General features: G+C 62.3%; 216 protein-coding genes and 5 pseudogenes (1 of these 221 running past the window's edge). 123 read left to right on the top strand and 98 right to left on the bottom strand.

What is annotated here, in order from left to right; genetic code table 11:
• Window positions 1-1,355, top strand: the 3' portion of a protein-coding gene (locus P0D80_RS11570) for an NADP-dependent isocitrate dehydrogenase (protein ID WP_408283866.1). Its footprint begins 874 nt before the window's first position; the window shows 1,355 of its 2,229 coding nt (coding positions 875-2,229); its start codon lies beyond the left edge, outside the window; it ends in the stop codon at window positions 1,353-1,355.
• Between the two features lie 89 nt (window positions 1,356-1,444).
• Here P0D80_RS11570 and P0D80_RS11565 read toward each other — a convergent pair whose 3' ends face one another.
• The 6 genes from P0D80_RS11565 to P0D80_RS11540 form a co-directional block, all read right to left on the bottom strand.
• Window positions 1,445-1,675 carry a hypothetical protein gene (locus P0D80_RS11565; RefSeq protein WP_132378762.1) on the bottom strand — a complete coding sequence of 77 codons (231 nt, stop codon included), beginning with the start codon at window positions 1,673-1,675 and terminating at the stop codon, window positions 1,445-1,447.
• A gap of 395 nt (window positions 1,676-2,070) precedes the next feature.
• The gene (locus P0D80_RS11560; protein ID WP_408283863.1) at window positions 2,071-2,889 is read right to left on the bottom strand and encodes an alpha/beta fold hydrolase; all 819 of its coding nucleotides are present in this window, start codon (window positions 2,887-2,889) and stop codon (window positions 2,071-2,073) included.
• Between the two features lie 97 nt (window positions 2,890-2,986).
• Window positions 2,987-3,580 carry a hypothetical protein gene (locus P0D80_RS11555; protein WP_408283860.1) on the bottom strand — a complete coding sequence of 198 codons (594 nt, stop codon included), beginning with the start codon at window positions 3,578-3,580 and terminating at the stop codon, window positions 2,987-2,989.
• A gap of 140 nt (window positions 3,581-3,720) precedes the next feature.
• A complete protein-coding gene (locus P0D80_RS11550) occupies window positions 3,721-5,049 on the bottom strand; it encodes a DUF3443 domain-containing protein (protein WP_408283858.1) in 1,329 nt (442 codons plus the stop codon).
• A 30-nt stretch (window positions 5,050-5,079) separates the two neighbouring features.
• On the bottom strand, window positions 5,080-5,586 hold the full coding sequence (locus tag P0D80_RS11545; protein WP_408283855.1) for a DUF2844 domain-containing protein: 507 nt from the start codon (window positions 5,584-5,586) through the stop codon (window positions 5,080-5,082).
• 158 nt (window positions 5,587-5,744) lie between these two features.
• Window positions 5,745-6,638 (bottom strand): LysR family transcriptional regulator, encoded by an 894-nt coding sequence (locus P0D80_RS11540; RefSeq protein WP_132378756.1) that lies wholly within the window; start codon window positions 6,636-6,638, stop codon window positions 5,745-5,747.
• Window positions 6,639-6,737: 99 nt separating this feature from the next.
• Here P0D80_RS11540 and P0D80_RS11535 point away from each other — a divergent pair, with 99 nt between their 5' ends.
• From P0D80_RS11535 to P0D80_RS11525, 3 genes are read left to right on the top strand one after another with little or no spacing between them, the layout of a single operon-like run.
• Window positions 6,738-8,042, top strand: coding sequence for a CitMHS family transporter (locus P0D80_RS11535; RefSeq protein ID WP_408180211.1), 1,305 nt, complete (start codon window positions 6,738-6,740; stop codon window positions 8,040-8,042).
• A gap of 25 nt (window positions 8,043-8,067) precedes the next feature.
• Window positions 8,068-9,423, top strand: coding sequence for an acyclic terpene utilization AtuA family protein (locus P0D80_RS11530; RefSeq protein ID WP_408283846.1), 1,356 nt, complete (start codon window positions 8,068-8,070; stop codon window positions 9,421-9,423).
• Between the two features lies 1 nt (window position 9,424).
• Window positions 9,425-9,739 carry an AtuA-related protein gene (locus P0D80_RS11525; RefSeq protein WP_408283843.1) on the top strand — a complete coding sequence of 105 codons (315 nt, stop codon included), beginning with the start codon at window positions 9,425-9,427 and terminating at the stop codon, window positions 9,737-9,739.
• 19 nt (window positions 9,740-9,758) lie between these two features.
• Here the strand turns inward: P0D80_RS11525 and P0D80_RS11520 are convergent, their stop codons facing one another.
• The gene (locus P0D80_RS11520) at window positions 9,759-10,676 is read right to left on the bottom strand and encodes a LysR family transcriptional regulator (RefSeq protein WP_408283839.1); all 918 of its coding nucleotides are present in this window, start codon (window positions 10,674-10,676) and stop codon (window positions 9,759-9,761) included.
• A gap of 185 nt (window positions 10,677-10,861) precedes the next feature.
• On the opposite strand from P0D80_RS11520, the gene P0D80_RS11515 reads away from it, so the two are divergent.
• Both P0D80_RS11515 and P0D80_RS11510 read left to right on the top strand, forming a co-directional pair.
• Entirely contained in the window at window positions 10,862-12,121 is a 1,260-nt protein-coding gene (locus P0D80_RS11515) for an MFS transporter (protein ID WP_408283836.1), read from the top strand.
• A gap of 235 nt (window positions 12,122-12,356) precedes the next feature.
• Window positions 12,357-13,466 (top strand): alkene reductase, encoded by a 1,110-nt coding sequence (locus P0D80_RS11510; protein ID WP_408283833.1) that lies wholly within the window; start codon window positions 12,357-12,359, stop codon window positions 13,464-13,466.
• 119 nt (window positions 13,467-13,585) lie between these two features.
• Here the strand turns inward: P0D80_RS11510 and P0D80_RS11505 are convergent, their stop codons facing one another.
• The 5 genes from P0D80_RS11505 to P0D80_RS11485 form a co-directional block, all read right to left on the bottom strand.
• Complete coding sequence (locus tag P0D80_RS11505; RefSeq protein ID WP_408283830.1) at window positions 13,586-14,602, bottom strand: LysR family transcriptional regulator; 1,017 nt, start codon at window positions 14,600-14,602, stop codon at window positions 13,586-13,588.
• A gap of 13 nt (window positions 14,603-14,615) precedes the next feature.
• Window positions 14,616-15,200 carry a TetR family transcriptional regulator C-terminal domain-containing protein gene (locus tag P0D80_RS11500; protein WP_408283827.1) on the bottom strand — a complete coding sequence of 195 codons (585 nt, stop codon included), beginning with the start codon at window positions 15,198-15,200 and terminating at the stop codon, window positions 14,616-14,618.
• 77 nt (window positions 15,201-15,277) lie between these two features.
• Window positions 15,278-16,399, bottom strand: coding sequence for a Gfo/Idh/MocA family protein (locus tag P0D80_RS11495; protein WP_408283823.1), 1,122 nt, complete (start codon window positions 16,397-16,399; stop codon window positions 15,278-15,280).
• 81 nt (window positions 16,400-16,480) lie between these two features.
• Complete coding sequence (locus P0D80_RS11490; protein WP_408283820.1) at window positions 16,481-17,227, bottom strand: SDR family oxidoreductase; 747 nt, start codon at window positions 17,225-17,227, stop codon at window positions 16,481-16,483.
• A 259-nt stretch (window positions 17,228-17,486) separates the two neighbouring features.
• The gene (locus tag P0D80_RS11485; RefSeq protein WP_132378736.1) at window positions 17,487-18,197 is read right to left on the bottom strand and encodes a FadR/GntR family transcriptional regulator; all 711 of its coding nucleotides are present in this window, start codon (window positions 18,195-18,197) and stop codon (window positions 17,487-17,489) included.
• A gap of 424 nt (window positions 18,198-18,621) precedes the next feature.
• On the opposite strand from P0D80_RS11485, the gene P0D80_RS11480 reads away from it, so the two are divergent.
• From P0D80_RS11480 to kdgD, 3 genes are all read left to right on the top strand, one after another.
• A complete protein-coding gene (locus P0D80_RS11480) occupies window positions 18,622-19,953 on the top strand; it encodes an MFS transporter (protein ID WP_408180222.1) in 1,332 nt (443 codons plus the stop codon).
• Between the two features lie 132 nt (window positions 19,954-20,085).
• Entirely contained in the window at window positions 20,086-21,435 is a 1,350-nt protein-coding gene (gene gudD / locus P0D80_RS11475; protein ID WP_408283815.1) for a glucarate dehydratase, read from the top strand.
• Between the two features lie 74 nt (window positions 21,436-21,509).
• Window positions 21,510-22,427, top strand: coding sequence for a 5-dehydro-4-deoxyglucarate dehydratase (gene kdgD, locus P0D80_RS11470; protein ID WP_408283813.1), 918 nt, complete (start codon window positions 21,510-21,512; stop codon window positions 22,425-22,427).
• 43 nt (window positions 22,428-22,470) lie between these two features.
• On the opposite strand, the gene P0D80_RS11465 is transcribed toward kdgD, so the two are convergent.
• From P0D80_RS11465 to P0D80_RS11455, 3 genes are all read right to left on the bottom strand, one after another.
• On the bottom strand, window positions 22,471-23,979 hold the full coding sequence (locus tag P0D80_RS11465; protein ID WP_408284000.1) for an MFS transporter: 1,509 nt from the start codon (window positions 23,977-23,979) through the stop codon (window positions 22,471-22,473).
• A gap of 303 nt (window positions 23,980-24,282) precedes the next feature.
• Entirely contained in the window at window positions 24,283-24,738 is a 456-nt protein-coding gene (locus P0D80_RS11460) for a type II 3-dehydroquinate dehydratase (protein WP_408283810.1), read from the bottom strand.
• Between the two features lie 59 nt (window positions 24,739-24,797).
• The gene (locus P0D80_RS11455) at window positions 24,798-26,174 is read right to left on the bottom strand and encodes an MFS transporter (protein WP_408283807.1); all 1,377 of its coding nucleotides are present in this window, start codon (window positions 26,172-26,174) and stop codon (window positions 24,798-24,800) included.
• 233 nt (window positions 26,175-26,407) lie between these two features.
• On the opposite strand from P0D80_RS11455, the gene P0D80_RS11450 reads away from it, so the two are divergent.
• Entirely contained in the window at window positions 26,408-27,190 is a 783-nt protein-coding gene (locus tag P0D80_RS11450) for an IclR family transcriptional regulator (RefSeq protein WP_408283805.1), read from the top strand.
• Here the strand turns inward: P0D80_RS11450 and P0D80_RS11445 are convergent.
• The 3 genes from P0D80_RS11445 to P0D80_RS11435 form a co-directional block, all read right to left on the bottom strand.
• A complete protein-coding gene (locus P0D80_RS11445; protein ID WP_408283802.1) occupies window positions 27,164-28,270 on the bottom strand; it encodes an SDR family oxidoreductase in 1,107 nt (368 codons plus the stop codon). The genes P0D80_RS11450 and P0D80_RS11445 overlap by 27 nt on opposite strands.
• A 105-nt stretch (window positions 28,271-28,375) precedes the next feature.
• Window positions 28,376-29,239 carry an intradiol ring-cleavage dioxygenase gene (locus P0D80_RS11440; RefSeq protein WP_408283799.1) on the bottom strand — a complete coding sequence of 288 codons (864 nt, stop codon included), beginning with the start codon at window positions 29,237-29,239 and terminating at the stop codon, window positions 28,376-28,378.
• Window positions 29,240-29,346: 107 nt separating this feature from the next.
• Window positions 29,347-30,024, bottom strand: a complete 678-nt coding sequence (locus P0D80_RS11435) for a hypothetical protein (protein ID WP_408283797.1) — start codon at window positions 30,022-30,024, stop codon at window positions 29,347-29,349.
• 122 nt (window positions 30,025-30,146) lie between these two features.
• Here P0D80_RS11435 and P0D80_RS11430 point away from each other — a divergent pair, with 122 nt between their 5' ends.
• Window positions 30,147-30,452, top strand: a complete 306-nt coding sequence (locus P0D80_RS11430) for a hypothetical protein (protein ID WP_408283794.1) — start codon at window positions 30,147-30,149, stop codon at window positions 30,450-30,452.
• Between the two features lie 157 nt (window positions 30,453-30,609).
• Here P0D80_RS11430 and P0D80_RS11425 read toward each other — a convergent pair whose 3' ends face one another.
• Complete coding sequence (locus P0D80_RS11425) at window positions 30,610-31,488, bottom strand: SDR family oxidoreductase (protein WP_408283792.1); 879 nt, start codon at window positions 31,486-31,488, stop codon at window positions 30,610-30,612.
• Window positions 31,489-31,606: 118 nt separating this feature from the next.
• Between P0D80_RS11425 and P0D80_RS11420 the strand changes: the two genes are divergently transcribed.
• Window positions 31,607-32,491, top strand: a complete 885-nt coding sequence (locus tag P0D80_RS11420) for a LysR family transcriptional regulator (protein ID WP_408283790.1) — start codon at window positions 31,607-31,609, stop codon at window positions 32,489-32,491.
• Window positions 32,492-32,547: 56 nt separating this feature from the next.
• On the opposite strand, the gene P0D80_RS11415 is transcribed toward P0D80_RS11420, so the two are convergent.
• Window positions 32,548-33,180 carry a Vgb family protein gene (locus tag P0D80_RS11415; RefSeq protein WP_408283787.1) on the bottom strand — a complete coding sequence of 211 codons (633 nt, stop codon included), beginning with the start codon at window positions 33,178-33,180 and terminating at the stop codon, window positions 32,548-32,550.
• Between the two features lie 32 nt (window positions 33,181-33,212).
• Window positions 33,213-34,433 carry a helix-turn-helix domain-containing protein gene (locus tag P0D80_RS11410; RefSeq protein ID WP_408283784.1) on the bottom strand — a complete coding sequence of 407 codons (1,221 nt, stop codon included), beginning with the start codon at window positions 34,431-34,433 and terminating at the stop codon, window positions 33,213-33,215.
• Between the two features lie 107 nt (window positions 34,434-34,540).
• Here P0D80_RS11410 and P0D80_RS11405 point away from each other — a divergent pair, with 107 nt between their 5' ends.
• The 3 genes from P0D80_RS11405 (at window position 34,541) to P0D80_RS11395 (ending at window position 38,467) form a co-directional block, all read left to right on the top strand.
• Window positions 34,541-35,308 carry a DUF899 domain-containing protein gene (locus P0D80_RS11405; RefSeq protein ID WP_408180234.1) on the top strand — a complete coding sequence of 256 codons (768 nt, stop codon included), beginning with the start codon at window positions 34,541-34,543 and terminating at the stop codon, window positions 35,306-35,308.
• Window positions 35,309-35,512: 204 nt separating this feature from the next.
• On the top strand, window positions 35,513-37,150 hold the full coding sequence (locus tag P0D80_RS11400; RefSeq protein WP_408283781.1) for a methyl-accepting chemotaxis protein: 1,638 nt from the start codon (window positions 35,513-35,515) through the stop codon (window positions 37,148-37,150).
• A 306-nt stretch (window positions 37,151-37,456) separates the two neighbouring features.
• Window positions 37,457-38,467: a porin gene (locus P0D80_RS11395; RefSeq protein ID WP_408283997.1), complete on the top strand. Its 1,011-nt coding sequence runs from the start codon at window positions 37,457-37,459 to the stop codon at window positions 38,465-38,467.
• A gap of 65 nt (window positions 38,468-38,532) precedes the next feature.
• On the opposite strand, the gene P0D80_RS11390 is transcribed toward P0D80_RS11395, so the two are convergent.
• Entirely contained in the window at window positions 38,533-39,879 is a 1,347-nt protein-coding gene (locus P0D80_RS11390; RefSeq protein ID WP_408283778.1) for a PQQ-dependent sugar dehydrogenase, read from the bottom strand.
• A gap of 175 nt (window positions 39,880-40,054) precedes the next feature.
• On the opposite strand from P0D80_RS11390, the gene P0D80_RS11385 reads away from it, so the two are divergent.
• On the top strand, window positions 40,055-40,948 hold the full coding sequence (locus P0D80_RS11385) for an SDR family oxidoreductase (RefSeq protein ID WP_408180237.1): 894 nt from the start codon (window positions 40,055-40,057) through the stop codon (window positions 40,946-40,948).
• Window positions 40,949-41,174: 226 nt separating this feature from the next.
• A complete protein-coding gene (locus P0D80_RS11380; protein WP_132378700.1) occupies window positions 41,175-41,882 on the top strand; it encodes a dienelactone hydrolase family protein in 708 nt (235 codons plus the stop codon).
• A gap of 154 nt (window positions 41,883-42,036) precedes the next feature.
• Here the strand turns inward: P0D80_RS11380 and P0D80_RS11375 are convergent.
• Window positions 42,037-42,243 (bottom strand): annotated as a pseudogene (locus P0D80_RS11375) (SDR family oxidoreductase); the annotation flags it as partial.
• A 107-nt stretch (window positions 42,244-42,350) separates the two neighbouring features.
• On the opposite strand from P0D80_RS11375, the gene P0D80_RS11370 reads away from it, so the two are divergent.
• Both P0D80_RS11370 and P0D80_RS11365 read left to right on the top strand, forming a co-directional pair.
• Window positions 42,351-43,937: an alpha/beta hydrolase family protein gene (locus P0D80_RS11370; protein ID WP_408283773.1), complete on the top strand. Its 1,587-nt coding sequence runs from the start codon at window positions 42,351-42,353 to the stop codon at window positions 43,935-43,937.
• Window positions 43,938-44,023: 86 nt separating this feature from the next.
• On the top strand, window positions 44,024-45,016 hold the full coding sequence (locus P0D80_RS11365) for a helix-turn-helix domain-containing protein (RefSeq protein ID WP_408283771.1): 993 nt from the start codon (window positions 44,024-44,026) through the stop codon (window positions 45,014-45,016).
• A 56-nt stretch (window positions 45,017-45,072) separates the two neighbouring features.
• On the opposite strand, the gene P0D80_RS11360 is transcribed toward P0D80_RS11365, so the two are convergent.
• Entirely contained in the window at window positions 45,073-45,675 is a 603-nt protein-coding gene (locus P0D80_RS11360; protein WP_408283768.1) for a phosphatase PAP2 family protein, read from the bottom strand.
• A 146-nt stretch (window positions 45,676-45,821) separates the two neighbouring features.
• Here P0D80_RS11360 and P0D80_RS11355 point away from each other — a divergent pair, with 146 nt between their 5' ends.
• Window positions 45,822-47,063 carry a Zn-dependent hydrolase gene (locus tag P0D80_RS11355; RefSeq protein WP_408283765.1) on the top strand — a complete coding sequence of 414 codons (1,242 nt, stop codon included), beginning with the start codon at window positions 45,822-45,824 and terminating at the stop codon, window positions 47,061-47,063.
• Window positions 47,045-47,926 carry a GNAT family N-acetyltransferase gene (locus tag P0D80_RS11350; protein ID WP_408283762.1) on the top strand — a complete coding sequence of 294 codons (882 nt, stop codon included), beginning with the start codon at window positions 47,045-47,047 and terminating at the stop codon, window positions 47,924-47,926. Before P0D80_RS11355 ends, P0D80_RS11350 begins: the two co-directional genes overlap by 19 nt.
• A gap of 73 nt (window positions 47,927-47,999) precedes the next feature.
• Here the strand turns inward: P0D80_RS11350 and P0D80_RS11345 are convergent, their stop codons facing one another.
• Window positions 48,000-48,305, bottom strand: coding sequence for a panthothenate synthetase (locus P0D80_RS11345; RefSeq protein WP_408180243.1), 306 nt, complete (start codon window positions 48,303-48,305; stop codon window positions 48,000-48,002).
• A gap of 128 nt (window positions 48,306-48,433) precedes the next feature.
• The gene (locus P0D80_RS11340; protein WP_408283759.1) at window positions 48,434-49,066 is read right to left on the bottom strand and encodes a methylated-DNA--[protein]-cysteine S-methyltransferase; all 633 of its coding nucleotides are present in this window, start codon (window positions 49,064-49,066) and stop codon (window positions 48,434-48,436) included.
• Window positions 49,067-49,347: 281 nt separating this feature from the next.
• Between P0D80_RS11340 and P0D80_RS11335 the strand changes: the two genes are divergently transcribed.
• Together P0D80_RS11335 and P0D80_RS11330 are read left to right on the top strand one after the other, a co-directional pair.
• Window positions 49,348-50,682: a leucine-rich repeat-containing protein kinase family protein gene (locus P0D80_RS11335; RefSeq protein ID WP_408283756.1), complete on the top strand. Its 1,335-nt coding sequence runs from the start codon at window positions 49,348-49,350 to the stop codon at window positions 50,680-50,682.
• An 82-nt stretch (window positions 50,683-50,764) separates the two neighbouring features.
• Window positions 50,765-51,754 (top strand): substrate-binding domain-containing protein, encoded by a 990-nt coding sequence (locus tag P0D80_RS11330; protein ID WP_408283753.1) that lies wholly within the window; start codon window positions 50,765-50,767, stop codon window positions 51,752-51,754.
• A 68-nt stretch (window positions 51,755-51,822) separates the two neighbouring features.
• On the opposite strand, the gene P0D80_RS11325 is transcribed toward P0D80_RS11330, so the two are convergent.
• Complete coding sequence (locus tag P0D80_RS11325; RefSeq protein WP_132378682.1) at window positions 51,823-52,254, bottom strand: PRC-barrel domain-containing protein; 432 nt, start codon at window positions 52,252-52,254, stop codon at window positions 51,823-51,825.
• A gap of 192 nt (window positions 52,255-52,446) precedes the next feature.
• On the opposite strand from P0D80_RS11325, the gene P0D80_RS11320 reads away from it, so the two are divergent.
• The 3 genes from P0D80_RS11320 (at window position 52,447) to P0D80_RS11310 (ending at window position 55,518) form a co-directional block, all read left to right on the top strand.
• Window positions 52,447-53,610 (top strand): MFS transporter, encoded by a 1,164-nt coding sequence (locus P0D80_RS11320; RefSeq protein WP_132378680.1) that lies wholly within the window; start codon window positions 52,447-52,449, stop codon window positions 53,608-53,610.
• Window positions 53,611-53,877: 267 nt separating this feature from the next.
• Entirely contained in the window at window positions 53,878-55,050 is a 1,173-nt protein-coding gene (locus tag P0D80_RS11315; protein ID WP_408283748.1) for a glycosyltransferase family 9 protein, read from the top strand.
• A gap of 63 nt (window positions 55,051-55,113) precedes the next feature.
• Window positions 55,114-55,518 carry an ester cyclase gene (locus P0D80_RS11310; protein ID WP_408180249.1) on the top strand — a complete coding sequence of 135 codons (405 nt, stop codon included), beginning with the start codon at window positions 55,114-55,116 and terminating at the stop codon, window positions 55,516-55,518.
• 16 nt (window positions 55,519-55,534) lie between these two features.
• On the opposite strand, the gene P0D80_RS11305 is transcribed toward P0D80_RS11310, so the two are convergent.
• Both P0D80_RS11305 and P0D80_RS11300 read right to left on the bottom strand, forming a co-directional pair.
• Window positions 55,535-56,557 carry an alpha/beta hydrolase family protein gene (locus tag P0D80_RS11305; protein ID WP_408283746.1) on the bottom strand — a complete coding sequence of 341 codons (1,023 nt, stop codon included), beginning with the start codon at window positions 56,555-56,557 and terminating at the stop codon, window positions 55,535-55,537.
• 122 nt (window positions 56,558-56,679) lie between these two features.
• Window positions 56,680-57,924, bottom strand: a complete 1,245-nt coding sequence (locus P0D80_RS11300) for an NAD(P)/FAD-dependent oxidoreductase (RefSeq protein ID WP_408283744.1) — start codon at window positions 57,922-57,924, stop codon at window positions 56,680-56,682.
• A gap of 226 nt (window positions 57,925-58,150) precedes the next feature.
• Between P0D80_RS11300 and P0D80_RS11295 the strand changes: the two genes are divergently transcribed.
• Window positions 58,151-58,612 (top strand): MarR family winged helix-turn-helix transcriptional regulator, encoded by a 462-nt coding sequence (locus P0D80_RS11295; protein ID WP_121309326.1) that lies wholly within the window; start codon window positions 58,151-58,153, stop codon window positions 58,610-58,612.
• A gap of 128 nt (window positions 58,613-58,740) precedes the next feature.
• Here the strand turns inward: P0D80_RS11295 and msrA are convergent, their stop codons facing one another.
• The 3 genes from msrA to P0D80_RS11280 all read right to left on the bottom strand — a co-directional run bounded on the left by msrA (window position 58,741) and on the right by P0D80_RS11280 (window position 60,204).
• Window positions 58,741-59,247, bottom strand: coding sequence for a peptide-methionine (S)-S-oxide reductase MsrA (gene msrA, locus P0D80_RS11290; RefSeq protein ID WP_408180252.1), 507 nt, complete (start codon window positions 59,245-59,247; stop codon window positions 58,741-58,743).
• A gap of 170 nt (window positions 59,248-59,417) precedes the next feature.
• Window positions 59,418-59,690: a hypothetical protein gene (locus P0D80_RS11285; RefSeq protein ID WP_408283740.1), complete on the bottom strand. Its 273-nt coding sequence runs from the start codon at window positions 59,688-59,690 to the stop codon at window positions 59,418-59,420.
• Window positions 59,691-59,778: 88 nt separating this feature from the next.
• Entirely contained in the window at window positions 59,779-60,204 is a 426-nt protein-coding gene (locus P0D80_RS11280; protein ID WP_408283737.1) for an Ohr family peroxiredoxin, read from the bottom strand.
• 426 nt (window positions 60,205-60,630) lie between these two features.
• Here P0D80_RS11280 and P0D80_RS11275 point away from each other — a divergent pair, with 426 nt between their 5' ends.
• A complete protein-coding gene (locus tag P0D80_RS11275; protein ID WP_408283995.1) occupies window positions 60,631-61,635 on the top strand; it encodes an FUSC family protein in 1,005 nt (334 codons plus the stop codon).
• Window positions 61,636-61,674: 39 nt separating this feature from the next.
• Here the strand turns inward: P0D80_RS11275 and P0D80_RS11270 are convergent, their stop codons facing one another.
• A complete protein-coding gene (locus P0D80_RS11270) occupies window positions 61,675-62,586 on the bottom strand; it encodes a LysR family transcriptional regulator (protein WP_408180255.1) in 912 nt (303 codons plus the stop codon).
• A 164-nt stretch (window positions 62,587-62,750) separates the two neighbouring features.
• Between P0D80_RS11270 and P0D80_RS11265 the strand changes: the two genes are divergently transcribed.
• Window positions 62,751-63,851 carry an NAD(P)H-dependent flavin oxidoreductase gene (locus P0D80_RS11265; RefSeq protein WP_408180256.1) on the top strand — a complete coding sequence of 367 codons (1,101 nt, stop codon included), beginning with the start codon at window positions 62,751-62,753 and terminating at the stop codon, window positions 63,849-63,851.
• A gap of 41 nt (window positions 63,852-63,892) precedes the next feature.
• Here the strand turns inward: P0D80_RS11265 and P0D80_RS11260 are convergent, their stop codons facing one another.
• The 10 genes and pseudogenes from P0D80_RS11260 to P0D80_RS11215 form a co-directional block, all read right to left on the bottom strand.
• A complete protein-coding gene (locus P0D80_RS11260) occupies window positions 63,893-64,129 on the bottom strand; it encodes a tautomerase family protein (protein WP_132378662.1) in 237 nt (78 codons plus the stop codon).
• A gap of 59 nt (window positions 64,130-64,188) precedes the next feature.
• Window positions 64,189-64,899 (bottom strand): SDR family NAD(P)-dependent oxidoreductase, encoded by a 711-nt coding sequence (locus P0D80_RS11255; protein ID WP_408180257.1) that lies wholly within the window; start codon window positions 64,897-64,899, stop codon window positions 64,189-64,191.
• A 215-nt stretch (window positions 64,900-65,114) separates the two neighbouring features.
• Window positions 65,115-66,278, bottom strand: a complete 1,164-nt coding sequence (locus P0D80_RS11250) for a patatin-like phospholipase family protein (RefSeq protein WP_408283733.1) — start codon at window positions 66,276-66,278, stop codon at window positions 65,115-65,117.
• Window positions 66,279-66,430: 152 nt separating this feature from the next.
• Window positions 66,431-66,814: a hypothetical protein gene (locus tag P0D80_RS11245; protein ID WP_408180259.1), complete on the bottom strand. Its 384-nt coding sequence runs from the start codon at window positions 66,812-66,814 to the stop codon at window positions 66,431-66,433.
• 74 nt (window positions 66,815-66,888) lie between these two features.
• Entirely contained in the window at window positions 66,889-67,332 is a 444-nt protein-coding gene (locus P0D80_RS11240) for a hypothetical protein (RefSeq protein WP_132378654.1), read from the bottom strand.
• Window positions 67,333-67,533: 201 nt separating this feature from the next.
• On the bottom strand, window positions 67,534-68,403 hold the full coding sequence (locus P0D80_RS11235) for an alkene reductase (RefSeq protein WP_408283992.1): 870 nt from the start codon (window positions 68,401-68,403) through the stop codon (window positions 67,534-67,536).
• A gap of 110 nt (window positions 68,404-68,513) precedes the next feature.
• Window positions 68,514-69,038: pseudogene (locus tag P0D80_RS11230) on the bottom strand (LysR substrate-binding domain-containing protein); the annotation flags it as partial.
• 132 nt (window positions 69,039-69,170) lie between these two features.
• On the bottom strand, window positions 69,171-69,266 hold the full coding sequence (locus tag P0D80_RS11225; RefSeq protein ID WP_408180308.1) for a LysR family transcriptional regulator: 96 nt from the start codon (window positions 69,264-69,266) through the stop codon (window positions 69,171-69,173).
• Between the two features lie 139 nt (window positions 69,267-69,405).
• A complete protein-coding gene (locus tag P0D80_RS11220; RefSeq protein WP_408283728.1) occupies window positions 69,406-70,125 on the bottom strand; it encodes a hypothetical protein in 720 nt (239 codons plus the stop codon).
• A 197-nt stretch (window positions 70,126-70,322) separates the two neighbouring features.
• Complete coding sequence (locus P0D80_RS11215; protein ID WP_408283725.1) at window positions 70,323-71,147, bottom strand: isocitrate lyase/PEP mutase family protein; 825 nt, start codon at window positions 71,145-71,147, stop codon at window positions 70,323-70,325.
• Between the two features lie 388 nt (window positions 71,148-71,535).
• On the opposite strand from P0D80_RS11215, the gene P0D80_RS11210 reads away from it, so the two are divergent.
• On the top strand, window positions 71,536-72,543 hold the full coding sequence (locus tag P0D80_RS11210; protein ID WP_408283723.1) for a LacI family DNA-binding transcriptional regulator: 1,008 nt from the start codon (window positions 71,536-71,538) through the stop codon (window positions 72,541-72,543).
• Window positions 72,544-72,615: 72 nt separating this feature from the next.
• On the opposite strand, the gene P0D80_RS11205 is transcribed toward P0D80_RS11210, so the two are convergent.
• From P0D80_RS11205 to P0D80_RS11195, 3 genes are all read right to left on the bottom strand, one after another.
• Window positions 72,616-72,960: a non-heme iron oxygenase ferredoxin subunit gene (locus P0D80_RS11205; RefSeq protein ID WP_408283720.1), complete on the bottom strand. Its 345-nt coding sequence runs from the start codon at window positions 72,958-72,960 to the stop codon at window positions 72,616-72,618.
• Window positions 72,961-73,032: 72 nt separating this feature from the next.
• A complete protein-coding gene (locus P0D80_RS11200) occupies window positions 73,033-74,073 on the bottom strand; it encodes a fatty acid desaturase (protein WP_408283717.1) in 1,041 nt (346 codons plus the stop codon).
• 245 nt (window positions 74,074-74,318) lie between these two features.
• Window positions 74,319-75,218: a LysR family transcriptional regulator gene (locus P0D80_RS11195; RefSeq protein WP_408180266.1), complete on the bottom strand. Its 900-nt coding sequence runs from the start codon at window positions 75,216-75,218 to the stop codon at window positions 74,319-74,321.
• A 131-nt stretch (window positions 75,219-75,349) separates the two neighbouring features.
• Between P0D80_RS11195 and P0D80_RS11190 the strand changes: the two genes are divergently transcribed.
• A complete protein-coding gene (locus P0D80_RS11190) occupies window positions 75,350-76,267 on the top strand; it encodes a nitrilase-related carbon-nitrogen hydrolase (RefSeq protein ID WP_408283714.1) in 918 nt (305 codons plus the stop codon).
• A gap of 20 nt (window positions 76,268-76,287) precedes the next feature.
• On the opposite strand, the gene P0D80_RS11185 is transcribed toward P0D80_RS11190, so the two are convergent.
• Window positions 76,288-77,160: a LysR family transcriptional regulator gene (locus tag P0D80_RS11185; protein ID WP_106278522.1), complete on the bottom strand. Its 873-nt coding sequence runs from the start codon at window positions 77,158-77,160 to the stop codon at window positions 76,288-76,290.
• A gap of 194 nt (window positions 77,161-77,354) precedes the next feature.
• On the opposite strand from P0D80_RS11185, the gene P0D80_RS11180 reads away from it, so the two are divergent.
• The 6 genes and pseudogenes from P0D80_RS11180 to P0D80_RS11155 form a co-directional block, all read left to right on the top strand.
• Window positions 77,355-78,320 (top strand): sugar ABC transporter substrate-binding protein, encoded by a 966-nt coding sequence (locus P0D80_RS11180; RefSeq protein WP_132378634.1) that lies wholly within the window; start codon window positions 77,355-77,357, stop codon window positions 78,318-78,320.
• A 72-nt stretch (window positions 78,321-78,392) separates the two neighbouring features.
• Window positions 78,393-80,006 carry a sugar ABC transporter ATP-binding protein gene (locus P0D80_RS11175; RefSeq protein WP_408283712.1) on the top strand — a complete coding sequence of 538 codons (1,614 nt, stop codon included), beginning with the start codon at window positions 78,393-78,395 and terminating at the stop codon, window positions 80,004-80,006.
• Window positions 80,007-80,008: 2 nt separating this feature from the next.
• Complete coding sequence (locus tag P0D80_RS11170; protein WP_408283709.1) at window positions 80,009-81,010, top strand: ABC transporter permease; 1,002 nt, start codon at window positions 80,009-80,011, stop codon at window positions 81,008-81,010.
• A gap of 89 nt (window positions 81,011-81,099) precedes the next feature.
• Window positions 81,100-82,032, top strand: coding sequence for a ribokinase (gene rbsK / locus P0D80_RS11165; RefSeq protein ID WP_408283706.1), 933 nt, complete (start codon window positions 81,100-81,102; stop codon window positions 82,030-82,032).
• 122 nt (window positions 82,033-82,154) lie between these two features.
• Window positions 82,155-83,258, top strand: coding sequence for a nucleoside hydrolase (locus P0D80_RS11160; RefSeq protein ID WP_408283703.1), 1,104 nt, complete (start codon window positions 82,155-82,157; stop codon window positions 83,256-83,258).
• 189 nt (window positions 83,259-83,447) lie between these two features.
• Window positions 83,448-83,732: pseudogene (locus tag P0D80_RS11155) on the top strand (polyamine ABC transporter substrate-binding protein); the annotation flags it as partial.
• 24 nt (window positions 83,733-83,756) lie between these two features.
• Here P0D80_RS11155 and P0D80_RS11150 read toward each other — a convergent pair.
• From P0D80_RS11150 to pdxR, 3 genes are all read right to left on the bottom strand, one after another.
• Window positions 83,757-84,077 carry a DMT family transporter gene (locus P0D80_RS11150; RefSeq protein ID WP_132378626.1) on the bottom strand — a complete coding sequence of 107 codons (321 nt, stop codon included), beginning with the start codon at window positions 84,075-84,077 and terminating at the stop codon, window positions 83,757-83,759.
• Between the two features lie 178 nt (window positions 84,078-84,255).
• Window positions 84,256-84,711 (bottom strand): carboxymuconolactone decarboxylase family protein, encoded by a 456-nt coding sequence (locus P0D80_RS11145; protein WP_408283700.1) that lies wholly within the window; start codon window positions 84,709-84,711, stop codon window positions 84,256-84,258.
• 126 nt (window positions 84,712-84,837) lie between these two features.
• A complete protein-coding gene (pdxR, locus tag P0D80_RS11140) occupies window positions 84,838-86,259 on the bottom strand; it encodes a MocR-like pyridoxine biosynthesis transcription factor PdxR (protein ID WP_408180280.1) in 1,422 nt (473 codons plus the stop codon).
• Between the two features lie 278 nt (window positions 86,260-86,537).
• On the opposite strand from pdxR, the gene P0D80_RS11135 reads away from it, so the two are divergent.
• Window positions 86,538-86,906 (top strand): NAD(P)H-dependent oxidoreductase, encoded by a 369-nt coding sequence (locus P0D80_RS11135; protein ID WP_408283697.1) that lies wholly within the window; start codon window positions 86,538-86,540, stop codon window positions 86,904-86,906.
• Entirely contained in the window at window positions 86,882-87,505 is a 624-nt protein-coding gene (locus tag P0D80_RS11130) for an LOG family protein (RefSeq protein ID WP_408283696.1), read from the top strand. The genes P0D80_RS11135 and P0D80_RS11130 overlap by 25 nt, the downstream gene beginning before the upstream one ends.
• 171 nt (window positions 87,506-87,676) lie before the next feature.
• Here P0D80_RS11130 and P0D80_RS11125 read toward each other — a convergent pair whose 3' ends face one another.
• On the bottom strand, window positions 87,677-88,261 hold the full coding sequence (locus P0D80_RS11125; RefSeq protein ID WP_408283693.1) for a hypothetical protein: 585 nt from the start codon (window positions 88,259-88,261) through the stop codon (window positions 87,677-87,679).
• A gap of 123 nt (window positions 88,262-88,384) precedes the next feature.
• Between P0D80_RS11125 and P0D80_RS11120 the strand changes: the two genes are divergently transcribed.
• Window positions 88,385-88,927: a MarR family winged helix-turn-helix transcriptional regulator gene (locus P0D80_RS11120; RefSeq protein WP_408283691.1), complete on the top strand. Its 543-nt coding sequence runs from the start codon at window positions 88,385-88,387 to the stop codon at window positions 88,925-88,927.
• Between the two features lie 65 nt (window positions 88,928-88,992).
• Here the strand turns inward: P0D80_RS11120 and P0D80_RS11115 are convergent, their stop codons facing one another.
• Window positions 88,993-90,216: an IscS subfamily cysteine desulfurase gene (locus P0D80_RS11115; RefSeq protein WP_408283989.1), complete on the bottom strand. Its 1,224-nt coding sequence runs from the start codon at window positions 90,214-90,216 to the stop codon at window positions 88,993-88,995.
• 276 nt (window positions 90,217-90,492) lie between these two features.
• Between P0D80_RS11115 and P0D80_RS11110 the strand changes: the two genes are divergently transcribed.
• The 11 genes from P0D80_RS11110 to P0D80_RS11060 all read left to right on the top strand — a co-directional run bounded on the left by P0D80_RS11110 (window position 90,493) and on the right by P0D80_RS11060 (window position 100,389).
• Window positions 90,493-91,023, top strand: a complete 531-nt coding sequence (locus P0D80_RS11110; protein ID WP_408180309.1) for a flavin reductase family protein — start codon at window positions 90,493-90,495, stop codon at window positions 91,021-91,023.
• A gap of 32 nt (window positions 91,024-91,055) precedes the next feature.
• Entirely contained in the window at window positions 91,056-92,534 is a 1,479-nt protein-coding gene (locus tag P0D80_RS11105; protein WP_408180285.1) for a 4-hydroxyphenylacetate 3-hydroxylase family protein, read from the top strand.
• 40 nt (window positions 92,535-92,574) lie between these two features.
• On the top strand, window positions 92,575-92,961 hold the full coding sequence (locus P0D80_RS11100) for a cupin domain-containing protein (RefSeq protein WP_408180286.1): 387 nt from the start codon (window positions 92,575-92,577) through the stop codon (window positions 92,959-92,961).
• A gap of 201 nt (window positions 92,962-93,162) precedes the next feature.
• Window positions 93,163-94,347, top strand: a complete 1,185-nt coding sequence (locus tag P0D80_RS11095) for an amidase (RefSeq protein WP_408283686.1) — start codon at window positions 93,163-93,165, stop codon at window positions 94,345-94,347.
• 59 nt (window positions 94,348-94,406) lie between these two features.
• Complete coding sequence (locus tag P0D80_RS11090; protein WP_408283684.1) at window positions 94,407-95,642, top strand: ABC transporter substrate-binding protein; 1,236 nt, start codon at window positions 94,407-94,409, stop codon at window positions 95,640-95,642.
• 56 nt (window positions 95,643-95,698) lie between these two features.
• The gene (locus P0D80_RS11085; protein ID WP_408283681.1) at window positions 95,699-96,388 is read left to right on the top strand and encodes a DUF2848 domain-containing protein; all 690 of its coding nucleotides are present in this window, start codon (window positions 95,699-95,701) and stop codon (window positions 96,386-96,388) included.
• 47 nt (window positions 96,389-96,435) lie between these two features.
• Window positions 96,436-97,206 (top strand): ABC transporter ATP-binding protein, encoded by a 771-nt coding sequence (locus tag P0D80_RS11080; protein WP_408283679.1) that lies wholly within the window; start codon window positions 96,436-96,438, stop codon window positions 97,204-97,206.
• Window positions 97,187-97,957, top strand: coding sequence for an ABC transporter ATP-binding protein (locus P0D80_RS11075; protein ID WP_408283676.1), 771 nt, complete (start codon window positions 97,187-97,189; stop codon window positions 97,955-97,957). Before P0D80_RS11080 ends, P0D80_RS11075 begins: the two co-directional genes overlap by 20 nt.
• A 14-nt stretch (window positions 97,958-97,971) precedes the next feature.
• Window positions 97,972-98,856: a branched-chain amino acid ABC transporter permease gene (locus P0D80_RS11070; RefSeq protein WP_408283673.1), complete on the top strand. Its 885-nt coding sequence runs from the start codon at window positions 97,972-97,974 to the stop codon at window positions 98,854-98,856.
• Between the two features lie 8 nt (window positions 98,857-98,864).
• Window positions 98,865-99,911, top strand: coding sequence for a branched-chain amino acid ABC transporter permease (locus P0D80_RS11065; protein WP_408283671.1), 1,047 nt, complete (start codon window positions 98,865-98,867; stop codon window positions 99,909-99,911).
• A gap of 217 nt (window positions 99,912-100,128) precedes the next feature.
• Window positions 100,129-100,389, top strand: a complete 261-nt coding sequence (locus tag P0D80_RS11060) for a hypothetical protein (RefSeq protein WP_408283668.1) — start codon at window positions 100,129-100,131, stop codon at window positions 100,387-100,389.
• Between the two features lie 245 nt (window positions 100,390-100,634).
• On the opposite strand, the gene P0D80_RS11055 is transcribed toward P0D80_RS11060, so the two are convergent.
• From P0D80_RS11055 to P0D80_RS11025, 7 genes and pseudogenes are all read right to left on the bottom strand, one after another.
• Window positions 100,635-100,820 carry a DUF3563 family protein gene (locus P0D80_RS11055; protein WP_408283666.1) on the bottom strand — a complete coding sequence of 62 codons (186 nt, stop codon included), beginning with the start codon at window positions 100,818-100,820 and terminating at the stop codon, window positions 100,635-100,637.
• A 210-nt stretch (window positions 100,821-101,030) separates the two neighbouring features.
• Window positions 101,031-102,368 carry a sensor histidine kinase gene (locus P0D80_RS11050; protein WP_408283664.1) on the bottom strand — a complete coding sequence of 446 codons (1,338 nt, stop codon included), beginning with the start codon at window positions 102,366-102,368 and terminating at the stop codon, window positions 101,031-101,033.
• A gap of 108 nt (window positions 102,369-102,476) precedes the next feature.
• Entirely contained in the window at window positions 102,477-102,962 is a 486-nt protein-coding gene (locus P0D80_RS11045; protein WP_507028603.1) for a TetR-like C-terminal domain-containing protein, read from the bottom strand.
• A pseudogene (locus tag P0D80_RS11040) lies at window positions 102,963-103,199 on the bottom strand (TetR family transcriptional regulator); the annotation flags it as partial.
• A gap of 106 nt (window positions 103,200-103,305) precedes the next feature.
• A complete protein-coding gene (locus P0D80_RS11035; RefSeq protein WP_408180297.1) occupies window positions 103,306-103,512 on the bottom strand; it encodes a hypothetical protein in 207 nt (68 codons plus the stop codon).
• A gap of 14 nt (window positions 103,513-103,526) precedes the next feature.
• Window positions 103,527-103,760 carry a hypothetical protein gene (locus P0D80_RS11030; RefSeq protein WP_408283661.1) on the bottom strand — a complete coding sequence of 78 codons (234 nt, stop codon included), beginning with the start codon at window positions 103,758-103,760 and terminating at the stop codon, window positions 103,527-103,529.
• Window positions 103,761-103,815: 55 nt separating this feature from the next.
• The gene (locus tag P0D80_RS11025; RefSeq protein WP_408283659.1) at window positions 103,816-103,980 is read right to left on the bottom strand and encodes a hypothetical protein; all 165 of its coding nucleotides are present in this window, start codon (window positions 103,978-103,980) and stop codon (window positions 103,816-103,818) included.
• 234 nt (window positions 103,981-104,214) lie between these two features.
• On the opposite strand from P0D80_RS11025, the gene P0D80_RS11020 reads away from it, so the two are divergent.
• Complete coding sequence (locus P0D80_RS11020) at window positions 104,215-104,421, top strand: hypothetical protein (protein ID WP_106278507.1); 207 nt, start codon at window positions 104,215-104,217, stop codon at window positions 104,419-104,421.
• A gap of 187 nt (window positions 104,422-104,608) precedes the next feature.
• Here the strand turns inward: P0D80_RS11020 and P0D80_RS11015 are convergent, their stop codons facing one another.
• Window positions 104,609-104,746, bottom strand: coding sequence for a hypothetical protein (locus tag P0D80_RS11015; RefSeq protein ID WP_165923937.1), 138 nt, complete (start codon window positions 104,744-104,746; stop codon window positions 104,609-104,611).
• On the opposite strand from P0D80_RS11015, the gene P0D80_RS11010 reads away from it, so the two are divergent.
• The 4 genes from P0D80_RS11010 to P0D80_RS10995 all read left to right on the top strand — a co-directional run bounded on the left by P0D80_RS11010 (window position 104,745) and on the right by P0D80_RS10995 (window position 109,733).
• Window positions 104,745-106,256 carry a sugar ABC transporter ATP-binding protein gene (locus P0D80_RS11010; protein ID WP_408283654.1) on the top strand — a complete coding sequence of 504 codons (1,512 nt, stop codon included), beginning with the start codon at window positions 104,745-104,747 and terminating at the stop codon, window positions 106,254-106,256. The two genes, P0D80_RS11015 and P0D80_RS11010, sit on opposite strands and share 2 nt — an antisense overlap.
• A gap of 17 nt (window positions 106,257-106,273) precedes the next feature.
• Complete coding sequence (locus P0D80_RS11005; RefSeq protein ID WP_132378608.1) at window positions 106,274-107,299, top strand: ABC transporter permease; 1,026 nt, start codon at window positions 106,274-106,276, stop codon at window positions 107,297-107,299.
• A gap of 85 nt (window positions 107,300-107,384) precedes the next feature.
• Entirely contained in the window at window positions 107,385-108,323 is a 939-nt protein-coding gene (locus P0D80_RS11000; RefSeq protein ID WP_408180300.1) for an ABC transporter substrate-binding protein, read from the top strand.
• 111 nt (window positions 108,324-108,434) lie between these two features.
• On the top strand, window positions 108,435-109,733 hold the full coding sequence (locus tag P0D80_RS10995; protein ID WP_408283651.1) for an L-fuconate dehydratase: 1,299 nt from the start codon (window positions 108,435-108,437) through the stop codon (window positions 109,731-109,733).
• Window positions 109,734-109,805: 72 nt separating this feature from the next.
• Here P0D80_RS10995 and P0D80_RS10990 read toward each other — a convergent pair whose 3' ends face one another.
• Window positions 109,806-110,387 carry a LysR family substrate-binding domain-containing protein gene (locus tag P0D80_RS10990; protein WP_408283648.1) on the bottom strand — a complete coding sequence of 194 codons (582 nt, stop codon included), beginning with the start codon at window positions 110,385-110,387 and terminating at the stop codon, window positions 109,806-109,808.
• Between the two features lie 122 nt (window positions 110,388-110,509).
• Here P0D80_RS10990 and P0D80_RS10985 point away from each other — a divergent pair, with 122 nt between their 5' ends.
• Complete coding sequence (locus P0D80_RS10985; protein ID WP_494478261.1) at window positions 110,510-110,806, top strand: hypothetical protein; 297 nt, start codon at window positions 110,510-110,512, stop codon at window positions 110,804-110,806.
• 68 nt (window positions 110,807-110,874) lie between these two features.
• On the opposite strand, the gene P0D80_RS10980 is transcribed toward P0D80_RS10985, so the two are convergent.
• Genes P0D80_RS10980 through P0D80_RS10955 form a run of 6 tightly spaced genes read right to left on the bottom strand, consistent with a single transcriptional unit; the run spans window position 110,875 to window position 116,170 of the window.
• On the bottom strand, window positions 110,875-111,843 hold the full coding sequence (locus tag P0D80_RS10980; protein ID WP_408180303.1) for a Gfo/Idh/MocA family protein: 969 nt from the start codon (window positions 111,841-111,843) through the stop codon (window positions 110,875-110,877).
• 40 nt (window positions 111,844-111,883) lie between these two features.
• Window positions 111,884-112,735, bottom strand: coding sequence for a sugar phosphate isomerase/epimerase family protein (locus P0D80_RS10975; RefSeq protein WP_408283645.1), 852 nt, complete (start codon window positions 112,733-112,735; stop codon window positions 111,884-111,886).
• The gene (locus tag P0D80_RS10970) at window positions 112,650-113,069 is read right to left on the bottom strand and encodes a Dabb family protein (protein WP_408283643.1); all 420 of its coding nucleotides are present in this window, start codon (window positions 113,067-113,069) and stop codon (window positions 112,650-112,652) included. The genes P0D80_RS10975 and P0D80_RS10970 overlap by 86 nt, the downstream gene beginning before the upstream one ends.
• A 2-nt stretch (window positions 113,070-113,071) precedes the next feature.
• Window positions 113,072-114,241, bottom strand: a complete 1,170-nt coding sequence (locus tag P0D80_RS10965) for a dihydrodipicolinate synthase family protein (RefSeq protein WP_408283641.1) — start codon at window positions 114,239-114,241, stop codon at window positions 113,072-113,074.
• A 7-nt stretch (window positions 114,242-114,248) separates the two neighbouring features.
• Window positions 114,249-115,028, bottom strand: coding sequence for a 3-ketoacyl-ACP reductase (locus tag P0D80_RS10960; protein WP_408283639.1), 780 nt, complete (start codon window positions 115,026-115,028; stop codon window positions 114,249-114,251).
• Complete coding sequence (locus P0D80_RS10955; RefSeq protein ID WP_408283637.1) at window positions 115,025-116,170, bottom strand: acyl-CoA dehydrogenase family protein; 1,146 nt, start codon at window positions 116,168-116,170, stop codon at window positions 115,025-115,027. The genes P0D80_RS10960 and P0D80_RS10955 overlap by 4 nt, the downstream gene beginning before the upstream one ends.
• Before the next feature lie 213 nt (window positions 116,171-116,383).
• Here P0D80_RS10955 and P0D80_RS10950 point away from each other — a divergent pair, with 213 nt between their 5' ends.
• Window positions 116,384-117,916: an acyl CoA:acetate/3-ketoacid CoA transferase gene (locus P0D80_RS10950; RefSeq protein ID WP_408283982.1), complete on the top strand. Its 1,533-nt coding sequence runs from the start codon at window positions 116,384-116,386 to the stop codon at window positions 117,914-117,916.
• 55 nt (window positions 117,917-117,971) lie between these two features.
• Here P0D80_RS10950 and P0D80_RS10945 read toward each other — a convergent pair whose 3' ends face one another.
• Complete coding sequence (locus tag P0D80_RS10945; protein ID WP_408283634.1) at window positions 117,972-118,655, bottom strand: TetR/AcrR family transcriptional regulator; 684 nt, start codon at window positions 118,653-118,655, stop codon at window positions 117,972-117,974.
• A gap of 213 nt (window positions 118,656-118,868) precedes the next feature.
• Between P0D80_RS10945 and P0D80_RS10940 the strand changes: the two genes are divergently transcribed.
• The 10 genes from P0D80_RS10940 to P0D80_RS10895 all read left to right on the top strand — a co-directional run bounded on the left by P0D80_RS10940 (window position 118,869) and on the right by P0D80_RS10895 (window position 129,788).
• Window positions 118,869-120,377: an aldehyde dehydrogenase family protein gene (locus tag P0D80_RS10940; RefSeq protein ID WP_408283631.1), complete on the top strand. Its 1,509-nt coding sequence runs from the start codon at window positions 118,869-118,871 to the stop codon at window positions 120,375-120,377.
• 95 nt (window positions 120,378-120,472) lie between these two features.
• Complete coding sequence (locus tag P0D80_RS10935) at window positions 120,473-122,146, top strand: GMC family oxidoreductase (protein WP_408283628.1); 1,674 nt, start codon at window positions 120,473-120,475, stop codon at window positions 122,144-122,146.
• Between the two features lie 128 nt (window positions 122,147-122,274).
• Window positions 122,275-123,354: a sugar ABC transporter substrate-binding protein gene (locus P0D80_RS10930; RefSeq protein ID WP_408245952.1), complete on the top strand. Its 1,080-nt coding sequence runs from the start codon at window positions 122,275-122,277 to the stop codon at window positions 123,352-123,354.
• The gene (locus tag P0D80_RS10925) at window positions 123,351-124,379 is read left to right on the top strand and encodes an ABC transporter permease (RefSeq protein WP_408283625.1); all 1,029 of its coding nucleotides are present in this window, start codon (window positions 123,351-123,353) and stop codon (window positions 124,377-124,379) included. Before P0D80_RS10930 ends, P0D80_RS10925 begins: the two co-directional genes overlap by 4 nt.
• 19 nt (window positions 124,380-124,398) lie before the next feature.
• Window positions 124,399-125,898, top strand: a complete 1,500-nt coding sequence (locus P0D80_RS10920; RefSeq protein WP_408283622.1) for a sugar ABC transporter ATP-binding protein — start codon at window positions 124,399-124,401, stop codon at window positions 125,896-125,898.
• A 7-nt stretch (window positions 125,899-125,905) separates the two neighbouring features.
• On the top strand, window positions 125,906-126,865 hold the full coding sequence (locus tag P0D80_RS10915; RefSeq protein WP_342960446.1) for an ABC transporter permease: 960 nt from the start codon (window positions 125,906-125,908) through the stop codon (window positions 126,863-126,865).
• A 53-nt stretch (window positions 126,866-126,918) separates the two neighbouring features.
• Window positions 126,919-127,668, top strand: coding sequence for an electron transfer flavoprotein subunit beta/FixA family protein (locus P0D80_RS10910; protein WP_408283619.1), 750 nt, complete (start codon window positions 126,919-126,921; stop codon window positions 127,666-127,668).
• 13 nt (window positions 127,669-127,681) lie between these two features.
• On the top strand, window positions 127,682-128,614 hold the full coding sequence (locus tag P0D80_RS10905) for an electron transfer flavoprotein subunit alpha/FixB family protein (RefSeq protein ID WP_408283616.1): 933 nt from the start codon (window positions 127,682-127,684) through the stop codon (window positions 128,612-128,614).
• A gap of 24 nt (window positions 128,615-128,638) precedes the next feature.
• On the top strand, window positions 128,639-128,794 hold the full coding sequence (locus P0D80_RS10900; RefSeq protein ID WP_408283613.1) for a hypothetical protein: 156 nt from the start codon (window positions 128,639-128,641) through the stop codon (window positions 128,792-128,794).
• Window positions 128,772-129,788, top strand: coding sequence for an aldo/keto reductase (locus P0D80_RS10895; RefSeq protein WP_408182610.1), 1,017 nt, complete (start codon window positions 128,772-128,774; stop codon window positions 129,786-129,788). Before P0D80_RS10900 ends, P0D80_RS10895 begins: the two co-directional genes overlap by 23 nt.
• 91 nt (window positions 129,789-129,879) lie before the next feature.
• Here P0D80_RS10895 and P0D80_RS10890 read toward each other — a convergent pair whose 3' ends face one another.
• The 3 genes from P0D80_RS10890 to P0D80_RS10880 all read right to left on the bottom strand — a co-directional run bounded on the left by P0D80_RS10890 (window position 129,880) and on the right by P0D80_RS10880 (window position 132,999).
• Window positions 129,880-130,950: a rhodanese-like domain-containing protein gene (locus tag P0D80_RS10890; protein WP_408283979.1), complete on the bottom strand. Its 1,071-nt coding sequence runs from the start codon at window positions 130,948-130,950 to the stop codon at window positions 129,880-129,882.
• 191 nt (window positions 130,951-131,141) lie between these two features.
• Window positions 131,142-131,798, bottom strand: a complete 657-nt coding sequence (locus tag P0D80_RS10885) for a peroxiredoxin (protein WP_132378581.1) — start codon at window positions 131,796-131,798, stop codon at window positions 131,142-131,144.
• Window positions 131,799-132,156: 358 nt separating this feature from the next.
• The gene (locus tag P0D80_RS10880) at window positions 132,157-132,999 is read right to left on the bottom strand and encodes an EamA family transporter (RefSeq protein ID WP_408182609.1); all 843 of its coding nucleotides are present in this window, start codon (window positions 132,997-132,999) and stop codon (window positions 132,157-132,159) included.
• A gap of 204 nt (window positions 133,000-133,203) precedes the next feature.
• Between P0D80_RS10880 and gcvA the strand changes: the two genes are divergently transcribed.
• The 8 genes from gcvA (at window position 133,204) to P0D80_RS10840 (ending at window position 140,807) form a co-directional block, all read left to right on the top strand.
• Complete coding sequence (gene gcvA, locus P0D80_RS10875) at window positions 133,204-134,094, top strand: transcriptional regulator GcvA (protein ID WP_408283609.1); 891 nt, start codon at window positions 133,204-133,206, stop codon at window positions 134,092-134,094.
• A gap of 288 nt (window positions 134,095-134,382) precedes the next feature.
• Window positions 134,383-134,478 carry a K(+)-transporting ATPase subunit F gene (gene kdpF / locus P0D80_RS10870; protein ID WP_028193906.1) on the top strand — a complete coding sequence of 32 codons (96 nt, stop codon included), beginning with the start codon at window positions 134,383-134,385 and terminating at the stop codon, window positions 134,476-134,478.
• Window positions 134,475-136,283 (top strand): potassium-transporting ATPase subunit KdpA, encoded by a 1,809-nt coding sequence (gene kdpA / locus P0D80_RS10865; protein WP_408283606.1) that lies wholly within the window; start codon window positions 134,475-134,477, stop codon window positions 136,281-136,283. The genes kdpF and kdpA overlap by 4 nt, the downstream gene beginning before the upstream one ends.
• Before the next feature lie 85 nt (window positions 136,284-136,368).
• Window positions 136,369-138,432: a potassium-transporting ATPase subunit KdpB gene (gene kdpB / locus P0D80_RS10860; protein ID WP_132379460.1), complete on the top strand. Its 2,064-nt coding sequence runs from the start codon at window positions 136,369-136,371 to the stop codon at window positions 138,430-138,432.
• 19 nt (window positions 138,433-138,451) lie between these two features.
• A complete protein-coding gene (gene kdpC / locus P0D80_RS10855) occupies window positions 138,452-139,033 on the top strand; it encodes a potassium-transporting ATPase subunit KdpC (protein ID WP_132378576.1) in 582 nt (193 codons plus the stop codon).
• Window positions 139,034-139,053: 20 nt separating this feature from the next.
• Window positions 139,054-139,752: a response regulator gene (locus tag P0D80_RS10850; protein WP_408283976.1), complete on the top strand. Its 699-nt coding sequence runs from the start codon at window positions 139,054-139,056 to the stop codon at window positions 139,750-139,752.
• A gap of 174 nt (window positions 139,753-139,926) precedes the next feature.
• Entirely contained in the window at window positions 139,927-140,271 is a 345-nt protein-coding gene (locus tag P0D80_RS10845; protein ID WP_408283604.1) for a hypothetical protein, read from the top strand.
• 119 nt (window positions 140,272-140,390) lie between these two features.
• Window positions 140,391-140,807, top strand: coding sequence for a universal stress protein (locus tag P0D80_RS10840; protein ID WP_132378574.1), 417 nt, complete (start codon window positions 140,391-140,393; stop codon window positions 140,805-140,807).
• 18 nt (window positions 140,808-140,825) lie between these two features.
• Here the strand turns inward: P0D80_RS10840 and P0D80_RS10835 are convergent, their stop codons facing one another.
• The gene (locus P0D80_RS10835) at window positions 140,826-141,791 is read right to left on the bottom strand and encodes a D-2-hydroxyacid dehydrogenase family protein (RefSeq protein ID WP_408182602.1); all 966 of its coding nucleotides are present in this window, start codon (window positions 141,789-141,791) and stop codon (window positions 140,826-140,828) included.
• Window positions 141,792-141,977: 186 nt separating this feature from the next.
• Window positions 141,978-142,973, bottom strand: coding sequence for a LysR family transcriptional regulator (locus tag P0D80_RS10830; RefSeq protein WP_408283600.1), 996 nt, complete (start codon window positions 142,971-142,973; stop codon window positions 141,978-141,980).
• 255 nt (window positions 142,974-143,228) lie between these two features.
• Between P0D80_RS10830 and P0D80_RS10825 the strand changes: the two genes are divergently transcribed.
• Both P0D80_RS10825 and P0D80_RS10820 read left to right on the top strand, forming a co-directional pair.
• Window positions 143,229-144,581: an MFS transporter gene (locus P0D80_RS10825; protein ID WP_132378570.1), complete on the top strand. Its 1,353-nt coding sequence runs from the start codon at window positions 143,229-143,231 to the stop codon at window positions 144,579-144,581.
• 85 nt (window positions 144,582-144,666) lie between these two features.
• Window positions 144,667-145,416, top strand: a complete 750-nt coding sequence (locus tag P0D80_RS10820) for a maleate cis-trans isomerase family protein (RefSeq protein WP_132378568.1) — start codon at window positions 144,667-144,669, stop codon at window positions 145,414-145,416.
• 88 nt (window positions 145,417-145,504) lie between these two features.
• On the opposite strand, the gene P0D80_RS10815 is transcribed toward P0D80_RS10820, so the two are convergent.
• Window positions 145,505-146,425 (bottom strand): LysR family transcriptional regulator, encoded by a 921-nt coding sequence (locus tag P0D80_RS10815; protein WP_408283596.1) that lies wholly within the window; start codon window positions 146,423-146,425, stop codon window positions 145,505-145,507.
• Between the two features lie 129 nt (window positions 146,426-146,554).
• Here P0D80_RS10815 and P0D80_RS10810 point away from each other — a divergent pair, with 129 nt between their 5' ends.
• The 5 genes from P0D80_RS10810 to P0D80_RS10790 all read left to right on the top strand — a co-directional run bounded on the left by P0D80_RS10810 (window position 146,555) and on the right by P0D80_RS10790 (window position 151,776).
• Window positions 146,555-147,304, top strand: a complete 750-nt coding sequence (locus tag P0D80_RS10810; protein ID WP_408283593.1) for an SDR family NAD(P)-dependent oxidoreductase — start codon at window positions 146,555-146,557, stop codon at window positions 147,302-147,304.
• 41 nt (window positions 147,305-147,345) lie between these two features.
• Window positions 147,346-147,885 (top strand): carboxymuconolactone decarboxylase family protein, encoded by a 540-nt coding sequence (locus P0D80_RS10805; protein WP_132378564.1) that lies wholly within the window; start codon window positions 147,346-147,348, stop codon window positions 147,883-147,885.
• 83 nt (window positions 147,886-147,968) lie between these two features.
• A complete protein-coding gene (locus tag P0D80_RS10800) occupies window positions 147,969-149,372 on the top strand; it encodes a mercuric reductase (RefSeq protein WP_408283590.1) in 1,404 nt (467 codons plus the stop codon).
• Between the two features lie 177 nt (window positions 149,373-149,549).
• Entirely contained in the window at window positions 149,550-150,665 is a 1,116-nt protein-coding gene (locus tag P0D80_RS10795) for an alkene reductase (protein WP_408283587.1), read from the top strand.
• 211 nt (window positions 150,666-150,876) lie between these two features.
• Window positions 150,877-151,776 (top strand): LysR family transcriptional regulator, encoded by a 900-nt coding sequence (locus P0D80_RS10790; protein WP_408180989.1) that lies wholly within the window; start codon window positions 150,877-150,879, stop codon window positions 151,774-151,776.
• A 68-nt stretch (window positions 151,777-151,844) separates the two neighbouring features.
• Here the strand turns inward: P0D80_RS10790 and P0D80_RS10785 are convergent, their stop codons facing one another.
• The 3 genes from P0D80_RS10785 to P0D80_RS10775 form a co-directional block, all read right to left on the bottom strand.
• Window positions 151,845-152,519 carry a peroxiredoxin-like family protein gene (locus P0D80_RS10785; protein ID WP_408180990.1) on the bottom strand — a complete coding sequence of 225 codons (675 nt, stop codon included), beginning with the start codon at window positions 152,517-152,519 and terminating at the stop codon, window positions 151,845-151,847.
• Between the two features lie 191 nt (window positions 152,520-152,710).
• Window positions 152,711-153,112, bottom strand: a complete 402-nt coding sequence (locus P0D80_RS10780) for a nuclear transport factor 2 family protein (protein WP_408283583.1) — start codon at window positions 153,110-153,112, stop codon at window positions 152,711-152,713.
• Window positions 153,113-153,149: 37 nt separating this feature from the next.
• Window positions 153,150-154,271: an alkene reductase gene (locus tag P0D80_RS10775; RefSeq protein ID WP_408283581.1), complete on the bottom strand. Its 1,122-nt coding sequence runs from the start codon at window positions 154,269-154,271 to the stop codon at window positions 153,150-153,152.
• Between the two features lie 153 nt (window positions 154,272-154,424).
• Between P0D80_RS10775 and P0D80_RS10770 the strand changes: the two genes are divergently transcribed.
• From P0D80_RS10770 to P0D80_RS10715, 12 genes are all read left to right on the top strand, one after another.
• A complete protein-coding gene (locus P0D80_RS10770) occupies window positions 154,425-155,054 on the top strand; it encodes a TetR/AcrR family transcriptional regulator (protein ID WP_408283579.1) in 630 nt (209 codons plus the stop codon).
• Window positions 155,055-155,132: 78 nt separating this feature from the next.
• Window positions 155,133-156,032 (top strand): LysR family transcriptional regulator, encoded by a 900-nt coding sequence (locus tag P0D80_RS10765; RefSeq protein ID WP_408180993.1) that lies wholly within the window; start codon window positions 155,133-155,135, stop codon window positions 156,030-156,032.
• Window positions 156,033-156,168: 136 nt separating this feature from the next.
• The gene (locus P0D80_RS10760; protein WP_408283577.1) at window positions 156,169-156,843 is read left to right on the top strand and encodes a histidine phosphatase family protein; all 675 of its coding nucleotides are present in this window, start codon (window positions 156,169-156,171) and stop codon (window positions 156,841-156,843) included.
• Between the two features lie 25 nt (window positions 156,844-156,868).
• Window positions 156,869-157,885, top strand: coding sequence for a phosphotransferase (locus P0D80_RS10755; protein ID WP_408283574.1), 1,017 nt, complete (start codon window positions 156,869-156,871; stop codon window positions 157,883-157,885).
• A gap of 47 nt (window positions 157,886-157,932) precedes the next feature.
• Entirely contained in the window at window positions 157,933-158,697 is a 765-nt protein-coding gene (locus P0D80_RS10750; protein ID WP_408180995.1) for an SDR family oxidoreductase, read from the top strand.
• Window positions 158,698-158,764: 67 nt separating this feature from the next.
• The gene (locus tag P0D80_RS10745; protein ID WP_408283571.1) at window positions 158,765-160,009 is read left to right on the top strand and encodes an acyl-CoA dehydrogenase family protein; all 1,245 of its coding nucleotides are present in this window, start codon (window positions 158,765-158,767) and stop codon (window positions 160,007-160,009) included.
• A 575-nt stretch (window positions 160,010-160,584) separates the two neighbouring features.
• On the top strand, window positions 160,585-162,228 hold the full coding sequence (locus P0D80_RS10740) for a fatty acid--CoA ligase (RefSeq protein ID WP_408180997.1): 1,644 nt from the start codon (window positions 160,585-160,587) through the stop codon (window positions 162,226-162,228).
• A gap of 22 nt (window positions 162,229-162,250) precedes the next feature.
• On the top strand, window positions 162,251-162,715 hold the full coding sequence (locus P0D80_RS10735; RefSeq protein WP_408283568.1) for a MaoC family dehydratase: 465 nt from the start codon (window positions 162,251-162,253) through the stop codon (window positions 162,713-162,715).
• Between the two features lie 47 nt (window positions 162,716-162,762).
• Entirely contained in the window at window positions 162,763-164,478 is a 1,716-nt protein-coding gene (locus P0D80_RS10730; RefSeq protein WP_408283566.1) for an alpha/beta fold hydrolase, read from the top strand.
• Between the two features lie 66 nt (window positions 164,479-164,544).
• Complete coding sequence (locus P0D80_RS10725) at window positions 164,545-164,964, top strand: phasin family protein (RefSeq protein WP_408283564.1); 420 nt, start codon at window positions 164,545-164,547, stop codon at window positions 164,962-164,964.
• 71 nt (window positions 164,965-165,035) lie between these two features.
• A complete protein-coding gene (gene phaZ, locus P0D80_RS10720; protein ID WP_408283562.1) occupies window positions 165,036-165,869 on the top strand; it encodes a poly(3-hydroxyalkanoate) depolymerase in 834 nt (277 codons plus the stop codon).
• A complete protein-coding gene (locus P0D80_RS10715) occupies window positions 165,866-167,155 on the top strand; it encodes a DUF445 domain-containing protein (protein WP_408283560.1) in 1,290 nt (429 codons plus the stop codon). Before phaZ ends, P0D80_RS10715 begins: the two co-directional genes overlap by 4 nt.
• Before the next feature lie 43 nt (window positions 167,156-167,198).
• On the opposite strand, the gene P0D80_RS10710 is transcribed toward P0D80_RS10715, so the two are convergent.
• Complete coding sequence (locus P0D80_RS10710) at window positions 167,199-169,928, bottom strand: winged helix-turn-helix domain-containing protein (RefSeq protein ID WP_408283558.1); 2,730 nt, start codon at window positions 169,926-169,928, stop codon at window positions 167,199-167,201.
• Between the two features lie 450 nt (window positions 169,929-170,378).
• Here P0D80_RS10710 and P0D80_RS10705 point away from each other — a divergent pair, with 450 nt between their 5' ends.
• From P0D80_RS10705 to P0D80_RS10680, 6 genes are all read left to right on the top strand, one after another.
• The gene (locus P0D80_RS10705) at window positions 170,379-171,128 is read left to right on the top strand and encodes an electron transfer flavoprotein subunit beta/FixA family protein (protein ID WP_132378528.1); all 750 of its coding nucleotides are present in this window, start codon (window positions 170,379-170,381) and stop codon (window positions 171,126-171,128) included.
• 18 nt (window positions 171,129-171,146) lie between these two features.
• Window positions 171,147-172,094 (top strand): electron transfer flavoprotein subunit alpha/FixB family protein, encoded by a 948-nt coding sequence (locus P0D80_RS10700; RefSeq protein ID WP_408283556.1) that lies wholly within the window; start codon window positions 171,147-171,149, stop codon window positions 172,092-172,094.
• Window positions 172,095-172,109: 15 nt separating this feature from the next.
• The gene (locus P0D80_RS10695) at window positions 172,110-173,900 is read left to right on the top strand and encodes an acyl-CoA dehydrogenase C-terminal domain-containing protein (RefSeq protein WP_408283554.1); all 1,791 of its coding nucleotides are present in this window, start codon (window positions 172,110-172,112) and stop codon (window positions 173,898-173,900) included.
• Between the two features lie 64 nt (window positions 173,901-173,964).
• On the top strand, window positions 173,965-174,570 hold the full coding sequence (locus tag P0D80_RS10690) for an OmpW/AlkL family protein (protein WP_408283552.1): 606 nt from the start codon (window positions 173,965-173,967) through the stop codon (window positions 174,568-174,570).
• The gene (locus P0D80_RS10685; RefSeq protein WP_408283973.1) at window positions 174,465-174,731 is read left to right on the top strand and encodes an OmpW/AlkL family protein; all 267 of its coding nucleotides are present in this window, start codon (window positions 174,465-174,467) and stop codon (window positions 174,729-174,731) included. Before P0D80_RS10690 ends, P0D80_RS10685 begins: the two co-directional genes overlap by 106 nt.
• A gap of 15 nt (window positions 174,732-174,746) precedes the next feature.
• Window positions 174,747-175,613, top strand: coding sequence for an SDR family oxidoreductase (locus P0D80_RS10680; protein ID WP_459252757.1), 867 nt, complete (start codon window positions 174,747-174,749; stop codon window positions 175,611-175,613).
• Between the two features lie 551 nt (window positions 175,614-176,164).
• Here P0D80_RS10680 and P0D80_RS10675 read toward each other — a convergent pair.
• The 6 genes from P0D80_RS10675 to P0D80_RS10650 form a co-directional block, all read right to left on the bottom strand.
• Window positions 176,165-176,767 (bottom strand): cysteine hydrolase family protein, encoded by a 603-nt coding sequence (locus tag P0D80_RS10675; protein ID WP_408283968.1) that lies wholly within the window; start codon window positions 176,765-176,767, stop codon window positions 176,165-176,167.
• Between the two features lie 310 nt (window positions 176,768-177,077).
• A complete protein-coding gene (locus P0D80_RS10670) occupies window positions 177,078-177,923 on the bottom strand; it encodes a DUF3667 domain-containing protein (RefSeq protein ID WP_132378520.1) in 846 nt (281 codons plus the stop codon).
• A gap of 277 nt (window positions 177,924-178,200) precedes the next feature.
• Window positions 178,201-178,827, bottom strand: a complete 627-nt coding sequence (locus tag P0D80_RS10665; protein ID WP_408283548.1) for a dihydrofolate reductase family protein — start codon at window positions 178,825-178,827, stop codon at window positions 178,201-178,203.
• A 1,133-nt stretch (window positions 178,828-179,960) separates the two neighbouring features.
• Window positions 179,961-181,628 carry an alkaline phosphatase family protein gene (locus tag P0D80_RS10660; protein WP_408283545.1) on the bottom strand — a complete coding sequence of 556 codons (1,668 nt, stop codon included), beginning with the start codon at window positions 181,626-181,628 and terminating at the stop codon, window positions 179,961-179,963.
• A 349-nt stretch (window positions 181,629-181,977) separates the two neighbouring features.
• Window positions 181,978-182,886, bottom strand: coding sequence for a YncE family protein (locus P0D80_RS10655; RefSeq protein ID WP_408283542.1), 909 nt, complete (start codon window positions 182,884-182,886; stop codon window positions 181,978-181,980).
• 48 nt (window positions 182,887-182,934) lie between these two features.
• On the bottom strand, window positions 182,935-183,099 hold the full coding sequence (locus P0D80_RS10650) for a hypothetical protein (RefSeq protein WP_408283540.1): 165 nt from the start codon (window positions 183,097-183,099) through the stop codon (window positions 182,935-182,937).
• Between the two features lie 459 nt (window positions 183,100-183,558).
• On the opposite strand from P0D80_RS10650, the gene P0D80_RS10645 reads away from it, so the two are divergent.
• Window positions 183,559-184,104, top strand: coding sequence for an SRPBCC family protein (locus P0D80_RS10645; RefSeq protein WP_408283538.1), 546 nt, complete (start codon window positions 183,559-183,561; stop codon window positions 184,102-184,104).
• Window positions 184,105-184,142: 38 nt separating this feature from the next.
• Here P0D80_RS10645 and P0D80_RS10640 read toward each other — a convergent pair whose 3' ends face one another.
• Window positions 184,143-185,099 (bottom strand): LysR family transcriptional regulator, encoded by a 957-nt coding sequence (locus P0D80_RS10640; protein ID WP_408283536.1) that lies wholly within the window; start codon window positions 185,097-185,099, stop codon window positions 184,143-184,145.
• 87 nt (window positions 185,100-185,186) lie between these two features.
• Here P0D80_RS10640 and P0D80_RS10635 point away from each other — a divergent pair, with 87 nt between their 5' ends.
• From P0D80_RS10635 to P0D80_RS10595, 9 genes are all read left to right on the top strand, one after another.
• Window positions 185,187-186,809, top strand: coding sequence for an ATP-dependent acyl-CoA ligase (locus P0D80_RS10635; RefSeq protein WP_408283533.1), 1,623 nt, complete (start codon window positions 185,187-185,189; stop codon window positions 186,807-186,809).
• A 113-nt stretch (window positions 186,810-186,922) separates the two neighbouring features.
• A complete protein-coding gene (locus P0D80_RS10630) occupies window positions 186,923-188,266 on the top strand; it encodes an MFS transporter (RefSeq protein WP_408283530.1) in 1,344 nt (447 codons plus the stop codon).
• Between the two features lie 23 nt (window positions 188,267-188,289).
• Entirely contained in the window at window positions 188,290-189,456 is a 1,167-nt protein-coding gene (locus P0D80_RS10625; protein WP_408181015.1) for a thiolase family protein, read from the top strand.
• Window positions 189,453-189,755 (top strand): zinc ribbon domain-containing protein, encoded by a 303-nt coding sequence (locus P0D80_RS10620; RefSeq protein WP_408181016.1) that lies wholly within the window; start codon window positions 189,453-189,455, stop codon window positions 189,753-189,755. Before P0D80_RS10625 ends, P0D80_RS10620 begins: the two co-directional genes overlap by 4 nt.
• 22 nt (window positions 189,756-189,777) lie before the next feature.
• Window positions 189,778-190,533 (top strand): SDR family NAD(P)-dependent oxidoreductase, encoded by a 756-nt coding sequence (locus P0D80_RS10615; protein WP_408283527.1) that lies wholly within the window; start codon window positions 189,778-189,780, stop codon window positions 190,531-190,533.
• 49 nt (window positions 190,534-190,582) lie between these two features.
• Window positions 190,583-191,821 carry a dienelactone hydrolase family protein gene (locus tag P0D80_RS10610; protein ID WP_408181018.1) on the top strand — a complete coding sequence of 413 codons (1,239 nt, stop codon included), beginning with the start codon at window positions 190,583-190,585 and terminating at the stop codon, window positions 191,819-191,821.
• A gap of 137 nt (window positions 191,822-191,958) precedes the next feature.
• Window positions 191,959-193,080 carry a porin gene (locus tag P0D80_RS10605; RefSeq protein ID WP_408181019.1) on the top strand — a complete coding sequence of 374 codons (1,122 nt, stop codon included), beginning with the start codon at window positions 191,959-191,961 and terminating at the stop codon, window positions 193,078-193,080.
• A 120-nt stretch (window positions 193,081-193,200) separates the two neighbouring features.
• Complete coding sequence (locus P0D80_RS10600; protein WP_132378496.1) at window positions 193,201-193,641, top strand: SET domain-containing protein; 441 nt, start codon at window positions 193,201-193,203, stop codon at window positions 193,639-193,641.
• Window positions 193,642-193,803: 162 nt separating this feature from the next.
• Window positions 193,804-195,624, top strand: a complete 1,821-nt coding sequence (locus P0D80_RS10595; RefSeq protein ID WP_408283524.1) for an ABC transporter transmembrane domain-containing protein — start codon at window positions 193,804-193,806, stop codon at window positions 195,622-195,624.
• 122 nt (window positions 195,625-195,746) lie between these two features.
• Here the strand turns inward: P0D80_RS10595 and P0D80_RS10590 are convergent, their stop codons facing one another.
• On the bottom strand, window positions 195,747-196,706 hold the full coding sequence (locus P0D80_RS10590; RefSeq protein ID WP_132378492.1) for a LysR family transcriptional regulator: 960 nt from the start codon (window positions 196,704-196,706) through the stop codon (window positions 195,747-195,749).
• 130 nt (window positions 196,707-196,836) lie between these two features.
• Between P0D80_RS10590 and P0D80_RS10585 the strand changes: the two genes are divergently transcribed.
• A complete protein-coding gene (locus tag P0D80_RS10585) occupies window positions 196,837-198,003 on the top strand; it encodes a mandelate racemase/muconate lactonizing enzyme family protein (RefSeq protein ID WP_408283522.1) in 1,167 nt (388 codons plus the stop codon).
• 165 nt (window positions 198,004-198,168) lie between these two features.
• Entirely contained in the window at window positions 198,169-199,527 is a 1,359-nt protein-coding gene (gene dctA, locus P0D80_RS10580) for a C4-dicarboxylate transporter DctA (RefSeq protein WP_408283519.1), read from the top strand.
• Between the two features lie 26 nt (window positions 199,528-199,553).
• On the opposite strand, the gene P0D80_RS10575 is transcribed toward dctA, so the two are convergent.
• On the bottom strand, window positions 199,554-200,483 hold the full coding sequence (locus tag P0D80_RS10575; protein ID WP_408283516.1) for a LysR family transcriptional regulator: 930 nt from the start codon (window positions 200,481-200,483) through the stop codon (window positions 199,554-199,556).
• 140 nt (window positions 200,484-200,623) lie between these two features.
• Here P0D80_RS10575 and P0D80_RS10570 point away from each other — a divergent pair, with 140 nt between their 5' ends.
• The 7 genes from P0D80_RS10570 (at window position 200,624) to P0D80_RS10540 (ending at window position 210,436) form a co-directional block, all read left to right on the top strand.
• Window positions 200,624-202,039, top strand: a complete 1,416-nt coding sequence (locus P0D80_RS10570) for an MmgE/PrpD family protein (protein WP_408181024.1) — start codon at window positions 200,624-200,626, stop codon at window positions 202,037-202,039.
• 9 nt (window positions 202,040-202,048) lie between these two features.
• A complete protein-coding gene (locus tag P0D80_RS10565) occupies window positions 202,049-203,389 on the top strand; it encodes an MFS transporter (RefSeq protein WP_342960443.1) in 1,341 nt (446 codons plus the stop codon).
• A gap of 67 nt (window positions 203,390-203,456) precedes the next feature.
• A complete protein-coding gene (locus tag P0D80_RS10560) occupies window positions 203,457-204,875 on the top strand; it encodes an MmgE/PrpD family protein (RefSeq protein WP_408283512.1) in 1,419 nt (472 codons plus the stop codon).
• Window positions 204,875-206,242 (top strand): MmgE/PrpD family protein, encoded by a 1,368-nt coding sequence (locus P0D80_RS10555; protein WP_408283509.1) that lies wholly within the window; start codon window positions 204,875-204,877, stop codon window positions 206,240-206,242. Before P0D80_RS10560 ends, P0D80_RS10555 begins: the two co-directional genes overlap by 1 nt.
• Window positions 206,243-206,376: 134 nt before the next feature.
• Window positions 206,377-207,768 (top strand): MFS transporter, encoded by a 1,392-nt coding sequence (locus P0D80_RS10550; RefSeq protein ID WP_408181028.1) that lies wholly within the window; start codon window positions 206,377-206,379, stop codon window positions 207,766-207,768.
• Between the two features lie 27 nt (window positions 207,769-207,795).
• Window positions 207,796-209,295: an FAD-dependent tricarballylate dehydrogenase TcuA gene (gene tcuA, locus P0D80_RS10545; RefSeq protein ID WP_408283506.1), complete on the top strand. Its 1,500-nt coding sequence runs from the start codon at window positions 207,796-207,798 to the stop codon at window positions 209,293-209,295.
• 37 nt (window positions 209,296-209,332) lie between these two features.
• Complete coding sequence (locus tag P0D80_RS10540; RefSeq protein WP_408283503.1) at window positions 209,333-210,436, top strand: ornithine cyclodeaminase family protein; 1,104 nt, start codon at window positions 209,333-209,335, stop codon at window positions 210,434-210,436.
• Between the two features lie 48 nt (window positions 210,437-210,484).
• On the opposite strand, the gene hemH is transcribed toward P0D80_RS10540, so the two are convergent.
• Window positions 210,485-211,600 carry a ferrochelatase gene (hemH, locus tag P0D80_RS10535; protein ID WP_408181030.1) on the bottom strand — a complete coding sequence of 372 codons (1,116 nt, stop codon included), beginning with the start codon at window positions 211,598-211,600 and terminating at the stop codon, window positions 210,485-210,487.
• Between the two features lie 371 nt (window positions 211,601-211,971).
• Between hemH and P0D80_RS10530 the strand changes: the two genes are divergently transcribed.
• A complete protein-coding gene (locus P0D80_RS10530) occupies window positions 211,972-213,450 on the top strand; it encodes a catalase (protein WP_408181031.1) in 1,479 nt (492 codons plus the stop codon).
• 85 nt (window positions 213,451-213,535) lie between these two features.
• Here the strand turns inward: P0D80_RS10530 and P0D80_RS10525 are convergent, their stop codons facing one another.
• A complete protein-coding gene (locus P0D80_RS10525; RefSeq protein ID WP_408181032.1) occupies window positions 213,536-213,763 on the bottom strand; it encodes a LacI family DNA-binding transcriptional regulator in 228 nt (75 codons plus the stop codon).
• A gap of 34 nt (window positions 213,764-213,797) precedes the next feature.
• Here P0D80_RS10525 and P0D80_RS10520 point away from each other — a divergent pair, with 34 nt between their 5' ends.
• Together P0D80_RS10520 and P0D80_RS10515 are read left to right on the top strand one after the other, a co-directional pair.
• On the top strand, window positions 213,798-215,012 hold the full coding sequence (locus P0D80_RS10520; RefSeq protein WP_408283492.1) for a phytanoyl-CoA dioxygenase family protein: 1,215 nt from the start codon (window positions 213,798-213,800) through the stop codon (window positions 215,010-215,012).
• A gap of 159 nt (window positions 215,013-215,171) precedes the next feature.
• A complete protein-coding gene (locus tag P0D80_RS10515) occupies window positions 215,172-215,417 on the top strand; it encodes a hypothetical protein (protein ID WP_132378464.1) in 246 nt (81 codons plus the stop codon).
• A gap of 133 nt (window positions 215,418-215,550) precedes the next feature.
• Here the strand turns inward: P0D80_RS10515 and P0D80_RS10510 are convergent, their stop codons facing one another.
• The 9 genes and pseudogenes from P0D80_RS10510 to P0D80_RS10470 all read right to left on the bottom strand — a co-directional run.
• Window positions 215,551-217,311, bottom strand: a complete 1,761-nt coding sequence (locus P0D80_RS10510) for a winged helix-turn-helix domain-containing protein (protein WP_408283489.1) — start codon at window positions 217,309-217,311, stop codon at window positions 215,551-215,553.
• Complete coding sequence (locus P0D80_RS10505; RefSeq protein WP_408283486.1) at window positions 217,308-218,597, bottom strand: MFS transporter; 1,290 nt, start codon at window positions 218,595-218,597, stop codon at window positions 217,308-217,310. The genes P0D80_RS10510 and P0D80_RS10505 overlap by 4 nt, the downstream gene beginning before the upstream one ends.
• A gap of 359 nt (window positions 218,598-218,956) precedes the next feature.
• A complete protein-coding gene (locus P0D80_RS10500) occupies window positions 218,957-219,460 on the bottom strand; it encodes a lipocalin-like domain-containing protein (RefSeq protein ID WP_243658323.1) in 504 nt (167 codons plus the stop codon).
• 310 nt (window positions 219,461-219,770) lie between these two features.
• On the bottom strand, window positions 219,771-222,008 hold the full coding sequence (locus P0D80_RS10495; RefSeq protein ID WP_408283479.1) for a xanthine dehydrogenase family protein molybdopterin-binding subunit: 2,238 nt from the start codon (window positions 222,006-222,008) through the stop codon (window positions 219,771-219,773).
• Between the two features lie 24 nt (window positions 222,009-222,032).
• Window positions 222,033-223,037, bottom strand: coding sequence for an FAD binding domain-containing protein (locus P0D80_RS10490; protein WP_408283476.1), 1,005 nt, complete (start codon window positions 223,035-223,037; stop codon window positions 222,033-222,035).
• An 11-nt stretch (window positions 223,038-223,048) separates the two neighbouring features.
• Window positions 223,049-223,597, bottom strand: a complete 549-nt coding sequence (locus P0D80_RS10485; protein WP_408283473.1) for a (2Fe-2S)-binding protein — start codon at window positions 223,595-223,597, stop codon at window positions 223,049-223,051.
• Window positions 223,598-223,931: 334 nt separating this feature from the next.
• The gene (locus P0D80_RS10480; RefSeq protein ID WP_408283471.1) at window positions 223,932-224,879 is read right to left on the bottom strand and encodes a phosphodiester glycosidase family protein; all 948 of its coding nucleotides are present in this window, start codon (window positions 224,877-224,879) and stop codon (window positions 223,932-223,934) included.
• A gap of 258 nt (window positions 224,880-225,137) precedes the next feature.
• Window positions 225,138-225,974 carry an enoyl-CoA hydratase/isomerase family protein gene (locus P0D80_RS10475; RefSeq protein ID WP_408283468.1) on the bottom strand — a complete coding sequence of 279 codons (837 nt, stop codon included), beginning with the start codon at window positions 225,972-225,974 and terminating at the stop codon, window positions 225,138-225,140.
• Window positions 225,975-226,030: 56 nt separating this feature from the next.
• Window positions 226,031-226,205: pseudogene (locus P0D80_RS10470) on the bottom strand (type 1 glutamine amidotransferase domain-containing protein); the annotation flags it as partial.

Raw genomic sequence — 226,205 nt, 5'->3', positions numbered from 1 at the left:
TCAACCCGAACAACGGCATCGGCGATCTGTACGCGCGCCTGAAAGACCTGCCGGCTGAAACGCGCGAAGCGATCGAAGCCGACGTCAAAGCGCAATACGCACAGCGTCCGCAACTGGCCATGGTCAATTCGGACAAGGGCATTACCAGCCTGCACGTGCCGAGCGATGTGATCGTCGACGCGTCCATGCCGGCCATGATCCGCGAGTCGGGCAAGATGTGGGGCGCGGACGGCGCGCTGCACGACGCCAAGGCCGTGATTCCGGACCGCTGCTACGCGGATGTTTATCAGGCAGTGATCGAAGACTGCAAGAAGCACGGCGCGTTCGACCCGGTCACGATGGGCACGGTGCCGAACGTCGGCCTGATGGCACAAGCGGCTGAAGAATACGGTTCACACGACAAGACGTTCCAGATCCCGGCAAACGGTGTGGTTCGCGTGACGGACGCTGCCGGCACGGTGCTGATCGAACAACCGGTGGAAGCGGGCGACATCTGGCGCATGTGCCAGACCAAGGACGCACCGGTTCAGGACTGGGTCAAGCTGGCGGTCAACCGCGCCCGCGCCACCAACACGCCTGCCGTGTTCTGGCTGGACGCGGCTCGCGCGCACGACGCCCAGATGATCAAGAAGGTCGAGCAATACCTGAAGAACCACGACACCAACGGTCTGGACATCCGCGTCATGACGCCGGTCGAAGCGACCAAGTTCTCGATCGAGCGTATCCGCGCCGGCAAGGACACGATCTCGGTCACCGGCAACGTGCTGCGCGACTACCTGACCGACCTGTTCCCGATCATGGAACTGGGCACCAGCGCGAAGATGCTGTCGATCGTTCCGCTGATGGCCGGTGGCGGCATGTTCGAAACCGGCGCGGGCGGTTCGGCGCCGAAGCACGTTCAGCAACTGGTCGAAGAAGGTTTCCTGCGTTGGGATTCGCTGGGTGAATTCCTGGCGCTGGCCGCGTCGCTCGAACATCTGAGCAGCGCCTATCACAACCCGAAGGCGCAGGTTCTGGCCAAGACGCTGGATCGGGCAACCGGCAAGTTCCTCGACAACGACAAGTCACCGGCGCGCAAGGTTGGAGGTATCGACAACCGTGGCAGCCACTTCTACCTCGCGATGTACTGGGCGGAAGCACTGGCCGCGCAAACCGAAGACGCCGCGCTGCAAGCGCAGTTCGCCGGCGTGGCGAAGGCACTGGCTGAGAACGAAGCGAAGATCGTCGAAGAACTCGGTGCGGCACAAGGCAAGCCGGTGGACATCGGCGGCTACTATCGTCCGAATGTCGAACTGACGAGCAAGGCCATGCGCCCGAGCGCCACGCTGAACAAGATCGTGGACGCGGTTGCTTAAAGCAACGAAGTAAGCGGTAAACATGACGATGGCGCTTTCGAGCGCCATCGTCGTTTTTACTCCAACGTGAGCAGCGGCCATACCGGCCATCACACGTGAACGATTTCCCAATCGCTGAGCTTCTCTGGAATTTCCAGCGTCGACGTGTCGTCGCCTTCCGAGAGATGCGGGCAGATCAAGCCGCGTGCGAGATCGTCGGCGGCCTGTTGCGGGCTGGCGAATTCACCGAGCGTTTCGTTGCCGTAGGTTGCCTCCCAGCCGTCGTGGCCCGGCAAAATGTAGAAAGCACCCTGATTCGAACCGAAGCGAAAGCCTTTCATTTTTAGTCTCCCAATTGCCATTTAAAAACCGCGATGCCGTGGCGGCTTCGTTTCACAGGTTGGGATTCTTCAGACTATGTTTCCGCCTATCCCACTCCGCTCGACTACTGAAGCACCGGCTCTTGTAAAAGAGTCTACGTCAGCAGGTAGTGTCGCAAGTGGTTGTTAGACGCCTCGTTTGATCAAAAAATATCCTGCAAAAAGAAAGACTTATCGTCTGTGTTTCGCGATGTGCAACGTGGGGCGGCATTGCGAAATGCCGGTTTTGTGCCACGCACCACGATTTTTTACGAAGCGCGCGATCGTTCCGCATCGTGAAATTTTAGGGGTTCAGGTGCGGCCCTCGTGCGAGCGGGCCGGCTGGCAAAGCAGCGTGGCGAGCGCCGCCGTCCCAATCAACCCGCGATCCGGCGGAGGAAATCGAGCATTACGCGATTGAATTGCGCCGGCCGTTGCAGCGGGGCGAAATGGCTCACGCCGGGCAGCAGGATCAACTCCGCGCCGGGAATGCTGCGGGCGAGATAGTCGGCGTGTTCCGGCTTGATGAATTCGTCGTGCTCGCTTTGCACAATCGCGACCGGCACATCGATCTGAGCCAGATCGTCGGCGGAATAGTTGGGCTCGGTTTTCATCATCGTGCTGACCGCGCCGACAAACGCCTCGAAGTCGTCCGGTGTCGCCGATAGCTGCGCGTAGTCTTTCGCATGACGGCTGAAGCAGCGCTCGATCACCGGCGTCGGCACGAACGGCTTCGTGCCGCTCGGGTCCATGTTGCAGCCGAAGAAGAACACGCCCGCCACGCGCTGCGGCGCGGTGCTGCCCAATACCATCGCGACGCAGGCGCCGTCGCTCCAGCCCACCAGCCCGGCGCGTTCGAGTTGCAGCGCGTCCATGACGGCCAGCACGTCGGACGCCATCAGCTCGTAGCGGTAGGGTCGCGCGTCGCGAGTGCTGCGGCCGTGGCCGCGGCTGTCGACGACCACCACGCGATGCCCCACGCCGAGCAGCGCGGGCACCTGGTAGCCCCAATTGCCGCTGTGCCCGAGACCGCCGTGCAGCAGAATCACCGGCGCGCCGGCGCCATACGACGCGTACCAGATTCGCGCGCCTTCGTGCTCGGCATAGCCTTCGTCGCTCGGGACCGGCAGCGGCGCCGCGCCGTGAGCTTCGAAGTGTTCGAGGTCGTCGTCGTGCGGGTTGGTGGAGGATTCCATCGCTGTTGTCTCCGCTGTATGGGATTCGCTAGGTTGCCAGCGTTGCCACCAGAAGATCAACCGACCTACGAGTTTTTGCGTGCCGACAAGTCCGCTGTCACTGCATACCGGACGACTCGTAACTCACATCCGATACCACCCCATTCGGGTCGATGGTCACGATCAGATCACGCTTGGAGAACTTGAGGTTGAACGCCGAACCGCTCGTGGTGTGGTACGCATAAACGAGGGCCTGGCCATTCTTGTCCTTGATGATCGGATAGACAGCATAGCCAGCGGGTCTGCCCAGCAACGCAATGACCTGATCGCGAGTCGTCGTGCCTTTGACGATGGCCGAGCGCTTCGACGCGTCGAACGTACTGGCGTCATCCTTGAACGTGGAGACGAATACGTTCGATACCATCACGTCCTTCCAGAAGCCCAGTTCCAGTGAGCGCGCCGGTATCACGCCGGTTTCGAGCGGCGTGCCGCCAGTGGATGCGTACGCGTAAGAGAGCAGCGTGACGTCTTCCTCGTTCTTGGTGACGGTGCTCTGGCGAAACGGACTGCCGTACTTTGCTCGCGCGTCGGTCATAGTCGTTTTGCCGTATTGCAAAGCCGCATCATCGGGACGGACGAAGTTCGTGCCGGCGCAGCCACTCAGAATGCCGACAAGAGCGGCACTCAGGCAAATCATCGCAATCTTGTTCATAAAGTCCCCCGGGACAACGGAAAAAAGGCGTGCGGTCTGCACTGTTTTGATTGCTGCTCCGTCAAGCGAGCTTTTGCATGTCCCGCGAACAGTGGATATCGACGGGATTGACGATAACCACCGCGCGGGATTATCGACACTTAGCTAGAAACGTACGCCACATATGGCCCCGTGCCACCGCCCGAAGAAGCGCGGCCCGAAATCCCGTAATACACATGACGGCCATAAAAGAACGGCAAACCGAAGTCGAACTGCCGGGTCATATAGATGCCGAGATTATTGAATGCGTTATTCCCCGATGAAGTCAGCGTCGCGCCGTTTGCGATATTGAAGCCGAGTGTCACGCTCGCCGGATTCGTCCCCGCCAGCGTCGAGGTACGGCCCACGGTCGCAGCCGGAATGTAGTATCCCGACGACGCGTCGCGCGCGATGGTCGTGTCCGGGAAGAACAGCACCGTCGAGCCCGAATCGAAGAACGTCTGCGTGAACGTGGTGCCACCATAGGACGACGTGAAGTCGCCGTTCAGGTCCGTTCGGATAATCGGCGCGCCCGTGCCGTTCAGCACGTTATTGGCCTGCGTGTCGATGCCGAACACGAGCGTGCCTTGAGCCGTTGTGCTGCCGCTATCGGACACCTGCGCCATTTCCAGAATCACACCGTTGTTATCCTGCGGGAATCGCGCGACCGGGTTGCTGATCTGTTTTGCGACGGGCACCGAGGTGGCATTGCCAGCATTGGTGTAATAGAACTGCGAGAGCGTCGTCAGGGCACACTGCGAGCCGCAGTCCGTCGGGCTCACGCCGATGCCGAGAATGCCGTTTGCGCCGAGATCGGCCGCGGTGGCGAGTGGCCGGCCTACCTGGCATTCGCTCGGTGCGGCAAGGGTCAGCGCTGAATCGCCGATCACATGAATCGGCACCGACGGTGCAATCTCGCTCGACAGCGCGATGTCCGCGAGATGCACCGAACCCCATGCATAGCCGCTGCCGAACAACGCGCATTCAGCGAGCGGCAGGCCGCTCGACTGATCCGTTTCGGCGGTGAGCGCACTGAAGGTGGCATTCGGAATCGCTGAGCGAACCAGACGCAGCCCGAACGATGCCGTATCGACGATCACGTTCGGAATCGTCGTGCAACTCGCGGTCGCGTTGGAGCCGGGCGCGCAGATTTTGACGCTGACCATCGGCTGGTTGTGAATGCCCGTTCCGCTCACCGTCACCGACATCGTGTTGCCGGGGCCGGCCGGCGTCGGCACGGCAGACGCATCGACGGCGAGCACGTTGGGTGTCGAGTCGTTGGTAAGGGGATTGGACGTCGTGCCGCCCGGTCCCGTCGGCGCACTGGCGGCAGCCGGTGCATTTGCCGTGGAGTTGCTGCTGGAGCCACCGCCACCGCCGCCGCAGCCGGCGAGATTGAGTGCCAACCCGAGCCCGAGCGTCGCGGCAATAATCCTTGCGATTTTGCGCACTGTTGTTCTCTCTCTAATGATTTTAATGAGTTACTTGATGTCGTCAGCGCTCACACCTTGCGGCAGCGATTGCGGTATATAGGCGCGGCCCACGAAGGCGCCCATATGGCCGCCGGTCTCCACGACCAGCGCCGACTGATGCACGACGGCGGGCCCGTAGCCGCCGCCTTGCGTGGCGTGGGCATCGGTGAGTGCCTGGACATAGGTCGGGAAGTAAGTGGCGAGCAGCGTTTTGAGCGGCGGCATGGTCGGGCCTTCCCAGCTCAACGCGAAGACCGTATTGCCCGCGCCGATGTATTCGCTCACCATGGTGCCCGATGGCAGCGTCGTCTGGCTCACGGTGTAACTCGCCGAGGCCGCACTGCCACTTGCGGCGAAGCGCGCTACCGCCGCGCTATTCTGGTTGGCCGCCCCTGCACTCGTGCTACTGGCCGTAACCGGATAGGTCGGCGCGCCACCCAATGCCGCATACGCCGGGGCGGCCAGAGCAAACGACGCCGCGGTCACCGCGAGTATTCGAAATTGACTCATTATCATTTTTTTGTTTTCGAAGTTTTGGAGAATACGCGCGAGCGGTTATTTATCCTCGAACTCGCGCGAAGCCGATATTAGCGTGAGCGTGTTCGATTAAATCAGACGATTAATGGTGAAAATCGGGCTCTGTTTGAAAATGAAAGGTAACGCGCATCCGCCGTTCAATCTTCGGCGAGTTTCTCGATCAGCATCGCAACGAAGGTTTCCGTCACGGGCGGCAGTGTCCGGCCGCGTTTCTTGATGAGAGCGATGGGGCGAGTGAACGCGGGGTCGTCGACCGCGCGCACGATCAGTTCGGGCTCCGCTCTGACTTCACGGGCCGACGCCGGCAGGATCGTCACGCCGAGTCCCGCGCGCACCATCGCGACCGCGCTCATCATGTAGGTCGGCTCGCACGCGATCTCCGGCGTGCAGTGAGCGTTAGCGAAAGCGCTGTCGACCACCGTCCGCACGCTCGTGCCTTGGGCGGTCAGCACGAGCGGCGTGGCGGCGAGATCGGCGAGCGTGATGTGCCGCCGCCGGGCAAGCGCATGCCGCTTCGGGAACACGGCAACCAGCCGGTCGATGCCCGCATGCAGCACCTCGAAAGCGGCGTCGTCGAGCGGGCCGCCGGTCAGCCCGATATCGACCTCTTCATTGCGCACCAACGTATTGACCATGCTGGCGACCACGTCGCGTACATGGAAGCTCACGCGCGGCACGGCCTTCTTGATGCCCTGCACGAGTTCGGGCAACACGCTGGCCGCGAACGTGGGCAGGCAGGCGATCCGCACGGTGCCGCTCGCGCCTTCGCCGAGCGCGCGCGCATCGATCAGCACGTGCTCCATATCATGCAGCGACTTTTGCAAGAGCGGCAGCAGTTCACGGCCGGTCGGCGTGAGCGCGACATTGCGGCTGTTGCGGTCGAACAGGCGCATGCCGACCGTTTCTTCGAGGCGGCGAATCTGCACCGTCAACGCCGGTTGCGACAGATGCAGCCGCGTCGCCGCGCGCGTGAAGCTGCCCGTTTGCGCGACGGCGATAAAGGCGCGGATGTCCCGAAGATTCAGATCCATGATGGTTTGTAATTGCTGCGATCAAATCATTTCAATTGATTTATAGTCGCTTCGAACTTACGCTGGATCGCAGTAAAAAACAATCTCGGAGACAAGCACATGCTGCCATTACTGGGGCTCGCTACCATCGTCGTGCTGCTCGGCGCGATTCTGTCGAAACGCATGTCGCCGCTGGTGGCGCTCATCATCGTGCCGATTGCGGCGTCGCTCATCGGCGGCTTCGGCTTTCAGACCAGCAAGTTCGTGATCGACGGGCTCAAGAGCCTTGCGCCGGTCGTCGGCATGTTCGTGTTCGCGATTCTTTATTTCGGCACCATCACCGACGCGGGCACGCTCGATCCGATCATCGACCGCATTCTGCGCGCGGTCGGCACGCGGCCCACGCGAATCGTGATGGGCACCACGCTGCTCGCGCTGCTGATCCATCTGGACGGCTCCGGCGCCGTGTGCTTTCTGGTCACGATTCCCGCCATGCTGCCGCTCTACGATCGGCTGAAGATGGACCGGCGCGTGCTGGCCGCAGCGGTTTCGATGGCGGCCGGCATCAACTTTCTGCCGTGGACGGGGCCGATGATTCGCGCCTCCGCCTCGCTTCATCTGCCGATCTCGGCTCTGTTCAATCCGTTGATTCCGGTGCAGGCGATCGGCCTCGTATTCGTGTTCGGCATGGCGTTCTGGCTCGGGCGGCGCGAGGAAAAACGCCTCGGTCTCACGGCCGCGAGCGGTTCGGTGCCCATGCCTAAACGCGAACTGACGCCCGAAGAACAGGCGCTGCGCCGGCCAAAGAACTTCTGGTTCAACATCGTGCTGACGCTGGTTGTGCTCGGCACGATGGTCGTGATGGGCGAGAAAATTCCGCCGGCGATCATGTTCATGGTCGGCCTGTGCATCGCGCTGATGGTGAACTATCCGAACGTCGACATGCAGCGCAAACGGATCGACGCGCATGCTCGCGCGGCCTTGATGATGGCCGGCATTCTGCTCGCGGCCGGCGTGTTCACCGGCGTGATGCAAGGCAGCGGCATGCTGAAGGCGATGGCGCAGTCGGCGGTCGGTTTCGTGCCGCCCGCGATGGCCAGTCATATTCCCGTTGCGCTCGGCTTGCTGTCGATGCCGCTCAGCATGTTGTTCGACCCCGACTCGTTCTATTTCGGCGTCCTGCCGGTGATCGCCGAAGTGGCCGGCCAGCTCGGCGTGCCCGCGGTGCACGTCGGCCAGGCCGCGTTGCTCGGCCAGATGACCACCGGCTTTCCGGTCAGCCCACTGACACCCGCCACTTTCCTCGTGGTCGGCCTGTGCGGGATCGATCTCGCCGACCATCAGAAATTCACGTTCCCCTTGCTGTTCGGCGCGTCGATCGTGATGACGATCGCCTGCGTCGCGCTGGGGATATTCTCACTGTGAGCTTCACCGAATGGATGTGACCAGCATGACAGCCACTCAATCTCAACGGACCGTGCGCATCGGCGCGGGCGCGGGTTATTCCGGCGACCGTATCGAACCCGCCGTCGAACTGGCGGAACACGGCGCGCTCGATTACCTCGTCTTCGAGTGCCTCGCGGAGCGCACGATTGCGATCGCGCAGCAGGCGCGCAGCAAGGACCCGCAGCTCGGCTACGACCCGTTGCTCGAAACGCGCATGAAGGCGGTGCTGCCCGCCGCGTTGCGCAACGGCGTGCGGATCATTTCGAACATGGGCGCGGCGAATCCGCTCGCGGCGGCGCGCAAGACCGCGGAGATCGCGCGCTCGCTCGGGCTTGGCGAGGTGAAGATCGCAGCGGTCACCGGCGACGATGTACTCGACGTCGTTCGTCAGGGCGATTTCTGCTTCGTGGAATCCGGAGAACGTGTGTCGGACAAGGATCGGCTCGTGTCCGCAAATGCGTATCTCGGCGCGAGCGCGATCGTCGATGCACTTGCGGCCGGCGCGCAGATTGTGTTGACCGGGCGCGTGGCCGATCCGTCGCTGTTCGTCGCGCCGCTGATTCACGAATTCGGCTGGCGCATGGACGACTGGCAGACGCTCGGGCAGGCGACGGTGATCGGCCATCTGCTCGAATGCGCGGGGCAAATCACCGGCGGCTATTTCGCGGATCCGGGCTTCAAGGATGTTCCTGAACTGGCGAGGCTCGGTTTTCCGATTGCCGAAGTCGGACCGGACGGCGCGGTGATCGTCACCAAGCTCGCTCAAGCCGGCGGACGAGTCACCGAGGCGACCTGCAAGGAGCAACTGCTGTATGAGATTCATGACCCGCAGCGCTATCTGCAACCGGATGTGGTCGCGGATTTCTCACAGGTGCGTGTCGCGCAGGAAGCGCCGGATCGCGTTCGCGTGAGCGGCGGACGAGGCACGCCGCGCACGGATACGCTGAAGGTGTCGGTTGCTTATTTCGATGGTTATATCGGCGAAGGGCAAATTTCGTACGGCGGTCCCGGCGCGTTGGCGCGCGCGCGGCTCGCGCTCGATATCGTGCGGGAACGGCTCACGCTGACCGGCGTGCAGACGCGTGAATTGCGTTTCGATCTGATCGGCGTGAACGCATTGCACGGCGAAACGGCGGCTGCCGGTTATGCCGAGCCGTATGAGGTGCGTGCGCGAGTGGCGGGGCGCACGGCCTCGCTCGCGGAAGCGGTGCGGATCGGCAACGAGGTGGAGACGCTTTACACCAATGGTCCGGCAGGCGGAGGCGGCGTCACGAAGTTGGCGCGCGAAGTCGTCGCGGTGCAATCGGTTTTACTGCCGCGCGAGCATGTGACGCCGGCATTCTCGATGGTGGAGGCGTGAGATGAAATTACGTGAGCTGGCTCATTCGCGTACCGGCGACAAAGGCAATACGCTCAACATCTCGGTGATCTGCTATGACGCGAAGAACTATGAACATCTACGCACGGTGCTGACGCCGGAGCGGCTCAAAGCGCATCTGCGTGATGTAGTGCAGGGCGAGGTGGCGCGCTACGACCTGCCCGCGATTGCCGCGTTCAACTTCGTGCTGGGCAATGCGCTCGGCGGCGGCGTGACGCGTTCGCTCGCACTCGACGCACACGGCAAGTCGCTGAGTTCGTCGTTGATGGATCTCGATGTCGAGGCGCCGACCGCGTAGTACGCGAATGCGGCCGCCTTCAGGCGTCCGCTTCTTCCCAAGGCGGCACAGGATGCCAGGCCTCGATCAACTCATCGATGAAAAGCCGCACTTTCGGAGTCAGGTGCCGGCGCGTCGGATAGATCGCGCGAATCGGCAGCGCCTGCGCTGCGAACGATTGCAGCAACGGTTGCAAGCGCCCCTGGCGGATTTCACTCGCAACCAGATAGGTGGGCAGATTGATGATGCCCACGCCATTCACCGCCGCGCCGACTAGAGCCTCGGCGCTGTCCATCTTCAATCTGCCGCCGGTTTCCACGACCTGTTGCTCGACGCCGGCAAAGAGCCACGGTTGCGGTCGTCCCAGGCTGACGAATTGCAGGCACTCGTGGTGCGCGAGATCGAGCGGCGAGACCGGCGCGCCGCGCTTCCCCAGATAACCCGGCGACGCACACGTGATCAGCTTTTGCGTGGCCACTGTGCGGGCGATGAGCCGCGAGTCCGGTTTCGGTTCGCCGACGCGGATGGCGACGTCGACCCCCTCGTCGACGAGATCGACGAAGCGGTCCGTGAAGCTGACCTCGGCGCTGACCGCCGGCCAGCGTTCGAGAAACGACGCGATGATCGGCAACACCTGGCGGTGACCGAGCGCAATCGGCAGGCTGATGCGTAACGTGCCTGCCGGCGTCCCGCTGCGCACCGCCATGGCCGTCTCGGTCTCTTCGAGGTCTTCGAGTATCTGCGTGCAGCGCGCGTAAAACACGGAGCCGTCGTCGGTGAGTCCCAGACTATGCGGCGTTCGATGCAGCAGCCGCACCTGCAAGCGCGCCTCGAGACGGGCAATGATCTTGCCGACCGCCGAGCGCGTGATCCCGAGTTGCTGCCCCGCCGACGTAAAACTGCCGGCCTTGACCACGGTGACGAAGGTCGCGATGTCGTTGATGTTGCCGAGCGCCAAGTCGAGATCCTCCCCAACGGGTGTGTGCAACGTGGATGAGCGGCTTCGCGCGATCTGTCGCGCTCCGATGATAGCGCGTCGCCCGTCTGTCGCGGTGAAGGGGAGCCACATTCCCCATCGATCCTCCTACTCTCCGTTCAGGACGCAATGCCCTCAATTTCAATGTCTGAATCGGAGAAACATCCATGGATGCCAATCAATTTGCCAGCTCGTCCGCGAGACCGGCACTCGCGAGCGACGGTGCGCCGCCCATGACGACTGTGGCGGCGGCCACGCGCGGACCGTCATGGGCCGCGGTTTTATCCGTCGCGGTCGGCTCATTCGCTTTCGTCGCCACGGAATACATGCCCGTCGGCTTGTTGCCGCAGATCGCGCACGATCTCGGCGTCACGCCCGGCACAGCAGGACTGATGGTGACGACGCCGGGCATCATCGCCGCGATCTCGGCGCCGGCGCTGCTGCTTGCCGCGGGCCGCATCAACCGCCGTTTGATCCTGTTGCTGCTGGCCGTGCTGCTGCTCGCGTCGAACGTGATCTCCGCAATCGCACCGAGCTTCGCCGTGATGCTGGTGGGCCGCGCGTTGCTGGGCGCAAGCCTCGGCGGGTTCTGGACCGTTGCGCTCGGCGCGTCGGGACAACTCGTGCGCGAGGACCAGGCGGCCCGCGCCGGCGCGACGATTTTCATGGGCATCACGCTGGCGACGGTGATCGGCGTGCCGCTCGGCACCTTGATCGCCAATTTGAGCTCGTGGCGCATGTCGTTTCTCGCAACCTCGGTGCTCGCGGCCGTCGCGTTGGCCGCGCAGGCCGTGTTTCTGCCGTCGCTGCCGCCCAAGGCCGCAATCCGCATGAACGACTTCCGCGCCATGCTGCAACGCTCGAACGTGCGCCGCAGTCTGTGGCTGGTCGGGTTGCTGTTTGGCGCGCACTTCGCCGCCTATACGTACATCGCGCCGTTCCTCGAGCGCAATGCGGCGTTCGGTCCGTCGTGGGTCACGGCGGTGTTGCTCGGTTTCGGCGTGGTCGGCTTCGCTGCGAATTTCGCGGTTTCCGCTGTAGTGACGCGCCATCTGAAGGTCTCGCTGCTGATGTTGGGCGCGCTGATGGCGCTCACCTTGTTCGCGTTGCCGATGCTGCAAATCTCGCGTGTGGGTATGATCGCCGCGGTGATGGCGTGGGGCATCGCGTACGGCGCGATCCCGCTGAGCCTGAGCATCTGGATGCAATGGACTTCGCCGGACCGCCCTGAAGCGGGTTCGTCGATGTTCGTCAGCACCGTGCAGACCTCGATCGCGCTCGGCTCGCTGGCCGGCGGCGCGGTGGTCGATCACCTCAGCATCGCCTCGACGATGCGCTTCGGCGGCTTGCTCGCCGTGCTGAGCATGCTTGTAATCATGACATTCAGCACGCGTCACGCGAGCCTGAAGGACGTGCTCGATAAGTAGCCGGCACGCTGTTGAAACACAGTTGCCGCGCAATCCAAACAATCGGTGATGGGAGTGCAGTCCAGCAGGCGCAAGGGTTTCGGCGCATTGCGGACTGCACGCTCCGAAGTCTTCGGAGCGGCGGCCCGTTTTTCTGCGCGGGCCGCGCCTATAGATTGTCAATCAACGCCGGACAGCGCCGTGAAGCGCTCGGCGGCAATCATTCACCGGATCAACTTCAAGAGAAAAGAACATCATGAGCAAGCTGTTTACCCCCGTCAAAATAGGACCTTATGAATTCGCACACCGCGTCGTGCTCGCACCGCTGACCCGCATGCGTGCCGAAGATGGCGCGCGCCCCGGTCCTCTGATGGCCGAGTATTACGCGCAGCGCACTTCCGCAGGCGCATTGCTGATCGGCGAGGCGACGATTGCCGCTGTTGAAGGCAACGGTTACCTCGGCGCGCCCGGCCTTTTTGAAGACCGTCAGATCGCCGGCTGGCGCGAAGTCACCGACGCGGTGCACGCGAAAGGCGGCAAGATCTTCCTGCAGCTCTATCACGCAGGACGTCAGTCGAATGCCGAATTGCAGCCCGAAGGACGCCGGCCGGTGGGCCCGTCGGAAGTGCTGCATGGCGGCGTCGCTTATACCAAGGCCGGCTGGATTCCGAACACACCGAACCGCGCGCTGGAGATCGACGAGATTGCGGCGATCGTCGAGAGTTTTCGCACGGCGGCTGAACGTGGCGTGAAGGCGGGCTTCGACGGCGTCGAATTGCACGCTGCGAACGGCTATCTGTTCGACCAGTTCTTGCAAGATGGCAGCAACAAGCGCACGGACGCCTATGGTGGCTCGTTCGAGAATCGCGCGCGCTTTTTGATGGAAGCCACCCGTGCTGTGATTTCCGTGTGGGGCAGCAACAAGGTCGCCGTGCGTCTCGGACCGAGCGGGTCGTGGGGCGATATGTCGGACAGCGATCCGGTCGGTCTCTTCACCTACGTTGCGGCCGAGTTGGCCAAGCTCGATCTCGCGTATCTGCACCTGATCGAGCCGCGCATTGCCGGCAATGTCGAAGATGAAAGCCGCGATCCGAACCCGGTCGCCGCGCAGACGATCCGCCGGCACTACGCGGGGACGATCATCGCTGCGGGTGGTTTTAAGGGCGATTCGGCGGAAGCGATTCTTGTTGATGGAGATGCCGATCTCGTCGCGTTCGGCCGCGATTTCATCGCCAATCCGGATTTGCCGGAGCGGTTGCGCCGCAAGTTGCCGCTCAATACGTACGATCGGCCGACGTTTTTCGGCGGCACGGAAGTGGGCTACACGGACTATCCGTTTTATGAAGAAGAGGCGGTGAGCGCATAAGCTCGCTGCTTGTCGAAGCGGATGTTGTGAAAGCCGGCGTGTTCAGTGAGTTGATGAATACGCCGGCTTTTTCGTGCGAGGCAGTACGCGGTGAAGAGTCCCGAGCGCGGATCGTCCGCTCAAGCGCGGCCAGCGCCACGTGCCGCCGCAGCGGAGACAGGAAACAGATGCTCGCTCAGAAAATCGACGAAGACTCGCGCCTTAGGCGAGATCTGACGCCCGGACGGCCACAGCGCGCGAAACACGGTAGGCGTATCCGTGTACGGTTGCAGCACGGCAACCAACGAGCCTCGCGCGAGCTGTGCGCGTATCGTGAAGTCGGGCACGCAGGCAAGGCCCAGGTCCTGTTCGGCAAGCATTGTCAACGGCTCGACGGCGGTGGCAATGGCCACCGTTGGAAGGTCGATGTCCAGCGTTTCGCCATCGCGGCTCAGCGGCCAGCGGCGCAGTTTGTTGGTGGTCGGAAAACGATGTTGCAGGCAGGCGTGGTCACGCAGTTGCTCGGGTTCGCCAGGCACACCGCGCTGCTCGAAGTAAGCGGGCGAGCCGACGATCACATGCCGGTACGTGCCCATCGCGCGCGTAACCAGCGTGGAGTCGCTCACATCGCCAGTACGCGCCACGACGTCAAACCCTTCCTCGATCACATCGACCATGCGATCAGAGAAATCGATATCGAGCGTGATATCTGGATACTCCTTCATAAACGCGCCGATTACCGGCATCATCAGCGTGCTCACCATGGGCATACTGACGCGCAGCAGTCCGCGTGGCGCGGAATTGGCGAGCGCCAGTTCGGTCTCGGCCGCTTCGATTTCTCCGATGATGCGCTGGCAGCGCGTCAGAAAGGTCGCGCCCTCGGGCGTCAACGCGATGCTGCGCGTGCTGCGGTGAAAGAGGCGCACGCCGAGCCGTCCTTCGAGCCGCGAGATCGCCTTGCCGACCGCCGACGACGAAATGCCCAACTGGCGGCCCGCTTCAGTGAAGCTGCGGGTTTCGGCGGCGCGCACGAACACGTTGAGCGAACCGAACCGGTCCATCGCACCCTGCGAAGCGCCGCTCTCACCGGTAGCAGCCGGCGTCGTTGAACGCGCCGCGACTGCGGCAGGACGGCCTGCGTGATTGGGCGGCGTCATCGGGAGCTCCTTGTCAGGCCCGCTGCAAAACGCTGGAAAACAGCACTTCCTTCAGATTGACGACCGGCGCCGGATCGCGCTGCGCTTTGGCGAGCAGAAACGCGCCTTGCATCGACGATACGATGAAGGTGGCGAGTTGCTCGCAGTTCGTATCGGCTCGCACCTCGCGCGCCGTGACAGCGGCCCGCAGGCAATACAGAACGGACTTTTCGATTTCGGCGAAGATCGCATTGAGCCGCGAGCGGATCGCTTCGCTGTCGCTCGAGTCGGCGGCGAAGTTGCCCAGCAGGCAGCCATTGCGCGAATCGTTCTGGCTGATGAGCCGGATATGCACGTCGATGTATTTGCTGAGACGAAATAGCGGTTTCAGTTCGTCGTTGAGCAGCGTCTCGCGCATCTCGGCCTGTGCCCGGTCGAAATACAGTTCGATCACTTCGAGGCCGAATGCTTCCTTCGACGTGAAGTGGTTCGTGAACGAGCCATGCGGCACGCCCGCCGCCTTGACGATGTCCCGCACGCTCGCGCCGTTGAAGCCGAATTCGTGGATGACGCGCATGCCTTCGGCGATCAGCGTGTCTTTGTGTGAAGGTTTCGGCATGGTCGGAAGTTCTCTGGCAAGACGGGCGCCCCGCATTGTGTCATGCACAAGTGCGGGGGGCTGATGAATGGACCGCGTCAATCGAGTTCGATATGGCGGCCGCTGTCCGATGATTCTACGGCGGCGTCGAGCAGCTTGTGCAGACGCACCGCATGTTCGAAGGTCGGCGCGGTGTGGCTGCCGGTGCGGACGTCGTCGGCGAAGGCTGCGTACAACTGGGCGAGTTCCAGTACCGCCGATGGCAGATCGGACGGCGGCAACTGGTCATACGACGCGGGCACGGGCAGCGACGCGAGCGGCAGGTTGTCGCCGTGCGCGCCTTCGATCACGTAGTCGTCGCCGACATTGCCGAACGCCGAACGATTCGTGATGCGCAGATCGCCTTCCGTACCCGTGATGTCGATCTGCACGCCCGAGCCATTGCGCTTGCCGCCTTCGATATGCACCGACAGCACCGCGCCGTCTGCAAGGCGGCCGGCGAGCACGAGTTGATCGGGCGTGGTGGTCGGCATGACTTCGCCGGTCTGCGCGATCGTCACCTGCTCGAACTGATTGATGCTGAGCGCGGCAATGCTGTGCGGCCACCCGGTCGCTTCGAACAGCATGTCGAGGAAGTGGCCCGCGTAGATCGCGATCACGCTCGAGAAGTTTTCCGGCGGCACGGTCCAGCGCAGCGACAGCGAACGCAGCGCCTGGAAGTAGTTCATGCTCACGTGAATGCGCACCGAGCGCAGCTTGCCGACATAGCCTTGTGCGAGCAGATCGCGCACGTAACGGTTGTGCGGCGCGAGCCGCCTTTGCAGCCCGACCACGTGACGCACGTTGGCCTCGCGCGCCAGATCGATCAGTTCCTGCGAGGTGGCGACGCGTGGCGTCAGCGGCCACTCGCAGTAGACGTCCTTGCCGGCTGCGATCGCGGCGCGCACGCCTTCTGCGTGCTGCGGCGCCGTCGTCAGAACGATGACCAGATCGACTTCGGGATGCTTGACCAACTCATCAAGTGAATCGACCACATATTTGAAGCCGTAGCGTTCGGCGACGGCCTCGGCCGCCTCGCGACGCTGGCTGAACACGGCGGTGAGTTCGTATTGGGGCAGCAGGCTCAGCACGCGTACGTGCCCGTGTTGCGCCCAGTTGCCCACGCCGACGATACCGACGCGGATCGGCGCGGCGCTGGATACTGCGGAATTTTGAGTCATGGAAACACCTGCGCGAGAGCGCGCGACGGGTCCGGCCGGCAACGCACTAGCCTGTTTCCGGCCGGACCAAACAACGATGGATTAGACGCCGGCGAACTGGTCGTTGAACTGCGTGACGAATGCGGCTTCGTTCGGACCGGGGTTGTTGCGCATGGGGCGGGCGATCTCGACGACGGCTTCGTCGGCGTCCGTGCCGAGTTCATGCATGGTCTGTTCGATGAACGGCGCAAGCGGCATGGCGCGCGGTTCGTTCTTGCTGTCGAGCAAGTCCGTCTGCACCCACGGCGGCGCAATTTCGACGACGCGCACCGAGGTGTCCTTCAGCTTGTAGCGCAGCGATTGCGTGTACGAGTGGATCGCGGCCTTGGTCGACGAATAGACGCCGGAGATGGCCATCGGCACGAAGCCGAGTACCGACGACACGTTGATGATGGTCGCGTCGCCTTGCTGCTTCAGATGCTCGACGAGCGCGCCCGTCAGGCGGATCGGGCCCATCAGGTTGGTGGTGAGCGTGGAGACGATCAGCGCGTCGTCGACCGGTTTGCTGAGGTCGTCGATCTGCATGATGCCGGCGTTGTTGATCAGCACGTTTAGCGACGGGTACTGCGCGATCAGTTGTTGCGAGACCGAGGCAATGCTCTGCGGGTCCGTGATATCCAGTTCGACCGACTGCATGCCGGGGTTGGCGGCAATCGTTTCTTCGAGATTCGCCTTGCGGCGGCCGGCGATGATGACCTGATTGCCGAGTTTGTGGAACGCTTCAGCGAGTCCGCGGCCGATGCCCGAACCGCCGCCGGTGATGAAAATAGTGTTGCCCGTGAGTTTCATGATGGATATCTCAAAGTGGATTCAAGGTCCGCGTTGTTGTCGGAGTTGGACAGCGAGCGCGCGATGGGAGAAATATGGACGAACGTATTAAACCCATCAAGCGGCTCGACATGAATGCACTATTCCGCTGAGACTAACAATGCTGCACGGGTGGCGACGCTTGTGGTCGCGCCGTTCCACCCGGTCTATACGTCAACCAGTACGATTGTATTTTTCAGAAGAAAGGAGGGCGGTGGGCGGCCGCCCGCTCACCGGCGAATCAGCCGCCCGCTTTACTCAACTCGTGAGCGCGGCGCAGCCGTTCACGGCTGTTGCTCAGGTGCATGCGCATGGCGGCGCGCGCGTCGTCCGGGTCTTGCCGTTCGATCGCCCGATAGATCATCTGATGCTCGCTGAGCACGTTGCGCAGATGCTCGATATGGTCGAGTTCCGCGATCTCCGCGGAGCCGAGCCGCGTGCGAGGACTCACCGCGCGGCCAAGCTGGCTGAGCACGTCGAAGAAATAACGATTACCGCTCGCGCGTGCAATCTGCAAATGAAACTCGATGTCGTGCGCGAGCGTATCGGTGCTGCCGCGCTCGAGTTCGGACTCGAAACGCTCCAGCGCGCCGCGGATCTGCTTCAGGTTCTGGTCGGTGCGCCGCGCCGCGGCGAGCGCGGCGGAGGCGGCTTCGACGTCGATACGGAATTCGATGATCGCCATCACGTCCAGCATGCTGGAGAGATCGGCGGCGGGCAACTGCATGGATTTTTCCGTGGCCGGTGCCAGCACGAAGGTGCCGATGCCGTGACGCGTTTCGACCACCTTGGCCGCCTGCAGCCGCGAAATCGCCTCGCGCACCACGGAGCGGCTCACCGAGAGCTGCTTCATCATCGCGACTTCGGTGGGAATGCGGTCGCCCGGCCTCAACGTGCCGCGGCGGATTTCATCGGAAAGGGTGGCCACCACCTTCTCAGTTAGGCTGCTCATTTCTGTGGCTGGTTGATTGTTCGGCTGGAAATACACACGTTGCGTGCGAGTGGCGTCGTGCGACGCGTCGACATAGCCATCATAGCGCCTGTCCGGATCAGCACGATTTGATCCTCGCGTTCGCTATGGTTGGCGGAGATGAGGTTTGGCCCCGGCATGACAGATGAAAAGCGGGAGTGATTTCTATGTCATCAGACATCCTAGTTCAAATTCTAAATATTCGTCTTCATTCGGACTGAGTGCGTTGCCAGTACGGTGGTATAGGCACATTTGCAGGGTAAACACTGCATTGGAATTGCAAATAAAAGCACGGTAGACTGTCGTCAGACAACGTATCACGCGTTTCGGGACGGAAGACCGGCCTTTTGAATGCGCCGCGTTGCGCTCGATCAGGTCGCCTGAGCGGCCGAAACTGGAGACCATCTTGACCTCTGCTCTCACCACCGCCGCCGATCCGCTCGAATCCGCGGTCTCCAAGGTCAAGCGACACGTGCTGCCGCTGTTTCTGATCATGTTCATCGCGAACTACATCGACCGCGTAAACATCGGCTTCGTCAATTCCCACATGCAGACGGACCTGGGCATTGGCGCCGCGGCTTACGGCCTCGGGAGCGGTCTGTTCTTTATCGGCTACGCGCTGTTCGAGGTGCCCTCGAACGTGTTGATGCAGAAGTACGGCGCGCGCGCGTGGCTCACCCGCATCATGGGCACGTGGGGGCTGGTCGCGGCGGCGATGGCGTTCGTCTGGAACGACACCTCGTTCTATGTGCTGCGGTTCCTGCTCGGCGTCGCCGAGGCCGGCTTCTTTCCCGGCGTGGTTTTTTACTTCACGCAGTGGCTGCCGCAGAAGGAGCGCGGCAAGGCGGTGGCGGTTTTTCTCGGCGGCTCCGCGCTCGCATCGGTTCTGTCCGGTCCGATCACCGGCAGTCTGCTGTCCATTCGCGGCTTCGGTTTGCACGGCTGGCAATGGATGTTTCTCATCGAAGGCGGCTTTTCGATCGTGCTGTGCGCGATGAGCTGGATGCTGCTGAAGTCGCGTATTCGCGATGCCTCGTGGCTTACGGCTGAAGAGCAGAACGTGCTGCAGACGTCGATCGCGGCCGAGCAGGCCGAACGCGAGGCGCACGGCGGCGCGCATCTGCCGGCCATGAAGCTGCTGAAGGATCCGCAGATTCTGCTGTTCTGCTTTCTGTACTTCGCCATTCAACTGACCATCTACGCGGCCACCTTCTGGCTGCCCACGATCATCCGCAAAATGGGTGGCCTGTCCGACTTCGAGGTCGGCATGCTCAACGCAATTCCCTGGCTCATCGCCATGTTCGCGATGTACTGCTTCGCGTTGTTGTCGGCGAAATGGCGCTTCCAGCAGGCGTGGCTGGCCGTGGCGCTCGTCATTGCGGCGTGCGGGCTGTTCGCTTCGACTTCGGGCAATCCGGTGCTGTCGTTCGTGGCCATCTGTTTCTCGGCGATCGGCTTCAAGGCGGCGGCTTCGCTCTTCTGGCCGATCCCGCAAGGTTACCTGGACGCACGCGTCGCCGCAGCGGTGATCGCGTTGATTAACTCGGTAGGCAACCTCGGCGGATTCTTCGCGCCGGCCACGTTCGGCTATTTGCAGCAGCACACCGGGTCGATTACCGGCGGCCTGTATGGCCTTGCCGTGGCTTCGTTGATCGCGGCGGCGGCCGGTTTCCTGACCCGCAACCGGCGCGTGAACCACGACGCGATGCCGGAATCGCTCCAGCATGAAGTCCACTGACTACACTGACTGACAGAACCGCCAATCATGCGTCACGCACTTTCCAGTTTCCGTCCGGTGCCCGTGTCGAGCGCGACTGCACAGCGCCTTGATTTCCGCCGCCCGGCTCACTAACTCATCCGGTCCAACATCATGTCCACGAAACCTTCCGAATCGAACGCCACTCCGGTCGTTACTGAACTGCGTGTCGTGCCTGTCGCCGGCCGCGACAGCATGTTGCTCAATCTGAGCGGCGCGCATGGCCCGTTCTTCACGCGCAATATCGTCATTCTGCGCGACAGCGCGGGGCATACCGGCGTCGGTGAAGTGCCGGGCGGCGAAAGCATCCGCAAGACCATCGACGATGCGCGTCCGCTCGTCGTCGGTCAGTCGATCGGCAATCTGCAAGCGGTTCTGAACAAGGCGCGCACGCAATTCGCCGACCGCGACGCAGGCGGCCGCGGTTTGCAGACCTTCGATCTGCGCACCACCATTCACGCGGTGACCGCGCTCGAAGCCGCGCTGCTCGATCTGCTCGGCCAGCATTTGGGCGTGCCCGTCGCCGCGCTGCTCGGCGAAGGCCAGCAACGCGACGAAGTGGAAATGCTCGGCTATCTGTTCTACATCGGCGATCGCAAGAAGACCGACCTGGAATACGCGAGCGGCGCCGATGGCCGCGACGACTGGGAGCGCGTGCGTACCGAAGAAGCCATGACGCCCGAGGCCGTCGTGCGTCTCGCCGAAGCCGCGCAGGCGCGCTACGGCTTCAACGATTTCAAGCTCAAAGGCGGCGTGCTGTCCGGCGACGCCGAGATCGAAGCCGTCACCGCACTCGCCGAACGTTTCCCGAAGGCCCGCGTGACGCTCGATCCGAACGGCGCCTGGTCGCTGGCGGAAGCGGTGCGCCTGTGCCGCGACCAGCACGACGTGCTCGCCTATGCGGAAGATCCGTGCGGCGCGGAAAACGGCTATTCGGGCCGCGAGGTGATGGCCGAGTTCCGCCGCGCGACCGGCTTGCCGACGGCGACCAACATGATCGCCACCGACTGGCGCCAGATGGGCCACGCGATCCAGCTGCAGTCCGTGGATATTCCGCTTGCCGATCCGCACTTCTGGACCATGCAAGGCTCGGTGCGCGTCGCGCAGATGTGCAATGACTGGGGCCTCACCTGGGGTTCGCACTCGAACAATCACTTCGACATTTCCCTCGCCATGTTCACGCACGTGGCGGCCGCCGCGCCCGGCAAGATCACGGCGATCGACACGCACTGGATCTGGCAGGACGGTCAGCGTCTGACGCGTGAGCCGCTGCAGATCGTCGGCGGCAAGGTCAAGGTGCCGCAGGCCGCGGGGCTCGGTATCGAACTCGACATGGATGAGATCGAGAAGGCGCACGCGCTTTATCAGCAGCACGGCCTGGGCGCGCGCGACGACGGCGTGGCCATGCAATATCTGATTCCGAACTGGAAGTTCGACAACAAGCGCCCGTGCCTGGTGCGCTAAACCGACGATGATCCGGATGGGGCGTGCATCACCGCGCGCTCACCACACTTGAAGCCTTAAACGCTATTCACGCCATGACTTCACCTCAAGAACTCAAAGCCATCGTTTCCGAAGGGCTGCTGTCCTTTCCCGTGACCGACTTCGACGCGCACGGCGATTTCCGTGCCGACACCTATGCTGCGCGTCTCGAATGGCTGGCGCCCTACGGCGCGACCGCGCTGTTCGCCGCGGGCGGCACGGGTGAATTCTTTTCGCTGACGAAAAGCGACTACACGAACGTGATCCGCACGGCGACCGATACCTGCAGAGGCAAGGTGCCGATTCTCGCGGGCGCGGGCGGCCCGACCCGCGTGGCGATCGACTACGCGCAGGAAGCCGAACGTCTCGGCGCAAGCGGCGTCTTGCTGATGCCGCATTATCTGACCGAGGCGTCGCAGGAAGGCATCGCGGCGCACGTGGAGCAGGTGTGCAAGTCCGTGCCGAACATCGGCGTGATCGTGTACAACCGCGCGAATTCGAAGCTGAACGCCGACATGCTCGAGCGTCTCGCGGACCGCTGCCCGAACCTGATCGGCTTCAAGGATGGCGTGGGTGAAATCGAAGCGATGGTGACGATTCGCCGCCGTCTCGGCGACCGCTTCTCGTATCTCGGCGGGCTGCCGACCGCGGAAGTCTACGCAGCGGCTTATAAGGCGCTGGGTGTGCCGGTGTATTCGTCGGCGGTATTCAACTTCATTCCGAAGACGGCGATGGAGTTTTACCGCGCGGTCGCTGCGGATGATCATGCAACGCAAGGCAGGCTGCTCGACGAATTCTTCCTGCCGTATCTGGCGATCCGGAATCGTCGCGCGGGTTACGCGGTGAGCATCGTGAAGGCGGGTGCGAAGCTGGTAGGCCACGACGCCGGTCCGGTCCGCGCGCCGCTGACCGATCTGACCGACGAAGAGATCGCGCAACTCGATGCGCTGATCAGGAAGCTCGGCGCGCAGTAAGCAACGTGCCAGCTACAGCGGCGGTCGGGCCTGACCGCCGTTTTCAACTCTTGCGAAACACCACGTGCGAGATCCGCTGCATCAGCAGCGCGGCCGCCAGCGCCGCCACTGCCGTCAGCCACACGCCGATATGAATCGACTGCACCAGTGCATCGCGCGCCGTGTCGATCAACGCGAACGTATCGAGCCCTGACGGCTTCATATCCGCGATCAGCTTCAGACGCGACGCTTCGTCGATAAGAATGCGCAGGTCGACGAAGCGAGGCCGCCATTGCGACGCGGCCGGCTCGCCGAGCACGCTCATCGTGCGCGTGACCACGTCGCGATAGTGATGCTGCACCACAGTCGCGACAATGCTCGTGCCCAGCATGCCGCCCACCATGCGCGTGGATTGCAGCAGTGCCGTGGTGATGCCGAAGCGTTCGCGTCCGGCAATCTCCTGGCCGAACACATTCAGATTGTTGAGGATGAAACCGAGACCGATACCGACCGCGGCCATCGGCAATTCGATCCGCACGTGCGGTGTGTCCGGATTCGCAAACGCCAGCGCGATCGACGCGAACAGCAGCAGCGCGAAGCCGATCGAGAGGATCTGCGTCGGCTTCTTCATGTGAATCACGATGCGCGTATTCAGCAGACTGCCGAGTGCGATGCAGGCGGCGATCGGCGTCGCGAGCAGGCCGGCCTGCTGCGGCGACAGTCCGAAGCCGCCTTGCAGCAGCAGCGGCGCGAAGAAGATCAGCGAAAACATCACGAAGCCCGACAGCATGCCGAGCGTGAACAGCGTGACGAGTTGCGGGTCCTTGAACAGATCGAGCGGAATGATCGGATGCGTGGCGCGCTTCTCGCAGATCAGCAGTGCGACCGTGCCCACGATCACGCAAACGGCCAAGGTGAGATTGCCGGCGGTCAGGCCGCTTTTCGGCACTGCTTCGATGAAAGCCTGCAGACCGCCGAGCACAGCGGCAACCAGCGCCGCGCCGAGCCAGTCGATCTTGACTTCGCCTTCATGCGGACGCCGGAAGCTCGGCAGATGCGCCCAGATGAAATAGAGCGCCGCCGCGCCGACCGGCAAATTGATCAGAAAGGTCGAGCGCCAGCCCCAGTGTTCGCTCATCCAGCCGCCGAGCGACGGTCCCGCCGCGGTGCCGATGCCGTACGCGGCGGCCATCACCACTTGCCAGCGCACTCGCGCGCGCGGATCGGGAAACAGATCGGGAATCGACGCGAACGCCGTGCCGACCATCATCCCGCCGCCGACACCTTGCAAGCCGCGCGCGATCACGAGAAACAGCATGTCGTTCGCGACACCGCAGAGCACCGACGCCACCGTGAACGTGATGACCGCGGCGAGCACGAAACGCTTGCGGCCGAAGTAGTCGCCGAGCCGCCCGAACACCGGGACCGTCACCACCGAAGCCAGCAAGTAAGCGCTGGCGATCCACGCGTAGTACTCAAAGCCGTGCAACTCGGCGACGATGGACGGCAGCGCGGTGCTGACGACCGTCTGATCGAGTGCGACCAGCATGTTGACGAGGCCGATGCCGAGCATGGCGAACAGCGCGTTTCGGAAAGGCAGGGCAGTGGCAGTCGGATTCACGGATCTGAGGGGAAAGCTTTTCAAGGTGGACGCTGCGCGGCCGGTGCAGGTCAGGGTCTTGACGACTGATGTCCTCTAGTTGTCTGACCTCTTGGAAGGGATTATACGGGTTTTCCCTTATTCGAAACTATTCTCTGGAATTTCGGGGCAAAAAAATGCCGTGCGCAGCCGGCACGGCATGATGGGTGGAGCGAGCGGGCAAGGGGCGTCGGCGTTGTGCGCGGGGCGACGTACTGGCCGGCCGCGCGCGCAGGCTCAGCCGAAATTCGGACTTTTGCCGAGCGCCAACGCCATGGCTTGCAGCGCGACGAGATAGCCGTTTGCGCCGAGTCCGCAAATCACGCCGGTCGCCGCGCGCGAGATGAGCGAATGGCGATAGGTTTCGTCGCGTTTATGAATGTTGGTGATGTGCAGTTCGATCAACGGTCGCTCGATCAGCTTGACCGCGTCGAAGACCGGCACCGACGCGAACGAAAAGCCCGCCGGATTGATGATCACCGCGGCGTCGCGTTCGAACGCTTCCTGCAGCCAGTCGACCATGGTGGCCTCGCTGTTGGTCTGGCGGAACTCGCATTCGAGTTCCAGCCGGACCGCGAGCGCCTCCACCTGTTGCTGGATTTGCGCCAGCGTGGTCGTCCCATACAGATGCGGCTCACGCTTGCCGAGCATGTTGAGGTTCGAGCCATTCAGTACATATACGAGTTCAGTCATTGTTCGGTCGCCTGTCTGCAAATATTCGATGATTCAGTGTCACGCCGTCGAGCCGTTTATTACGTGCGATGGCTGTTGCTCACGCCCGCCGTCGCAAAGTCCGCTTCGCCCGTGACGGCCGCCGTCGAGTCGGTGCGGTTCATGTCGATGCCGAGGGTTTCGCGCGCAGTCAGGATCATCACCAGCGAAATCACGTTGAAGACCACGCACACGGCGACCACGCCCCACGGCGAACCGTTGCACACGGCAAAGAGCCACACGGCCAGCACCGGCATCGGACCGCCCGCCACCAGGTTCGCACCGGTGTAGGCGAGCGCGGAGCCGGAGTAACGGACATTGGTCGGGAACGCTTCGGCGAACGCGACCGGTTGAATGCCGCTTTGAAACTGCGTGAAGCCGAGGAAGAAGCCCATCGCCGCGAGCATCGGTATAAAGCTTTTGGTGTCGAGAATCTGGAAGTACACGAAGAGCATCAGCAAGGTCGCGGTCGAACCGATCGCGAGCGCTTTCTTGCGGCCGATCCGGTCGCTCAGCATGCCCCCGGCAAGCGCGCCGACGATCGCGCAGACATTGGCGCCCATCAGCAGAAGAAAGCCGGTTTGCTTCGGGATGGCGAGCGTCTTCGTGATGTAGCTGAGCGAGAACACCACGATCAGGTAGAAGATCGCCGCCGGCCCGCAGAAGAACAGCATCCAGCGCAGAACGGTTCTCCAATGCAGACGCAATGCATCGCGCAGCGGGCTGCCCACGTGTACGACTTCCGTTTTGCGCAGCGCCACGAAGGCAGGCGTCTCGCTGACTCGCAAGCGGATATACACGCCGACGATCACGAGAACGAAGCTCAGCACGAACGGGATGCGCCAGCCGTACGAATCGAACGCCTGCGCCGACATCGTGGATGACAGCAGAAGCAGCACGCCATTGGCCATGATCTGACTGAGCGGCGAGCACAGGCCCAGCAGCCCGGAGTACTTGCCGCGCCGGTCGGCGCTGGCGTGTTCGATCGCCATCAATTGCGCGCCGGTCGATTCGCCGCCGAGCGCGAAGCCTTGCAGAATGCGCAGCAGCACCAGCAGGACCGGCGCCCATACGCCGATGCTCGCGTAGGTCGGCAACAGGCCCATCAGCATCGACGCGAGACCCATCACCGTGACGGTGCCGAGCATGAGGTTGCGTCGCCCGAGCTTGTCGCCCAAATGGCCGCAGATGATCGCACCGAGCGGCCGCGCGGCGAGCCCTACGCCGAAAGTCGCGAGCGAGGCGAGCAGGGCGGACGTCGAGTCCATCGAAGGGAAAAACAGTTTGAGCAAAACCGTGGCGGCCAATGCGCCGTAAAGCGTGAAATCGAACCACTCGAGCGCGGTGCCGACGGCCGCCGCCGTGACCGCTCGCGTGCGCATCGCGGCATGCGTGCCTTGTTGCGTTTCCTGAATCATGTTGTCTCCTTAACCGTCGCCGCGCGGGATGCAGGTCGCAAGCGATGAGCGCCGCCAACCGTTTCCCGCTCTCTTGTCTGATCGATGAACTCGGGGTGCTTTCGAATCGCTATGCGCGTCGCGCCGCCTTGGAACCAAGGTTAGCATCCTTGGGTGGGATGCCGTTCCAGGGTGGAATTTGATCCCATAATGTGCAAAACTGCCTGCGCGAACCCCTGCAAACGGAGACCGATATGCCCGGCGTTACGGAGCGCACCCTCGCGGTACTCGAATTTCTCGCCACGCAAATGGAGGGAACGCCGCTCGCAATGATCGCGGACGAGCTCGATATTCCGCGTAGCGCATGCCATCGGCTGCTCGTCGATCTGAAGCAATGCGGTTATGTGCGGCAGTTGCGCGAGCACGGCGATTACGTGCTCACCACCAAGCTCGTCGGACTGGGGCTCGGTTTTCTCGCGACCTCCGGCATCGTGGACATTGCGCAGACCATGCTCGATCGGCTCGCCGAGACATCCGGCGAACTGGTGCGGCTCGCGATCGTGGACGGCGACCGGCTGACGTGGGTCGCCAAGGCGCAGGGCGCGCTGAAGGGTTTGCGCTACGACCCGGACATGGGCATGGACACGATCCTCTCGTGCAGCGCCACGGGCCACGCATGGATGATGACCATGACCGACGAACGCGCGCTCGAACTCGTATCACGCCAGGGCTTCGGGCAGCCCAAGCAATACGGTCCCAACGCGCCGACCACGATCAGCGGACTGCTGAAGTTCGTGCACGCCGCGCGCGAACGAGGCTATGCGACCATCAACGAAGTCTTTGCCCCCGGCATGACGGCCATGGCCGCGCCCGTGCAGCGGCGCGGCTATCCCGCCATGGGCGTGATCAGCATTGCCGGGCCGCTCGTGCGGCTCGACGAAAAACGCATGGCCAGCCTCGGCTCGACACTGCTCGCGGCCGCTTCGCAACTCGCCGCCGCGAGCCACGCGTCACCTCTGTTCAATCGAGGCCGCTAGCCGCGTGCGCGTATCGCTGGGCAGGATGCGCTCCGCCTTCAACCGGTCGAACAGCGCGAAGAAGGCGTCGGGCGTGCTCTGATAATCGAGGAAGCCTGCTTGCCGGCTCTTGCTCATATCCGTGAGCACTTCCATCGGGCGGCCAAGGTCCGCGTCGGTGTGCCACCACGAAGCGAGCTTGCCGATGTCGGCCTCCTTCAGATCGAAGCGCGCGGCGATATCGGCCCATGCCTTGCCCGCGTCCTGCATACGGCCTTCCAGCGGACGTGTTTCGCCATCGAACGGTACAGCTTCAATCCCGAAGTAGCCGGCGATTTGCGACCACATCCATTTCCAGCGGAACACGTCGCCGTTGACCACGTTGAAGTCTTCGTTGCGCGCCTTCTCGGACGTGGCGGCCCACTCGATGTGGCGCGCGAGCAGTCGCGCGTCGGTCATGTCGGTGAGGCTGTTCCATTGCGCCGCCGATCCGGGGAAGACGAACGGCTGGCCGGTCTGCTTGCACAGCGTCGCGTAGACGGCGAGCGTCACGCCCATGTTCATCGCATTGCCGAGCGCGAAGCCGATGATCGTATGCGGACGATGCACGCTCCAACTGAAATCGTAGCGCTGCGCGGCGTCGAATAGACGGTCTTCCTGCTCATAGTAAAAGTTGTCGACTGGCTGGCGGCCCTGTTCTTCGCGAAACGGTGTGATGGGCACCGCGCCGGTCGCATACGCTTCGAACGGGCCGAGGTAATGCTTGAGGCCTGTCACGAGCGCGGCATGTTCGAGCATGCCTGACGGGCCCACGGCGTCCATGACGTGACGCACCATCGCGCCGTTCACGCGAATGTTGTCTTTCTCCGTCGCCTGGCGCGACCACGCGGTCAGGAACACGTGGCTGAATGCCTGGCCCGCGAGCGCCTCGCTGACTGAGTCGGCGGACTGCAGATCGGCCGTAATCGATTCGATTGCCGGCGACACCGGCGTGCGGCCGCGCGAGAGTCCGGCGACCTGCCAGCCATTCGAAAGCAACTGGTCTGCCAGATTGCCGCCGACAATGCCGCTCGCGCCGATGATGAGTGCTCGTTTTTCCATGGGAATAAAAGTGAGTAGGTGAATGCCTGTCGACGCGGAGCGGTTCTACGACCGGCTTTGATCCGCGGGCTCAATGCGTCTTCTGCGATAGAAAAGTGACTCGTGTTATGTGGATCGGTTCAGCACGAAGTCGAATTCGAGCGTGCTGAACGGCGTAGTCATGGACGTACCGTCCGGCGCCGTGCCTGCCTCATGGTGCTTCCACTGTGCGACGAGCGATGAGCGAACGCCGAACACAGCGTCCGAATCGAGGTACTGGTCGCCTTCGCGGAACACGTGGGTGACGAGGCGCTCGTAGCCCGGCGCAGTGATCATGAAATGCAGATGGGCCGGACGCCACGGATGCCTGCCGAGCGCTGCGAGCATGCGCCCGACCGGACCGTCGTGCGGAATCGGATAAGGCTCGGCGACGATGGAACGGAAGTGATAACGCCCGTCGGCGAGACTATGGAGCACGCCTCTGGCGCGATGCGTGTCGTTGCCGGCGTGTTGCACGTCGTAGAAGCCGTCCGCGTCTGCTTGCCAGACTTCGATGCGTGCGTTGGCCACCGCTTCGCCGTCCGCGCCCTTGACGGTTCCCGACACGAAGCAGGGTTCGCCGCGTGCGCCGTTGGACACGTCGTCGCCGTTTCGATAGGCGGGCGCGCCTTCGACGAAAAACGGCCCAAAGACCGTCGCTTCCGTGCAGCCAGGCGGCTTGCGGTTCGCCATCGCGGTGACGAGCATCGACAAGCCGAGCGTGTCCGAGAGCAGGATGAATTCCTGGCGTTTGTCGTCGGTGATATGGCCGACGTCGGTGAGGAAACGAATGCCCTGTTCCCATTCGTTCTCGGTCAGGTTCACCTCGCGCGCGAACGCATGCAGATGCCGCACGAGGCTCGTGACGACGGTTTTCAGCCGCTCGTCGCCTGCGTGCGCGTGGCGCGCCAGAACCGCTTCCGTGATCGTGTTTTCGTCGAGATTGCGCATGACCGTGACGTCTCCATCCTGTCGGTCATGCGATTATCGGCTTGTTTGGAATCGGGCGCAGGCAAGCGGATTGCGCTGCGCGCGCCGTTCAAATTTACAGCTTGAATTTAGTGGTTATTCCACCATTGGGTGGCTTTCTGTTTATCCCAGGCGGGCAGCACTTCACGATCGATGGATGCGTTGGTCAGCGCCGGAAAGTCCTTTTTGAATGCCGTCACGTCGTCGTCGAACTGGTCGGTCACGCTGATGTCCCACGTCCCGCCGCTGAAACCGGCGACCGCCTGATCGACCAGCGGAATGACCGGTCCCGCGCGCAATTCACCGTCTTTACGTTCGACGATCGTGGCGTCGATATGGCCGAGATACACGATCGTATTCGGTTTGATGTCGACGACCTCGTGAAGCGGCGTAAAGAACATGCCGTGGAACGGGAATACGCCGCTTTGACCGGTAATGCCGCGCATCACATATTTGCCCGGCGCCAGCGGGAGGCGAATGAAATAGTGATTACCCATGTCGCTCGTCGTGGTGGCTTGATCGTCGAATTTGAAATTCAAACGATCATCCCGCGAGTCTGCCGCACCGCGCTCCATATGCACGACGATAGGACTCGGCTGGTAACTGGTGTGATATGCGTTCTTGAGCGTCACCGTCATTAGCGCGTACGAGTTTTTCGTGGTGTCGACCGAACTCGTCGATGTGGTCGGCGACATGGTGGAAACAGTCGCGCAGCCTGACGTCAATAGCGCGCCGGCAATGGCAAAGAGTGCGATGTACTTTTTCATTGCGAATTGAAAGGAGTGTGGTTGGTATTTTGGCCAATAATTAGCGTTGTTTTATGCAGCGTGAATGATCTGGTACACGGCGCATGCCGTGTAAACGGCCGGGTGAATCCAGAACTTGAGGGATGCTTTTATTGGTGGCTTTAGAAAATTCGGGTAATCCGGAAAACCTCGAAGGTGGGACGATCTATGTGGAAGGCACCGCCGGATATCTATTCGGCGGCACAGGCTCATTCATGCTTCTTGGTGTAAACCGTGAGATTCTTCTCATGGGAGTCGTAAAGCCGGACCTGATCTGCATGGCGATTCGCAGCGCGCCGGCCGCACTGGTAATCGCAGGGGTAAATGAAGGTCTTCAGGATACGGTTGGATTTGCTTTAATGTTCGGACAAGTCAAGTACAAAGGGCTGTACGCCGAAGATGCAGATTAAGTTGTCAAAACGTCCCGCTTCGGCAGGGCCTTTTATCCCACGAAACGACGCCCCGCTTTCAGGCACGCTACGCCTTCGGCAATCTCGCGTATCAAGTCCAGCGCCTTGCGCGCGCGGTTGAAGACGTGCAGCGCGCCGGCGCATATATGCTCGGGCATTAACCCTTCGCCCAAGCCGCCGCCATATCCACCGCGAAGTCCCGATAAGATCGCGGCTGCCGGCCGAGCAGCGTCGCGAGATGATCGATTTGCGCTTGCGATGCGACCGCGCCGTCCTGCTGATAGCGGCTCATCATCAGGCGCATGTCGTAAGCGAGCCAGCCCGGAGCGGCCGCTTTCAAACGCTGTTCCAGCACGTCGAGATCGTCGCCACCGTAGCGCACGGTGCGGCCCAGCGCTTCAGCCCAGATCGACACCACTGTTTCCGACGTGATCGCGTCAGGCCCGACCAGCTCATAAGTCTCGCGCGGCAAGCGGCTTGCGGCCCGCTCGCGGCGCAGCAGTTCGCGCGCGGCGGCCTCGCCGATATCGCGCACGTCGACCATCGAAATACCTTTGGCGCCGATCGGCATGCCGTACACGCCGTGCGTCAGTAGCGGCTCTTTCTGGCGTGCGTCGTTCTGAATGAAATACGCGGGGCGCAACACGGTGGCCGGCAGATCGCAGTGCTCGATCATGCGCTCGACTGTGTGCTTGCCGGTGAAGTGCGGCACGTCGACATACTCGGCGCCCTTGAACACCGACAGATACACGACGCCTTTCACGTCGGCTTCGCGCGCCACGCTCAGGGTCTGCAGCGCTTGCGTCAGTTCGTCCGGGGCGTTGGGTGCGAGCAGGAACAGCGTGCTGACGCCGTTCATCGCGCGGCGCAATCCGTCCACGTCGGACAGGTCGCCCTGGACTGCGGTGACACTGTCCGGGAATTGCGCTTTTTCCGGCGTGCGAGTCAGCGCGCGAACTTGCGCGCCGCTGCCGCTCAGATGTTCGAGGACCTGCTTACCAACTACGCCCGTACTGCCGGTTACGAGGATTGCCATGACTTTCTCCTTGAGGGTTGGATGGACTGGAAGTCAGCCCGTAGACACACAATAGATGTTCCATTTGAACCGCGAAAGTGCAAAAATCCAGACACCTCGTCTCATATTTGGAACCATCATGGATTTGACGTCACTGGCCGATTTCAATGCGGTGGCGCTGCACGGCGGCTTCGGCCCGGCTAGCCGGGCGCTCGACCGCCCCAAGGCCACGTTGTCGCGGCGCGTGGCGGAACTGGAGGAAACGCTTGGCGTGCGGCTGATCGAGCGAGGCTCGCGCACACTGCGGCTGACCGAAGAAGGTCTCGTGCTGCACGAGCGCACGCGGGGTTTGATGGCGGAAATTCAGGAGGCGGGTGAGGCGGTGGCGTCGCGCGCGCCGGTGCCACGCGGACGATTGCGGATCAGCGCGCCGGTCGTGTTCGCGCACGTCGTGCTGGTGCGGATCGCGACGCGTTTTGCGTTGGCCTATCCGCAGGTCGAGCTCGAAGTGATTGCGGAAGACCGCGTCGTCGATCCAGTGGAGGACGGCTACGATCTGGTCATCCGCATCAATCCATCGCCTGACCAGCAACTCGTGGGGCGGCGCATTCTCGGCGACGAACGGCTCATGGTCGCGGCGCCCACGATGTCGGTACCTTCTCAGCCCGCCGGCGACGCTGCCGCGTTGGCGGTGCCCGCGGTCGTGCTGGTGGCGGCATCGGCGGGTGCGAGTTGGAGCGTGCGCACGGAAGGTGGAGTGAGGACGTTTGCGCCGATACCGGTGCTGCGGCTCTCATCGCTGCTGATGGTGCGCGAAGCGGTGCTCGATGGGCTGGGCGCGGCACTGTTGCCCAGGTTGCTGGTCGAGCAGGATGTAGCGGCGGGGCGGCTTGTTTGTTGGGGTGTGGCGGATGGGCCGCCGGTCGAGATCTGGGCGCTGTACAACTCGCGGCGTCTACTGAGCGCCAAGGTGCGGGCGTTCATGGATCTGTTGCAGGATTTGCCGGGACGCGAGCGCAAATAGGAGGACGTAGGCGCCGATTGCGGCTTGCTTTTGCAATCGGCTCCCACCCCGCAACCTCACTTTGGCCGCCGCACCGCCCGCACTTTGCCGCTGCTTCCGCCGCCACAAAAGAACCGATCGCCGCCGTCCGATTCAAGCCCCGACACGCTGACGCCGGACGGCATCTCGAGCCGCTCCTGAACTTCGCCGGTGCGCGGATCGATTCGCCGCAATTCGCTTTCGTCGCCTTCCCACGTGCCGTGCCAAAGTTCACCGTCTACCCACGTGACGCCCGTCACGAACCGATTGGATTCGATGGTGCGCAAAATCGCGCCCGTCTGCGGATCGACTTGATGGATTTTGCGCTCCCGATACTGTCCGACCCACAGCGTCCCTTCGGCCCACGCGAGTCCCGAGTCGGCACCGCCGCCGGGCGCGGGGATCGTGGCGAGCACACGGCCAGTGGTGGGATCGATCTTCTGGATACGGTCCTCGGCGATCTGGTACAGATGCTGGCCGTCGAAGGCCGTACCCGCGTGCGCAGCGACGTCGATCGAGCGGACCTTCTTGCCGCTCTGCGGGTCGAGCGCGTTCAACGCGTCGCCCGTCGCGAACCAGACGTGCCGGCCGTCGTACGTCACGCCATGCACGCGTTCTATGCCCGCAAAGGGGCCGTACTCGTTGATGATTTCCGCGGCTGATCGTTTCATGGTTTGTCCCTCGTGGTTATCGTGTTGCCATCCTAATCAACCGGCAACGGAGCGGGGAGTAACAAGGTCGTCGTGAATTCGGGCATGGGCGGCGTCATCCAGCGACGCGCCCGCCCTTGGCCGAGCGACTGCACCTTGCCCTGCGCCGCGAGCGTGTCGAGGGTTCGCTGCACGGTGCGCTGGCTCGCGCCAAGCGCGAGCGCGAGGGCCGAACTCGCCCACGACTCGCCGTCGGCGAGCAAGGCAAGCACGGGCGCATGCTTGTCCTCGACTGGCCGCGCCAGTACGACCACCTCTTGCGCATGCCGCGGCACCAGCGCGAACCCACGCCGCGTCGCGCTCACGCTGGCCACTGTGCGAAGCACCGAACGCAGCCGCCCGAGTTCGACCCGCAGGCGCGCGCGATGCGATTCATCGGCGGCCTTGGCCCTGAAGGCTCGCGCGACGAGCACGTCGCGCGATACGTCCTCCGGCCATGCTTCGGCCAGCGCGCGTGCGAGCACGAACAACACCGGACGGCTGGCGAGCGAGATCACCGCGCCGGCGTCGCGCACGACGTGACGGCACGCGTCCACGATCAATGCCTTCGATGCCAGCAGCGCTTCCACTTCGTCGAGCAGCAACGGGCGTTCCTCGCCACGCGCGAGCAGCCGCGCCGCGGGTGCGTTCAGAACGAGCGCGGCGTTGTCGACCTCCGCCGTCAGGGCAGGAATACGCGCGAGACCCGCTGCGCGCCGGGCTCGTTCGAGCGCGGAGCGCGCCGCTTTGGTCTGAAGACGGCGCAGCGCGACGCCTGCCACGACCAGTTCGTGCGCGGTCCTCAAAGGCGGTGGGAACGGTGTGGGATCGAGCCCGGCGAGCGCGCGTTCGGCTTCGTCGAGACGTCCGATCAGCAGCAGGCGCCGCACCGCGAGATAGCGCGCATGAGCGGCGTTGAGCCGGTCGCCGTGCGTTTCGAGCGTGGCGCGAGCGGCTTCCAGAGCCTTCGTGGGCCAGTTCAGATCGCGTGAGACGAGCGCGATCTCGGCCTCGGCGACGATACATCGCGCGCGGGCCACCGGCTCCCGCGCACCGAAGGCACGCGCGGCGCTTCGCACGAGCGCCTTCGCCCGCACCAGATCGCCGAGCTGCGCCATGGCGATGCCGCGCAACGCGAGCGCGGGCGCGTCGTCGCGCAAGGCGACGCGATTCAGCGCGCCGAGCGGATCGCCCGCGGCAAGCGCGCGCGCCGCCGCCGTGATTAGCGAGTCCATGGTCCAGGTGAATCACGCCACACTTGTCACTCCCGTCGTTCGAAGCCCGGGGCTAATCTAGCACGACCAACCCACAGCACTTCGCATAGCGAAGCAAGGAGGCAAGCATGACGACGAAACACAGCATCGGCACACGGGAAGAATGGCTGGCCGCGCGGCTCGACCTGCTCGAAGCGGAAAAGGCGCTCACGCGGCAGAGCGACGAACTGGTCCGGCAGCGGCAGGCGCTGCCCTGGGTCCGAATCGACAAGGCCTACCGGTTCGAGACCGATGAAGGCAGCGCCTCGCTGGCCGATCTCTTTCGAGGACGCTCGCAGTTGCTCGTCTATCACTTCATGTTCGGCCCCGACTACACCGCGGGCTGCCCGTCGTGTTCGGCGGTCGCGGACGGGTTCAACGGTTCCGTCGTCCATCTGGCGAATCACGATGTCGCGATGACGGCGGTATCGCGCGCGCCGCTCGCGAAGCTGCAGGCGTACAAGCGGCGCATGGGATGGACGTTTCCGTGGGCGTCGTCGGCGGGCAGCGACTTCAACTTCGATATCAACGTCTCGTTCACCGAGCAGCAGCAACGCGAAGGAAGCGTCGAATACAACTTCCAGCGTGGCGGCCATGCGATGGATGCGACACCGGCGCCGGCGCCCGTGGTCGAGTTCGCGGCCGCCTGCGGGACCGACGCGCCGACGTATTCGCTCGACCGGCCCGGCATGAGCGCGTTCGTGCTCGAAGACGGCGTGGTGTACCACACGTATTCCACTTATGGACGCGGCGTGGACGCGCTGTGGGGCATGTATCAGTGGCTCGACCGCGCGCCCAAAGGGCGTAACGAAACGGGGGTGTGGTGGCGTCGGCATGACGAGTATGAGAAGCACTGAGGCAACTGTGGGCCGAACGCATTGCTGTAGCTCAGGCTCGCTCATTCCCCGTAAAGGGTTTGTCTCTACACAAAACATGCACGCGATTGCCGATAAATGAATCGGGTGGTCGCATCCAAGCAACGACGTGTCGATTCCGATATCGGCACGTGTTGCCATGATGAGACCCGGCTCGATCATTCGATACAGATGCGGGGCGCGTGCATGGTCCGATTCAGTTTCACACAGAAGCTCTGGCTGCCGCTGGTCGTCAGCCTCGTGGCACTTCTCGCCGTGTCGGTGTCCGCGGCGTGGCTGTCGCGGCAGACCCGCATCGAGGAGCGCAAGAACGATCTGGTGAACGTCGCCCATGTCGGGCTCAGTATCGTGACGGAATATGCGGCGCTGGCGCAAAGCGGCGCGCTCAGCGAAGCGGACGCCCGCCGGCAGGCGCTCGAACGGCTGCGCGGTGTACGTTACGGCGAGGACGGCTACTTCCTCGTGATCGATTCGACACCGCGCATGGTCATGCATGCGATGAAGCCCGCGTTGAACGGCAAGGATCTCGCCGGCACCGCCGATGCCGACGGCCGTCACCACTACGTGACATTCGCCAAGGTCGCGCAGGCGCCGAACGGCGGCTTCGTCGATTATGTGTTTCCGCATCCGCAAAACCCGCCCGCCGCCGCGGTCGGCAAGATCGGCTACGTCGTGCGTTACGCGCCGTGGGACTGGATCATCGCGACGGGCGCTTACGTGGACGACATCGACGCCGCGTTCAAGGAGTCGCTGTATTTCGTCGGCGGAATCTTTGCCGTCGTCGCGCTGCTGCTGTCGGCGCTGGTCTCGCTGACCAATCGCAGCATTCAGCGCACGATCGGCGGCGATCCGGCCTACGTTGCGCAAGTGGCCGGCGAAATCACGCAGGGCAACCTTGCCATTCCCATCGACCTCCGTCACGGCGACGACTCGAGCCTGCTTTACACCATGCAGCGCATGCGCGACGCGCTGGCCCACACGATCGAACAGATCAAGGGCGCGGCCGACAAGGTGGCGACAGGCGCGCGCGAGATTGCCGGCGGCAACTCGGATCTGTCGGCACGCACGGAGAATCAGGCGGCGTCGCTCGAGGAGACCGCGGCGAGCATGGAACAGATGACGGCAATGGTGCGACAGACGGCGGAGAACGCTCAGACAGCGAGCCAACTGACCTCCGGCGCTGAGCAGATCGTCAATCGCGGCGGCGAAATGGCGGCGCAAGCGGTATCGACGATGCAGGAGATATCGACGGAGTCGCACAAGATGGTGGAGATCATCTCGGTCATCGAAGGCATCGCCTTTCAGACCAATATTCTCGCGCTGAACGCGGCGGTGGAAGCGGCCCGGGCCGGCGATGCGGGGCGTGGTTTCGCGGTGGTCGCCGGCGAGGTGCGCACGCTCGCGCAGCGCAGCGCGGCGGCCGCGAAGGAAATCCGCACGTTGATCAGCCGCGCGGTGGACAAGGTGGGGACCGGCGCCGAATTCGTCGGGCAAACCGGCGCGACGATTCACTCCGCGCGCGAGGCCATTGCAAAAGTGTCGGGCGTCATGCGCGATATCGCGGCGGCGGCCGCCGAGCAAAGCGCCGGTATCAATCAGGTCGGCGACGCCGTCGCGCAGATGGATAGCGTGACGCAGCAAAACGCGGCGCTGGTCGAGCAGGCCGCGGCGGTGGCGCAGACGCTGACCGAACAGGCGCGGCTGCTGCAAGTGTCGATCAGCCAGTTCAACTTGCAGCCGCAGGGTTCCGGCGACGAAGGCGGGTCGTTGCGGGTCCATAGGCCGTCGGCGAAAGAAGCACGCGAATTCGCAGCCGTCGTTTGAGCGTTGCTCACCCATGGACGCACCTGAACGCTCCAAATTAAGAGCGCTGAAAATTGCAAAGCGGCTCAGGTCTGTTATGTTCGCTGCTGGACCGTTCAATGCCTGTTCACATCTCACTCGTGATTCGGCGGCGAGCGTCCGGTCTCAACATGGCAGAGGTTCGTTCCCGGAACACACGTTCGACGTGCCTATGGAGGACTGCATCTGGTCGGCGCCGCGAAAACTTCACTCGACAAGCCGCGACGAAAGTGGGATCCGGTCGCGCAGATCGCAGCCTGGAGCCGTCGCGTGGGCTGGCGCGCGGGCATGGGCGGCGCGGGGCTGCTATTTTGCTTGCAGAGCGCGGCGGCCTCGGATGGCGGCGGGGGCACCGTTACGCTGTATGGCGTGCTGGACACGAGTCTCGAAATAACCGACCCAGGGTCCGGCTGGACCCCACGTCTGGACTCGGGGGCCTATCGCGGTTCGCGGGTCGGCTTGCGGGGCAGCGAGCCGCTCGGCAACGGCACCGACCTGCTCTTCACGCTGGAAAACGGCTTTAGCTCGGTCGACGGCACGCTTCAGACTCCCGGTGTTCTATTCAACCGCCAGGCGTGGATCGGCGCGCGGAACGCCTGGGGCGAGGTGCGCTTCGGCCGGCAATACTCGCCCATCTATATCCCGTTCAAGGGCGACCTCGATGCGTTCGGCGCCGGCACGATCGCGTCCGGGCTGAACAACCTGTCGAAGATCACACCCTACGCGAGCAACGCGATCGAGTATCTGTCGCCGGTCGTCGGCGGATTCAGCGCGACGGTCATGATGGCCACGCGCGATCCGTCGGAGAACGACGGCAACGGTATCGACGGATACTACGTCACCGCCACCTATCAGCTCGACAACCTCAGGCTGTTGTACGCGCGTCAGCAGACGCACGGCGCGGGCGCGCTGCGGGCGAATCTCGGCGGCGCGACCTATGCGATCGACAAAGTGCGGGTATGGCTCGCGTTCTTCAACGGCGATGGCGGCACGCCGCTCTATCACGGCGCGGGCGGATCGCTCTCGGCGCAATACAGCTTTTCTGCGAATGCGCGCGCGTCACTGGGCTATGCGCACGTGCGCGACTATACCGGCGCGGGCGCGAGCGCCGACCAGTTCAGCATGGCGTTCGAATACAACGTTTCGCGTACTTTGCTGTTCTATTTCAGCGCGGCCTATCTGGCGAATCACGACGATGCGAGCTTCACGCTGCGTGGCGTCAACGTGACCGGGCTGCCGGTCGCGTATCCCGGCGCGCCGGTCAAGGGTGTGCAGCTTGGCGTGTTGGAGCGCTTCTGATCTGCGTGAGTAGACTGAATTGGATCGTCCGTTGTTGTGCCCGCAAGTGGCAGGCGGATCCGCTGTCATTGAACTGGCGGCGTGCCAACTGCCGCGCCGGTATCGGTGCGCGGGGCCACGCGCCAGACCGTATTGCCGACGTCGTCCGCCACCAGCAGTGCCCCGCGCTTATCCAGCGCGACACCGACTGGCCGGCCCACGGCGTGACCGTCGGCGGTCAGAAAGCCGCTCAGGAAATCTTCCGGGGCGCCCGCGGGTTGGCCTTTTACGAATGGGATGAACACCACTTTGTAGCCGCTGTACGGCTTGCGATTCCATGACCCATGCTGACCGACAAAGGCACCGCCGCGGTAATGCGCGGCGAACAGCGTCCGGTCGTAAAAAACCAGCCCGAGCGATGCCGTATGGTTGCCGAGCGCATAGTCCGGTGCGACTGCCGTGGCGACCAGGTCGGGGCGCTGAGGCTTGACGCGCGTGTCGACATGCTGGCCGTAATAGCTGTAAGGAAACCCGTAAAACGCACCGTCTTTCACGGCAGTCATGTAATCCGGCACGAGGTTGTTGCCCAGGTCGTCCCGTTCGTTGACGGCGGTCCACAGCGCGCCGCTCTCCGGCTGCCAGGACAGTCCGTTGGGGTTGCGCAAGCCGGTCGCGAAGGGCCGCATCTGGCCGGACGCCACGTCGAATTCGAGAATCCGTGCGCGGTCCGCTTCGGCCTCGGCGCCGTTTTCTCCCGCGTTGCTGTTCGATCCCACCGTCACATAGAGATGCTTGCCCGAACGGTCGGCCAGGATGTTTTTGGTCCAGTGATGATTGATTGGGCCAGCCGGCAAATCAGCCACCTTCACGCCGGGCGTGTCGATCTGGGTCGCGCCGGGCGTGTAGTCGAAGCGCAGAATGGCGTCCGTATCGGCGACATAGAGTTGGTTGCCGATCAGCGCCATGCCGAACGGCGAGTGCAGGCCACGCAGGAACACCGTCTGTTGATCGACGACGCCGCTGCCGTTGGTATCGCGTAATAGCACGATACGGTCGGGGCTCGGTGTGCCCGCTCCCGCGCGCTTCATGACCTGCTTTCTAATCCAGCCGAATACGCCGCTGCCTTCGTCGTGCCGCTGCGGCGCGTTGCTTTCCGCCACGAGCACGTCGCCGTTCGGCAACGGGTAGAGCCAGCGCGGGTGGGTCAGCCCGCGAGCGAATTCCGTCACGACAAAGCCGTTTGGAGCGGTCGGGAGAAAGTCGGCGGTTCTCGGCCGGACGGGCGCGATATTGACCGTGGTAACCAGCGACGATTCCGGCGCGGGCAATACGGGTGACGGCCCAAAGCCGGTATCGGTGGGGCCCGACGGCCCCGCCGCGCACGCGGCGAGCGGCAGCAGCATGAATAAGACAAAGCGGTTTAACTGACGCATCCCGCGCTCCCGACAGTGAAGATGCACGACCCATCTTCGGTAAGCTCAGCAAGATGCTTGCCTGGCGCCTGAACGGCGCAGCCTGTTAGTCCGTATACCCCTAAAACGTCACTACTTCACCTCGGAAGGAAACCCGCCGATAGTCGACCTTCGTTTTCAACTGGAGGGTGTTACGATGCGCGTCTTTGTTACCGGAGCGACGGGATTCGTCGGCTCCGCCGTGGTTGCCGAACTCATTGCCGCCGGACATTCCGTGCTCGGCCTGGTACGCTCGGACGCCGCGGCCGAGTCTCTGGCCAGGACCGGAGCGGAGGTCCTGCGCGGTTCGCTCGAGGATCTCGACAGCCTCAAAGCCGGAGCGGCCGCTGCGGACGGTGTCATTCATACCGCCTTCAACCACGACTTCTCCCGATTCGCGGAGAACTGCGAGTTGGACCGGCGCGCCATCGAAGCGCTCGGCTCCGTGCTCGTCGGCTCGGAGCGGCCGCTCCTCGTCACGTCCGGGGTCGCGCTGCTGGCGTCGGGCCGCATCGCGACCGAGGACGACGCGCCGGTTGCACGCTCCGACGCCTATCCTCGCGTGTCGGAGGCGACGGCTGCGTCGCTGGTGGAGCGCGGCGTGCGTGCGTCGGTAGTTCGTCTGCCGCCGTCGGTGCATGGCGATGGCGACCATGCTTTCGTTCCGCATCTCATCGCTCTCGCGCGCGAAAAGGGCGTCTCGGCGACCGTCGGCGAGGGCCTCAACCGCTGGCCCGCCGTGCACCGGCTCGACGCCGCGCGCGTCTACCGGCTCGCGCTCGAACGCGGCGCCGCCGGCAGCCGGTATCACGCCATTGCCGAAGAAGGCGTGCCGTTCAACGAGATCGCCGGTGTGATCGGCCGACGCCTGAACGTGCCGGTCATCGCGCAATCGGTTGATGAGGCGGCGGACCATTTCGGCTGGTTCGCGCTGTTTGCCGGAATGGATGCCGCGACTTCGAGCGAGCAGACGCGCAAGCTGCTTGACTGGGAACCGAAGCAGCCGGGCTTGATCGCCGACCTCGACCGGCCGCGGTATTTCCAGACCTGAGGCGCAACTTGCCGCTCGGCCTTTTTGATGGCCGGGGATTCCATTGACGACGCGGAGCGGCCTTTCACGACGTTGCAACTCGACCAGGTCAAGCTGGCGCCAAGCGGCACATTCCTTCGCTGCACGGCGCGCTGTTCGCATCGACCGGCCGGACGCGGCAGCGGGCGAGCAGAACCTGCCTCGCTAGGACTATGCTAGCGCTTTCGTCTACTTCGAGGAGCAACTGATGAAACAGGCAGCAGGTTCGATGATCACCTTTAACCGGCCCGACGGCCAGCAGATCCAGGGCTATCTGGCCAAGCCGCAGAAGCTGGAGGGCGCGCCCGCCATCGTCGTGATTCAGGAGTGGTGGGGCGTCAACGACCAGATTCGCGGCGTGGCGGACCGGCTCGCGCAGGCCGGCTATCTGGCGCTGGTGCCCGATCTCTTTCGAGGCAAAACGACGGTGGAAGAGGAAGAAGCCCACCATCTGCTCGACGGGCTCAATTTCGGCGACGCCGCTACTCAGGATGTGCGCGGCGCTGTCCAATATCTGAAGCAGCACGCGACGAATGTCGGCGTGACAGGCTTTTGCATGGGCGGCGCGCTGACCTTGCTCGCGCTGTGCAATATCCCGGAAGTGTCGGCCGGCGTGGTCTGGTACGGCTTCCCGCCGCTGGAATATATCGACGCTTCGAAAATCAAGGCGCCGCTAATCGGTCACTGGGCGACGCAAGACGAGTTCTTCGTGTCTGAAACGGTCGACGCGCTGGAGAGGAAATTGAAAGACGCGAATGTCGACGTCGAGTTTCACCGCTATCTCGCACACCACGCGTTCGCGAACGAAACGGCGGTCGGTCCGGGCCGTATCGCCAGGACGCAGTTCGATCCGGTGTGGTCGCAATTGGCTTGGGATCGCACGCTGACGTTTTTCGGCCGCACCTTGTGGAAGTAAGCGGCTCGCTCGCCGCTTGAGACGCGCTACGTCCGGCTAACGGGGCGGAGCGCGTCGGGTCGCGCCGGTGAAGTCCGCGGGCGTGCCGCCATGCATGGGCGGCATTCCAGAAAGGCTTCCCGGCGAGATCGCAAACAGAATCGCTTTTACGGATTCAGAGTTTCGACCCGCCGTCGACATGCAACGTTTCGCCGATAATCCGGCGAGCAGCATCCGAGGCGAGAAAGGCCACCGCGCCGCCAATGTCATCCGGTTGCGCCACGCGTTTCAACGCCTGCATCTCAAGCGTCACCGCGCGTCCCGCGTCGGTCTTCGTGAAGTTCGACATATCGGTTTCAACCACATCCGGCGCCACCGCATTTCCAGAGCGGTCAGGCTGGCGGCGCGCCGACCCGACCCGTTTACCTATACTCCTGTCACTCTGCAAGGCCGTCCACTCGTCGTCATACCAACAAGACGGAGCCTCACATGTCTGTAGCAATGCGAAGCGCGGCCCTCGGGCTGCTGACATGTTTCACGTTGGGCGCCAGTGCCGCTGCGCAAGCCGACTCCGGATGCGACGAAGGGTGCCATGCGCGCGGCCAGCTTCTCGATCACCGCGTCACGCTCACGCTGAGCGCCGCGGCGTTTTCAAAATTGCTGGCGTCGAGCGCGGGCGGCCGGCGGCTCGTGCAGATTGCCGGCGCGCCCGCGTGCGGCATCGAGATCGTGAGCTTTCGCTACGGGACCATCGGCGGCGCGGGCGAGCCCACCAACGCGAGCGGTGCGTTGATGATCCCTTCGGGGCGTTCGGCGGCATGCAGCCGAGCGCTTCCGCTGATGCTCTATGCACATGGCACCACCGCGTATCGCAACTACAACCTCGCCGATATCACGCAAACGGATCCGGGCAACGGCGACGGCGCCGGGGAAGGCATCAGCGTGGCGGCCATGTATGCGGCGCAAGGCTACATTGTGGTGGCGACCAACTACGCGGGCTACGCCGGCTCCGATCTCCCGTACCACCCGTATCTCAATGCCGACCAGCAATCCGCCGATATGATCGACTCGTTGCGGGCTGCGCGCGTGGCGTTAGCCGGAATAGCGCCGGACAGCAGGCCGCGCGAAAACGGCAAGCTGTTCGTCACCGGCTATTCGCAAGGCGGCTTCGTTGCAATGGCAACGCATCGCGCGCTGCAGGCGGCTGGCGTCAAGGTGACAGCGTCCGCACCGGGTTCGGGGCCATACGCACTCGCCGCTACCGCCGACGCACTCATCGAAGGCGAGGTCAACCTGGGCTCGACGCTGTTCTCGACGCTGATCGTGACGGGTTATCAGCATGCCTACGAGAATATCTACCGCCGCCCCGGCGACTTCTACGACGCGGCCTACGCGCCGGGTATCGAAACGCTGCTGCCGAGTCTGCAGCCGCTCAATACGCTATTCACCACGGGCAAACTGCCGTCCGCGCATCTCTTCAGCAAGTTGCCGCCCGCGCCGCAGTTCGCCTCGATGACGCCGCCTGCTTCGCCGCCTTTGACGCCGCCCGCCTTGACACCGCTGTTTGCCGCGGGATTCGGCAATCCCAACCTCGTGCGCAACGCTTATCGCCTGACGCTGCTGGAGGACGCCGCCGCCAATCCCGACGGTGCGTTTCCCAACACGACGCTTGCGATGAAACCGGCCGCGAATCCGCTGCATCCCTTGCGCCAGGCGTTCAAGCGCAACGACTTGCGCAACTGGCTGCCGGTTACGCCCGTTTTGATGTGTGGCGGCGAGTCGGATCCCACGGTGTTCTTTTTCAACGCGCGCATCGAGCAGGCGTATTGGCAGAACGCCAAAGTGCCCGCGGGGCTCACGTCCGTGCTGGATGTAGACTCTCCCGTTGTCGGGCCCGGCGATCCGTATGCGTCCATCAAGCGGGAGTTCGCGAGTGCGAAGGCGGAGGTCGCGAGTCAGGCCGTGGCCGGTGGTGCGACTGACGGCGGGGCGTCAGCGGTGCTGCGGGCCTATCATGGCCAACTGGTCGCGTCGTTCTGCCTGGTGGCGGCGCGGGCGTTCTTCGACACCTTCTGAGCGCGTGCAAAGCTGAAAATCCGCGCCGAGCGATGTTCGCGAAGTGCGGCTATCATGCGCAGACAACGAATCTGGCGGGGGAAAACTTGACGACCGAGTCCGTGACGAGAGATGCGGCTCCCGCGAACTGCATCCATAGCCACTTTAGTACGCACCACGAAGCGCCGCGCGCGCAGTTGCCCGCGTGGCGCGACCGTCTGGGCCATTTTCTCGATGTGCCCATTTCGCGCCGGCAACTGGCGGATGGCTTCAGTGGTCTGATCGACAGCTACCGTGTGGCCGATCTGGCATTCATGGACTGCCGTACCGATCCGGTCTCGCAGACGCGATCCGTCGCGCGCATTTCGACGGACTCGGTGCGCCAGTTCGTATTCCACGTGGCCGTGGAAGGCACGATCGAAACCGGCACCGGACCGCATCCGAAGCGCAAGGCCACCCAGTCCACGCCGGGCATTCTCGCGCTCGATATGAACCAGCCCATGCACATGGACCGCAGCGCCTGCCGCGTGCAGGCGTTTTTCCTGCCGCGTGAGCTGGTGGAATCCGTTTTGCCGGAAGCGGAGTCGATTCATGGCAGCGTGATCGACTATCACTCGCCGCTTGCGCGCATGATTCCCGCACAGCTCGCCGACCTGAGCCGGAGCTTGCCCACGATGAGCGGGCAGGCGGCATACGACGCCATTCAGAGCTGCGCATTGCTGATCGCGGCGGCCTTCGGGAAGCAGGCCGGTTTAAGCGGCAATGCGCGCGCCGCTGCTCGCACCGCCATGTTTGCCGCGGCGCGCCGTTATATCGATGCCAATCTCGACCAGATGGATCTGACGCCCGACAGCGTGCTCGCCGCGTCGCGACTGTCCCGGTCTACGCTTTATCGCCTGTTCGAGCCCGAAGGCGGGCTGGCCGCCTACATCCGCAGCCGCAGGCTGCGCGAAGCCGCCGATGATCTGCATCGATACCGGAACAAAGCGATCGTCGAGATCGCTTATGGCCTCGGCTTCAATAGCGCGTCGGATTTCACTCGCGCGTTTCGTCGAGCTTACGACATGTCGCCGAGCGATTTCCGGGCGTTGACCCGATAGGGGATGGCGGCTCGCCGCGGTGGGCGTGAACTCGCGCTTGCGTGTCGACACATCGGCTAAAGCGATAGCCAGCCACGTTCGATCGGCCACGCCAGCAACTTGCGATACAGCGCGACCAGTCCGCGCGTCACGCTCGCGCCGGCGAGCCGCCACAGCGGCGCCACCAACAGGAAGGCCACGCCCGCCACGACGACGGCGCCTGCCATGTCGAGCGGAAAGTGAACGCCGACAAAGATGCGCGCCCAGGCGACCGCGAGCCCCGACAGCACAATGAGCAGGCCGTACCGCCGCACGCCGCCGAGCAGCAAGCTCAGTGCGATGCTCGCGAAGATGGTCCCGTGATCGCTGGGGAACGACGGGTCCGGCGCGTGTTCGAGAAACGTATGGCCGATGCCCATCACGAACGGCCGCGGATGCGGCCACGCCAGACCGATGAGCTGATTGATGCCGAGCGCGAGGAACGTCACGCAGCATGCGCGCAGGGCGGTTTCGCGCTGACCTTCGTCGCCGAAGAGCCACATGGCGATCAGGCAGAGCGGCACGAGATAGATGACGTAATCGGCGATTGAACGCGCGAGGTCGATGTGCCACGCGGGTGTCGATGGCGTGGCGTTGATCATTAGAAAGAGCGCCTGGTTGAACGCTTCAAGTGTCTGCATACGGTGTGTTTCTCGATGGACGTCTGCGCCGTTCCGGCGCACTGATGTCGAGCGATCATAACGAGCCAACCTTAGGAAAGGCTTAGGCCGTGTAATCTGTCGATGTGACAAGGCATCATGAACCGATAATCGAAGGAGATGAGAACGTGGTGAAGATCGATCCGGACCGGTTGCTGACCGATCTCAAGCGGCTGCGCAGTTTCGGCGCCACGGGCCCAGGTGTTGTCCGGCTGGCGTTGTCGCCGGTGGATCTGGCGTCGCGCGAATGGCTGGCCGGGCGCATGACGGAGGCGGGACTCGAGGCCGTGATCGACGGCGTGGGGACCGTGTTCGGACGCTCGCGCAAAAGCGGCCCCGCGCTCGTGATCGGCTCTCATACCGACACGCAGCCGACCGGCGGCTGGCTCGACGGCGCGATGGGCGTGATCTACGGGCTGGAGATTGCGCGCGCGTTGGCCGAGAACGACGCGACGAGTCACCTCGCGGTGGACGTGGCATCGTGGATCGATGAAGAAGGCACGTTCTCCGGCCTGCTCGGCAGCCGCAGCTTTGTGGGCGATAGCGTCGACGAGTCGATTCGCGACGCCACGAACCGGCAAGGCCAGCGTCTTAACGACGTGCTCGCAACCGCGGGTCTCGCCGGGCGGCCGCGTGCGCGCTTCGAGCCGGGCCGGCAGGTCGCCTATCTCGAGCCGCATATCGAGCAGGGCGGCCGGCTGGAAGCGGCCGGCAAGTCCATCGGGGTCGTCACCACGATCGTCGGGCTGCGCGAATTGCGGCTGCGCTTCACGGGGCAGCGCAACCATGCCGGCACGACGCCCATGGCGATCCGGCGCGACGCGGGCGCGGCGCTGGTCGCCTTTGTCCCGCAGATGAACGAAGCGTTCGCGCAACTCGCGGATGCCGATACCGTCTGGACAGTGGGCCGCATCGACCTCGACCCTGGCTCGCTGAGCGTCGTGCCGGGCGCGGCCGACATGGACCTGCAATTCCGCGACGCGAACGCCGCGCGTTTGCAAGCGATGGAAGTCCGGCTCGCCGAGCTTGTGCGTGACTTCAATGCGCGCGGTTCGGTGAACGTGGAACTGACGACCATCGACGAACCGATGCAACCGGTGACCATGGACGCCGCGCTCGCGGACCATCTCGCCCGCGCCGCCAACGCGGTGGCGCCCGGCCAATGGATCCGCATGCCGAGCGGTGCCGCGCACGACGCGCAGGTCATCGCCCGCTGCATGCCGGCTTGCATGATGTTCGTGCCGAGCATCGGCGGCGTGAGCCACGATTTCATCGAGGATACGGCCGAGGCGCATATCGTTCTCGGCTGTCAGGTCGCGGCCACGGCTGCCGCGGCGATTCTGGAGGAACAATGGGCGAAACGATCGTGACGAACGTGAGCGAGCCGGGCGATTTTGTCGTGCGCACGATGTCGGCCGAGGACGTCGCATTGGCGGTCGAATGGGCCGCGCAGGAAGGATGGAACCCCGGTCTGCACGATGCCGCCTGTTTTCGTGTGGCTGACCCTGACGGGTTTTTCATCGGCGAATGGCGCGGCGAGCCGGTGGCGTGTCTATCCGCTGTCGCGTACGGCGAGGACTTTGGCTTTATCGGGCTCTATATCGTGAAACAGGCGTTTCGCGGTCGAGGCTTCGGCATGCGTGTCTGGCAGCACGGCATGGACTATTTGCGCAACCGCAATATCGGTCTGGACGGCGTGGTCGCTCAGCAGGCGAACTATAAGAAGTCCGGATTTCAGCTTGCCTATCGCAACATTCGCTTTCAGGGCGTCGCGCAAGAGACCACTCAGGGCGAGCACTATGCAGACATGTTGAATGCTTCGGCGCTGCCCTTCGAATCGTTGAGCGACTACGATCGGCAGTGCTTTCCCGCGGCGCGCGAGCGCTTTCTCGCCGCATGGCTCGCGCAGCCTGGCGCGATGGCGCGAGTCGTGGTGCGCGACGGCCATGTGGTGGGCTACGGCGTGTTGCGGCGTTGCCTGACGGGTTACAAGATCGGCCCGCTCTTCGCCGATAACGACGAGATTGCCGGTCGTCTGTTCTCTGCGTTGACGTCGAGCATTGCCGGCGAGGTGTTTTTCTTCGATGTGCCGGAGATCAACGTGGATGCCGTTGCGTTGGCCGAACGGCACGGCATGACGAGCGTGTTCGAAACCGCGCGGATGTACACGGAGGAACCGCCCGCTATTTCCATGGAACGCGTGTTCGGCGTGACGTCGTTCGAGCTGGGTTGACCAGAGCGCAGCGTGATGAGGCTTGTTTGCGCAGCCATCGGCGGTGCCAGTCGCGGACCGCCAATGGCAAGCACTATTTCCATTTCGTGCCGAGATTGTCCAGTCCGGCTTTCATCAGGTCTTCCGGCAACATCGCAATGCGCATTTCGCAGTCGGCGTTGAATTTTAGAAACCACGGCTCCGCGAGCGCGGGAATCGACGATGCGTTGTCGACATCCACCACGACCACCGCTCCGCGCGCTCCACTCTGCTCGGTGAAGTAGACGGCCTCCGGTTTTATCTCTTCCAGTATTTTCCCGATCACTTGTCCGGCGGTGCCATCACGCACCATGGTGTTGAACGGTTCGTGAGGGATTCGTATGTTGAGAAGCATGCGCATGTCATCCTCCTGTTGACGCCCAAAGGGCATCTTAAGGATAGGTGCTTTATGCGGCCGGCAAGGTGATCTATCACGAAGCGCTCAACGCGACGCAGTGAGTCCACTGCCATCGCGGACCATGCATCCGGTCAGTTTCCAAACAGCGAGGCTTGCGTGCCGCGGCTCGGCGCATGGCGCGGGGGTTTCGTCTGAGTTTCGGATTTGACCTGAGCCTTGGCCTCGGTCTTTTCTTCGGCCGCGAACATATCCGCTTGCCCGTCTGCTTCCGCTTCGATCGAAGTCTGTCCGGCTTCGAGCGACAGAAGCAGCATCTTGTTCGCCAAACCGCCCGCAAACCCGGTCAAATCACCGGACGCGCCGATCACCCGGTGGCACGGCGCCACGATGGAAATCGGATTTCTGCCATTCGCCGCGCCGACCGCCCGCACCGCGTTGACGTTGCCGATCTGCGTCGCGATTTCCGAGTAGCTGCGCGTCTGGCCGAACGGTATGGTCAACAGCGCGGCCCACACCTGCTTCTGAAAATCCGTTCCCTGGAAGGTGAGCGGAAGGTCGAATTCATGCCGCGTGCCGGCAAAATACTCGTTCAACTGCCGCTCGGTCTCGATCAGCACAGGCCGGTCGTTCGCTTCGACCAGCTCCCCGAGACGCACCCGGTTCGGCTTGTCGTGCTCCCACAGAATGGCGGCGAGGCGGTCGCCGTTTGCAACGAGTTTCAACTGGCCGACGGGCGAGTTCATCAACTTGTAGGCGTATGTCACTTTGTTTGCTCCTGACTGGTTGGAGGCACAGATGCTGCAAGACGAGTCTGCGAATACACGCGCCAAGCGCGCCGATATCCGACAGTGTGAGCCTCGTACTCTCTGATTGCGCTCCGAAACTTGCTGTCCAATTCCTCGCGACCGATGACGGCCGGGCGGCTCGTTGTTCTGGACGGGACGATGCATCACTGTACAACCCTTTTCGCGCCAGGCCCGCGACTCAGTAGAATTGATACCTTCGATACGAAGCGCATCGGCAACCGGACCTCTCTTCCACGACTGTGACGACGACACTTGAACAATTGCGGGCCGGCCAACTCGCGGGCACGCGCCGGCTGAAACTGGCCTGCGGCCTGACTGAATTTCCGCGCGAGATTTTCGACCTCGCCGAGACACTGGAAGTTCTCGACCTGTCGGGCAACGCGCTCACGTCGCTGCCCGACGATCTGCCACGGCTCACCAAGCTGCGTATTCTCTTCGGCTCCGACAACCCGTTCACCGAATTGCCGGAAGTGCTGGGACAGTGCTCGCAATTGAGCATGGTCGGCTTCAAGGCCAACCGCATCCGGCGAGTGTGCGGCAATGCGCTGCCGCCGCAATTGCGCTGGTTGATTCTCACGGACAACGAGATCGAAGCGTTGCCTGCCGAAATCGGCGGCTGCACGCAATTGCAAAAGTTGATGCTGGCGGGCAATCGTCTGCGGACGCTTCCCGAGGAATTGGCCGCCTGCTCGCAGCTCGAATTGCTGCGTCTCGCGGCGAATCAGCTCAGTGGACTGCCTGCGTGGCTGTTGCGGCTGCCGCGGCTGTCCTGGCTGGCGTATGCCGGCAATCCGTTCAGCGAAGCGCTCGAAGCGGAGGCGTTGATCGACACGCCGACCGCCTCGATCGCGTGGCCTGACTTGAAACTCGAGGCGGCGTTGGGCGAGGGCGCCTCCGGTGTCATCTATCGCGCGGAGCTGGCGGATCAGCACGGCGCATTGCGCCACGTCGCGGTGAAACTGTTCAAGGGCGCAGTGACCAGCGATGGTTTGCCCGACTGCGAAATGGCAGCCTGCATTCGCGCGGGCGATCATGCGAATCTGATTCCGGTGGCGGGGAAAGTGAAGGATCATCCCGCAGGCACGCACGGTCTCGTGATGGAACTGATCGATCCGCAATTCACCAACCTTGCCGGTCCGCCGAGCCTCGACTCCTGCACGCGCGATATCTACGGCGCCGACACACGCTTCGATTTGGCTGCGGCGTTGGGCATTGCGTACGGGATGGCATCGGCGGCGTGTCATCTGCATAAGCAGGGCATCATGCATGGCGATCTGTACGCTCACAATATCCTGTACGGTGGACAGGGGCGCGCGCTGTTGGGAGATTTCGGCGCCGCGTCTTTCTATGCTTTGGACGATCGCGACATCGGTCTCGCGCTTCAGCGCCTCGAAGTTCGAGCCTATGGTTGTCTGCTCGAAGAGTTGCTCGAACGATGCGTCTGGCCGCACGCGCAGACGAACATCCAGGCGCGCTTGGTGGAGTTGAAGGACAATTGCCTGAGCGAGGCTATCGACAGCCGGCCGTTGTTCGACGAAATCGCAGCGCGTTTACTGGCGCTGAAGGGCGATTGATGAGCGGCAGGCAGAGCCACGGCAGCCTTTCATCCGAGTGCAGCGCAGCGATTCGTCAGCCCGGTCCAGAAGGAGAGATTCGATGATGCAGAAGACGCCCCGAAGGACGTCCTCCTGGGGGATGCGCCGCCGCGTGGTGTTTGCCGGCGCGCTGGCCGCGGCCGGCATCAGCAGCGCGGCGGATGCGGCGGTCACGCCGGGCAGCAAGCTCAAGATCGCGCTCGTGCTGAAGTCCCTGAGCGATCCGTTCACGGTGGCGATGGCGAACGCCGCACAGAACTACCAGCAGCATTACGCATCGCAATTCGATTTGACGGTGCGCGGCACGGCCACCGAAAGCGACACGGCCGGGCAGATCCGCATGGTCGAGGACATGATCAAGGCGAAGATGAACGCGGTCGTGATCGCGCCGACCGATTCGAAGGCGCTAACGGCGGTCGTCGCGCGTGCGATCAAGGCGGGCATCATCATGGTCGCGATCGACAATCCGCTCGACGAGGCGTTTCAGGACGCGGCCGGCATTTCCGTGCCGTTCGTCGGTCCGAACAATCGCAAGGGCGCGCAGCAGGTGGGCAATTATCTGGCGCAGCGGCTCAAGGCGGGCGATCAGGTGGGCATCATCGAAGGCAGTTCAGCCGATCGCAATGCACAGCAACGCACGGACGGCTGCAGGGATGCGATGAACGCGGCGGGCATCAATATCGTCGCCGTTCAGGCCGGCGATTGGGAGTATGGGAAGGGCCGCGACGCCGCATCGAAGATGCTCAGCGAACATCCGCAGATCCGCGGACTGCTGTGCGGCAACGACAATATGGCGATGGGCGCGGTCGACGCGGTCCGCGATGCGGGCAGAACCGGCGGCGTCTACGTCACCGGCTACAACGATATCGATGCGATCAAGCCGTTGATCGCCGATGGCCGTGTGCTCGCCACGATCAATCAGTTCGCCGCGCGGCAAGCCGTATTCGGCGTCGATGTCGCGTTGAAGGCGGTCACCGAACAGAAGAAGCAGAGTGAATTGTCGAGCGTGATCGAAACACCGCTGCAACTCGTCACGGCCGCGAATCACTGAACGCGGCCCGTCGCATGGCCGGTGCGAGCGTGAGTCGTCTCACTCTCGCTCACGGCTTGCCACTCCGGTCATTCCACTTTGACCTTGTGCGGCTTGGTGGCTTTTTCGAGCTTGTTGTACTCGAACTCAGGCACCGACTTCAGCGCATCCTTCGTCGCGCCGGCGAGGAACAGGTTGCCGTCGCGGATCTCGAAGTGATCGACCGGGATCGCCACATAGTGCTTGCCCATGCCGAGGAAGCCGCCCACCGACACGACCGCATACGTCGCCTTACGGTCCGGCGAAATGATCACGTCATAGATGCTGCCGATCTTGTCGTTCAGATCGTTGTAGACCGGCTGGTCGACAAGGGCGCGCCGCACGCTCCAGCCCTTCAGCAGCGCATTGGTTTGCTCGACCGTGCCACCGAGCGGTTGCAGTCCGGCAATCTGCGCGTAGGCGCCTTGTGAGGCGCAGATCGCGGCGAGTGCGGTCGCGCAGATCAGAGTTTTTGCTTTCATTTTCGGCTCCTTGATGGCTGTTCAACAGCCAGCTTCGTACGTTGGTATGAGGAAGCACGTGACGTGCCCGGACTCCGGCATGAATCGTCATTCGTGCCTCGCGATCAAGATTCAATTGCTGCGGTAGGGCTGTTTGTCGGCCACCCGTTAGCCGACAATTCTCCGCTTGTGATATCTGGACGGAGAAAAGGCATGAAATCAACCTGGGCATTGCTGGCCCTGGCTGTCGGCGCATTCGGCATCGGCACCACGGAATTCGCGCCAATGGGTTTGTTGCCGGTGATCGCGAACGGCGTGGGCGTTTCCATTCCGGCCGCGGGCCTGCTGATCAGCGCCTATGCGCTCGGCGTCATGCTGGGCGCGCCGTTGATGACGCTCGCCTTCGGCAGGCTGCGCGCGAAGAAAGCGCTGATCGCGCTCATGTCGATCTTCGTCATCGGCAATCTGCTCTCGGCGATGGCGCCCGGCTACTGGACGCTGCTCGCCGCGCGCCTCGTGACGAGCCTGAACCACGGCGCGTTCTTCGGCATCGGCTCGGTGGTCGCGGCGAATCTCGTGTCGCGTGAGAAGCGCGCGAGCGCGGTCGCCACCATGTTCATGGGTCTGACGATCGCCAACATCGGCGGCGTGCCGGCGGCGACCTGGATCGGTCAGCAGATCGGCTGGCGCATGGCGTTCGCCGGCACCGCCGGACTCGGTGTGCTGGCGATCGCCGCATTGGCCGTCGCGTTGCCTCGAGGCGACGCCGGCAAGATGCCGGACATTCGCCGCGAGTTGCGCGTGCTGGCGCGTCCTGACGTGCTGATGGCGATGGCCACCACCGTCATGGGCGCCGGCGCGATGTTCACGCTTTACACCTATGTGGCGCCGGTGCTCGAGAATATGACGGGTGCCTCCGCCGGTTTCGTCACGATTGCGCTGGTACTGATCGGCATCGGCTTCACGATCGGCAACGGGCTGGGCGGTCGGCTCGCCGACTGGTCGCTCGACGGCAGCACCAAGCTGTTTCTCGGCGCGCTGGCGGTCATCATGGTGGCGCTGCCGTTCGTTCTCACCAGCCACGTGGGGGCGTTGATCGGCATGCTCGTGTGGGGCGCGGCCACGTTCGCGATCGTGCCGCCGGTCCAGATTCGCGTGATGCACGCGGCGGCCGACGCGCCGGGGCTGGCGTCGTCGGTCAATGTGGGCGCGTTCAATCTCGGCAATGCGCTGGGCGCCGCTGCCGGCGGCGCGGTGATTTCGGCGGGATTGGGCTACACGGCCGTACCGATTGCCGGCGCGGTGCTGGCCGCGGCGGGCTTGATACTGGTGTTCGCCGGCCGTGCAGCAAATCGCCGCGCGGTCGAGACCTGCTGAGAGCGAGGCCCAGAACCGGACGGCTTCCCCGGCGGTATTCGCGGGCGACGCGGCAAGATTCGACCGGCGGGAATTCTACGCGTCGCACGCATGCGCAGCGCACGGCTCTGTACGCCCGGCCACAGAGCGCGCTGCGACAACCATGCACAATCGAAAGCGCTATCCGGGCGGCGCCTGCCGCACACTTGCGCCCTGCGCGTCCGGGCCGCCTGCCGCGCGAACCGATGCACGGTGACGGCGATCACCACCTGCCGCATTGGAGAAGCAATGGGTTGGAAAAGTCTGCTGATCGAAACGCCGGTCTGGTTGATGGCCCGTTTCTACCCGCCACGGTTCGATCCGAATCGTGACACGCCGCGCGAGATTCTGGTGCTGCGTCCGAACGATTTCGGCGAACTGCTCACCACCACGCCGCTCTTCGAGGCGCTGCGCAAACGCTTTCCGACGACGCGCCTGATCGCCGGCGTGGGCAGTTGGGGGCGTCCGATACTCGAGAACAATCCCTTCGTCGACGAGATCGTGGAGATCGACGCGCCCTGGAACAACAAGCTGGTCGAGGACCGCTCACACGGCAACGTGTTGCGTTTTCTGTCGAAGTCCCCGCAGGTCGCCGCACTGCGCGCGCGGGGCGGCTTTGATGTCGGTATCGACGTGCTCGGCAGCTATATGGGCGCGCTGCTGATGATGCGCACGGGCGTGCGCTATCGCATCGGCGTGCGCGGTTATCGCGGCGGCTGGAGCGGGTGTCAGGCGTTTATCGAATTCGCTGTCCGCCAATGCGGACGCGCGGCGCTCGCGCAGGGCGAACTGCTCGGCGCGACGGCGCTGCCGGAAGCGCGCCCGCAACTGTTCCTGACCGACGTCGAGCGTGCAACAGCCGCGCAAATCTGGAATGCGGGCGGCGTGCCGGGGCGCCGAACCGTGCGGTTGATCGTCGGCGTCGGGGCCGGTGTTCCCACCAAGGCGTGGGACGCACGCCCGGTCGGCGCCACGCTCGCGCAGATCGCACAGACACTGGAAAAAGCCGGCGACGCGTGCGATATCGTGATCGTCGGCAGCAAGGCGGATCAGTTGCGCGCCGCCGAGGCGATCGCAACGGCGGGGCCGGGCGTGCCGGTCCGCTCGCTGGCGGGCGAAGTGCCGATGCGCATCTTGTTCGCCCTCACCGAAGGGGCCGGCGTCGTGCTGACGAACTCGTCGATGCTGATGCACGTCGCGGCAGCGTTTCGTCGTCCTACCGTCGCGGTGATCGGCGGGAGCGTGACCAAACCCGACCGGCACGACGCCATCTGGGGTTATCCGCCGCCGTATCGCAGCGTGTCGCCCGAGCAGTATGTCGCGGGTGAACACGCACGGAACTGGCCGAGCGTCGAGCGGGTCGCGCAGGCGGTGCTGGAGGCGGTTGGTACGCAACGGGCGCAAGTTGGTGCGGCGGCCTGACGTCGTGCCGCTGGATGCGTTAGGCTCGCAGCACGGACCTCGTACAAGGACGGAGCAATTGCCGTGGACACGACCGATCTCTCCAACCTCTACCGGAATTACATTGCCTGCCTGAACAAACAGGACTGGCCGAATCTCGGCCAGTTCGTCGACGACGACGCGCACTACAACGGTCAGCGCATCGGCTTATCCGGTTATCGCGAGATGCTGGAGAGAGACTTCCGTGAAATTCCGGACCTTCATTTCGACATTCAGTTGTTGATTTCCGATCCGCCTTATATAGCCAGCCGGCTCGGCTTCGTCTGTACGCCAAAGGGCGCGTTCCTCGGCCTCGCCGTCAACGGAAAGCGCGTTTCCTTCACGGAGAACGTGTTCTATCAATTCCGCAATGGAAAGATCGAGCAGGTGTGGTCAGTGATCGATAAGGCGGCCATCGAAGCGCAGCTTGAATCCGACGGCACGGCTTGAACGTTGAGCCATCAGATTAGTTTTGCGGGCTGCGCGTCACATTCAGATTGGTGTCGAAGAACTTCAGCGCCGCATTTCCAATGTACTCGTGCAGTTCGGTGCGATCCACGCCGGGCGCATCGATACACATTTCCGGCCACGTGTCCCGGCCGTACTGATCACATTCGTTGGCGAAGATTTCATGATCGACGAGGCCCGGCATCACATCCAGTTGCGTGTGCGGCGCGTATTTCGCGGCGAACTCGGCATTCTCTTTGGGCGGGGCCTGCGTGTCCCTCGCACCCACGATGATATAAGCGGGCACCTTCAACTGCGCCACGCTTTGCTCGTCCATGCCGAAACCCTGTAAGTCGCCGGGTGCCATCGCGACGACCGCCTTGACGCGGCGGTCGTACACCTTGCGCGCCGGCCCGGCATCGAGCGGCAACTCCTTGCGCAGCGATGCCGGCACCAGCTCGTTGTTCTTCCAGGCCCGCTGATAGGCGAGGTACTTGTCCGGATTGACCATCGCGCCGCCAATCCAGAGCGACGTGAAGCCGCCCTGCGAATGGCCGGCAACGCCGATCCGTTCCGGATCGATATGCGGTCCCCAGCGTTTGTCGTTCAGAAGGAAAGTGATGTCCTTGCTGATGTCGACTGGGCGCTGCCAGAGTTTGCTCCGCGTGTACATGATCGTGGCGTCGTAGGTGTTGGCGCGGTAGTGATACAGCGTGGCCACGATATAGCCGCGCGACGCCAGATACTGCGCAAACCAGGCATAGTAAAGTCCATTGCTGCCATGCCCGTGGGAGAACATGACGAGCGGACGCTTTATCCCGTCGGAGACGATATCGGCGTTCTTGTAGAGATGCAGGTTGGTGAAGAAAACCATGCGCGTCGGCGTGGCGGAACTGGCAGGCACGGCGGGATAGAACAGCGTGAGCGCAAGGTGTCGGTTGCCTTGCGCCGTGTCGACGTATTCGAGTTGTTTCATCCCGACCGGATAGGGTGCGCCAGGCTGGATGGATTGCGCAAACGTGATGGCAGACCACGTGGCCATGCAGCCGCATAGGGTCGCCGATAGCGGACGGACCGATCCACATTTCGTCAGCAGAGCTGTTTTCATTTTTTCCTCTTTCTGACGACCGGATCGATTTGCGTGGTTTCGTGAACTCCGCGTGTTTATCGGGCCGCGGCTGTCGGCGGCGGGGTCTGCACGACGGGCGCGGCAGCTTGCAGGATGTCGTCCCGAACGCGAGTGCGCGGCGGGTAGATGCGTACGCAGTTGATGGTTTGCTTCGTCGTCTTGGCGGCGTCGCCTTCGGACACGAGATGCCGGTCCCAACCCTCCGTGTATACGGCGCCCCAGGGACCGAGATCGAGAATGGTCGTGTACCAGTCGATATGAAGCGGCAGCATCTCGCCGCCGAACAGATCGCAGACGACGTTGTGACCGGCATAGCGTCCCATCGGCCGGCTGTGCTGGCATGACATGACGGATGGCCGCGCGCCGTCGATCAACACGCGCGCGCAATCGCCGGCAGCGAATACATGCGCTACGTTTTCCACGCGCATGAACGCATCCACTGGAAGGCGTCCGAGCGGATCGAGTGTCACGGGGATTTGCGCGGTCAGCGCGTTCGCGCGCATGCCGCCGCACCAGATTACCGTGGTGGCTTCAATGCGCCGGCCATTCGTGAGTTCGACGCCGTCGGCGTCCACTGACTGCAAGGACACGCCGGCGAGCATCTCGACGCCGAGGGCATCCATCGCGCGCTCGATGACAGGCTGCGCGCCGCCCATGGCCTGGCCGATCTTCGCCGAGCGATCGGCCAGCACGACGTGCACGGCGTCGCGATGCGCGTCGCCCGCGATGCCGCGCAGCCGCGCCGGCAGTTCGGCCGCCAGTTCGATTCCGGTCAAACCGGCGCCGACCACCACGGCCGTAAACGCACTCGCCGCACTCGTCGAACTCGTCGCACTCGCGAGCGACGGCAAGCCGCGCAGATGCACGGCGAGTTTCGTTGCGCCAGAGAACGTATCGACGTCGAACGCGTGCTCGGTCAAACCGGGAATATCGGGGTGGACGAGTTGGCTGCCCGCCGCGATGACGAGCCGGTCGTAAGCCAGTGTTTGCGTCTGTCCTTGGGTCTGAAGCGTGATGCCGCCGTTCGCCACATCGATGCCGGATACCGTGCCTTCGACGAGCCGCACGCCGATCGGCTCGAGCACATCGGCTAGCGGCACGCGCGTCTCGTCCAGATTCTGTTCGTAATTCCGCACCCGAATACTGTGGTACGGCGTGCCGTTGATGACGACCACCTCCACTTGATCGGCGGGAACGCGCAGTTCGTCGAGTTTGCGCGCCGCGCCCACCGCGCTCCAGAGTCCGGCGAAGCCTGCGCCGATCACCACGATCCGCTTCAAGACGCTCTCCCAGGGAAATTCGTGCGGACCTTCAAATCCTCGGCGCAGCGGCCGATTCGAGGTCGTGATTGTCTGCGCTGGTAGCTTACTCGTGCCGAAGAGGCCGGTGAAGCCGATCGTCAGTGCTCGTCCGCCAACCCGGCAGATTTGACACGATTACGATAAAATCGCATGCGATGTATAATGCCGTTAGCGAGGCGTTAGCCTCTACCCAACGAGGACGCAGATGAAATCGACCGACCAACCAGCTTCCGCGGATGTGAAGCTCTCCGACTTCCTGTGCTTTGCGGTCTATTCCGCGAACCTGGCGTTCGGCAAGGCATACAAGCCGATTCTCGAAGAGCTTGGGCTCACCTATACGCAATACATCACGATCATTGCGCTGTGGGAGGAGGACAACCAGACCGTCAGCAGTCTGGGCGAGAAACTGTTCCTGGAGTCCAACACGCTCACGCCGATCCTGAAGAAGCTGGAGGCGGCGGGATATGTGGAACGGCAGCGGGACCCCGAAGACGAGCGCCAGGTGCGGGTCGGCTTGACGAAAAGCGGTCGGCGGTTGCGCGAAAAAGGCCTGAACATGGACCTCGTCGAAGCAACCGGCCTCGCGCCGGACGAGTTCTCGAAAGTGCAGAAGGCGATCGTGACGCTGCGCAACAATCTCGTCAAAGCGGTTCAGAACGGGGAATGAGCGGCGGATCACGCGATCCGTGCGCGCATCAAGCGCCTTTCAAAACGAAGAAGCCCGCGAACGATGTCCGCGGGCTTCTTCTTCTTTGCGCCACGGCGTTGCTTCATCGTCGGCGCTTGATTTAACCTTCAGCCGCGCTCGGGCAGCTTCCAGTTCGGGCGGACGAAGTGGCACGTGTATCCGTCGGGAATGCGCTCCAGATAGTCCTGATGTTCCGGCTCGGCTTCCCAGAACGGGCCGGCGGGAACGATCTCGGTGACGACCTTGCCAGGCCAGAGATCCGATGCCTCGACGTCGGCGATGGTGTGCTCGGCCACTCGCTTCTGCTCATCGTCGAGATAGAAGATGGCCGAGCGGTAGCTCATGCCGATGTCGTTGCCCTGGCGGTTCTTCGTCGTCGGATCGTGGATCTGGAAGAAAAACTCCAGGATCTTGCGATAGCTGATCTGGCGCGGGTCGAACACGATTTCCAGCGCCTCTGCGTGCGTGCCGTGGTTGCGGTAAGTGGCGTTGGGCACGTCGCCGCCCGTGTAGCCCACGCGCGTGGACAGCACGCCGGGATAGCGCCGCAGCAGGTCTTGCATGCCCCAGAAGCAGCCGCCGGCCAGGATGGCGGTTTCGGTTTGCGTCGTCATTTCAATCCAATCCTTTTCGTCAGTGGTTGGCTCGCCGTTTTTCGGATGCGGTCCCGCAAGCATGCCAGAGATCGGCACGGCCAGTCGGCCGGCAGGCAAAGCCCTTCGTGCCGACCTGGGGCATTGGCAAGCTAACCGGCCGCGCTGCGTGCCGCGGCCGGCTGCGCGCTTTAGTGACGTGCGTAAAGATTGTCGTGAGGCGCGACGGCGGCGCGGCTTGCGGACTCGGAGTGGCCGGAGACGACACCGCCATACGCGGCTTGCGAGCCGGCTGCGTCGTCGGCACTCGCCGCGACGGTTTGCGCGCTCTGCCCGCGTTGCGACGCTGGGGCGCCGACCGAAGGGCGATAGAAGGGGGCCGGACCATAGCCGCTGGCGAATGCGGGCGCGGCGGCGGAAGCAGAAAGTGCGACGAGCAATGCAGCAACGAGTTTGGTTTTCATGATGGAACTCCGCATAAAAGATGTTTGGTAAGAGGCGCGAGCCTTGCCGGATCGCGCCCCGAAAAGCCGATTCAGTGATGGAAAAGGATCAGACCACGTTGACCACGACGTCGATGTTTCCGCGCGTTGCTTTCGAATACGGGCAGATTTCGTGCGCTTCGTGCGCGAGGGCCTCGGCAACTTTGCGCGCCACGCCCGGCACGCTGACGTCGAAGCGGGCCTGGAGGAAGTAGGCGTCGCCGGTCATGCCCAGATCCACCTCGATATCCACCGACAGATCGGCCGGAAGCGTCACCTTTTTCGCCTGAGCCACGAGGCCGATCGCGGAGATGTAACAGGCCGACCAGGCGCCCGCGAACAACTGCTCCGCGGTCGGATGCGCCTGGACGGCCGGGAACGCGATGTCGTCGCCGGCGCCTTTGGCCGTCGACAGATTGAGGTCGACGCGGCCGCCGCGGCCGCTGAACTTCGTGTGGGTTTTGCCGGTGAGCAGGACGGTTTCGATCTTGGTCATGATGAATTCCTTGAAAGAGAGAGGGTGTCTAATCGCTTTAAATCGCATGCGATGCGATCGCATGCGTCGCATAATGAGGGAGAAGTTTGGCCTTGTCAAGCGCATGAGATTAAATCGCATACGATTTTTGATAGCAAAAGCCGCGATTAGTCGATGGCCGTCAGGAAGCGGTTGTCTTAACCGGGTTGGCGAAACAAGCCGCTGACCACGATTTCCGACCGGTCCGCGCCGTTCCGATCAACTAGACTACGGGTAGCCCAATCCGACGCGCCCAACGCCGTGAAGCGAACGACGATCCCGGAGAACGACAAGAAAGAGATCAGCGCCGACGCGCAAAACCGCGCGGCGAGCGATGGCATTCAAGGCGAACCCACGGGCGAGGACGGGCGTGGCGTCCTAAGAAGAGCGACGATTTGGCTTGAGCAGATGGATCCCGGCACGCATCGCCGGATCAAGGGACTGCGGCTTATCACCGCCTACGGCATCGCCGCTGCGCTCGGGACGTTGCAGGACATCACGCATGGTTTGCCCGGCGCGACGCTCGTCGCCTCGCTGGCCGGCAACTTCGCGCTGTGGGCCAGCGTCTCGGAAGCGCGCGTCTCGCGGCCCGAATCCAGCCGCGACCTGGCACTCCTGTGTGCCGCCGCCGTGCTCGGCGCGGCCATGTTCATCGCATTCGCCCCGCTCCTGCAGTCGATCGGCAAATCGGGCCCGGAACTGACGCTCGTCACAGGCGCCTTTCTGGTCGGCTATCTCAAGCGCTTCGGCATTCTGGGTGCGGGAATGGGCTCCCAGATATACATCGGCCAATTGCTGGCTTACAACGTCCATCTGACGACGGTCGATCTGCCGGCGGTCGGAGTGGCGGGACTGATCGCGATTATCGCGTGCATCGTTCCACGGCTGCTCAGCGGCCCGGCGGAGCGTCCCGCCATGACGGTGCTTTCGCCCGTCAACGTGCCGGATCGCTGGATACTTTCCGCTGAACTCATCATGGGCCTGCAGGCGGCAAGCGGCGCGCTGGTCGTCGTTGTCTTGAACGAGACGATCGGACTCAAGGAGTCCGCCTGGGCGATCACGGCAAGCACCTACGTGGTTGCGGGCTCCGCGAGCGGCACGGCGGAACGGGTGCGCCGACGGATCATCGGTACGTTGATCGGCGTTCCGGTGGGTTTAGCCTGCCTGCCGCTCGTCGAGCACGCGCCGCTGCTCGCCTGGGCCGCCGTCGCGGCCGCCATGATCGTCTACGCGATGACGTTGCCCGATCGCTACGACATCGCTTGCGGAGCGTTCGCCTTCACGCTGATCGTGACGCTGGCGATCGGCGGCGTGCACTCCATTTCGATTCTTGGCGCGCGCGCCTGGGAGACGCTCCTCGGCGGCGTGCTTGGACTGCTGGCGGCGAAGTTCATCTTCCCGCTGCGCTTGTGACGGGCCGGGGTGGAGAGCGTCGCGCGACCGTCCGCAAGCCTACGACCCCAGCTTTTCCATCAGGAAGTCGACGAAACTGCGCACGCGCGAGGACAGATGCCGCGCATGCGGATAAAGCAGCACGAACGGCCGCGAGCAACCGCCATAGGGAATGAGCAATTCCTTGAGCGTTCCCTCAGCAAGGTCTTTCTCGACAATGAACCGGTAGGTTTGAAAAATACCCGCACCGTGACGCGCGAGCGTCGCCCCGGCAAGCACGTCGCCCGATGACGTGCAAGCGCCGCTCGTCATCGTCTCGACAACTTCGCCTTCGTATTTGAACAGCCACGGAAGATTGCGGCCGGTGCTCGGCAACGCGTACTGGACACAGTCGTGATGGATCAGGTCGTCCGGCGTTTTCAGCTTGGCGGCGCCACGCAGATAAGCCGGCGAAGCGATGACCACCAGTTCCGCGTCCTCGATCGTGCGCGCGATCAGCCCGGAGTCTCCGGGCGCCGCGCCGCGAATGGCCAGGTCGAAGCCTTCTTCGCCAAAATCGATGTTGCGATTGCTGAGATGCGTTTCCACCGTCACGCCCGGATAGCGCTTGCGAAACTCGGCCAGCAGGGGAAGCACGCGGTAGTGTCCATACGGCGTCGGCATGCTGATGCGCAGCACGCCGGTCGGCGCGGTTTGCTGTCCGGTCGCTTCGCGCTCGGCTTCGGCGAGCTGGGCCAGCGCCAGACGACATTGTTCGAAGTAGCGTCGTCCCGCATCGGTTAGCCGGATCTGCCGGGTGGTCCGCACGAACAATCGCACGCCGAGACGCTCTTCCAGACGCGCGACCGTACGACTGACGGCGGCCGGCGTGACGCTCGCGGCGTTGGCGGCCTCGGTGAAACTCTCCAGTTCGGCCGCGAGACAGAACAGTTCGATACTGCCCAGAAGGACATCTTCAAATTGACGCTGCATGGTCTCTCGGCGAAGTGCCTGATCGCGCTGTCTTGTCCGGGCAGAACGCCGCCCGGAACGGCCGCAGCGCGAACGCAACGGCGGCGCGGCCACGTTGGATGCGGAACAAGGGTTCAAACGGAATATCAGGACTATATTGTAGTGAGACTCGATGAGGAAGCGACATGAGCAATCAGACAGACAACCGCGCCTTGCTGCACGTGCTGGGCATCGACAAACCGATCATTCAGGCGCCGATGGCCGGCGTCACCACGCCCGCCCTGGCTGCGGCTGTTTCCAATGCGGGCGGGCTCGGCTCGCTGGGCGTCGGAGCGATGAACGCTGACGGCGCGCGCAAGGTGATCAGGGAGACGCGCGCACTGACGGGCAAGCCGTTCAACATCAACGTGTTCTGCCATCAGCCTGCGCAAGCGGACGCGGCGCTCGAGCAGCAATGGTTGAGCTGGCTTGCGCCGCACTTCGAAAAATATGGGGCAACGCCGCCGGCCAAGCTGTCGGAGATCTACACGAGCTTTCTTGCGGATCCCGCCATGCTGGCGGTTTTTCTGGAGGAGAAGCCGGCGATCGTCAGTTTCCACTTCGGCTTGCCTTCCGGCGATGTCATCGCCGAACTGAGGAAGGCGGGCATCAAGCTGCTTGCCAGTGCGACCAATCTGGAGGAAGCGGCGCAGGTCGAAGCGGCCGGCGTCGATGCGATCGTGGCGCAAGGGATCGAGGCCGGCGGGCATCGCGGTGTGTTCGACCCGGATGCATTCGACGACAGGTTGGGCACGTTCGCCCTGACGCGTTTGCTGGCCAGGGAATGCCGGCTGCCGGTGATCGCCGCCGGCGGCATCATGGACGGCGCCGGCATTGCGGCGGCGCTCGCGCTCGGCGCTCAGGCCGCGCAGCTTGGCACGGCCTTTGTGACGTGCCCGGAAACGTCGATCGACGAGGGTTATCGTCGCGCGATGCTCGGCGAGGCGGCTCGCCGCACGACGTTCACGGCGGCGATCTCCGGGCGGCTGGCGAGAAGCATGGCGAACAGCTTCACGGCGCTCGGCGCCGACCCGCATTCACCCAGGCCGGCCGCCTATCCCATTGCCTACGACGCCGGCAAGGCGCTGAATGCGGCAGCGAAGGCGAAAGGCGAGTTCGGCTACGGCGCGCATTGGGCAGGCCAAGCCGCCGCGCTGGCAAGGTCGTTGCCCGCGGTGGAACTGATGGCCCAACTGGAGCGCGAACTGAAGCAGAGCATCGAGCAGCTGCGGCAGTTCGCGAACTAAAAACTGGAAGGCCAACGGGTAGAGCGATCCCCGCCCGACGCTCAACCCGGCTTCTGGGCAAGCTGCTTGCGATAGGCCTCGACCGGCAATCCGCCCCAGCCCCAGTTCTCGGTGTCCACTTCTTCGATGACAACGAAGGTCGCTGCGAGCGGCTTGTTCAGCACGTCCAGCAGCACCTGACTGACGCCTGCGATGAGTTGGGCTTTTTCGTCGGCTGTGACAGCATCGTTGCCGGGTTTGGAACCTTCGCGGGTCACCTGAATTGTGACGATAGGCATGGCGTTCTCCGTAATCCTCGGTTGACGTGAAGGCGCCGATCAGCGGCGCCCTGGCGTGATCAGTGGCCCGCGCTCTGGCCGCCGTCGACGTGCAGGATTTCGCCCGTCACGAACGGCGCTGAATCCAGATACAGGACAGCGCCCACGATATCGCTCATTTCGCCCATGTGCCCGACAGGATGCAGCCCGCCGAGCGCCGCATGGGTTTCTTGCGCATGCATGGGCGACTTGATGATGCCCGGCGAGACGGCGTTCGCGCGGATGCCTCTCTTCGCGTATTCGATGGCCAGCGACTTCGTGGCCGCGTTCAGGCCGCCTTTGGTCAGTGAGGCCAGCACCGAGGGTACGCCGTCGATAGCGTGGTCGACGAGACTCGTCGAAATGCTGACCACGTGGCCGCTGCCATTCTTTTCCATCTCGGCAATGGCGAGTTGCGTGATGAAAAAGAAGCCGTTGAGGTTCACGGCGGTGACGTTTGCGTAGTCTTCGGCCGTATAGCTGGTGAAGGGCTTGGCGACGAAAATGCCGGCGTTGTTGACGAGCGTGTCGATGCGGCCAAAGCGGGCGATGGCTTCGGCAATTACGCGCTGCGCGGTGGCCGGGTCGCCGATATCGCCTGCCACGGTCAGGACGTTGGGATCTTCCGAGGGCTTGACCGAACGTGCGGTGGCGACGACGCGGTAGTCGAGCTTGCGAAACGCGTTGACCAGTTCGGCGCCGATGCCTTGCGATGCGCCCGTAACGACGACGACTTTTTGTGACGTGTTCATGGCTAAATCTCCGGATAAGTAACTTGGGATCAAATGCTGATCGGGCCAGCGGCTCCGATGGGTATGAAATCTAGGCCCATCGGCGCCGATCTCGAACACCCGCCATGGACAAACAGTCTTGCGTGCGAGGTACAAATGGGATTTGCGGTGGTTGGGCGCGCGAGGCTTACGCCGCGCCCGGCGTCGCTAGTCGCTGCTGGCGGCGCCAACGCGACTTATTTTTGGCTTTCCGCCGAGGCCATGCGAAAGACCGAGAGGCCTTCCATCGGGTCCAGTGATTCCCGCCAGGGCGCGCGCTTCAGCAAGCGGACCGTGTCTTCGTAACCCGCAAGCCAGCGCCGCTTGATGCCCGCCGACGAAAAATCGATATCTCTGTTCAGGTCATCGTTATCGAATGCCGGTGCGTCGAGTTCCAGCACTCGCATCGTGGTGCCGCAACCCCAGCCGAGGAGGTCGCGCACCTGCGGATCGTCGCGTACCTCTTCGGGCAGATGCTGTCCGAGTTCACGAATCACGTGGCGCAAGCGGTGAATCTGCTTCTGTCGATCGAGATGACTTTCCGCGCGGCTCGAATACTGAATGTCGCGCTGCCGGCTCATGACCTGCAAGATCGATTCGGGTTCCGGACCGCTCGAAGGCCATAACTGCACCGAAAAAATCACCGAGTCGCGCCGCGGGCGGTCGTCGAGCACGGCTTCGAGCGGCGTATTCGAATAGATGCCGCCGTCCCAGTATGATTCGCCTTCCAGTTGCACCGCTGGGAAGCCGGGTGGAAAAGCGGCGGAGGCCATCACGTGTTCGACGTCGAGCAGCGCGTCGCGATTGGTGAAGTAGCGCATGCGTCCGCTGCGGACATTGACTGTGCCGACTGTCAGCCGCGTCGCCTTCTGATTCAGGTAGTCGAAATCGACTAGCGAGGACAAGGTTTCGCGCAGCGGTCCGGTTGAATAGAAAGCTGCCTGACCGGAACGGACGCGTGCCTGAATGCCCGCCCAGGATTGCAACTGTGGAGTGAAAAACGACGGCACGCCTTGAGTGACTGTGGCAAGGTCGCGCAGCCAGTTTGCGAGTCCCGGCAGCCAGTTTGCCGCCTCGATGCCATGACGCGCCACGCCGTTCCAGAACTGGGTCAAGCGCGCCATGCGGTTCTCGGGCAGATTGCCGGCGATGATCGCGCCATTTATCGCGCCGATCGACGTGCCAATGACCCAGTGCGGTTCGACTTTGCCGTCATGAAGTGCCTGATACACGCCCGCCTGGTACGCGCCGAGGGCGCCGCCGCCCTGAAAGACCAGGACAATCTGGCCGGGAATGTCCGGTGGGGTGTCCGGCCCGCCGGCTGCGCCGGTCTCGTGTTCGACGTGCGTTTCGTTGCCCATGACAAGCCTCCTGGACACCTGCTGCGGTGCCGCTGATTTTGCCACGGTATGGATCCGCACCATCACCGGCAGTGGTGAATTTAGTCAAACCGTGGAGCCGGGTGGCAGGCGCAAACGCGCGGGTGAGCGGAGCGTTTGAGCGGCGCGACGCTTTACGCCTTCGGCAGCCTGGATTTTCTGCTGCGCTCTCGCGGCTTCGGCTCGACGCCCACGCGCGGATCGCGGGCGAGCACCAGCGCCGTCAGCCGTTCGGTGACAGTTTCAAACGCCGGATCGTCTTGCGGTATGTAGAGCCATTTGCCGAGCACGGGATGCGGCCGCAAGGCCGGTATTTCTTCGATCAGCGCGGCGTGTCGGTCGTGTGACGTGCACACCAGCAGGCCATTCCACGGCTTGTCGCGATCCGCGGCGATCAGGCACAAGAGTCCGTCGATATAAGCGGCGTCGCTGCCGAACATCCGCTTGCTGATGTAAGTCGGATCGCGCTCGAACGCGTCGAAGATCCAGATGAGCGAGTTGCGCACGGATGAGGGCATCGGGCGTGAAGTCCTTGGCGACGTGGGCGATGAGGAGCGAAAAGCATAGTACCGCGACGCCCGGCCGCCCTTCGTCAATCGGTGCAGATCACCGCGGTCAGCAGCAACGGAATGACCGAGTGCACCTTGGCGGTGCTTCCGGCCGCGCGCACGCGCGTTTCGACCGACTCGCTCGGCGCGGACAGCACGACGCCGTATAACGGGCCCGCGAGAGCCTGGCCGCGGCCTTTCTTGAACATTCCGTCGTCCGGCTCGTAGCCGAGCACGGCGTAGACGCGAAAGCCGAAGACGGTCATGTCGCTGCCGTGCACGGGACGAAACGCGTTGACGGAGTTCTTATCGACCCGCATGGGATTGGACTCGATGTACTTGTCGTCGATGAGTTTCGTGATGAACGCGTGGGGACGCGCCTGGCAGTCGAACTGGTCGTCGAGCGCGTAGGCGTGCGAGGCCGCCGGGCAGAAGCCGACGCTTGAGACGAGGAGTGCGGCAAGCACTCTGAAAGGACGAGGTTCCATGACTGACGGCCCAAACTGCGGGCGTCGACAGGCTTGAACGCACGCTAGTCATCAGTCTCTCATGGCTGCGTGAACAGCGTACGTGCGTCAGCGAACTTTGGCGGCGTCGTGCATCTGGGGCGGAAGCGCGCCTCGCGCCGCACGCGCGAGCGCGTTCGAGCGGCGCAGGACGTGTGCCCATGTCCGTGCTCATACCCGTGATCAGGCGGCCAATTCGAGCGCCGCTTCACGGCTCGCTTCAGGCGCCCGGTAGAACGGGTAGTCGGTGTAGCCGACAGCCGTGCCGCCGTAGAACGTGTCGCGATCGTAGTCATTCAGCGGCAGTTTGTGGCGAAAACGTTCGGGCAAGTCAGGGTTGGAGATGAAGTAACGACCGAACGCCACCAGGTCGGCGCTGCCTTCGGCAAGAATGGCTTGCGCCGAGTCGGCGTCGAATCCACCGGCCGCGATGATCGTGCCGCGATACGACTGGCGGAACCGGCGCGCGGCGATCGGATTCTGATCCCGGCTTTCGTCGTCGGCGTTACCCGCTATGCGCGGTTCGATCAGATGGAGGTAGGCGAGATCGAGCTTGTCGAGTTCCTTCACGACATGCGTGAAGAGCGCGACGGGATCGTTATCCGACATGTCGCCGAACGAGCCGCTGGGCCCGATGCGCACGGCTACGCGATCGCTGCCCCAAACGGAGATCGCAGCCTGCGTGACTTCGAGCAGGAAACGCGCGCGGTTCTCGATCGAACCGCCGTACGCGTCGTTACGCTGGTTGCTGCCGTCATGCAGAAACTGGTCGATGATATAGCCGTTCGCACCGTGAATTTCGACGCCGTCGAATCCCGCTTCCAAACCGCGCTGTGCTGCCGAGCGAAAGTCTTCGACCAGCGCTACGACTTCGGCTTCGGTCAGCGCGCGATTCGGCGTGCTCGGCACCCAGCCGCTGGCAGTGTAGGCGAGTCCTTCCGATTCGATTTCAGACGGGCCGACAGGCAGCACGCGATCCGGTTGCATATCGCGATGCGACTGGCGGCCCGCATGGAACAACTGCAGGAAGATGCGGCCGCCTTTTGCATGCACGGCCTCAGTGATTGTCTTCCAGCCGGGAATCTGCGCATCCGAGTAGATTCCGGGTGCGCCGAGGCCACATACACGGGAATGGGGTCGGCCCACCAATCGGCAAATGCCGGTTCCAGTGCGCCACTTTCGAAATGCATCCGGCCGAGAAACGTCAGCGCATGCACGACGCCCAGGCCGGATAGGCCCATCGCGAGACAGGCCGTCGAATCGTTCGCGGTCAGCGTGCGCTCGGGCGTCACGTCGACTTTCTCGCCGTTTCTGGTGACCGCGATCGGGAACGCCCGTCCGGTTCGCGCCGCGACCATCTGGATCACCACGTGCCCATGTTCCAGCTCCGAGGGATGCTTGGGCCGGCCATGCCGTTTCCAGTAGTCCGGGGTCGCGCAAAGCACCTGGCGCACTTCGCCGAGCCGTCGCGCGACCAGCGACTGGTCGGTGACCTTGCCGGTGCGCACGACGCAATCGATGTTTTCCGCCACGAGATCGAGTGGCCGGTCGCTGACGCCGAAGTCGAGCTTGATATCCGGGTAGCGCGCGACGAAATCGGGCAGCGCCGGGATGATGAGGCCGAGCCCGATCGGCACCGGAAAATCGACGCGCAGACGGCCGCGAGGATTGCTCTTCGAGCGCGCCATCACGCCTTCGAGTTCCTGGAGTTCGTTGAGGAGCCGCACGGCACGCTCGTAGTAAGCGATGCCGTCGGCGGTGGGGCTGACCTTGCGGGTGGTGCGGTTGAGCAGCTTGGTGTCCAACTCCGCTTCGAGCGTTTAAATGAGCCTGGTGACGGTTGGCTTGGGGATGTTCAGGGTCTCGGAGGCTCTCGTGAACGTTCCCGTTTCCACCACGCGCACAAAAGCCTGCATCGCCTGAAATTTGTCCAAGGGCCACCCCTGTTGAATTGGCTCGCTCGAGCCGCACCGGCGGGCGGTGCGATCCGATCATACATCGAGTTCGCCGATCCTTTTATGGCGCTGCGGGCGCTTGCGTCCTGCCGCAAGCGGCTTACTGGAATTCGATATGGCCGAAGTCGAGCGCAACGAGCAAGGGTTCCGGCACCTTCTGCATCGCGCTGTCATAGGCGTAGATACGACGCCGCGTCGGCATCTGGATACCTTGGAACTCGCGATATTCGCTGACATAGTTCGCGCCGGTCGCGCCGCCGAGAATATCGACGGTGTAGTCATGGCGGCGCATCAGTCCATCGGTGCCGAAATGGGTAATCTGCGTACGCGTGTGACTCGCGATGTGTTCGGGAAACGTCACCTTCAGACGGCGCCAGGTTTCGCCGTTCTCATGCCACGGCTCGATCTCCTCGCTTTCGAAACCCGGATAGGTGTAGAGGAAAGGCGAAGTCAGGTAGGTCCAGAGCGCTTCGCTGGCGAAGTACGCCACGTGAAATTTGTCCCACGGCGTCTCGAGCGTCTGACCGGCAAAAGCGGCCTCCGGATGCTCGCGCGTTTCGGTGACCGCGCCGTCGAGCGTTTCCAGCGTCAGGCGCTCAGGCACAAACACGCTGCGCAGATTGGGCGCCGTGAACGGGGTAATGGTCAGCTTCTCAGTATGCGTCGTGAGGTCGATACGCTTGTCGACCAGCAGTCCAGGCTGTTGCTTGACATGCCAGATGGCGCCGTCGACGGACAGTTCGGCGGAGAGTCGCGTGAAGCTATCCCAGCGTTCCATCCCACCATGTGCGTCGACAGCGAATGCCAGGAGATCGTTCATGGGTTCCACCTCGTGAGTTGACGCGGGTAACGGCAGGGTGCTGGCTCGGATATTCTGGAAGCCAAAGTATCCTATCTGACATACGGAATTCGCCGTACGTCAAATGTTCCATCTTTCCGGTCAATCACGCGCGTGCGCGGCTATGCCGGCTATCCGACGCTATGAGGCGCGTTAGCCGCAAGCCGCGTCATCATGCTTCAAGCACGGTTCTGGAACAGCTCATTGAGTTGCGAGCCCGGCGCCGCGCCGGCAAAGCCGTCGAAGCGGCCCTGCGCAAGCGACTGTGCCGCCTGCATGAAGCCACCCCACGCGGCGCGAGCCAACGCCCCGCCGACACTGATGCGCCGCACGCCGAGCGCGGCCACGTCCTGCAGCGTGAACGCCGACGTCGAACCGATCAGCAGATTGACGGGCTTCGGCGCCACGGCGGCGACCACGGCCTCGATCTGCTCGCGCGTCTGGATGCCCGGCGCGTACAGGCAATCGGCGCCGGCCGCGGCATAGGCCTTGAGGCGCGCGATCACGTCGTCGAGATCGGGCGAGCCGGCGAAGAAGTTCTCCGCCCGGCCGACCAGCAGCGTATCGCCGCCGTTTTCGTCGATGGCGCGGCGCGCAGCGCTGATCCGTTCGACGGCGACCTCGATAGGAAAGAGCGGCGCGACGGCGTCGCCCGTGGAGTCTTCGATCGACAGGCCGGCCACGCCGGTTTCGACGGCGAGCCTGACGCTTTCCGCGACCTCGTTCGGCGTGCTGCCGAAGCCGTTCTCGAAGTCCGCGTTGACGGGCAGGTCGGTCGCTTCGACGATCTTACGCAGGTGCGCGAGGATCGCCTCGCGCGGTAATGTGTTGTCGGCGTGTCCGGTGGACCAGGCAAAGCCGGAGCTGGTCGTGGCGAGCGCCTGGAAGCCGAGCGTATGCAGATAGCGCGCGCTGCCGGCATCCCACGGATTGGGCAGGACGAAGCAACCGGACGTGTGCAGCGCTTTGAACGCGGCGCGCTTCTCGGCGACGGTGCGGGACATGGCGTATCTCCTGAAAGCGGGCGAGCCTGAACCGCCCGTACTGGTTATGCGACCTCGAGGTCCACGACCGGGAAGTCGGTTTCGGTGTCCGCCGTGAGCGATTCGTCGGCTTGGCGGAGCCGCTTGCGGCGGGTCTCATCATCCGTGAAATTTACTCTTTTGTGTGCGACATACGTATGTTCGGAGAGATGTCGCTGCTCGCCAGCCTCGCGAGCGTGCCTTTCGACGCGCACTGACAAGGCAGCTCGTTGACGTCCCCGATCGATGTTTACGCAACCGGCGGCCTGGCTTGATGCGCCACAGCCGGGATGCGATGATCCGGTCATCGTCGCTTCCTCTTTCTGTCAGCCCGACGCGAATGCCCAGCTCCACACGCCGCAAAACGAGCATGACCGACATCGCGAAGGCCGCCGGTGTCAGCGAGGCGACCGTCGACCGAGTGCTGAACGGGCGAGGCGGCGTGTCGCGCGCGAAGGAAATGAGCGTGCTCGAATGGGCGCGCAAGCTGAAGATCGACCGCGCGCTCGACTCGGTGTCGGTACGCTGGCTGCGTATCGCGATCCTGTTGCAGCAACCGGTGTCGCCTTACTACGTGTCGTTGAAGCAGGGCTTCGAAGTGGCGCAAAAGACTTTCGAGGGGCAGCGCGTGATCTGCGCGGTCACTTACTTCGACAGCCTCGATCCGGCGCGCGTGGTCGACACCATTCACCGCGCCACGCAGAAGGCCGACGCGCTCGTCATCGTCGCGTACGAGCATCCGGACATTACCGCGGCGCTGCGGCAGATCAGCCGCGCCATTCCGGTCGTGACGCTCGCCAGCGATCTGCCGGGCACGGGGCGGCTCGCCTACGTCGGCGTGGACAACCGCTGCGCGGGACGTGTCGCGGGCGAACTGGTCGGGCGCTTCATCGGCGAGGCGGGCGGTAAGGTGCTCGTGCTGACCGGCATGCATGATTTTCTCGGCCATGAAGAGCGCGAAAGCGGCTTCCGTTCCGTGCTGCGGCGGCGCTTTCCGAACTGCGACATCGTAGAGACCGTGGAGAGCCGCGAGCAGTCGGTGATCACCGAACGGCTCACTCGCGACGCCTTCCGGCGGTATCCCGATTTGCGCGGCATCTACAACATTTCCGTCGGCAACGAAGGCGTCGGCGCGGCGCTCGTGGCGCTCGAGCGCACGCGCTCGACGGTGTTCGTCGGTCACGAACTCAACGAAAGTTCGCGACGGCTGCTGATAGAAGGCACGCTCGACGCCGTGCTCGATCAGAATCCGGCCGGCGAAGCCATGCGTTCCATCGAAATCGTTCTGCGGCACTATCATCGCGATCCGGGCGTTGCCTTGCCGCATCAGATTCCCGTCACCGTGCTATTGCGCGAGAATCTGCCGCTCAGCGACTAGCCTCGCATCGTGCATGCGTGGCTCGCGTGCCGTACTGGCCGGCGCCGACGATGACCATCGCGGCATGGCTTGTCATGAATCGTCCTTGGCGGGAACGCCCAGCAGCACTTCGCCGTTCTCCACACGCACCGGATAAGTTTGCAGATGCACGCACACAGGCGGGCTTTTCGGCTCGCCGGTGGGAATGTGGAAACGCCCCTGATGCAGCGGACATTCGATCTCGCGATTCACGACGAAGCCGTCGGCGAGATGTGCGTGTTCGTGCGTGCACCAGCCGTCGGATGCGAAGAAGCCCTGATCGATCCGGTACACCGCGTAGCTCGCGCCGGCGTGGTCGAAGCGAATCACGTCTTCTTCATCGATATCGCCGGTGGCGCAGGCCACCACCCACTTGATGTTGCCGGTTTCGACGGTCACGAAAGTCTCCATTGTTCGACGGGATTCAGGGGCGTTCAAGCGTTCGACTGTGCGGGGAATGCGGCGCGCCGGTCATGCGGGCGCGTCCTCGACCGGGATCTTCCGTTCGATCACGTGCGCAGGATCGGAGCGCTGTTTCCACAGCGCGGGCAGCATCTCGCGATACGCCGCAAAAAGACTCGGATAGGCCGGCGGCAACTGGTCCTTGATCGCTTCGTGCAGACGCGGCAGCGCGTGGAACGGCACCATCGGCAGCAGATGATGTTCGAGGTGGTAATTCATGTTGAGGTAGAGAAAGCGGAACACCGGATTGATATGCACCGTGCGCGTGTTCAGCCGATGATCCTTCACGTTGACGGCGAGTCCCGCATGTTGCGTAAGGCCGAGCAATTGATGCAGCCAGCCGCCGTAGAAGCGCGGCGTCCAGACGAACATGAGCGGCAGAAAACTGCGCATGGCGATCGCGAGCGCGACCGTGCCCAGCACCACCGCGAGGTAGATGCGGCAGGACCAGATCATCTTGGGTTTCTCGGTGGCAGGGAGAAACGCGTCGGTCGCGGCGTCGACACGGCCGAATGCATGCCGTACGACCTTGCCGATTTCCACCGTGCAGCCCATCAGGCCGAGAAAGTCGATGACGATCGGCCAGACTTTGGTTGGCCGTGCGACCTGGATCTCGGGGTCACGCGCCTGGAAGTAGGTGTGCGTGTGGTGCCGCGCGTGGCTCCAGCGCCACCAGTAGGCTTCGCGAATCGTCATGAACGACGACAGGTGATAGAAGAAGTCGTTGGCGCGGCGGCTCTTGAACGGCGTGCCGTGCGCGAGTTCGTGCCAGCGCGCGTCGCTCGACGAATAGATCGTGCCGTAGACGAAGAACGCCGGCACCGCCCACCAGCTTCCCCATGTCATTGCCGCGACGACACCCGACGCGATCAGCAAGGCCAGCCACAGTCCAAAGTTGCGCCAGCCTTCGGCGTCGCTGCGCTTCATCAATGCCTTGAGCGCGGCGCGCGCAATGACGGGCTGATACCACTGCTGGCCGATGCCGTCTTCGAAGGCTGTGTCGGTGACGCGAGGTGTGGCTGTGCTACCGACGCCGGGAGTCGTGGACATGGGGGGTATCTCCAGATGACGGTTCTCTATTTGCGGGCTTCCCGTCAATGCGAAGGGCCAGGCGCGCTTTTCGTTGGGTCAACGATAGAGGAAGGTACGCGCGGATTCACGCTGAAAAATGATGGTTTTCCATCAATGGCCGTGCGCGCCATGGCGGATAAGGCAGTGGTGTAGTTCGAAACGGCCGCGGTGCGATGGACGGCGAAGGCTTTGCCAAGCGGGCAAGCTCGCCGACGCGTTACCTGTCAGGCCGACGCAGTGGCGCCTGCGCGCAGGGACTTCTTCGCCGCTTTAACGAACGCGACGAAATTCGCCACCACGGGATCGTCGCGCGAGGTCTGCCACGCCAGTCCGACTCGCCAGCGGGCGGCGGCATCGCGCAACGGCAGCACCCTTGCGTCGCGTAACAGGTATTGCGCGCGCGAGGGCAGGAACGCCGCGCCGACGCCTGCCGCCACGCCGGCGAGTACCGATTGAATATCGTCCGCTTGCTGGATCACCTTGGGCACGAAGCCATGTTCACCACACCAGTGATCGATCTGCGCCGCGAGGCCAGGACCGCGTCCGCGCGACAGCGCGATAAACCCGGGCTCGTTCAATTCCTGCAGATTCGACGGAACGCGTTTCCAGCGCGCGTGCTGCGGTATCGCCAATGCCAAGGCCTCGTCGAGGATCGGCAATGTGGAAAGGCCGGCGTCGGCCGGCAAGCGCAGGAAACCGACGTCGAGCTTGCCGGCGAGAAGCCGCCGGGTTTGCTCCGCGGAAGAAAGATCGTTCAGCGTGACGCTGACATTCGGATGGAGCTTGCGAAATTGGGCGATCAGTTGCGGCGCCTCGGTCAAGGTCGAGAGTCCGAGGCCGACGCGTAGATAACCGCGCGTACCGCTGCTCGCTTCGCGCGCACGCGCGAGGATATTGTCCGCGTCGCGCACCAGCGCTTCTGCGTCGGCAAGAAATGCTTCGCCGAAGACCGTCAGTTCCGCGCCGTGCCGGCCGCGCTCGAACAGCCGCGCGCCAAGGCTCGCTTCCAACGCTACGATCTGCTTGCTCAGAGCGGGCTGGCTGACATAGAGCGCTTCGGCGGCGTGCCCGAAGTGGCGGAGTTCGGCGACTGTCAGAAACGCCCGCAGTAGTTTAAGTTCCATTCCACTAAGTGATTGAACGCATAGAATTTTTCATTTTACTTATCGAAGGGGGAGCGGTCCAATGGAGTCGTTCTGTTCCTCCGGTCGTGAAGATGTTCTCCTCCACTGTTCCATCGCTTCGCGTTGCCGCTATGCCGCTCGTTTCACGTCCCGGCGACGCCCCGCATAACGTCGCGCGCATTGCGGATTGCCTGGCGCTTGCCGCTGAGAAAGACATCGGGCTGGTGGTGTTTCCGGAGAGTTGTATCGGCGGCTACGGAGGCATGGCGAAGCTTCATCGCGCCGAACTCGATGCGCTTGCAGAACCGCTCGACGGGCCGTCGATCCGCGCGGTTGCCGATGCGGTCGAACGTTCCGGCGTGGCCGCTGGTGTCGGGATCATCGAGCGTGCCAGCGATGGGCGGTTGTTCAACAGCTACGTGGTGTGCCTGCCGGACGGCGTGCGTCATTGCCATCGCAAACTGCATGCGTTCGGACATCGGCGCATCAACAGCGGCGACCGGTTCACCGTCTTCGATACAACGTGGGGCGTTCGCGTCGGCATCCTCATCGGCGGCGACAACTATCTGGTTGAGAACATGCGCATGACGGCGCTCATGGGCGCGACGTTGCTTATTGCGCCGCATCGGAGTGACGGGGGCGTGAACTGTACCGACGATCGCCGAACGCGGTCGGCTTCGATGGGGCAATCGTTGGGCCGCTGGCTGCCGGCGCGAGCCGCAGACAACGGCATGTTCGTCGTCTTCAGCGAAGGCGTGGAGGTCGACGGCCCAGAACAGTCAAGCGGGGCAGGGATGATCATCGATCCATGTGGCCGCGTGCTCGCCGAGAGCAGCGCGCGAGACGAACTCGTTTCCGCCGATCTGGACAGAGGCCTGATCGACGCAAGTGCAGGGCAGCAATGGCTGACCACCCGCCGCCCGGAACTCTACGGCTTGCTGACCCGATCCGGCCATCGAGCGGCGGATTTCGAGCCGCGCAGCGTTTCTGCGCGAGGCGCGATCGCGCTCAGCTTCGCGCAGGTTAGCCGCAACCGGCCGATACGCTAGCGTTGGTTCGTCAGGCGACGTTAGCGGAAAATCTCGGCAATCAGGTTCGCCACGGTCCGGATCCGCTCGCTGTCGCGCAGAGCTGGATGCAGCACCATCCACACATCCTGATCGAGCGCCTTGATGTGCTTCTCCACGCAGACCAGATCGCTCGTCGTGTCACCGGCTAGCTGGGCGAGTATGCCGAGCCCCGAGCCGCCCAGCACGCCGTCGAACACGCCCATGCCGTAGCTGCTGCGAAGCGACGGCGCCGGGGCGCCGGGTAGCGCCTTCAGCCATTGCGTCGCCGGATGGTCCGGTTGACGGTCGTCATAGCCGACGAACGACAGCTTGTCCCACTCCTTCTTCACGATCGCCGCCTTGTGGCGCAGATAGTAATCGCGCGAGCCGAACAGCCCAAAGCGGATCCTGCCGATCCGCCGAACGTACAGGTCACCCTCTTCCGGGCACTCGGACCACAGTGCGATGTCCGCCTCGCGCCGCGCAAGGCTATAGGGGCGCCGCGACGTCAGCACTTCGATCGCGAGCCCCGGCAGCCTGTCCTGAAACGAGCCGAGCAGCTTCAGCAGAATGTACGACGGCCATTCGACGGCGTTGATCCGCACCGTGCCATGCGCGGGTGCGCCGCCGTTGACGTCCGCGGCGCGTTCGATCTGGTGCGCCAGGTCTTCCATCTGCTCCGCCCAGGCCAGCACCTTGGCGCCGAACGCCGTCACGGTACAACCCGACGGCACGCGGTCGATGAGCGGTTCGCCCAGCCGTCTTTCAAGTTCGGTAAGGCGGCGCGACAGGGTCGGCGCGCTCAGATCGCACGCCGCGGCGGCCGATCGCATGGTTCCCTCGCGGGCGATCGCCACCAGAATCCGAAGGTCGTCCCAGTCCACGTGTTCCATTTTTGAAACGATAGGTTTTGAAATTTGGCATAGCATAACGCAGTTCGCGAGGATAGGATTGGAGCTGGCCATACTTGCCCGGCATCACGCGACCAGACCTGAGGGATTGAGCAAGTGGTGGCAAGTGCGGCGTTCCTACCCATCACACGACTCAACGGCTCTCAGTAGACCGAACGAGCGATACGGAGACATCAATGATTCGCCATTTCCTACCGGCGCGGCGTCGCGCCATTGCAGCCAGCGCAGCCTTCCTCGCCGTGTCGATTTTGCCGATGCCGGCGGCGTTTGCTCAGGCCGCCCATAAACCGAAAGTCGCGCTTGTCATGAAGTCGCTGGCGAACGAGTTCTTCCTGACCATGGAAACGGGCGCCAAGGATTATCAGAAGCAGAATCCGGCGAAATTCGACCTGGTCACCAACGGCATCAAGGACGAGACGGACACGGCGAACCAGATCCGTATCGTCGAGCAGATGATCGTCTCGAAGGTCGACGCGCTGGTGATCGCGCCGGCTGACTCCAAGGCGCTGGTGCCGGTCCTGAAGAAGGCGGTCGATGCCGGCATCATCGTGGTCAATATCGACAACAAGCTGGACAACGACGTCCTCAAGTCGAAAGACCTGAACATCCCGTTCGTCGGGCCGGATAACGCCAAGGGCGCGCAGAAGGTCGGCGACTACCTGGCTAAGCACCTGAAGTCGGGCGACAACGTCGGCATTATCGAAGGTGTGACGACCACGACCAACGCGCAGCAACGCACTGCCGGCTTCAAGCAGGCCATGGCGTCGGGCGGCATGAAGGTCGTCGCGCTGCAATCGGGCGAGTGGGAAATCGACAAGGGCAACGCCGTGGCGAGCCAGATCCTCAACGCGAACCCGGACGTGAAGGCCTTGCTGTGCGGCAACGACAACATGGCGATCGGCGCCGTGTCGGCCGTGCGCGCGGCCGGTAAGGCCGGCAAGGTGCAGGTGGTCGGCTATGACGACATCAACGCGATCAAGCCGATGCTCAAGGACGGCCGCGTGCTCGCCACCGCCAATCAATACGCCGCCAAGCAGGCGGTGTTCGGCATCGACACGGCTCTGAAGGCAATCTCCGAACACAAGAAACAGTCTGAATTGTCCGGCGTCGTCGAAACGCCGGTCGATCTGGTCACCAAGTAAGTTGGGTGCAACGCGTGGCCCGCTCCGTCCAGGGGCCACGCCGACTGTTTTCTGTCCAGCCTGATCATTCTGATGTCCACTCCCATTTCATCTCTTGCTGAAGCCGCGCCCGTGCTGCGCGTGCACGGTATCGGCAAGACCTATGCCGAGCCCGTGCTCGCCGATGTCTCGCTGGAATTGCGCGCGGGCGAAGTGCTGGCGTTGACCGGCGAAAACGGCGCGGGCAAGAGCACCTTGTCCAAGATCATCGGCGGCCTCGTCACGCCGACTACCGGCTCGATGACCCTCGGCGGCGCGGCCTACGCGCCGGCCAGCCGCAAGGACGCCGAGGCGCTCGGCGTGCGCATGGTCATGCAGGAGCTGAATCTGCTGCCCACGCTCTCTGTGGCGGAGAACCTGTTTCTGAACCGTTTGCCGCAGCGCGGCATGTTCGGCTGGATCGACCGCGCCAAGCTGCGCGAGGACGCGCGGCACGCCATGGCGCAAGTCGGCCTCGACGCGATCGATCCCGACACGCTGGTCGGCACACTGGGTATCGGGCATCAACAGATGGTAGAGATCGCGCGCAATCTGATCGGCGACTGCCGCGTGCTGATTCTTGACGAACCCACTGCGATGCTGACCGCGCGCGAAGTCGACCTGCTGTTCGAGCAAGTCGAGCGGTTGAAAGCGCGCGGCGTGGCGCTGGTGTACATCTCGCACCGGCTGGAAGAATTGAAGCGTATCGCGAGGCGCGCGGCCGTGTTGCGCGACGGCCGGCTCGTGCATGTCGACGAGATGGCCAATCTCAGCACCGACCGTCTCGTGACTCTGATGGTGGGCCGCGATATCGGCGACAGGATCGATCTAGGCGAGCGGCGCATCGGCGAGGTGGCCTTCAAGGTCAGCGGCATGACCCGCGAGCCGGTGGTGCGCGACGTGTCCTTCGAGGTCAAGGCCGGCGAGATTTTCGGCATTAGCGGGCTGATCGGCGCCGGGCGCACGGAGCTGATGCGGCTGATTTACGGCGCGGACCGCGCGGACGTCGGCACGGTGTCGGTTGGGCGTGAAGGCGGCGCACCCGTGCCCGTGACGATCACGTCGCCGTCGGACGCAGTCGAGCACGGCATCGCGCTGATCACCGAAGATCGCAAGGGCGAGGGACTGCTGCTGACCCAGCCGATTGCCGCCAACATCTCGCTGGGCCACTTGCGTTCGGTGTCGAGCAAGGGCGTGGTGGATGGCCGTCGCGAGGCGGCGCTGGCGCATCGGCAGATCGATGCCATGCGCATCCGCAGCGCCGGGCCGTCGCAGCCGGTGTCGGAATTGTCGGGCGGCAACCAGCAGAAGGTAGTGATCGGCCGGTGGCTCGCGCGCGATTGCGCGGTGCTGCTGTTCGACGAACCGACGCGCGGCATCGACGTCGGCGCGAAGTTCGACATCTATGCATTGATGGGCGCACTGGCTCGCGAAGGCCGGGCGCTGGTGGTGGTATCGAGCGATCTGCGCGAATTGATGGCGATTTGCGACCGGATCGCGGTGATGTCGGCGGGCCGCATGACGGGCCTGTTCGAGCGCGGCGAGTGGACTCAGGACGCGCTGCTGGCAGCGGCATTCGCGGGCTACGCGAAACGCGATGACATGCTGCACGAGCCGATCGAACCCGACCCGAAGGCGCCCGACGAAAGAAAATTAGTGGAGTATTGAGCATGACCGTAGAAACCAGCTTGCCTACGCTGAAGAACGAACCACCCAAAAACGCGAAGCCGCTCGGCACACGACTCGGATTCTCGAACTATCTTGGATTGCTCGGCGCACTCCTCGGGATGATCGTGCTGTTCTCGCTGCTGAGCTCGCACTTCCTGACCTACGACACGTTCAGCACGATCGCGAACCAGATCCCCGACCTCGTCGTGATGTCGATCGGCATGACCTTTGTGCTGATCATCGCCGGCATCGATCTGTCGGTCGGCTCGGTGCTGGCGCTCGGCGCCGCGCTCACGAGCGTCGCGGCCTTGCAGTGGCATTGGCCGGCGCTGCCCGCGGCCTTGCTCGGCATGGCGGGCGCGACCCTGACCGGTTGCGTGACCGGCGCGATTACCGTGGCGTGGCGCATTCCGTCGTTCATCGTGTCGCTCGGCGTGCTGGAAGCGGCGCGTGGCCTCGCGTATCAGCTGACCAACTCGCGCACGGCTTATATCGGCGACGCCTTCGATTTTCTCTCCAACCCGGTCGCGTTCGGCATCTCGCCGGCGTTCATCATCGCCATTGTGGTGATGGTCGCCGCGCAGTTCGTGTTGACGCGCACGGTTTTCGGCCGCTATCTGATCGGCATCGGCACGAATGAGGAGGCGGTGCGGCTCGCGGGCGTCAATCCGCGGCCCTACAAAATCGCCGTGTTCGCGATGATGGGCCTGCTGGCCGGCCTGGCTTCCCTGTTTCAGATCTCGCGGCTCGAGGCCGCGGACCCGAATGCCGGGCAGGGCATCGAATTGCAGGTGATCGCGGCGGTGGTGATCGGCGGAACGAGTTTGATGGGCGGGCGCGGTTCGGTGACGAGCACCTTCTTCGGCGTGTTGATCATTTCGGTGCTGGCCGCTGGGCTCGCGCAGATCGGCGCGACCGAGCCGACCAAGCGCATCATTACGGGAGCCGTGATTGTCGTGGCTGTCGTGCTGGATACTTATCGAAGCCGGCGTCGCGCCGCATAATTGGACCATTCGGTGAATGGTTGGAGCTTTGCATGGGACCCGAGTAAGCGCTAACGCGCTAACTCCGGTCGACACAGGAGCGAAAGAAGGTGTCAAAAGAAACGAAGCAGGGCCGGGTGCTGGTTGTGGGCAGCATCAATACAGATCTTGTCGCTCGCGCGCCGCATTTGCCGCGCCCCGGCGAGACGATTGGCGGACATGAGTTCTCGCAGGTTGCCGGCGGCAAGGGCGGGAACCAGGCTGTCGCGGCCGCGCGCATCGGCGCGCGGGTGGCCATGGTCGGATGTGTCGGGAAAGACGCGAACGGCGCTCAACGGGTCAAGGATCTGGAAGCGGAAGGGATCGACTGCAGCGGAGTTGAAGTGCATCCGAGCCAGCCGACCGGCGTTGCCATGGTGACGGTGTCCGACGACGGGCAGAACACGATCGTCGTGGTCGCCGGCAGCAACGGCGAGCTCACGCCTGAGAGCGTAGCTCGCCATGAAGCGGCGATCAAGGCTTGCGACGTCGTGGTGTGCCAACTGGAAACGCCGTGGGATTCCGTTCACGCGACGCTCGCGCTCGCTCGTCGGTTGGGCAAGATCACTGTGTTGAACCCGGCGCCGGCCACGGGGCCGTTGCCGGCGGAATGGCTGCCGCTGGTCGACTACCTCGTGCCGAACGAGGTCGAGGCCGCCATCCTGGCCGGCTTGCCGGTCGAATCGCAAAGCGGCGCGCGGCGCGCCGCCACGGAGTTGCAACAGGGCGGCGCGCGCAATGTGATCGTCACGCTCGGTGCGCAGGGCGCTTATCTATTGGTGGAAGGCGGCGAGGGCATGCATTTCCCCGCACCGCAAGTGCAAGCGGTCGACACGACTGCGGCCGGCGACACTTTTATCGGTGTCTTTGCCGCGCAACTCGCCTCACGGCAGCCACTGGAAGGCGCGATCAGCCTCGCGCAACGCGCGGCGGCGATTTCCGTGACGCGTGCGGGCGCGCAGCCGTCGATACCGACTCGCGCGGAAGTCGAAAGCGCAGCCTGACACGGATGCCGGTTGTGACATGAGGCGGTCCGTATTGCCACTTTCGGTGGCTCGACGTTGATTTATCGGCACCATCTCACGATGGTGTTCCCTTGTTAATCACGCTCTCGAATGGACGAAACATGAAATCACAATGCATAGGCATACTGATGATGTCGTTGGGACTGGCTGCGTGCGGCGGCGGCATATCGACCACTGATCCCCTCGCCAATGCGCCGAAGGTCATCATCGATTCAGACTTCAACACGATGGGCGACGACGGCCAGCTTTTTGCCATGACCACGCAGTTGATGGGGCAGGGCAAGGTCAATCTGCTCGGCCTCACCGTGGTTACCGGCAACGACTGGCTGCTTCAGGAAGAATCGGATGCGCTCAAGGCAGTGGAGCGCATGGGTCTGCAGAACGTCGTGGGTGTGTACGGCGGCGCCGACTATCCATTGCAATACGATGTGGCGAGTATTCGCGCGCAGCAGGGCGCCAATCCGCAAGGCTATTTTGGCGCGTGGAGCCGGCCCGAACCGACGTCGCAGGCTCAGCTCGTTGCGCCGCCGGATGGGTTCGCCGTGTCGACGAAACTGCAGTCGCAGAGCGCTGCGGATTTCATGATCCAGACCATCAAACGTTATCCGAACCAGGTCACCATTCTCGAGGTCGGGCCGCCCACCAACCTTGCCACGGCGATCATGAAGGCGCCGGAGATCGTGCCGCTGATCAAGCGGATCGTCTATATGGGCGGCGCGATGGCCGTGCCGGGCAATGCGAACGCCGTGGGCGAACTCAACTGGTGGTTTGATCCGCTTGCTGTGCGCACCGTGTTGCAGACGTCGATTCCGCAGGCCGTGATTCCGCTCGACGTGACGAATACGGTGCCGCTGACTCAAAGCGTGTATGACCAGATCGTCAATAACCCGAGCAAGCAGACCGCGGTAACGAGGGCGTATGGGATTGCCAATGCGGGGGCGTTCGCGAGTAATACGGATTTGTTTGATACTTTGACGATTGCGTATTTCCTTGACCCTACTTACGCTACGCAGACGAAAAGTGCGTATCTGGATATCGACACTGCGAGCGGTGAAGATCAGGGGCATGTGAAGGTGTATCCGGATCAGCCAGCGGCGGGTGCTTCGCCGCAGAAGATCACGTACGTTACTCTGTTTGATAACAATCGGTTTTTTGGTCTTTATGTTGATTTGCTGACAAGGCCGGTGCCGATTACGTTGCCGTGACGTGGGACGGTGAGTGTTGGGTGGCTGCCTTGGAGAAGTAACGATATTGAGGCGGCATGTCCTCGGTTGGGCTCGACTGAACGAGTTCCACCGAGGTGTTTCTCGGCGCTCGGCTAGTCTCTCGACTTCCGGTGCTGCGGCAAAGCTGTGTTCAATGTGGCGGCTGCAGGTCCATCGGTATGGCGCGCGTTCGACATGATGGCGATTCCGAAGGACGCACCGCACCCTGAGGCGGCACTCGAGTGGATCAACTACATCGAAGACCCGAAGGTGAACGCGGCAATCACCAATGAAGTGTATTACCCGACGGCCAATGTGCCCGCGCGCAAGTTCGTCACGCCTGTCATTGCGCAGGACTTGTCGGTCTATCCGCCGGACGACGTGTTCAAGAAGATGACGTTGATGAAGCCGAAGCCAATTGAAATTCTACGGCTTGAAAACCGGCTGTGGTCACAACTAAAAAATATTCATTGACCGTGAGGGGCCGGTGGATGCTCGTCAATTTCCCGAGACCAACTTGAGTCCGACAACGCCTGCGAGAATTAGAACAATGCAGAGCACCCTCATCGGCGCAGCGGAGTCGCCCAGCACGACCATGCCCAGTATCGCGGTGCCCGCCGCTCCGATGCCGGTCCAGACCGCGTAGCCTGTCCCCACTGGCAGCGTACGGAGCGAGATTGAAAGAAGAAAGACACTCGACAGGCCGGTGGCGACCGTGAACAGTGCGGGTGTCAATCGCGTGAAACCTTCAGACCACTTCATGCCAAAGGCGAATGCGATCTCAAGAATACCGGCGATACTGAGTAATGCCCATGACATGGGTGACAGATCCGTTCGTTGAATCGCCAGTTGTGGCTGCCGCCGAAGCGGGAGCCACATCCGGCTCGATCCACTGATGTAAATGTGGGCCGAAAAGCTTAAACTCCGGCCACTCCTTGAAGAAGCGAACGCTACCGAATAGACATTTCCATGCGTGAAGCGTCCGCTAATGGCGAACTCAAACTTTGGAAGCAGCAGCCGGGGGCGTACGGAACGTGATCCCGAATCGGTTGAAGGCGTTCATCAATCCGATCGCGTAGGTCAGATCCGCGAGTTCCTTGTCGCTGAATTCTGCGGCCGCGGCTTCATACTCGGCGTCCGGAACGTGGGTTTCGGCTACACGTGTCACCGTTTCCGCCCAGGCGAGCGCGACCCGTTCGCGGGTACTGAAGACTTCACCCGAATCGCGCCACACGGGCACGAGTACGAGCTTGTCGACCGCCACGCCGAGCTTGAGCAGATCACGGGTGTGCATATCGATGCAAAATGCGCAGCCATTGATTTGCGAAACACGTAGATACACGAGATCGACGAGTTCTTGTGAAAGGCCGGACTTCTGAAGCGTGACGTACACGCCTCCGAAGGCCTTGTAACCTTCCGGCGAGGCTTTGGCGTAGTCGATACGATGGCTCATGACGAATCCCTTTGTTTGATGATTGAGAGACTCTATCGTGATGCATCTTGGCCTATGGTAGAAGAACCATAAACCGTCTTATCAACTAGACCATGATTGTGCCTGTCTTGACGGTTGCCGCCACCGTTAAATCAGCGTCAAAATACGTCTACCGAGATTTTCGGCGCTGCGCTGTGTGTCGATATTCGTGAAGCTGAGAAGTAAGGCCGAAGCTCCGTCAGTGCCGATGGTCCAATCCGTCAACGCTTCCGCGTACAGGCGGTCTTCCCGCATGCGTGCAACGAGCCGGCGATCCGAGCGTCGACCTTGCAATCGCAAGATCAAGTGCATTCCCCCTGGTTGCGAATCGATCCGCATGTGTTTCCCCAGCACGCTTTCCAGGCCCGCAGCCGTTGCCTCCCGACGCTCGGCATAGAGTTTCCGCATCCTCTGGATGTGGCGTGCGAAGTGCCCTTCCTTGATAAAGGCAGTGACGATAGCCTGCGTAAGTTCCGGACTACCGCCCGCAAAAGCCTGAATGATCTGCTCGAACCGCTCGACCTGCGTTTCCGGCACGACAAGATAGGCGAGCCGGATACTCGGAAGAAGTACCTTGCTGAACGTGCCCGCATAGAGAACTCGTCCATCGCGGTCCAGGCTTTTTAAAGCGGGTAGAGGACGGCTGACATACCGGTACTCGCCGTCGTAGTCATCCTCGATGATCCATGCGTTATTCCGAGTGGCCCAGTCCAACAATGCCTGACGGCGGGGCAACGATAAAGACACGGATAGCGGACTCTGATGTGCAGGCGTGACCACCGCCGCGCGCGCCCGTGGCGCCAGCTTGAGTCCGTCGGCGACGACCATGCCGTCCCGGTCTACAGGCACCGGGACCGCTGTGATATTCATATTTCCCAACAGTTCGCGAGTAGGCGGATAGCCAGGATTTTCAAGCCAAACGCGGTCTCCTGCCTTCAGCAGCGCATGAGCAATCAACTCGATCGTATGACGATATCCCGACGTCACGAATATCTGTGAAGGAGAGCAGTTGATGCCGCGCGAAACCTGAAGATAGGCCGCGATCTCGGTACGCAGTTCCGGCAGGCCGTATACAGACGGGTGAACCATGTCCGATGGTTGCATGGCACGTACGCATCGCGCGCCCAGGCGTGCCCAGATTTTTCGCGGAAACGCGTCCAGAGCGGGCAAGCCCATCTGGAACGGCCAGATCGAATCCGGACGAAAACTGGGCGCGGCCATGCTGCTATCGGGCCGTGGCATCGCACTGGCAACGGGCGTTCGCGGTTTGAGGTCGGGCGTCACGATGGTTCCAGCCTGACCACGCGGCTGGATATATCCCTCTGCCGCTAGTAGAGAATAAGCAGCCTCAATAGTGCCTCTTGCCAAACCCAGTTCCTTGGTCAGCGCACGTGCCGAAGGTATTCGATCGCCCGGCTTCAACACCCCGCTGGCGATCGCGGCGCGAAACCGATCGTAGATCTGTCTATAAAACGGGGCGGCCGCTGTCGGATCCAACGGCGAGATGCTGCTGCTCTTGGCGACGGGCATATGGACTGGTCAGCTTTACGGAAGCAGGGGAAAGGGATTACGCCATGATGAACCGGAGTGACCGCTCGAAGCAATCTAAAACGACGGTGAGCGAGCCTGCGGAATTATGGCTCAGTTGATATGTCGATTCATGGACCTTTTTGATCGGCCATGCGGTTTGTAGAATGGTCGCCTGTATCGTGCTTCAGAGTTGCACCGCCTGGTGGGAGGCCTAGGGGCGTCCAGAGTTCGAAGCGACGGAGCTGGGGAGTTCAGACGTTGTGGTTATTGGAACGCCCATGCACAACCTGAGCGTTCCTTCTGCGTTGACAGCGTGGATAGATCACGTGGTCCGAGCCCGTCGAACTTTCAACATGACCAAGGACGGAAAAATAGGCACACTACGCGACCGTCCGGTTTTTGTCGCTGTGTCCTCGGGCAGAAAGTTTTCTGGGGAGCATGCGCGACAACTGGATTTTCCGACTCCCTATCTAAAGCTCATTCTGGGCACCATCGGGCTGCATGATCTGACTTTTTTCTCCGTCGAAGGAACAGGCGCGGGACCGAAAGTCGTCGCCGAGGCGACGCGCAAGACCGATCAAGCGCTGCAAGCGCACTTTGCTTCGCTTTGCCTTGGATCTGAATGCAATCTTTTGCTGTCACCATAAGGGAGTTCACACGCGATATGTCGACACGTTCAATCAAAAGCATCGCCGTGTTTTGTGGATCAAACTACGGCGCTAGCGAAGAATTCGCTGACGGTGCGCGAGCACTCGGTCGGGCTTTGGGAAAAGCGGGAATAACCGTCGTCTATGGCGGAACGACAAAAGGTCTGATGGGCGTTGTCGCCGATGCTGCTCTGGCTGCAGGCGGCAACGTACATGGTGTTATTACCCAAAGCCTGCATCAGCGCGGGCACTCGCATTCGGGTCTGACTCACCACGAAATCGTGCAGACCTTGCGTAGCCGGAAAGAACGAATGGTCGAGCTTGCTGATGCATTCGTCGCCCTGCCAGGAGGCATCGGCACCATTGAAGAACTGATGGAGGTGTGGACGATGAATCAACTCTCGGAGATCGACGAACCGGTGGGTCTATTGAACACTGCCGGGTTCTTCGCAGCATTTCTGGGATTTATCGACCATATGGTCGACACGAAATTCCTGCCGGCGGCGCATCGGCATTCGATTTCCGTGGATGCAGACGCAAGCGCCTTGATAGAAAAACTTCACAACTACGCACGTGTCGACGTGCCCAAGTGGCTGTAACGTCCATTAGGGCCGACCAGGAGCACTGTGCGGTCGGCCATCGCCTGGCCGGCACACATCTTCAATCTTCAGCCAGCGCCCACGCGAACCGCCCATGGTTCGTGCGCATACGCGTTTCACGTACGAACTCCAACGTCCATGTTCAATTCGTCGATGAATAGATAAGGCGACTCAATCGACCGCGGCGGGTTGTTGGAATAGAAGGGCGAACTCAGCGTCCGAAGACGTAGCGATGAAGCTTGCCAACCTATCCCGTAGCGCCGCCGGCGGAAGCCAAGGATAAAGCAAGGACGCTTGCAGCGCGTTCAACTTTCCCGCCTGCGGGTCGGAGACGGCATCCATGCGTTCGATATGAATGTGTAGCTGGACGATCCGATCCGCGTGGCCGGTTTCGTTTCCGAAGCGCCACCGATACACACCTTTCCCGATCCGCAGCGACTCGTTTTCCCTCTGCCGCATGACGACGAGCCACGGCATAGAGCAGACTCGACCTTCGTCCACCTGCGGTTCTGCGCATACATAGTAGGTCCGGCATCGGTCGAAGCGTTCGCCGAAGTCGGCCACCAGCGTCTTGGCGATCGCGGGGGCACCGATCACGCGACGGGGAAAATCGATATCGTCGGTTGCAATCGAAAAGGTCAGTTCAGCGTCGGACGAGAAGCATTCGGAGATCAACTCCGGCTGATTCAGATCCTTGGCACGAAGGTAGCAGTCAAGCAGTGACCGAACAGACGAAGACGAGAGGGAAGTATTCATAGATCAGCCTCAGATCGAAGTGAGAGGAGCCGGGAGGACCGCTCCGGGCAGGGCGTGCTCACCTTTGAAGTATAATTACCTTCCAAAGGTAAAAGCGCACGCGGCACTCGGAGTGGAGAGGTTATGGCTAAGAGTCAAGAGGAGGTTGTTCTGACGGTAACAAACCCAGCCTGTCTGGTCGACGGCTCGGATGCGGAGTTTCGGCATCTGGTGAATGGGTTGCTGCCTTTCGCGGCGCGCTTGCTGTCGGTTCGGGATGGGTTCGGCACGCTGATCGGCCTCACGGGAATTCAGTATTCGTTGCTTATCGCGATCGCCCAGCTTTCGCACGACGATGTCGTCACGGTCAACCAGTTGGCGGACCACCTGCATTTGAGCGGAGCGTTCATTACCATCGAAACCGGCAAGCTCAAAAAACTGGGCTTGATCGACAAACGCTCCCATCCCGAAGACAAACGCAAGATGCGGCTGACCGTCACCACAGCGGGTTCCAGGCTGCTGAAAGAGCTTGCCACGAAGCAGCAGCACATCAACGACGTGCTGTTCGAAGGCGTGACCAAAACCGAGTTCAAGGTGCTTTGTTCGGTGGTGGATCGGCTGGTCGCCAACGGCGATCGCGCCACGCTCGATCTTTCGCACCTGATCGCGCGGCAGGAAAAGCGGTAGCGATTCGCCCACCGCTGTCCCGCGTAAAGGAGCGAATCGGCACTGAGACCCTTCGCGCCACCCGCTCAATGCGCGGCCCATTGAATCGTGCTCAGATCGATCCCGTCGAGGTGCATGTCCCAAAGCGGACTCAGCGCGCGCAACTTCGCCACGGTGGTCTGCACCTGCAGGATCACCTGATCGACTTCTTCCCCCGTGGTGAACCGTCCCAGCGTGAAGCGGATCGAGCTATGTGCCAATTCATCGCTGCGGCCGAGCGCTCGCAAGACATATGACGGCTCGAGCGAAGCCGACGTGCAGGCCGATCCCGATGAGACCGCGACCCCCTTGATGCCCATGATCAAGGACTCGCCTTCCACGAAATTGAAGCTGACATTCAGGTTGTGCGGAATGCGGTGCATCATGTCGCCGTTGACGTAGACCTCTTTCATCTCCTTCAAGCCTGCCAGCAGCCGATTACGCAAGGCCTCGACGCGGCGGCTCTCGGACACCATCTCTTCCTTTGCGATTCGAAACGCTTCACCCATCCCGACGATCTGATGGGTGGGCAGCGTTCCCGAGCGCATTCCCCGCTCATGGCCGCCGCCGTGCATCTGCGCTTCGATCCGGATGCGCGGCTTGCGGCGCACATACAGGGCACCCACGCCTTTCGGGCCATACACCTTATGAGCCGTCACGGTGAGAAGGTCCACATTCAGCGCATTCACATCAATGGCAATCTTGCCCGCAGCCTGCACGGCATCGCAATGAAACACGATGCCTTTGGCGCGGCACATGGCGCCGATCTCGGCAATGGGCTGCACGACGCCCGTTTCGTTGTTGACCATCATGATCGAGACGAGAACCGTGTCAGGCCGCATCGCATTCTCTAGCGCGCCCAGATCCAGCAGACCGTCCTGCCGGACGTCCAGGTAGGTCACTTCGAAACCCTGTCGTTCCAACTCACGACACGTGTCCAGTACCGCTTTGTGTTCGGTCTTAACCGTCACGATGTGGCGGCCCTTTCCCTTATAGAAATTGGCGGCGCCCTTGATCGCGAGATTGTTGCCTTCGGTCGCACCGGAGATCCAGACGATTTCACGCGCGTCCGCTCCCAGAAGCTCGGCAACCTGTGTGCGAGCCGTTTCCACGGCGTCGTCCGCTTCCCAGCCGTAACTGTGGCTGCGGGAGGCGGGGTTGCCGAAGCTCTCGTTCAGAAACGGAAGCATGGCTGCAACGACTCTCGGATCAACCGGCGTTGTTGCGCTGTAGTCCATATAAATCGGACGAGATGACTGCTTGGTTTGCATTGTTTCAATTCCAGAAGGCCCGGTCGATTCGTATCGGGTGAATGCCGGCAGTTGCAGCGAACGGAGTGTAGCGCGGAGTCGAGCGACTCCTGGCCAACATCCATCCAGCGAGTAGGGTCGTCGTTTCCATGCCAACTTCACATCGGGGTTTACGATAGCTTGATTAGCTTTATTAAACAGCATGTAATAAAAGCTAAGAAACAAAGCTAATAAACAACGCTTTGTGTGATGAATTCTAGCATCGCCCGATCGGCGGTGCGCCGGAAGGAGGCCGAGATGAGTGAAAGCACTGTGACGTCCAAGGACAACGCGGACCCGCAACGTCAGTTCCGCACGGCGTTGTCGATGTTCGCGACAGGGGTGGCCGTGATCACGGCGCCTAGAAACAATGCGCCGCCTATCGGTATCACCGTGGCGTCGTTCAACTCTGTTTCGCTCGATCCGCCTTTGATTCTGTTTTCTGTCGACCGGCGAAACCTGAGCTTGCCCGACCTGAGCGCGGTCGGCACCTATGCGGTGAACGTGCTCGAGGAAGCCCAGCAGGATTTGTCGAACCGCTTCGCCAAGGCGAACAGCGACAAATGGGGAGGCATGGCCGGCGTTTCGGAAAAACGCGCTGATGCGGTTCTTCTGCCTAACTCGCTAGCTACTTTCGAATGCGAACCCTATGCGCAGTACGACGGGGGAGATCACGTCATCTTCGTCGGTCGCGTCAAGAAATATCAAACCCGGTCGGAAGGTCGACCGCTCGTCTTCTTCGGCGGCCGGTACCACACGCTCAACGGTGCTCACCAGCCTTCCGCTTGAGCGCATAGCGGCCCCAATTTTTGGAGAACATCATGATCAAGAACGGCACTCAACATATCGCCTCCCTGCGCGATGGACGGCAGGTCTATATCAACGGTCAAGCCGTCGGCGATGTGACGGCGCATCCCGCGTTCCGCAATTCCATTCGTAGCTACGCCAATCTGTACGACTTCCAGGCTCGCCCGGAGAACGTCGAAAAGATGACCTTCGCGTCGCCTGACACCGGGCGTCGCATCAGCAAGATCTGGCAACTGCCGACCTCATATGACGAACTGGTCGAGCGGCGGGCCGCGCTCGAAGCATGGACGGAACTCCATTACGGCTTCATGGGCCGTTCGCCGGATCACGTCGCTTCGTGCATCTCGGGCATGTACATGGGCATCGAGGTGTTCGAGCAGTACGACCCGGCGCGCGCCGGCGCCTTGCGCGATTACTACAAGTACGCACGCGACAATGACCTCTTTCTCACCTATGTGATCGTCAATCCACAAGCCAATCAGGCGAAAGCGGCGCACGAGCAGGAAGACAAATATCTGGCCGTCGGTATCGTCGATCAGGACGCGGAAGGCATCACCGTGCGCGGCGCGAAGATGCTCGCCACCAGCGCCATCATGGCGAACGAGGTCTTCTGCAGTTGCATCCAGCCGCTGCGCCCGGGCGACGAGATGTATGCGTTGTCATTCGCCATACCCATGAATGCCAAGGGTATGAAGGTGATGTCGCGCAAATCGTACGAAGAGAACTCGCCTTCGGTTTTCGACAATCCTTTGTCGAGCCGGTACGACGAAAACGACGCGGTGCTGTACTTCGACGATGTCAAAGTGCCGTGGGAGCGCATCTTCGTGGCCGGCGACGTGGCGATGTGCGCGAAGCAATTCCACGCGACGCCCGCCCACAGCTATCAGAACTATCAGTGCCAGGTACGCCTGATGGTCAAGTTGCGCTTCCTCGTCGGTCTCGCGCTGAAGATCACGGAAATCAACGGGACCAACAGCTTTCCGCAGGTCCGCGAAACGTTGGGGCAACTCGCCTCTGAAGCGTCGATGGTGGAAGCGTGGGTCTACGGCATGGAGGCGAAAGGCCACGTGGAAAACGGCTACTTCGTACCGGACCGCAACATGCTTTACGGCTCGCAGGTGGTGACCCAGCAACTGTATTCGAAGGTGCTCAACACGCTGCGCGAACTGGCTGGCGGCGGAATGATCATGCTGCCGTCGAGCATTCGCGACTTCGAGAATCCGGACCTCCTGCGCATCATAGAAAAGACCCAGAAGTCACCTGTCTGCAGCCCCGAGGAACGCGTCAAGTTCTTCAAGCTCGCGTGGGACGCCGTCGGCTCCGAGTTCGCGTCGCGCCACAACCAATACGAACTGTTCTATGCGGGCGCGTCGTTCGTCACGAAGGGCCACGCATTTCGCACGTACGACTGGCCGCGCGCGACGGGCCTCGTCGACGAGATGTTGTCGAGCTACTCGCTCGGCGCCGAACTCGCGACCTTGCAGGCCGCCTGATTTCGCATTGCACCGATTCCAACTCACACAGGAGAGCAGCATGGCAATCAACAAACTTCATGACGAGTTTCACACGCTGGAAATGCAGCAGGGCTGGCAATTGCCGGAAGGCTACGATCCCGCTTCCGGCGCGCAGGAACTGATTCTTTCCGGCTCGCTGGATACGGACAACAGGAAAGGCAGCCGCACGCGTTTGCTGCGCTTGCCTGCCGGGCTCTTTACGAAAAAGGCGTTTGTGCACGACTACTGGGAAGAAGTGTTTCTGGTGGAAGGCGACCTGACGGTCGGCAACGACGAAGTCGGTCAGGGCGGCACGCCGTTCAAGGGCTACACCTATGCGGTGCGACCGCCTGGCGCCTACCACGGCCCGTTCAAGTCGGAAAAGGGCTGCGTGCTGCTCGAGATTCACTACTTCGATCCGGCCTGATCATGCTGCCCGCCATCGACGCCCTGCGTATTCAGCTCGCCGATCGCCATCTCGACGCACAGGCGCTGCTCGCCTCATGTGTCGAGAGCATCGAGGCCGATGCGGGTGAGGGCGCGAGAGTCTTCCCGCATGGCATCAGCCCCGCGGCGGCGACGCAGGCGATGACGAGCGATGCGTTGCGGCGATACGGCGTCGCGGGCGATGACGAGCGATGCGTTGCGGCGATACGGCGTCGCGGGCCCGCTCGCCGGCATCCCGATTTCGGTCAAGGATCTCTTCGATGTACAAGGCGAGATCACCCGGGCGGGGGCACGCGTTCTGCCCGAGCACGCAGCCACGCGCGATGCCGTGGCGATTGGCCGGTTGCGTGCGGCCGGCGTCGTATTGGTGGGCCGCACCAACATGACGGAGTTTGCGTACTCGGGGCTCGGCATCAATCCGCACTACGGGACGCCGGCCAATCCATTCGATCGCGAGACAGCGCGCATTCCCGGCGGGTCGTCGTCCGGTGCGGCGGTGTCGGTGGCGGACGGCATGGCGGCAGCCGCGATCGGCTCGGACACGGGCGGCTCGTGCCGGATTCCCGCGGCCTTGTGCGGCGTGACCGGTTTCAAGCCCACCGCGTCGCGTATTCCACTGGACGGCGCGGTGCCCTTGTCGTGCAGTTACGACTCGGTCGGATCGATGGCGCCGAGCGTCGCGTGCTGTGCCTCGATCGATTCGGTCATGGCAGGCGAAACGGACGCGCCAACGCCGCCATCTTCGGTACGTGGCTTGCGCCTCGCCGTGCCGGCGAAACCGGTGCTCGACGACATGGACGCGCACGTGGCCAGCGCATTCGAGCGCACGCTCTCCCGACTCGCGGCAGCCGGCGCGATTCTGCGAGAAGTGGAATTCGACAGCTGGAACGCACTCGCCGAGTTGACGCTGCACGGCGGACTGGTAGCGGCCGAAGCGTGGGCGTGGCACGTGAATATGATTTGCAACCAGGCGAATCAGTATGACCCGCGGGTTCTGTCCCGCATCCGTTTTGGCAGCCAGCAAAGCACAGCCGAATATCTCCGCACCAAAGCTCGCCGCTCGCTGCTGTGCAGGCAAGCCGATGTCGAATTGCAGCCATTCGATGCCGTGGTGTGTCCGACAGTGCCCATTATCGCGCCCCGCATCGCTGAGCTTGCCGACGAGCGTGTCTATACATCGACAAATCGGCTGCTACTGCGCAATCCGTCGATTGCCAACATGCTCGATCTATGCGCCTTGTCCATTCCATGTCACGAGGCGGGCCGCGCGCCCGTCGGCGTGATGTTGATGGGACGGCACATGAGCGACCGGCGTCTGCTCGCAATCGGCGCGGGTGTCGAAGCGATTCTGCGTCGAACCGGCTGACGTCGCGTGCTGGTCAGCCGTCGGCCACCACGCTCGCTATTCATATCAAGGAGGAGTCCATGTTCAAACGTCTCGTACTTACCGCGGTGCCAGCCGCGGCGATGCTGTGCGCCGCTCTATCCCATGCCGCCGATCCGGTCATGACCAATGGCGGCGTGGTGAAAATCGGTGTGCTCACCGATATGTCTTCCATCTTCTCCGACATCGGCGGAAAGGGCTCAGTTGTCGCCGCGCAGATGGCCGCTGAGGATTTCGGTGGAAAGGTCAATGGCGTCCCCATCAAAGTGATCAGCGCCGATCATCAGAACAAGACCGATGTGGCCGCCACGGTCGCGCGGGACTGGTTCGATAACCAGCACGTGGACATGGTGGAGGACTTGTTGCCTTCCTCCGTCGCGCTGGCGGTGTCGAACGTGGCGAAGGAAAAGCATCGGATCGCCATTGCAAGCGGCGCCGGAACCACGCGGCTCAGCAATGAAGATTGCTCGCCGTACACGATTCAGTACTCGTACGACACGTATGCGTTCACCACGAGCCTCGTGAAGTCGATGGCGCGCAGCGGCGACAACACCTGGTTCTTTCTGACCGTCGACTATGCGCTCGGTGCGTCGCTGGAAAAGGACGCGACCGCCGCGCTGACGGCATCCGGAGGCAAGGTTGTGGGCAAGGCAAAGCATCCGATCAACTCTTCGGATCTGTCGTCCTATCTGTTGCAGGCGCAGGCATCGAAAGCAAAGGTGATCGGCCTTGCCAACGCCGGCAGCGATACCGTGAATGCGATCAAGACGGCACGCGAGTTCGGTGTGATCGGGCAAGGCAAACAGAAAATCGCGGGCTTGCAGCTATTCATCAGCGACATCAACAGCCTTGGCCTGCAGGCTGCGCAGGGAATGATGCTGACCACGCCCTTCTATTGGGACCGTGACGACGCGAGCCGCGCCTGGTCGCAACGCTTCTTCGCGAGAACCGGGCGCATGCCGACGCTGGTCCAGGCAGGCGTCTATTCATCGACACTGCACTACCTGAAAGCCGTCAAGGCAAGCGGAACCGACGCGGCCGACACGGTCATGGCGCAAATGAGGAAGACCCCGGTCGACGATTTCTTCGCCAGGAACGGCACGATTCGCGCCGACGGCCTGATGGTCCACGACATGTATCTGGCCGAGGTCAAGAGTCCGCAGCAGTCAAAAAAGCCGTGGGACTACTACACGATCAAGCAGGTCATTCCGGCGCAGGAAGCGTTCGCGCCGCTCAGCGCGAGCCGTTGTCCGCTCGTCACCGCGAAATCCAACTGAATCGAATCGCGTGTGGCCGGAGCGCCGAACGGGCACACGCCTACAAGGAGACGGTGATGAAAGAAATCTCGTTTGAGGTCGAGGACTGTCAGGGTTCGTTCGTACGAACGATCTCGATCGATACGCTGGTCATCGCCGGCTGGACTGGCCGCGATACCGTCGCTATGGAAAAACACATTCGCGAGCTGGAAGAGTTGGGCGTCAAGCGGCCCGCCTATACACCCGTCTTTTACCGTGTCGCGGCCGAACGGCTCGAACCGACTCCGAAGATCCAGGCGACAGGCACGCAGAGCAGCGGCGAAGTGGAATTCGTTTTGTTGAAGGATGCTGGCGAAACGTTCGTCGGTATCGCATCCGACCACACCGATCGCGAAGTGGAAACCTACGGCATCACCGTATCGAAACAGATGTGCGGCAAGCCGTGTTCACGCAAGCTCTGGCGCCTGAGCGAGGTTGCTGGCCACTGGGACGAACTCGTGTTGCGTTCCTACGCGACGATCGACGGCGAGCGCGTGCTGTATCAGCAGGGCAAGGTGACAGCCATGCGCTCGCCGCAGGATCTGCTCGACGAGTTTGCCCGCCGGGACGGCCGGTTCGTGGATGGCACGGCCATGTTGTGCGGCACGCTCGCCGCGTTCGGTGGCATCAGGCCGGCCGAGCGCTTCGACATCGAACTCGAAGATCCGATCCTGCGGCGCTCGTTGACCCATAGCTATGCAATCGAGACGCTCCCCGTGGTCGGCTGAAGCCGTCTTTTTACAACGCACGCGTCCAAGGGACGAGGAGAGCGGGTATGGTGCACACCGACCTGATTCTTGAAACCAGCAGCCTCACCAAGTCGTTCAACGGCTTCACGGCTGTCAACGCCGTCGATTTGCGCGTCCGGCGCGGCACGATCCACGCGCTAATCGGGCCGAACGGGGCCGGCAAGACGACCTGCTTCAACCTGCTGACCAAGTTTCTGACGCCGACATCAGGACAGATTTTCTTCGACGGCAAGGAGATCACGCGCGCGGCGCCTGCGTCGATTGCCCGACGCGGGGTGATTCGATCGTTCCAGATCTCCGCGGTATTTCCGCATCTGAGCCCGGTGGAGAACGTGTGTATCGGACTGCAACGCGCGCTCGGCGTGTCGTTCCGTTTCTGGATGAGTAGCGCGGTTCTCGGCCGGCTTAGGAAACACGCGCTGGAATTGCTCGATGAAGTGGGCCTCGCCGCATTTGCCGACGTCAAAACCGCTGAGCTGTCGTACGGCCACAAGCGAGCGCTCGAAATTGCCACGACGCTCGCGATGGACCCGGTTCTGATGTTGCTCGACGAACCGACGCAAGGCATGGGGCATGAGGATGTCGATCGAGTCACGGCGCTGATCAAGAAGGTATCGACCGGTCGAACGATTTTGATGGTCGAGCACAACATGAAAATCATTTCCAGCATCTCGGACACGATCACTGTGCTGCAGCGCGGGGAGATCCTGGCGGAAGGCGCATACGAAGCCGTCGCCGCCGACCCTCGGGTACGGGAAGCCTACATGGGGACCGAAAATGGATCGCTTGAACACTGAACGCCTGAAGAGTCCGGCACCGTCCGGCAACCAGGAAGCGCCTGCCGATGTTCTGAGTATCAAGGGACTGCATGCGTGGTACGGGGAATCGCACATTCTGCATGGCGTCGAGGTTCGCGCCGCACGCGGCGAAGTGGTCACGTTGTTGGGACGCAATGGCTCCGGGCGCAGCACGACGCTCAAATCCATCATGGGTCTCACCGACGCACGGCGAGGCTCGATCTGCGTGAACGGCCGGGAAACGATCGGGATGCCGCCGCAAGGTGTCGCGCGATTGGGAGTAGGTTATTGCCCGGAGGAACGCGGCATCTTCGCGGGCTTGTCGTGCGAAGAAAACCTGCTGCTGCCGCCGCGACTGCCGGTGTCGAATGCGACCGGCATGTCGCTCGAAGAGATCTACGAGATTTTTCCAAACCTCGCGGAACGCAGAGCGAGTCAGGGCACGCGCCTGTCGGGCGGCGAGCAGCAGATGCTGGCGATTGCGCGGATTCTGCGCACAGGAGCCAACCTGCTGCTACTCGACGAAATCTCGGAGGGGCTCGCGCCCGTGATCGTCCAGACGCTCGCGCGGGTCATCACGCTTCTCAAGTCGCGCGGCTTTACGGTGTTGCTAGTCGAACAGAACTTCCGGTTTGCCGCGCCGCTCGCCGATCGCTTTTACGTGATGGAGCACGGGCAGATCGTCGAAACATTCGACGCAAGCCTTCTAGCCGCAAAGACGGGCGTGCTTCAGGAACTGCTCAACGTTTGAACAGGAAGATCATCGTGGAAATCTTTGGTATTCCGCTTACGGCGTTCTCCAGCCAACTGGTCCTCGGTCTCATGAACGGCTGCTTCTATGCCGTCTTGAGCCTGGGCTTGTCCGTCATTTTCGGGCTTCTGAACGTCATCAATTTCACGCACGGCGCGTTCTTCATGCTCGGTGCGCTATTGGCATGGATGGGCACGAACTATCTGGCTCTCGGCTATTGGCCGATGCTCATCGCCGCACCATTCGTGGCCGGCGCGTTAGGGGCGCTCGTCGAGCGGACCATGCTGCGCCGGATCTACAAGCTCGATCAATTGTACGGTCTGCTGCTCACGTTGGGCCTGACGCTGATTATAGAAGGGCTGGGCCGGTCTTTTTATGGCGCATCGGGCATGTCTTATTCCGCGCCCGAAGCGTTGATGCAAGGCATGCAGCTCGGTTTCATGGTGCTGCCCGCGTATCGGGGATGGGTGGTGGTGGCGTCGTTGCTCGTGTGTGCCGGAGTCTGGTGGACGATCGAGCGGACCAACCTCGGCGCGCTGCTGCGCGCGGCGACAGAGAACCCGAAGCTGGTGGCGGCATTCGGCGTCAATGTGCCGGCCATGGTTACGTTGACTTATAGCAGCGGGGTGGCACTTGCCGCGCTGGCCGGCGTTCTTGCCGCACCCGTCATGCAGGTGTCGCCGCTGATGGGCCAGAGCGTGATCATCACCGTGTTCGCGATCGTCGTGATTGGCGGGATGGGATCGATCGCGGGGTCGGTCATTACCAGTCTGTGCCTTGGGCTGATCGAAGGGCTGACCAAGATGTTTTATCCGGAAGGGTCGGCGACAGTCGTATTCGTGATCATGGCGCTCGTGCTGCTCGTGCGCCCAAGCGGTCTTTTTGGCAATTCGAAGTGAGGCACATCATGCGAAACTGGATTGTAGGGGCTCTCGTATTGGGCTGTTTGGCCGTCGCTCCGTGGCTGGGTGCGTACCCGGTGTTCTTGATGAAGCTGATGTGTTTCGCCCTGTTCGCGTGCTCGCTGGATTTGCTGCTCGGTTATGTCGGCTTGCTGTCGTTCGGGCACGCGGCGTTCTTCGGCGGGGCCGCCTTCATCGCGGGCAGCGCCATGCGGGATCACGGCTACTCGCCGGAAGTGGCACTGCTTTTCGGTACCGGCGTGGGCGCGGCGCTCGGACTGATATTCGGGCTCTTCGCCATTCGGCGCAAGGGAATCTATTTTGCAATGGTGACGCTGGCGTTTGCCCAGATGCTGTTCTTTTTCTGCGTTCAGGCGCCGTTTACGGGCGGTGAAGATGGCTTGCAAGGTGTGCCGCGCGGGCGTCTGTTCGGCGTGCTTCCGCTCGAGAATGATCTAACACTGTATTTCGTGATCCTGTCGATTACGGCGGTCGTCTTTCTCTTTCTTGGCCGCGTCATTCATTCTCCGTTTGGCAGAATCCTCACGGCGTTGGGAGAGAACGAAGCACGGACGATTTCCCTTGGTTACGATGTGGACCGCTTCAAGCTTCTCGCGTTCGTACTATCAGCGGCAATGGCGGGGCTTGCCGGTGCGATGAAGACGCTGGTGCTGGGTTTTGCGACTCTCTCGGATGTGCATTGGACGCTATCCGGTACGGTCATTCTGATGACGCTGATCGGCGGGCTTGGAACGCGGCTGGGTCCGGTGGTGGGGGCGGTGATCGTCGTCGTGCTGGAATCCAGGTTGGCGGCGTTCGGCGGCTGGCTGGCCGATGTGACGCAGATCGCGTGGTTTCAGGGGTTGGGCGAGTCGGTCAGTTTGCTGACCGGCGTGATGTTCGTAGCCTGCGTCTTGCTGTTCAGACGCGGCATCGTCGGGGAATGCGCGCAATGGATGGAGCGGCGCGGGCGCATGCGAGCCCGCGGTCTCGAACGTCCGGCTCAGCACGAAGCGGTGCGGGCCGGGCTGGCCGAAGGGCAGGGCGGGTAAGCCGGGCTCCCTCATTCAGCGCTAATTCTGGGCGCGCAATATGTTCTCGTGGTTGGCAATCGTCGTGGAAAAGATCGATGCCGCGGTGACTTCGCCGCATCGAACTGCCGCCGTTAATTTGCGGACGGCGCCGGGATCGACCTGGCAAGCGACGTTGCAAGAGCCCGAGCCGTATCCCATACCCAGAATGAAGCTGCAACTTTGAAGGAGCATTACCATGAACAAGTTTTTCCGCACCACACTGCTCGCCGCCATGATCGCTTTGCCGACTGCGGCGTTCGCACAACCTGTCGCCCAGGTCGATGAAATGCAGGTCGAGATGGTGGCCTATGAAGTCGTCGGTGTCGATTCACCGCCGATGTCGACGCATACCACTCCGGCTATCGGTAACCACGGCGCGCATGCCGGCGCAATTCCAGCCGAACTGCTGCGTCCAAACTCGAACGTGGGCTTGAATTCGATTTACCTCCGTCACTAAACAATGACCCAGACAGAAAAACGCAACCGGCGATTACGCTCGACACATGTCGGGTAGTAATCGCCGGTTCAACGCTTGCGAGTCGTCAACTGGACTCGGTGTCTAACCGGGCCTATGGCGATATCGAATGCCGACCGTACTGGGCTTCCCTGTTTCCGGCAATTTGCGCGGGCACGGACCGACCTTCGCAGTCCTCCCGCGTTTCACGCTCAGCTATTGCATTTCGGTGCCGCCGTCGAGGCGGGTCAATCGGCCCGTACTCGGGACGCGTCGCGCGAATAAAACGCGAACGGTTGATGGTTCATCTCGATCATTCGCATGCGGTTTTCGAGGTCGGCGAAATCGACCGCTTCGGCCAGAAACGCGTCGCGTTGGCGGTCTCGTGAGTCGAAGAAGAGTGAACCCAGGCCCTTGGCAAATTTTTCAAACATGACGTGCTCCGTTCGTTAGTACGACGAGCGTGATGAATGAATGGCCTTGAAATGAAGCGCTGCCCGTCGATGAACATCATCGTAGGCGCGAAGAATGAGTTGCAAATGAGCGGTGAACGATGGCGATGAACGCCGGGCGATGTTATGCGCCGAGCAGGTTGAGCCGCAAGATTGCGCCACGCAGTTTCCGGCAACCGGGTACGCCGCCCATCAAGCAGCACCGGCCGGTTCAATTGGAAAACTGACCGTGGCAACGATGCCGGACTGTCCGTCGCTGCGATTGCGGAGCGTCACCGTCCCGCCATACCGCGTGACAATCGCCTTCACAATCGAGAGCCCGAGCCCACTGCCCTCAATGTCCGTATTGGCGCGAAAGAAACGATCGAACACGCGGGGCAGCAGGGTTTCGTCAATGCCGGGACCGGTGTCCGTCACTTCGACATCCACCATTCCGTTCTGCACGCGGGTCGACAAATCGATCGTGCCACCGTCGGGCGTATAGCGAACCGCATTGCTGACGAGGTTCTTGATCACGGTGCCGACGTCGAGTTCGATTGCGCGCACGTTGGCGCTGACCATTTCGTCCGCGCCGATATCGATGCCACGCTGCATGGCGATCGGCAACACGTCGGCAATGGCGTTGACGACGGCGGCCGCGACATCGACGCTGACCATCGCCCGTGTCAGAGATTGGCCGACGGGCGGCGCGTCCGCGCGCGCGAGCCGCAACAACTGCGAAATCAGATTGCTGCTGCGCGTGATCCCGCCTTGAAGCGCGCGAAACCGTTCCTGATTGCTGGGCATGATGTCTCGTTGCAGATTGTCAGCCTGCAATTGCAGAGCCGTGAGCGGTGTTCGCAACTCGTGCGCGGCATCGGAAATGAATTTGCGCTCACTCTCGACGGAGCGGGCAAGCCGCTCGATCATCAGATTGATGGAGCGGATGAACGGCAGCAGTTCGGTGGGCACACCTGTGAGCGGCAACGCTTGCAGATGGTTCACGTCGATAACGCGGACCTCGTTGCCGAGCCGATTCAGTTCCCGCAACGAACGGCTCACGACAAAGATCACCGCGGCCCAGACGAGCGGAATCAACACGACGATCGGCCATAGGGTCTTGGTCGCGGCGGTCTCCTCGATCTCATGACGTACTGACAGGCGCTGTGCGACCTGGACAGTCTGAGCGCCGTCACGCGCCGTATAGATCCGCCACCGTTCGCCATTGACCACCGGCGACGTGAAACCGGTGGCCGCATCGCGCGGCAGGAGCAGCGATGGCTCGGTGGATCGCACGGGCTGTGTTTCGCCCTCTTTCCAGATGACGATGAAAATATCGCGAGCGTCTTGCGACCCGCGCGCCGGAACCGTCGGGATGCCGTCGCCGAAGCCAACTCGCAAACGCGATGCGACCTGTTCCATGCGCAGATCGAGCACCGCGCTCATGCCTGCCACGCAGAACTGGTAGGAGCTCACGCCCTGCAGAATGGCGAACAGGCTCACCACGGCGCCGATTGCGATAACGAGTTGGTTGCGGAGCGATTTGAGCATGGATGTGAACGTCAGAAGGAACGAGTGGCGAGGCCGCGAGAGGAAGCACGCGTTCCCGTTATTGGCTTCAGCATGAGCGTTGCTTCATCGCGGCGTGAGCCTTCCAGTTCATTTTCGGCCTTTGCCCGCGGGCTCGGCGGGAACGATCTGGACGTGCTCGATCGCGGCTTCCACCAGATCCTCGGCGCTTCGTATGCCGTCGGCGGATGCGGCCAGCGCATTCAGGCGTCCGTCGATCAGAAGCAAAGCAAGTCCGTGAACGTAGGCCCAGCCCGCAGTCATGGCGATGGCCTGAGCCGCAGTGGTTCGGCCGAATGAGGATCTATCCTCCTCCGTGCGTTCGGCTGGCGCGCTGAATACGCCGGCCAGGGCGCGCGCCGACACTTGCCGAGCCTGCGTGAGAGCAGGGCGCGCCGCGTCGAGCATTTCGTTGCGCGACATGAGGTGCAGCAAATCCGGATTGGCCACCGCGAAGCTGACGTAGCCGCGGGCGATGGCTTTGCGCCGCGCCTGGCCCGCTTCGATACCGTCCGCCTGCTCCGCCATGGAAGCGGCGAGCCGCCGGTGTCCGCTGGCGGCAAGTTCGCTCAACACCCCAGCCGTGTCGCCGAAATGATGCTGGGGCGCCGTATGCGATACGCCGGCCTCGCGCGCGATAGCGCGCAATGTCAGACCGCGAATGCCGTCGCGCCGTAGTACGACCTCCGCCGCTTCAAGCAACGCGTGGGGCAGGGCGCCGTGATGATAGGGCTTGTCGCGTGACGAGTGATCGGCTGGGGCAGTAGTTTTTGGAGACGCGGACGCTTTGCGGCGTGACGTTGCTTCTTTCATGGTTGTTGGTCGCAAGCAGTATTTTTACAGTGAAAAGATATATTGGCCGACTGAAAGGGGAAAGTCAAAATCTTCGCGCTGAAAATATCGACCCATACGTCGCGGACTACATGCCGTTCAGCCTATGCAGCCGGTATCCGTTGATCAGGCCGACGTCGTAAGCGCTCTCGAGGGCGCGAGCAATATCTTCGGCGCGGACCACGACAAAGCGCGCGTCCTGCCTTTGTACTGGCGAAGCGAGGGGCTCGATGCCCAAACAATCGATCGCTATTTCACTTAAGGTGTCTAAACGTTCATCGCCAAGCGTATTCATACAGGTGGCTGTCATCAAATGGATTCCCTGTTTGCGCGGCAGGCTGCGCCATTAGCGCGATCCGGAATTCCAGTAGTGCCACTGATCGAATCACCGCGCTGGTCGCGTCGAGCGCAAATCTTTACAATGGTAAAAATATCGTCTCCTAGCGTGACGCCGGTCAAGTCATCTTTGCACTGTAAAAATATATGGGAATGGATTGTCGTTAAAACTGGCTCGCTGATCCCGATGCGGATGTTTGCGTTCATTGATGTCGGCGCGCAGGCGTTCGAACTGCCGCGGTCGTTGCAATTGCACCGATTTTCACAAGGCGCTGTGCTTTTCCATCCTGCCGGCATCGCGATGTTTGACGACGTGCCGGCGCGTCTCGCAGGCCACGCCGACCAGCAGCAGGAAGATCGAGCCGGTGGCTGCGGCACTCGCGCTCGCCACAGAGATATCTATGAGCCATTCAAGCACGTCGGCCATGGGTCATCCCCATCGTTACCATGACGATGAGGGTATCGGGCTTGAATTAGCGATGAATTAGCACGGCTTCAGGCTAACGTAAGCTTCGCGGCCGACGGTCGGTGCAACGCGAGGCCAAGCCGAGCGCCGCTAGACGGCCTGGACCATTGCCGGCCAACCTGGTAGCATCGCGCGTAGAGACGCCGTGGATAGTCGGCGGCCCTGCAACTCGCTGGACATCTAGATAGATTGGGTATGGAAAAGAAACGATCGCGGATCCGCCGGGAAGCGCTGTGCCCGCCGATTGGCGCGCTGCTGCGCTACCAGGCGCGCATCGTGCGCGTTGTCGCCGAAGCGCGCGGCCAGCGAGCGATGATTGAATCGCTCGACACCACGGGTCGCACTTTTGTCAGCACCGTGAAATGGAACAGCCTGCGCGAGCTTGGCGCTCAACTGTTCTGATATTGAAGGCCAACGCATCGGCCTGAAATCGGCGACAAATCAAATAGTGGGAAGCAGGCAAGCGACGCATTCAGGAGTCTCATCCTATTAGGGAATGCCTAACCTTGAGCCGGCGAGGTCCAGCGTCGTAAAATCGTGGCACATCGATTTGAGGGCCCAGCAATGCGTCTGGCTTCTCGTTGCGATTTCAACCGCGCTTTGCACCGTCCGTCTTTGCACTGCGATACCCGGCGGCGCCCGGCGCAGCGGGGTTCCACGTTTTTTCGATCCGCTCCTCGCAATGAGGCCAGCGGCGCTCGCGGATTTGTCGTTCGATCCGCATCATGACCCCGCTCATTTCCGTCAAACGGCTCAGCAAGCGCTTTCCCGGCGTGAGGGCGCTTCACGAAGTCCAGTTCGAGCTCATGACGGGCGAAGTCCACGCGCTAATGGGCGAGAACGGCGCCGGCAAATCGACGTTGATGAAAATCCTCGCCGGCGTGTACACGCGGGATACCGGCGAAATCATCTATGACGGCCAGCCGGTCGATTTCCAGAGCCCGCGCGAGGCGCAGGCCGTGGGCGTCGGCATCATTCATCAGGAACTCCAGCTGATGAATCATCTGACCGTCGCGCAGAACATGTTCATCGGCCGCGAGCCACGCGGGCGACTCGGACTGTTCCTCGACGAAGACAAGCTCAACGCGCAGGCGCACGACATTCTCGCCCGCATGCATGTGAGTCTCGACCCGCGCGCGGTGGTCAGCACGCTGACTGTCGCAAAGCAGCAGATGGTCGAGATCGCCAAGGCTTTGTCCTACGACTCGCGCGTCCTGATCATGGACGAGCCGACCTCGGCGCTCAACGACGCCGAAATCGCCGAGCTGTTCCGCATCATCCGCGAGCTGAAGAGCCGGGGCGTGGGGATCGTCTATATCTCGCACAAGATGGATGAGTTGAAGCAGATTGCCGATCGCGTCACCGTGTTGCGCGACGGTGAATATGTGGCAACGGTCGAGGCGAAAGACACCAGCGTGCAGGCGATCATCGGCATGATGGTCGGGCGCACCTTGACCGACACCGCGCCTTCCCAACACATCGCCAACCAGGGCGCGGTCGCACTCGAAGTCACCAATCTGAACGCCGGCCCGCTGGTCAGAGACGTGAGCTTTGCGCTGCGCAAGGGCGAGATACTGGGTTTTGCGGGCTTGATGGGCGCCGGTCGTACCGAAGTCGCCCGCGCCGTGTTCGGCGCCGATCCGATCGAATCGGGCGAGATCGTCGTGAAAGGCGTGAAAGCGACGATCAGGAATCCGAGCGATGCGGTGGCGCGCGGTATCGGCTATCTGTCGGAAGACCGCAAGCGCTTCGGTCTTGCGACCGGAATGAGCGTCGAATCGAACATCGTGATGTCCAACTTACGCAAATTCCTGTCGCTGAATTTTTTCCTGCGCCGTACGCAGATACGCCGGACCGCCGCGCATTTCATCAATCTGCTCGCCATTCGCACGCCTTCCGCGACGCAGGAGGTGCGGCTGCTCTCGGGCGGCAATCAGCAGAAAATCGTCATTGCGAAATGGCTCGAGCGCGACTGCGACGTGCTCTTCTTCGACGAGCCGACGCGCGGCATCGACGTCGGCGCTAAAAGTGAAATCTACAAGCTTCTGCGCTCGCTCGCGGATCAGGGCAAGGCAATCGTAATGATCTCGTCGGAACTGCCGGAAATCCTGCGCATGAGCGACCGCATCGTCGTAATGTGCGAGGGCCGCATCACCGGCGAACTTCCTGCGACGGGAGCGACCCAGGAGCGCATCATGCAACTGGCCACGCAGCGTGAACCCCTAAACGCGGCGTGAGCCTCGAGAGGTCTCTTATGACATTGCAATCGGACACGTCGGCGCTGGGCAATAAAAAGAGGTCCTCGAGCCTTAGAGCCCGCGTCTTCACGCCGACCGCTTTGCAAAAGCTGCTCGCCTTCGGGAGCCTGATCCTGCTGTTGGTGTTTTTCAGCTTCGCGTCTCCCGCTTTCATGCAGATGGACAACATGCTCGGGATTCTGCAGGCGACGGCGGTCAACGGCGTGCTGGCGATCGCCTGCACGTTCGTCATCATTACCGGAGGCATCGATTTGTCCGTCGGCACGTTGATGACTTTTACCGCAGTGATTTGCGGCGTGTTTCTGACCTACTGGCATTTGCCGATGTGGACCGGCGTCCTTGCCGCGATTGGCACGGGCGCGATCTGCGGGACCGTTTCGGGCACCCTCACGGCGAAAATGAAAATACCGCCGTTCATTGCCACGCTCGGCATGATGATGCTGCTGAAAGGGCTTTCGCTGGTCGTCTCGGCCGACAAGCCGATCTATTTCACCGACACCGAAAACTTCTACATGATCTCGCAGGATTCGCTGATCGGTGACCTGTTGCCGAGCTTGCCGGTTCCGAACGCGGTCCTGATTCTGTTTTTCCTGGCGGTGGTGAGTTCGATCACGCTCAATCGCACGGCGCTTGGGCGCTACACGTTTGCGCTCGGCAGCAACGAAGAGGCGGTGCGCCTGTCCGGTGTGAATGTCGATCGGTGGAAGATCGCTATTTACGGTCTGAGCGGAGCAATTTGCGGGGTCGCCGGACTGCTCATCGCCTCGCGCCTGAATTCGGCCCAGCCGGCGCTAGGCCAAGGCTACGAACTCGAAGCGATCGCGGCCGTGGTCATCGGCGGCACTTCTCTTAGCGGCGGCGCGGGCACGATTCTCGGCACGATCATCGGAGCGTTCATCATGAGCGTGCTGACCAACGGTCTGCGCATCATGTCCGTCGCGCAGGAATGGCAGATCGTGGTGACCGGTCTCATCATCATTCTCGCGGTCTACGGCGATATTTTGCGGCGCAAGAAAAGCTGACGCGACGCAGGGCAGGATAAGGAATGGAGCGCCATAAGCTCCCCAACGGCTGAAGTTGATAGCCCATCTTAGGAGGAGAAACACCATGTTGAAAAGAAAACTAATCGGTGTCGTGGTAGGCGTTGGCGCTCTCATTGGCGGGACGAGCGTGACATATGCGGACACCTACATCCCGCTCATTTCGAAGGGCTTCCAGCATCAGTTCTGGCAGGCCGTCAAAGCCGGCGCGGAACAGTCGGCCAAGGAGCACAACGTCAGGATCACCTTCGAGGGGCCGGAAACCGAGGCCATGGTCGACAAGCAGATCGACATGCTCTCGGCCGCGCTCGCCAAGAAGCCGCAGGCGCTCGGCATCGCCGCACTCGATAGCAAGGCGGCCATTCCGCTGTTAAAGCGCGCGCAGGCCGGCAAGATACCCGTGATCGCTTTCGACTCCGGCGTGGACAGCGATATACCACTGACGACGTGTGCAACGGATAACCTCGCCGCGGCTGCCCTCGCCGCCGACAAGATGGCCGAGGCGATCGGCAATGCCGGCGAAGTCGGCGTGATCGTGCACGATCAGACGAGCCGCACCGGCGTCGATCGCCGCGATGGCTTCCTGAATGAAATGAAATCGAAGCACCCGAACATCAAGATCGTTTCAGTCCAATATGGCGGCGGCGACCATTTGAAGTCGGCGGAAATTGCCAAGACGATGATCCAGGCCACCCCCAATCTCAAGGGCATTTTCGGGGCGAATGAGGGCTCGGCCGCAGGTGCCGCGATCGGAGTCAAGGAATCCGGCAAAAAACTGGTGCTGATCGGCTTCGACTCCGGCAAGGAGCAGAAGGACGACATCAATTCGGGTTTGATGGCCGGCGCCATTACGCAGAACCCGGTCGGCATCGGCAAGTGCGTGGTCGACTCCGCGGTGAAGGCGCTCAAGGGCGAGAAGCTGCCCAAGAAAGTCGACACGGGCTTCTACTGGTACGACAAGACCAATATGACCGATCCGAAGATCGCAGCCGTGCTCTACGATTGATCGTCGCCGCCTGAACGCGGTGAGAGGGGATGGGTCGCGGCGTCGTTCGATGCCACGGCCCTGTTGGCTTTTGGACCGAAGTCGATGGCTGCCGCAGAGGAGAGTGTTCAGATGCCCACGATCACCAAGCTGTCCGTCCGTGACATTCGGTTTCCCACCTCGCGCTCATTGGACGGCTCCGATGCAATGAACGCCGCGCCGGATTATTCCGCTGCCTACGTCACGCTCGAAACCGATTCGCCCGACGCGCTCGCCGGCCACGGTCTTACCTTCACGATCGGACGCGGCAACGAGATTTGCGTGACTGCGGTACAGGCGCTTGCTCCACTGATCGTCGGCAAACGGCTCGAGGATATCGCCGCGAACATGGGCGCTTTCTGGCGCGCGCTGACGTCGGACAGCCAGTTGCGCTGGATCGGCCCGGACAAAGGCGCGATTCATCTGGCGACGGCGGCTGTCGTCAACGCGGCCTGGGATCTGTGGGCCAAAGCGGAAGGCAAGCCCGTGTGGAAGCTGCTCGTCGACATGAGCCCCGAAGAACTCGTGCGTTGCCTCGATTTCCGCTACGTGACGGATGCGATCACGCCGGAGGAGGTCATCGCCATGCTGCATCGTCACGCGAAGACGCGCGGCGAACGGGAAAAGGAAATGCTCGCGCAGGGCTATCCCGCCTACACGACATCGGCGGGGTGGCTCGGCTACGACGACGACAAGATCCGCCGGCTCGCGCGTGAAGGCGTCGCGCAGGGTTGGACGCACTTCAAGCAGAAGGTGGGCGGGAATCTCGAAGAGGATATGCGCCGTGCTCGCATCCTGCGCGAAGAAATCGGCGAGGATCTGAAGCTGATGATGGACGCGAACCAGGTGTGGGATGTCGACGAAGCGGTCGCCAACATGCGGCGCCTGGCGCAATTCGATCCGTGGTGGATCGAGGAGCCCACGAGTCCCGACGACATTCTCGGTCACGCGGCCATCCGCGAGCGGATTCGGCCGATCGGCGTCGCGACGGGCGAGCACTGTCATAACCGGGTGATGTTCAAGCAGTTGCTGCAGGCGCGGGCCATCGACTTCTGTCAGGTCGATAGCTGCCGCCTGGGTGGGCTGAACGAAGTGATCATCGTCCTGCTGATGGCGGCGAAATTCGGCGTGCCGGTGTGCCCGCATGCGGGCGGTGTCGGATTGTGCGAGTACGTCCAGCACATTTCGCTGTTCGACTATATCTGCGTGTCGGCGTCACTTGAAAACCGGGTGCTCGAATACGTGGATCATTTGCATGAGCATTTCGTCGATCCGGTTGTGATCCGCAATGGCCGTTATATGCCGCCGCAGCGTCCGGGTTACAGCATCGAGATGCATGCGGCGTCGCTTGATGAGTATGACTTTCCTGAGGGGGCAGCGTGGAAGGGGTGAGGTGTGGCCCGACTTGAGTCTGCGAAAGCGTTGCGCTGAATTGTGCAGCGCTGATTCTCTTGGTTCGACGTCTTACCGCAACCCCAGCGCAAGCTCCGCAAATTGCATGGCTCGCGCGTTCGCATCGCCGTAACGGTGCGCGATATATAACGTAGTCGTGGTGTCGGTCTCATCGAGCGTTCTGAACACGACGCCGGGCACCGCGATGGTTTGCAACGTAGCCGGCACCAACGCAATGCCAAGCACTGTCGCCGTCAGGCCGATCAACGTCGAAGCCTGCTGCGCTTCTTGCACCACCTGCGGTTCAAAGCCGCGTTTCGCGCACAGCGCAAGTATCTGCTGCGACACGGCCACACCCGCGGCGCGCGGATACGCAATAAACGGCTCGCCGCGCAAATCCTTGATCTTGATCGACGTGGCCTTCGCCAGGCGGTGCCCGGCATGCATGGCAACAAGCAACGGCTCTTCCATCAACGGCGTGAAAACGAGTTCGGTCCGCGGCGTGTTGTCCGGCAACCGCAGCAAACCGACATCCAGCTCACGCTGTTCGATCGCCTCGATCTGCAACGACGAGGACAGCTCGAGCAACGAGATATTCACCTTCGGCCGCTGCGTGCGGTAAGCGTGAATCAGACGCGGGAAAAGCGGCGACAACGAAGACGCGTTCGTATAGCGTCAGCAGCTTCGGCATTGGCGGCAGTTACCGCTTCGGCCGTAGCCTTACTCGTCTCCTGTTCACCGATGTGCATTTCCGCGTTCGCGACGACAGCGGCTCTATGACCACTTACGAGGCCAACGAAGTATTCCAGCTAACGCCCGCCACCACGCTGATGGGCGGCTACTGGTATAGCAAACTCGAAGGGCAGAAGTGGCAGAACGTGACGGCGCTGCTCGACTATGCGTTGTCCAAGCGTACCGACGTCTACACGAGTGCAACGTATCTGCGTGCATCAGGCGGCGCGGCGCCTGTGTTTCTCGGCGGTGGCGTGGCGCCGGTGTTTGCAAACGGCGAGTATGTGAGTACCGGCCAATCGTCGACGGCGGTGCGCGTCGGCATTCGCACCTTGTTCTAGGGTTTCGTTTAATGTGGCGGCGTGATTGGCGGTTCATCCGACGATCTGGCCGCCTGACGTTCTAATCGTCAGCGAAGTATCTGATCGATGACGCGCTGATTGGCAAGCGAACTCTCGAGAGAAAATGCGAGTCCGGTTTTGCGGCCGATGACCGTGTCCGAGAAGTCCTCTACCATCGCCTGATACTGGTCTACATCGCTGAATTTCTGCAAGTGTTCATTGCCTGTTTCATTTGAACGATGGCGGACTTGCGCAGGGCCATAGCTTCCCGGATTGAACGGCGCATCGACGCTCAGCCATCCTTTGGTGCCATGAAAGATCATGTGCTGGCGGCGCGCCATTTGTGTGCCGCAATAGAAGCTCAGCGTGAACCCCGGAAAATCCGCGACGCAGCGGGCGAACCGGTCGGTGCCGAAACGCGGGTCCAACACGACCTCGCTCTGGACGCGATCGGGTTCCAGGCCGGTGGCAAGACGCGTAGTGACGACCGGATATACGCCGATGTCTCGCACGCCGCCGCCGCCGAGTGCGAGGTTGTTCTTGAGCGCGTCGGGGTCGTCATTGAAGTAGGTAAATGAGCCTTCAACCAGCTTGAGCTCGCCGATCAAGCCTTGTGCAAGACTATCGCGCACAAAGGTCCACTGCGGATGATGCGCCACCATGAACGCTTCGGCGCATACAAGACCCGTTTGATCGCGCAACGCGATCAGTTCCTGCACCTCGGCCGCACTCATGGCAATCGGCTTCTCGCACAACACGTGCTTGCCGCCGAGCATTGCCTTCTTGCACCATTCGAAGTGGCTTGCCGTCGGCAGCGGAATATAGATCGCATCCACGTCCGGGCTCGCGATCACTTCCTCATAGCTGGACGATACATGCGCGATATCATGCTTCGTCGCGAAAGCCTGCGCGCGGGCGTGATCGCGGCTGGCTACCGTAGTCACCCGGCCATTGCGCGATCGTTGCAGGGCCGGCACCACGAAGTTGTTCGCGATCTTTGCGGCGCCTAATACGCCCCAACGGACTCTGTCTGTCATTGTCTTTCCTTTATTGTTGATGCGGTTCCGCGTTGCGCTGTCAGCAGACGCTCTGCAGACGTTCGGCACAGATTGCCAGAACTTCTTCCGGATCACGCCGCCACCAGTCTTGCGCGGAAAAAATTTCGACTTCGATCAGCCCATCGTAGCCGGCTCGTTCAATGGTTTGCCGAACGGCGGGCAGGTCGATCACGCCATCGCCCATCATGCCTCGATCGAGCAACACGTCGCGCGTTTCGCGCAGCCAGTCACACACGTGATACGCAAGAAGTCGCTCGGCGCGGCCCGCTGCCTCGATTGACGCCGTCAGCGCGGGGTCCCACCAGCAGTGATAGACATCCACGGCGACGCCGATCATTCCGCTGCGATCATTATCCACGCGCTCGCAAATTTCCAATGCCTGCGCGATGGTGTTGAGCACGGCACGGTCAGCTGCGTACACCGGATGCAGCGGTTCGAGCGCAAGCGGCACACCGCAATCGCGAGCGGTTTCCAGCAGCATCGCAATGCCCTCCGTAACCTGGTTTCGCGCGCCCGTCAGATCCCGGCCGCCTTCGGGCAGTCCACCGACCACCATCACGAAACAACGCGCGCCGAGGGTGGCCGCGTCACGCAACGCAGCGCGGTTGGCTTCGACGTTCGCCGCGAATTCCGCCGATGTCGTCGCCGGCAAGTAAGTCGAGCGGCAATAGCCCGTTACCGTGAGATCGAGCGCCTTGATCTGTCTCGCGATCTGCACGACGTCGGCCTCGTCGACTTCGCGACGCCACGGCGCAATCCCGCCGAAACCAGCTCGGGCGATGCGGTCAATCGTGCGACCGAGCGGCTCCCGATGGCCCAGCGTGGCGGTATTGATGGAGCACAGATCGAGTCTTCCTTGCAGGTTTCTCATAAGTTTCCAGATCGATATCGAACACGAGCAGGCCTTGCGCGCCGCCATCGAGTGCTTCGAGCAGACGCGCGCCGATCGCCTGATGCGTCGGGTGTGCGAGATACGCAAAGCAGGCCGCGCGGCTCTCGAAGTCCATCATGAAGCCGTCGGCGAAGTTCATGCCGTAGCCTTCCGGCGACACATTGGGTCCGCACTGAAAGTTCGTGAAGGCAATGCCGGGCACTTCGGTGAGCCGCCGGATCTGCTCGAAGAACGCGAGCCGCCGCGCCGGCGTGACGTCGGCGCGAAACCGGCAGAACACCATGTGCCGCACAGCACCGGTTGGGCGGCTCATCGTCAGTCTCCGCAGCCGAGGGGCGCCATGACGCGGCGAATGCGCGCAACGGCATCCGCGGGATCGCGCAGCAAGCGGGCCTGATCGGCGAGACGGAAGACGTCGGCGAGATAGGCGGGCGGACGCATGCCGTGGTGGCCGCCGGGCATGAAGAAGTGATCCTGGAAGCCGTTCAGGTACGCGAGGAACACCACGCCCGTCTTGTAGTACTGCGTCGGCGCGCGAAAGATGTGGCGCGAGAGCGGCACGGTCGGCGCGAGCAGCGCGTTGAAGCTGGCGTGATCGTTGGCGGCGAGAGCGGATAGCGCCTGCGACGCGGCCGGCGCAATCGCGTCGAAGATGCCTAGCAACGCGTGCGAAAAATGTGTGCCGTCGCCGGCGATCAGCGCGGGATAGTTGAAGTCGTCGCCGGTGTACATTTTTACGCCGTGCGGCAGGCGCTGACGGAATGCGATTTCCTTCTGCTCATCGAGCAGCGAGATCTTGATGCCGTCGACTTTTGAAGCACTCGTCCCGATGATGTCGAGACACACCTGCGCTGCGCCGGCAAATTCATTTGCGCCCCAGTAGCCCGCGAGTTCGAGGTCGAACATATCACCGAGCCAGTGCAGGATCACCGGTTGATCGCACATGGCGAGCACTTCGCGATACACGCGCCGATAATCGTCCGGCGTACGCGCGACCCGCGCGAGCGCGCGGCTCGCCATCAGGATCACCCGGCCGCCCACGCGCTGCACCGCCTCAAGTTGCTCCGCATACGCGCGGATCACCTGATCGCAGTTCGTGACCGAAGCGGGCGCGATATGGTCCGTGCCGCAACCCGACGCGATCGCCGCGCCCGCAATGTCGCGCGTGCCTTCGATGCTGCGCGTGATCAGTTCGAGCGCCGTGCTCCACGGCAAGCCCATGCCGCGTTGCGCGGTGTCCATCGCTTCCGCGATGCCGAGCCCTTGCTGCAACAGATAGCGCCGGTAAGCGATCGTGCGATCCCAGTCGATGGCGGGCGCGGCGTTCAGTTCGCCCGCGCGCAGCGGATCGGCCACCACGTGGGCGGCGGAATACGCGATGCGGTTGAATTCGCGTTCGGGCGGCCGTACTTCGAGCGGCACACCTTCCACGCGATACGTTTCCATCGTGCCGGACGCGGTCGGAAGTTTCATTGTCAGGTTCATATGCAACTCAATATTTGGTGACGAGCAGGCCGCCGTCGATACGGATCGCCTGCCCGACGCTATAGGGAAGGCCGCCCGTTGCAAGCGTGCGCACGGTGGTCGCCACTTCCTGCGGCGTGCCCCAACGTTTGATCGCGGTGAGCCCTTGCTCGATCTGCGTGTCGTAGCGCGCGCGGGATGGCGCCGTCATTTCGGTTTCGATCAGGCCGGGCTGCACTTCGTACACGCTGATGCCGTGTTCGGCGAGGCGCAGCGAAAACAACGTGTTCGCCATTGAAAGTCCGGCTTTGGATACGCAATATTCGCCGCGCAACGGTGACGCCGCGATCGCGTTCGACGACGTGATCGTGACCACGGAAGGATGTGGCGCTACGGCGCCGCCGGAGCGCGCGAGGCAGTGTTTCGCGAAGGCCTGCGTGAGAAAGAACGTGCCCCGCGTATTCACGGCGATACAGCGGTCGAAACTTTCCGGCGTCACGTCGAGCAGATCGCCGCGCGACATCACCGAGACGCCCGCGTTGTTCACGAGGCAATCGATCTGGCCGTCGAGCGCTGCTTCGATCTCGTTTAACGTGGCGGGATGCGAGTCGATGTCGGCGAGATCGGAGATGACCGCGATCGCACGCGCGCCGGTTTGTTCAACCTCGCGCACGGCGCCGTCGAGCTCTTGCGACGCCACCGCATCGGTCAACGCCACATCGAAACCAGCGCGCCCGAGTTCGACGGCGATCGCCCGGCCGATGCCACGCCGGCTGCCTGTGACAAGAGCAATGGGACGCGCACTCATAACGTGGCTCCATTGGCGATCAGATCGCGCGCGACGATGGTGCGTTGAATCTGGTTGGTGCCTTCGTAGATCTGTGTGATCTTCGCGTCGCGATACAGACGCTCGACTTCATAGCCGCGAATGTAGCCGCTGCCGCCGAAAATCTGCACGGCGTTCGCGCTGTGCTTGACGGCGGTATCGCCCGCGAAACACTTCGCCATCGAACACGCAATGCTCGCGCGTTCGCCCGCTTCGAGCCGTTCCGCCGCATCGTGCACGAGCAGCCGCGCGGCGTGAATGTCGGTCGCCATGTCGGCCAGCATCCACTGAATGCCCTGGAATTCGGCGATGTGGCTGCCGAACTGCTTGCGCGTCTGAGCGTAGTCGAGCGCCGCTTCGAGGCCCGCCTGCGCGATGCCGACCGCCAGTGCCGCAATGCCCACGCGGCCCTTGTCGAGCACGCTCATCATGATGTGAAAGCCGCGGCCTTCCTGGCCGAGCAGCGCGTCTTGCGGCAGCTTCACGCGATCGAAATGCAGTTCGCCGACTTGCGACGCGCGCTGGCCCATCTTGTGTTCCTTCGCGCCTTTCGACACACCGGCGAGCGCGCAGTCCACGATGAAAATACTCATGCCGCGCCGGCCCGCGGCAGGGTCGGTGCGCGCGAGCACGAACGCGACGTCCGCGACCGGCGCGTTGTGAATCCACAGTTTCGCGCCGCTGAGCTCCCAGCCTTCGGACGTGCGGACCGCTGTCGTGCGGATGCCCGACACGTCGGTGCCGGCGTCCGCTTCGGTGATGCAATACGCGGGACGCAGCTTCGCGCGCAGCAACGGCTCCATGTATTTCGCGCGCTGCGCGTCGGTGCCGTGCACCGAAAGCAGGGTGCCGACCAGTTCGAGCAGGCCGCACTGATCCGCCACGGACGCGTAACCGCGCGACAGTTCCTCCATCACCAGCGCATACGCCGTGACATCGAGCCCGGCACCGCCGAACGCCTCCGGAACAGTAATGCCGAACAGGCCCAGTTCGCCCATCTGCGCGTAGATCTCGGCGGGAAAGCGCTCGTCGCGATCCAGTTCTTCCGTGATCGGACGAATCACTTCCTGCGCGAAACGGCGCGTGGTTTCGCGAATCTGTTGATGCGTGTCTGAGAGTTTCATGCTGTCTCCATCGTAATGATCGGTACCTGTTTTTGCGTCTGATCGGGCTCGTTCAGGTAAACCCGAGCCTCGCGCATCGCTACTTGAATTACGTGATTCCCTGTGCCAACATTGGCAACAAGTAACCAACTGGTTCGTTATTTAAGACCAACGAATCGCTGCTGTCAACGAGGTTTGAGGCCGATCTGAGTGGAGGATGGTTTGGATAAGTGGATGGATGCCGCCGAGGCGGCCGGGCAAATTTTCGACGGTGCGACCATTGCGCTGGCCGGTTCCGGCGGCGGTCTGCTCGAGCCGGACGCCGTGCTCGCGGCGCTCGAACAGCGCTTTCTTCAGACGGGACATCCGCGTGACCTGACGGTGGTTCACGCGCTCGGTATCGGCGACGGCAAGAGCAGCGGGCTCTCACGGTTTGCACACGCCGGCATGGTGCGGCGCGTGATCGGCGGACATTGGAGCTGGTCGCCGGCCATGCAGCAGATGGCACAAGACAACGCGTTCGAGGCCTATAGCTTTCCCGCCGGCGCGATTTCCACGCTGCTGCGCGAAATCGGCGCGGGGCGGCCGGGGCTGGTCACGCATGTCGGCTTGCGTACGTTTGTCGATCCGCGTATCGATGGCGGCAAGATTAACGCGCGCGCCAGTGAAGACCTGGTCGAACTGATCGAACTGGATGGGCGCGAATACCTGCGCTACAAGCCGTTCAAGGTGGACTTCGCGATCGTGCGCGGTTCGTCAGCCGATGCGTGCGGCAACGTCACGCTGCGCCGCGAGCCCGCCGATCTCGACACATACGCCGCAGCGCTTGCCGCTCATAACAGCGGTGGCCGCGTGATCGTGCAGGTCAAGGAGCGCACCACGCAGGGCTATGTGCCGGCGCGGCTCGTGCGCATTCCGGGGATTCTCGTCGATACGCTCGTCGAGACGCGGGAGCAGGTGCAATGCGTGGTCGCCGATTACGACCCGGCGCTGAGCGGCGAATCACTGAGCCCGATCGACGGCGGTTTCTACGAAATTCCCACGGGCATCCGCTACATCATCGCCGCGCGCGCCGCGCAGGAATTGCATGAGGGACAGTCAGCGAATTTCGGTTTCGGCATTCCGGGCGGCATTCCCGGCGTGCTCGCGCAACACGGCCGGCTCGGCACGTTCTGGGGTTCGGTCGAGCAGGGCATTCACAACGGCGCGATGCTCGACGGGCCGATGTTCGGCACCGCCCGCAACGCGGAGGCGATCCTCTCGAGCGTCGACCAGTTCGATTTTTATAGCGGCGGCGGCGTGGACATCACGTTCCTCGGCATGGGCGAAATGGATGGCGAAGGCAACATCAACGTGTCGAAGCTTGGTGCGACGGTGGTGGGGCCGGGTGGTTTCATCGACATCACTCAGGGCGCGCGAAAGATCGTGTTTTGCGGCAGTTTCGAAGCGAAGGGGTTGCAGGTCGAACAGGCCGGCGCGGGCGTGAAGATCGTGGCGCCGGGCAGTGTGCCGAAGCTCGTCGAACGCGTGCAGCACATTACGTTCAGCGGCGAGCAGGCGCGTATCGCGAAGCAGGAAGTGTTGTACGTGACGGAGCGCGCCGTGTTCCGTCTCGAAGAGAATGGCGTGCGTTTGATCGAAGTGGCGGAAGGTGTCGATGTCGAGCGTGATGTGTTGGCGCGTATGGCGTTCCGTCCGCTCCTCGACGAGACACTGTGGGCGCGAAGAAAAAATGAAGCGCGTGAAGCACATGCCAGAGTGGCCTGACGCCGCTCGCGGTGACGTGAAGCGCCGTATCCGGGCGCTTCAGCCATCACGGCGGTCAGGGGCGCAGCAGGCGCAGAACGGTTTCGATATTGAAGTCGAGACGGTTTTTCAAAGCCTCTTTGCTCATGAAGTCGATGTCGAAGATCACACCGCTCGTGAAGCGATTGGTCAGGTAGTAGTAGCCGACCGCCGCCATGGTGATGTGCAGTTGCCTTGCATCGACGCCCGCGCGAAACACGCCCGCTTCGACGCCCCGATCGATTATGCGTTGCAGCATCGAGATGAAACCATGATGCAATTCCTTGAACCGTTCGGACTTCTTCACATGACGTGCCTTGTGAAGATTCTCGCTGTTCACGAGCGTCATGAACTCAGGGTTCTTCAGGTAGTAGTTCCACGTGTGCTTGGTGAGCGCGACGATCGCGTCTTCGGGCGAGAGGTGGTCGAGGTTCAGCTTCAGTTCGGCAGAGCGGATGTCGGCGTAAGCATCTTCGAGCACAGCCTGGAACAACTCCTCCTTGCTGCCGAAGTAGTGATAGATCATCCGCTTGTTGGCCTTGGCGCGCGTCGCAATGGCTTCGACGCGAGCGCCGGCGAGGCCGAGTTTGGCGAACTCCTTCTTGGCGGCTTCGAGAATGCGTGCCCGGGTGACTTCGGGGTCGCGTTGCCGCGGCGGTTGCGCGGCGCCGGCTTGGGCCGTTTTCGATGCCCGGCCGGGGGGCGTGCTCGCAAGAGTCATGTTGGCTGGTCGCAGGAAAAAAGTGTGAGGGAACGGTGTCGGTCGATCTGGTGTCGTGTCAGCGACTATAGACCAAAAAGGCATTGCGAGGAAGTAACTGGATGGTGCAGAATGGGCGCCAAAAATACCACAAGCATTGTCTTGCCGAAGCGGTTTACCTCGCGCGCGGCGCGCGTTTCAGCGCCCGCGTGAATGCAAACTCTGGAGACAGGAATGAGCAATCTGAATGAACTCGCAGCAACGCTTCGTCTTCCGGCGGAGCCGCTGCGCACGCCGATGTTCATCGACGGCAAGGACTACGCGGGCAGCACCGGCGAGTTCGTCGAGCGCAAGAGCCCGGGCCACGGCGTGCCGGTCACGGCCACGGTGCGTGCCTCTGTCGACGATCTGAACGCAGCGGTCGCCAGCGCGCGCCGCGCGTTCGACGACGGCCGCTGGTCGCGCCTGTCGGGCGAGCAGCGCGCCACCGTGCTGCTGAAAACCGCGCGTCTGATCCGCGACAACGTGGAAACGCTGGCGTATCTGGAAACGCTGGAAAGCGGCAAGCCGATCGGCCAATCGCGCGGCGAGATCAATGCGGCGGCAGGCATCTGGGAATATGCGGCCGGTCTCGCGCGCATCGTGCACGGCGATTCGCACGACACGCTGGGCGCCGATCTGTTCGGTTTGACGGTGCGCCAACCGATTGGTGTTGTCGGCATCGTCACGCCGTGGAATTTTCCGTTCTTCATTCTTTCCGAGCGTCTGCCGTTCGTGCTCGCCGCGGGTTGCACGGCTGTCGTCAAACCGGCTGAACTCACCTCGACCACTACGCTGAAGCTCGCCGCGCTGCTGAGCGAAGCCGGGTTGCCGGACGGCGTCGCGAACGTGGTGACGGGGCTCGGCTCGGTGGTCGGCCAGGCGCTCGCCGATCATATGGACGTCGACATGGTGTCGTTCACCGGCTCGACGCCCGTGGGCCGCTCCGTGCTCACCGCGGCCGGCGGCAACATGAAGAAGGTCGGGCTGGAACTCGGCGGCAAGAATCCGCAAATCGTTTTCGCGGACGCCGATCTCGACGATGCCGCCGACGCCATTGCCTTCGGCATCTGCTTTAACGCGGGACAATGTTGCGTATCGGGCAGCCGGCTCGTCGTGCATCGTTCGGTGGAAGAGGAACTCGTCGCGCGCGTGAAAGCCGTGTTCGAAAAAGTGCGCGTGGGCGATCCGCTCGATGCATCGAACCATGTCGGCGCGATCGTGGAAGCACGTCAGTTCGACAAGATTCGGGGCTTCATCGACGCGGGCCGGCGTGACGGCGCACAACTGGTTCACGGCGGTGAGGCGACCAGCGACGGTGAGCGTTTCTTTATCCAACCGACCTTGTTCCGCAACGTGCACCCGCAAAGCGCACTGGCGCAGGAAGAGATCTTCGGACCGGTGCTGTCGGTCACGCCGTTCGATACATTCGAAGAGGCGATCCAGTTGGCGAACGGCGTGCCTTATGGCCTCGCCGCCAGCATCTGGACGCGCGACCTGCAAGGTGCGATCAGCAGTTTCCGCGAGGTTCAGGCGGGCCGCATCTGGGTGAATTGCACGATTACCGGCGGCCCCGAAATGCCGATCGGCGGCGTCAAGCAGTCGGGCATCGGCCGCGAAACGGGCCGCTATGGCGTGGATGAATACACGGAGCTGAAGTCGGTGCATGTCCAACTCGGCAAGCGGCCGCGCTGGATCGCGTAACACCCGTTGAATTGATCGAGCGGCCGTGAAGAGCCGCACGCAACATCCGGATCACGCGCAGCGTGTGATCGTAGAAAACCGTATCGGAGACAGCAATGTATGACTATGTGATCGTAGGTGGCGGCGCGGCGGGTTGTGCGCTGGCAGCGCGTCTGAGCGAGGACGCCGGCAACCGTGTGCTGTTGCTCGAAGCCGGCCCCGCCGATACCGATCCGTATATCCACATGCCCGTCGGCTTCTTCAAGATGACGGGCGGTCCGCTGACCTGGGGTTATCGCACGACGGCGGCAGCGGAAACACAGCGCCGCCAGATTCCGTTCGCACAAGGTCGCGTGCTCGGCGGCGGCGGCTCGATCAATGCGATGGTCTACACGCGCGGCCAGCCCGCCGACTACGACGGCTGGGAACGCGACGGCTGCATCGGCTGGGGCTTTCGCGACGGCGTGCTGCCGTACCTGCGCCGCATGGAAGACAACGAGCGCCTGTGCAACGAATATCACGGCGTGGGCGGCCCGCTCGGCGTGTCCGATCTCATCAGCGTCAACGAACTGACCAAGGCGTTCGTGCTCGCGGGCCAGGAAGCCGGCATGCCGTACAACAGCGATTTCAACGGCGCGCAGCAGGAAGGCGTGGGCGTGTATCAGGTCACGCAGCGCAATGGCAAACGCTGCAGCGCGGCGGTGGGTTATCTGCGTGATGCGCGCTCGCGGCCCAATCTCACGGTTCGCACGGACTGTCTCGTGTCGCGCGTCGTGATCGAGAACGGCCGTGCGGTCGGTGTCGAATTCGCGCAGCGCGGCGAGCGCGCTAACGTGACAATTGCGCGCGCCGAACGCGAGGTGATCGTGACCGCCGGTGCGATCGGCTCGCCGAAACTGTTGATGCTCTCCGGGATCGGCCGCGCAGAAGATCTGGAGCGCGTCGGCGTGAAGCCCGTGCATGCGCTGAACGGCGTCGGACAGAATCTGCAGGACCACTTCGACATCGACATCGTCTACGAACTCAACGGCCCCTATAGTCTCGACAAGTACGCGAAAAAGCACATGATGCTGCTCGCCGGACTCGAGTACAAACTGTTCAACAAGGGACCGGTGACGTCGAATATCGCCGAAGGTGGCGCGTTCTGGTACTCGGACAGCAGTGTGCCGACTCCCGATCTGCAATTCCATTTCCTGCCCGGTGCCGGGGTCGAGGCCGGTGTGCCGCCGGTGCCGTCCGGTTCGGGTTGCACGCTCAACTCGTACTTCCTGCGTCCGCGCAGCCGCGGCAGCGTGACGTTGCACAGCGCCGATCCTGCGGATGCGCCGCTGATCGATCCAGCCTATATTCGCGATCCGTACGACCTGAAGGTGGCGGTCGACGGCATTCGGCAGAGCCGCGAAATCATGAGTCAGAACGCGCTGCGCAAGTACATCCGGAGCGAGCATTTTCCGGGTGGCAAGGTGCGCACGCAGGCCGAATACGAAACCTACGCGCAGCAGTACGGACGCACGGGCTATCACCCGGTCGGCACCTGCAAGATGGGCGTGGACGAGTTGTCGGTTGTCGATCCGCAATTGCGCGTGCGTGGCATCGAGGGTTTGCGAGTCGCGGACTCGTCGGTGATGCCGCGCATCGTCAGCTCGAACACGAATGCGCCTACGTTGATGATCGCGGAAAAGGCCGCCGATCTGATTCGCGGGCTGGTAGCGCAACCCGTGCCCATGCCGGGCGCGCTCGCGGGCACTTCCGGACGCGCGACGCGCGAGTCCGCTGCGGCCGCGGTTTGATGCCGGAGTTGCGCAAGCAGGACTGAGGAAGGGTACGCGGAATGATTGCGTATCTCTTCCTTGGGGTAAATATCCGGTTATTTATACACGGCCCTGAAGAGAGGGTTCTTTTGCTCGGAGGAGACATCATGAACAGACAGGATCAACGCGCAGGCGTATCACGCCGCGACTTCATCAAGCTCGGCGCGGGCGCGGCATTCGCCGTCGCGGGTGGCGGCATGTCGGGCCTCTCGTTCGGCGCGGGGCAGACCACGCTCGCCTGCTCGTTCCGTTCGCTGACCAACCCGTACTACACGGCGTTCAACAAGGGCGCGCAAAGCTTCGCGAAGAGCGTCGGTTTGCCGTATGTGCCGCTCACGACCGAGGGCAGTTCCGAGAAAGGCATCGCGGATATCCGCGCGTTGCTGCAGAAGACCGGCGGCAATCTCGTGCTCAACGTCGACCCGAACGATTCCGCCGACGCCCGCGTGATCGTCGAAGCCTGCTCGAAGGCCGGCGCGTATGTCACGACGATCTGGAACAAGCCGAAGGACCTGCACCCGTGGGACTTCAACCCGAACTACGTGGCGCATCTTTCTTACGACGGCGTCGCCTATGGCGAGGAAACGGCCACGCAGCTTTTCAAGTCGATGGGCGGCAAGGGCGGCGTGGTCGCGCTCGGCGGCATCTTCAGCAACGTGCCGGCGATCGAGCGCAAGGCCGGTCTCGATGCAGCCTTGAAGAAGTTCCCCGGCATCCAGTTACTCGACTTTCAGGTCGCCGACTGGAATTCCCAGAAGGCGTTTCCGATCATGCAGGCGTGGATGACGCGCTTCAATTCGAAGATCAAAGGCGTGTGGGCCGCGAACGACGACATGGCGCTCGGTGCGATCGAGGCGTTGCGCGCCGAAGGTCTGGCCGGCCAGATTCCGGTGACCGGCATGGACGGCACGCAGCCGGGACTCGTTGCGATCAAGACCGGCGAGCTGATCGCATCGGTCGATTGGGACCCGTACTGGCTCGGCGGCATCGGTCTCTCGATGGGGCTCCAGGCGAAGGACAAGAAAGTCGACCTGGCGACGCTCGCAAAGGACCGCCGTGAATCGTTTTGCACCGCGACGTTCGTCACGAAGACCAACGTTCAGGACGTGATCGCGCGCGCCGCGTCACCGAAGGCGGAATGGAACAACCTTTATGCCCGCGTTGCCGGGCCAGTGGTGTATCGATGAACAAGCTCACCGCGACTTCTTCCCGGCACGCCGTGCAGGCCGCTCAATCTCCCGCGTCCGCGCACGGCCCCGCAGCCGTGCGCGCACTGCTGCGGCGGTACTCGCCGTTGCTGGTGCTGGTGGCGCTGGGCCTGTGCATCGGCGCGCTCAACCATGACTTTTTCGACCCGATGAACCTGTCGCGGATCGCGATTGCCGCCGTGATCCCGCTGACGATCGCGCTCGGCGGCACGTTCGTGATCCAGCTCGGCAGCATCGATCTGTCGGCGGAGGGGATTGTCGCGGTGGCGGCGATCGCCGTGTCGATGCTGGTCGAGAACTCGTACAACGACAATCACTTCGGCCTGTGGGTGCTGGCCATCGGCGTCGCGGCGGGCGTGGTGCTGGGGCTGGCCAACGGCGTGCTGCACGTGTTTCTGCGCATTCCGTCGTTCATCACCACGCTCGCGGTCGGCTTCGTGGCGACCGGCATCGGCACCGCGGTGCTGTCGGGCAATACGATCCGCGTGAGCGACACGGCGTTGCGCGCGATTTCGATCACGCGCTACTTCGGCCTGCCGCTGTCGGTCTGGATCGGCGTGCTGGCGCTCGGGCTCGCGTGGTTCGTGCACCGCCATACGATTCTCGGCCGCCATACGCTCGCGATCGGCGGCGGCGAGGACCTGGCGCGGCTGAGCGGCGTACGGATCTCGCGCGTGCGCATCGCGGTGTTCGCGCTCGCCGGTGCGTTCTACGGGGTGGCCGGCATTCTCGCGGTTGCGCAATACGGGCAGGGTCACGCGATGATCGCCAACGGCCAGTTGTTCGTTGCGATCACCGCGATCGTGGTGGGCGGCACATCGCTCGCGGGCGGCAATGGCGGTCCGCTCAACACGCTGATCGGTACGCTAGTGGTGGTCGTGCTCGCCAACGGCATGGTGTTGCTCGGCGTGCCGCCGTATGTGCAGCAGGGCATTCAGGGCGTGCTGATCATCGTTGCCGTGACGCTGGCGTTGAATCGCTCGCGCCGCCGCATCGTCAAGTAACGGATAGGGAGACACCACGATGCTCACACTCAAGAACGTCACCAAGCGTTTCCCCGGCGTGCTGGCGCTCAACGACGTGTCGATCGAAATCCGGCCGAACGAGATCGTCGGGTTGATCGGCGAAAACGGCGCGGGCAAGTCGACGCTGATGAAATTGCTGACGGGCGGCTACCGTCAGGATTCCGGTGAGATTCTGCGCGACGGCAAACCGCTCGTTATCAAAAACCCGCGTGATGCCACCTCGAAGGGCATCGCGATGGTCTATCAGGAACAGTCGATCCTGCCGAATCTGACGGTCGCTGAAAACCTGTTTCTCGGCCGCGAGGAGCCGTTTCTCACACTCGGCCGGGTCAACTGGGCAAAGCTCAAACGTGCTGCAGTCGCCGAACTGGCCACCGTGCACCTCGATATCGATCCGCTGACGTTATGCGAAGACCTGACCTTCGGGCAGCGGCAGATGGTCGAACTCGCCAAGGCGCTGTCGCTCGCGAGCCGTACCGACGGCATGCCGGTCATTCTGCTCGACGAGCCGACGTCGGTGCTCGAAGCGGCGGAGATCGAGATCCTGTTTCGCCTCGTGCGTGAACTGAAGGCGCGCGCGTCGTTCGTGTTCGTCTCGCACCGGCTCGACGAGCTGTTGTCGCTGAGCGACCGCGTCTATGTGATGAAGGACGGCAAGGTGGTGGCCGGCATGGCGTCGGCGGATGCGTCGGTCGGACAACTGCACGAACTGATGGTCGGCCGCACGATGGACGGCCAGTACTACCGCGAGAATTTGCAGAAACCGTGCCGCGGCGAAGTCGCGCTGTCGGTGCGTAACGCGTCGCTCGGGCATACGCTGAAAGGCGTGTCGTTCGACGTGCATTGCGGCGAAGTGTTCGGGGTGGCCGGCGTGGTCGGGTCGGGGCGCGAGGAATTGTGCCGCGTAATTGCGGGGCTGGAGTCGCTCGACGCGGGCGAAGTGCTGGTTGGCGAAACCCGCTTGCGGGCACAGGCCACGCATGCGGTCTCGCTCGGCATCGGCTACGTGCCGCGCGAACGCAAGGTCGAGGGACTCGTCACGCAGATGAGCGTGGCCGAGAATCTGACGCTGCCGCGCCTCGCCGCGGTGAGCCGCAGCGGCGTGGTCAACAAGCGAAGCGAGCGTGCGATCGCCAATGAATGGATCGAGCGTTTGCACATCAAGACGCCTGGCCCCACCGCGTCGTGCCGCAATCTGTCAGGCGGCAATCAGCAGAAAGTCGTGCTGGCGAAATGGCGCTTTGCGGGCAGCCGGATTCTCGTGCTGGATCATCCGACGCGCGGTCTCGACGTGGGCGCGAAAGAAGAGGTCTATCAACTGATTCGCGAACTGACGGCCGAAGGTGTAGCGGTCGTGCTGACCGGCGACACGCTCGAAGAAATTCTCGGGCTGAGTCATCGCGTGATGGTGATGCGCGACGGGCGCGCGCAGAAGATTCTCGCGTGCGAAGTCGGCCACAAGCCGTCGCAGATCGACGTCGTCGAACACATGGTGTGAGGGCAACATGGCACAAATGAATGCATCATTGAAGGCACGGCTCGGCGACAACGCGCCGTTCATCGCGCTCATCGCGCTGTATCTGCTGATCGAGATCGCGCAACCCACTTTCCTCGCGCCCTCGACGCAACTCGGGCTGCTCGCGGACAGTTCGACGCTGTTCATCATGGCGGCCGGCACGACCTTCGTCGTGTTACTGGGCAGTATCGATCTGTCTTTGCAGGCGGTGGCTTCGCTTTCCAGCGTGATCGTTGCGATGCTGTTGCCGCGTTATGGCGCGTTGGCGGCGGTGGTGGCGCTGGCCGCGTCGTTCGGGATTGGTCTTCTGAGCGGCGTGATTCAAACCGTGCTGCGCATTCCGTCGTTCATCGCGACGCTGGCGGTCGGCGGGATCGCGTCGGCCGCAGCGCTGACGCTTTCGGGTACGCGCTCGATCGGCATCAGCGACGAGATGCGCAACGCGTCGCTCGGCTGGACGACGGGCTCGTCGTTCGGTATTCCGCATGAAATCATGCTCGCGCTGGTGGTCTTTCTGCTCTGCGTGTTCCTGCATCGTTCGACGGTGTTCGGGCGGCGCGTCGACGCCATCGGCGCCGGCGAACCGGCCGCGATCGCATCGGGCGTGCGCGTACCGGTGACGCGTTGCCTCGTGTTCGCGACGTCGTCGTTGTTTGCCGGGCTTGCGGGCGTCATCATGGCAGGGCGGTTGGGCAGCGGATCGCCGACACTCGCCGACCAGTTCCTGCTGCCGGCGATCGCCGCGGTGATCGTCGGCGGGACTGCGTTGACGGGCGGCGCGGGTGGCATCGGCCGCACGCTGATCGGCGCGCTGCTGGTGTCGGTCGCGCGGGTCGGCATGACGTTTGTCGGGATCAGCGTGTTTGCGCAGCAGATCGTGTTCGGCGTGATTCTGATCGTCGCGGTGACGGTGGCGTTCGATCGTTCGAAAGTGCTGATCATCAAGTGAGCGCGTCATGCGTTCGATGTGGAAGTCTTTGGACTGTGATGGAGTGGGTTTAGATGAAAGTTCTGGTGGCGGTTAAGAGAGTGGTGGACTACAACGTGAAAGTCCGAGTCAAGTCGGACGGCACGGGTGTGGATATCGCGAACGTGAAGATGTCGATGAATCCGTTCGATGAGATTGCGGTTGAAGAAGCGGTGCGGTTGAAGGACGCAGGTGTTGTTAGTGAAGTGGTGGCGGTGTCTTGTGGGGTTGCGCAATCGCAGGAAACGCTGCGTACGGCGCTCGCGATCGGCGCGGATCGCGCGATCCTGATCGAGTCTTCAGTGGAACTGCAGCCGTTGGCAGTCGCGAAGCTGCTGAAGGCGCTGGTCGACAAGGAACAGCCGCAACTGGTCATTCTTGGCAAGCAGGCGATCGACGACGATTCGAATCAGACCGGCCAGATGCTGGCTGCGCTGGCTGGTTTGCCGCAAGCAACGTTTGCCTCGAAGGTTGTTGTTGCTGACGGCAAGGCGACCGTTTCGCGTGAAGTGGACGGTGGCGCTGAAACGCTGTCTTTAAAGCTCCCCGCAGTCATCACCACGGACTTGCGCCTGAACGAGCCGCGCTACGTGACGCTGCCGAACATCATGAAGGCGAAGAAGAAGCCGCTGGAAGTCGTCAAGCCGGAAGACCTCGGCGTCGATGTCACGCCGCGCCTGAAGACGCTGAAGGTTGTCGAGCCGCCGAAGCGCTCCGCCGGTGTGAAGGTGCCGGACGTGAAGACGCTGGTCGAGAAGCTGAAGACCGAAGCCAAGGTGCTGTAAGGAGACGGACGAAATGACGAATCTGGTAATTGCAGAACACGACAACGCGTCGATCAAGGCCGCGACGCTGAACACGATTGCAGCGGCGCAGAAGATTGGTGGCGATATCCACGTGCTGGTGGCGGGTCACAACGCGCAAACCGCGGCCGATGCAGCGGCGAAGATTGCCGGCGTGAGCAAAGTGCTGCTGGCCGACGCGCCGCAACTCGAAGCAGGCCTCGCGGAAAACATCGAAGCAACGGTGGTGAACATCGCGAAGGACTACACGCATATCCTCGCGCCGGCGACTGCCTACGGCAAGAACATCACGCCGCGTATCGCCGCGAAGCTGGACGTTGCGCAGATCAGCGACATCACGGCAGTGGATAGCCCGGATACGTTCGAGAGTCCAATCTATGCGGGCAACGCAATCGCAACGGTTCAGTCCCAAGACCCGATCAAGGTCATCACGGTCCGCACGACCGGTTTCGACCCGGTCGCAGCCGAAGGCGGCAGCGCATCGGTGGAGAAAATCGAAGCGGCAGCCGACAGCGGCATCTCGTCCTTCGTCAGCCGTGAAGTGACGAAGCTGGATCGTCCGGAACTGACGTCGGCGAAGATCATCGTCTCGGGTGGCCGGGGTCTCGGCAACGGCGAGAACTACACGAAGGTGCTCGAACCGCTGGCGGACAAGCTGAACGCAGCGCTGGGCGCATCGCGCGCAGCGGTCGACGCGGGCTTCGTACCGAACGACTATCAGGTCGGCCAGACCGGCAAGATCGTCGCGCCGCAGTTGTACATCGCGGTCGGCATCTCGGGCGCGATCCAGCATCTGGCCGGGATGAAGGACAGCAAAGTGATCGTCGCGATCAACAAGGACGAAGAAGCGCCGATCTTCAGCATCGCCGATTACGGCCTCGTCAGCAATCTGTTCGACACAGTCCCAGAACTGACCGCATCGGTTTAAAGCGTTTCACACACGGAGATCAGGATGCGCAAGACCCGGATCGCGATCGTCGGCGTCGGCCTGGCGGCGATGCCTCACGCGCTAGCGTTAAACTATCTGCGTGACGAAGTCGAAGTGGTCCGGAACGAACCGCTCAACACCTTGGCAGGAGACAACGATGGATCCGGTAGCAAAACGTAAATGGCCGCGTTCGGGACTCGAAACGACGCTAATGGGTTTCGGCGCCGCACCGATCGGCAACATTTTCAGGCCGATCAGCGAAGGGGATTCGGCGGCGCTCATCAAAGCCGCGTGGGACGCGGGCGTGCGTTACTTCGACACGGCGCCCATGTACGGCCACGGTTTGAGCGAAGCGCGCTGCGGGCAGGGTCTGCGTTGGTATCCGCGCGATCAGTACGTGCTGTCGACCAAAGTGGGCCGCTTGCTCAAGCCGCGCAAGCGCGCTGAAATCGACTTCACGCCGTGGGTCGACGGCTTGCCGTTCGACATGCGTTTCGACTACAGCTACGACGGCGTGATGCGTTCGATCGAGGACAGCCTGCAGCGCATGGCGCTGGAGCATATCGATATCGCGCTGATTCACGACATCGACGCGTTCACGCATGGCGATCGCCAGCCGCAGATATTCGAGGCCGCCATGAGCGGCGCGGCGAAGGCGCTGCTCAAGCTGCGCGACGAGGGTGTCGTCAAGGCCGTCGGCGTGGGCGTGAACGAGTGGCAGGTCGCGCACGAAGCGATCCGGCGTAGCGACTTCGACTGCCTGTTGCTGGCTGGCCGCTACACGTTGCTGGAGCAGGACGCCCTCGACGGCTTCCTGCCGTTGTGCGAGGAGCGTCAGGTGTCGGTGATTCTCGGCGGCGGTTATAACAGCGGCATTCTCGCCACGGGCGCTGTGCCTGGCGCGAAATACAACTATGCACCCGCGCCGGAAGCGATTCTCGAGCGTGTGCGCAAGATCGAGCAGGTGTGCCGCGACTTCTCGGTGCCACTCAAAGCGGCGTCCCTGCAATTCGTGCTCGGTCACCCGGCTATTCCGACGAATATCCCGGGCGTGCGCAGCGTCGCACAACTCGAAGACAACCTGCAAACTTTCCGGGCCGACATCCCAGCGGAATTCTGGGCTGAATTGAAGCGCCGCGAACTGATTCGCGAGGATGCGCCGACGCCTCGATAGACAGCCCTTCTCGCCGTCACCGGGCAGCCACGGACGACCCGGCAGGCCATCGGCCTGCCGCGTTGCACTGAAGTCATGCATCGAAAACACGTCACACACTGCCGTTTTCAACGACGCGCCCTTCCGCACGCCAGCGCAGCATACCGCCGGCAAGATTGGCAACCCGCTCGAATCCGGCCTGCCGCAGCATGACCGTCGCTTGGGCCGAGCGTCCGCCGGCCCGGCAGACCGTCACGATCGGGCGTTCTTTCGTGAGTTCAGCGGCCCGCCCGGAGAGCTCGCCCAAGGAAATGAGCCTGGCTGCGGGAATGCGCCCCAACGGTCCATTGAACTCGTCGGGTTCCCGCACATCGACGATCTCGACAGCACGCAGATTTTCCTCCAGCCACTGCGCATTGATTTCCCAGATGCCCGCAAAGCTGCATGTCAGCGGCGCCCAATCGGGTTCCGTCATCTGCGCGGGGACGCTCGTCGCGAGACCGCATTTCAGGTTCGCGGGCACCGCTACGTCGATTTGCTTCGGATGCGGCAGGTGCAGGTTCGTCATGTATCCGGTGAAATCGTCTTCACACAGTTCACCGCCAAGGCGTGGATTGAAGCGCCGCTCCTCACCCACACTCGTCACCGTCAAACCGCGATAGTCGTGGGCCGGGTAAAGGAGGCAGGCGGTGGGCAGCGTGAAAATCTGGCCATGCACCGCGCGAAACATGGTGTGCGCGTCACCGCGCTGGAAATCCGTGCGGCCAGTGCCTCTGATCAACAGGCAATCGCCGGTGAACGCCATGGTCTCGTTGTCGAGTACGAGCGTGATGCATCCGTCCGTATGTCCCGGTGTCGCGCGTATTGTCAGGTATCTCGCGCCGAACTCGACTTTGTCGCCGTGGCTCAGATAGCGGTCCGCGCCTTCGGCGCCGCTCGCAGCCGAAATCGCAATCCTGCTGCCTATGCGGCGATTCAGCATCCAGGCACCGGTCACGTGATCGGCGTGGACGTGGGTGTCGATCGTATAAAGCAGATGCAATCCGAGTTCTTCGATCAGGGCGGCATCCCGGCGCACCTGTTCGAATACCGGATCGACCAGCACCGCCTCGCGCGTCGTGCTATCGGCGAGAAGATAGGTGTAGGTCGACGATTGCTGATCGAATAGCTGCCGGAAGATCAACACGATTTCGCTCCGCGGCCCGCTCCTGCGAGCGCTCAAAGTTGGCGGCCCCTGCGGCCGCCAACCGCCCCGCAGGCAGTCGAACTGGACGCAGCCCCGTTCAGAGGGCCGGGCGCATTGATGCACCCGGACTCACATCGAGCGCCGGACTTCGCACTGCCCGGCACTCGCCGCTCCCATCAATGAGCGCTTTACTTCGGTTGCGCAACGTACCGCAGATAAGGCTTCACGGTTTTAAAACCCTGCGGATATTTTTGCATTGCGGCATCGTTGGAAACGGATGTTGGAATGATGACGTCCTCACCCGGTTTCCAGTTCACCGGTGTCGCCACCGTGTGTTTCGCGTTGAGTTGCAGCGCATCGAGCAGCCGCATCACTTCGTCGAAGTTGCGGCCGGCGCTCATCGGATAGACGAGCATGGCTTTGACCTTCTTGTCCGGTCCGATGAGAAACACCGAGCGTACGGTCGCATTGTCGACCGCGGTGCGCGGGCCGCTGCCGCTCGCCTCGGGATGAATCATGTCGTAGAGCTTCGCGACCTTCAGGTCCGAGTCGCCGATCAGCGGATAGCCGACCTCGTGGCCTTGCGTCTCCGCGATATCCTTCATCCACTCCGTGTGGTCGCTGACGGGGTCGACGCTGAGCCCGATAATCTTCGTGTTGCGCTTATCGAATTCTGGCTTGAGGCCCGCCAGGTAGCCGAGTTCCGTGGTGCAAACGGGAGTGAAATCCTTCGGGTGCGAAAACAGGACCGCCCAATGGTCGCCGATCCATTCGTGAAAATGAATCGTCCCTTCGGTGGTTTCCGCGGTGAAATCGGGAGCGTCTTCTCCTAATCGAATAGACATCATTAGTCTCCATAGGTCGGGTGCACCAAGATTCGAGTGCCGCGGTCGGAGCGAGGTCCGCCGGGCTGCCGGAGTGTTGAGTGGCGATAGGACTGGCTCGAGATCACCTCCGGCCGGTTGCACCGTACCGTGCTGGAGGACCATCTACGGGGTGCAGCAGAGTCGGAGGCTTTCCCTGATAGCCGTGATGCGGGACAGACATCGGGACGCGCTGCGGGCCGCACCTATAGCGTAGAACAAAAAAGACTTTCGCAGTTGGCAGACTGTAGGGAGAATCCGCCGACGTGGCAGCAAGCTTGCTTGCACTCCGAAGAAAGGGAATTGCACTTTGATTTGGGCGGATTGCGATCTTGTCTGGTCAATGCCCCAGACAAACCGCGCCGCCCGCGACGATCACGCACGCGAGCCAGCGCCTTCCATTGACCGCTTCCCGCAGAAACATGCGCCCTATCAGCACCGCGAATACCACGCTGGTCTCTCGCAACGCCGATACCGCGCCCATCGCGCCCGACTGCATCGCCCAGATCACGATGCCATACGCCGCGATCGACACCAGCCCGCCGGCGAGCGACGAGCCGACGGCGATGGGTTCCGTCCGCAGCGGTGTCCACAGCGCCGCGAGCCCGCGCATTGCGACGAACAGCACGGGCATCAGCCAATAGAAGAGGAACATCCACGCGGTGTAGGCGAGCACCTGGCCGCCGGATAAACGCACGCCGATGCCGTCGATCACGGTATAGAGCGCGATCGACGCACCGGTCACCAGTGCGGCCACCGCACCCGCGCGCGACACGCGCCCGCCCTGCAGCGCGAGCGCGATGATGCCGCCCGATATCATCGCGATCCCGAGCGCGTGCAAGGGGCCGATCGCCTCATGCGCGAACAGTGCCGCGCCGAGCGTGACGAGCAGCGGCGACGAGCCGCGCGCGATCGGATACGCCTGCGCCAGATCGCCGCGGCGATAAGCCCGCACGAGGCTGACGTTGTAGACGATATGCACGAGCCCCGATGCGGCGATGTACGGCCAGGCAGCGTCGGCGGGCCACGGCGTGAACAGGACCACGAGCGTGGCGGCCGCCGCGATGGCGATGCTCATCCACGTCATGGACAGGAACCGGTCGCGGTTGCCGTGCAGCATCGCGTTCCAGCTTGCGTGGAGCAGGGCGGCAAAGAGGACGAGACCGCCGGTATAACTGAGCATGCAGGTTCAAGGCCGGAAAGAGTGAGGGAGATCACGCTCCAGGCGTGCAAGCGTCGCCTGTGGGCGCGAGATGTCGGCGGACTACAAAATGCCTTCCAGGTCCGCGCGCCGACTGAATCAGCGGCGCAGTAAGAAGAATATCTATCTTGTTGCAGCCCGACAAACCAGATAAATTGAGGATTCGCGTTAGATAAACTCTTGCGAATGAAGCGAACCCTGCCTCCGCTCAATGCATTGCGCGCCTTCGAGGCCGCAGGCCGTCTCGGCAGCTTCAAGGAAGCCGCCGCGGAACTGCACGTGACTCACGGTGCGGTGAGCCAGCACGTGCGCGCGCTCGAAGAGTGGCTCGGCGCATCGTTGTTCGAACGGCACAACCGGCGCGTCGCGTTGAGCCCGGCGGCGAAGGCCTATCTGGCGGAAATCGGCCCTTTGTTCGAGCAGCTCTCGCAGGCAACGGCCAGATATGGTTTCCCCGAAACGGTCTCCCGGACACTGTCCGTGAATGCGCCCGCGACATTCACCTTGCGCTGGCTGGTGCCGAGACTGGCGACATTCCGCGCCGCGCATCCCGACGTGGACGTCAAGGTGGAGACGTCGAACGAGTCGTTGGAGAGTCTGAGAGAAATCTACGACGTCGTCGTGCGGGGCGGCCCGGACACGTTCTATGGCTACTCGATGCGGCCTTTCCTGTCCGAGGAGCGAGTCCCGGTCTGTAGTCCGGCGCTGTTGCAGCGACTGCCGCTTCGAACGCCGGACGATTTGCGGCAGCACACGTTGCTGCATACGTCGAGTCTTCCGCGGGTTTGGCCGGACTGGCTGGCGAGCGCCAGGATTCCCGCGCTCAGGCCGGCTGCCGCGCTGACTTTCGACCACTTCTATCTGACGTTGCAAGCGGCCATCGACGGGATAGGCATTGCAATGGGACCGACCGCTCTGGTCGCCGACGATCTCGCGGCCGGCCGGCTCGTCGCGCCATTTGCCGGCCCACGTCTGCCGTCGCGGAGCTATTGCACTTACGTTCCGGATGGGAAGTCGGCGGATGAGCTGGTCGCGCTGTTCCGTTCGTGGCTCGAACGCGAGGGGGCGCGTTCATAAACGGAGACGGCCCCTTAAAGGCGGGCCCCACCGCAAACCTCGCGATGTCCAATCTGGCCATCCACGCACAACCTTCCCCCCAAACCAAGTCCACGTTTTTTACGAATCTGCGCGCTCTCTTAACAGTGCGTTTACGCGGAGTTGCCTAAATTCGATGGTGCGGAAGTCCGATGCGGGAGGCCACGCCATGGATCTGCTTTACGTCATTGCAATCGTTGCATTCAGCGGCCTCGTCGCCGCGTTCGTGGTTGGCTGCGACAAGCTTCGCCGCGCGCCGGGAGGCCGTCCATGACTACCTGGATGACCTGGCTTGCGGCGGCCTCGACGCTGATTCTGTTCGCCTACCTCGTCTACGCTTTGCTGCGCGCGGAGGCACTCGAATGAACTTCAACAACCTGTTTCAGCCCGGCGTTTTCATCGTCGTGCTGATCGCGCTCGCGATTCCGCTCAGCCGCTACATGACGGCGGTGCTCGACGGTTCGTCGGTCGTCGTTCGCCGCATTGGACGGCCGCTCGAAGCGGCGGTGTACAAGCTGGCGGGTGTGGATCCCGAGGCTGAGATGTCGTGGAAGTATTACGCGCTAGCCGTGCTGGTGTTCAACACGCTCGGTGTGTTCGCGGTCTATGCTTTTTTGCGCATTCAGCAATGGCTGCCCGTCAATCCGCAAGGCTTCGGCCCCATGACGCCGGACGCCGCCTTCAACACGGCGATCAGCTTCGTGACCAACACGAACTGGCAGGACTACACGCCGGAATCCACGGTCAGCTACCTGACGCAGATGGCGGCTCTGACGGTGCAAAACTTCTTGTCGGCCGCCACGGGTATTGCCGTCGTGGTCGCCCTGATTCGCGGTTTTGCACGCCACACGACAGCAACGATCGGTAACTTCTGGGTCGATCTGACGCGTATCACGCTGTATATTCTCGCGCCGCTCGCGACGGTTATCGCGCTCGTCTTCGTCAGTCAGGGCGTGATTCAGAACTTCGAATCGTACCGGGACGTGCGGACACTGCAGGCCACGACGTACCAGACGCCGAAGACCGATGCCCAGGGCAACGCCGTCAAGGACGCGAAGGGCAATCCCGTGATGGTGGACAACAAGGCCGACAAGCAGACCATCGCGATGGGTCCGGTTGCGTCGCAGGAAGCGATCAAGATGCTCGGCACCAACGGCGGCGGCTTTTTCAACGGCAATTCCGCGCACCCGTACGAGAACCCGACGCCGTTCGCGAACTTCGTGCAGATGATCGCGATGCTGCTGATTCCGGCTGCGTTGTGCCTCGTGTTCGGCAGGATGGTCGGCGACCGGCGTCAAGGCTATGCGGTACTTGCCGCGATGACGATTGCTTTCGCGGTGGCCTGCGGGGGTGAGATCGCATCGGAGCAGAGCGGCAATCCGCTGTATTCGACGCTGCATGTCGACCAAAGCGCGTCGGTCACGCAGTCCGGCGGCAACATGGAAGGCAAGGAAACCCGCTTCGGCATCGCGCAATCGGGCATCTTCACGGTCGCGACCACGGCGGCTTCGTGCGGCGCTGTCCTCAATACGCATGATTCGCTCACGCCGATGGGCGGCTTCGTGCCGCTGCTGCTGATCGAACTCGGCGAGGTGATCTTCGGCGGTGTCGGCTCGGGCCTCTACGGCATGCTCGTGTTCGCATTGCTCGCAGTGTTCGTGGCCGGGTTGATGATCGGGCGAACGCCGGAATACATCGGCAAGAAAATCGAGTCGTACGAGATGAAGATGGTGTCGATCGCCGTGCTGCTGACGCCGCTGCTCGTGCTGGTCGGTGCGTCGATCGGCGTGCTGGCGGCTGCCGGCACGGCGGGTATCTCCAATCCGGGGCCGCACGGCTTCTCCGAGGTTCTCTACGCCTACAGTTCCGCGGCCAATAACAACGGCAGTGCGTTTGCCGGCTTGTCGGTGAATACGCCGTTTTATAACTCCACGCTGGCCATCGCCATGTGGTTCGGCCGCTTCGGCTCGATTGTGCCGGTGCTGGCGATCGCCGGGTCGCTTGCAGCCAAGAAGCGTATCTCCGCGACCGCCGGAACTTTGCCGACGCACGGCCCGCTGTTCGTCGTGCTGCTGCTCGGCACGGTGGTGCTGGTCGGCGCGCTGACGTATGTGCCGGCGCTCGCGCTCGGCCCGGTCGTCGAGCATCTGATCATGGTCGCGGGTCATTGATTGAGAGGACAGCATGAGCAACGGATTTCAACCCCCGGTTCATCAGCCTGGCAACATCGGCCAGGCGCGCAATGCCGCGCGCTCGATGTTCGACCCGGCCATTGCCCGGCCGGCCCTCGTCGACTCGTTCAAGAAACTCGCGCCGCGTCACCAGTTGCGCAATCCGGTGATGTTCTGCGTGTACGTGGGCAGCATTCTCACGACCATTCTCTGGATCGCCGCGCTCGGCGGCCAGGCCGAGGCGCCCGCCGGATTCATCCTCGCGATTGCGTTGTGGCTGTGGTTCACGGTGCTGTTCGCCAACTTCGCGGAGGCGCTTGCCGAGGGACGCTCGAAAGCCCAGGCCGCGTCGTTGCGCGGCGCGAAGCGCGACGTCATGGCGAAGAAGCTGCAAGACTCCCACCCCAAGTCGCCGATCCGCATCACGACGGCGACCGATCTGCGTAAAGGCGACGTCGTGCTGGTCGAAACCGGTGACGTGATCCCGGCGGACGGCGAGGTGATCGAAGGCGTGGCATCGGTCGACGAATCGGCGATCACGGGCGAATCCGCACCGGTGATCCGCGAGTCGGGCGGCGACTTTTCGTCGGTGACGGGCGGCACGCGCGTGCTGTCGGACTGGATCGTCGTGCGGGTCACCGTGAATCCGGGCGAGGCGTTTCTGGACCGGATGATCGCGATGGTGGAAGGCGCAAAGCGTCAGAAGACGCCGAACGAAATCGCCCTGACGATTCTGCTCGTCGCGTTGACGCTCGTGCTGCTGTTCGCCACCGCCACGCTGCTGCCGTTCTCGATGTTTTCGGTCGAAGCGGCGAAAGCGGGGCATGTCGTCACGATTACCGCACTGGTCGCGCTGCTGGTGTGCCTGATTCCGACCACGATCGGCGGGCTGCTGTCGGCAATCGGCGTGGCGGGCATGAGCCGCATGATGCAGGCGAACGTGATCGCCACTTCAGGGCGCGCGGTGGAAGCGGCCGGCGACGTCGACGTACTCCTGCTCGACAAGACCGGCACCATCACGCTCGGCAATCGCCAGGCTTCGGCATTCACGCCGGCGCCGGGCGTCACTGAGGAAATGCTCGCCGATGCCGCGCAACTGTCCTCGCTTGCGGACGAAACGCCGGAAGGGCGCAGCATCGTCGTGCTCGCGAAGCAGCGCTTCAATATCCGCGAACGCGATATGCACGCGCTGCAGGCGACGTTCCTTTCGTTCAGCGCGCAGTCGCGCATGAGCGGTGTCGATTTGCCCGACCGCCAGATTCGCAAGGGCGCGGCCGATGCGATCAAGCATTTCGTCGAAGCTCATGGCGGCCGCTTTCCGGCGGAACTGACGGCCGCGGTCACGGAAATCGCGCGGCGCGGCAGCACGCCGCTGGTGGTCGCGCAGCTAGGCCAGGGCGAAAACGTCGCGCGTTGCATGGGCGTGATCGAGTTGAAGGACATCGTCAAGGGCGGTATCAAGGAGCGCTTCGCCGAACTGCGCAAGATGGGCATCAAGACCATCATGGTGACGGGCGACAACCGCCTGACCGCGGCGGCCATCGCCGCCGAAGCGGGGGTGGACGATTTTCTCGCGGAAGTCACGCCCGAAGCCAAGCTGACGACGATTCGCACGCACCAGGCCGAAGGGCGCCTCGTCGCGATGACCGGCGACGGCACCAACGACGCGCCGGCGCTCGCGCAAGCCGACGTCGCGGTGGCGATGAACACCGGCACGCAGGCCGCGAAGGAAGCCGGCAACATGGTCGACCTCGATTCCAATCCGACCAAGCTGATCGAGATCGTCGAAATCGGCAAGCAGATGCTGATGACACGCGGCTCGCTCACCACGTTCTCGATTGCCAACGACGTCGCCAAGTATTTCGCCATTATCCCGGCGGCGTTTGCGACCACTTATCCGCAGTTGCGCGTGCTCGACGTGATGCATCTGAGTTCGCCTTCGTCGGCGATTCTGTCGGCGGTGATTTTCAACGCGCTGATCATCGTTGCGCTGATTCCGCTTGCGCTCAAGGGCGTGAAATACCGGCCGCTGGGCGCCGCGTCGCTGCTGCGCCGCAATCTTCTGATCTACGGGCTGGGCGGGATTCTGCTGCCGTTTCCGTTCATCAAGCTGATTGATATGGTGCTGAACGTGTTCGGCTGGGTTTGAACGCAACGGAGTGGAGATCATGAAAACGCTGATTCGCCCGGTACTCGTCCTCTTCATCCTGATGACCGTGATCACCGGCGTGCTCTATCCGGTCGTCGTCACGGCCCTTGGCCGCGGCGCCTTCGCGGCACAGGCCGGCGGCAGTCTGATCGAGAAGAACGGCAAGCCGGTCGGCTCGAAACTGATCGGTCAGCAGTTCGACGCGCCGTACTATTTCTGGGGACGCCTGTCGGCCACCAGCCCCATGCCGTACAACGCGCAGAGTTCGGGCGGCTCGAACCTCGGGCCGACCAACCCCGCGCTCGCGGACGAAATCAAGGGTCGTCTCGATGCCTTGAAAGCCGCGGGTAACGACATGTCGCAACCGGTGCCGGTGGATCTGGTGACGTCCTCGGGCAGCGGACTCGACCCGCAAATCAGCCCGGCGGCCGCAGCCTATCAGGTCGAACGCGTGGCGAAAGCGCGGAGTCTGCCGGTCGATCAGGTTCGCGATCTTGTCGCCAGCAATACACAGGGGCGGCAGTTCGGCATTTTCGGCGAGGCGCGCGTGAACGTGCTTCAGCTCAACCTTGCGCTGGACGACCTCAAGCCAATGCATTGATGTCGACGCTCGCGGCTTCTATGAGGGACCCCACCATAACAGTCGTTGTGATAGACGATGACACAACCATAAGCCGCTTCATTCGCGCGCACCTCGAAGCGGACGGGATGAACGTGTTCGGAGCGCAGACCGGCGCACAAGGTCTTGCGCAGGCCGCGACGCGGCGGGCGGATCTCGTCATCATCGATCTGGCCTTGCCTGACATGGACGGCATCGACGTGATCCGTCAGTTGCGCGCCTGGTCGGCGATGCCGGTGATCGTTTTGTCGGCGCGCAGCCGCGAGGAAGACAAGGTCGCCGCGCTCGATGCCGGCGCCGACGATTATCTGACCAAGCCGTTTGGCTTGCCCGAGCTAGGCGCGCGGATGCGTGCCCATTTGCGCAGGCAGGCCGCATGCGGGCGGGCCGGCTCGCCGCAGGTCCGGTTCGGCCTGGTCACCGTTGATCTCGGCGAGCGGCAAGTGCTGCGCGATAGCCGTATCGTCCATCTCAGTCCAATCGAATACCGGCTTCTCTCCGCGCTGGTGCGTCATCCGGGGCGGGTATTGACGCATGCGCAACTGCTCGGCGAGGTATGGGGGCCGTTGCAAACCGATAACCACCATTACCTGCGGATCTACATGGGACATCTGCGCCACAAGCTCGAAAGCAATCCGGCGCGCCCCGAGCACATCATCACCGAGTCGGGGGTGGGGTACCGGCTGGTCGGCGTGAGGTAAATTTCACACAATATTTACGGCATTGCGGGCAATCGTTGCGCGGCCTTTACTGCGGGCTTCGTATAGTGGGTGACTGGCTTTGCGCTGTAAAGAGATGAAGAGATCTATTGGAGTCGATATGGCATTCAAACAAGCGAAGGGCCGCGTGAGCGTCGAGTTCCGCGTCCGACTTTCATGACACCCTCAAGACCCGCGATGGTATTCAGGGGGCTGTGCAAGGTGGTCGCCATCGCCTTTGTCACAAACCAGATTCTCACGACTATTTTCACGTATTTCGTGCAGCAACTCGATTCCGCGCCACCGCATCAAGCCGTCTGGCTTTTCAGCTGTGTGACATGCGGGATGGTGACGTTATGGCTGCAGGCCGACGCGCGGCGCGCATTCGGCTTCGCGCGCGAGAAGGGATTCGTGAAGCAGGGCGGCGAAGGCATGCAGGACTTGCAGATCGCGGACGACTGTCCGAAGCGGTGGCTCGTCATCCTGCATATCGAATTGAACCCCGCAGCGATACAGGCCTAGCCGGGCGGCACGTCGGGTTGGCCGTATCCGTGTAATGGCGCCCAAAACCTGGTACTTTTACACCGTATTAACGTGGCTTTAACTAAGCTGAAAGCGATACCGGTTTCCAGGAGTTCTGGATGATACGAATGCTGATCCCCGTCCTCGACCACGGCGGTGCAGTCGAAGCAGCCCGCTATGCCGCGTTCATGTTTCTCGAGCACGGCGTAACGGAGGTCGAACTACTGGAAGTTCTCGAGCCCGTCGCACAAGGACGCGCAGCCGCTTTCCACACTCGAAGCTCACTGTTGCGCCACGAGAAGCATGCGATGCTGAAGGCTCTGATCGACGCTCGAACCATTCTCGAGGAAGCAGGGGTGCCCTACCACTGGAAGCGCGTCTTCGGTCACCCTGCCAAAGCGATTGCCGACTATATAGCCACGACCCGGCCCGACGTGATGGTGATCGACGCCAGTCGTATGGGTTTCTTCCGCAGGCTCGCCATGCTCGCGTCTTTATCGAGGCGAACGGTTACGCCGGTGACAATGGTTCACTGAGAAGGATCGTCTGCTCGGCTAGCCTTGCGCAGAACCTCCGCTTTCATCGAGCCACTGAACGATGTTACGCACCGTATCGCCATAGAAGGTGCGATATAACTCCTTCGATACATAGCCGATATGAGGCGTCGCGAGCACGTTGGGCAATTCGCGCAGAGGGTGCGGATTGTCGAGCGGTTCCACGTCGTATACGTCCAGTGCGGCGCCGGCAATCTGGCCGGTCGTGAGTGCCGTCAGCAGCGCGACCTGGTCGACGATCGGACCTCTCGACGTATTGATCAGCCGGCTCGTGGGTTTCATCTGCGCGAATTCCGTCGCGCCGACCAAACCTTGGGTTCGCTCGCTCAGCCGCACGTGGATCGACAGGAAATCCGCCGTGGAGAACAGCACATCTCTGCTGACTCGCTGCACGCCCTTTTCCGCGGCGCGCTCCTCGGTCAGGTTCTGGCTCCACGCGATGACGTTCATTCTGAATGCCCGCCCGATGATGCCGACCGCCGAGCCGACGCGGCCAAGGCCGAGCAATCCGAGCGTCTTGCCCGCGAGTTCATCGCCAAGCGAAAGCTGCCAGCCTCCCTGACGCAGCGACTGATTTTCGAGCGGAATATTGCGGGCCATTGCGAGAATCAGCCCCCACGTCAACTCGATCGTCGGTGTGGACGAATAGCCCGTATGACGAATTTCGATGCCGCGTTCCGCAGCCGCATCGTGATCGATCGACGTATTCCCTGCGCCGGTCGAGGCAATCAGCTTCAGGTTCGGCAGGCTTTCGATGACCTCGCGGGGCAGCGGGGTGCGTTCCCGCATTACGCAGACGACATCGAATGGCTGCAGGCGTTGAATCAGTTTCCCGATATCAGCGACGTGGTCGTTGAACACCGTCACGTCCGCGCGGTTCTCGAGGGCCGACCAGTCCGCCATGCTCAGTGCGACGTTCTGATAGTCGTCGAGGATCGCTACCTTGGTGGGGGATTTGGCGTTCATATTGCGCACTCCGGGAGTTGAAACGCTTGGTACCGTGATCTGAATTTCCGCACTGAATGCTATGTAACGCGGCCGACGACGTAAATCAATAACTCGCGACGCCACCCATCGCGAACCGCGATGGCGCAGTCGGTGAGCCATCAGGCCATGCGCGGTGTGGGAGGAAACGTTGAGCGGCGGCGCTCCTCACGCGTCGTTCTCATGATGCGCTTCGAGGTGATCGACCAGCATGCGCGCGGGAAGCGGCAGGGTGTCAAAATTGCGCGCAATGATTGACAGCGGCCGCAGCGACCATGGGTCGTCAAGCTCGACAGCGCGAAACGACGCCGAATGCACATACGGTGTCACGCTTCCCTTGGGGAGCACGCCGATGCCGAGTCCCGCGCTGACCATGTTGCGCACGCCCTCGAAGCTTGTCACCTCGATGCGCACGCGTAGCCGGCTGCCGTCACGCTCGGCGGCGGCGCGGCACAATTTGGAAATGGACGTCCCGTAGGGCATGCTGACAAAGTCGTCCTCCAGAGCTTCCGCGAAGCTCACGCTTGCGCGCCCGGCGAGCGGGTGATCCGACGGCACGATCACGACCAGCTTATCCACGCTGTACGGGCGCCACTGCAGATCGCCGAGGGAGTCCTTGGTCGCCGAGCAGATGCCGAGATCGGCGACGCCGCTTGCGATCGCCTGCACCACTTCATCGCTCGACTTCTCGACCATGTCGATCCGCACGTTTGGATTGGCGCGGAGAAAGGAGCGCAGCACGCCGGGCAGATACTGAACCATGGCGGTAAAGTTCACGTAAATCCGGGTATGGCCCCTCAATCCCGCCGAATATTCAGACAGTTCATCCGAAATTTGCTGCAGGTGCTCGCTCAGCCGCTTCGCGTGATGATAGAGCGCCTCGCCCGCAGGCGTCGCTTGAACACCGCGGCTGTGGCGATATAGCAGCGGCGTGCCGGCGTCGTCTTCGAGATCCGATACGCGCTTGCTGACGGCCGATGCCACGATGTGCGTGCGGGCCGCCGCCGCGGCGATGCTGCCCTCCTCGACGACCGCCACGAAAATGCGCAGGGACTCCATGTCGAGTCGCAACGGCCGATCTGCTGAAACACGCATCCTCACTCCTTCGGGGGAATATACGGTCGGTTGGCACCCATCGCGTTTGGCGATGCCTGTATTGAACATTGAGAAGTTTTCAATCCGCGCCGCAACCGGCATCCTATGTGCCATAGAGATCGATCCTCGCAGGACCAGATCAAGACGCGGGCCGGCAGCGCGCAGCGCGATTTTATGTCGAAGGAGGCGGCGTTGTCCTGGCCGCCGCCGGTGGAACATGGTACACCGGCGCCCAAACGCACGATTTGTTGCAGCGCCGCGTGTGCCGGCGCTGTAAGACCGGAACGCCTGAAAATTCTGTTGAAAATATGAAGGAGACGAGAGATGGAACACAAAGAGCTGGCGATGAGTTCGCGAACTCACTGGTACGACGGTCTCACGGCGATGCACTGGCGTGTACTGAAAGCGAGCTTCCTCGGCTGGATTTTCGACGGCTACGAAGCACTGGCGCTCGTGGTTGTTCTTGGGCCAATGCTGCATTCGGTGCTGTCACCTGAGCAAGCCGCGTCCCCCACGACTTACGCCGGTCTGGTTATCGGTATCACGTTGCTCGGCTGGGGAGCAGGCGGTCTGATCGGCGGGATTCTCGCGGACTATGTCGGACGCAAGCGGATGATGCTCTGGTCCGTATTTCTCTACGCGTTGTTCTCGGGGTTGACCGCGTTCTCGCAAACCTTCTGGGTGTTGTGCGGGCTGCGTTTCCTCACGGGCCTCGCAATGGGCAGCGAATGGAGCACGGGCGTCGCGCTGCTGTCGGAAACCTGGCCGGAGCGGGCTCGCGCGAAAGGGGCCGGCTTTCTGCAATCGGGCTTTGGCTGGGGCACGCTGATCGCGGCGGTCGTGTGGTATGCGCTTTCGTCGACGCACCCATTCGGCGCCGAAACCTGGCGGCTGATGTTCGTGCTTGGCGCAGTCCCGGCGCTCTTTGTGCTGTACATTCGCCGCGGAGTCAGCGAGTCGGAGAAATGGCAACGCGCGGTGCGCGAGAAGCGCTGGAGCGCGACGAGCAACGAGCAGGCCGCGGGCGACGCGCCCGCATCCGAGAAGCGTCCCTTCACCCTCACGCAACTCTTCAATGAACCCGAAGCGCTGCGCCGCACGCTGCTGCTGCTCGTCCTGTCGATCGTCACGACCGTCGGCTGGTGGGCCATTTCAAGCTGGCTGCCGACCTTCACCGTGTCGCTCGCCAAAGCCGAGGGGATTCCCGACGCGTTGTCGTGGGGCTCGAAGATATCGATCGCGTACACCGTCGGCGCGATTGCGGCCTACATGATCGCCGGTTTCGTGGTGGATGCCATCGGACGGCGGGCCTTTCTGTCACTCACGTTCGTCGGTTCGCTGATCACGACGTTCGTCACGTACAAGCTGACCACCAGCGTCGAAGCGATGATGATCGTGGCGCCGATCAATGGCTTCTTCACCCTGGGCTGCGCGTATGTCTGGATGGCGATCTACCCGTGTGAACTCTTCGGTTCCAGCGTGCGTTCCACTGCGATCAGCTTCGTGTTCAATGCGGCGCGCCTGATTGCGTGGGTCTTCCCGATCATCGCGGGCAGCATGATCAAATCGTTTGGTGGCGTGTCGCAGGCGGCGTTGGCGCTCGGCTCCGTGTATCTGATCGGCATCGTGCTGCCCTGGTTCTTGCCTGAGACGCGTGGCGCAGGCATGCCGGACTGAGACCGCTATTTTTCGCGCGGATCAGGACGCCATGAAAATCCCATCAGTATTCTGGATGCCTAAATCTATTTCGGAGATTTGAAAAATGCCTCAAAACTTTCGTATTGGACAGATCGTTCCAAGCTCGAATACGACTATGGAAACCGAGATTCCGGCCATGTTTCGCGCCCGTGAAGCCATCCGCCCCGAGCGCTTCACGTTCCATTCGAGCCGGATGAGAATGCACAAGGTCACGAAGGAAGAATTGGTTGCGATGAACAAGGAAGGCTTGCGCTGCGCGGCGGAACTCGCCGACGCTCGTGTCGATGTGATGAGCACGGCGTGCCTGGTCGCGATCATGGCGATGGGGCCCGGCTATCATCGCGAAACTGAACGCGATCTGTTGGAGGTCGCGCGCGCCAATCATTGCCTCGCGCCAGTCATGACCTCCGCGGGCGCTTTGGTAGAGGGCCTGAAGATCATGGGCGCTCGTCGGATTTCGCTGATGGCGCCGTATATGCGCCCGTTGACTGACCTGGTTGTCGCTTACATCGAAAACGAAGGAATCGAGGTTATCGATTCCATCTGCTTTGAAATTCCTGACAACCTCGAAGTCGGGCTGCGCGATCCGATGCAACTGGTCGACGACGTTCGGCGCCTGAACACGGAAGGCGCGGACGTGGTGGTGGCATCCGCCTGCGTTCAGATGCCTTCATTGCCGGCGATTCAGCGCATCGAAGACATGTTGGGAATCCGCACCGTCTCGACTGCGGTATGCACCGTGCGGCGCATGCTGGATCATCTGAAGCTCGAGCCGATCGTGCCTGGCGCCGGAGCCTTGCTTTCCGGCGCGTGATCGGGTGCGCAGTTAAAGTTCATCGAGTGACGCGTTGGACATTGTTCCAACGGCAACTGTGAGGCGAAAGACTCGCTCCACAGCCCTTTCAGCCAGGAGCCATCGCCTTTCCGACATGGTCGACGAACGCTCTGACCTTGGCGGAATGCCGTCGCTCCTGTGGGCTCACCAGGTGGATCGGAATAGCGATCGCTTCCCAATCCGGCAATATCCGTTGCACTTCGCCGCTGGCCAGTTCGTCGTCGAACAGCCAGTTCGGCGAGTATCCAATCCCCATGGCCGCGAGGACTGACGCTCGCATGACCTCACTGCTGTTGGTTTGCAGATTGCCTTCGACCCGCACGATGCGGGTGGTTCCCACCGGCTCCGCCGCGCCGGGGCCTGCCGTGAAACTCCACGCGTTGCGCATTGCCAGTTCGGTGTAGACGATGCAGTTGTGATCGACCAGGTCGTCGGGAACGCGCGGCGCCTGCTTGCCTTTCGGCAGCGAACGCACGTAGTTGCGATGCGCCATCAACATCCGGTAGGAAGTTCCCACGCGACGCGCGATCAGGCTGCTGTCCGGCAGGTCGCCGAGGCGCACCGCGACGTCGATCCCCTGTTCCACGAGATCGATAAAACTGTCGCTAAGGCGTAGGTCGATCTTCACGGCCGGATGCTCTGCCAGAAACGATTGCACCAGCGGCATGAGCTTGAGGCGCCCGAAGCCGACCGACGCCGCGATCCGCAGCCAGCCCGTGAGTTGCTGCTCGCCGCGCCGCAGCGCGCCCTCGGCCTCCGCGATTTCCGCGACCAGGCGCCGCGCCTGTTCGAAATAATGTTCACCTTCTTCCGTCAGTGCCAGCGAACGCGTGGTTCGCGTCAGCAGCCGCGCGCCCAGCTCGCGCTCGAGAGCCGCGACCTGTTTGCTCACTGCGCTTTGCGTCGTGTCGGCCTCGTGTGCGACCGCGGAAAAACTGCCCGCTTCCACCACGCGCACGAAAGTCTTCATTGCCTGCAGCTTGTCCATTTTGCTTAATATATTCCTGCGAGGAATCAGTTATATGAGCATACACCGTCTATATCGCCCGCCGGGAATCATTCAAAGTTCAGTCATCGCAAACGCGATTGGAAGCAACCCAACTCTAGGAGCACTGACATGAACTCACCCGTCGTCCTTATCACTGGCGCGCTGACCGGTATCGGCCGTGCCACCGCACTTGCCTTCGCTCGCGAAGGAAACCGCGTGGTCGTCAGCGGCCGTCGCGAAGAGGCGGGCCAGGCGCTCGCCGCCGAACTGCGCGCGCTTGGCGCCGAAGCCGAATTCCTGCGCGCCGACGTGCGCTTCGAGGCCGAAGTGCGCAGCGTCGTCGAGCGGACCGTCGAGCGTTTCGGGCGCATCGACGTGGCGGTCAACAACGCCGGCACGGAAGGCCAATTGGCGCCGATCGTCGAGCAGACAGCGACCAACTACGAAGACACCTTCTCGGTCAACGTGCTCGGCACGCTGCTGTCGCTCAAGCACGAGATGCGCGTGATGCTGGCGCAGGGCGCCGGCTCGATCATCAACCTCTCGTCGATCGCGGGCCAGGTCGGCTTCGCGGGTGGGTCGGTGTACGTGGCCAGCAAGCATGCGGTCGAAGGCCTCACGAAGAGCGCGGCGCTCGAAGGCGCTACCGCGGGCGTGCGCGTCAACGCCGTGGCGCCGGGCCCGGTCGCCACCGAAATGCTCGACCGCTTTGCCGGCGGCACCGAGGAGGGCAAGGCCGGTTTCCTCGCGACGATACCGGCGCGCAGCGCCGCGACGCCGGACGAGATCGCTCAGACCATCGTCTTTCTTGCGAGCGATAAGGCGCGCTACCTCACCGGACAGAACATTGCAGTCGACGGCGCCTACACGGCGCAATAACACGCGATTTTTTCCTATCTTTTCTACTCAGGAGCCTCACCATGACCACCATCAATGTCCCGACGCGCGACGAAGTGTCCCCGGCTAACCAGGCGATCTTCGACAAGCTCAAGAGCAGTCTCGGCACTGTGCCCAACCTGTACGCCACGTTCGCCCATTCGGAGCACGCGCTCGGCAACTATCTTGCGTTCCAGAACGCGAAGAGCAGCATCACCGGCAAGGCGCGCGAAATCGTGAACCTCGTCGTGAGCCAGGTCAACGGCTGCGAATACTGCCTGGCTGCGCACACCGTGATCGGCAAGATGAGCGGCTTCACCGACGAACAGATTCTCGAAATCCGCAGTGGCAAGGCAAGTTTCGATGCGAAGTTCGACGCACTCGCACGGTTGGTGAAGAGCATCGCGGTCAACCGCGGGCACGCCGATCAGGCGCTCGTCGATGCGTTCTTCGCCGCGGGCTGGACCAAGGCCAATCTGGTCGACACGATCGTCGTGATCGGCGACAAGACCGTCACTAACTATCTGCACGCAACGACGCGCGTACCGGTGGACTTCCCCGCCGCGCCGCAGCTCGCCGCGTGATGGTTGCAGCCGGGCAGGGCGTGGAGTTCGTGCGAGGTCCGCGTCGTCCGGCTGATTGAAGTTGTCCTGAATCGGAGGATGTGATGTCTCAAACTGAACATTTCGACACCGTTATTCTCGGCAGCGGCCAGGGTGGCAAGCTGCTGGCGTGGCACCTGGGGCGATCGGGCCAGCGCGTCGCCGTCGTCGAGCGTCAATGGGTGGGCGGATCGTGCCCGGCCGTTGCGTGTCTTCCCAGCAAGAACGAAATCTGGAGCGCACGTGTTGCACATCTTGCGCAGCACGCCGGGGACTTCGGCACGATCACCGGCCCAGTCACGGTCGATATGGCGAAGGTCCGCGAGCGCAAGCGCGGCATGATCGAACGTGAGGTTGCGTTTCACCTGCAGGCGTATGCGGCGAGCGGCGCGGAGCTGATCATGGGCAGTGGACGTTTCATTGCGCCGAAAACTCTCGAGGTGCAACTGAACAATGGCGAAACGCGCACGCTGAGCGGCGACCAGATTGTCGTCAATGTCGGATCGCATGCGGCTATTCCGGACGTTCCGGGTCTGAGTGCGGCGCAACCGCTCACGCATATCGGCGCACTGGACCTCGACTACACGCCGGCTCATCTGATCGTGTTCGGCGGCGGCTATACCGGTATCGAAATGGCTCAGGCGTATCGGCGCTTCGGCAGCCGGGTGACGATCGTCGAACACGGGCAGCAATTGATGGGACGCGAAGACGCCGACGTCGCCGATGAAATGTCGCGTGTGCTGAGCGGCGAGGGCATCGACATCGTGCTCGGCGCCGAGACGCTCAAGGTGGAAGGCCAATCCGGCAAGCACGTTAGCATTACCGTGCGCACGGCCGCCGGTGAGCAGACGATTGAAGGCAGTGACATTCTGGTCGCCACGGGCCGCATTCCGAATACCGCCGGTATCGGCTTGGACAAAGCCCGCATTGCACTGGACGAACGTGGCTACATTCGCGTCAATGACCGCCTGCAAGCGAGTGCGCCCGGTGTGTGGGCGATCGGTGAAGTGGCCGGGAGTCCGCAGTTCACGCATGTTTCCGTCGACGATTTCCGCATCGTGCGGGATAACCTGGCGGGTGGCCATCGCAGCACGCGTGATCGTCTTGTGCCGTACACGATGTTCAGCGATCCGCCGCTCGCGCACGTCGGGCTCAGCGAACGCGAAGCACAGAAGCAGGGCATCGCCGTGCGGGTCGCGAAGTTGCCGATGAGCAACGTGTTGCGCACCGAAGCCACGGACGAGACACAAGGCTTCATGAAAGTGCTCGTGTCCGCCGCAAACGACCGCATTCTCGGCTTCACGATGATCGGCTCGGAAGCCGGCGAGGTGATGGCCGCGATGCAGACGGCGATACTGGCGGAACTGCCCTATCCGAAGCTGCGCGATGCGGTGATCACGCACCTGACTTTCGCTGAAGGCTTCGGCCCGCTGTTGGCCAACGTGCCGCCGCGAGCGACGGCGCAGTGAGTCAGCCGGCGCGGGCACCGGCTATTCGCCGGGGCCCGCGTTGCGCGACGTGATCGATGCTACTTGTCGGCGTATTCCCAACGGGAATGACAGCTATTGCCCCATGGTCCCTTCTGCGCCACCTCGACTCGCGCGATCATTCCTCCGTCCCAATCTGGATATCTCAAGGATGAAGCAATGAACCAACTCTTTACACCCATCTCCGTTGGCCCCTTCGAACTGAAGCACCGCGTCGTACTGGCGCCGCTGACACGCATGCGCACTGAAGCGGGCAACGTTCCCGGCGATCTGATGGTCGAATACTATTCGCAGCGCGCGTCCGACGGCGGTCTGCTGATCACCGACGCTACCGCTGTCTCGCCACTGGGCATCGCGTATGTCGACGCTCCCGGCATTTACACTCAGGCGCAGGTCGACGGCTGGAAGCGCGTCACTCACGCCGTGCACGCCAAAGGCGCCCGCATCTTCCTGCAACTATGGCATGCCGGCCGGCAGGCGCATCCCGCCAACACCAACGGGCAGACGCCGATCGCGCCGTCGGCGATACGCGCGTATGAGCATGCTGCAATCCGCGACGCACAAGGCAATATCGTCGAAGTCGAGCAACTCGTTCCGCGCGCGTTGGACACGCATGAGATTGCAGACGTCGTCGAACAGTTTCGACAGGGCGCTGCGCGTGCGAAAGCAGCTGGTTTCGACGGCGTCGAACTGCATGCGGCGAACGGCTATCTGATCGATCAATTCCTGCTGGATGGCTCGAACCACCGGACGGACGCTTACGGCGGTTCGATTGAGAATCGCGCGCGTTTTCTGTTCGAGGTCGTGGAGGCAGTCGTGTCGGTGTGGGGTGCGGGGCGCGTTGCCGCACGTCTGTCGCCAAGCGGTGTGTACGGGACCATGTCCGACAGCGATCCGCACGCGACTTACGGCTATGTGGCGAGCCGGCTCAACAACTACGACCTCGCTTACCTGCACGTGATCGAGCCGCGCATTCGCGGCAACGAGGACACTGAGGCGAGCGAGTCAGCTGTCTCATCGAAGGATCTGGGCCGGTTGTTTACCGGCTCGATTGTGGCCGCCGGCGGATTCAACGCTGAAAGCGCAGAGCAGATTCTTCACACCGGCGATGCCGATCTGGTCGCCTTCGGCCGGATGTTCGTCTCCAACCCGGACCTGCCGGAGCGTTTGCGTACGGGTGCGCCTCTGAATGCTTACGACCGTGCCACGTTCTATGGCGGCGACGGACGAGGCTACATCGACTACAGCACGCACCGCGCAGTGGCCACAGCCTGAACACAGGCATTCATCGTCGCTACTTCAAGGCGTTGACAGGAGGACGGCCGTCGGACAGACGGCCGTCCTCCCAGAACATCACGATCCGGCGATACACTTTGCGGGTGGGGAGCGATGGAACAAGACCGTGCAGTTGTCGGCCCTGGGGATTGGATTGCGCCGCAGTCGTACGACACGCGAACCACGATGATTCGTTCCAGGAGAAAAGCAAGTGGACCGGCTGACAGCGATGGAAACGTTTGTATGCGTGATCGAGTCGGGTTCCTTCTCGGCCGCAGCCCGCCTGCTCGATGTCGGGCAGCCAGCCGTTTCAAAGTCGATTGCACAACTCGAAGAGCGGCTCGCGGTCCGATTGCTTCTCCGCTCTACCCGCGGGCTGACGCCGACCGAAGCGGGTCAGGCGTTTTACGAACGCGCGAAACGGGCGATCGAAGAAGCGGACGAAGCAGAACTGGCGGCGCGGGGATCGGCCGGCGCACTCTCGGGCCGTCTCAGGGTGTCGGCGGCCGTGACTTTTGCGCGGCTTCATATCATCCCGCGACTGCCGTCCTTCCTCGAACGACATCCTGATCTGAACATCGACATCATCCTCGATGATGAGAACATTGATCTGCTGGAACACGGCATCGATGTCGCGTTGCGAATGGGTGTGCTGGGCGACTCGACCATGACGGCGCGCAGACTCACGCGTGGCAGGCGTTGTGTCGTCGGCTCGCCGGCGTGGTTCGCGAAAGCCGGTGAACCGCGCACGCCTGCCGATCTGGTTTCGCATCAGGCGATCGTGTACGAGCAGGCCGGCGGTGGAAATGCATGGTCTTTCAAGCGGGGCAATACGGAGACGTCCATTGCTGTCGCGGGGCGCATTCGCGTGAACGCGGCGGAGGGTGTGCGCGCAGCGGTGCTAGCCGATATGGGCGTCGCGATCACGTCCGAGTGGATGTTCGCGCCCGAAATCGCAAGCGGCGCGGTAAAACTGGTGCTTGCCGATTGGGAATTGCCCAGCATCGATCTTTGGGCCGTGTTTCCGAGTGGGCGGATGGTGACCGCAAAGGCGCGTGCTTTTGTTGCGTGGGTCGAGGAGATATTCGGCGCATCGGATTCGATGGCCTGACTGAACGGGATGATCTTTGATGCGCTCGCTCCCGGCACGTGACGTGCCGGGAGCGAAGCAGGCCCGGCTTAAGAGGCCGAGGCAGTCTTCCGGCGAAGAACGGGCAACATGTCCTGCGGTTCAGGCCGATGCGTGTAGTCCGGATTCACTTCGGCATACAGGATCGTGCCGTCTTGCCCGATCACGTAACGCGCGGGCATCGGCAGAGTCCAGCTAGTGTCGCCGTTGAACGCCGGCAAGTCGTTCTTGAGGTTCTTGTACAACTCGACCAGATAGTCGGGCAGGGCAAAGCGGATGCCGAACGCCGCCGCCACATCGTTGTGCGTATCGCTGAGGATCGGGAAGCTCAGCTTGTTGGTGCGCACCGACTTGCGGCTATTCACGGCATTTTGCGGCGAGATCGCGACCAGGTTGGCACCTTCGGCCTTGAACGACGGCAGTGCCTCCTCGAGAGCCGTCAGTTCAAGATTGCAATATGGGCACCACACGCCACGATAAAAGCTGATGACGAGCGCTCCGCGCTTCAGCAGTTCGGTAGACGAGACGGGTTTTCCGTCCGGGTCGTTGAGGATAAATTCCGGCGCTGCGTCGCCTGCTTTGAGCGCGCGTTCAGCCTGACCGGACGCCACGAGTGCGGCGGTAGCGCGTTCCATGATCGGATGAATTTCAGGCGGCGCGAAGTACGGTGCTTTACCGCCTTTGAAATCCGCTTTGAAAGCGTCGAGTTTCGCTTGAAGTGACATGACAATCTCCTTCTTCAGACAGGGTGATGTGTTGAAGTTGTGCTGCGGTGGAGAGATAGTCGGTCAATGCAAACGAATGAAGAAGACACGTCGGCCGCATAACAGTCATTCCGGCGAGGCATGGAGCAACCAGGGACGCGGCACCCCGCTACGCACGCCGAAATGACGAGTTAATGCCAATGGCGGCCGAGTCAGCTCGGAAAGCTATTCCCGAACATCGGCAGGCCGCTATTCGATTCAGCCTCGGTTGCCTCTTCCTGCAGCACGTCCCAATGCTCGGCGAGCACGCCGTCCGCAAAGCGCAGGATATCGGCCGCGATCCATGCGGCGGGACGCCCATGACCTGAAAAGCGCCCATGCACGATCACGTAATCGCCATCCGCCACGATCACGCCGGGTTCGTATCGCAAGGTCGGCGGCTGGGTCTTGATCAGGTTGAACAGGCCGTCGCGCCCCGGTGCGATATGCGCGCTGTGCTGGATATAGTCGGGCGACCAGAAACGCTCGGCTGCGGCGTAGTCGCGTTGGTTGAAAAGCGTGTCGAACGCTTCGAGTACAAAGGCCTTGTTGGCTGCTTCGGTCGTGGTGGTCATGAATGTTCTCCTGATAGATGGGTGACGTGGCGGCGCGTCATGCCGCCACGGCCTGAAAGGACGGATAGTCGGTGTAGCCATCGGCGGTCGCGCCATAGACCTTCGGCCAGTCGACTTCGGCAAGCGGTGCATCGGCGGCGAAGCGCGCCGGCAGATCCGGATTGGCGATGAACGGTCGGCCAAAGGCGACCATATCGACGAGCCCGGCTTCGATCAGCCGATTGCCGCGCGCACGATCCATATCGACGTTGGCGATGATGTTGCCGCGGTAGAGCTCGCGGAAGTGGCGGAACATGCCGTCTCCGGCCAGCGTGGCCAGCGGCGTCGCAGACAGGTCGGCCATTGCGCCCATCAGCAGCAGATGAGAGAGATCGAATTCGTTGAGCCGGCCGATCACATATTCGGAGGTGGCAAGCGTTTCGTCATTGGAAACGAAGGCGCCCGTCTCCGACGTTGCCGGTCCCGTCTTGATGCCGGTGCGCTGCGCCCCGACGGCCTCGACCACCGTTTCCACGACCTCGAACAGAAAGCGCGCCCGGTTCTGCGTCGAACCACCGTATGCGTCCGTACGCAGATTGGTGCGAACGTTGAGGAACTGATTGAACAGGTAGTGATAGCCGCCCTGGATCTGCACGCCGTCAAAGCCGGCCGCGATCGCGTTGCGTGCGGCCCGGCCGAAGTCGGCGACCGTGCGGCGGATCTCGTCCTTCTCCATGGCGCGTGGAACCACGGTGTCCTTGCGGCCGGCCGCGGTCACGCTTTGCTGCTCCGGGTTGACCGCTGACGCGGAGCGCGGCGCCTTGCCGGCCTGGAAATCCGGATGCCCCAACGAGCCGGTATGCCAGAGTTGCGCGACGATCCGGCCGCCCGCGCGATGCACGGCATCCGTCACCACGCTCCAGCCGCGCACCTGGGCTTCGCTCCAGAGTCCGGGCACGTCTGCCCAGCCAACTGCCTCGGGGCTGACGAAAATGCCTTCGCTGACAATCAGCCCCGCCGCGGCGCGCTGCGCATAGTACTCGGCGTGCAAGGCCGTCGGGACAAGATCGGGATTCGCCGAGCGCATGCGCGTCAGCGGCGCCATGACGATGCGGTTGGGCAGATCGAGGTCCCCCAGCCGAATCGGCTTGTGCAGGGGCTGGTTGCTTTCGATGTTCATGAAATTTCCTACGACGTTTGAAGGATTCACCCAAACACAATGGCGATTGACATTGAGTTTGATGGGTCGATCGAGAAAAGTCAATGTCGATCACCATTGTATTTTTCGAAGGCGGTTATAATTGAGCTGACAACGGCGTGGGAGCATTGAGCGATGGGCGTTTCAAAACAGCAGGCGGTGGAGAACCGGAAGACCATCATTGCGGCTTCGGAGAAGCTGTTCCGTTCGCATGGAATCGATGGTGTGGGCCTGAGCGCGCTGATGAAGGCCGCGGGCTTTACCCAGGGCGGGTTCTACAACCACTTCGAATCGAAGGAGGCGCTGGCCGCTGAAGTCGTGGCGACTGCGATGGACAAGTCCAACCGCGACCTGACAGAAGCCATTGCCACGCCGCTCGAGCCAGGCGGGAATCGCCTGAAGCGACAGGTGGACTTTTACCTGTCCGGCACGCATTGCAGCGATATCGAGCAGGGTTGCGCGATAGCCGGCCTCACCGCTGACGTGCGCCGGCTCGGGCATGAGGCACAGTCGCACTTTGCAAGCGGCTTGCAAACGATGCTTGAAACGTTGACAGCGCTCGTCGCGGAACAGCGCGCCGAAAGCGGAGATATGGATGAAGCGCGCCGCGAGGCAATCGCGTTCTACAGCGAGATGGTCGGTGCGCTCATCCTGTCGCGGGCGGTAGCCGACGCCAATCCCCAACTCGGAGAGGAAATACTGAACGCGAATCGTCAGATGCTGCTCGACAAATTCGCGCTGGAAGAGGGGCGGGGCAAGCGCTGATTTTCTGGCCGCGTTTCAACGGCGTATTCGCGTGCGAAAGAGGGACTACCACTCCAGGTGGCGTCAGGGAACCCGACAATGCGTCTATCAAAGATCGACCTGAATCTGTTCGTTGTTTTCGAAGCAGTCTATAAAACGCGAAACCTGACGCGTGCAGCGGAGATGCTATTCATCACGCAGCCTGCTGTCAGCAATGCATTGGCGCGGATGCGCAAGACGTTCGACGATCAACTCTTTGTGAGCACGTCGGCCGGCATGGTACCGACGCCGGTTTCCGAAAACATCATTGAGCGCGTCCGCGAGGCACTGCTGCTGCTCGATTCGAGTACCCATGCCGGCGAACTATTCGATCCGGCGTCGTCGGAACGGACGTTCCGGCTTAGCATGAACGACCTGACCGAGGCGTTGCTGCTTCCTGCGTTGGAGGAAGTTCTGCAGCGCCTCGCACCCGGCATACGCATCGAGAGCTATTTCACGACGCGCAGAGAGGTGCCCGAAGCATTGGCGAGTGGCGCGGTCAATCTCGCGATCGATGCGCCTCTGCTTGACGACCCATACCTCGAGCAGGAGCCGTTGAGCCGGGACCGGTATGCCTGCATGCTGCGTCAGGACCACCCGTTTTCGAAGAAGAAGCTAACCATCGATGATTACCTCGGGTTCGGTCACATCCACGTGTCCAGCCGGCGGCAGGGGCCCGGTCTCGTCGACGCGGAACTCAACAAGCTGGGTCTCAGGCGCTCGATCCAGACTCGGGTCCAGCACTATCTGGTCGCGCCCTTGATCGCGATGCGGACCGATCTCGTCCTTACCGCGCCTCTCACGCTCCTTCAGCGTTATGACGCGCGCATCCTGGAGCTGCCATTCGACCTCCCCAATCTCGAGTCACATTGCTACTGGCACCGAAGCGTCACGGGGGATCCCGCACACCGTTGGCTACGCGAGCAGATCGGCGGTCTCATGCGGGAAGCGAACGCCTAGCCGGACGACCCGAGTCGAGGCTATCGAAGAGTACACACCAGGTGTCACGAAAAGTTATCGCCAGCTATCACAACAATAAATTTCCTGAATGAAGCGGGGCTCGGTATTGTTCTAGTCATGTTTAGACGAGGATGGCATGGCGGAACTCTACCTTGTGCGGCATGGTCAGGCGTCGTTCGGCACGGACAACTATGACGAACTATCACCTACCGGTTATACGCAATCACGATGGCTCGGAGAGCACTTCGCGCAGAGCGCATTGGAGTTCGATCGGGTTGTCATCGGCGCGATGCGACGGCATGAGCAAACCGCTGACGCAATTCTCGCAGCGATGCCAGGTTTGCAAGTCGAGGTCGTGCAAGACGCGGGTTTGAACGAATACGATTTCCAGGGCTTGTTTGCGGCTCTTGGCGAAGACGAGTTTGTGTCGGGCTCTTCTGCGGAAATTTCGAAGAAGAACTTCTACAAACGCCTCAAGAAGGCGCTGCAACTTTGGTCCGACGATCTCCTGCCCGGGCCGGTTCCCGAAACGTGGCAACAGTTCCAGGCTCGCGTCGAGCGCGCGCGTCTCGCAATCCAGCGAGCGGGCGGCAGACGGGTCCTGGTGGTGAGTTCCGGTGGTCCGATTGCCGTCTTTGCCCAGCAGATTCTGCAGGCGCCGGCGGCCGCCGCCATTGCGCTCAACCTGCAGATTCGAAATAGCAGCGTTTGCCAATATGTCTTTAACGACACAGCAATGTCGCTAGTCAGTTTCAACTCGCTGCCTCATCTCGACCCTATCGAGAGGCACGAATTCGTCACCTACGGTTGATTCGAATCGGGACTCCCGCAACACTATGAATACTGGCCTTCAATTCGACATCGAAAAACTCACGCGTTATTTGACGGCGCACGTGCCCGGGTTTCAAGGGCCGTTGTCCGTCGAGAAATTTGTTGGCGGACAATCCAATCCAACGTTTCTCCTGAAGGCGCGCAGCGGCAGCTATGTTTTGCGGCGTCAGCCGCCCGGAATGCTGCTCAAGTCCGCGCATGCGGTCGACCGTGAATTCCGCGTGCTAACGGCGCTCGGTCAAACGCCGGTCCCTGTCGCGCGCGCATTTCATCTTTGCGAGGATCGTGACGTTATCGGCAGCATGTTTTACGTCATGAGTTTCGAGGACGGGCGCATCTTCTGGAATCCGGCGTTGCCGGAAGTGCCCGTCGGAGAGCGCGGCGCCATCTACGATGCTCTGCTGGGGACGATGGCGGCCCTCCACGACGTGGATGTCGAGGCTGTCGGTTTAGCCGACTATGGTCGCCCCGGAAATTATTTCGCGCGCCAGATCGACGTATGGACCAAACAGTATCGAGCCGCGCAGACCGACGTGCTGGAATCGATCGAGGCACTGATCGCGTGGTTGCCGGCGCACTGTCCCGTCGAAGCCGGCAAGCCTTCGCTCGTGCACGGCGATTTTCGTATCGACAACCTTATCTTCACGCGCGGCTCGTCGCAGGTTCGCGCGGTTCTCGACTGGGAACTCTCCACGCTCGGTAATCCTCTAGCCGACCTCGCTTACTTTTGCATGTGCTTGCGACTGCCTCCCAACGGTCATATCGCCGGGCTTGAGGGATTGAACAGAGCGGAGTTGGGCGTGCCGGATGAGGCGGCGATCATCGAACAATATTGCCGGCTGCGGAGTATTGCATCGATTGAGAACTGGAACTTCTATCTTGCGTTCAGTTTCTTCCGACTTGCCGCCATCGCGCAGGGCGTAAAGAAGCGGGCTCTGGGCGGCAATGCGTCGAATGACAAGGCGCGCCAGGTCGGGGAGATGGCAGGGGCGCTTGCGAAGATGGGCGTTGACCTGATCTGACGGCACACGCAAGACTGGAAACTTGAAAAAACACATGGAGGCAGATTGTGACTACTAATTTATTTAGTCTGAAAGGAAAGATTGCACTGGTGACTGGCGCCAGCCGAGGTATCGGGGAGGAGATTGCCAGGTTGCTCGCCGAGCAAGGCGCCCACGTGATCGTGTCGAGCCGCAAGCTCGAAGATTGCGAGGCGGTGGCGAGCGAGATCAACAACGCAGGCGGGAGTGCGGAGGCAAAACCCTGCCACGTTGGTCGTGTCGAGGACATTCTCGCAATCTTCCAGCATATTCGTGCGCGGCATGGTCGTCTGGATATCCTGGTCAACAACGCGGCGACGAATCCCTATTTCGGCCACATTCTCGATACCGATCTGGCGTCGTTTGAAAAGACCGTGGAAGTCAACTTGCGCGGTTACTTCTTCATGTCCGTAGAGGCTGGCAAGTTGATGCGGGAGAACGGCGGTGGCGCGATCGTCAACACGGCTTCCGTCAACGCGTTACAGCCGGGCGACAAGCAAGGGATCTACTCGATCACGAAAGCCGCCGTCGTCAACATGACGCGGGCATTCGCGAAGGAGTGCGGGCCGTTGGGGATTCGGGTGAATGCGCTGCTCCCAGGCTTGACCAAAACCAGGTTTGCCGGCGCGCTGTTCGACGATCAGGCCATCTATGAAAGCTGGATGTCCAAAATTCCGCTGCGCCGTCACGCGGAGCCTCGCGAGATGGCCGGTACCGTGCTTTATCTCGTCTCCGACGCCGCGAGCTATACCAATGGAGAGTGCATTGTCGTCGACGGTGGATTGACGATTTAGTCACCAGGTCGATGCACGGTATTGGACGACGCATCGATGACATTTACCAGGAATCAGGAAGATCAAAATGGATTTTTCATATAACCCGAAAATGGAAGCGCTGCGCACGCAGGTGCGCGCGTTCATGGACACGCATATCGTTCCACGCATCCGGCAATGGCACGAAGAAGTGAGCGCGGGGCAATATCCGGTTTCCTTCATGGAGAGCTTGAAGGAACAGGCGCGTGCGGAAGGCCTCTGGAATCTTTTCCTTCCGCATCTGCGGGATGACGAGCCAGGCACCCGGCTGACCAATCTCGAGTACGCCCCGTTGGCCGAGATCATGGGGCGCGTGTCGTGGGCGTCCGAGGTATTCAACTGCAACGCTCCGGACACGGGCAATATGGAACTGCTCCATATGTTTGCCACACCGGCTCAGCGCGAAGAGTGGCTCGAACCTCTACTCGACGGCAAGATCCGCTCGGCGTTTGCGATGACGGAGCCGGCGGTGGCTTCCTCGGACGCGACCAATATCACCACGTCGATTCGTCGTGACGGAGACGACTATGTCATCGATGGCCGAAAGTGGTTCATCACGAACGCGGCGCACCCGAATTGCAAGCTCTTCATCGTGATGGGGAAAACGGATCCTGACGCACCGGCCCACCGTCAGCAAAGCATGATTCTCGTGCCTCGCGATACGCCGGGCGTCAAGATGATCCGCAATATCACGGTGGTCAATCACGTGGCGCCGGAAGGACACTGCGAGATCGAGTTCAAAGGCGTGCGCGTACCTCGGTCGAATCTGCTCGGCGAAGAGGGAAGCGGCTTTGCACTCGCCCAGGCGCGCCTTGGACCGGGACGGATTCACCACTGTATGCGTTCGATCGGCGCCGCCGAACTGGCGCTCGAGTTGATGGTGGAACGGGCTCAGGCGCGCACGGCATTTGGCAAGATGCTGCATGAGCAAGGTACGGTCGGCGAATGGATCGCGAAGTCGCGAATCGAAATCGATCAGGCGAGGCTGCTTGTTCTGAAGGCTGCGTGGATGATCGATAACGTGGGCGCGAAGGAGGCACGCAAGGAAATTTCGATGATCAAGGCGCTCGTGCCGGGCGTTCATACCGCCGTTTGCGACCGGGCGATGCAGGTGTTCGGCGCGATGGGGCTGAGTCCCGATACGCCACTGGCGGATAGTTGGACCTGGGGGCGGGCGCTGCGCTTTGCCGATGGCCCGGATGAGGTTCACCTGCAGAGCATCGCTCGCATGGAAATCAAGGCCCAGCGATACGAGCCGGGAAGCGAAAACCCCTACTTGATGATGCCGGTGTAGGGCATAGGTTGGGTCTTTCAAACATCCCTTGCGGGGCGATGCAACGTCGCCCCAGTCACCGCGCATGTGACGCTTCGGGCAATGAATACGCCAACGTGTTAGCACGGCATCTGGCCGTCGTCCTCCGACCCACTCAGCAGAGACCGCGTCTCTTCTGAAGGATCGGTGGCGAGTACGTTTTCAAAGATCGCCCGACCTGTGCGATCCGCCAAATCAAGCATCGGAAAGACCGGTGCGTCCAAAACCGCTCCCACGGTCATCTCACCCTCTGCCTCCAATCTGCCGAGCCGCTCCTGACGGTCCCCGTCGCCGCGTTGCGCGCCGTCGACGACCCATTCGCGCGGCAGTTGGCGCAGGCGGGCGCGGCCCTCCTAGATTGCCCCGAACGGCACGATCGCGTTCCGTGAACTGGGGCTTGAACCGGCCGGCGCCCCATCGATCTCCCCCGTTCAGGGGATGGTCCCGGATGCCCGATCGCCGCGATCATGGCACTACTCGGGGACGCCACCGTATGCGAGATGCAACGACAAGCCGGTGCCGGCCCGCTATCCATTCATAGATGCGAGGAGACACAGATGCAGGACACCGTACAGAACGCGGCGCCATCCGCCTACGCCTATCCGTTGCTGATCAAGAATCTGCTGCACACGCCGTTCGCCCAGGCGCCGAATCAGGAAATCGTCTACCGCAACCAGTTGCGCATGACCTACAGCCAGTTGCAGGAACGGATCGCACGGCTCGCCAATGGTCTCGCCGGGTTGGGCGTGCGCCACGGCAGCACGGTCGCGGTGATGGACTGGGACAGTCATCGTTATCTGGAAAGCTACTTCGCCGTGCCGATGATGGGCGCCGTGTTGCAGACGGTCAACGTGCGGCTCTCGCCGGCGGAGATCGTCTACACGATCAATCACGCGCGTGCCGAAGTGCTGTTCGTTCACGCCGATTTTCTGCCCGTGGTGGAAGCGATCAAAGATCAGCTCGAAACGGTGCGCGCATTCGTGCGAATCGAAGAGCCGGACAGCGAGGCGTTCGAGCACACCATTCCGTTCGCGACGGAATACGAAGCGATGCTGGCGGCGAGTGCCACGAGCTACGACTTTCCAGACTTCGACGAAAACACCCGCGCCACCACGTTCTATACGACTGGCACGACCGGCCTGCCCAAGGGCGTGTATTTCTCGCATCGTCAACTGGTGCTGCACACCATCACGCTGATGGCAGCGCTCGCAAGCCCGGTGTCGGGGCAGCGCTTTCATCGCGGCGACGTCTATATGCCGCTGACGCCGATGTTCCATGTGCACGCATGGGGCATGCCGTACATCGCGACGGTGTTGGGCGTGAAGCAGGTCTATCCGGGCCGTTATGTGCCCGAGCGACTGGTAAAGCTGTTGCGCGACGAGGGCGTCACGTTCTCGCATTGCGTGAGCACGATCCTCCACATGGTGCTGAACTGCCCGGAGTCGAAGTCCGCGGATTTCAGCAAATGGAAGATCGTGATCGGCGGAAGCGCGCTGCCGCACGGCATCGCCCATGCCGCATTGGAGCGTGGCATTGACGTGTTCACCGGCTATGGCATGTCCGAGACTGGTCCCGTCCTGAGTCTCGCGCAGCTTCCGCCGGGGTATGAGCAACTCGACACCGAAGAGCAGGTGCGCCTGCGCTGCAAAACTGGCCTGGCAGTTCCGCTCGTCGATCTGCGGATCGTCGACGAATCGATGCAGGACGTCGTTCACGACGGCAAGGCCTATGGCGAGATCGTCGTGCGCGCCCCGTGGCTGACCCAGGGATACTTCGGCAACGCGGAAGCGTCGGAACAGCTCTGGGCAGGCGGCTACCTGCACACGCAGGACATCGCGAACATCGACACGACCGGCAATCTGCAGATCACCGACCGCATCAAGGACGTGATCAAGTCCGGCGGCGAATGGGTCTCGTCGCTCGAAATCGAAAGCCTGATCTCGCTGCATCCGGCTGTCTCGGAAGTCGCCGTGATCGGCATCAAGGACGAGAAGTGGGGCGAAAGGCCCGTGGCGCTGGTGGTGCTCAAGGCGGGCGCCACGCTCACCGAGGACGACATCAAGCAGCACGTTCTCAAGTTCACCCACACCGGGAAGATCTCGAAGTACGCGGTGCCGCAGGTCGTGAAATTCATCGACTCGCTGGAGAAGACGAGCGTCGGCAAGATGAACAAGAAGTGGTTGCGAGCGCAGTTCGCCTAACCGGTCACGAGGAGCAGGCACGATGAGCATCAACGAATATCGCATCGCGACGATCGACGAATTCGTCGGCCGCGAGCTGGGCGTGTCGGACTGGGTCACGGTCGATCAGGCACGCATCGACGCGTTCGCGCAATGCACGGGCGACCGGCAGTGGATCCACGTGGACGTGGCGCGCGCGAAACGCGAAAGCCCGTTCGGCGGCACGATCGCACACGGCTATCTGACGCTCTCGCTGCTCGCCGCACTGGCCATCGAGATCGGCCTCATTCCCGAGGACGCGTCGGCCGGCCTCAACTACGGGCTGGACAAGGTGCGCTTCATGACGCCGGTGAAGGCCGGCGCGCGGGTGCGCAACCGCGTGACCCTCGTGTCCGTGGAGATGAAGGGCGGCGGCCGGATCATCGTGAAGACGATGAACGAGCTGCAGATCGAGGGCGAGGACAAGCCGGCGCTGATCGCCGAGTCACTGGCGATGCTGGTGGCATGACCTCTACTACTGTTGACAAAGTAAAGCGTCGTTCGAGGAGCATCAAGATGGCGGAGACAACTGACAACGCGTCGCGAAACGATCAGACGGACGATCTCGCGGCATCGGCCGCCGAAGGCATGCTCGGTCCCAACCCGTTCGTCGGGCTGCGCCCGAGCGACATTCTGGCGACCGCGCAGCAGATCGGCGCGCAGGCGCTGCGGCAGCCCGCGCTGGTTCTCGAGCAGGAAGCGGCGCTCGTGCGTGAACTGATCGCCGTGCTGTACGGTGGCGCCCGCGACGGCGCGCAAGCGTCGCCGCAGCGCGACAAGCGTTTTGCCGACCCCGCCTGGCGCGACAACTCGCTCTACCGCGTCACGCTGCAGAGCTACCTGGCATGGCGCAACGCGCTCTCCGGATTTATCGAGCGCTCCGCGCTGGACCCGAAATCGAAGGAGCGCGCGCAGTTTGTCATGTCGCTGTTCACCGAGGCGCTGTCGCCGACGAACACGCTGTTCGGCAATCCTGAGGCGTTGAAGAAGATCGTCGATTCGGGAGGCGCGAGCCTCATTGGCGGCGTGAAGAACCTCATGGCCGACTTGCTGCAGAACCAGGGCATGCCCGCGCAGGTCGACAAGACCGCGTTCGAGGTGGGCAAGAATCTCGGCACGACGCCGGGAGCGGTGGTGTTTCGCAACGAGGTGCTCGAACTGATCCAGTATGCGCCGGTGACCGCGCAGGTCTACAGCCGCCCGCAATTGATCGTGCCGCCGCAGATCAACAAGTTTTATGTGTTCGATCTGTCCGAGGGTAAGAGCATCGTGGACTACCTCGTCAAGAGCGAGTTTCAGGTGTTCATGGTGAGCTGGCGCAATCCGACCGCGGCGCAGAGCCACTGGGATCTCGACACGTACGTCGGCGCGCTCCTCGAAGCGATCGCGGCGGTGCGCGACATCACCGGCAGCGACGATGTCAATCTGCACGGCGCGTGTTCCGGTGCCATGACGATCTCCGCGCTGCTCGGTCACCTCGCGGCCCGCGGCGAAACGGCCGTCAACGCCGCGACGCTGATGGTGGCCGTGCTGGACAACAAGGCGGACTCGCAGCTCGGCCTCTTCGCCACGCCCGAAGCCATTGCGGCGGCGAAACAGAACAGTCTGTCGAAGGGTGTGCTCGCCGGCGAGGAGATGGGGCGCGTGTTCGCATGGATGCGGCCCAACGATCTGGTGTGGAACTACTGGGTGAACAACTATCTGCTGGGCAAGACACCTCCCGCGTTCGACATTCTCTACTGGAACAACGACGCGACCCGGTTGCCGGCGCGCATGCATGGCCAGTTGCTCGACATCTTCGTGGGCAACCTGTTCAGCCAGCCGCGCGCGCTGTCGGTGCTGGGCACGCCGATCGACCTGTCCGGCGTCGCCTGCGACAAGTACGTGGTGGCGGGCATGACGGATCACATCACGCCGTGGAAAGGCGTGTACAACACGGCGCGCACGTTCGGCGGCGACACGCGGTTCGTGCTGAGTTCGAGCGGGCACATCCAGAGCCTGATCAATCCGCCCGGCAATCCGAAGGCGAAGTTCTTCGTCAATTCCGGCTTGCCGGCGAATGCCGACGCATGGCTGGCCGGCGCGCAGGCGCAGAAAGATTCATGGTGGGGCAATTGGACGGACTGGCTGCGCGAGCGGTCAGGCGAACGGCGCGCGGCGCCGGCCGCGCCCGGCAACGAGCGGCACCCGGCAGGCGTCAAGGCGCCGGGCACCTATGTGATGGAAGCGTGACGCACACCCTTTTGGCCGGGTGACGGCCAGCCTTTTCCCGATGCAAATTTTTTTGGAGAGACGATCATGGATTCAACCAACGCCAGCAGCATTTTCACCGAGTACACGAAGCTCATCAGTCAGTTCAAGTTGCCGGGTATCGACACCGGCGCGATCCTTGAATCGCGCCGCAAGGACATCGAGGCGCTCGCCGAGGCCAACACCACCGCACTCGCGGGCGTCCAGTCGCTGGCCAGCAAGCAGGCGGACATTCTGCGAACGACGCTCACCGAACTGCAGTCGTTGGTCAGTCGCCTGAGCGCGTCGGGCGGCCAACCCGCGAACGCCGGCGAAGTGGTTCAGCAGGCATTGCACAAGGCGCTGACCGACATGCAGGAACTCGCCGACACGGCGTATCGCGCGCAGTCGGACAGCGTTGCGGTGGTCACGAAGCGCGTCGCGGAACACGTCGAGGAATTGAAGACGCTGCTGCAGCCGAAGAAGTAAGGCGAGCTCGCGATGCGGCGCGCCCAATCTCCGATGTCACGCTCCACCAGAGGGTCCTGCGGATGATAGATATGGAACCCACCCCCGCGTCTGTCGGCGGCATGCAAATCCAGATGGTCGATCTCAACGGCCAGTTGTTGCGTGTCGCGACGCGGCAGGGCAGCGACGCATCGCCGCCGCTGCTCATTTTCAACGGCATCGGCGCCAACCTCGAGCTGGTGGAACCGTTCGTCGCCGCGCTCGAGGACGTGAGCGTGATCATCTTCGACGTCCCCGGCGTGGGCGGCTCGCCCGCACCCGTCGTGCCGTATCGTTTCTCGACACTGTCCGTGCTGAGCGAGCGGCTGCTATCGCGGCTCGGCTACGACGGACCCGTTGACGTGCTCGGCGTGTCGTGGGGCGGCGCGCTTGCGCAACAGTTCGCGCGTCTCTATCCGGCGCGTTGCCGCCGGCTGATTCTCGCGGCAACCTCGCCGGGCGTCATCATGGTGCCGGCGAAATTGTCTGTGCTGTCGAAGCTGATCGGACCGCGCCGCTATACCGACCCGGCCTATCTTCAGGAGGTGGGCGCGGAAATCTATGGTGGTGCGTACCGGCGGAATCCGTCGTTGCTGCGCGATCACGCGCGGCACATTCAGGCGCCCCGCGGGCGCGGTTACCTCTACCAGCTGCTGGCCGCTTCGGGCTGGAGCAGCCTGCCCTGGCTCGGCGCGTTGCGTCAGACGACGCTCGTGATGCACGGCAACGACGATCCCATCGTCCCGCTCACCAACGCGAAGATTCTCGCCGCCCGCATCCCCCACGCGACGCTCTATGTATTCGACGACGGCCACCTGTTCCTCATCACGCGCGCCAGGGAGGTCGCTCCCGTGGTGCGCCGGTTTCTGCGGCAGGAGGCGGGTTGAGTGCCGTCGCGGATGGCGACGAAGGTGCGCGGCGTGCCGCGGCCGACGCGCCGGAGTACCTGAAAACGCAGCGCCTGAAGCGGATGCGGCGAACCGCGACGTGTTTGCTCGCGGTGCTGATCGCGCTGCTGCTCATGTCCCTGGTTTGGCAGAGTGAGTATCCGTGGCTGGCATGGCTGCGAGCGTTTGCGGAAGCGGGCACGGTCGGCGCGATCGCGGACTGGTATGCGGTCGTCGCGCTGTTCCGGCGGCCGTTCGGTCTGCCGGTCCCGCATACGGCGATCATTCCGCAGAACCAGCAGCGGATCGCCGAGAGTCTCGGCAACTTCGTCGAAGAGAATTTCCTGACGCCCGAGCTCATCATCGGCAAACTGAGCGGCCATAACGCCGCGCAGGCGCTGGCGCAGTGGCTTGCCGTCCCGGCCAACAGCCGGGCAATCGCCGAAGTCGTCGCGGATTCGCTGCCGGGATTGCTGAACGGGATAGACGAAGCGGACGTCGAACGCTTCTTCGGGCGTATGGTGATACCGCAATTGCGTGCGCTCGATGTCTCACGTGCGGCCGGCAGCGTGCTGAAAGTGCTGATGGACGGGGGCCGCCATCAGCCGCTGCTGGACCACGGGCTGCTGGCGCTGGAGAAGTGGCTGACGGCCAACGTGGACATGATCAAGGCCAGATTCAGCGCGGCCTCGAGATACACGCCCGTGCCGCTCGATACGTACATCGTCAGGAAATTCGTCGAAGGCATCATCGCGCTGCTTCATGACGTGGCGGCGAATCCCGATCATGAGCTTCGCCATCAGTTCGACGACGCGGTGCAGGACCTGATTGTCCAGTTGCAGACCTCGGCGGTGCATCGCCGCGTCGGCAAATCATTGATGCGCGACTGCATTCGCTACTTCAGAAACGAGGACTCGTATCGCGTGCTGCTCGACTACGTGTGCACACGCGTGAGCGCCGATCTCGCGCACGAACATTCGGCGCTGCGCGGCGCGCTGGCGGGCATGCTGGTGTCGCTCGCGAGAGGTGTGGGCAGCGAGCCCGCGATTCAGCACAAGTTGAACACGTGGTGGCTCGCGCTGGCCCACGAGCTGGTCGTGCGCTATCGGCGCGAGCTGTCGGCGCTGATCACCGACGTCGTAAAAAGCTGGAACGCGGACGAAGTGAGCGGGAAGATCGAAGCGGAAATTGGCCGCGATCTGCAATACATCCGGATCAACGGCACGTTCGTGGGCGGCACGGTCGGCGTGCTGCTCCATGCGGCCGCACTCGTGATCACGCGGTGACACGCATGAGCGAGTGGCTCGTCGAAAATGCGTGAACCGCCTGCTAGGCTTGCTTCACGAGCCCCAGCGCCTGCGCGCGCGCGACGGCTTGCGCGCGCTTTTCGACCGAGAGCTTCATGAAGATGCTCTTCACATGGGACTTGACGGTTTCCGGCGCGATGCCGAGGGTGCGCGCGATTTCCTTGTTCGACTGCCCGTCGGCGATCAGGTCGACGATATTGCGTTCGCGCGCGCTGAGCGCTTCCCGTTCGGTGTCCCGCGCGGATTTGCTGCCGGGCTGGTACAGCGCCCGCCAGCCGTCGAGCAGGCGATCCACATAGCACAGCAGCGCCTTCGTCTGCGCGGTCGCGCGCGTGTCGTCGCGAACGGCCTGCAGCAGCGCGCCGACTTCCGGAAACAGGTCGATGATCGACTGGTAGATGCCGGCGGCCGCGGCATCCTTGAGGACGTCGCGAAAGATCTCGACGGCGCGGTCGCGTTCGTCGGCACCCAGGCAGATCAGGGCGAGCACGCTCCGCAGGCGTAGCGCGAGATAGTGCTCGTGGCGTGCGTCGACGACTTCCAACGCGGCGGTCACGATTTCAACGCCGTCCTGCTTGCGCTTCTGAGCCATCGCGAGATACGCTGCCGCGAGCGAGCGGTAGGTGCGGATCTCCGGCGAGACGGCAGGCGAGCCAGCGGGGCCGGGAGCGGCGAGATGTTCCAGTTGCGCGACACATCCCGCGGCTTCCGCAATGCGTCCTTCCAGCAGATAAAGCCGCGTGCGCTCGACGAGGCCGCCCGCGATCAGCCGGTTCCAGTGGCGCGCGTGACCGAGCGCCTCGCCCTGATTGAGCAGCGCATAGGCCTGCACGGTATTGGAACGTGCGGCCGCGATCCGGATGAGCATGCGATATGCGATCAATGCGCTATCGAGCAGGACTGCCAGATCGATCACCGGCATGAGATCGACGAGCAATGCTTCGGCTTCGTCGAGCCGGCCCTGCTCGTAGCGGATCTGCGCGATCATCGGTGCGCACAGCGCGGCGGCGACGGATTGCGGGCCGGAATGACGCTCGGCCAACTGCATTGCCTCGGTGAAATACCGCTCGGCCACGCCGAAGTGCATCTGCTGCATTTCCGCATGCCCGAGCAGGCACAGCCGGTACGTCGAAGCGAACACATTGCGCTGGTCCTCTTCGATCGAATAGGGGATCCACGGCGTTGCGTAGAGCGCTTCGAGATTACCCGCCTTCCAGTGCGCGAAACGCACGACGTTGGAGGCGACATTGGTGCTCCAGATATCGGTCGACGGCCGGTCGAGGCACGGCTGCGCAATCGCGAGCGCCGCTTGCGGATTGTCCTGCAGCGCCACCACGACCGAACGGATCACCCGGCATTCCCAGCGGATGCTGTCGGGGTCGGCGCTCGCGTGCGCATCGCGCTCGATTGCATCCAGCATTGCAAGCGCATCGTTCGGACGTATCGCGAGCGCCATGCCCCAGGCGATCGCCAGCGTGACCTCGACCTGCCCGCGCATCAGGTGCGCGGGAAAATGCCGTTGCCAGCCGAGCAGTGTCAGCAAGTCGCCTTTCTTGACGAGCGCCATCGCGCAGTTGCCGATCAGGGCGATCGCATCGTCCGTGTCGCCTGCGGCTATTGCGTGCCTGACAGCGTCTGTCCAGTTTTCCTGCGACGCGTACCACCGGCACGCGCGGCGATGCAGATCCGCCAGTTCATCGCCTGACTGCGTGCCGAGGCGCTGGCGCAGATACTCGCGCAGCAGAGGATGATAGCGGAACCAGTGCCCTTCGAGATCCATCGGCTCCAGCAGCAACTGGCGCGCGGCGATAGCTTCCAGCATGCTCTGGCTGGCCTTGACACCGGTTACCGCCTGGCAGAGCGGGGCCGTCAACCGTTCGAGTATCGCCGTGCGCAGCATGAAGGAAACCATCTCGTCGGGCAAGCGCGTGAGCATGTCTTCGAGGTAGGCGGCGAACGGTCGTGAAGCGCCGGACGGCGCACTCGACTCCCAACCCGGCCTGGGTTCTTCCCGGGACAGCACCGACGCTGAAATGCGCAACGCCGCCGCCCAGCCCTCCGTGGTCGCGTGCAGCGATTTCACGCCGGACGTGCCCAGCCTGCCAGGGCATTCGCGTTCGACAAAGTAGCGCGTCTCGTCGAAATTGAAACGCAGTGTCGAGGCGTCGATTTCCAGCAGTTCGTTTTGCGCTCGGAGTCTCGCGAGCGGCAGGGCGGAGTCGGCACGGGTGCAAACGATCACATGCACGTGCGACGGTGCGTTCGCAATGAAGAACGACATGGCGTCGTGAATCGCCGGGAGACTGATCAGATGGTAATCGTCGAGGAACAGGCATACCTCGTCCTCGACTTCCACGAGGTCGTTGATCAGCGTCGAGACGATGGCGTGCGCGGGAACCAGCGAACTGCCGGCCGCGAGGCCGATCGCCGACGCGCCGACGTTGTTGCAGGCATGCCGCAACGAGCGGGCGAGATGGTCGAGGAAGCGCGCGGGTTCGTCGTCTTCGTCATCGAGCGATAGCCACGCTACGCGCGCGCCGCTGGCGCGCAGCCGGTTGAGCCAGGTGATCGCGAGCGAGGTCTTGCCGAAGCCGGCGGGCGCCTTGATCACGGTGAGCCGTCTGTTCTCTGCCTGAGCCGCCAGATCGAACAGGCGCGGACGATCGATCAACCCCGGCGACAGGCGCGGCGGCAGAACCTTCGTAGCGAGCAGGAGGGGCAGCGTCTCGGAGTGCATGGGTTCCTTGGTCATACGCACGAACTGCTCCGGGTATTTGGGTTCTCCCTGGTGAGCTCCCCTGTCCATGCGATCGCGCTCCCCTGTACGGGGGATATTGCGCAGCGCTTCGCGAGTGCACCATGGTTTCCATGGAGGACATCGAAGTGCAACCGGGATCATCCTGCGGCGCGCCGATCGGCTATCGCGTGACAGGGTCGCCGAGCACGCCCGGGACCGGTGCGTCGCCGAGGAAATGATACGCCCAACCACCTCCAGGGAGGAGACATGTCAACCGCATCGAACCACGTTGCAACGCACAAACGTGGTCCGTCTCCGTCCCATGCGCATGAACGCAATCTGGGCAGCTTACCGAATACCGCGCACGCGTAGTCGAGATCGAATCGACGGACCGTGCCTCCATGCACCTGAATCGACCGGCTCCTGGCCGGCCGGGCGGAGCGTTTTTGTCAAACGGAGTAGCCAATGAAAGTACTTGTTCCCGTCAAGCGCGTCGTCGACGCCAATGTGAGGGTTCGTGTGAAGGCCGACGGTAGTGCCGTCGACATCGCCAACGTGAAGCTGTCGATGAACCCGTTCGACGAGATTGCCGTGGAGGAGGCCGTGCGGCTCAAAGAAGCCGGTGCAGCCACGGAGGTGGTCGTGGTCTCTTGCGGCGTGCAGGCGTGCCAGGAAACGTTGCGCACTGCGATGGCGATCGGCGCCGACCGCGCCATCCTGGTCGAGACCGAGGCGGAACTGCAGCCGCTCGCCGTAGCCAAGCTGCTGAAGGCGCTGGTCGACAAGGAGCAGCCGCAACTGGTGATGCTCGGCAAACAGGCCATCGACGACGACGCCAACCAGGTCGGCCAGATGCTCGCTGCGCTGCTCGGCTTGCCGCAGGCCACGTTCGCATCGAAGGTGGTCGTGGAAGCCGGGAAGGCGACGGTGACGCGCGAGATCGACGGCGGGCTGGAAACGATCGAGGTCGATCTGCCTGCTGTGATCACCGCCGATCTCCGGCTCAACACGCCGCGTTACGCAACGCTGCCCAACATCATGAAGGCGAAGAAAAAGCCTCTCGATGTCGTGACGCCCGATGCCCTCGGTGTCGACGTCACGCCGAGGCTGACGACGCTCAAGCTGGCCGAGCCCGCGAAACGCGAGGCGGGCATCCGCGTCACCGACGCCGCCGAATTGGTGGAAAAGCTGAAGAACGTTGCGCGTGTGATCTAGAGAAAAGAGGAGACAAACATGTCCGTACTCGTTGTTGCAGAACACGACAATCAAACGCTCAAGGCAGCGACCCTGAGCGCCATCACCGCTGCCGCCCGCCTCGGCGACGAAATTCATGTGCTCGTGGCGGGATTTCAATGCGGGAGAGTCGCGGAGCAGGCGGCCAGCATCGCAGGCGTGGCCCGCGTGCGCGTGGCCGACGCCGCGCAATATGAGCACGCGTTGGCTGAGAACCTGGCCGCGCTCATTGTCGGACTGGCTCCGGGCTACAGCCACCTGTTCGCGCCCGCCACCACTTCGGCGAAGAACGTGATGCCGCGCGTCGCAGCGCTGCTCGACGTCGCGCAGGTCTCGGAGATCGTGGCGGTGGAGTCGGCGGATACGTTCGTGCGTCCCATCTACGCGGGGAACGTGCTGGCTACGGTGCGAAGCGCGGATCGCATCAAGGTCCTGACGGTTCGGACCACGGCCTTCGCCGCGGCGCCGGCCGAAGGGGGCGCCGCGGTGATCGAATCGGTCGCGCCGGCCGCGGAGGTTTCGGCTTCCCGCTTCGTAAGCCAGCAACTGACCCGCTCCGAACGTCCTGAACTCACCGCCGCGCAGCGCGTCATCTCGGGCGGCAGAGGCATGGGTTCCAGCGAGAGCTTCGCGCTCCTCGACGAGATCGCTGACCGGCTCGGCGCGGCGGTCGGCGCATCCCGTGCCGCGGTGGATGCCGGTTTCGTGCCCAATGACTATCAGGTGGGACAGACCGGCAAGGTCATCGCTCCGCAGCTTTATATCGCGGTGGGCATATCGGGCGCGATCCAGCATCTGGCCGGCATGAAGGACTCGAAGGTGATCGTGGCGATCAACAAGGACGAAGAAGCACCCATCTTCCAGATTGCGGACTACGGCCTCGTCGGCGACCTCTTCAAGGTGCTGCCAGAGTTGTCGCGTGAACTGGACAAGCAGCAAAAGAACTGATTCCAGGAGTAAATGATGACCACCTATATTGCGCCGTTGCGCGACATGCATTTCGTAATGAACGAGTTGGCCGGCCTCGACGCTTTATCGTCGCTACCGGCCCTTGAGGACGCGACGCCGGAACTCGCCGGCGCAGTGCTCGAGGAGGCCGCAAAGTTCGCCACCGAAGTGCTTGCCCCGCTCAACAAGACCGGTGACGAGCAGGGTGCGCGCCTGACGCGCGATGGCGTCGTCGCGGCAGACGGATTCGGGGCGGCCTACCACCAATTCGTCGAGGGAGGCTGGAACGGGCTCAGTGGCGATCCTGATTACGGCGGTCAAGGTCTGCCCGAACTGCTGCATGCGGCGACCGTGGAGATGTGGAACTCCGCCAACATGTCCTTCGCCCTGTGCCCGCTGTTGACGGCGGGTGCCACGGAGGCATTGCGACTGCACGGCTCACAGGAACTCAAGGCCCGCTACTTGCCAAACCTGATTGGCGGCGAGTGGACCGGCACGATGAATCTGACCGAGTCGCAAGCCGGTTCGGACCTTGCGGCCGTTCGTACGAAAGCGGTGCCTGAGGGAGATCACTATCGCCTGCACGGCCAGAAGATTTTCATCACGTGGGGCGATCATGACATGACCGGCAATGTCATCCATCTCGTGCTGGCGCGCACGCCCGATGCGCCCGAAGGCGTGCGCGGCATTTCGCTTTTCCTGGTGCCCAAGTTTCTCGTGAACGCCGACGGCTCGCTGGGACAACGCAACGATGTGCACTGCGTGTCCCTCGAACATAAGCTCGGCATTCACGCGAGTCCGACCTGCGTGATGAGTTTCGGCGATCAGAATGGCGCGATCGGCTATCTGGTCGGGCAGGAAAACAAGGGCCTCGCGCATATGTTCACGATGATGAACGAGGCCCGCCAGAAGGTCGGCATTCAAGGGCTCGCGATGGCCGAGCGCGCGTATCAACAGGCGCGGGAATACGCGAAAGAGCGCATTCAGGGCAAGCCGGCCGCGAGCAAGTCGAGCACTGCGGTGGCGATCATTCAACATCCGGACGTGCGGCGCATGTTGCTGACGATGAAAGCTCAGGTGGAAGCGATGCGAGGCTTCGCCTATGTGATGGCGGCCAATGCGGATTACGCGCACCGGCACCCGGACGCCGGCGAACGCAACCGCTATCAGACCCGGGTCGATCTGCTGATCCCGGTCCTGAAGGGTTGGTGCACTGAACTGGGTCAGGAGATCGCGTCGCTTGGCGTACAGGTGCACGGCGGGATGGGGTACATCGAAGAGACCGGCGCATGCCAGCACCTGCGCGACGCCCGCATTTCAACCATCTACGAGGGTACGACGGGCATCCAGGCAGCCGACCTTGCAGGCCGCAAGCTCGCCGCGGACCAAGGGGCGGCAATGGCTGAGCTGATTGCGGAGATGCGCGAGCTCGCGCTTGAACTGGAGCGCAGCACGGATACGCGGCTTTTCCCGGTCGGCGCCGCGGTGGCCACCGGCGTGCAGGCGTTGGAGGACGCGACCGGGTGGATGCTTCGAGCCCTGGCGAAAGCCGTTGACGAAGCGTTGGCCAGTTCATTCGACTATCTGATGCTCACCGGCTATGTGTGCGGTGGATGGCAGATGGCGCGCGCCGCGCTGGCCGCGTCGAGAAAATGCGCTGCGGGCGAAGATCCGGCGTTCCACGAAGCGAAGATCGCGACGGTACGGTTTTACGCGGACAAGATACTGCCCAAAGCGAATTCGCATCTGGAGATGATCCGCTCAGGCGCATCCAGCGCGTCGGATATCGCCATCGAACAATTCTGATCCGGGTGTTCAAATGATTTGAAAAAATAACGAGTCTATATAAGTTCGTTATGCAAAATATAAAATGGAGGAAAAGGTGAAGAAAGTCAGGTATCTGCCCTTATTGACAGGGGTAATGTGCGCCGGCGCACTGGCCCAAAGTGCGGGTAGTTTCATCGCGACTGGCGGCGGCACATGGATTGACTATGGCATGTCGTCGGCAACGCCATTGCAAAGCACTTCGGCGGCAGGCACCTTCACCTCATCGGGGACGACTGGCCAGATACACAATACCTGGACGGTCGAGACGGCGTTCACGTATTTCATCACGGACAACATCGCGATCGATCTGGCGACCGGCGTGCCGCCGAAGCTCAAACTCTACGCGCAGGGTACGGTGACGCCGTTCGGTCCCGGTGGTCCCTCCCTCGGACTGGGCAATCTGCAACCGCTCGCGACAACCAGAGCGTGGCCGCCGGTTCTTTTCCTCAAGTACTACTTTGGCGCGGCGCAGGCGAAGGTGCGTCCTTTCCTCGGTGTGGGTGTCAACTACACTTGGTACACGGCGGTCCAGCTCAATCCGACATTCAATGGTGCGTTGCACACGGTCGCCGGGCCTGGGGGGACGTTAAGGCATCGCTCAGTCCGTCATGGAATCCGGCATTCAATGCGGGTGTCTCCTATAACTTAAGCAAGAACTGGTACGCCACCGCATCGGTGACGTATATGCCGCTCAAGACGAATGCGACGATCACTGCTGTCGCGGCCAACGGGCAAACCGTGCTGACCAACAGGACGCGCATTACGGCGAATCCGTGGATCGGTTTCGTGGGGATCGGCTACCGGTTCTAGCCGAATCGTTCAGTGATGCCCTTCGGTACGAGGGCGTATAACCAGGAGGGAAGCATGCGAGTCACTCGATACCTGTCGAACGACCTGTTCGCAGGCAAAACCGTTTTCATCACCGGTGGCAGCAGCGGCATCAATCTCGGCGTGGCGAAGAACTTCGCCGCCTTGGGCGCCCAGGTGGCCATCTGCGGCCGCACTCAGGAAAAGCTGGATACGGCTGCGACGGAACTGCGCGCACTCGGCGCCACGGTTTGCCCTATCGTTGCCGACGTGCGTGATTTCGCCGCGCTGGAAGCGGCCTTCGCGAGGAGCAGGGCGGAATTGGGTCCCATGGACGTGCTGGTCTGCGGCGCGGCCGGCAATTTCCTGGCCCCGGCGGAGAAGCTCTCCGCCAACGGCTTCAAGACGGTCATCGATATTGATCTGCTTGGAGCCTTCAACGCCTCACGGGCGGCCTTCGAGCAGTTGAAGGAGACACAGGGCGCCATCATCTACATTTCCGCAGGCATGGCGTACATGCCGCACGCCTTCCAGGTGCATGTGGGTGCCGCCAAGGCAGGCATCGATATGTTGATGAGAAACCTGGCGCTGGAGTGGGGGCGCTATGGTATTCGCACGAACAGCATCGTCCCCGGACCCATCGAGGGGACCGAAGGCATGAAGCGGCTGTTGAGCGCGGAGCGATACGAAGAGTTCGTGAACGCCATTCCGCTGCGGCGCATGGGCACGGTGGATGACATCGGCCAGAGCGCGGTTTTCCTCGCTTCGCCGCTCGCTTCCTATATTTCGGGCTGCGTGATGGTTTGCGATGGCGGCCAGAACCTGGCCGGTTCGGCGTTGTTCAACATAGGCGCGGAACAGATGCTGCGCATGCAAGCGAGATGAAATGAGGCTGGACTTCGAAAACCCCGGCAGATGATGACGCCTTTCTGGAGGTCGAGCTTCCCGGACCTGCCTGGACGCGTGCCTGCCGACCTGGTAGCATGAGGTGCCGTTCGCCGTCACCGGTGTGCATCGCGATCAGCCGACGTGATTTTTCACCTTGATGTGTTAAAACCGGCATTGCCAAAGGGAGAGGCATCCGACGGATCTGCTGGCGTAAACACGAAGCAACAGATGTCGCTGGATCTTGAAGATGTATGGTGACGTTAGCGTACAGCGTCTGCCGAATCAGGGAGTGGTCTTATGCGGAAGCGGAAGTTCGCAGGAAAGATGACTGGGGAATCGAGTCTGCCGGAATTACTGAACCGGCTTGAACTGGCATTGGCCGGAATGCCCGATCGCACGTCTGTCTGCAAAGCCCTGTCGGATCTCAACAAACGACTCGGCTCGGTCGGCGAGCAAACTCCCTCTCGAAGCAGTCGATCCACGGCTTCGCGGCGTCGGCGGCAAACGGCAGTTGAATCTTTACCGCTGTTTTCTTGAAGCCGGCACTGCTAGGCAAGCAACGACAAAGCATCAGCGAGCGAGAGCACCGTCGTGCGCGAATCGAACGCCGTTGAAAAAAGATGATCGTGCACGACCTGATCCGGGTCGTAGCAGCAATCCTTGACCGTGAATAAGCGGAAGTCCGCATCGCTCGCGTACGCAACCGACGACAGTACGACACCGGTCGACGCTATGCCCACCATGAGCAGCGTATCGATCCCCTGCGCGGAAAGCCGCGCCTGCAGGTCGGTACCAAAGAACACGCTTGCGCGATGCGCGATGATGAGCGGTTCAGTGGCTTGCTGGCCGAGTTCCGGCGCGATCTCGTCGTCGATGAAAAGACCCAGTTGCTTGATTCCCTGTCCGTTTTTGTTCAACGGACTGACTTCCGGATAGCCTGGACTAAAGTGGATGTTGGCGAAATAGACGCTGACACTTTTGGCCCGCGCGGCGTCACACAGTTTGCGTGTATTGGCGAGCAGCGCGGGTGCGACCGATGGAAATAGCCCAAGGATGTCGGTCTGGTAATGCATGACCACTAGAGCGGTTTGCGCTGGAACGATCGCTGGAATCTGCATGTTCAAGCTTTGCGCCGCGGCGGCGCTTCCCATGTCCTGTTGGTGATCCGCCGGATCGACGGGTCCGGATTCAATGCGTGGCGACATAAGGGCTACGCGATAAGGAAAAAGATGCTCGACTCTACCACGAGCACCTTGAAGCGAAGTTTCGAGAAACGAAGCGTGGTGGCGTTGGCCGATTCAGCCAATGGCGAATCGTTCGAGCGTCTGGTTGCGCCTTATCCATCCTGGCTTGGCTGAGAAAGTTTTCCGACCACCTGTCCAGTGTCGAGGACCGGCTGGCTTCTTGCAGTGGTGTATACGGCGTTATCTGGAAAACGCAGCGTGCAAAAATGTTCAACCGTCATGCCGTATATAACGTGATCAGAAAGATCGCGAATCGATAGCCAAGAACGATCAGGCCAGCCGCCAGCGTCATCGTCGCCGCCTTGACGAGGCGCGTTATACCGTGAGAACCGAAGACGGGTTTCAACGCGAAAAACAAATAGCCGCCGCAGAGTCCAAGATTGATGATCGAAAGAATGTTGTCGACATTGGGTGAATCGAGCCCGAGACCACCCAGACGGACCTCAATGGCCGCGATGGCTAGCGCGAGCGAGAACAGCAATAACAAGAACGTATAGAGATGGAGTGAGAAATAGACGAAGGCAACAAACGGCTTGCGTGCCCGCAGAGAGGTCATCCACAACAACAAAGTGAACGGAACGACCATGAGAATGATCAGTGACTTGGCATTGAGCACTGCCGCACGGTCGAAAGTGGTCGTGTACTGGCGCAGGCTCGTTCCCAGTTTTGCGACGCGTTCCGCCACCAACGACTGCGCGAGCGAACTCCAGTCCTGGTGATGGAGGTGCGACTCCAGAGTCGAGCCGAAGATCTGGGTATCGGTAAGCGACTGCATCGCAAAGAAGAAGGCGTTCGCGATGAGAAACAGCTGGAACGGGGGCACATAAGGCATCCGCTTCCCATTCAGATGCGCGACGGTCAACTCGCCTGGGTGGCGTAGCAGGACCCACATCGTGCTAATCAGGCGCCCATCGATGCTTGTCGCCGCGTGCAGGACCTTCGCGCCGATCGCACGCAGCGTAAGGTCGGGCGGCCGAAGTGGGCTCTCGCCGCACTGCGGACAGAAAGGCGTGGTGACGTGATTGGCACACGTCGGACATGTCCAGGGTTCGATCGAAGACATGACTTTCTCCGTTGGACCGCTCGCACATACAGATACAGTTGGTTGCGAGCGCGGCGGCCTATCATCTGCGCAAAGCTGCGCACCTCGCCAGAGTTTGCGCCTTTCAAGACCCAGATCACATTCATGCGCGTCAGTGCCCGGCCCAGAAGCGGGCATCAAGGCGCGAACGCCCGAATAAAGCGAACCCGTGAAACGGGTTCGGCTTGAATGATTTGTGAGGCTGCAATTCGTGCCGCGGGAGAGTGTGCAAGATTGCAGGTTCTTACTGCAGGGGGTGTCAATTGACTTCTTCGAACGTTCCTGTGCGCACCTCGCCGTCGCGCACATAGCGGGTAATCAGCACGCCGCCAGGCGTGCTGGTCGAGTGCGCCAGAGTGAAGGCAGACGCTAGTGCGTCGTCGCCGAACAAGCGCTTGCCGCGCCCAAGTATGATGGGGTAAATCACAAGCCAAAGCTCGTCCACCAAGCCGGCTACGAGCAGTTGGCGCACCATGTCGCTGCTGCCAAACGTCAATAGATTGGCGCCGTCCTGAAGTTTAAGCGCGCGTATCGCGTCGGCAAGGTCGCCCTCCAGCGCATGACTGTTCTGCCAGTCAAGGGTGCCGGATCGATGTGTGGCTACGTGCTTAGGTACGCGGTTGAACGGATCAGCGATGGTGCGGCTGCTTGAATCGGCCGGTACACGCGGCCAATACGCCGCGAATATGTCGTAGGTGCAACGCCCCAATAGCAACTCGAACGGCTGCGAGAGCAGGTCTTGCAAGTTTTGGCCGATGGCTTCGTCAGCATAAGGAACGATCCAGCCACCAAGGCGGAAATCGCCGCTGGGGTCTTCTCCAGGCCCGCCAGGGGCTTGAATTACACCATCCAGACTGATGAAAGCGGAAACAGTGAGCTTGCGCATAATGTCCTCGAAGTCGACGGACCCGGTCGGTCCGTAGACACGACGAACGAATCGCATGTGGATCGACAACCCGCCCAGCGGTCAACACGCGCTGGCCGCGCCAAGCCTAACGCTGAATTGAGCAGTGCCGCGAAGCGGCGTCGGCTTGAATCAATGTTAACCCTCACCTGAGCGGACCTCCTACACGATCTCCGCTTGGTTCGTCCAGAGCCACTCGTCGCTTGAGTGCACGGACTTTGTGTTGGGTGACCGCACACAGACGCTCGAAAAACGTTGTCTATAGCCAGACGCCGTCGCAGCTAGATCCAGCTGCAAACGCCCGAGTGGTCGAGGTCAACATTGTTTGTTTTCAGGCAGTTAGGGACGCTCGGAAGATGAGCGAATCAGGCTTGGCACAACCCATGCATTTATAGCGGTGGGCACAACGACGGACAGTTTGGTGCTACCGCCACGGCATCAGCATGGATAGCGCAGATTCCGAGAACCTGTTGTTCGTTTGAGCCACTTTGTTAGCGCGCGGCAAAGTCCGACACGTCGACCCATCCACGTTGACCATAGCGCGCCGCTATGGACCTGATCCGGGTGCGTTCGACGGTTCAACAAGCTCATTGGAGTCGTCATGAAAGCGAGACCTATCGCCGCTCTGTTAGTCGCAAGCTCCGCATTGCTGGTTGCACCCGCCTTCGCGGGCGGTGACGATCAGACTTCCTCCTATCGAAGCGATGTCGGTGCGTCAGTATCGCACCGCAGTCAAACCGCTCACACGAAGGCGACGGCAGAAGGCCACGGCAGCGTGGTTGACGGGAGCCACGGTGGCGTCGGCGGTAGCGAATCGGGCAAGTCGCAATCCGGTCGGCGTGCCCCGGGTGATAGCATCAACCCGATGTATCGCGGTGGTTGATCAGCTTGTTCGCGGAGCGCCAGTTCGCTGGTACTCCGCGACTGAACCGTTGCTTCTACGCCGATCGGCGCTTCGTCCTGACCATTGTTGCCCGCCCAATTGAATGGCCGGCCAGGGAGGTCTCCAGGCCGGCCACAATCTACCGACGACACGATACAGGACCGCTATACGTTCCAAAGAATCGCATCGCCCAAGTGCCGTGATCCACTAGCGGCACAGCACAGCCGTTCGCCTAAAAGCGCTCGCGATCGAACTCCGGCAGCGCACGCGTTCCTTCAATAGCGACCGAGTGCAGCAGATCAGGCTCCAGATCGAGCAAACGCAGGATCGTCGGCGCAACCTGCGTGGTCAGCACACGCTCGTCGTTCGTCCGTCCAGCGTGATGGCCGTGAGGCACGTAGATCACGAGACCGAGATGGCTGTCGTCGGGAGCGTTGCCGCCGTGCTCTTCGTCCTTGGCCGTACTCGATGTATAGATGACCCCCGGGTTCGGCTGGACGACGATGTCTGGTGTGCGTCCGCGTGCCGGATCGCCGAACCGGCCGGCCAGTTGCGGGCCATACAAAACGTACGCCTGCGGGCCGTCCGCACAAATGCCGGGGGCGTTGCAGCTCAGGTTGTCTTTCAAGGTCTTCACGACAGTAGGCAGTTGGCTTTGATCGCGCAACCAGATCAGACCGACGTCATCGGTCTGCACGAAACCCGTACCCACGAGCCCCGTTCCGTCATTGAGGTTGCCGCTCTTCGTACTGTTCTGCCCGAAGTTGCCGTTCGGGTCCAGATAGTTGTTTGCTTCAAGCAGTTTCGAGAGCGTATCGCCGTTCTTCACGAGCTTCGAATGGTCGGTCGGGGACTGCCCGTGCTTCGCCGTGACGATGATTGCCGTCGACGAATAGAGGTTGCGCTGCTTCAGTTCGGATACGATGCGACCCAAGGCGTTGTCCAGATAAGCAATCGCGTTGGTGACCTGCGGACCCGGCGTGAAACTCGCATCCAGATAGCCGCCGCCAGTCGCGACCGTTGCCTTCTGGGCGACGCTCAAAGTCTGGAAGTTGGTCCCAAACACCGTGGGTACGTCGGCGTTGGATTGGCCTGTCGAATCCTTGCCGTCAATTTCATTGATCAGCGACTGCACGTGGAAATTGTCGAACTGTTCCGTGTGCGTGTAGACGTCGGTGTAGTTCGTGTTGGTGGCCGGATCAATCGAATTGATCTCGGTGCGCGAAAGATCGTCGACGCCTTTGCCAGACGGTCCATTGAGCCAGTCGTAGCCCCATGCATGTTTGTCTGCCCAGGCAGTGCGAGCGCCCTTCACGTTGTGTTTGACCACTTCGAAGATCGTGTTGGTCTTCACATAATTGTGCGGATAGACGGGCGTACAGACACCATTGAGCAAAGCATGCGGGATGGCCTGCGGATTGAACGCGCCACCGCCGTCGAGGTGCGTCAGTGCGCCGCCGTTCTCGCCGTCGATGCCAGTAGTCTCGTCGAATACGACATTCCAGCCTTGCTTGCCTGTACAACTGGTATCGGACGGCGCATAGAGCGTGCGGTCATAGGATACGTCGTAGAACAGGCCCGCGGATTTGGGCGAGCCACCGGTGATGAGCGCCGCGAGGCCCGGGAACGAATCCGAAACGCCAGGCGTGTGCGCGTTGGTGTAGGTCGTCCCCGACTTGGCCAGCAACGCAAGATTCGGACATGCATTCGATCCGACGCAGCGTGCGACGTCCTGCTCATGCAAACCATCGAAGCTAATCAGCAGCACATGCTTCACCGATTCATGCTCACGATCGTGTTCATCGGCCGCCGTTGCGCCTGCCGAGTACAGTCCGGCAAGCAAGACAACTCCCACGCCAACGGCGATTTGCGTACGCTTTCCAATCCTGATCGTCTTCATTTCCCGTCCTTTTAGGTTGCCACGAAATATTTGGTAATGCGGGAAAGAATGTGCAGTGGAATTGAGTCGTCCGGATGAATCGACGCTTTCGATTTCATAACTCATGAGCGACTTGTGCGATGGGAAAAAGAAACCGCGCCATAAGCGTCTTCCTTAAGGTTTCCTTAAGGAATGGATGATCTAGTGAAATGTTGAGCTGCGATGAAAGACGGCCACCACCGGCGCACCAGACCCGTAACCCACCGGATCGTGGAGCGTTGGTGGGAGCGCCTATTCACTCGTGTTGAAACCGAGCCTGCGGCAATCGTCATCCAATCCGGCCCGCTAGACAATGATCCACATCGTAGAACTAGCGGGTCGAGAACACCGAGATACCGCCGTTAGGAAATCCTGCCGCGCCGGGCTGGAATGGCACATACACTTGCCCGCGCATGCTGTCGACGGCGACAGAATGCGCCCCCGTGCCCACCGGAATCTTGAAGAGCAACTGCCGTGACGCGCCATCGATCACGCCCATCTGCGGGCTAAAACCTGACGCTGCAGCGGTACCGTTCGTGACGTAGTGCCGGGCCGGCAGGAAATAGCGGTTGGAAGCCGGATCGTAATTGACCTGGTCCACCCCGCCAAATGGCAAGCTGGCTTGAATTGCGCCACTCGCACGATCGAGGATCAGCGTGATGAGCGGGTCGCCAGCCGGCGGATCGCAGCCAATGAGCACGTCGTTATTCGGGCCAAGCACGATTCCCGCCGGTGCGCATTTCCCTAGTGGGAACGACTTGCTGACAGAGGGGCTGCCCGTCACTGCGGAAATGGCGGTGATGACATCGAGCTCGCCGTCGGGATTGGCAGAAGTCCCGTCATTGTTGATCAAAAAGCTCTTCGAGACGGGATCATAGGTGCACGCTTCGAGCCCCGACGAACCGTTGAAAGGAAGCTTTACCACCGCCTTTTGTGTCAGCGTGGAAATGAATGTGACGAACGGCGGCGAGTCTCCGGGGCTCGCGTACATCACGAGATGATCGTCAGGATCGTAGCAACCCTCATCGACGCGCGATCCGGAATTGCTGATGGCGATTGTGTTGACGGTCTTTTGCGCAGCCGTATCGATCACCTTGACTGAGTCGACGTCGCCGACATAGATCGTGTTCGTGCCGGTGATCCCGACAATTCCGTCGGGACCGGACTCATTGGTTGTGGCGCCGGCACCGATGAATGGCCCAGGGATCTGTGCGATCAACGTGTTCGATTGGGTGTCCACGACATCGACTGCTTTGTTATTGCGGTCGGTAAGAAAGTACTTGCCGGCCTAGACGTAGCCGATATCGAAACTGAATGGTGGGCTCGAAGCATTGGGCACGGCGATGTTCGTCAGTAGCTTTGGCGGTGTCGGTGCGCTGACATTGTCTCCACCTCCGCAGCCGGCCACTGCAGCCGCAGCGAGCAACATCAAGGCTATCAGGCGATTTTGCATCAATTCGTCTCCTTTCCGTTTATTGGCTTGACCGTCAGTCCAGGGATCGGCCCGAGTACTAAAATTTCTCCCGCTCCCGAGTGACGACGAGCAACGAACCATTTCTTAAGGAATCTTAAGAAATGGCTATCTGAAGAAATAGCCGCGACTGGCTGTCCGGCTCACACAATGGCGGCGCGACGGAAAATCGGAAAGTAAAACTTATTTATGGTCTACATTACGTGGACGCTATACCTGTAATGAATCTGAAGCTTCCATAGAGGTGGTGGTGACATGCCGGCCGCCGACTTGTGCCGAATGCATGAGACGGTGAGCGGCCAGTCCCTGCCGTTCGATCGCCGCACTGCCGGACCGCACGTCACTTATTGACGCAAGACGACAGCGCTCGCATCCGATCCGCTTGACCCACGACTCCGCAGTAAAATAACTTCGTCTGGAGCGCGTGGAGTACAAAGCGTTATGAAAAACCGTACACGGTTCGTCACCGCAATATCGGCCGTGCTCGTCACCATCGCGTTGCTCCTTATCCCATTGCCGCAGCGGATCGGGCTCGACACGCACATCGTGACGGTTGCGTCGATTCAACGCCCTCCCACAGTCGTATTCGACTATGTCACGACCCCGGCTCACTGGCCCGCCTGGCATCCGTCATCGCTCGCGGTCAGTGGTTCGGTTGATCATCCACTCGATCTGGGCGAGCAGGTGACGGAGGAATTCCGCGTAGCCGGCAGGCGCGGCCGCGTTGTGTGGACAGTCGCTGCACGGGAGCCTCCGGGCAGGTGGACGATAGAAGGAACGATTGATGGCAGACCGGCTGGTACAGTCACTTACTCGCTGACGTCGACTACGAGCGGAACACGCTTCGAACGTGAATTCACTTATCGCGCGCCGTCGATATGGTTCGCGATATTCAACTGGTCTGTGCTGCGCGCGCGGATTCAATCGGAATCCGATACGGCGGTTTCGCGACTGAAGAGCCTTCTGGAAGCAGCACCGCAGCAATAGCCACCTCGCTCATTCCAGCGCAATCGGCCGAGTAATCCTCAAGTTCCGCTTCCGCCATCGCCGGCTTGCTCGGCCTTAGTCGCAGCACTTGATCTGCGCAGCGTCTCCACGACCAGTTCGCGAAGCCAGCGGTTGCCCTCGTCGTTGTCGAAAGTGGCATGCCAATGCACGGAGGACTCGATGACTGGAAATTCCACCGGCAGCGGATAGATCGAGAACTGACCCGTTTCATTGAAAACGCGTGCGACGCCGCGCGGCAACGTAACCATCCAGTCAGTGCGCTGAAGGATCTGCGGAATGACTGTGAAATGCGGCACGCGCAGCGCAATGTGCCGATGCAGGCCACGCGCCCGCAACGCTTCGTCGATCTCCAGGTGGCTACTGTCACTCGACGCGACGGCCACGTGTGCCAACTCCAGAAACTTCTGCCGCGACAATTGACGCGCAGGCAACCCGGGCCGCTTGCGAGTCATGCACGCATACTGCTCGTGAAACAGAAGAGCCGACTTCGTCACCGGTTTGAGCGCAGATAGATTGCCAATCGCAAAGTCCAGTTGCCCCAGGCGCAGCTTCTCTTCGATATCCGCAAACGACACTTGCTCAGCCGCTATCCGCACCAGCGGCGCCACGCGTTGCAACTTCTCGCAGATGGGTGGCAGAAATACCTGTTCCCCGATATCGGACATCGACAGACGAAATTCCCGCGTGCTTGTGGCGGGATCGAAACGTTCGCCGTGACGCAACGTCTCGCGTATCGATGCAATCGCGCGGCTGAGCGGCGCGGCCAATTGTTCGGCCCTCGGCGTCGGCAGCATGCCCTCCGGTGTTCGTGCGAACAGGGGATCGTCGAACAATGCACGCAAGCGCCCAAGGGCATAACTGACCGCCGGCTGGGACAGCCCGAGTTGCTGCCCGGCACGCGTGAGGCTGCGTTCCTCGAGGATCACCTGGAACACGCGCAGCAGGTTCAGGTCGACCTTATTGAAATCAGTCATATTTATGGGCCACCCATAATTGATTAATTTGACGGATATACTACCCGAACCTAGACTCGGCCTCATACATAGGAGAGGCACGAGCACATGGGACTTATCGAAACCATCGTCGAACCGCGTACCAGTCCGGACCAGGGGCGTGCTGCACATCGCACATTGCCGGCGCTGCTGGCGGCTCGCGCTGCTCGCAACGGCACTGCGCCGCTGTTCTCGGACCGTGCGACCACGTGGACGGCTTCCGACGCTCTTGCAATCGCTGCACGCCGCGCAGGCGCACTCGCCGCGCAAGGAGTCGCACGCGGCGACCGCGTCGCGCTGCTGTGCGGGAACCGCGTCGAATTCATGGAGATCGTGCTCGGCTGTGGCTGGCTCGGCGCGGTGGTCGTGCCGATCAATACCGCATCGCGCGGGCTGCAACTGGAACATATTCTGCGCAACTGCGGCGCGCGGCTGCTCGTGGCGGAAGCGCATCTCGTCGATGTCGTTCACGCACTCGACGCCCAGGATCTGCCGCTGGAAACGATCTGGCTCATTGGTGAGCCCGCAGCGGATGCGCTGAAGCCTGCGTACATTACGACTGCGATGCCGCCGGCAGACGAGCCGATCACACCAGCCGCACTCACCGATGGCGATCCGTTCGCGGTGCTTTACACATCCGGGACTTCGGGCTTGTCGAAAGGAGTGATCTGCCCACACGCGCAGTTCTATTGGTGGGGCCACTACACCGCGCGTGACCTTGGCGTCGCGGCGGGCGACGTGCTCTACACATGCCTGCCGCTGTTTCATACGAATGCGCTCAACAGCTTTTTCCAGGCGTTGATTCACGATGCCGAACTCGTCGCCGACCGGCGTTTTTCGGCGAGCGGGTTTTTCGACGCGTTGGTCGAAACGCGCGCCACCGTGACCTACGTGCTCGGCGCGATGGTGCCGATCCTGCTCAGCCGGCCGGTCACGGCGAGCGAGCGCGAGCATCGGGTGCGCGTGGCGCTGGCGCCGGGCGTACCGGGCCATTTCCAGCAGGAATTCACGGCGCGCTGCGGCATTGCGCTGGTCGACGGCTACGGCTCGACGGAGACCAACTGTGTGATCAGCGGCGCGATCGACGCCCAACGTCCCGGCCACATGGGCAAGCTCGTGGCAGGTTTCGATGCCCGTGTCGTCGACGAACACGACCAGCCGGTTCCGGATGGCGAAGCGGGCGAACTGATCCTGCGTGCCGACACGCCGTTCGCATTCGCGAGCGGCTATCTGGGGATGCCGGAGAAGACGGTAGAGGCCTGGCGCAACCTCTGGTTTCATACGGGCGATCGCGTGGTGCGCGACGCCGATGGTTATTACCGTTTTGTCGACCGCCTGAAGGACACGATCCGCCGTCGCGGCGAGAACGTTTCCTCTTTTGAAGTCGAACAAGTGCTGCTGAGTCACCGGTCAGTCGAGACGGCGGCCGTCTTCGCGGTGAAGTCCGCACTCGCTGAAGATGAAGTGATGGCCACCCTCGTGCTGCGCGACGGCGAGACGCTCGAACCGCTCGACCTGATTCGCTACTGCGAACCGCGCCTGCCGTATTTCGCCGTGCCACGTTATCTCGACTTCGCGCGAGACCTGCCGAAGACGGAGAACGGCAAGATCCAGAAGTTCAAATTGCGCGAGACCGGTGTCACCGCGACGACCTGGGATCTCGACGCCTCGGGATACCGGCTCAAGCGCTGACGATATCAAATCACCCCGTCGTTCTATGGACGCGCGCGGCGCGAGCATGGCACGGCACGGCAGAAACATCCGCAACATTGAGTGCGTCGACAGATGCACAGCTGGAGGCATAGATGGCAAGCACGCGAACGTTTTCTGCCGCAAGCACCCACGACGATGACGCGGCCGCCGCGCCAGCCGGTTCAGTCGACAAAACGTCGCTGCGGCGCATTGTCTTCGCATCGGTCGTGGGCAATGCGCTCGAGTGGTATGACTTTTTTCTCTACAGCACGGCGGCGGCACTCGTCTTCGGCGCACTGTTTTTCCCGAAGGGCACGGATCCGCTCGTCGGCACTCTTGCCGCGTTCGCGGGCTTCGCCGTCGGCTTCGCGGCGCGGCCGTTCGGCGGCGTGCTGTTCGGCCATATCGGCGATCGCTACGGCCGCAAGGGCGCACTGGTGTGGACGCTGTCGATCATGGGTGCGGCGACTTTCCTGATCGGCTTCCTGCCGACCTACGCGCAAGTCGGCCTGTGGGCGCCGGCGTTGCTGCTGGTTCTACGCCTGCTGCAAGGCATCGCCGCCGGCGGCGAATGGGGCGGAGGCGTGCTGATGATCAGCGAGTCGGCGCCGCCCGAAAAGCGTGGCTATTACGCGGCATGGAGCCAGATCGGCGTGGGCGGCGGCTTCGTGCTGTCGGCGGCGGTGTTCTTTCTCGTGCAGATGCTGCCAAAGGACGCATTCATGATCTGGGGATGGCGCATCCCGTTCCTGTTGTCGATCGTCATTTTCGGTGTCGGCGTCTACGTCCGCTCGAAGCTGCCGGAGAGCGCCGAGTTTGCGAAGGCCGAAGCGGCCGGCAAGAAAGCGCGCATGCCGGTGCTCGAAGTGATCCGCAAACACCCGAACGAGATCCTGATGGCGATGGGCCTGCGCGTCGCGGAGAACGGCGGCTCGTACATCGTGCTCGCCTTTTCGCTGGTGTACGGCAAGTTCATCGGTGTGCCGAATCAGATCATGCTGGCCGGTGTGATCGTGTCGATGACCCTGGAACTCGGCACGATGCTGCTGTGGGGGCGCTTGTCCGATCGCATCGGCCGTAAGCCCGTGTACATGATCGGCGCGGCGGGTTTCGTCTTGATCGCTTTTCCGTTCTTCTGGCTGATCGGCACCAAGGTGCCGGCGCTGATCTGGCTCGCGTTTCTGCTGGGTAACGCGGTTTGCCACGGCGCGATGATCGGCACGCAGCCGAGCCTGATGGGCGAACTGTTCAGTACCGAAGTGCGTTATTCGGGCATGGCCTTGGGGCATGAAATCGCGTCGGTGTTCGCGGGCGGTCTGTCGCCGCTGATTGCGACCGCGCTGCTCGCGCATTATCACGCAGCCTGGCCGGTGGCGTTGTTGCTGATCGCAATGGGCATGATCACGGTGATCTCGCTGCTGTTCACGCACGAGACCGTGGCCCGGCGCGTGCGTTGACGCTCGATCTGATGATTCCTGATATGCAAGCCCACTCATTCGATAACGTCGTGCTGACGGCCGGCGTGGAAGTGCCGTACCAGCGACAGGCGAGCGCTGCGTCAACGGGAGATCTGCTCGCGCAGGCATTCGGCGCGGCCCTCGTTCAGTCGGGTTTCTCGCCGAAGGACATAGACGGGCTCGGTGTAGCATCGTTCACGCTCGCACCCGATCACGCGATCGACCTTGCGTGGCGACTCGGCCTGAGCCCGCGCTGGTGCATGGACGATTGTCACGGCGGCGCGAGCGCCATCAACCTGCTGCAGCATGCAATACGCGCGATTCAGCACGGCGACGCGAATGTCATTGCCCTCGTATCCGGAGACCGCTTCGAGCCGGCTGACTTCAAACAACTGGTCGAGCATTACAACCTGACGACACGCACCTGGCTGCGTCCGCTGGAGAACGGTGGCCCGAACAGCCTGTTCGCCATGCTCACGCAGCGTCACGCGAAGCGATACGGTCTGACGCGCCGCGATTATGGTGCGCTCTGTGTCGCGCAACGCGCATGGGCCGCGTTGAACCCACATGCCGTCTACCGCACGCCGTTGACGATCGACGACTATCTCGAAGCGCCGATCGTCGCTGAACCGCTGGGACGCTTCGACTGCGTGCCCGTGGTGTGTGGCGCGAACGCGGTGATCGTCGCTCGCGCCGACCTCGTGCGCAACGCGATGAACGTGCGCGTGCGCGCGCTGCAATGCTGCTACAACCTGGACCACCAGGCGGGCGATGGTTTGCAGACTTCGTTGGCGGCGATCGCCAGTGATTTGTGGCGGCAGGCCGGCGCGACGCCGGAGGATATGGACATGGTGTCCGTCTACGACGACTACCCCGTTATGACGCTGGTGCAGCTCGCCGACCTTGGCTTCGCCCGTGACGGCGACCTGCGCGAGTTGATCTCTCGTATCGGCTCGCGCGCGCTCGCCGTCAACACATCGGGTGGGCAACTATCCGCGGGACAGGCCGGCGCCGCCGGCGGCATGCATGGCCTCGTCGAGGCGATCACGCAATTGCGCGGCGCGGCGGGCGAGCGGCAGGTGGCCGACGCGCACCTGGCGGTCGTGAGCGGGTACGGCATGGTCGAATATCGCTACGGGATGTGCGCGAATGCTGTCGTACTCGAAAGCGACCGGCGAGGTGCGCAATGACACTCAAGGTATTTCAATGCACCCAGTGCGGGATGACGCTATTCCCGGCTCGGTATTTTTGCCCCGCATGTGGCGGCGGCCAGTGGCGTGAATGTGCGGTGGAACACGGCAGCGTTGCCGAATCGACGGTCGTGCGGCATCGCGTCGGCGCGCAGGGCGGTGGCAATGTGCATCTCGCAAGCGTGACAACGAGCGCCGGGCCCATTGTCATCGCGCGGCTCGAGGCTGGCATGCAGCCCGGCGATTCGGTGAGTCTCGACGTGGACGATACCGGTCGTATTGTCGGCCGCGCGGTTTGAGGCCGCGCGGCGTCGAGTGCGGATGCACGTGAAAAGCAAAGTAAAACGTTCGGAGGTCGTGATGCAGGTTGAAGGCTGTGTAGCGTTTGTGAGCGGAGCTAATCGCGGGGTCGGTGCGTGTTTCGTGAAGATGCTGTTGGAGCAGGGTGCTCGAAAGGTGTACGCGGGCGCACGCGACATTAGCGTGCTGGACGACGGTGACCTGCGTGTCGTGCCGGTCGCACTCGACATTACGAATGCGCAGCAGGTGGCGCACGCTGCCGCCCTGGCGAGCGATGTCAACCTCCTCGTGAACAATGCCGGCATCAACCGTCTGGAGCCTGCGCTTGTCGCAACCGATCTGAACGCGGCGCGCGCCGAGATGGAGGTCAACTACTTCGGCACGCTGAACATGATTCGCGCGTTCGCGCCGTCGCTGCGACTGAGTGGCGGAGCGATCGTCAATATGTCGTCGATTCTCGCGCGCGTCGCGTTGCCGGCCATGGCGTCGCTCTGCGCGTCGAAGGCGGCTGCGCTTCGGATGACCGAAGCCGTGCGCGCCGAGCTTGCCCCGCATGGGGTGCGCGTGCTGTCGATTCTCCCGGGCGCGGTCGACACCGACATGAGCCGCGATTTTCCCCCGCCGAAGATTCCAGTTGCCGAGGTCGTCGATGCGGCTTTTGCGGCGCTGAGGGACGGCAACGACGAGGTCTATGTCGGCGCCATGGCCCAACAGATCGCCGCCGGCCTGGCGACGGACCGGCTGGCGGTGCAGTTGAGCCTCGCACGCGGCGCATGAAAGAACGGTAGGTGATGCACCAACACTTTCAGAAGGAAAGGAACGGATCATGAGCGGTGAGTTCATCCAGATCAATGCAGGCAATGGACAGACGTTTTCTGCATACATGGCAAAACCCAGGCAAGGCTCGGGGCCCGGCCTGATTCTGTTGCAGGAGATTTTCGGCATCAACGGATACATGAAGGCGATGGCCGATCGCTTCGCGGAGGAAGGCTACGTGGTGCTGGTGCCGGATCTGTTCTGGCGCATGCAACCGCGCGTCGAGCTTGGGTACGGCGAAGCGGACTTTGCTGCCGCGCTCGACTACAACGCGCGACTCGACCTTGGACTCGCGGTCGAAGACATCGCCTCGACCCTCACGGCGCTGCGCGCGTTGCCGCAACAGGCAGGCAAGGTTGGTGCGCTTGGATACTGCCTCGGCGGGAAATTGGCGATGCTTGCCGCTGCGCGGACGGAGATCGATTGCGCGGTGAGTTATTACGGTGTGGGCCTCGACGCGTTTCTGGATGAGGTGCCCTCGATCCGATGCCCGATGGTGTTCCATTTTGCCGGCCGGGATGCGCTGTGCCCGCCCGCGATGCGCGAGAAGATCCAGGCGGCATTCAGCGAGAATCCGCAGATTGAGCAGTACGTGTACCAGGATTGCGATCACGCATTCGCGACCCCGGAGCGCGAGCACTTCGACAAACCGGCCGCCATGATGGCGTATTCGCGCTCGCTTGCGATGCTGCGCAAAGTGTTGGGGCCGATCTACGACCTGAATGCGCTGTGGGATTTGCACTGCCACTATGAATTCGCCACACGCGACGTCAACGCGATCATGCCCACCATGGTCGCCGAGCCGTACGTCAACCACGTGCCGACCCTGACAGGTGGAGTCGGGCATGACGAGCTCAAGCGTTTTTATAAATACCACTTTGTTGACGCGAATCCCGACGACACGCGGCTCATTCCGCTGTCCCGCACCATCGGGTCGGACCGGATCGTCGACGAGTTCGTGTTCTGCGCAACCCACGATCGTGAGATCGACTGGCTGCTGCCGGGGCTGGCGCCTACCGGAAGGTACATCGAGATTCCGATGCTGGCTGTCGTGTGCTTTCGGGGCGACAAGCTGTACAACGAGCATATCTATTGGGATCAGGCCTCGGTGCTCGTGCAGATCGGTGTGCTTGATCCGACGGGGTTGCCCATTGCCGGGATTGAAACCGCCAGGAAGATGGTTGATGAAAACTTGCCAGGCAACACGCTGATGCGCAATTGGGCGTCCAGCGAGGGCAAGCCGATCTGACTCACGATCATGTGCTGCCTGCTCCGGGTGAAAGCAGGCAGCAATAGTTGGAAGGCTGAGCAATTCATCTTTCTACGCGCTTTCTATTTACTTCGGTATGCAAACAAAAACGCAAGATAACTAACCAAGGAAAAATCGTGAAGAAGCTGCTCGTTGCTTTTCCCGCAATGCTATTCATCAGTCTCGGGGCATATGCCCAGAGCAGCGTGACGATCTACGGCATCATAGACGACGGGCTGACCTGGTCGAGCAATCAGGGCGGCAAGAGCGCCTGGCAGATGCAGGGCAGCATCTCGCAAGGCAATCGGTGGGGGCTCAGAGGCGTGGAAGACCTGGGAGGCGGCACGACGGCAATCTTCAGGCTCGAGAGCGGCTTTAACGTCAACACCGGCGCGTTGAGTCAAGGCGGCCGGCTGTTCGGCCGGCTGGCCTATGTGGGTCTGTCCGACAACCGCTACGGCACGCTGACGCTCGGGCGGCAGGGCGAAGAAGTGGGCGACTATATCGGCCCGCTGTCCGCCAATGGCATCTTGCCAGGCGGCATTCTGTTTCCGCATCCTGGCGATCTAGACAACAACGGTGTCGATTTTCACCTGCAAAACGCCGTCAAGTACGTGTCGCCGACCATTGCCGGTTTCACGGGTGTCGCCACCTATAGCTTCGGCGGCGTCGCGGGCGATTTTGCACGTTTCGGCGCAAAATCTTTCGCGCTTCAGTACGCAAATGGAAATCTGCAGTTGGTGGGCGCCTACACATCGATCGACCATCCGGCCACCGCCGTATCGGAAGGGGTGTGGACCGCCACCAACACGGTCGACGGCAACTATGGTCTTGCTGCCGGCAGCTACAAAGTGTTTGGCCTCGGCGCCGCCTACGCGTTCGGTGCGGCAAAAATCAGCGCCGACTGGACTCACACACAGTTCGGCGACCTCGACCCTAGCCTGGGCGCGAAAATCAACGGACATGTGACCTTCAATATCGGCGAGGTCGTGGCCAGTTACATGATCACGCCGGCGCTGCAGCTTGGCGTGGCGTACAGCTATACCGAAGGCAACGTCTCCGCAACCGGGCAGGAACCGCACTATCACGAGGTGGATGCGAGTGCGGACTATTTCCTGTCGAAGAGCACCGACGTGTACGGATCGGCAACGTATATGCGCGCCGGAGGCGGCGCGGTCGCCGATCTTGCGCCCGTTTTGCAAGCGTCGAGTTCGGCGAATCAGATCGCGCTGCGGGTGGGGATTCGCAAGAAGTTCTAGTTATCGCGGGGGCTTTGGATCGTTTTCCACGGACCGCGCGAGCGCGAATAACCGCCACAAAATGATGCAACGGTAAATTTGCACTCGTATACTGGCGCCTATATCAGTCAAGGAAACAGTATGCGGCGAGTGATCGTACGGCGGTCGTCAGTGCACGGGAAGGGTGTGTTCGCGATGCGGCCGCTCGCGGCGGGTGAGTGCGTGCTTGAATACCGGGGCGAATTGACGAGCTGGCGGGAAGCCGTGCGCCGGCACCGGCGCGAAGGTGTCGCCGGGCACACGTTTCTGTTTGGTCTGTCGGACGGACGCGTGATCGACGGAAGCCGTGGTGGCAATAGTGCGCGATGGCTGAACCATGCATGTGCGCCGAACTGCGAGACCATCGAAGATGCTGGCCGCATCTTCATTCACACGATCCGGCCGATTGAAGCGGGTGAAGAACTGTTTATCGAGTACCTGCTGACGACCGACGATCCCTCGGACGAGGACGTTCGAGCCCAATACACTTGCCGGTGTGCCGCAGTGGGGTGTCGTCAGTCGATGCTGGCGGCTGTCGCGTGATTCAGCCGGTCCGCCTCGACTCATAACCCAAGAGCGTCGTCGAATTCGGCAACGCGCACATCGTCCATACTGCGACGCCCGATTGAAGGACCTAAACGGGCCGCCTTCCAATCCGCAAGACTGGCACAATCGGGAGGATATTCGATCCGCTTGGGAATCCTCATGCCAGACGCTATGACATCGTCGCCGCCTTCACCCCGCATCGGCCCCCTCTTTGCCTTATTTCCCTTCCTGCGCCCCTATGCCGGCCGCTGGGCGCTCGCGTTCCTCGCGCTGGTGACCTCGGCAGGCGCCACACTGGTGTTGCCGGTGGCGTTCAAATACCTGATCGATCGTGGCTTCGCCGCCGGCGACCGGGGGCACATCGATCGCTATTTCCTCGCGCTATTGGTCGTTTCGCTGGTACTGGCCGGCGCCACGGCGCTGCGCTTCTACCTCGTGTCATGGCTGGGCGAGCGGGTCACGGCCGACTTGCGGCGTGCGGTCTACGATCACGTGCTGCAGATGAGCCCGCAGTTCTTCGAGACCACGCAAACCGGCGAGGTGCTGTCACGGCTCACCGCCGACACCACCTTGATCCAGACGGTGGTGGGCACCAGCCTGTCGCTGGGATTGCGCAACTTCTTCCTGTTGACCGGCGGCGTGGCCATGCTCGCGGTGACGAGCCCGGTGCTGTCCGGCTACATCATCGCGACGCTGGTCGTGGTGGTCGCGCCTATCGTGATCTTCGGCCGGCGCGTGCGGCGGCTCTCGCGCGCGAGCCAGGACAAGATCGCGAACACTAGCGCGCTGGCGGGCGAGGTGCTCAATGCCATGCCGACCGTGCAGTCGTACACGCAGGAACCCTTTGAAACACGCCGGTTTGCCGGCGCGGTGGAGGCGGCCTTCGAGACCGCGCTCACGCGCATTCGCGCGCGCGCCTGGTTGACCGCCGTGGTGATCGTGCTGGTGTTCACCGCCATCGTATTCGTGCTGTGGCTCGGAGCGCAGGCAGTGCTGGCCGGGCGGATGACAGCGGGCCAATTGTCCCAGTTCATCCTCTACGCGGTGTTCACGGCGGGCGCCGTGGGCGCGGTCGCCGAGGTGTGGGGCGATCTGCAGCGCGCTGCCGGCGCCACCGAACGTTTGCTGCAATTGCTGGCGGCACGCTCGCCGGTGGTGGAGGCCGAGACGACGGTCACGCTGCCTGCGCGAGGCGAGGGCATCCGCTTCGACGAGGTCAGCTTCTCGTATCCGTCGCGCCCGGGCATCGCGGCGCTTTCCGCGGTCTCGCTCGATGTCCGTCCGGGCGAACATGTCGCACTGGTCGGCCCGTCCGGCGCGGGCAAGACCACGTTGTTCCAGTTGCTGCTGCGCTTTTACGATCCACAAGCCGGCCGCATTCTGATCAACGGCGTCCCGAACCGTGACGTGCCGCTCGTTGAACTGCGCAAGGAAATCGGCGTGGTGCTGCAGGAATCGGTGATCTTTTCCGGGAGCGTACTCGACAATATCCGCTATGGCGCGCCGGAAGCCACGCTCGCGCAGGTCCAGCGGGCTGCCGATATGGCCGCTGCGGCCGGCTTTATCGAAGAACTACCGCAGGGCTACGACACCTTTCTCGGCGAGCGCGGCGTGCGCCTGTCCGGCGGACAGCGCCAGCGCATTGCGATTGCTCGCGCGATCCTGAAGAATCCGCCCATCCTGCTGCTGGACGAAGCGACCAGTGCACTCGATGCCGCCAGCGAACGGCTGGTGCAAAAGGCGCTGGACAATGCCGCGCAGAATCGCACCACACTCGTCATTGCGCACCGCCTCGCGACCGTCCAGCAGGCCGATCGCATTGTCGTGCTTGAACAGGGGCGTATCGTCGCGCAGGGTCGTCACGCGGAGCTCCTGCTGAGCTCGCCGCTCTATGCTCAGCTCGCTGCGTTGCAGTTCGGCGAGCAGTTGGGGCAAACGGCGCAGCGCGGCGCCGTGAGCGATCCTATTGGTTCGACGTAAGGTCGACGCAAGCTCGGCAAAGGGCGCAAAACCGGCCGCACGGGCGGCCAGGATCAACGACCACGGCTAATGATCGAACGCGCGCCGTCCGTGACAGCGTCCGTGCAATGACAGCACGCGACTCACAGCTTGCGGCCCGCTTTCTTTTTCTGGTCGTACAGCAAAGCGCCGGTTTCAACCGGAATGAACGGGGCCTGAAAATGATCGATCAGAAAATCGATGAATGCCCGGGCGCGTGCCGTCTGGTTTCGCTGGCTGGGATAGTAGACAAACAGATCGGCCGACGGCAGTACCGTATTGGGTAAAACCAGTTTTAGCCGGCCGCTTTGAACGTACTTCGCCAGATCCCATTCGGAACGAATCAATATCCCATGTCCGTCGAGCGCCCACCGCAGCACGATATCGCCATCGTTGCTCGAAAGCGCGCCTTTGACCTTCAACGCTTCGGTGTGGTCCCCCTGCATATACCGCCACACGCCATAAGCATCATCGTTCTGGCGATGAATGATGCAACGGTGCCGAACCAGATCCTCTATGCGCTCCGGTGTCCCAAATCGTTCGAGGTATTTCGGGGAGGCGCAAAGAAACCGGCGATTGCTCATGATGCGCCGGGCGCTAAGCCGGCTGTCAGGAAGCGTTCCAAAACGGATCGCCATGTCGAACGCTTCCTCGACCAGATCGATGGGCCGGTCCGTCACTTCAAACTGGATCTCCACGTTGGGAAAGCGCTTCGCGAATTCGGACACGAGTGGCGCGATGGCCGTGCGCCCGAAACCGAGCGTCGCATTGACGCGTAACAGTCCATGGGGATCGGATCGCGCCCCCGATATCTCGTCCTCCATCTGCCGGACTTGCCCGACGATCTGTGTTGCGTAGCGCAGGTAGGTCTCGCCCTCCGGCGTCAGGCTGACACTGCGCGTTGTCCTGTTGACCAACCGCGCCCCCAGTTTTTGTTCCATCAGCCCAAGGCGTTTGGTCGCGGCCGGCGGCGTGAGATCGAGCGCGCGCGCCGCCCCCGACAAGCTTTTGAGTTTGGCGAGGAGGATGAAAAACTCGAAGTCGGATGCCGAGTCAGTTGTCACTTTGGCTGTTCACCTAAAGTAAAAAATGAAATGAATCTAAGCGAATTCTAACGCCTCATTTCGCGGATAACCTAGTTTCCATTGCAGCCAGACGCATGCGATACGTGCCCAAAACTCAGGAGACACCGTCATGAGAATCGTTGAAATCCGCGAAAAGACCATTCCGATCAGCTCCCCGATCCGCAATGCCTACATTGACTTCAGCAAGATGACGCTGAGTCTCGTCGCCGTGGTGACGGACGTCATCCGCGACGGCAAGCCGGTGGTGGGTTACGGCTTCAATTCAAACGGCCGCTACGGCCAGGGCAAGCTGATGCGCGAGCGCTTCATTCCCCGCGTTCTCGAAGCCGACCCCGCCACGCTCGTCAACGACGCCGGCGATAACCTCGATCCGCACAAGATCTGGGCGACCATGTTCATGAACGAAAAGCCGGGCGGCCACGGCGAGCGCTCGGTCGCGATCGGCACCATCGACATGGCGATCTGGGATGCGGTGGCGAAGATCGAAGGCAAGCCGCTGTTCCAGTTGCTGGCCGACCGCTACGGTGATGGTCAGCCCGATCGCAAGATTTTCGTGTACGCGGCCGGTGGCTACTACTACCCGGGCCAGGACCACGGGAAGCTGAAAGACGAAATGCGCAGCTATATCGACCGCGGCTATACGGTCGTGAAGAAGAAGATCGGCGGCGCTTCGCTCGACGAAGATCTGCGCCGCATCGACTCGATTCTGAGCGTGCTGGGCGACGGACAAAAACTCGCTGTCGACGCCAACGGCCGTTTCGACCTCGACACGGCGATCCAGTACGCGAAGGCACTCTCGCAATACGACCTGTTCTGGTACGAAGAGCCGGGCGACCCGCTCGATTACGAATTGCAGGCCACGCTGCGCAACTACTACGACAAGCCGATGGCGACCGGCGAAGACCTGTTCTCGATGCAGGATGCCCGCAACCTGATCCGTTACGGCGGCATGCGCCCGGATCGCGACTGGTTGCAATTCGACTGCGCGCTGAGCTACGGCCTCGTCGAGTATCTGCGCACGCTGGACATGCTGCGCCAGCACGGCTGGTCACCGAGCCGCTGCATTCCGCACGGCGGCCATCAGATGTCGTTGAACATCGCGGCCGGACTTGGCCTCGGCGGCAACGAATCCTATCCCGACCTGTTCCAGCCTTACGGCGGCTTCCCCGACGGCGTGAAGGTGGAAAACGGCTTCATCACGATGCCTGATCTGCCGGGCATCGGCTTCGAAGGAAAAGCCGATCTCTTCGTCGAGATGCAAAAGCTGTCCGCATAAGCCGTAGTCCGACAAAACGCGCCGACAACAAGCGTCGGCGTAGCGTTGATAAAAATAGACAAAGAACGCTGGCGAAATCGGTTCGTACTCTCCCCAACGGTAAATCCCGCTGCCGGGAGTACGAATCTGACTTTCATTAGAAGATGCCACGCATAGGAGACAGTCATGCGGGTTTCAAAGATCGGAAAATCTCTTTCCAAGCTCTACGTACAGGTTCTGATTGGCATTATTGCCGGTGTCCTCGTCGGGCATTTCTACCCTGACTTCGGTTCTCAACTCAAACCACTCGGAGACCTGTTCATCAAACTGATCCGGATGCTGCTCGCTCCGATCATTTTTGCATCCGTTGTGGTCGGCATTGCCCGCATGACAGACCTTCATGAGGCCGGCCGCGTCGGCGTCAAGGCGGTCGTCTACTTCGAAATTGCATCGACGATCGCGCTCGCTGTCGGGCTTGTCATCGTGAACGTCATCAAGCCGGGCAGCGGTATGAACATCGACCCCGCGCATATCGACAGTTCAGCGATTTCTACCTACACTCATGCGGCGCAACAGCACGGGATGCTCGACTTCTTCATGAGCATCGTTCCGAACAGCATTGTCGGCGCGTTCGCGAATGGGGATATCCTGCCGATCATCTTCTTCTCGCTTCTGTTTGCCATCGCGCTCGCCAGGCTGGGGCCTCGCACCGCGCCGTTCGTCGATATGCTCGACATGTTCCTCCAGGGCATGTTCGGCGTCGTGCGAATCGTCATGTATGTCGCGCCCATCGGTGCCTTTGGCGGCATGGCATTCACCATCGCGAAGTACGGAATCGGCACGCTGGCGTCGTTCGGCCAACTGATGCTGTGCCTCTACCTGACCTCGATTTTCTTCGTCGTCGTGGTGCTGGGTCTGGTGATGCGGATGAGCGGGCTGTCGCTGTGGAAGTATCTCCGCTACATCAAGGACGAAATCTTCATTACCCTCGGCACCGCTTCGACTGAAGCAGTACTCCCGCAGATGCTCATCAAGATGGAGAAGCTGGGGTGCTCACGGCCCGTGGTCGGGATGGTGTTGCCCACCGGCTATACCTTCAATGCCGACGGTACGGCGATCTACCTGACCATGGCCTCGATGTTCGTCGCGCAAGCGATGAATATCCACCTGTCGATCTGGGACCAGTTGCTGCTGCTCGGCGTGCTGTTGCTGACATCCAAGGGGTCTGCGGGTGTGGCCGGAGCCGGATTCGTCGCGCTGGCTGCCACGCTGGCCTCGATGCACAAAATCCCCGTGTCTGGACTGGTGCTGCTGCTAGGTGTCGATCGCTTTCTCAACGAGGCTCGTGCGGTCACGAATCTGATCGGCAACGGGGTGGCGACCATTGTGGTAGCTCGATGGGAAGGGGCGCTGGATATGAACAAGGCCCGCGCGATGCTCGACCGTACCGACACGAGCATCGATGTATTGGAGTCCGCCGACAGCGTGGCGCCGCCAGATCGGACGCCTTCGAAAGACGCCATGATCCGGTCTCACATCCACTGAGCCATTCAGTCAACTTGCCGACAGGTTCAAGCGGGCTCGTGCAGAATCGACGGATCGAATGGCGCCATCCTGCGCAGCGCGAGACGAAAGTCGCGCGCGATCGACGAGAGCGCGGCATCGCGCCTTCGAATCAGACCGATGGTTCGCGCGACCGTCGGATCAACCAGAGGCCGGATCGCGATGCGCGCGTGCGCGTCGCGCGGCGCCGCGCAACGCGGAATGATGGAGATGCCGAGTCCCGCTTCGACGAGCCCCAATGAAGTGGTCAGATGCTCGATCTCGATCAGCCGGTCAGGGCGCCAGTCGATATCCCTGAGCGCGGCGTCGAGCATGCGCCGGTTGCCGCTTGAGGTGCCGGAAACGATCAGCGGCCACGGCCGCAACTCAGGCCACGTCACGTGCTCGCTCGCGGCGAGCGGATGATCCGCGGGACAGGCCAGCACGTACGGATCCACAAGCAGTTCGTCGATTTCAAGCTCCGGCGATTCGTTCACCAGAAACGCAATGCCGAATTCCGCCTCGCCGAGCGCCACACGCTGCACGACCGTGGCGAGGTTGGCCTCGATGAGCCTGAGCCGTACTTCAGGACGCCGCTTGTGATAAGTGCTGACGATTTTCGGCAGCATGAATTTGGCTACGGTCGGAATGCACGCGATGGTCAACTGACCGCTACGGATACGCGTCGCTTCGCTCACGAGTTCGAGCGATGCATCGAGCTCACGCAACACACCCTGCGCGCGCGGCAACAGCAGTTCGCCCGAACTGGTGAGCGCGACGGTACGTGTGGTGCGTTCGAACAGCATGGCGTCGAGCGCTTCCTCGAGCCGTTTGATGCGCCGCGTCAAAGCGGACGCGGACAGGTTCAGTTCGATCGCCGCGTCGTTGAACGACGCGTGCGACGCGACCGCAACGAAAGCCCGCAATGCGTCGAGATCGACACCCGGAAAACGGTTCATCTGCACCCCGCTGACTCTTGCATGTGACGCAATAATAATCACGTCGCGTGCAATTCACAAACGCGTTCGGGCTGCGGATACTGAAGGCACGACATTTTCGTGCAACCCAATCCGCGCGATTGCCACCCAGAACGGAAACGATGAATCAACACAACGACGTAGGCGCAAACCCTTATACCGGCGGCGTGGCCGCATTCGTCGCGGGCTTGCGCTATGAGGCGATACCGGACGAGGTGCGCGCGCGCATCAAACTGCTGATTCTCGATTCGCTCGGCTGCGCCCTTTTCGGCGCCGGGTTGCCGTGGAGCCGCATTCTTGCGGATACCTTGCAGCGCGTAGATAGCACGCCGGGTTGCCGCGTGTGGGGCATGCCGTTGCGTTTGTCCGCGCCGCACGCGGCGCTCGTCAACGGCACCTTGATCCAGAGTTTCGAACTCGACGACGTGCATCGCGTCGGCGTGCTCCATGTCGGGGCGGTGACCTTGCCGACCGTGCTCGCCGTCGCCGAACTGCTGTCCGTCGGCGCGCCGATGTCAGGCCGCGATTTCCTGCGTGCCTGCGTGGCGGGCTATGAGGTCGGCCCACGCGTGGGCATGTGCATGGGACCGGAGCACATCGCGCAAGGCTGGCATTCGGGCGCGACGGTCGGCGTATTCTCGGCCGCGGCGGGTGCGGCAGCCGCGTTGCGGCTCGATGTGGAACAGACGGTGCACGCGCTCGGCATCGGCGGCACGCAGGCGGCGGGGCTGATGGCCGCGCAGTTCGGCGCGATGGTCAAGCGCATGCATGCAGGCCGGGCCGCGCAAAGCGGCCTGTACGGCGCGATGCTCGCGCAAAACGGTTTCACGGGTATCGTCGACGTGTTTGAAAACCCGTACGGCGGCTTTTGCAGCACGTTCTCGCGTTCGTCGGACCGCTTCGATCTCACGCAGCTCGTGGATGGCCTCGGCGAGCGCTTCGAGACCATGCGCATCGCACTGAAGTTCTACTCCTGCGTGGGCAGCAATCACACCACCCTCGACGCGATCCGCGCGATGCAGGCGCGTCATCCATTCGGTCCGGACGATATCGAGCAGATCGTCGTGCACGGTTCGCGTGTGACGGTCGATCACGTGGGCTGGAAATACGTGCCGCAGGGGCTGACCTCCGCGCAGCTCAACCTGCCGTATTGCGTCGCGACGCTGCTGCTCGAAGGCGACGTCTTCGTCGACCAGTTCAGCGAGGACAAGGTCGCGGACCCGCAGCGCATGGCACTGGCCGATCGCGTGCAGGTGGTCGAGGATCCGTCGATTACCGCGCGCGGTTCCATGCTGCGGCATATGGTGCGCGTCGAGGTGCTGTTGCGCGACGGCACGCGGCTCGAAGAAACGGTCGAGGCGCAGCGCGGCAGCGAACACGCGTTTGCGAGCGAAGCGGATATCGTCGGCAAGATGAGAAAGCTCGCCGCGCATCGGATCGACGCACGGCAGATCGCGCGCATCGTCGACTGGGTGATGCACGCCGAAGATCAGCCGGACGCCAGAGAACTCGCGCGGCTTCTCGCGAGCGCCCCCTGAGGAGCCATCGTGGCCGCGACTGCGCACACACTCCCGTTGTCCGCCACGCCCGCCGCGCGGCGCGAACGGTTGCGCTCGATTATCGGCGGCAGTGCCGGCAACGTGATCGAGTGGTACGACTTTCTGGCGTATTCGATCTTCTCGATCTATTTCAGCAAGGCTTTTTTCCCGGGCGGCAATCAGACCGCGCAACTCCTGAATGCGGCGGCCGTCGCGGCGATCGGTTATGTCGTGCGCCCGCTCGGCAGCTGGGCCATCGGCGCGCTCGCCGACCGGCGCGGGCGGCGCGTGGCGTTGAGCGTATCGGTGGCGATGATGAGCGTCGGCTCGCTGATCATTGCGTTGACGCCGACGTATGCGTCGATCGGCGTGGCCGCTCCCGCCGTGTTGGTCTGCGCGCGTCTGCTGCAAGGCTTCAGCATGGGCGGCGAAGCGGGCACGAGCGCGACGTATCTGAGCGAAATGGCGCCGACGGGCCGGCGCGGCTTCTTTGTCGGCTTCGTCCAGGTGACGGTGGTGATGGGGCAACTGGTGGCGCTCGCGCTGATGCTCGTGCTGCAACGGTTCGTGTTGACGCCCACGCAACTCGAACAGTGGGGATGGCGGATTCCATTTGCGATCGGCGGCGCGCTGGCCGTCTTCGCGCTGTATCTGCGGCGCGGCATTGCGGAGACCGACGCATTCGAGCGTGAAGGCGGTGCCGGCCTGCGGAAGCAGACGGAGCGGGGCAGTCTGCTGGTGCTGCTGATCCAGCATCGGCGTCAGACGCTGTGGACGATCGGCATCAGCATCGGCGGCACCGTTGCGTTCTACACGTTCACGATCTATCTGCAGAAGTTCATGGTCAACACGACGGGCTTCAGCCGCGACACGGCAACGCTGATCGCAACCGTGGCGCTCGTCATTTACATGGGTTTTCAGCCGCTTTTCGGCCTGTTGTCCGATCTGATCGGACGGCGTCCGGTCATGATGATCTTCGGTGTCGGCGGCACGTTCCTGACGGTGCCTCTGATGCATGCTTTGGGCGCGACTCATAGCGCGCTCACCGCTTTCGCATTGAACCTTGCTGCGCTCGGCATTCTCAGCGGCTTCTCGTCGATTCATTGGCTCGTCAAGTCGGAGCTTTTTCCCGCGAGGGTTCGCGCGCTCGGCGTTGGCCTGCCGTTCGCGATCGTGTCGTCGGTGATGGGCGGCACCACCGAATATCTCGCGTTGCGCTTCAAGCACGCGGGCCACGAATCATGGTTCTTCTATTACGTCAGCGCGTGCGCGGCAGTGTCGCTGCTCACATACGTGTTGATGCCCGAGACGCGCCACCGGTCGGTGATCGACGAAGAAGCGCGCCAGTAATGTGGTCACTGAGGTGGTCACCTCAGTGGTCACCACGCTGATCACCAAGATCAACGGAGACGCTTTCATGCAGCCGGCTTCATTCGCTGGACGCACCGCTGCGCAATTGTTGTCGGAGTACGCGCTCAGCGTGCGCTTCGAGCACTTGCCCGCCGACATCGTGCGGCTTGCCAAAGACTGCCTGATCGACGCGATCGGCGCGGCGTTGTACGGACAGGAGGTGGAAGCCGGCAAGGCCGCGCTGCGCTATGTCAGCCATGCGGCCGCGGGTCCGTGTGCGATTCCTGGCACGAGCCGGCGCGTCGCGCCGGAGGCGGCGGCGTTTGCGGGCGGCGTGCTGGTCCACGCGGCGGAACTCGATAGCTTGCGGCAGCCTGGCGCCGGCGTTCATCCCGGCGCGACGCTGGTGCCGGTTGCGCTTGCCGCCGCGCAGGTTTATGGCGCATCGGGACGCGAAGTGCTGGCGGCGCTCGTCGCCGGTATCGAGGTGCTATTCCGGATCGGCACGGCGACGAAACACTCGGCCGAAGCACGCGGCTTTCATGCGCCGGGTTTGACGGGACCGTTCGGCGCCGCGATCGTAGCGGGCAAGCTGGCCGGCGTCGATGCGGATACATTGAGTCGCGCGTTGGGCATTGCGGGCTCGTTGAGCGGCGGATTGCTCGAATTCGCTAAGTCCGGCGATGGTGGTCTCGTCAAACGCATCCACCTGGGGCGCGCGGCGCAATCGGGCATCGTCGCCGTGCAACTGGCTCAAGCGGGGTTCGACGGGCCGTCGACGGTGCTCGAAGGGCGCTACGGTTTTCTGGAGGCGTATTGCGAGGCCTCGGACGCGGCGCGTCTGACCGCTGGTTTAGGCGCGCACTATGAAACGCCGACGCTGTGCCTGAAGCGCTACGCGTGTCACATCGTGGCGCACACACCGGTCTACGCCGCGCAGCAACTGCGCGCCGCGTACGATATCGACGCGCGCCGCATCATCGCGATCCGGATCGAGGGCGCGCCGCGTCTTGCCGCGAATCACGATATCAAGCTGCCCGCCAATCAGGTGCTCGCTCAATACAGCGTGCCGGTGTGCGTGGCGGCGGCGCTGCTGCACGATGCCGACGATCCGTCGACCTTCGGCGACCACCTGTTGCAAGACGAAGCCATCCGCGAACTCGCGCAGCGCGTGACGCTCGTCGCGACCGACGCCACCGGCCTCGCCACCGTCACACGCATCACGCTCGATAACGGCACGACCTACGAATTGGCGCAGACGGACTTCCCGGGCTGTCCGTCGACGCCGTTCACACCGGCCCAATCGCGCGCCAAGTTCATGCGGATGACGAAGCGGCTGGGCGCAGCGGCGCACGCGTTGTTCGAGCAGTTGGACCGGGTGGAAGACGAAGCGGATCTGCACTGGCTCGACGCGATGTCTGCTTCATCGACCGATCCATTGCACAGATCGCCGCCAGATCTTTCGCTTGTACAAGGAGACCGCTGATGAGCATCGCGAAGACGCTGGGCGAACGCATCGCCGCGTTCACTTCCGCCGACGTGCCCGACGAAGCGTTGCGCTGGGCGCGCATCGGCATCATCGATACGATCGGCGTGACGCTGGCGGGTTCGGCGGAACCCTGCGCGCGGATTGCGCGGACCGTGGCGGCGCCTTCCAACGGAGCCGCGCTCGTGGTCGGCACGCGCGAGCGGATGAAGCCCAGCGACGCAGCGCTCGTCAACGGCACGGCCGCGCATGCGCTCGACTTCGACGATTGCAGCAATACACTCGGCGGTCATCCATCCGCACCGATCCTGCCGGCGCTCTTCGCGCTCGCCGAAGAGGGGCACGCGAGCGGGCGACGCCTCGTCACCGCTTACGTGGCGGGTTTTGAAGCGCAGGCGCGCATTGCGCATGCCGTCAATTTTCATCACTACGACAAAGGCTGGCATCCAACGGCGACGCTCGGCGTATTCGGCGCGTGTGCTGCGTCGGCGCATCTGCTCGAACTGGATGCGGCGCACACGGCGACCGCGTTGTCGATTGCCGCGTCGTTCGCTTCCGGCATCAAGGCCAATTTCGGCACCATGACGAAGCCGTTGCACGTCGGTCATGCGTCGCGCAATGGCTTGATCGCGACGCTGCTGGCGCGCGAGGGTTTCAGCGCTGGCGACGAAACCTTCGAACATCGACAGGGCTTTTTCAACGTCTACAACGGTGTGGGCCATTACGACGCCGAAGCGGCGCTGACGCATTGGGCCGATCCACTCGACATCGTCGAACCCGGTATTGCGATCAAGCAGTACCCATGCTGCGGCAGCACGCACCCGGCGATCGACGCGATGTTGATGCTCGTCGGCGAATACGGACTGAAGCCGGACGATGTCGAATCGGTTGTGTCGTGGACGCATCCGCGGCGCCTTCAGCATACGAACCGCCCGCAACCGGCCAGTGCGCTCGATGCAAAATTCAGCGTGCAGTACTGCGTGGCGCGCGCGCTGGCGCAGGGGCGCGTGGTGTTGTCCGATTTCGAAGGCGACGCATACGCCGACCCCGCGATTCGCGCGCTCATGTCGAAGATCGTCGCTGAGCCGGATCCTTTGGCGGACCAGCAAGCGGATCATTTCGGGGCAGAAGTTGTCGTTCAGTTGCGCGACGGCCGACGTGTGTCGAAACGCGTCGCGCGCGCGGCGGGCCGCACGTCGGCCAATCCGTTGCCGGATGCACGGATCGAAGCGAAGTTTCTCGACTGCGCGAATCACGTATTGACGCCCGATGCGAGCCGCGACGCGTTGGGCATGTTGTGGCGCATCGACGGTATTGAAGACATCAGCACGGTGACTGGTTTATTCGAAGCAGGTTTGCGGCACTGACGCAGTTGTCGGGCCGCGTTGGATAGATTCATACGAACGAGCAGGAAAATCGCGCGGCTATGACCGCCGGACAGCTTTGCATGGGACCGGAGTAAGTGCTAAAGCACTAACTCCGGTCGACAAAGGAGACAGGCATGAACGACTCACTCGTCGCCGCGCGCGTCGACCGTTTGCCGAACTCGCGGATGCATCGCGAATGGATGTTCCTGTTCGCGATTCCGCTCTTTTTCGATAGCTGCGATATCAACACGTTCGCGTCGGCGGCGCCCGCGCTGATCCGGCATTGGCATATCGCGATTAACGAAATCGCGCTGATCACGTCCGCGAGTTTCATCGGCATGTTCTTCGGCGCGACGCTCGGCGGTTTGCTGTCCGACCGGCTCGGGCGCAAACGCTCGCTGATGCTGTTCGTGCTGATCTCGTCGCTCGGTTCGCTAGCAACGGCGGTCGTACCGAGCGTCCCGTATCTGTTCGCCGCGCGGGTCGTCACCGGGTTCGGCATTTCCGCGGGCATGGTGACGGTGATGACCTATATCGCCGAACTCTTTCCGGCGCGCTCGCGCGGCACCTGGCAGTCGTGGGCCATGGTCATCAACCTGTGCGCGATTCCGCTGACCAACTTCGTCGCGCGCCTGCTCGTGCCGTTCGGACCGGACGGCTGGCGCTGGGTCTTCGTGTGGGGCGCGCTTGGCATTGCGTTTCCGCTGATCGCAAAGCGGCTTCCAGAGTCGCCACGCTGGAGCGCGCGAGCAGGACGCTTCGACGAGGCCGAAGCCGCGCTCTCGGCGATGGAGGCAAGGAGCATCGCCGAAGGTAACGTGCTGAGCTCGCCCGAGGTCGTCGTGCGGCCGCCCGAAGCGCGCGAGCCATGGATGACGATGTTCAATAGCGTCTACCGCCGGCGCACGCTCACGCTCTGCGCGATCTGGCTGCTGCAGACGATCGGCTTCTACGGCTTTGAGGCATGGGTGCCGACCTTGCTGGTGCATCATGGCATCACGATTGCACGCAGCCTCACGTATTTCACGCTGATCAACGTGGGTGCGCCGCTTGGCGCATTGCTCGCGGTCTATCCCGCCGACCGTTTCGAACGCAAGCATCTGATCGCGCTCGTTGCGCTCTTGATCGCGGGATTCGGCCTGCTATACGGGCTGAGCTTCACGCCGGTACTGATCGTGACGTTCGGATTTGCGGTCGGCATGCTGACGCAGACCTTTGCGACGCTGCTCTATTCGTACACGCCCGAACAGTTTCCGACCGGCGTGCGCAATAGCGCAACGGGTCTCACGTATGGCGCGGGCCGGATCGCGAATGTCGCGAATGCCTTCGTGATCGCGGCGATCTACACGAACTACGGCTATGTGACCGTGTTCATGTATATCGCGGGCGCATGGTTCCTGACTGCGTTGATCACGCTCGTCTTCGGCCCGCGGACCACCGGCCGCAGCCTCGAAACACTGAACCCGGTCGTGGATGAAGTGGACGCGGCGTCACTGACACCGCTCGCTGAATACCCACGACGCTAGATCACACTGGAACTGGAGAGCCAACTGATGACCCTCGACGAACTCAACGATATCGACGTGCTAGTAATCGGCGCGGGAAACGCCGCGGCCAATGCGGCACTCGCCGCACGCGAAGGCGGCGCGAAGCGCATCGCACTGCTCGAAAGCGCACCGGAGGAAGCGCGCGGCGGCAACTCCGCGTTCACGGGCGGCGCGTTCCGCTTCGTCTACGATTCCGTCGACGACCTGTTGAAGCTCGCGCCGGATATCGCGGAACTGGACCTGCCGAATATCGATTTCGGCACCTACACGCGCGAGCAGTACTTCGACGATATCGGCCGGCTAACCGAGTTCCGCGCCGACCCGGAGCTGACCGACGTACTGATTGGCAACAGCTACGACGCCGCGCTGTGGCTCAAGCGGCATGGCGTGCGATTCCAGCCGGCGCTGGGGCGGCAGGCGTTTCGTGTCGAAGGCAAATTCCGTTTCTGGGGCGGTCTCGCCTGCCACATTCTGGGTGGCGGCACGCATCTGGTCGAAACGCTGCATCATGCGCTGAAGGACGCGGGAATCGGCGTGCTCTATCGCACGCAGGCAATGGGCCTGCTGCATGGCGACGGGCGTATCGAAGGTGTGCGCGCCATGCATGAGGGGCGGCAGGTCGACATCCGCGCGAAAGCGGTGGTGCTCGCATGCGGCGGTTTCGAGTCGAGCGCGGAGATGCGTGCGCGCTATCTCGGGCCGAACTGGGACCTGGCAAAAGTGCGTGGCACACGCTACAACACCGGCTGGGGCCACAAGATGGCGATGGAAATCGGCGCGGCGGTGACGGGGCATTGGTCCGGCGCGCATGCGGTGCAATGGGACATGAATGCGCCCGAGTACGGCGATCTGACGATTGGCGATCGCTTCCAGAAACACAACTACCCGTTCGGGATTCTGGTGAACGCGAAGGGCGAGCGTTTTCTCGACGAGGGGCTCGACTTTCACAGTTTCACCTACGCGAAATATGGGCATGAAGTATTGCGCCAGCCGGGCCTTTTCGCGTGGCAGATCTTCGATCAGAAAGTCGTCAAGCTGCTGCGCGACGAGTACAGGATTGCGCGCATCACCAAAGAGACGGCGAACACGCTCGAAGAACTGGCGCCGAAACTCACGGGCGTCGATCCAGAAGGTTTTCTGCGTACCGTGCGCGCGTATAACGAGGCGCCGCGGCCCGATGTGTCGTTCAATCCGAACATCCACGACGGCCTGCGCACGAGTGGACTCGGCATCGACAAAACCAACTGGGCCAATCGGCTCGACACGCCGCCTTTTGAAGCCTATGGCGTGACCACGGGCGTGACTTTTACGTTCGGTGGACTGAAGGTGTCGACGGAGGCCGAGGTGCTCGACACGTCGGGTACGCCGATTCGAGGGCTGTTCGCGGCGGGCGAGATTGTCGGCGGTCTTTACTATCACAACTACGGCAGCGGCACGGGGCTCGTCGCCGGCGTGGTGTTCGGGCGGCGCGCCGGGGCAGGCGCGGCGCGGCTGGTTGCACGCTGATTCGGACGCTAACGGGAACGCTCGGGGACTCATTACGATGCTGCTTATCGATAACGACTGTGTCGCGCGCGTGCTGACGATGCGCGATTGCATCGACGTGCAGGAACGCGCGTTTGCCGGATTGCCGGGTGGCGCGTCGATTGGGCGTCCACGTATCGACACCTATGTGCCGACGCAGCGCGACGACAGCTATTACCGTTTCGGCTCGGTGGATGGCGCGACCGACGGCATTCTGGCGGTGCGTCTGAAATCGGACGTGATGGTGTGGCCGCGTGACGCCGACGGCCGCGCGGGCAGCGAGCAGAAGTACTGCGTCGAGCCGGGCACGTATTGCGGGCTGGTGATGCTGTTCAGTGCCGAGAACGGCAAGCCGCTCGCGATGCTCAACGACGGCCACCTGCAACACATGCGCGTGGGCGGCGCGGCAGGACTCGGCACGCGGCTGCTTGCGCGTGAGGACGCGCATACCATCGGCATGATCGGCTCGGGCGGCATGGCCGAAACGTTTCTCGAGGCGCTGGTGGCGGTGCGCGAGATTCGGCGCGTGCGCGTCTTCAGCCGTCGCGAGGCGAACCGTTTGCGATTTGCGCGGGACATGGCGGCGAAACTCGGGGTCGAAGTCGAAGCTGTCGGCTCCGCCGAAGAGGCGGTGCGCGGCGCCGACATTGTCGCCACCTGCACCGACAGCATGACGCCCGTCATCGACGCCAACTGGCTGGAACCGGGCATGCACGTGGTGGCGCTCACGCCGCGTGAATTCGACACCAGGGTCGCAAACCGCTTCGACGTGTGCATCGCGCAAGGCCGTGAACGCTTGCCGATGGAGGAGAGTGAACGCTTCAGCCAGCGCGTGTCGGGCAGCCCGAATGCGTTTATCGGCGGAAGCGGCGAGGAGCGGGCGCGTTTGCCCGTGTCACGCGGGGAAAGAGTGGATACAACCGGCTGGCCGGTTTACACCGACGTGATAACCGGCCGCGCGCCGGGCCGCACGGATGCCCGGCAGATCACCTTCTATTACACGGTGGGCAACTGGGGCGTGCAGTTTGCGGCGGTGGGCGGGCATGTGTATCGGGAAGCGGCGCGGCTGAGCCTTGGCATTGCGTTGCCGGAGCACTATTTCCTGCAGTCTATTAGAAATTGAATACAGGGTGCGTGGGCCTGCACGTGGACCGCGCGCAACCTGCACGAATCAAAGCGTAAGACATGATGCGGCGCCCATGTCAGAGATCGTGACTTCTTCCTTCCGGCGGGATTGTGTGACGACGCCGCTCCAGTGCTTCAACTGGTCGAGTGTAAGCTCCCCGAGTGCATCGATGAACGGCGCTGACGCGTTCACGCAATCGATCCGATGGAACTCCCTGCCGCCCCATTTGAGGAACGTGTCCCGCCCTTCAACGCCGATTTCATCGACGGTTTCGATACAGTCGGCAGTAAAGCCCGGGCAAAAGACATCTACGCGATGCGTGCCGGACGCGCCGAGTTCAGCCAGTGTTTCCGCGGTATGTGGTCCGATCCACTCCTGTCTTCCGAACTCCGACTGGAACGTCACTCTGCAGTGGTGTGCGTCAAGGCTCAACGCCTCGGCAAGCAGTGCGCCCGTCTCGAGGCATTGCGCGTGGTAAGGATCGCCACGCTCGATAGCGCGTTGCGGTAAGCCGTGAAAGCTCAGAAGCATTTGATCGCCGCGGCTGAAGTCGGGGCGTCCGTGCACATACCAGTGCCGCCGTACGGTGTCGGCGAGCGCGGAAATATAGCGTGAATCTGCAAAGTACTGTTTGATGAAACGCACCTCCGGTTGATTGCGGATCTGTGCGAACGCGGAGGCCACCTTGTCGAAGGCAGTGGCGGTGGTCGATGCCGCGTACTGCGGATACATCGGCAAGATCACAATGCGATCGCAGCCCTGCCGGATCAGCCGATCGAGTTCTCCCGCGATGCTCGGCGTGCCGTAACGCATCGCGTAAGCGACGTGCACCTGCTGTCCACGCTCGGTCAGCCATCTTCGAAGTGCGGTGGCCTGCTGTTCGGTATGCACGCGGAGCGGCGATCCGTCGGGCATCCAGATGGATTCATATCGGCGCGCCGCCGCGTGACTCCTGAATGGAAGCACGAGGCCGCGAAGAATGGGCTGCCAAAGCCATTGCGGCATTTCGATCACGCGCGGGTCGGAGAGGAACTCCGCAAGATAACGATGTACTTCACGCGCAGTGGGTGCGTCTGGTGTACCGAGGTTGATCAGCAAAACTGCCGCGCGAGGCATTGAAACGGCCGGGGACGTTTTCCGAATAGAGATGTCAGCATACATTTCGCGTCACCTAAAGGTTGGCCCTCGGATCTATTTGAGGGTTGGGCGATGTCATCGATTTGCGATTCACCCTGTGGACCAATCATCGCCAATTCCGCGCTTCGGGTCCAAGTCGTATTTTCTAGCGCTTCCATAAGTCGCGACTATCGGCTACGTGAGATGGTCCGCAGGCGTGCTGGCAGTTTTCCCACGTAGATTGTCCTTATTCGACGTATGAGCTGGCATCGGGGACTTAGTATTCTGTTATCCAATCAGTAAATAATTCCAAACATGGCAGATGCACAGCGCTGCTATTCTTGAATCGTCAAACGATGGTTGCGATTCGCAACTGTTTGCATCGGTTTTCATCACCCCAATGCGAGGATAGGAACATGAATATGAAGAGGAAGTTGACTACGGTTTTTGGCGCACCTGTTGCCGACAATCAGAACATTCAGACCGCGGGTCCGAACGGCCCGGCGTTGTTGCAAGATGTGTGGCTCCTCGAAAAACTGGCGCACTTCGATCGTGAAGTCATTCCGGAGCGGAGGATGCATGCGAAGGGTTCAGGCGCATTCGGCACGTTCACTGTGACGCACGACATCACGAAATATACGCGCGCAAAGATTTTCTCGAAGATCGGCAAGAGCACGGAAATGTTCGCGCGCTTCTCGACGGTTGCCGGCGAACGCGGTGCGGCCGACGCCGAACGCGACATTCGCGGCTTTGCACTGAAGTTCTATACCGAAGAAGGCAACTGGGACATTGTCGGCAATAACACGCCGGTGTTCTTCTTTCGCGACCCGTTGAAGTTCCCGGACCTGAACCATGCGATCAAGCGCGATCCTCGGACGGGCATGCGTAGCGCACAGAATCAATGGGATTTCTGGACCCAGCTTCCCGAGGCGTTGCATCAGATCACGATCATCATGAGCGATCGCGGCCTGCCGAGTTCTTTCCGTCATATGCACGGCTTTGGGAGCCACACGTATAGCTTTATCAACGCGGCAAATGAACGCTTCTGGGTCAAGTTTCATTTCCGTACGCAGCAAGGTATCAAGAATCTGACGGACGCTGAGGCCGAGACGTTGGTTGGCCGGGATCGCGAATCACATCAGCGCGATCTGTATGAGAGCATCGAGCGCAAAGATTTCCCGCGCTGGACGCTGTTCGTGCAGATCATGCCCGAGAAGGAAGCGGGTTCGTACCGCATCAATCCGTTCGACCTCACGAAGGTATGGCCGAAGTCTGATTATCCGTTGATCGAAGTTGGCGAGATGGAACTCAATCGAAACGCCGACAACCATTTTGCGGATGTCGAGCAGGCTGCATTCGCGCCGTCGAACATCGTACCGGGAATCGGCTTCTCGCCAGACCGGATGCTGCAAGGGCGACTCTTCTCTTACGGGGATACGCAGCGTTATCGTCTGGGCGTCAACTATGCGCAGATTCCGGTGAATGCGCCGAGGGGAGCGAGCTATGTCAATAGCTATCACCGTGATGGTCAAGGACGTACTGACGGTAACCAGGGTGGCACGATCTCCTACGAACCGAATACGCGTGGCGAGTGGGTCGAGCAACCGGACTACCGCGAACCGCCGCTGAGTCTGGAAGGCGCTGCGGATCACTGGAATCATCGGGTCGACGACGACTACTACTCGCAAACGGGTGTTCTGTTCCGCAACATGTCACCCGGGCAACAGCAAGTGTTGTTCGAGAACACCGCGCGCGCACTGCAGGGTGTGTCGGACCCGGTCGTTCAGCTGCATATCGAACATTGCCGTCTTGCGGATCCGGCCTATGGTGCAGGTGTCTCTGCGGCGGTCAGGAAGCTTGCGAACGCAAAATCGAGCGGCGGCAACATAAGCTAGTCGAGTGGAATCAAATGTTTCACGACGCTATCGCGGGGCGGCAAACGCTTTCATGGATTGCCTGCCCTGCGATGTACAGCTTCGATCAGATAAACAACTGTAGTTCCTGCTTCTCGATCTCCTTGATTGCTTGCTCGACGCGCTTGCGCGCATGTTCACGAGCGTGTGCGCGGCCATTGAGTACGTGGTCGACTGTTGCCACCCCGCCCCCGGCCTGTAGAGCATGTCCGTGATAAGAAAGTGGTGAACCACGGCGGATCCCTCGGATTTGAGGTGTTTTTGATGGATTAATGATACCCCGTTGGCAGTCCATGGCGCTATGCTGTGACGTACAGAGGGAGAGAGACATGGGCCACAGCGAGGATCGCATCGAAGAGCGAGGGCAGAGTTGGTACCGCGAACGCGACTGCGCTTTGAATGAATTCGTCGCTCTGCTGGAAGGCGATGACAACGGCTCGACGCGCTATGCGGCGGAAATCACACAGCGCATTCCCGTTTACGACTGTCAGCAACTCGATGGCATGACACACGATGCGTCCGAGAGAGCCCAGTTGCAGGCGGAATGGGCTCGCGTCCTTCACGAGGGCGCAGGGGTGCTGGTGCTTCGGCGGGCATATGCCGATACCGGGCCTGTCGACGACGCGACGGCCGTCTTCGAATCGATTATTCGCAGTGAGCGCGAGCAAGGCTCGCGTGTGGCAGACCATTTCGCCAAGGCGGGCGCGAATGACCGGATCTGGAACGCCCAGGAGAAGCTCTGCCTGCGAGCACCCGGAGTATTCGCGCAATATTTCTCAAATCCGATGTTGATGATCGCGTCGGAAGCGTGGCTTGGACCGTCCTACCAGATGACGTCACAGGTCAATGTAGTGCGCCCCGGCGGCGCTGCTCAACAGGCGCATCGCGACTACCACCTCGGCTTCCAGACGGTTGAAAAGGCCGAACGCTATCCTGCGCACGTGCATCGGATGTCCGCCTTCCTCACCCTGCAGGGCGCGGTGGCGCATAGCGACATGCCGGTTGAGAGCGGTCCGACGAAGCTCCTGCCGTATTCGCAGCGATACGACGAGGGATATCTGGCGTGGCGCCGAGCCGATTTTCGGGAATATTTCGAAGCCCATTTCGTCCAGCTGCCGCTCTCCAAGGGCGATGCCGTGTTTTTCAATCCCGCGTTGTTCCATGCGGCCGGCGAAAATCGCACCACGGACATTCAACGCATGGCGAATCTTTTGCAGGTCTCGTCGGCTTATGGCCGGGCGATGGAAGTGCTCGACCGCAGAAGAATGTGCGAGGCGGTTTATCCGGTACTGCGCGAGCGCCGCGCATCGGGGCGGATAAGTGACACGGAAGCCGCCGCGGCAATCGTATCCTGCGCCGAGGGATACCCGTTCCCTACCAACCTCGACCGCGACCCGCCGGTCGGCGGGTTGGCGCCGGAGAGCCAACAGGAACTCATGCACCGCGCACTTGACGAGGACTGGGATCCCGCCAGATTCACGCTCGCCTTAAACGAGCACGCTGCCCGGCAACTCTCCGCTGATCCGCAATCTGGCCCGCGTTAACAATTTCTTTAGACTGGGTCGATGGTGCAAAGAACGCTTTGATCGCAGGATTGACACAGCGATAGCAACCCGACGCCGCATCCTCGCGCACCGTCCGGGATCGCCTTAAGGCCGGTCATGCACTGACCGTTTCCGCACTTGTGGATAGGAGAAATTGACATGAAAACGCTTCGAATCGTTGCCCTCTGCGCGATCGGCATGTTCCTGGGACAAGCGTGGGCGCAAGACAAACCAGTACCATCGGGAACCGCACCGGCCGTTCAGGATGTCGGTGGCGTCACCGACGCGTCGAGGGGTGAAACAGGAATGGCAATGAGTCCGGCGCGGCAGACCTATCCGGACCTGAACGCCCTGCAATCCGGGGACCAAAGCCGTTTCGGGACTAGTACGTTCCGCCACCACTGAGCGCCGCACAACAGCTTCGCGCGGCTGCCGTCCCGCACGATGAGTGCCCGCGAATACACTCATCGCGCGTAACGGGGCAGGCTACGGTTCCGACCGGGGCCTGTCCGTCGAATGATGGGGCTATGCTCCGGGCTCAGTAGCCGATACGCTTCTCGACGTTCCGGAATCGCCCCGTCGACCGGTAGCGATTGAACCATGCATTGGTACGCAGTTCGCACAGGCGCGGCGAATGTTCGACAAGCGCAAGATCGAGCCAGTGAAACATCTCGTCCGGCTGGTCGAGCCTCGCATAAATTTCCGCGAACAGAAGCGGCGACGTGTAGCGCCTTTGACGTCTCGTCATCAGGTCCTGCAAATACCACTGAAGGACTTTTTTATAACCCCCGGTGTCCCAGACCGTGCGAATAGTCTCCGCGCGGGCGAATTCGCCGCACCGCGTTAGTGCATCAACGGTCGCTTCGACGGCCTCCTCGTATTGACCCTGCCCTTCATATGCAGTCGCCAGTAGCTGATAGACGAGTGGGGAGCGATTGCCATGCCCCGCATTCAGACACTCCCGAATCACTTCGTCGTATTTGCCCGCCTGCACGAGTCCGAATACGCGTGATCCTTCGAATCCGAGCGGGTCGACTTTCTCGGCACGCTCGAACTGCGCTCTGCCTTCCGCTTCTCGCCCAAGCACCAGCAGGAGCCGCGCGTACAGGCGGCTCGTTTCGGCGTGGCTCGGGTTCAACCGTAATGCCTCGAGGAACTCCTCCTCTGCCCGGCGCCAGTCCCAGTCATAGAAGTAGTGCACGCCGGCCAGCGCCTGGTGAGCCTCAGGAAGATTGGCATCCAGTTCCAGTGCTTGCAGCGCCGCCTGCCGCGCTCGCGGGTGGCCCTCCGACGGTGCGCACACTCCGTGCGTCGCAGCGGCGCCTAAAACGTTCGACATCCCCACATATCCGAGCGCGTAAGTCGGGTCCCGTTCGATCGCGAGCTCGAAGTAGCCGCGCGCGCGAACAAAGTCCTCGTCGCTTAGCGCGTGATGCGCGGCGAACCCCGCATCGAAGTGCACGCGGCGGGTCCAGTAGTAACGGCCGCGCAGATACGCGTCGTGCGCCGCCGGATCGACCGGCAAACGTCGCGCCAGCCTGTGCCGTTGCTGTTCCGCGAGCGCGGGCGATACTTCCTGAGCGAGCGCCGTTGCAACCTCTTTCTGGATTTCCAGCGCTCCGCTCGTCACCGGCTCATACGCGCGACTCCAGATCTGCACCTGGTCGAAGCAACGGATCAGTTGCGCCAGAATGCGAATCCTCGTGCCGTCCCGCTTGAGCGCGCCTTCCAGCACGTAATCGATCGACAATTCGCGCGCGATCTCCGCAATACTCTTGCTCACCCGTCTGCAGTGAGCGGCGGTCGTCCTCGAAATGACAAGGATGTGCTCCGGATCGAGCATGCCGATACTGGCGGAGGTTTCGTCGGCCAGCGCGTCGCAGAAGCTGTTCTGGCCGGAATCGCCGGTCTGGTTTTCGAACGGCAGTACCAGTATCCGCACGGCTTCCTGCGGGGCGGGCGCCAATTCAGCCGGCGCGGGCCGTACGTTGTTCAGACGATAGCCTTTGCCCTTCACGGTGATGATGTGCTGCGGGTTGACCGGATCGTCGTGCAGCGCGACGCGGATTTTCCGGATCGCCGTATTGATGCAGTTGTCCGTTTCCCGATACGCGTTCGCGCCCCACAGGGCTCTCACGATATCCGCACGCGTGACGAGTTCCCCGTTGCGCGATGCCATCAGGATCAGCAACTCCATCGGCAGGCGCTCGAGGCTGACCTTCTCGCCTGCGCGGCGCAATTCGTAGCGCTGGATGTTCAGTTCGACATCCGCAATCCGGACGGATTCTGGCGTGTTCATCTGCGCTCCTGCCACCGCGAGTTCCGGTTCACAGCGACGACGTCGAAGCGCCGCCGCTCGCGCTTCATGCCGAATGAAGCCGCGAATGCGAGCGCCGAGCACAACACAATGACAAGCGCGGGCGCAGGCATCCAGTGCAGGCCCGAAACGAGGAAATTCGCTGCGAGCGGTGTCAGTCCCAGCGACGCGGACAGTCCGAGATTCATGGACGTGGCAACACCGCTGAAGCGGACGTCGACGGGGAACATTTCCGCAATCGCGCACGCGAAGGTTCCGTTCGCAAACGAGCTGACGACGCCGGCCATCAGGAACAGCGCAGGCAGGCTCACGTAGTGACGGGTGGCCGCAATGAAGAAGAAGGGCGCGAAAAGCGCGGACAAGACGGTTCCCGACCTGAACACATAACGGCGCGGCAACAGGTCGCCAACGTGCGATGTCACGAGAATGCAGGCAGCCACGACTACCAGATACCACATCTGGGCATTCGCGATCTGGTGTGTGTCGTATTGAAGCCTTTGCAGATAACTTGGTGCGAAGCCGATAAAGATGCCACCCGACGCACCCGCCAACAGAGACGCGCCGGTTCCTGTCGTCAGGGGAGCGAAATGGTTGCGGAACAGGACGGCAAGAGGCTCGCGATGCCGGGCGCCGATCGCTTGCGCATACTCGTTGGTCTCCGCAAGCGTCCGGCGCAGGACAAAGCTCAACAGCCCGACCATTCCACCAAGCAGGAAGCCAATCCGCCATCCGAATGCATTGACCTGTGCGGGTGTGAGCGCCCATTGCAGAGCAAAGTTAATGCTCGTCGCCAGAAGCAACGCCAGGTTGACCGCGACGAACACGATGCCGCACAGAAGACCAGGCCTGCCGCGCGCGGTTTCGACCGCGTAGACGATGGCGCCTGGCAACTCGCCGCCCAGGCAGAGACCCTGGATGAGCCGCAGCATGAGAAGAAGCGCTGGGGCAAGCGCGCCCCATGCCGCGTATGAAGGAAGTATTCCGATGAGAAGCGTAGAAACGGAGGCGATCATCGCCGACGACACGAAGACTAGGCGCCGGCCGTGCGTGTCGCCAAACCGCCCAAGCAGGATGCCGCCCACCGGCCTGGAAAGGTAGCCAATCGCCAGCACCGTGAACGACAACGTCTCCGCCGGCACGCCAGTTCCTGTCGGAAAGAACTCGCTGCCGATGCTTCTTGCAAAGAATCCGAAGATAACGAAATCGAATACCTCGAGCGCTCCACCGGTACTGGCGACCAGAATGGTCCAGCGTTGGTGTGCTGTCATCGACTCTTTTCGGATTAGGGGCGAATCGTCGAGCATGGTAATCCCTGATGTCGCCAGGCATAACTACCGTTTTTAAGCGGACGCCGCTGCGGAGGGACGTGTTCAGCCACCACCGTGTCAAGCCGACTTCGATGACGGTGCATGATCGTTCTGGCTTAAATATGATGGACGACAATTCGCTTACACGAAAGGTCTTTAGATTCGCCTTGTGATTCCTGACGACGGATTGACGCGCGCCGCACTCGGACCCGGCGCTCGGTGCCAGGTCCGCGAAAGCGAGGGATACGGCGACCTGAACGCGATTACGTTCTCCGGTCTCGCCGCTGGAGGTTCAGGTTATGAACCTCGCGTTCTGCTGCTTACTTCATTCGTTGCCACACGACTTTCGATGCGCCATATCCGAAGCTCCCAGGCGTGATGTAGGTCAGCCGGTCGCCATCGAGGGTGAATGGGCGTCGTTGAACATCCCCGTCCCAGTTCGGAAAGGTACTTTTCTGAATGTGGAAAACGATCACCTGTCCGGCCGGATCGACGGTATAGGTGCCGAAGTGCGCGAAGTTGCCTTGGACGATGAGTAGGTTCTCTTCGGTGGTGCCCAATAAGCGGTTACCCGATGCGAACTTCGGCAAGTCTGCGCGAACTCCGAGCAGAACATAGCGGCCGTCGGTGCCGAAGATGAGTTGGCCGTCCGGGTGCGGACCGAGCACTTCGACTTCGCTGCCACTTCTCGAGGCGGTCAACGAAACCAAGGACCACGAACCCACCACGCCAGGCGCCGCCTGGGCAAAGGTCTTTGGGACGGCGAGACACAATGCAAGGGCCACCAGTGCGGCGGCCCGCAGGGTTTGGAGCATGGGCTTCATGGCGTTCTCCGGCACACGTGAGGGCGGAACCATTCCCTTCGATTCCCGGCGTGCGATGCCTGGTTCGTCTTCGATCATCTGAAGACAAGCTATTAGGATAGCTTTCCTGGCTACGACTTCCAATGAACATTGGAAGCGGCAGTTGATCCTTCTAGGAAATGGCTGCGACGGCTCGGTGCCTCCTTCGCCATTTGCCTGGTTCTTGCCGCCGCGCCGAAACTTCCTTTAATTGCCGCAAGCGTATCCCACGCGTTTCCAACGCGAAGAACTTTACGTCGAAGCATGCCACTCGTTACAACGACATCTGCCCTCAAGCCATTTCCGCAGCCAGCAGATCTTCGATCATGATCGGCAACTTCCGCACGCGCACGCCGGTTGCATGATAGGTAGCATCGGTAATCGCCGCCGCGACGCCCGCGAGGCCGATTTCCGCAATCCCGCGAGCACCGAGTTCGTTGAACACGGTATCCGGATGATCGAGAAAGGTCACGTCAAGTTCGGGAGTATCCGCATTCGACGCGATGATGTAATCGGCCAGGTTGCTGTTGATCGGTGCGCCCGTCTGCCTGTCGTACGTCGTATGCTCGAACAGCGCCATGCCGACGCCCATCACGACTGCGCCTTCTATCTGGTTGCGGGCGGCGCGCGGGTTGATGATACGTCCGCCATCGATCACCGTGACGACGCGGCTCACGCGCAACCGCGCGATCTCCGGCTGCCACGTGACTTCGGCGAAGTGCGCGCCGTAGGAATAGATGGAGAAGCGTTTCTTGAGCGGATCGTCGAAGCCGCCCTGGGCGCTGCCGCTGCCTGATGCCGCGCTCATCTTCGCTGCTTCGAGAATCTGGCCGAACGGCACGCCGCGCTCCGGCGCGTCGCCCTTGCGATGCACGTGTCCCGCGCTGAACGCGAGCGCATCTTCGGTGGCGCCTTTGAACGGTGAACCGTCGACGGCCGCCGCACGCGACAGCAACAGCTTGATGGCCGAACGCACCGCGTCGAGCACTGCCGGAATCACCGATGCAGTTGCCGCGCTGCCCCCCGAAACGGGTCCAAGCGGTAACACCGAATCGCCGAGACCGACTTCGATGCGAGTGAGGGGAATGCCGGTCTCTTCGGCGACCAGTTGCGCGAGCACCGTGTAGGTGCCGGTGCCGATGTCCTGTGTGCCGCATACCACGCGGGCGCTGCCGTCCGCTCGAAGATCGACGTTCGCAGCCGCGGAAAAGCGCAAGCCTGGCCAGACACAAGCGCCGACGCCCCAGCCCAAAGTCAGGCCGTCGCGCTGCATCGATCCCACGCCCGGCGCCCGCTGCGACCATCCGAAGCGCTCAGCGCCCGTGCGCAAACATTCGACGAGATGCCGTGACGAGAACGGCAAACCCGTGCTTTCGTCGACGCGCGGTTCGTTGCGCAGCCTCAATTCGACCGGATCGAGGTTCAGCACATGCGCCAGTTCGTTCATCGCCGATTCGACTGCGTACAGGCCGGGCACGGCGCCTGGGCCGCGCATCGACGTCGGCGAGCCGACGTTCCGGCGCGCGAGGCCGGAGGTCACGCGCAGGTTCGGCGTGCTATAGATGAGCGGCGTGACTTCGCCGCAACTTTCCTGGTATTCGTCGGCGATCGAGGTGTGGTTGACGTAGTCGTGCTGCACGGAGGTGAGTTTGCCGTCGCGTTCAGCCGACAGCCGCATGCGCTGCTGAGTCACGGGGCGGTGGCCGACGTTCTGGAACATCATCTTGCGGCTCACGACCAGCTTCACGGGACGGCCGGTCTGACGCGTCGCCGCTGCCGCGAGCAGCGTGTGCGGCCACATCCACAGCTTGCTCCCAAAGCCTGATCCAAGATAGCGGGAGATCACGCGGATCTTTTCCTTCGGCACGCCGAGCATCTGCGAGAGCGTGCCCAGGTGGACCGAAATGGCCTGCGTGGTCTCGTAAAATGTGTAGTTCTCACCGTCCCAGTCCGCGATCGACGCGTGCAGTTCGATCGGGTTGTGCGTTTCCGTGGGCGTGACGTAGGTTGCGTCGAGCGTCGCCGGCGCGGCGTCGAACGCACGATCCGGGTCGCCGCGCTCGCTCTCGACCTTTGGCTTGTCGTCGGCCTCCAGTTCGTCGCGCACGTCGTGCGGCGTGATTTCGTAGCGGGCCCCGATCGCCGCCGACGCCGCGCTCGCCGCCTCGAAGGTATCCGCGATCACGACAGCGATGTACTGGCCGTAGTAGCGGATGATGTCGTCCTCGAAGGGCGGCCGTGCTTCGTCCACGAAGCCGGTCTCCATCGAGTTGCCGGAAAGCCGGTAGAAGCGGCCGATATTGTCTCGATGCAGCACCGCGTGTACGCCGGGCATCGCCTCGGCGTCCGCGATGTCGAGCGACACGAGCCGGCCGCTTGCGATCGTGCTGCACACCGGCACGGCAACCAGCAGATCGGGCAAATCGATATCGGAGGTATAGGCTGCGCTGCCGCTGACCTTCAGCGGTCCGTCAATACGCGCTTGAGGCCGGCCGATCACGGACAGCACGGAGTCGGATAAGGTAGACATGGGGCGTTCCTCTCGATCGGCGGTTCAGGGCGTGGCCGTAGCCTGGGTCAGCGCATGGACGATGCAGCGGCGCGCCAACTCGACTTTGAATCCGTTCTGACTTTGCGGCTTCGCGTTCGCTAGCGCGGCGTCCGCGGCCTTGCGGAAGGTCGCGGCATCGGGCGTTGCGCCGCGCAGCACGGCTTCCGCTTCGAGCGCGTGCCAAGGCCGCGTGCCGACGCCGCCGAGCGCGACGCGCACATGCCCGATGCGTCCACCGTCGAGCGTCATGACCACGGCGGCCGACGCCAGTGCGAACTCGTACGACGCACGATCGCGCAGCTTCAGGTAAACCGAGCGCGCGCCCGCTGGTAGAGGCGGCAGGGTCACGTGCGTGATAAGGTCGCCTGCGTCGAGCACGTTCTCGCGCTGCGGCGTCGCGCCTGGCAACACGAAGAAGTCGTCGATCGCGATGCTGCGCGCGCCGTCCGTTCCTTCGACGTGAATGGTCGCGTCGAGCGCGGTCAGGGCGACGTTCATATCCGACGGGTTGGTCGCGATGCAGGCGTCGCTGGCACCGAGAATCGCGAGCGTGCGATTGAATCCCTGGATCGCCGGACAGCCCGAGCCCGGCTCGCGCTTGTTGCATGGCATCGCGGTGTCGCGAAAGTACACACAGCGCGTGCGTTGCAGCAGGTTGCCGCCGGTCGTCGCCATGTTTCGCAATTGCGCCGAGGCTCCCGCGAGCAGCGCCTGCGACAGCACCGCATACGGTGTGCGGATCAGCGGATGCAGTGCCAGGTTCGCATTCCGTGCCGTCGAACCGATCTTCACGCCGCCGTCGGGCAGCGCTTCGATACGGTCTAGCGGCAGCCGGCTGATGTCGATGACCCGCGTCGGCCGCTCGACGTTGAGCTTCATGAGGTCGAGCAATGTCGTGCCGCCCGCGAGAAAGCGCACTTGTGCGCCCTGCTGGGCCGTTGCCGAAGCCGCGCCCGCCGCGATCGCCTCACGCACGCCGTTGGCGCGCGACAACTGGAAGATTTCCATGATGGCGCTCCTCAGGACTGGCCGCGCACGCGCTGGATTGCCGCGACGATGTTCTGGTAGGCGCCGCAGCGGCACAGATTGCCGCTCATCGCTTCGCGCACTTCGGCGTCGCCGGGCCCGACCGCTTCATCGAGCAGCGCGACGGCGGACATGATCTGGCCCGGCGTGCAGTAGCCGCACTGATAGCCGTCGCATTCTACAAACGCGGCCTGCATCGGATGCAGCGCTTCGGGCTGACCGATGCCTTCGATGGTGGTGATTTCGTCGCCGGCGTGCGTGCCGGCCAGCGACAGGCACGCATTCACGCGCCGTCCGTTCACGTGCACCGTGCACGCGCCGCATTGGCCGTGGTCGCAACCCTTTTTCGTGCCGGTGAGGTGCAGATGCTCGCGCAGCGCGTCCAGCAGCGTGGTGCGCGGATCGAGAGACAGCGTGTAGAGATTGCCGTTGACGGTCAACTCGACTGGCATCGTCGCGTTTGCGGAAGGCTGGCGGCCGGTTCGGGCTGCGTCGGGGTCGGCGCTCTGTTGCGTGGTGTTGGAGGCGGTCTGTTGCATCATGCGTTCTCCTCATGGCGAGAGCGGCCACCATCCGGCGACAATCGGCGCGGCCGGGCGGCAGGCTGAAGCAGGATTTGGAACCATTGGCGATCGATTCGCCGGGGTGTCGGACATTCAGGTTAGCGAGCGTCTGAAGATACGTTACGCACGCCCAGATGAGTCAGCAGCAAATCTGATGCCCAGACGTGTCGTGCCTGAAAATCATTTGCGACCGACCGGCTCGACTGATCGCGAGTGTCGGGATCAATCTACCCCAAATGTAGAAGAAAAAAGCCGGACGCGTGAGCGCCCGGCCATTTTGAAGTTGCTGATGCGGCTTCAAATATTCAATGCCTCAAAACGGCAGGCCCGGCAAATCCGGCAGCTTCAACGCATGCACGCCGATCGCCGACGCGTCGAGCCGTTCCGCACCGCCACTCGGTGTATCGACGATAAACGGCACGCCGATCTGATCGGCGCGCACGAGTTCGGTCGAGCCGCCGCCGTCGAGATTGATCGCGTCATCCGCGCCGATCGCCTTCATCAGTTGCGCCGATTGCGCGTTGGTCGTGCCCGTCGAATAACCCGCGACGCGTCCGTCGATCACGACGAGATAGAGAAAGCGCCCCTGTTGCGACAGGCCGACCAGTGTGCGCGGATTCGGATTAAGCGGATCGCCTTCGTTCGGGCTTTGCGCGCTGATGTCCTGGCCGTTTTTCAGCAGAATCGCCGAGCCGGCGACCGCCGTATCGATCAGCTTCAGATCCTGCGCTGAAATCTGCGGCGCTTCGGCGATATACGCGCGACCCTGCCGCGTGATCGCAAGTACCGCTTCACTTTGCGTCGGGTCGCTGGTCAGCGGGCTCACAATCTGGCCGTGCGACACCAGCAAGCCGATGATCGACTTCGGCTCCGGCGTCGTCGCGCAGCACGGCGCGAAAAAGTTCGCGTTGACTGCGAGCCGCACACCGGTGCGCGCGGCGAATTGCGAAATCGTCTCCGAGGTCGTCATTAGCGGGCCGCTATGCCCGGTCGTTTCGACGCTCACGCCCGGCGCGCGCAAATCAATGCGCATCACGTATGCGCGGCTCACGGTCGGCTTGCCGCCCGTAGTCGCGGGATTCGACGGCACGGTCGCCATTTCGGCATCGACGCCGACATACACGGGCGAGTAGCCGCTTTGCGTGATCTGCGTGGTGGGATCGGGCACGTCGGCTTGCACGCTGGCCGAAGCGAGGCCGATGATCGCCGCGGCGGCGAGCGTTTTCAGAGTTGCTGTGACGGGGAACAGGGCACGCGTCATCTCTTTAGTCTCCATGGACGGCGGCGACAAAGTTGTCACTCTTACCGTGCCGCAGACGTTAGAGACGCGATATGACCACCACGTGATTTCTTTTTTTCATTCGGCTTTCGACGATGGGCGGATGTGCGCCGAAAAAAAACATTTATCGAAAAGAAATTCATCCGAGCGAGCGACGCTGATGCCGCCGCCGCGATAGATTTCTCAGCTACCACGTGCGGGTTTTTTCCAAAGCAGCGAGAGAGCGTCTCGCGCGCGGGCTTAGTGCGCGAGCTGACCGACGTAGTATCCGAGCCGATTTTCGACATCTCCCGGCTTGTGGAATCCACGCGCCAGCAGTGCCTTGATGTTCTTCTGCGCGGCGGGGCGCCCCAGCGACGCCATGCACGCGTCCCATCCGGCGCCGAGCTCCACGTCCGGCGGCAGAGAAGTGTTGACGAGGCGCTTGGTGTTGGCGATTGCCCACTTGTCAAACCCGGCGATCCGGGTTGCCAACGCATCCACGAATGCGTCGAGGTCGGCATCGGGCAGTGCCCGGTTCACATAGCCATAGGCCTCGGCCTGGTCGGCACGGAGGTCTTCAGAACCCAGGAGCACCTCCAGTGCGCGGTTACGGCCAATGAGCTGGGGCAGCCGGGCCATAGGGCCGCCGCCGGCGACCATCCCGACGCCCACCTCCCATTGCGAGAGGAGCGCCTTTTCCCGACTGGCGAAACTCATGTCGCAGGCGAGCGTGATCTCGCTGCCGTTGCCCGTCGCCCGGCCGCGGATCAGGGCGATGGAGACGACGGGCGCGCGCGTCAGGCGCACGAGGAAGTCCGGCCACTGCGGTAAGCCCGTGGGACCGGGCGGCATGGCGGTCAGATCCTCGAGCCTGGCCCGGAAATCGGAGTGATTCAGGAAGTAGCCGTCCACCGCGCTATCGAAGACCACGACCTTCACATGCTCGTCGGTTTCGAGCGCGTTGATGACTTCCTGAAACTGCTGGACCATTGGCGGCCCCATGACGTTGAGCGGCGGGTTGTCGATCGTGACACGCCAATAGGCCGCGGACCGCCGGCCCACGCTAATCTGAACGGGGTTAGTGGTTGCGTTCATTGGGGACTCCTGTCGCCGACACATGCGCGGGCTTCGCGGCCCGCGCGCGATTGGAACTAGGCCTGCAGAACCTTCAGCAGCTCCTTGGCAGTCGGGCCAGATGAGGCCGGGTTCTGGCCGGTGATCAGCCGTCCGTCGACAATGGTGAGCACGGCCCAGTTGGCCACCTTTTCAAAGTGGCCGCCAAGACGCTTGAGTTCATCTTCGACGAGGAAGGGCATGACCTTGGTG

This window comes from Paraburkholderia sp. RL17-373-BIF-A (genome assembly GCF_046030175.1).
In the GTDB taxonomy this organism is placed as follows: Bacteria; Pseudomonadota; Gammaproteobacteria; order Burkholderiales; family Burkholderiaceae; genus Paraburkholderia.
This window is presented reverse-complemented; position numbering and strand designations above follow the sequence as displayed.

Bases quoted from the DNA above. Each gene is read 5' to 3' on its own strand.
- P0D80_RS10645 (WP_408283538.1), top strand. From the start codon at position 183,559: ATGAAAAACCGTACACGGTTCGTCACCGCAATATCGGCCGTGCTCGTC.
- P0D80_RS11395 (WP_408283997.1), top strand. From the start codon at position 37,457: ATGGGCGGCGCGGGGCTGCTATTTTGCTTGCAGAGCGCGGCGGCCTCG.
- P0D80_RS11175 (WP_408283712.1), top strand. From the start codon at position 78,393: ATGTCCACTCCCATTTCATCTCTTGCTGAAGCCGCGCCCGTGCTGCGC.
- P0D80_RS11170 (WP_408283709.1), top strand. From the start codon at position 80,009: ATGACCGTAGAAACCAGCTTGCCTACGCTGAAGAACGAACCACCCAAA.
- P0D80_RS10760 (WP_408283577.1), top strand. From the start codon at position 156,169: ATGGCGGAACTCTACCTTGTGCGGCATGGTCAGGCGTCGTTCGGCACG.
- P0D80_RS10930 (WP_408245952.1), top strand. From the start codon at position 122,275: ATGAACAGACAGGATCAACGCGCAGGCGTATCACGCCGCGACTTCATC.
- P0D80_RS10490 (WP_408283476.1), bottom strand. From the start codon at position 223,037: ATGGAAATCTTCCAGTTGTCGCGCGCCAACGGCGTGCGTGAGGCGATC.
- P0D80_RS11560 (WP_408283863.1), bottom strand. From the start codon at position 2,889: ATGGAATCCTCCACCAACCCGCACGACGACGACCTCGAACACTTCGAA.
- P0D80_RS11190 (WP_408283714.1), top strand. From the start codon at position 75,350: ATGCCGCTCGTTTCACGTCCCGGCGACGCCCCGCATAACGTCGCGCGC.
- P0D80_RS10735 (WP_408283568.1), top strand. From the start codon at position 162,251: ATGAGCATCAACGAATATCGCATCGCGACGATCGACGAATTCGTCGGC.
- P0D80_RS10625 (WP_408181015.1), top strand. From the start codon at position 188,290: ATGCAAGCCCACTCATTCGATAACGTCGTGCTGACGGCCGGCGTGGAA.
- P0D80_RS11200 (WP_408283717.1), bottom strand. From the start codon at position 74,073: ATGTCCACGACTCCCGGCGTCGGTAGCACAGCCACACCTCGCGTCACC.
- P0D80_RS10555 (WP_408283509.1), top strand. From the start codon at position 204,875: ATGAGCATCGCGAAGACGCTGGGCGAACGCATCGCCGCGTTCACTTCC.
- P0D80_RS10680 (WP_459252757.1), top strand. From the start codon at position 174,747: ATGCCCTTCGGTACGAGGGCGTATAACCAGGAGGGAAGCATGCGAGTC.
- P0D80_RS10610 (WP_408181018.1), top strand. From the start codon at position 190,583: ATGAGCGGTGAGTTCATCCAGATCAATGCAGGCAATGGACAGACGTTT.
- P0D80_RS10835 (WP_408182602.1), bottom strand. From the start codon at position 141,791: ATGAACGCCAAATCCCCCACCAAGGTAGCGATCCTCGACGACTATCAG.
- P0D80_RS10485 (WP_408283473.1), bottom strand. From the start codon at position 223,597: ATGATGCAACAGACCGCCTCCAACACCACGCAACAGAGCGCCGACCCC.
- P0D80_RS11130 (WP_408283696.1), top strand. From the start codon at position 86,882: ATGCAATCTTTTGCTGTCACCATAAGGGAGTTCACACGCGATATGTCG.
- P0D80_RS11510 (WP_408283833.1), top strand. From the start codon at position 12,357: ATGAGCAAGCTGTTTACCCCCGTCAAAATAGGACCTTATGAATTCGCA.
- P0D80_RS11240 (WP_132378654.1), bottom strand. From the start codon at position 67,332: ATGGAACCTCGTCCTTTCAGAGTGCTTGCCGCACTCCTCGTCTCAAGC.
- tcuA (WP_408283506.1), top strand. From the start codon at position 207,796: ATGACCCTCGACGAACTCAACGATATCGACGTGCTAGTAATCGGCGCG.
- P0D80_RS11195 (WP_408180266.1), bottom strand. From the start codon at position 75,218: ATGGAACTTAAACTACTGCGGGCGTTTCTGACAGTCGCCGAACTCCGC.
- P0D80_RS11430 (WP_408283794.1), top strand. From the start codon at position 30,147: ATGCTTTTATTGGTGGCTTTAGAAAATTCGGGTAATCCGGAAAACCTC.
- P0D80_RS11415 (WP_408283787.1), bottom strand. From the start codon at position 33,180: ATGAAACGATCAGCCGCGGAAATCATCAACGAGTACGGCCCCTTTGCG.
- P0D80_RS11085 (WP_408283681.1), top strand. From the start codon at position 95,699: ATGAAAGAAATCTCGTTTGAGGTCGAGGACTGTCAGGGTTCGTTCGTA.
- P0D80_RS11405 (WP_408180234.1), top strand. From the start codon at position 34,541: ATGACGACGAAACACAGCATCGGCACACGGGAAGAATGGCTGGCCGCG.
- P0D80_RS11440 (WP_408283799.1), bottom strand. From the start codon at position 29,239: ATGCGCAATCTCGACGAAAACACGATCACGGAAGCGGTTCTGGCGCGC.
- P0D80_RS11065 (WP_408283671.1), top strand. From the start codon at position 98,865: ATGCGAAACTGGATTGTAGGGGCTCTCGTATTGGGCTGTTTGGCCGTC.
- P0D80_RS10575 (WP_408283516.1), bottom strand. From the start codon at position 200,483: ATGAACCGTTTTCCGGGTGTCGATCTCGACGCATTGCGGGCTTTCGTT.
- P0D80_RS11220 (WP_408283728.1), bottom strand. From the start codon at position 70,125: ATGAACGATCTCCTGGCATTCGCTGTCGACGCACATGGTGGGATGGAA.
- P0D80_RS10940 (WP_408283631.1), top strand. From the start codon at position 118,869: ATGAGCAATCTGAATGAACTCGCAGCAACGCTTCGTCTTCCGGCGGAG.
- P0D80_RS11090 (WP_408283684.1), top strand. From the start codon at position 94,407: ATGTTCAAACGTCTCGTACTTACCGCGGTGCCAGCCGCGGCGATGCTG.
- P0D80_RS10840 (WP_132378574.1), top strand. From the start codon at position 140,391: ATGATACGAATGCTGATCCCCGTCCTCGACCACGGCGGTGCAGTCGAA.
- P0D80_RS11145 (WP_408283700.1), bottom strand. From the start codon at position 84,711: ATGAGCCATCGTATCGACTACGCCAAAGCCTCGCCGGAAGGTTACAAG.
- P0D80_RS10970 (WP_408283643.1), bottom strand. From the start codon at position 113,069: ATGAGCCGCCCAACCGGTGCTGTGCGGCACATGGTGTTCTGCCGGTTT.
- P0D80_RS11385 (WP_408180237.1), top strand. From the start codon at position 40,055: ATGCGCGTCTTTGTTACCGGAGCGACGGGATTCGTCGGCTCCGCCGTG.
- P0D80_RS10795 (WP_408283587.1), top strand. From the start codon at position 149,550: ATGAACCAACTCTTTACACCCATCTCCGTTGGCCCCTTCGAACTGAAG.
- P0D80_RS11215 (WP_408283725.1), bottom strand. From the start codon at position 71,147: ATGTCCCGCACCGTCGCCGAGAAGCGCGCCGCGTTCAAAGCGCTGCAC.
- P0D80_RS11380 (WP_132378700.1), top strand. From the start codon at position 41,175: ATGAAACAGGCAGCAGGTTCGATGATCACCTTTAACCGGCCCGACGGC.
- P0D80_RS10785 (WP_408180990.1), bottom strand. From the start codon at position 152,519: ATGTCACTTCAAGCGAAACTCGACGCTTTCAAAGCGGATTTCAAAGGC.
- P0D80_RS10925 (WP_408283625.1), top strand. From the start codon at position 123,351: ATGAACAAGCTCACCGCGACTTCTTCCCGGCACGCCGTGCAGGCCGCT.
- P0D80_RS10980 (WP_408180303.1), bottom strand. From the start codon at position 111,843: ATGACAGACAGAGTCCGTTGGGGCGTATTAGGCGCCGCAAAGATCGCG.
- msrA (WP_408180252.1), bottom strand. From the start codon at position 59,247: ATGACGACGCAAACCGAAACCGCCATCCTGGCCGGCGGCTGCTTCTGG.
- P0D80_RS10635 (WP_408283533.1), top strand. From the start codon at position 185,187: ATGGGACTTATCGAAACCATCGTCGAACCGCGTACCAGTCCGGACCAG.
- P0D80_RS10560 (WP_408283512.1), top strand. From the start codon at position 203,457: ATGCAGCCGGCTTCATTCGCTGGACGCACCGCTGCGCAATTGTTGTCG.
- phaZ (WP_408283562.1), top strand. From the start codon at position 165,036: ATGGAACCCACCCCCGCGTCTGTCGGCGGCATGCAAATCCAGATGGTC.
- P0D80_RS11160 (WP_408283703.1), top strand. From the start codon at position 82,155: ATGAAATCACAATGCATAGGCATACTGATGATGTCGTTGGGACTGGCT.
- P0D80_RS10480 (WP_408283471.1), bottom strand. From the start codon at position 224,879: ATGACGCGTGCCCTGTTCCCCGTCACAGCAACTCTGAAAACGCTCGCC.
- pdxR (WP_408180280.1), bottom strand. From the start codon at position 86,259: ATGCCCGTCGCCAAGAGCAGCAGCATCTCGCCGTTGGATCCGACAGCG.
- P0D80_RS11515 (WP_408283836.1), top strand. From the start codon at position 10,862: ATGGATGCCAATCAATTTGCCAGCTCGTCCGCGAGACCGGCACTCGCG.
- P0D80_RS10500 (WP_243658323.1), bottom strand. From the start codon at position 219,460: ATGAAGCCCATGCTCCAAACCCTGCGGGCCGCCGCACTGGTGGCCCTT.
- P0D80_RS11410 (WP_408283784.1), bottom strand. From the start codon at position 34,433: ATGGACTCGCTAATCACGGCGGCGGCGCGCGCGCTTGCCGCGGGCGAT.
- P0D80_RS11285 (WP_408283740.1), bottom strand. From the start codon at position 59,690: ATGAAAACCAAACTCGTTGCTGCATTGCTCGTCGCACTTTCTGCTTCC.
- P0D80_RS10975 (WP_408283645.1), bottom strand. From the start codon at position 112,735: ATGAGAAACCTGCAAGGAAGACTCGATCTGTGCTCCATCAATACCGCC.
- P0D80_RS10820 (WP_132378568.1), top strand. From the start codon at position 144,667: ATGCCTCAAAACTTTCGTATTGGACAGATCGTTCCAAGCTCGAATACG.
- P0D80_RS11485 (WP_132378736.1), bottom strand. From the start codon at position 18,197: ATGAGCAGCCTAACTGAGAAGGTGGTGGCCACCCTTTCCGATGAAATC.
- P0D80_RS11360 (WP_408283768.1), bottom strand. From the start codon at position 45,675: ATGCAGACACTTGAAGCGTTCAACCAGGCGCTCTTTCTAATGATCAAC.
- P0D80_RS11110 (WP_408180309.1), top strand. From the start codon at position 90,493: ATGAGTGAAAGCACTGTGACGTCCAAGGACAACGCGGACCCGCAACGT.
- P0D80_RS11325 (WP_132378682.1), bottom strand. From the start codon at position 52,254: ATGAAAGCAAAAACTCTGATCTGCGCGACCGCACTCGCCGCGATCTGC.
- kdpA (WP_408283606.1), top strand. From the start codon at position 134,475: ATGAACTTCAACAACCTGTTTCAGCCCGGCGTTTTCATCGTCGTGCTG.
- P0D80_RS11245 (WP_408180259.1), bottom strand. From the start codon at position 66,814: ATGCCCTCATCCGTGCGCAACTCGCTCATCTGGATCTTCGACGCGTTC.
- P0D80_RS11225 (WP_408180308.1), bottom strand. From the start codon at position 69,266: ATGCAGGCTTTTGTGCGCGTGGTGGAAACGGGAACGTTCACGAGAGCC.
- P0D80_RS10515 (WP_132378464.1), top strand. From the start codon at position 215,172: ATGAAAACGCTTCGAATCGTTGCCCTCTGCGCGATCGGCATGTTCCTG.
- P0D80_RS11125 (WP_408283693.1), bottom strand. From the start codon at position 88,261: ATGAATACTTCCCTCTCGTCTTCGTCTGTTCGGTCACTGCTTGACTGC.
- P0D80_RS10800 (WP_408283590.1), top strand. From the start codon at position 147,969: ATGTCTCAAACTGAACATTTCGACACCGTTATTCTCGGCAGCGGCCAG.
- P0D80_RS11060 (WP_408283668.1), top strand. From the start codon at position 100,129: ATGAACAAGTTTTTCCGCACCACACTGCTCGCCGCCATGATCGCTTTG.
- P0D80_RS10475 (WP_408283468.1), bottom strand. From the start codon at position 225,974: ATGAACGCAACCACTAACCCCGTTCAGATTAGCGTGGGCCGGCGGTCC.
- P0D80_RS11465 (WP_408284000.1), bottom strand. From the start codon at position 23,979: ATGCTCGGCATCGGCCTCGTCAACATGCTGGTCGCACTCGATCAGACG.
- P0D80_RS10775 (WP_408283581.1), bottom strand. From the start codon at position 154,271: ATGAACATCGAAAGCAACCAGCCCCTGCACAAGCCGATTCGGCTGGGG.
- P0D80_RS10905 (WP_408283616.1), top strand. From the start codon at position 127,682: ATGACGAATCTGGTAATTGCAGAACACGACAACGCGTCGATCAAGGCC.
- P0D80_RS11435 (WP_408283797.1), bottom strand. From the start codon at position 30,024: ATGAAAAAGTACATCGCACTCTTTGCCATTGCCGGCGCGCTATTGACG.
- P0D80_RS10950 (WP_408283982.1), top strand. From the start codon at position 116,384: ATGGATGCCGCCGAGGCGGCCGGGCAAATTTTCGACGGTGCGACCATT.
- P0D80_RS10960 (WP_408283639.1), bottom strand. From the start codon at position 115,028: ATGAGTGCGCGTCCCATTGCTCTTGTCACAGGCAGCCGGCGTGGCATC.
- P0D80_RS11370 (WP_408283773.1), top strand. From the start codon at position 42,351: ATGTCTGTAGCAATGCGAAGCGCGGCCCTCGGGCTGCTGACATGTTTC.
- P0D80_RS10815 (WP_408283596.1), bottom strand. From the start codon at position 146,425: ATGGACAAGCTGCAGGCAATGAAGACTTTCGTGCGCGTGGTGGAAGCG.
- P0D80_RS11495 (WP_408283823.1), bottom strand. From the start codon at position 16,399: ATGACTCAAAATTCCGCAGTATCCAGCGCCGCGCCGATCCGCGTCGGT.
- kdpB (WP_132379460.1), top strand. From the start codon at position 136,369: ATGTTCGACCCGGCCATTGCCCGGCCGGCCCTCGTCGACTCGTTCAAG.
- P0D80_RS10705 (WP_132378528.1), top strand. From the start codon at position 170,379: ATGAAAGTACTTGTTCCCGTCAAGCGCGTCGTCGACGCCAATGTGAGG.
- P0D80_RS11505 (WP_408283830.1), bottom strand. From the start codon at position 14,602: ATGACGCCGCCCAATCACGCAGGCCGTCCTGCCGCAGTCGCGGCGCGT.
- P0D80_RS10745 (WP_408283571.1), top strand. From the start codon at position 158,765: ATGGATTTTTCATATAACCCGAAAATGGAAGCGCTGCGCACGCAGGTG.
- P0D80_RS10770 (WP_408283579.1), top strand. From the start codon at position 154,425: ATGGGCGTTTCAAAACAGCAGGCGGTGGAGAACCGGAAGACCATCATT.
- P0D80_RS10985 (WP_494478261.1), top strand. From the start codon at position 110,510: ATGACCACTTACGAGGCCAACGAAGTATTCCAGCTAACGCCCGCCACC.
- P0D80_RS10530 (WP_408181031.1), top strand. From the start codon at position 211,972: ATGAATATGAAGAGGAAGTTGACTACGGTTTTTGGCGCACCTGTTGCC.
- P0D80_RS11425 (WP_408283792.1), bottom strand. From the start codon at position 31,488: ATGGCAATCCTCGTAACCGGCAGTACGGGCGTAGTTGGTAAGCAGGTC.
- P0D80_RS10920 (WP_408283622.1), top strand. From the start codon at position 124,399: ATGCTCACACTCAAGAACGTCACCAAGCGTTTCCCCGGCGTGCTGGCG.
- P0D80_RS10630 (WP_408283530.1), top strand. From the start codon at position 186,923: ATGGCAAGCACGCGAACGTTTTCTGCCGCAAGCACCCACGACGATGAC.
- P0D80_RS11445 (WP_408283802.1), bottom strand. From the start codon at position 28,270: ATGGAAAAACGAGCACTCATCATCGGCGCGAGCGGCATTGTCGGCGGC.
- P0D80_RS11390 (WP_408283778.1), bottom strand. From the start codon at position 39,879: ATGCGTCAGTTAAACCGCTTTGTCTTATTCATGCTGCTGCCGCTCGCC.
- P0D80_RS10825 (WP_132378570.1), top strand. From the start codon at position 143,229: ATGGAACACAAAGAGCTGGCGATGAGTTCGCGAACTCACTGGTACGAC.
- P0D80_RS11050 (WP_408283664.1), bottom strand. From the start codon at position 102,368: ATGCTCAAATCGCTCCGCAACCAACTCGTTATCGCAATCGGCGCCGTG.
- P0D80_RS10600 (WP_132378496.1), top strand. From the start codon at position 193,201: ATGCGGCGAGTGATCGTACGGCGGTCGTCAGTGCACGGGAAGGGTGTG.
- P0D80_RS10665 (WP_408283548.1), bottom strand. From the start codon at position 178,827: ATGCGCAAGCTCACTGTTTCCGCTTTCATCAGTCTGGATGGTGTAATT.
- P0D80_RS10675 (WP_408283968.1), bottom strand. From the start codon at position 176,767: ATGGGAAGCGCCGCCGCGGCGCAAAGCTTGAACATGCAGATTCCAGCG.
- kdpF (WP_028193906.1), top strand. From the start codon at position 134,383: ATGACTACCTGGATGACCTGGCTTGCGGCGGCCTCGACGCTGATTCTG.
- P0D80_RS10965 (WP_408283641.1), bottom strand. From the start codon at position 114,241: ATGAACCTGACAATGAAACTTCCGACCGCGTCCGGCACGATGGAAACG.
- P0D80_RS10910 (WP_408283619.1), top strand. From the start codon at position 126,919: ATGAAAGTTCTGGTGGCGGTTAAGAGAGTGGTGGACTACAACGTGAAA.
- P0D80_RS11320 (WP_132378680.1), top strand. From the start codon at position 52,447: ATGAAATCAACCTGGGCATTGCTGGCCCTGGCTGTCGGCGCATTCGGC.
- P0D80_RS10520 (WP_408283492.1), top strand. From the start codon at position 213,798: ATGGGCCACAGCGAGGATCGCATCGAAGAGCGAGGGCAGAGTTGGTAC.
- kdgD (WP_408283813.1), top strand. From the start codon at position 21,510: ATGACTTCACCTCAAGAACTCAAAGCCATCGTTTCCGAAGGGCTGCTG.
- P0D80_RS10945 (WP_408283634.1), bottom strand. From the start codon at position 118,655: ATGACTCTTGCGAGCACGCCCCCCGGCCGGGCATCGAAAACGGCCCAA.
- P0D80_RS10505 (WP_408283486.1), bottom strand. From the start codon at position 218,597: ATGACAGCACACCAACGCTGGACCATTCTGGTCGCCAGTACCGGTGGA.
- P0D80_RS11015 (WP_165923937.1), bottom strand. From the start codon at position 104,746: ATGATGCGGATCGAACGACAAATCCGCGAGCGCCGCTGGCCTCATTGC.
- P0D80_RS11265 (WP_408180256.1), top strand. From the start codon at position 62,751: ATGAGCAATCAGACAGACAACCGCGCCTTGCTGCACGTGCTGGGCATC.
- P0D80_RS10650 (WP_408283540.1), bottom strand. From the start codon at position 183,099: ATGCAAAATCGCCTGATAGCCTTGATGTTGCTCGCTGCGGCTGCAGTG.
- P0D80_RS11030 (WP_408283661.1), bottom strand. From the start codon at position 103,760: ATGAACGCAAACATCCGCATCGGGATCAGCGAGCCAGTTTTAACGACA.
- P0D80_RS11305 (WP_408283746.1), bottom strand. From the start codon at position 56,557: ATGGCCACGTGGTCTGCCATCACGTTTGCGCAATCCATCCAGCCTGGC.
- P0D80_RS10755 (WP_408283574.1), top strand. From the start codon at position 156,869: ATGAATACTGGCCTTCAATTCGACATCGAAAAACTCACGCGTTATTTG.
- P0D80_RS11005 (WP_132378608.1), top strand. From the start codon at position 106,274: ATGACATTGCAATCGGACACGTCGGCGCTGGGCAATAAAAAGAGGTCC.
- P0D80_RS11180 (WP_132378634.1), top strand. From the start codon at position 77,355: ATGATTCGCCATTTCCTACCGGCGCGGCGTCGCGCCATTGCAGCCAGC.
- P0D80_RS11460 (WP_408283810.1), bottom strand. From the start codon at position 24,738: ATGACTGAACTCGTATATGTACTGAATGGCTCGAACCTCAACATGCTC.
- P0D80_RS10495 (WP_408283479.1), bottom strand. From the start codon at position 222,008: ATGTCTACCTTATCCGACTCCGTGCTGTCCGTGATCGGCCGGCCTCAA.
- P0D80_RS10850 (WP_408283976.1), top strand. From the start codon at position 139,054: ATGAGGGACCCCACCATAACAGTCGTTGTGATAGACGATGACACAACC.
- P0D80_RS10955 (WP_408283637.1), bottom strand. From the start codon at position 116,170: ATGAAACTCTCAGACACGCATCAACAGATTCGCGAAACCACGCGCCGT.
- P0D80_RS10710 (WP_408283558.1), bottom strand. From the start codon at position 169,928: ATGACCAAGGAACCCATGCACTCCGAGACGCTGCCCCTCCTGCTCGCT.
- P0D80_RS10570 (WP_408181024.1), top strand. From the start codon at position 200,624: ATGAATCAACACAACGACGTAGGCGCAAACCCTTATACCGGCGGCGTG.
- P0D80_RS11035 (WP_408180297.1), bottom strand. From the start codon at position 103,512: ATGAATACGCTTGGCGATGAACGTTTAGACACCTTAAGTGAAATAGCG.
- dctA (WP_408283519.1), top strand. From the start codon at position 198,169: ATGCGGGTTTCAAAGATCGGAAAATCTCTTTCCAAGCTCTACGTACAG.
- P0D80_RS11275 (WP_408283995.1), top strand. From the start codon at position 60,631: ATGGATCCCGGCACGCATCGCCGGATCAAGGGACTGCGGCTTATCACC.
- P0D80_RS11010 (WP_408283654.1), top strand. From the start codon at position 104,745: ATGACCCCGCTCATTTCCGTCAAACGGCTCAGCAAGCGCTTTCCCGGC.
- P0D80_RS10550 (WP_408181028.1), top strand. From the start codon at position 206,377: ATGAACGACTCACTCGTCGCCGCGCGCGTCGACCGTTTGCCGAACTCG.
- P0D80_RS11565 (WP_132378762.1), bottom strand. From the start codon at position 1,675: ATGAAAGGCTTTCGCTTCGGTTCGAATCAGGGTGCTTTCTACATTTTG.
- P0D80_RS10740 (WP_408180997.1), top strand. From the start codon at position 160,585: ATGCAGGACACCGTACAGAACGCGGCGCCATCCGCCTACGCCTATCCG.
- P0D80_RS11120 (WP_408283691.1), top strand. From the start codon at position 88,385: ATGGCTAAGAGTCAAGAGGAGGTTGTTCTGACGGTAACAAACCCAGCC.
- P0D80_RS10915 (WP_342960446.1), top strand. From the start codon at position 125,906: ATGGCACAAATGAATGCATCATTGAAGGCACGGCTCGGCGACAACGCG.
- gudD (WP_408283815.1), top strand. From the start codon at position 20,086: ATGTCCACGAAACCTTCCGAATCGAACGCCACTCCGGTCGTTACTGAA.
- P0D80_RS11540 (WP_132378756.1), bottom strand. From the start codon at position 6,638: ATGGATCTGAATCTTCGGGACATCCGCGCCTTTATCGCCGTCGCGCAA.
- P0D80_RS10900 (WP_408283613.1), top strand. From the start codon at position 128,639: ATGCGCAAGACCCGGATCGCGATCGTCGGCGTCGGCCTGGCGGCGATG.
- P0D80_RS10620 (WP_408181016.1), top strand. From the start codon at position 189,453: ATGACACTCAAGGTATTTCAATGCACCCAGTGCGGGATGACGCTATTC.
- kdpC (WP_132378576.1), top strand. From the start codon at position 138,452: ATGAAAACGCTGATTCGCCCGGTACTCGTCCTCTTCATCCTGATGACC.
- P0D80_RS11530 (WP_408283846.1), top strand. From the start codon at position 8,068: ATGACAGCCACTCAATCTCAACGGACCGTGCGCATCGGCGCGGGCGCG.
- P0D80_RS11105 (WP_408180285.1), top strand. From the start codon at position 91,056: ATGATCAAGAACGGCACTCAACATATCGCCTCCCTGCGCGATGGACGG.
- P0D80_RS10765 (WP_408180993.1), top strand. From the start codon at position 155,133: ATGCGTCTATCAAAGATCGACCTGAATCTGTTCGTTGTTTTCGAAGCA.
- P0D80_RS10525 (WP_408181032.1), bottom strand. From the start codon at position 213,763: ATGGACTGCCAACGGGGTATCATTAATCCATCAAAAACACCTCAAATC.
- P0D80_RS11055 (WP_408283666.1), bottom strand. From the start codon at position 100,820: ATGTTTGAAAAATTTGCCAAGGGCCTGGGTTCACTCTTCTTCGACTCA.
- P0D80_RS11280 (WP_408283737.1), bottom strand. From the start codon at position 60,204: ATGACCAAGATCGAAACCGTCCTGCTCACCGGCAAAACCCACACGAAG.
- P0D80_RS11000 (WP_408180300.1), top strand. From the start codon at position 107,385: ATGTTGAAAAGAAAACTAATCGGTGTCGTGGTAGGCGTTGGCGCTCTC.
- P0D80_RS11490 (WP_408283820.1), bottom strand. From the start codon at position 17,227: ATGAAACTCACGGGCAACACTATTTTCATCACCGGCGGCGGTTCGGGC.
- P0D80_RS10780 (WP_408283583.1), bottom strand. From the start codon at position 153,112: ATGACCACCACGACCGAAGCAGCCAACAAGGCCTTTGTACTCGAAGCG.
- P0D80_RS10695 (WP_408283554.1), top strand. From the start codon at position 172,110: ATGACCACCTATATTGCGCCGTTGCGCGACATGCATTTCGTAATGAAC.
- P0D80_RS11080 (WP_408283679.1), top strand. From the start codon at position 96,436: ATGGTGCACACCGACCTGATTCTTGAAACCAGCAGCCTCACCAAGTCG.
- P0D80_RS11420 (WP_408283790.1), top strand. From the start codon at position 31,607: ATGGATTTGACGTCACTGGCCGATTTCAATGCGGTGGCGCTGCACGGC.
- P0D80_RS10885 (WP_132378581.1), bottom strand. From the start codon at position 131,798: ATGTCTATTCGATTAGGAGAAGACGCTCCCGATTTCACCGCGGAAACC.
- P0D80_RS10670 (WP_132378520.1), bottom strand. From the start codon at position 177,923: ATGTCTTCGATCGAACCCTGGACATGTCCGACGTGTGCCAATCACGTC.
- P0D80_RS10700 (WP_408283556.1), top strand. From the start codon at position 171,147: ATGTCCGTACTCGTTGTTGCAGAACACGACAATCAAACGCTCAAGGCA.
- P0D80_RS11250 (WP_408283733.1), bottom strand. From the start codon at position 66,278: ATGGGCAACGAAACGCACGTCGAACACGAGACCGGCGCAGCCGGCGGG.
- P0D80_RS11455 (WP_408283807.1), bottom strand. From the start codon at position 26,174: ATGATTCAGGAAACGCAACAAGGCACGCATGCCGCGATGCGCACGCGA.
- P0D80_RS10895 (WP_408182610.1), top strand. From the start codon at position 128,772: ATGGATCCGGTAGCAAAACGTAAATGGCCGCGTTCGGGACTCGAAACG.
- P0D80_RS10730 (WP_408283566.1), top strand. From the start codon at position 162,763: ATGGCGGAGACAACTGACAACGCGTCGCGAAACGATCAGACGGACGAT.
- P0D80_RS11135 (WP_408283697.1), top strand. From the start codon at position 86,538: ATGCACAACCTGAGCGTTCCTTCTGCGTTGACAGCGTGGATAGATCAC.
- P0D80_RS11100 (WP_408180286.1), top strand. From the start codon at position 92,575: ATGGCAATCAACAAACTTCATGACGAGTTTCACACGCTGGAAATGCAG.
- P0D80_RS10660 (WP_408283545.1), bottom strand. From the start codon at position 181,628: ATGAAGACGATCAGGATTGGAAAGCGTACGCAAATCGCCGTTGGCGTG.
- P0D80_RS10995 (WP_408283651.1), top strand. From the start codon at position 108,435: ATGCCCACGATCACCAAGCTGTCCGTCCGTGACATTCGGTTTCCCACC.
- P0D80_RS11095 (WP_408283686.1), top strand. From the start codon at position 93,163: ATGACGAGCGATGCGTTGCGGCGATACGGCGTCGCGGGCCCGCTCGCC.
- P0D80_RS10725 (WP_408283564.1), top strand. From the start codon at position 164,545: ATGGATTCAACCAACGCCAGCAGCATTTTCACCGAGTACACGAAGCTC.
- P0D80_RS11330 (WP_408283753.1), top strand. From the start codon at position 50,765: ATGATGCAGAAGACGCCCCGAAGGACGTCCTCCTGGGGGATGCGCCGC.
- hemH (WP_408181030.1), bottom strand. From the start codon at position 211,600: ATGTATGCTGACATCTCTATTCGGAAAACGTCCCCGGCCGTTTCAATG.
- P0D80_RS11260 (WP_132378662.1), bottom strand. From the start codon at position 64,129: ATGCCTATCGTCACAATTCAGGTGACCCGCGAAGGTTCCAAACCCGGC.
- P0D80_RS11270 (WP_408180255.1), bottom strand. From the start codon at position 62,586: ATGCAGCGTCAATTTGAAGATGTCCTTCTGGGCAGTATCGAACTGTTC.
- P0D80_RS11350 (WP_408283762.1), top strand. From the start codon at position 47,045: ATGGGCGAAACGATCGTGACGAACGTGAGCGAGCCGGGCGATTTTGTC.
- P0D80_RS10595 (WP_408283524.1), top strand. From the start codon at position 193,804: ATGCCAGACGCTATGACATCGTCGCCGCCTTCACCCCGCATCGGCCCC.
- P0D80_RS11075 (WP_408283676.1), top strand. From the start codon at position 97,187: ATGGATCGCTTGAACACTGAACGCCTGAAGAGTCCGGCACCGTCCGGC.
- P0D80_RS11115 (WP_408283989.1), bottom strand. From the start codon at position 90,216: ATGCAAACCAAGCAGTCATCTCGTCCGATTTATATGGACTACAGCGCA.
- P0D80_RS10805 (WP_132378564.1), top strand. From the start codon at position 147,346: ATGACCACCATCAATGTCCCGACGCGCGACGAAGTGTCCCCGGCTAAC.
- P0D80_RS11535 (WP_408180211.1), top strand. From the start codon at position 6,738: ATGCTGCCATTACTGGGGCTCGCTACCATCGTCGTGCTGCTCGGCGCG.
- P0D80_RS11185 (WP_106278522.1), bottom strand. From the start codon at position 77,160: ATGGAACACGTGGACTGGGACGACCTTCGGATTCTGGTGGCGATCGCC.
- P0D80_RS11500 (WP_408283827.1), bottom strand. From the start codon at position 15,200: ATGCCGAAACCTTCACACAAAGACACGCTGATCGCCGAAGGCATGCGC.
- P0D80_RS11345 (WP_408180243.1), bottom strand. From the start codon at position 48,305: ATGCGCATGCTTCTCAACATACGAATCCCTCACGAACCGTTCAACACC.
- P0D80_RS11255 (WP_408180257.1), bottom strand. From the start codon at position 64,899: ATGAACACGTCACAAAAAGTCGTCGTCGTTACGGGCGCATCGCAAGGC.
- P0D80_RS11525 (WP_408283843.1), top strand. From the start codon at position 9,425: ATGAAATTACGTGAGCTGGCTCATTCGCGTACCGGCGACAAAGGCAAT.
- P0D80_RS11555 (WP_408283860.1), bottom strand. From the start codon at position 3,580: ATGAACAAGATTGCGATGATTTGCCTGAGTGCCGCTCTTGTCGGCATT.
- P0D80_RS10540 (WP_408283503.1), top strand. From the start codon at position 209,333: ATGCTGCTTATCGATAACGACTGTGTCGCGCGCGTGCTGACGATGCGC.
- P0D80_RS10810 (WP_408283593.1), top strand. From the start codon at position 146,555: ATGAACTCACCCGTCGTCCTTATCACTGGCGCGCTGACCGGTATCGGC.
- P0D80_RS11450 (WP_408283805.1), top strand. From the start codon at position 26,408: ATGCCCGGCGTTACGGAGCGCACCCTCGCGGTACTCGAATTTCTCGCC.
- P0D80_RS11400 (WP_408283781.1), top strand. From the start codon at position 35,513: ATGGTCCGATTCAGTTTCACACAGAAGCTCTGGCTGCCGCTGGTCGTC.
- P0D80_RS11315 (WP_408283748.1), top strand. From the start codon at position 53,878: ATGGGTTGGAAAAGTCTGCTGATCGAAACGCCGGTCTGGTTGATGGCC.
- P0D80_RS10640 (WP_408283536.1), bottom strand. From the start codon at position 185,099: ATGACTGATTTCAATAAGGTCGACCTGAACCTGCTGCGCGTGTTCCAG.
- P0D80_RS11210 (WP_408283723.1), top strand. From the start codon at position 71,536: ATGACCGACATCGCGAAGGCCGCCGGTGTCAGCGAGGCGACCGTCGAC.
- P0D80_RS11150 (WP_132378626.1), bottom strand. From the start codon at position 84,077: ATGTCATGGGCATTACTCAGTATCGCCGGTATTCTTGAGATCGCATTC.
- gcvA (WP_408283609.1), top strand. From the start codon at position 133,204: ATGAAGCGAACCCTGCCTCCGCTCAATGCATTGCGCGCCTTCGAGGCC.
- P0D80_RS10880 (WP_408182609.1), bottom strand. From the start codon at position 132,999: ATGCTCAGTTATACCGGCGGTCTCGTCCTCTTTGCCGCCCTGCTCCAC.
- P0D80_RS11025 (WP_408283659.1), bottom strand. From the start codon at position 103,980: ATGGCCGACGTGCTTGAATGGCTCATAGATATCTCTGTGGCGAGCGCG.
- P0D80_RS11020 (WP_106278507.1), top strand. From the start codon at position 104,215: ATGGAAAAGAAACGATCGCGGATCCGCCGGGAAGCGCTGTGCCCGCCG.
- P0D80_RS10935 (WP_408283628.1), top strand. From the start codon at position 120,473: ATGTATGACTATGTGATCGTAGGTGGCGGCGCGGCGGGTTGTGCGCTG.
- P0D80_RS10585 (WP_408283522.1), top strand. From the start codon at position 196,837: ATGAGAATCGTTGAAATCCGCGAAAAGACCATTCCGATCAGCTCCCCG.
- P0D80_RS10510 (WP_408283489.1), bottom strand. From the start codon at position 217,311: ATGAACACGCCAGAATCCGTCCGGATTGCGGATGTCGAACTGAACATC.
- P0D80_RS10830 (WP_408283600.1), bottom strand. From the start codon at position 142,973: ATGTTCAATACAGGCATCGCCAAACGCGATGGGTGCCAACCGACCGTA.
- P0D80_RS10690 (WP_408283552.1), top strand. From the start codon at position 173,965: ATGGAGGAAAAGGTGAAGAAAGTCAGGTATCTGCCCTTATTGACAGGG.
- P0D80_RS10615 (WP_408283527.1), top strand. From the start codon at position 189,778: ATGCACGTGAAAAGCAAAGTAAAACGTTCGGAGGTCGTGATGCAGGTT.
- P0D80_RS11545 (WP_408283855.1), bottom strand. From the start codon at position 5,586: ATGATAATGAGTCAATTTCGAATACTCGCGGTGACCGCGGCGTCGTTT.
- P0D80_RS10845 (WP_408283604.1), top strand. From the start codon at position 139,927: ATGACACCCTCAAGACCCGCGATGGTATTCAGGGGGCTGTGCAAGGTG.
- P0D80_RS11295 (WP_121309326.1), top strand. From the start codon at position 58,151: ATGAAATCGACCGACCAACCAGCTTCCGCGGATGTGAAGCTCTCCGAC.